This is a genomic window from Bradyrhizobium sp. SZCCHNS3052 (assembly GCF_032484495.1).
Classification (GTDB): Bacteria; Pseudomonadota; Alphaproteobacteria; order Rhizobiales; family Xanthobacteraceae; genus Bradyrhizobium.
Map to the genome: position 1 here is coordinate 1 of NZ_JAUETB010000014.1, position 183,329 is coordinate 183,329.

Sequence of the window (183,329 nt, forward strand, 5' to 3'; positions counted from 1 at the left end):
CGGTTGTCGAGACCCTGGGCGGTGAAGAAGTTGGTCGGATTGTCGAGCGCCGAGTTGACCTTCTTGCCCGTGGAGAGGTTGTTCTGCGTGGTGGCGAGGAGCTGAGCCGTCGACTGGAGCGAGAGCAGGTTCTGGCGAACCGACGCAGAGAGTACGATACCTGACATTGTCATTCCCTTCTGGATGAACATGAGTAGACATCGCCGCACCGTTCTGTCGGCGATGGCGCAGACTGGTCCGCGGAATCCTACCCGTTCGTTAAATTGACTTCGGAACGGCCGCGCGCAGCCTCCGCCGCCGCCGTTAATCCTAATTGGCCGCTAATCAGTTCGATCAAATGCGTGCAGGCCGCCGCGATTCACGGTAAAATGGCGCACGGATCTGCGTCTGACGGTCGGCGCGCGCCGATACGCGGTGCGACCGTTAAGGCAGTGCTAACTATGAGCTTGCGGAAGAGCGGCCGGTTACGCGGGGGCGCGGTCCGCGTGCGGGAGGACGATCTCGACGCTGGCGGTCCGGCCGCGCGGCTCCTGGAGCTCCAGACGTCCGTTCGAGCGCCTGACGAAATCCTCGACCAGCCGGATCTCCGAGAACACGGGATCGGCTGGACCGGCCTCCGCCGCACTCACCGACGCCGTCAACACGATCTGCACGTCGGAGGAGATGCCGCCGGCGAGCGAGGCGTCCGCACTCATGCGCCTGGCCTGGATGTCGATGCGGCCGCCGTGCTCCAGCCGATGTCGGGCCCCGATCGCAAGACACAGCAATGCCGCCATCAACTGGCCCGGATCAGCGAAGACGGCCGGCACGTCCGCGCCCACCGACGTCGTCACCTCGACCTCGGTGCCCAATGTCGGACGAAGCAGGCGAGCGACGTCGACCAGGAGCTCGTTCAACTCCACCGCACATGGCTGCGGCGGCCGGCCCCTTGCGAACGACAGAAGCTGCGACGTCAATCGAGCGCCCCGGGTCGCGGCCTCGTCGATCAGACGCGCGACGGCCGCCAGTTCGGGCTTGTCCTCGACCGCTTCGGCGAGAATGTCGATGGTCCCCGTGATCACGGTGAGAATGTTGTTGAAGTCGTGCAGCAGGCCACCGGCAACCTGACCCACGATGGCCATCCCTGGGTGGATGTCCGGCGTCGCTGCAGCCGGAATGTCTGCGCCCGGGCTCGGTAGCGACTGATTGGACCGCTGGTAGGTGGAAGAGGCCATGAATCCTGCAATACCTGTTGGGGGGGAGGACGGCGGGGCTATCGGGACGCAAACGCACGGACGCCGCTGCAATGTTCAGCTTCGTCTTGATGCTCAGCCTTGGCGCTCAGTCTCATCGCTGACCATCGATCGCGCTCCGGCTGGATGCAGCATCAGTCGGACTCCTGCTCCTGCCAGGACGACAACCTCGTCACGCCAGTCGCAGGACACCGGCCGATGCCTCTACTGGCGACGAGAGTTGCATCCGACAGAAAAAGATCCGTCAACGAATCAGCGCGCTTATTAGCGATTTTGGCCTCAAGATGTCCGCTGTCAATTGCGGCGCTTGCTACGTGGCGTCCGTGCCCATCGGAGCTGCCGCGGCCGGAGCAACGAGACGTTCGCCGCAAGCGTGCTGCGCTGCTTTCACGAGCCGAGGCGGAGGCCGGATGCGTGCCGACTGTATACAACCGCGCGCGATCAGATCAGCACATCGCACACACGTTGATGGCCCAAATCCGCAACGCGCATTCGCGCCTGTCTGCACGACAACGCACACAGCAGGAACGAATGGTCTTTACTGGGAATATTACCCGTGATTCTTCTTGTCAGCGGATGGGACGCAGTTCTATGGAACCATGAGGGCATTGAGATCTGCGAGGCTCCGTTACTGCAATGCAGGAGATGGCTTTGGACCCCAGCTTGCGTTCTCCGAACGGTTTCCTGTCGTCGTTGACAGACGACGATTTCGAGCTGATCCGACCCTATCTGCGGACCGTGGATCTGGTGCAAGACTCCATTATCGCCGAAGTCGGCGAAAAGCTTTCGCGCATCTACTTTCCTCATCGCGGCGTCATCTCGCTGGTCGTGAACCTCGCGCGCGGAGAGCGCGTTCAGGTGGCGATGATCGGTCGCGATAGCTTCTTCGGGAGCATGTCCCTGCTCGCGGGCGGCGATCCGGTGGTGCTGAACAGCGCGGTGGTCCTCGTTCCCGGTGCTGCATCGGTCGTCGACATCGACAGGGTACGGGCAGCCGCCGAACAGAGCCCTTCGTTTCGCGCGCTGATGTTGCGCCACGCACTCGCCATCTACGTGCAGAGTCAGCAGACCGCCGGTTGCAACGCCGCCCACACCGTCGAGTCGCGTCTCGCCCGTTGCCTGCTGCAGACGCATGACCTTTCAGGCGGCAACAAGCTCTACATCACCCAGGAGTCCCTGGCGCAGATGATCGGCGCCCGGCGCAACAGCGTTTCGCTGGTGGCGAGCACGCTGCAGCAGGCGGACTTCATCCACTATAGCCGCGGCCATATCGAGATCATCGATCTGGAGGGGCTGAAGAAGACGGCGTGTGAGTGCTACGGCGCCGTGAAGGCCCACTACGAGAACCTGGTCCGGCCGCGCAGCCTGCCGTAAGCAGGCGTCGTTCCGGCCGCCGCGCGCCGGCGCCTCGCCGAACGCCCTTGCCTCCGTACAACTACGGCCCATTGCATGATCCCCATCACCGATGCGGACGGAATTAACGCGCTGTTCAACGGGCGCTGATAATTGTCGACGTGCTGACGAGCGCGAGTTCCAAGAAGCGTCGAATTATCTTCGTGCTGATATATCTCGCCCGTGTTCGGCTTTTGACCAGACGCGCGGAGTAATGACATGGCCTTTGATCTGTCGATGCCGATCCTGGTGGTCGATGACTACGCCACTATGATCCGGATCATCCGCAACCTGCTGAAGCAGCTCGGATTCGAGAACGTCGACGACGCCAGCGACGGATCGGCCGCGCTCTCCAAGATGCAGGCGAAGAAGTATGGCCTCGTGATCTCCGACTGGAACATGGAGCCGATGACCGGCTACGACCTGCTGCGCGAGGTGCGCGCCAGCCCGGAACTGTCGAAGACGCCGTTCATCATGATCACGGCCGAGTCGAAGACCGAGAACGTCATCGCCGCCAAGAAGGCCGGCGTGAGCAACTACATCGTCAAGCCGTTCAATGCCGCGACGCTCAAGACCAAGATGGAAGCCGTGTTCGGTCCGGCCGAATAGCCGAGCTCCCGGGGAATGCCCTGCGCGGCGGCCGGACCCGTGTCCGGCCGCTTTCTCTTTGGCGGACGAACTCCGCGCGGTTGACGACGGCAGGACGCACACATCGCCGCACCCTCCCCGTAGTCGTACGGAAACCAAAATTTACGAGGGGGTCAGAGCCGGCCGGTAGACATGATCCTGCTTGCCGATGACCGTGTCAGGGCGGCAACGGGACAGGGAATTCATGCGCAACGAACTCCTCGTGATCGAAGATGCCGCCGTTCATGTTTCAATCTTGCGAAAGATTGCAGCACAGGCCGGCTTCAACGCGACGGACGTGAGCTCGGTCGACGCAGCCTCGATCGTCCTGCAGAAGAGGAGCTTGGACTGCATCATGCCGGACCTCTCGCTGGGCAACCGCTCCGGCACCGAGGTTCTCGAGCTCAATATAGGTTCCCCCTTCTCGAAGCCGATCGACCTGATGCGGCCCCGGCAAACTCTGAAGCAGATCGCGCAGCAGACCGATCGCCGGCGGCTGGTCAGAGCGGCGGGCTGGTAGCAGGCGATGAGCAAAAAGAAGCGCTTTCTGGGAGCGCCTGCAGCGATCGCGCTGATCCTCGTCTGCGTCATTGCCGGCAGCAACCTCTTCTTCCTCACCAATCTGCGCGAGAACGCGCTTCAGCACGCCGAGGAAGATCTCAGCCGCCATAGCCTCACGCTTGCCGAGAACGCCGACCGTTCGGTGAAGTCCGTCGACCTCGTGCTCACGAGCGTGCGCGACTACCTGGTGCGCGGCGGCGCCATCGACGCTGCGGCGTATCGCAAGGTCGCGTCAGACCATCAGACCCACCTCCTGCTCAAGGAAAAGATCGCGGGACTGCCGCAGATCGATGCGGTGACGCTGATCGACGCGCAAGGCAGGCTCCTGAACTTCTCGCGCTACTGGCCGATCCCGGACGTCAACATCGCCGACCGCGACTACTTCAAGGCGCTGAAGGCCGACCCTGCACCGCACACGTTCCTCAGCACGCCGGTTCAGAATCGCGGCGACGGCACCTGGAACATCTATTTTGCCCGCCGGCTCGACGATTCCAATGGCGAGTTCATGGGCATGATGCTCGGCGCCATGTCGGTGCCCTATCTGGAGAACTTCTTCGGCTCCACCGCGCAGGGTCTCGATGCCGCGGTGTCGCTGATCCGCGAGGACGGGACGCTGCTCGCGCATTTTCCGCCCACGAGCGAGATCGGCAGGCCGACCTCCGGCTTCGGTCAGCGCGCGCTGTCGGCCGGCGGCGTGCTGCGCGAGCCCTCCGCACGAACCGGCGAGATGCGCCTGCGGGCGGCAAAGATGCTGCCCAATTATCCCGCGATGATCGTGGTGTCGGTATTCGAGCACGACGTCCTGAAGGCCTGGCGCGACATGGCGACGCTTCTGGTCATCGTGTCGCTGGTGAGCGCGATGGCCGTGCTCGCGGCCGCGGTCCTGATCTCCCGCTGGTGGGAACGCCACGAGCACCTGATCGAGGCCGCGGAGGCCGCGAACGCGGCGAAGTCCACTTTCGTCGCGATGATGAGCCACGAGATCCGCACGCCGATGAACGCGGTGCTCGGCCTCGCCACGACGCTGCTGGAAACCAATCTCGATCCCGAGCAGCGCCGTTCGGTGGTGGCGATCCACAATGCCGGCGACAATCTGCTCGAGATCCTCAACGACATTCTCGACTTCTCCAAGCTCGAATCCGGCCAGCTCTCGCTCGAGGACATCGCGTTCTCCGCCGAGGCCCTGGTCCACAACACGCTCAGCATCATCGGGCCGCGGGCTTCCGCCAAGGACCTGAAGCTGAGGAGCGTCGGCGACCCATCCGTGCCGCCGGCGCTGGTCGGCGACGCCGGCCGCATTCGCCAGATCCTGCTCAACCTGGTTTCCAACGCGGTCAAGTTCACCTCGTCCGGCGAAGTGGTCGTCACGACGCGCTGCATCGAGAAGGATGACGAGAAGGCGACCGTGGAATGGACGGTGACCGACACCGGCATCGGCATTGCCGCCGACAAGATCGGCTCGCTGTTCGCGAACTTCGTCCAGGCCGACAATTCGATCAGCCGCCGGTTCGGGGGCTCCGGACTCGGACTCGCGATCTGCAAGCGACTGATCGAGCAGATGGGGGGTGACATCAGGGTCACCTCGACGCTGGGCAGCGGATCCACCTTCTCGTTCCGCCTGACGCTGCCGATTGCCGAGACCATCGCGGTGCCAGAGCAGAACGACGACGGCATCTACGCCTCGCTGCAGAACCGGATCGCAGCGTTCGGCCGGCCGCTGCGCGTCCTCGTGGTGGACGACAATCCGACCAACCGCCTGGTCGCGACCAAGATGCTCAAGGATTTCGACATCCAGACCGACACGGCCTGCGACGGCGCCGAGGCCGTCACCGCCGCCAGCCGCTTCAACTACGACCTCATCCTGATGGACGTCCGCATGCCGGAGATGGACGGCTTCCAGGCGACCCGGACCATTCGCGCGCGAGGCGAGCGCCGCTCCAACGTGCCGATCATCGCCTTCACGGCGAACGCCTTCATGGAGGATATCCGAGCCTGCCGGGAAGCCGGGATGAACGATTTCGTCGTCAAGCCCGCCCGCAAGAAGGCGCTCGTGGAGGCCATCCTGCGCGTGCTGCCCCTGCCCGTTCCGGTGCTGGACACCGCGGCGTCAGACGCCCCGCTGGTGCCGGCTCAGGCGGATGCCGCGGCCCCCGACATTGGCGCCGACACCGAAATTGCTCCCGAAGCTGCGCTGGACCGCGAAGCCTACGCCGAGCTGGTCGGCGAGATCGGAGACGAGGCGGCGCAGGAGATCCGCGACGTGTTCTTCAGCGAGACGGATGCGCGGCTGAAGCAGCTCCGCCAGCTGACGCTCGACGGCGAGCGCATCAAGATCGGCCGCGAGGCGCATTCGCTGAAGAGCGCAGCCGGAACCTTCGGGTACCGCCGGCTTGCAACCTACGCGCTGGCGCTGGAGAAGAGCGCACCACGCCTGTCCGCCAAGGAGTATGCCGAGCTGCTCGACAACATCGAGGCCGCCTACGCCGCCGCCCGCGCCCAGGAGCTGCAATATTGAAGCGGGGAGGCCGCAGGCCTCCCTGGCGCATGCCGATCCGCGCGACGTCCCCGCACGGTGCACCGCGGCGACGAGGACGGGCTCCGACGATCGAGATGGCAAACGAGACGTTCACGAACGCGGATTCGCCGAACCTGACCTTCATAATCCCTTACAATGGGTTGACGCCGTACTTCTACGGCTCACGATTTTCACAATCAACTAATCATGAGCTGCGAGACTCGGGGTCACATAGGAGATGTGTCCCATGTTTACTTTTGAAACCGCCGACCAGAAGGAAGTCAGGCGTTTCCGAATTGCGCAGTTCAACGGCCGGACCGCGACCGTGAAATCCGGCGGATCGACGATCACCGGCCACGTCCGTTCAGTCATGGAAAAGGAAGCGAGCGTACCGCCGCGCTGGACCATTACGATCGTGCCGACGCCGCCCAAGGCGCAAGCGCCGCTGCGCCCGACCTCCCGGGTTCGTCCCTTCGCCGAGGATTATTTCTGACAGCACGGACATCCGCGTCCGCAATCAGCGCGTTCGACCGAGCCGGTCGGACGCCGATTGTCGTTGTCTGCATCGCAGGGCCCACCTCGAAGGCACGAGCGCGGCATTCGCGCTCGTTCGCCGTCATCCGATCTGATTGAGGAGTGCTGCGCGGACGAGTTCGGCGGTATTGCGCGCGCCAACCTTGCGCATGGCTTCGGCGCGATGGCTCTCGAAGGTGCGGGGGCTGATGCCCATGCGCAAGGCGCCCTCCTTGTTCGAGTGCCCCTCACTGATCAGCTTGAGGACCTCGTATTCGCGCGGGGTCAGCGACTTGCTGGCCCGGCCGGGTGGCCGCCCGGGCACCGCGCCCTCCTCGGGAGCCGGCGCCGCCCGTGACAACGGTCCGAACTGCCCGTGCGCGCCGGACATCTGGTTGACCAGGGCGCAGATCCGCTCGGTCTGCAGCAACGCGTTGTCGACGACGAGCTGGACATGCCGGCGCTCGCCGGGCGTCCTGGCAATCTCGTCGCTGCGCTGCTTGATTTCCTCCATGTAGAGCATCAGGGCGGTGAGCGAACCGTTCAGCTGACGCGCCAAAGCGAGCCTGCCCTGGTCGTCGTGACGTCCCATCGCGAGCGGCGCAGACATGCCGGAACGGGTCGCCAGGAGATCCGGGTCGTTAACCCCTTGGCCGCCCGGAGCAGGTGCGGCGTGAGCGTCGGAAAGGCTGTTGTTCAGCTGTGCCATGCCTCATTGTGACGCGACGGCAACTTTAACATGGTTAATTATGCTGTCCGTAGCAATACGGGATTGTTCCGGCAACTCGATCATTTCCCCAAAAAGTTGCAAGCTGCAATGGTTAAGCCGGGGCGTGATGCCACCCTTCAAGGGGACGTCCGCGGCGCGTGCGGCGGCGGCTGTCCACGATGCCGCGCATTACTACGATTGTTTACTGACATTAATTTCGCACCAACTGTTTCGTGCTTCCATGCGTTCCGTGCCCGTCCGTGGAGACGAGCGACCTTGAGATATAGCTGACAGCCTGACGCCAATGGGACCGGTCGACCGGATCTGGGAATTCCTGCAGCGGTTGTCACCGCTGACACGAAGCTGTCTGCTCAGCGAGCTCGAACGGCTGGAGCTGAGCGGCGTCGACATGCCGGGATCCGCCGACCTCCAGGCCCGGCTGCGCGCCGAGATCCGCAACAACAATGGCGCCGGCGGCCACCGCACCATCAATCCTTCGCGCTACTTCTTCATGCCGGTCGAGCAGCTTCTCATCGACGGTTCGCCGGAGCATGCCAATGAGGGCCGCATTGCCCGCGGCTCCCTCACGCCGATCTGGGAATGGATCTCGCGCGATCTGCTGCCGACCATGGCGCGCGACTATAATGCACAGATGAAGGACCTGATCGCGGCGGACAAGCAGCGCGAGATCCGCCAGACGGCGAGCGCGTTCCAGACCAAGGTGACGAAGTCGCTGGAAGGCACGTTGGCGCGCGCCGAGGGCATCGAGCAGGTCCGCAGCAAGCTGAAGGCCTATACGGCCTCGCCGTCGGTGTTCGACGATGTCGTCAAGCTGATGAAGGCGCTGCGCGCCCGCGAGGAACTCGCGAAGTTCGCCGATTCGCTGCCGGACCGGATCGCGGAGTTCGACGATCCGCAGGTGAAGAAGATGGTGCTGCTGCTCGATGCCCTGCGCAAGAGGCAGCCGGAAGCCGTGCCCTTTGCGTTGACGCTCGTCGCCAAGCGTCTGAAGGAGCCGTGGCAGGTGATGCGGCTGGCGACGAAGGCGGCGCGCTCGAAGAACATTGCCGACGTCATCGCGGCACCCTACGCGATGACCGTGCCGATGGTGCTCGACCAGTTGGAGGACAAGCGGCTCGCGCTCCGGATCGCGTTGAAGAACAACCGCGTCGTGACCGCCAAGGAAATCCTGACCAGCATCTATGACATCGAATATGCGATCCAGGTCCGCATCGATCGCATCGAGGACTCGGACTGGGGTACGCGCCTGAGCACCATCATGGCCAATACCGACAGAATGGTGCAGGCCGAGGTCAAGCGCTTCCCCGAAGAGGTCGGACACGTGCTCGGCTCGAACAGGCTGCGCAGCCATCGCTCGTTCGGCGGCCGCCTCACCTATTTCGCCTGGAAGGGCCGCGACGCGATCAAGACGGTGCTGCGGTCTGCAACCGGTTGACGGCGGCGCGTCGAGACGGCCTTCCGGCCATCCTATCCCTGGGCCATGCGTTCGCGCGCCGACTTGAAGCCCGCCACGAAGCGCGCCAGCGTGTCCGAGGTCTTGCCGCGCGGCAGCATCACTTCGATCAGCGAGAAGCGTCCGCGCCGATGCACCGCGCGCTCCAGCGCGGCGACGAGCTCGCTGCGGATGGCGACGCGCTCGCCGGTGCCGCCGATGGAATTGGCGATGTCGGCATAGTGCCAGTCGTCGAGATCGTTGAACCGCGATTCCGGCTGGAACACGCGCAGCATCTCCCAGCTGCAATTGTTGAACAGCACGACGATCGGATCGAGCCCGTAGCGGCGGCAGTTGCCGAGCTCCCATCCGGTCATCTGGAACGCGCCGTCGCCGACCAGGATCAGCGTACGAAGTCCGGTCGCGGCCACGCCGATGCCCGCCGGCACGCCGAAGCCCATCCCCGCGTAGTAGCCCGGCGCGGCCAGCGCGGTATTGTCGATCTCCATCGCGGTGAACAGGCAATCGCCGATATCGGAGGTCATCGGCATCCGGCCGTGGCGGTCGAACATGTCGTTGACCGCGGTCGCGATGTCCGAAGGCGCAATCGGCGCGCCATCGGCAGCGAGGCCGCGCGGATAGGCCGAGCGCTGCCGCGGCAGGCCGGGAGCTGCGGCCCGGGGTGCCGCGCGCTCGTCGAGCGCATCGATCAGATCGCCGAGCGGCATGTCGCGATAGGCGTGATGACCGATCTGCACCTCACGGCTGGCGGCCAGGATCATGCGGCGCGGGTCTGGCGCCCGGTTCGACAACGCGAAATTGGTATCCGACAGGATGACGCCCAGCATCAGCACGAGATCGGCATTCTCGACCAGCTCCGTGATCGCCGGATTGCCCGCGGCGCCGAGATAGGTGCCGGCGACGACATCGTCGGCCCTGTCGAGCAGGCCGCGGCCCATGAAGGTCGTCACCAGCGGGAGACCCAGCTTGCGCGCCAGCGCGGCGATCCTGTCCTCGACACCGTAGCGGCGGATTTCGACGTCGACGACGATCACGGGACGCTCTGCCTGCGCGATGCGGGCGAGGATCTCCTCGACGCATTCGTCGAGCGCCTCGCGGCTGGCCCGCCGCGGCGGCAGCGGCACCACCGGCTCGACCTCGGCATCGACCATGTCGCGCGGAAATTCGAGATACACCGGCAGCGACATCTCCTTCGCGCTGCGCAGCACGCGCGCAATCTGGGCCGGGGCGGTGGCCGGATCGCTCAGCACCGCCTGATCGCAGGTGATCTCCTTGAACACCGCGAGCTGCGTGTCGACGGTGCGGGCCTGGTGGTGCAGCAGAAAGCCGGAGACGCGCTCACGCGCGCCGGGCGCGCCCGCGATCACCACGACGGGCGAGCGTTCGGCATAGGCGCCGGCGACCGCGTTCACGACGTTGAAGGCGCCGGCGCCGTAGGTGACGACGGCGACGCCGAGGCCGCCATGATAGCGCGCGGCCGCATCCGCGGCGAAGCCGACCGCCGGCTCATGGCTCAGCGTGACGCTCGGCAGGATGTTGCTCTCCTCGATGACCTTGAACAGCGGCAGCACGAAGTCGCCGGGAATGCCGAAGATCTCGCGGGCGCCATGGTCCTTCAGGGCGGCGAGCAGCGCATGGGCAAGAGCAGGCATCCGGATCCCCTGAGCGTGGCGTGAGGTTCAGCCGGTGCTACACGATGAGGGGCGGACTGCCAACCGGCGGCCGTTCGATCTGCGAGCCGTCCCGTCTGGATCGCCTCGTCCAAACATCATGCTCGAGCGGCAAGGCCGGAGCTCACCCGCGCCACATCAGTTTGCCGTCAGCACCAGGGCGTGGGCGGATGGTGCGCCGCCATGCGGGACGGCCAGCGTAACCGTGAACAGGATGGCGACGACCATGATCATGCAGAGCTTCATCATGACCGTCCTGCGATCGGTGATCGGCAGGAACAGGAAGAACAGCAGCATCGCCGCCAGCGCGAGTTCGAAAACGTAAGACATGGATGACCTCCTCCGTTGCCAGGAGGATGGCGCATGCCGGAAGCCCAGACTGTGCGTGCCGTCACACCGGTCCCATAGACCACGCGAGCGAGTATCCCGGCCGCCGCAGCGGGACCATGCAACCCAATCGATTGCCACCTCTCAGCCGTCGAACAGCGCGGCTTCGGTGAAGGCGAGATCGCCGAGATGCGGCGGATGCGGACCTTTGGCATATTTGCGTCCGCGCTTGTCCGAGTACCAGCCGGCCAGCCCTGCGATGGGCCCATTGGCATCGAGCCGCACCAGCAGGCCGCCGCGCCGCAGCAGCAGCCAGCCGATGTTGCCGGCCAGCCGCACGAGGTCAGCGACATCCCGGCAATACAGCAGGCGATACACCGGCAGCGCATTCATCACCCGGTGCTTCTGAAACACGAACGGATACGCCGCATCGGCCTCGCGCGCGACGAGACCGAGACACCCCCATTGCGCATGCTGCCGCAACAGATCCGCCTCATCGGGAGAGAGCCCGTGCACATCGTCCTCGGAGAATTCTTCGATACGGACATCCGAGCGCGGTCGCGACAGGGCCAGCGCGGCGTAGACCTGTCCCTTGCAGTAGACCGAAAAGCCCTGAGCCTCGACCTGTGGCCAAGTGTGCGGGGCCGGCGTGATGTTGAAATAGGTCACCGTCTTGTCGCGCGTCGCCGCGCGCACCAGCATCGAGCTGAAGGCACGGAACGCCGGCTCGACATACCAGCTCGAGACATTGGCCCTGACGATCGGCTCACCGCCGATGTGGAGCTCGGAGAACAGCAGCAGGATCACGCCGACAGGCACCCCGGCTTGGTCGAGACAATAGCCGAATGCCGGATAGCCGGCCGGCCGCGGGCGCGCCGCGTGGCGTTCGAGTCCGCGCAACCAATAGGCCTCGCTGCGAAAGGCGAATCCGCGCGTCAGCAGTGCGGCGACCTCCGGCAGATCCGCCGCGCCGATCTCTCGGATGCGAACGCCGGTCACGGCCTGCGCGGGAGCCGGCCTGTCATTTGCAATCTCAGCCTTTTTGATTGGCTGCATTCCAGCATCACCCGAGAGAGATCCGGCGCGCCACCCATGGCGCGGCGGGATCGTCATGACGGCAATTATCGTAAAAAGCTTTGGCGGCAGTGAACCACGTCGTGCTGGCCTTACTTTTCAGTTAATGGAACATGCGAGCCACACCCGACAGGCTTCGATCAGCGCCGACATGATCTTCGCGATCCGGGCCGCCGCTCACGGCCGCGGGACGCGAAACATGTAGGTTTCATCGGCATTGAGGCCGTCGACGAAGAAACGTCCGGGCTTTGCCTCGATCCGGCGCCGCAGCCCATCCCAGCCCCAGACCTCGAGGCTGCGCGTCCCTGCGGGCAGCTCGAGCTCGACCGCGCGGCCCGGCCGCTCGGTCCAGCCGGCAATGTTCTGCCACACGATCAAATCGGCATCCGATCCGCGCAGCGTGTACAGCGCCAGCCGCCGGTCGATGGACACGATCCTCATGTGACCGGCGAGCTGCAGCACCGTCTTCACCACGAGGCTGCGCGCCTCCGGGGTCCAGGGATCCTTGCCCGTCGCCATCGCATAGGCCAGGCTGTCGACATCGGGCGTGTCGCCGAGATTCCAAGGAGACGCCAACATGGACACCGGCATGCTGCCATCCTTGCCGACCACCGCAAGCTGGTCCCAGATCGCATTGAGAAACAATCTCGCCGCGTCCGTATCGCTGTCCCACGCGCCGGCGCGCGCGACGTTGAACTCGGTTGCGTAGAAGTTGATGTCGCGGCTCAGCCCCATCGCTTGCTTGATGCGGTCGAAGCAGGTCTGCACCGAGAACTCGCGGCCGCGGGTCATCGGATACCATTTATCATTGTAGTAGGTATGCAGGTCGATGCCGTCGAGACGGCCGTCCTCGAGCAGATCGGCGATCGCCGGACCGTAGCCGCGCAACGTCGCGTCGCCATGCGAGTTGCAGGTGGCAAAGCCGCCGGGAACGACCCGCAGCTTGGGGTCGACGCTGTGAACACCGTCGGCAAGCCCGGCCAGCGCGTCGTGATAGTCCTGGCGCGGGAGCGTGGCCTGCACATCGGGCTCGTTGATGGCGGTGAAGACGGTAGCACCCCAATCGGGAATACCGTTTTCGCGGCCCCATTCGCCGCCGGGGCGGAAACGTCTCGCCATCGCCTGCCCAGCCCCGAACCAGTCCTGATAGGACCCGATCGGCTGCGGCGGAGTCAGGCTCTGATAGCTGCCTTCATACTCCAGCAGGATCAGCGGCATGATACCGTTCTTGTGCGCCTCCAGCATCGCGGCATCGAAATCGTGCGGCGTCGGTACCCGCGCCAACGTCCGCCAGCCGTAGGAATCCATTCGGCCGATCCTGGCACCGACGCCGTGCAGTGCCTGATAGATCTGCGCGCTCTTGCCGGCCAGATGCGTGACCAAATTGCCGCCGCCGATGCGCTCGTCGATCCGCAGCGCCGAGGCGTTCGTTTCGCCGGCGTGGACAGCGCTTAGCCATGGCGACGTGACAAACGTTAACAGGGCTGTGCTAATGACCAGCAGATTGGAACGAAGTCGCAATGTCTGATCCCTTAGATTTCCGCTATGACGTTTGAGATCGTCCAGGTCGTTCAAGAGATAAGCAATGCCGGCGGCGTGGAAACAGTCGCTATCGAGCTGGCGCGCGTTTTCGGCCGGAATGGTTTATCGAACATCGTGCTTGCGAGCACCGTCGCGGACAATCTCGAACACACGATCCGAGTCGAGCGCGTTGCGCCATGGCTGGCGCGGATTCCGACTCGCGGACTGTTCCGGCACATCGGCCGCGCCATTGTCGTGCCGCTGTTCACGCTGGCCGCGACACGGGCGCTGGCGCGTCACCCCGACGCCATCGTCATCAGCCACGGCGACAGCCTCAAGGGTGACGTGCTGATCGTGCATGCCGTCAATGCGCAGAGCCTCGCCGAGAAACGCGCCGCCGGCAGTTGGCGCTGGATGCTCAACCCGATGCATCTGTGGGTCGCGTTGCGCGACCGGTTCATGATCGGAGGCCTGCGGTACCGGGCGTTCGTGGCGGTGTCCTCCCGCGTCACCGCGGAGCTGCAGCGCTTCTTCCGCGTGCCGGCCGCCCGCATCCATGTCATCTCCAACGGCATCGATCTCGCGCGCTTCAAGCGCGACGCCACCAGCGGCCAGGCGATCCGGCGTGAGTTCGGCATCCCGGATAATGCGCGCCTGCTGCTGTTCGTCGGCCACGAATTCAACCGCAAGGGACTGGCGCATGCGATCGGCGCGCTCGATCGGCTCGGCAACGACGTCTGGCTGCTGGTCGTCGGCTCGGACAATCCCGCGCCCTACCGCAGACTGACGCGCAACGCCCAGCAACGACTGATCTTCGCCGGCCCACGCTCGGACCTGCCGGCGCTGTACTCGGCGGCCGATGCCTTCGTGCTCCCCACGAGTTATGAGACCTTCTCGCTGGTCTGCATGGAGGCCATGGCCTGCGGAGTGCCGGTGTTCGCAACGCCGGTCGGCGGCATCGAGGACTATCTGCGCGACGGCGTCAACGGCTTCCGCATTTCAGCAGACGCCGACGACATCGCGGCCAAGCTCGCGGCCGTCTTCGCCGACCCCGCACTGATGCGCCGGCTGCAGGACGGCGCCCAGGCCACCGCGCAGATCTATGGCTGGGACCAGATCGGGCTGCAATACATCGAACTGCTCAAGCAGATCGATGCCGCCAAGCGCCAGTCCGGCCGCGCAGCGATGGCGCTGCCGGTGAAGGCCTAGCTAATTCGTCTGCAGCCGCTGTGGGCGGGCGAGGCCGGATGCGGTTCTCGACTGATGCGCCGCACGGCATGCCGTTTCAATCGCCGCTGCGACCGCATCATAGGTGAAGCGCCGGAGCACGTTCGCGCGGGCCGCCTCACTGCGAACGGCGAGCTCCGCCCGCCGGCCGCTGAGCTCATCGATGAGCCGACACAGGCGGCCGGAATCCTGCTCCGGCACGATCCAGCCGCCGTCGCCGACGACATCCGGAATCGCTCCGCAGGTCGATCCGATCACCGGGATGGCGCAGGCCTGAGCCTCGATGATCACCCGGCCGAACTGCTCGCGCACCGCGTCCGTGGTTCGCGTCAGCAGCAGCAATGCGTCCAGGCCGCGCAGAAAAGCCGCGACCGCAGCGGGTGAAGCCCAGCCCTGGATGGTGACGCGCCCGCTCAAGCCGAGTTCGGCCACGCGCCGGCGCAGATGCGGCTCGTACGGACCTTCACCCATGATGCTCAGCGTCGCCGCCGACTTGCTGCGCGCGAGCGCTTCGAGCGCATCGTCGAGTCCCTTCTCGACCACCAGCCGGCCGACATAGCCGAGCCGCAGCGGCGAGCCGGCCGTCGCATTCGATCGATCATCCGCCGGCATGAAGGTCGCGAGATCGACACCATAGCCGATCGGCGTCACCGGACCCGTGTAGCCGCACGCCCTCACGACCTCAGTCGCATCGGGACTGCGCGACAGGATGTGGGCGGTGCGGCCGAGGACGAATTTGCGGATCGCCTCGAATGGTGGCGGCAGCCGTTTCAGGATGTTCTGGTCGACCTCGAGCACGAGCGCCGCACGGCCGCGCAGCATCTGCGCCTGCAGCGCGACGATGCTCCAGGGCTCCTCCCAAAGGTGAATCACGTCGGGATCGAGCTCGCGCAGCAGGCGGCGCAGCGCCGGATAGAAGTGCAGGTACCATTTCATCGGACCCGCGTCCGGGAGTCGGATCGGGAGCCGATGGATGGGAAAGGCTTCGTTGGAGTGAGCCGCGGTGATGGTGCGGCCGAATTCCTTCCACACCTCGGGCGTCACGAGATGCAGATCGACGTCGGGCCGGGACGCGAGATGGCGGTAGCGCAGCCGGCCGGCCTCGCTGCTGGTGGCCGGATGCGCAATCGAGACGATTCGCAAGCGCCCCCTGCTAGACACGGCCCATCACCTTCGCTGCAGTCCCGCTGAAGCCCGTGAGATGCAGCTCCATCGCCGCAAGCGTACGATGCGCGCCATTCATGGTGTTGCGCGGAATCGAGAACGCATCCTGCCCTGCTTTGACGAGGCCCTTGCGCGTGGTCGCGGCACTGGCGAATCCGGCCTGCCGCGCCAGCGCAAAGTCCCGCGGTCCGCAATCGGCGGCGCGCCCGTAAGGAAACGCGAAGTGCCGGACGTCGATGCCGAGCCGCTCGTTCAATCGCAGCCGCGCGCCGGCCAGCTCGCGAAGGGCGTCTTCGGACGGCAGCGACGAGATGCGCGCATGCGAGACGGTGTGCGCTCCGATCTCGATGAGCGGATCCCCCGCAAGCACTTCCAGCATCTCCCAGGAGATCGCATGTTTCCAATGCATCGCCTCGATGTCGATGGCGTTGGCGGCACAGAACGCGGCGTAACGATCCGCCGCCTGCGGGCCATCCCAGCGCGAGGCGATCTGCGCGAACACTGCGCGACGCTGCTCGGCGCTCGACAGCGCGATCCGCTCATCGTCGACCCTGACATGGTCCCTGTGCAGCAGCGCATCCTCCAAGCCAGCGGCCCACAGCGGCAACGTGCCGTCGGGAATGCCGGTCGTCACGAACAGCGTCACCGGCACCTTGTGCCTGCGGAATACCGGCACCAGCAGCTCGCACGTATCGCGGTAGCAATCATCGATCGAGAAGTTGACGTAGCGGCCGGACGGCTCGGCGCTTGCCGTCCGGCGCAGCGCCTCGCTGATCGTCACGACATCCCAACCCTGGTCGAGGACATAGCCGAGGAAGCGATCGAGAAAGTCGGCATCGACGTAGAAGTCGCGATTGGGCAGACGCTCCCACTGCTCTGCCGGCGCGGCGCGATGGAACGTCAAGCAACAGCCGCGCGGGCCGAGCACACGATCGACGGCCTTGGCGACGGGAAGGACGAAGGCACCGGATGCCATCATCGCCTTGGCGGCAGCGAGGGCCAGCAGGGTCAACTCAGCTCTCCCTTCATCCTGAACGTACGACGAACATGACGGAGCGCCGTGCCCACCACGGCCGGCAGCAGGATGCCGATCGCGAAAGCCAGGCAGAGCAGATACGCCAATCCGCCGGCGAACAGGCGCGGCAGCAGGCCCGGCACGGAGGTCTGAATCATCAGGCCGAGCACGACCATCAATGCGGTCGGCAGCAGGGCCAGGCCGATCACGAGCAGGAGCTTTCGCGCATCGCCGAGCACGAACACCACGCCCGACAGCAGCACGAGGCTGCGGATCGCTTCGCCAATGCCGAGCAACTGCATGCCGGCCGCCGGCGACGGATCGAACAGCGGCATCAGCAGGTTGAAGCCCATGTTGGCGAGATAGGCCGAGACGATGATGACCGCAGCGACGCCGTTGCGCCCCGCGCCATTGAGCAGACGGATCAGGATCCAGCCGAGGGTCGCGGCCCAGACGCCGCAGGCGATGCCCTTGAGCGCATGCGAGGTCAGCAGCAGGGCCTCGTCGCCGAACGCGCCGCGGAAATAGATCAGGCGGACGATGTCGGTCGAGAAGACCAGCAGGAACGCCGAGGCCGGCAAGATCAGCGCGAGCAGCGGCCGCAGCAGCGCCTCGGTCTGCGCACGCGGATCGCGTGGGGCATGCTGCGACAGCACCGCCATGCCGAGCGGCTGGCTGATCAGCAGCAGCGCGCTCTCGGTCAGCGAGCGCGCGTAGTCCAGCGACGCGACGGCGCCGGTCGTCAGCCGCGATGCCGTGAAGCGCTCGATCCAGACATTGCCCTGCTCGGCCAACGGCAACGCCAGCAGGACGCGCAGCCGGCGGAAGAATTCGATACCCTTGTCGATCACCATGCCGGCGGTCAGGCCGGAGACGCTCAGCGCGCCCTCGCGCCACAGCGTGAACAGACCCCAGGCGGCGAGGCCATTGAAGGCGACGGTGAAGGCGCAGGCGAGCATGTAGGCGTCGCCGGTCAGCACCAGCAGGCCGATGCCGCCGATCACCGCGACGTTGAGCAGGCTGGCACGGACATTGGTCAGCCGCGTGCGGCCGAGCGCGATCTCGCCGGCGGCAAGCACATTGAGCACCGCCGACGCCGGCATGCCGAACGCCATCATGCGCACGAAGTGCAAGGTCAGCTCGCGCCCCTCCGCCGAGAAGCCGCCGACGACGGCGTTCACCCAGAGCTCACCGAGCAGCAGGATGATCGCGGTCACCAGGCTCGAGACGACGGCAATGACGATCGTCAGCGCACCGAGGCTGCGCGCGGCATCCGGCCGCTGCAGCGCCTCGCGATGCATCGGGATCATGATCGCCGGCACGCTCTCGTTCTGCAGGAACGCAAGCGGGATGAGCACGGCCGCCATGGCGGCCCGGAATCCGTCGGCGATGAGCGAGGCGCCGAGCACATGCGCCATCAACACCTCGCGGCCGAAGCCGAGCATCTTGCTCGCCAGCGCACCGCTGATCAGCAGCGCACTGAAGCGTTTGAGCGAAGGACCGGAGGCGCTCATGCGGCATCCTCCGACACGGCCGGCGGCCCTTTCCATCGCGCAGGGACTTGTCCGTCCTCGAGCAGTTTCGACCACGACGGCACCGGCGCGAGAATGGCGAACGGCGGGCCGCAATCCACGACGAGATCGACCATACGCCGCTCGGAGGACGGGGCAGGTGTGACGATCGTGCTCACACCGCCGCTCCCGCACCGACATTGCGGATCAGCAGCCCGATCGAGTCCAGCATGCGTGTCAGGCTGTAATGGGTGCGCGCGCGGCGCGACGCGTAGTCGAGCTGGGGCGCGAGGATCTCGGGTTGAGCCAGCACTGCGTCCAAGGCCTCGGACAGCGCACGCGCGTCGCCAGGCGGCACGAGCAGACCGGCCCGGCCATGTTCGAGGATGTCCGGCGCAGCGCCGGCGTCAGTGGCAATCACCGGCACGCCGGCGAGCATCGCTTCGACCAGGGTGCGGCCGAACGGCTCGGGATCGATCGACGGATGCACCATCGCGTCCACCGCCTGCATCAGCAACGGCACGTCGCTGCGATGCCCAAGGAAGTGAACGCGATCGCCGAGGCAAAGCTCCGCGACCAGCCGTCTCAGCTCAGCCGCGTAGTCCTGCTCGCCGAACAACGCGTCGCCAACGATGATGCCGTGCACGTCCGGTAATTCGGCCAGCGCCTCGATCAGGATATGCTGCCCCTTCCACCGCGCGAGCCGGCTGAATACGCCGACCAGCGGTCCCGACGGCAGGCCGAGCCGCCGCCTCAGCTCCTCGCGCGACCCGGGCACGGGTTCGACGGCGAGACCATTGGGCACGACCTCGACGAGAGAGCGTCGACCTCCGGCCTCGATGAAGGCGGCTGCGGCAGCTTCGGAGGGGACGACGACCTTCGCCGCGAAGCGGTTGGCGAGGAAGATCTGCATGCGACGCTGCAGCGCGCCGAAATGAGCCGGGCTGATGATGTCGTGCAGATGCCAGATCAACGGCCGCCGTGCCGCGATGTTGGCGATGGCCGACAGGACAAAGGCCTTCTGCGAATTGGCATAGAGGACGTCATGCTTGCGTGCGACATGCGCGAGCTCCGCGGTGATCGCCGCGAGTCTGCCGAACAGCGGCAGCGCCTCGAGCCACGAACTGTCGCGTCTGAACTGCCCCAGGCCGCGGCCCCAGCGCGACGTGACGACCGACATCCCGCGCTCAGCCAGCACCTGGCCGAGCGGGCCCGGCTCGAACAGGAACACCGATGACTCCTTGCGGCCCTGGACGACATCGAGCAGGATCAGCTCGGCGCCGCCGATCTGCCCGGTGTGATCGACGAACAGGACACGCTCGGTCGACATCACCCGGCTCCGGCGTAGGCTGCCACGGGCGCGGTCTGGGCCACAGGCGCGCTGCGGTGCTCGACGTCGGTCATGGTGACGACGATGCCGACATCGCGGGCTCCGAGTGTCCTGCTCCTGTTCACCGTCGCGACCGCCGGCTCGATCAACGACCGGTCACTGCGCACGCAGACGATCGCCCAGTCCGTACCGGCAAGGAAGTCGTTCCGTTGCGACGGCAATGGTGTGTCGACGATCACGGCATCATAGCCATCGAGACCGGCGAGGAGACGGTCGAGGCTGATCGCGTCGAGAATGTCGCCGACCGGACCGGTCGCCTCACCAACCGGCAGCACGTCGAGCGAGGGATGCGCGGTGGGCAGAACCATGTCCCGGAGCGGCGTCCCGCGCTCCAGCGCGCCGAGCCATCCGGGGCTTGCCGGCAGCGCCATGATCTCTGCAAAGGCGGGATGCGAGACGTCGCACTCGACGACCAGCACGCGCCAGCCTGCGGCCGCGAGGTGCTCTGCCAGCGCACAGGTCGTGGTCGTCTTGCCATCTGCTGCATCGGGAGAGGTCACGACGATGCGCTGCGATCGGGCGGACCGCTTCAAACCGAGTTCGTGGACGAGATCATGCAGCGTGTGCTGAAAATCAGCGTCCTCGGAGGCGAGGCGCAAGACGCGCGGGATCGCCAGCGGTTGGTGGCCTTGCAGGATCGCGCCGAGCGCCGACATCTCACGCAGGCTCTTCAGGCGCGGCAGGCAGGCCAGGATCGAAACGTCGGCAACGCTCGGGAGATGGGACCTTCGTTCGGGCGCCGCCGGTGGCGTCGCCGCTTGCGGTGCGGTCACACGCTCGGCCAATTCAGGGACGATGGCCGGAGCTTCGTCGACAGCGGGCGCCTCGACCTGCTCGGCCGGCGCTTCGGGAGTGACGGGCAAGGGCGGGCTGATCAGGCGCGCGCCGAGCTTGTCGGCGAGCAGCGCAGCGCCGACACCGAAGATCAACGCGAGCGTCATGCCGGCGGCGAGGAACGGGATCTTCTTCGGGAAGAACGGCTTGCTCGGCAGCTCGGCGAGGCTGACGAGACGCGTGCTGCCGCGCAGGACGCGCCGTTCGGTCTCGAGCTCGCTCGCCTTCTTGTAGAGCTCGGCATATTGCTGCCGCTTGATCTCCGTGTCGCGCACCATGCTCTCGATGGAGGCCTCGTCCAGCGTGGCCGAGCCGGCCTCCGCCTTCGCCGTCTCCATCTGCTTCTTCAGCGAGTTCACCAGCGCGGTGTTGGCATCGTACGTCTTCTGCGCGCTCGCCGCGATGCTCTGCATCTCGGCGACCAGCCGCTGCTGGATGATCGCCTGCTCGCGCGTCAGCGCCAGGATCGAGGGGTGCTTCGGCCCGAGCACACCGGCCGCACTGGCAAGCTGCGCGCTCACGGTCGTCAGTTGCTGCTTGAGGTCGGCGATGGTGCGGCTCTGCAGCACCGACGGGGCGTCGGTCGGCCCGCGCTCCTGCTCCGACTTGATCTCCTGCAGCCGCGCCGCGGCGTCGGCGCGCGCGGCCTCCGCCTGCGACAGCTGCTGGCCGATGCTGGTCAGCCGCTCCGAGGAGATCGGCGCATTGGCGCCACGCATCAGGCCCTTGGTGCGCCGGAACTTCTGGATCTTGTCGTCGGCCTCGCGCAGTTGCTGATCGAGCTGCTTCAATTCCTTCCAGAGCCAGGAGCTCGCGACCTCGCGGCTGTTGGCGCCTTCGGTGCGCTGGTCCTCGAGAAAGGTCTGCGTCAACGCGTTGGCGAGCGTCTTCGCAACCTCGGGACTGCTCGACTGATAGGAGATGTTGATGACGCGCGAACGGCCGGCCGAGGCGATGCTGAAGCGGCCGTCGACATGATCGATGAACGCGCCCGGATCGGTCTTGAGGCGCTGGCACGCATCGGCCGAACCCATGAGACGGCCGCGCTCGCATTCGCCGACCACGGCGTCGACCACGCCGGGCGACGACATGATCTGACGCAGCAGGCGCGGCGAGCGGATCACCAGGAGCTGGCTTTCCATGTCGGCGGGATCGCCGATCTTCTGCGCCCACGCCGCCGAGGTGTTGGCACCCGGCTCCTGCTCGGCGATGATCACGGAAGCGGTGGCGAGATAGCGCACCGGCAGTAGCACGAGCGCGGCCACGGCAAGCGCGAGAACGGCGCCAGCCACGATGGCGAACACGCCGCGGCGGCGCCAGATCCGGGCGACGGCGTCAATGCCGGACAAGGCCTCGCCGAGAGCCGCCTGCCTCATGATCTGCACCCGTACCACATCCAATATTACGCAATCAGCCGCGTCGCGCGGCCCTGATGTCCCGCACGGAAACTGTCGATCTCCTCGTTGACCGCCGCGACGAACTGGCTGCGGAAACGCTCGGCCGAGAAGAAGCCGGCGCGCTGGCGGCAGTCGAGCCGCGAGATCGATTTCTCCTTGGCCACGAACGATCGCACGCAGGCCGCGATCGCCTCGGGCTCGGGCGAGCCGAAGAACATGCCGGTCGGCCGCGGCCCCGTGGTGAGGATCGACTCGCGTGCACCGCCGCGGCCGAGCGCCAGCACCGGCGCGCCTTCGGACTGCGCCTCGACCGGGATGATGCCGAAATCCTCTTCCGCCGCGAACACGAAGGCGCGGGCGGTGGTCATGAGGTCACGCAGCTGCTTGTCGGGCACGAAGCCGGCGAACTTGACGTTCGGCCCCGCGATCGACTTCAGCCGCGCGGCTTCCGGACCGTCACCGGCCACGACCAGCTCGAGGTCCGGCATGATGTTGAAGGCGCGCACGATCGGCTCGATGCGCTTGTAGGGCACGAGCCGGCTCGCGGCGAGGAAGTGGTTGCCGACCGGCAGGATCGCATCGCGCTGCGCGATGGTCACCGGCGGATAGATCACCTTGGCATCGCGGCCGTAGATCTTCTTGATGCGGCGGGCGACGAACTGCGAATTGGTGAAGATGGCGTCGGGACCGTGCGCGGTGCGCGCATCCCAGATCCGCATCTTGTGCAACAAGGCGCGAGCGATCAGGCCCTTGACGCCGGTGGCGTAGCCGCTCTCCTGCAGATACTGGTGCTGCAGATCCCAGGCATAGCGCATCGGCGAATGCACATAGGCGATGTGCAGCTGCTCCGGCCCGGTCAGAACGCCCTTCGCCACCGCGCAGCTCGAGGAGATCACCAGGTCGTAGCTCGACAGATCGAGCTGCTCGATCGCGAGCGGCATCAGCGGCAGATAGGAGCGGTGATACTTCCGCAACAGCGGCATCTTCTGCAGGAAGCTGGTGTGCGACGTCTCGAATCCCAGCTTGGCGCGGTCCTCGGGACGCAGCAGGTCGAACAGCGTGAAGACGTCGGCGCCGGGATAGCAGCGCAGGATCTCCTGAAGGACCTTCTCGGCGCCGCCAAGAACGTAAAGCCAATCGTGGACGATCGCGACGCGCACCGCACTCTCCCAATTCCCGGGGTATTTAATAAAACCCTTAAGGGAGGCGTTCACGCGCACAAACCCAATCCTAAACTTCTAGTTAATCGCCCTTGTCGTCCGACCCGTCGAATCCGCTGCTATCAGGTAAGGATCGATTAAGGATATGCCAGCCGCATTGCGTCTCATGCCGTGACATGGTGTGCCGGACCAGAACGCGAAACGAGGCCATGGTCCCGCTTCGGCACACTCCGCACCATAGGCCGCCTTGCTTAACAGGCCCTTGCGGATCGCAACGCCTGCGCGAATGCAGCCATGCATGGCGACGGCCGCGACGACGCGCCGCGGCCTGATCGTTAGCGCATTCCGTCGCACGCGAACGTGATCGCGCGCCGCCTCAGCCGGCGACGACGAGCTGCTCGATCGCGTAGCCGTGGCGGATGGCGCGGTTCAGCACGGGATCGACGAGCTCGAAGTCGAAGCGGTCGGCGGGGCGGATGCCGCCCTTGGCGGCAAACGTGCCGCCGAACATCGCGGTGCCCTCGGGCAGGCCGGCGTCACCATAGCGGCGCGCGATCAGGTCGAAAGGCGCCAGCATGCCGCTCAGCGCACCCTCCTGATACAGCACACGCTCGCCGTCGATGGTCGCGTAGGCGCGCAGCATCAATTGGTCCCAATGCGCGGCGAGGTCGTCGACCAGCCACAGCTCGGGCGCCACCGGCTTGTCGCACATCTGCTTGGAGACGGTGATGTTGTAGGTCTCGACCTTGCGGTCGGTATGATCGGAGCCGACGCCGACGAACAGCCGGCCGCCCGCTTGCACCAGCACGAACTCGACCTCGCCGGAGGAGTCGCCGCCGCTGACCTCGATGCTGCCGGATGTCGTCAGGCGGCTGGCCGCGGCCTCGTAATAGATCGGCGTCGTCGCCGGCCGGGGAATGCCGAGCTCTTCCAATTCGGCGATGTGCTTGTCGCGCGCGACCGGATCGCGCCCGGTCCAGCCGGCGATGACGAGGCGGTTCAGCGTGATCCGCTGCCGCGTCGCCGCACCGCTTGCATGAACCAGGAATTCGATTGTCGTGCCGCTCATCGTCTCATCGCCTCTTGCTGACCAGCCCGCCGCTTAGCCGTCCGGCCGCTCGCTGGCAAGGCGCCCAGCCGTTCACTCCTGCTCGGCCTTCTCCGCCTCGTGATCCTCCTTCAAGTGCCGCTTGCGGATCTGGTGGGTCGTGAACCAGATCAGCGCGATCGCGACCGGCACGAAGGCGGCGGTAGCCAGCGTCGGCTCGACCGGCAGGCCGGTGTCATGCGCGCCCTTGGCGAGATAGCCGAACAGGCTGACGACGTAATAGCCGATCGCGGCCACCGACAGCCCCTCGACCGTGCTCTGCAGGCGCAGCTGCAGCTTGGTGCGCTCGTTCATCGAGCGCAGGAGATCGCGGTTCTGCTGCTCCAGCTCGACATTGACGCGGGTGCGCAACAGATCGGCGGCGCGCGCCAGCTTGAGCGACAGGTTCGACTGCCGTCCCTCCAGCGCGTTGCAGGTGCGCATCGCCGGCGCGGTGCGCCGCGCCAGGAACGACGACCAGCTCGAATACGGCGCGACCGGCTCGCCCTCGATCACCGCCAGACGGGCCTGCACCAGGTCGTAATAGGCGCGGCTGGCGCCGAACCGGAACAGGCTGCCGGTGGCGCCGCGCTCCAGCAGCGCCTCGAGCTCGGTCAGCTCGCGCAGCAGGTGGTTGTTGAGCTTGAACGACTGCGCGCCCTGCATCTCCGCCAGCACCTCGACCAGCCGCCGCTCGATGCGGTCGACGTCCGGCGCCAGCGCCAGCGCCGCCGGCAGGCCGAGCAGCGCCAAAGTGCGGTAGGTCTCGAGCTCCAGCACGCGCTGCACCAGCGCCCCGAGCCGCTCCGGGGTCGGGCCGTCGGCGCAGACCAGGATGCGGGTGAAGCCGTCGTCGTCGAGACGGAAGTCGGAGGCGACCGCGCCGGCGCTGCCCTTGATCGTCACGATGGCTAGGCTGCTCTTGTCGAAGATCTCCTCCGCGCGCGCCACCGGATCGGCCGCATTCTCGACCTCGAGCTTGACCGCGACCAGCAGCTCGCCGGCCTGCGGCAGCGCCGCGATCAGCGCCTGCAGCTCGGGCGCAATGGCCCCGAAGCGGCGCGGGCCTGAGTCCGCGGGCGGGCTCCAGATCCAGGTGAGGGTGGCGAATTCCGAATGCTGCTCGAAGCGCAGCCTGACAGGGCCGAGATCGACCTGGTGATGCTTGACGCCCGGCTCCGGCGGCGGCGCACCGCGCTGCGCGCAAAACGCGGCGAGGCTGGCGCGGTCGGTCGTGGCGCTGTCGCCTTTCGCCATGAAGGCGAAGCGGATCACCAGCACCGGCTGCGTCAGCGGCGTGAACGGCCGCGCATGCACCTCGTTCAGCACGCTCTCGCGCAGGGCATGCGGCGTGAAGGCGGACTTGTCGAGCGACGTCATCGGGAGAGTCCGCGCGTGAGAGCGACACCTGACGCAGACGATCGCGCTGCGCCTGAATTGATCACCCCCGTCATGCCGTGCATCCCCCTGACTTCCATTGTCGTCCGGCCGGCCAACGCGCCGGCAGCGTGTGACACCAGTGTAGCGCAATTCGATGACGGCGCCACGGCTGCGGCGACATTGTGCGCGCTGGCGGCTCTCTCAGCGCCACGGCAAGTCGATCATGATGCACGCAGACACACCAACACCTCCCGCGGCGCGATCGCGCCCGAGATTGCTCTCATCAAAACCCTCCGGAAATGCCGAGGGCGCAGGGAAGGCCGGACCTCGACTGAGGCCCGTGGCCCCCGTGCGGAAAAATTGCACGGGGCAGGAACCACAGGTTCAGCCGGACAGACCCGGCCCTCCCTGCGCGATGGGTTTAACGTCTGCTCCGAGCTCTCCCCGGGGACCGGCTTGTTTGCCCCCGTCGCCTGATGACACGTCATGTCATCCAGACTTGGCGCCAGCATCGGGGCGCCAGGACCACACGGCTTGAACGTCCGCGAGCTGCCAATCGTCCAGCGCATCAGCACCTGACAACACTCGCGGCCACCGCTCCCCGCCTCAACGTATCGTGACGACGCGTACGCCCCTCTGCATGAGGACGGGATGCAGGGAGTAGAGCATGATTTCGGAAAAATAGCAAGGAAGAATTTTGACGAGATGGGCTGGCCGAGGATGATGCGGGGCGACCGCATTTCGGGAAGATCGTGCCTGTCTCTTTCCTCATCGTCATGGCCGAGCTCGTCCCGGCCATCCTCGTCGTTCGTCGGGGAGAGACGTGGATGCCCGGAACAAGCCCGGCATGACGGGCAACCGATCTGCGCGCTTCAGCGTCGCAACGACCCATTTCGTTGCGAGCAATGGCGCCGATATAGTTGGGCTTGACCAAGCCACGCCAATTGCCGATCGGCACTGCACGATCAACCGCAGCGCCCCGCATGCCAGACGCCGCCGGAGGTTGGCTCTGATACGTGAATGCGTGCCAGGTGAAAGCCCCGGGTTCCGCAGCCCCGATCCGCGACCCATGCAATTGTCACGGTGGGCGTGGTAGATCATAACAGATTGGCCCTTTGCCATCGCTCGATGGTCCCTCGCCCATCAGATCCCATTTGCATCAAAGCCCTCACAGGACTCCCATGACAACCCTCTCCTCGATCGTTGCGCGCGGTGTCGCGCTGGTTGGCAATGCGGCGCTGCAGTGGCGCAAATTGCAGGGGGAGACGCCGCAGCCGGCCTGGGGCGCGCAGCCGCAGATTCCCCTGGCGAAGCCGCAGGGCCTGCTGCCGACCTTGAAGATGCCGACGGCGCGCGGCTGGCGCGACGGCGAAAAGCCGGTGGCGGCGGCGGGGCTGAAGGTGAATGCGTTCGCCACCGGGCTCGATCATCCGCGCTGGATCTATGTGATGCCGGACAAGTCGGTGCTGATCGCCGAGGCGACGCAGATTCCGAGCCCGGTGCGCAACATGTTCGGCTATGCGATGCAGGCGACGATGCGCCGCGCCGCAGCGCTGGGCGTCAGCGCCAACCGCATCACAAGGCTGGTCGATGCCGACGGCGACGGAAAGGCCGAGCGCCGCAACGCCTTCATGGAGAATCTCAGCCAGCCGTTCGGCATGGCGCTGGTCCGCGACACCTTCTATGTCGGCAACACCGACGGCATCGTCGCCTTCCCGTACAGCGCGGGCGCCGAGCGCATCACCGCGCAGGGCAAGCGTCTCACCACGTTCAAGCCGGGCGGACACTGGACGCGCAGCCTGCTGGTCAGCCCCGACGGCAGCAAGGTCTATGCCGGCGTCGGCTCGCTCACCAACATCGCCGAACTTGGCTTCGAGGTCGAGGAGGGCCGCGCCTGCATCTATGAGCTGGACATCGCAAGCGGCGCGAGCCGCATCTTCGCATCAGGCCTGCGCAATGCGGTGGGGCTGGCGTTCGAGCCGTCGACGAAGGTGCTGTGGACCGTCGTCAACGAGCGCGACGGGCTCGGCGACGAGACGCCGCCGGATTACCTCACCTCGGTGCGCGAGGGCGGCTTCTATGGCTGGCCCTATTGCTACTGGGGCAGGACGGTCGACGACCGCGTGCCGCAGGATCCGGCCCTGGTCGCGACCGCGCTGACGCCGGACTACGCGCTCGGCGGCCACACCGCCTCGCTCGGCCTGTGCTGGCTGCCCGCGGGCACCCTGCCCGGCTTCCCCCAGGGCATGGTGATCGGCCAGCACGGCTCGTGGAACCGCAGCAAGCTGTCCGGCTACAAGGTCGTGTTCATCCCGTTCGAGAACGGCAAGCCGTCCGGCCCGGCGCGCGACATTCTCTCCGGCTTCCTGGCGCCCGACGAGAGCTTCTCCTACGGCCGCCCGGTCGGCGTGACGCTCGGCCCGGACGGCTCGCTGCTGGTGGCCGACGACGTCGGCAGCTGCATCTGGCGCGTGACGGGCGCGTGAGGCAGCAGGCTGCGACGATCGAGGCGGCGCGCGGCCTCGATCGTGCCTGCAACTGTCATCTTCAATCGTGGCCGTAGTACTGGCGGTTGCAGTAGCGGCGGCCGGCTTCGTGCTTGGCCGCGCGCTGGGCCGGGGTGGCGTTTGCCGGCATCAGGAAGTTGCCGCTCGCGAACAGTTGCAGGCAGTTGATGTAGTTCTTGTTTCCCAGCCATTCCCAGCCGGCAGACGCCGGCGATGTCGATGCGGATGCGAGCAGGCCCGCGCCGGCGACGATGGCGGCGGCGAAAAGACGAATGCTGGAAGTCATGACCTTGTCCCTCGTTGCTTGCGGCTGCCCCTGCAGCCCATGCGAGGATCATGACGGTCAGGGCGCGCTGCTTCCGTGATGGTCCGCACAGAGAGGGGTGATGCCGCATGAACGGCGCCGCGGCGCTCGGCCGCGGAACAAGCATCACGCCCGCGACGTTGTCCGGCACAGCGACAGGAGAGTTTCATGGCCGACAACGTCAATCCCGAGCAGAAGCAGCCGGGCGAGCATCACGAAGGCAAGTTCCACTACAATCCAGGCAACCAGGCTGGCAAGACGGTCGAGGTCGGCAAGCCGGAGAACGAGCAGGTCAACAACAAGGACCGCATCGAGAACCGCGAGAAACCGCAGTCGCGGTGAGGCGGACACCATTTTAGTTTTTCGTCATGCCCGGGCTTGACCCGGCCATCCATCTTCTGAAGCACCGAGGAGATGGATGGCCGGGTCAAGCCCGGCCATGACGGCGGAGAGAGGGCGGCCCGCCCTACTCCTCCAGCAGAAACGCCAGCGCCTCGTCGCACGGCGCTTCCACCTTCAGCGACAAGAGGTCATCCGCGCGGGTGCGGCCGAGATTGACGGCGGCGATGGGGATGTTGCGGTCCGCGGCGGCGCGGACGAAGCGGAAGCCGGAATAGACCATCAGCGAGGTGCCGACGACGAGCATGGCGTCGGCCTGCTCGACATGCTCGCGCGCGGTGGCGACGACCTCGCGCGGGACGGTTTCGCCGAAGAACACGACGTCGGGCTTGAGGATGCCGCCGCAGGCGCGACAGGCCGGCACATTGAAGTCCGCGAAATCGACGCCGTCGAGATCGGCATCGCCATCGGGCGCGGCGGCCGCATCATGCGCCAGCCAGCGCGGATTGGCGCCGGCCAGTTCGTCCTGAAAGTCGGCCCGCGACAGCACGGCGCCGCATCCCAGGCAGCGGACGCGATCGAGCCGGCCGTGCAGATCGATGACGTTGTTGGTCCCGGCGGCCTGGTGCAGCCGGTCGACATTCTGCGTCACCAGCAGCGAGCTCTTGCCCTGCGCCTCCAGCCGCGCCAGCGCATGATGCGCGCCGTTCGGCTGGGCGCGGCCGAACCGCCGCCAGCCGACCATGCTGCGCGCCCAATAGCGGCGGCGCGTATCGTCGCTGCCGACGAAGGCCTGATAGGTCACCGGCGGCGTGCGCTTCCACTGCCCGTCGGTGTCGCGATAGTCGGGAATGCCGGAGTTGGTGCTGCAGCCGGCGCCGGTGAGCACGACGATGCGGTGGTGATTATCGAGAAAGGATTTCAGCGCGGTGGGATCGGCCATGGCGCAGATGTAGTCGCCGGAACCGGCCTGCGCCAGTCCGCCACACCCCGGCCGGATCGCATGAACCATTGCGCACGCCCGGTCTTATCCCGGCGGGAGGACCTGCCATGACACCACGCAACGGGCATGATCGCGGATTGTGGCCGCTCGACGCGGACGAACGGGATGGCGAGCCGATCGATGACGAGCGCGACCTCGCGACCGGCGAGGGCGGCACCATCGAGGTGCCGCTGACCGACGAGGACATCGCCAACGACGATTGACCGCGCTCAGGATTCCGGCGGCACCGTCGCCAGCCAGTGCCGGGCGATGTCGGCGCGCGGCGCGATCCACGCCGCACCGTTGCCTGTGATGTGATTGAGGATGCGGTCGAGCGCGCCGATCCGGCCGGGGCGGCCGATCATGCGCAGATGTAGCCCGATCGACAGCATCTTCGGCGCCGTCGCGCCCTCGCGCACCAGCCAGTCGAAGGCGTCGATGACGTAGTCGGCGAAGTCCGCGCCGCGGAAGCGCGAGCCGTTGAAGAACTGCATGTCGTTGCTGTCGAAGGCGTAAGGCAGCACCAGATGCGGGCGGCCGGCGACGGCGACATAATACGGCAGGTCGTCATTGTAGGCGTCGCTGTCGTAGAGGAAGCCGCCCTGCTCGACCAGCAGCCGCCGCGTGTTGGGCGAGCTCGCCGAGCGCGTGTGCCATCCCAACGGCGGCCTGCCGGTGACGCGCTGGATCGTCTCCACCGTGCGCGCGATCACGCGGCGCTCCTCGGTCTCGCCCATGCCGGCGTGGCTCTGCCAGCGCCAGCCATGCGCAGAGATCTCATGGTCGCGCGCCACGGCATCGCGGGCGAGCTCCGGCGAACGCTCCACCGCGCGGCCGCAGGCGCTGACGGTGACCTTGACGCCATGGCTGTCGAACAGGTCCATGATGCGCCACCACGCCGCCCGCGTGCCGTATTCGAAATGGCTGTCGATGCAGGGGTCGGGGCCGTCGAGCCGGTGCACGACCTCGTAGATCGCCTCGTTGCTCGTATCGCCGTCGCACATCGAGAATTCAGAGCCCTCCTCGAAATTCACCACCAGCGACACCGCGACGCGTGCGTCGTGGGGCCAACGCGGATGCGGCGGCCTGCCGGCATAGCCCGTGAGATCGCGGCGGAAGGCAGGCTGTGAGGTCATCGTGTCAATCCGCGGTTCCGGCCATGCGGTGCAGGCCGACCAGGCGATCGCTGATCAGCAGCAGCACCAGGGTGCCGGCAAGAATGAGGGTGGAGAGCGCGGCCAACGTCGGATCGGGCGCCTCCTCGATATATTGCAGCATGCGGATCGGCAGCGTCTTGGAACGCACATCCGTCAGGAAGATCGAGACCGGATAGTTGTCGAACGAGGCCAGCAGGCTGAACAGCCCTGCGATCAGGAACGACGGCGCCAAAGCCGGCACCATCACCCTGAGCACGCTGCCGGCATAGGTGCAGCCGAGCGTGCGCGCCGCCTCGATCAAGGTGAAGTCGAAGCGGGAGAGCCCGGCGATCATGGTGCGCGCGACGTAAGGCAGCGTCACCACGAGATGCGCCACCAGCAGCGCGCTCCAGGTCGCGGTGAAGCCGACCATGCGGAAATATTGCAGCAGCGCGATGCCGAGCACGAGGCCGGGCATCATCAGGGGCGACACCAGCAGCGTGCCCAGCGCGGTGGCGCCGGGCAGCCTGCCGCGCGCGATGGCGATGGCGGCGAGCGTGCCGGCGACCAGCGACAGCGCGGTCGACAGCACGGCGATCTGCAGCGACAGCGACAGCGACGGCCAGAAACCGTCGAGCCGGCCGATGCGGCCATACCAGCGCAGCGATGCGCCTGACAGCGGCAGGTCGAACACCGGCGTCGGCGAGAAGCTTGCCGCGGCGATCACGACCAGCGGCAGCAGCAGGAACAATGCGAGCCCGACCGCGAGCGCCCAGCAGATGATGATGGCAAGGCGCGACATCATTTGGGCTCGCGCGACAGCATCGCGCTGAGCGCGACGACGATGACGGCGATCGCCAGCAGCACCACGCCGGCGGCGGCGCCGAAGCCGGGCTCGCGCGCCAGGAGATAAGCCTTGGCGATGGTGGTGGCGAGCGTCGGATATTTCTCGCCGATCAGCAGCGTCGGCACCACATAGGCCGACACCGACAGCGAGAACACCAGGGCGACGCCGGCGATGATGCCCGGCAGGGTCAGCGGCAGGATGACGCGGAAGAACACGACCAGCGGCGAGGCGCCGAGCGTCGCGGCGGCTTCCGCATAGCGCCCGTCCAGCTGCGCCACCACCGCGTAGATCGGCAGCGCCATGAACGGCAGGAAGATATTGACGGCGCCGACGATCAGCGCGGTCTGGGTGAAGATCATGCGGATCGGATCCTCGATGATCCCGACTGCGATCAGCACCGTGTTGATGAGGCCGTCGCTGCGCAGCAGGATGGTCCAGGCGAACGCCTTGACGATGACGGAGGCGGCGAGCGGCAGGAACAAGGTCGCCAGCAGGATCGAGCGCAGTGGGCCGCGCGCACGCGCCAGCGCGAACGCCGCGGGATAGGAGATGAGGAAGGCGATCAGGGTCGTCAGCAGGCCGAGCCGCAGCGAGTTCCAGATGATTCCGAGATAATAGGGCGTGCCGAGCAACCGGACGTAATGCGCCGAGGTGACGCCGCCCTTGGGGTCGAGCACGCTGACGCCGAGGAGCAGCGCCAGCGGCAGCACGAACACCAGCGCGATGATCAGCAGCGATGGCGCGACGAAGCCGAAGGCGGCGAGCCTGTCGCGATCCGGCGCGGGCTTGACGATCGGTGCTGATAGCACGGCGTCGGTCATGGTCAGGTCTCGGCGGCGAAGGCGAAGGTCTCGGCGACGGGCCAGGCGAAGCGGACCTCGTCATGCACGCGCGGCAGCTCGGCCTCGCGGCCCGAGAGCTCGGCGAGCAGGCTCGCGCCAGCGCCGGCATCGACGTCCACCAGGGTCCGCGAGCCCTGGAACACGACCGACCGAACTCGGCCGGCCGCGGAGTTGGCACCGTCACCAGCGCCCAGCCGCAACTGCTCCGGCCGCGTCGCCACGATCACCGAGGCGCCCGGCTGGAACGCGCCGCGCGCCGACAGGCGGCCGACCGGCGTCACCACCTCCACAGTGCCGTCCTGCGCGCCGACCACCTGGCCGGCGATGCGCGTCGACAGCCCGACGAAGTTGAGCGCGAACAGGCTGGCCGGCCGGGCATACAGCTCGCGCGGCTCGGCGAGCTGCTCGATGCGGCCCTTGTTCATGACCGCAACCCGGTCCGACATCGTCAGCGCCTCGTCCTGGTCATGAGTGACGAAGATCGCGGTCGCCTTGACCTCCTGCAGCAGGCGGCGCAGCTCGACCTGCATCTCCTCGCGCAGCTTGCGATCGAGCGCCGACAGCGCCTCGTCGAACAGCAGCACGTCCGGCTCGACCGCGATCGCCCGCGCCAGCGCGACGCGCTGCTGCTGGCCGCCCGACAGCGCCGAGATGCGGCGGCCGCCGAGATGGCTGAGCTTGACCAGCGCGAGCGCGCGCTCGACCGCGCGGTCGGTCTCGGCCTTGGGCGTGCCGCGCACCTTCAGTCCGAAGGCGACGTTGCCGGCGACGGTGAGATGCGGAAACAGCGCATAGCTCTGGAACACGACGCCGACATTGCGCCGGTGCGGCGGCACATGGGTGACGTCGCGCCCGGCGAGCGCGATCGTCCCGGTGTCGGGCGGCGCGAGGCCGGCGATCGCACGCAGCAAGGTGGTCTTGCCGCAGCCGGATGGGCCGAGCAGGGTCACCAGCTCGCCGCGGCGGATCGTGAGATCGACGCGATCGAGCACGGTCGCCGCGCCAAACCGCTTCGAGACCCCGCTGATGACGAGATGCGGAGCGGCGCTCATGTCATCTCCTTGCTCCAGCGATCGACCCAGCCGGCGCGGTTCTTCGCGATGAAGGCCCAGTCGGGCGCGAACAATGTCGCGGGATCGGGATAACCGGCCGGCAGCGGCGTGGCCTGATTGGTCGGCGCGATGAACGCCGTCTTGGCGAGGATGCTCTGCGCCTCCGGGCTGAGATAGAAGTCGATCGCGGCGTCGGCGAGGTCGCCGGCCGGCGCGCCGCTCACCTTGGCGATGCCCGACGGCATCGAGAAGCCGCCATCCCTCGGGATTGCGAGATCGACCGGCGAGCCGTCCGCTTTCCGGATCAGCGTGTAGGCCGAGAACTGGCCGCCGATCATCCAGGCCTCGCCCTGCTCCAGCAGATTGATGGCCTGCGGTGCGTTGGTATAGACGTTCAGCAGATTGGCCTTCAGGCTCTTGATCTTCTTGAAGCCGGCGTCGATTTCGTACTGCGCCTCCTTGTAGGGCTTGCCGGTCTCGAGATGCGCGGCGGCGAGCAGCGTCCAGAACCCTTCGGTGTTGGACAGCGACGGCACGACGATCTTGGAGTCGTATTTCGCGTCCCACAGCTCGGCCCAACTGACGGGCGGCGTCTTCATGCGCCTGGTGGAATAGGCGATGCCCACCCACGGCTTCTGGTAATTGGCCCACATGCCGTCCTGGTGCACGGCGTCGTCGACCAGCTTGCCGAGATTGGGAATCGCCGACGCCGACATCTTGGTGATCAGCCCTTCGGCCGCGGCCGGCAGCATCACCGGGTCGTCCATGATCACCACCGAGATCTTCGGGCTCGCCTTGTCGGCCTGCATCTTCTGCAGATTGGTCAGCGAGTTGGTGCCCTCATAGAGCACCTTGCAGTCGAGCTTCTTCTCCAGCACCGGAAACAGGTCGGAGTTGAAATATTTGGCGGCGCCGGCCGGGCCGCCGATCACGATCTCTTTCGGGGCGGCGCGCACCAGGGCTGGCGCGGCGAGCGTGGCGGCGAAGGCCGCACTGGTCTTCAGAAGGCTGCGTCGGGAGAAGGGGTGCATGACGAGGATCCCGTGTGAGCTGTCGCGTGGCGTGTCACCCGCGATTAGCAAGCGCCGTGCCAAATGTGCACATTCTTGATTCATCAATGAGATCAGCGTTCCGGGCTATGTCTCGATCCGCAGCGCGCCCGGCCGCGGACAGAATGTGCACATTTTTTGGAGGTGACGTGCCGCGCCTTTGGGCCTAGCTAAAACCTCATGGCGATGCGAGCGCAGCGAATCGGGAAGGCCAATCCCGCCGAGGACGAGGCGGTGTACCAGGCCATCCTGCGCGCGCTGCTGGAGGGCAAGCTCAAGGCCGGCACCAAGCTCGCCGAGACGCCGCTCGCCGCGCTCTTCGGTGTCTCGCGCGAGCGCATCCGAAAAGTTCTTCACCGGCTCGGCGCCGAGCGGCGGCTGGAGATGATCCCGAACCGTGGCGCGCGGGTGCCGCGGCCGACGCTCGATGATATCAGACGGGTTTATGAGGCACATCGCGTACTCGAGGCCGGCGTGCTCAGCCAGCTGGTGCTGCGGGTCGATGATCTCCTGCTCGCACGGCTCGATGCGCATCTGGCCGAGGAGCGCGCCGCCGCGCAGCGCGGCGATCGCGCGACGTCGGTGCGGCTGTCTGGCGCCTTCCACGTCCATCTCGTCGACTCCATCGGCAATCCCGAGCTGTCGCGCATGCTCGCCGATCTGCTCAGCCGCTCCTCGGTGATGGTGTCGGTATACGAGCCGGCGGCGCAGTCGATCTGCGCGGTCGACGAGCACGGCGCGATCGTCGACGCGCTGCGCGACCGCGACCTGCTGCGCGCGATCGCGGTGTCGCGAGAGCACTTCCTGCATGTCGAGGGCCGGCTGCGGCTCGACGACGATGCGGCGACGCCGTCTCAGGATCTCGCCGCCGTGTTCGCCGGACGGCGGCCGCTGCGCGGCAAGCTGCGGTCGGCTTAGTCGGACCGGCCACGTTACTTCGTCGTCAGCGCCGTCACCGGATGCCAATGATGATCCGCCCGCGTGCCTGCCAGGGGCCTGCAGCGCGTGATCATGACCTCGGCGGCGCGATCGCCGGGCTTGAGCGCGAGGACTGCTTCAAACGCCGCGATGGCTGCCTCGAAGTGCTGCGCGCGATAGTCCTGAAGTCCGCACGCGTAGTGTGCGATCCAGCGCACGTCCTGCGCGGCGACATTCTCCGCAAGCCCGACCAGCTCGTGGACGCGCAGGCCCTCTTCGCGGCCATAGACGGCGATGCGGTCGATCTCGCGGGTGAGAAACGCATCGCCCGCCAGCCGCGCGGTGCCCTCGCCGATCAGGATATCGGTGCCGTAGCTCTTGTTGGCGCCCTCCAGCCGGCTCGCGACGTTCACGGCATCGCCGATCACCGTATAGTTGAGACGCACCTCGGAGCCGATGTTGCCGACCAGCATGGGGCCGGAGTTGATGCCGATGCGGATGGCGAGCGGCCGGCCGTCATCGTCGCACAGGCCGCTGGCCTCCACCGCGTCTCGGCACGCCAGCGCGGCGCGGCAGCACAGAACCGCATGATCCGGCTGCGCGGCCGGCGCGCCCCAGAACGCCATCACCGCATCGCCGATGAACTTGTCGATGGTGCCGCCGTGGTCGACGATGACGGTCGAGATCAGGTCGAGATAGCGCGACAGCAGCGGCACGACACGGTCGCCCATGCGCTCCGACAACCCGGTGAAGCCGGCGATGTCGATGAACATCACGCTGAGCTCCTGGACATGGCCGCCCGGCCTGGCGTCGACGCCCTGCCGCAGCAATTGCCGGACGAGATCAGCGGGAATGAACTTGCCGAATGACGACAGCCCGCCGGCCATGTCATGAATGGCGCCGGACAGGCTCGCGATCTCGCGAAGCCGCGAGGGATGACGTCGCACCTGCTCGAGCGCGAAGGCCTCGACGTGACGCAGTTCGGCCACCACACGCCCGAGCGGGGCGGCGATGACGGCACGCGCCAGCGCGGCGGAGGCCAGCGCCGCGAGCACGGCGCCGATGCCGAGACCGATGATCACGCGCCGCAGCGCCGCGTCGACCGGACCGAGAAACTCCGCTTCCGGAATCACCGTGACCAGCGACCAGCCGGGAAACGGCAGCGCCGTGCGCGCGACCTCGAAGGCGCCGTCGCCCGATAGCACGCGCCCGCGCCAGGCCTCGTCGCCTTCGCGCGAGGACCGCATCGCCTGCTGCGCGATCGGCAGCAGCGGCTGGCGGCCCTGCCCGGCATTGACCTCGTCGGCGGTCTCGTCGGGCGCCGCGACCACGCCGCCATCAAGCGCCAGGATGAAGGCGCTGCCGGTGCGGCCGACCTGAAGCTGGGCGAGAAAGCGCGAGATGCGCGCGTGCTCGATGATGATGGCGAGCACGCCCTGCCGCTCCTGATAGACATCGATCGGGCCGGCCAGCGCGATCGCCGGGCGGTCTCCGCTCGGATGATGATCGACGCTGAACCAGCGCGGTTCGTCCGCAGCGAGGCTCTCCTTGAACCAGGGCTGGTCGGCGACCTTGAAACGGGTCGGCTCGAAGCGGCGTGCCGCGAACTCGATGTCGCCGGGCACGACGTCGTATTCATCGACGCGGCGCTGGCCGGGATGATCGGTCAGCGAGATCTCCATCATCTCCAGGCGCCGGTCGCCGAGCTTGTGGGCGGCGAAGAACGAGCCGTCGGGCCAGCCGAACGCCGCCGATGAGATCGTCGCCTGCGACTGCAGCTGCGACAGGAACACGAATTCGCGCTTGTCCGCCTCGCGGGTGTCGAGCACGTTCTGCAGGAACAGCGTGCGGATGGCGGTGTGCGCGGCGCGCGCCTCGCTGACGATCGCGCTCACCTCCTTGCGCACGGCGCTCGCGATCTGCGCGTTGACGGTGCTCGCGAGCTGACGGCTGATCGCCTCCGAGGTGCGCCACCACAACAGACTCGAGGCAAGGGCCGTCAGCAGGATCGCGGTCAGCACCAGGGCCGACACGGCGAAGCGGATGCTGACGGTCAACCGCTCGTCGGCGGCGCCTCGGCGCGGCACTCGGCTCTTTGCGCTCGCCATCATCGCAGGTGGATCTCCGATCGGACCGAGCGGCGCGCGGGGCGGCGCGCGACCGGGAGCCGCCAGACTGCGCTCCGATGGCGTGAGCCGCCAATGCCGGCCGGCTAAGTCGATGATGCCTGCAAAGCATTGGCACTTCGAGTCGGCTTGCGCTCGACTAGGGCAGCTCCCAAGCACGCAATACCGCTCACAGGGTCGTGAGCGGAGTCGCCGCGTAACATTGTCGTGGCGGCGGGCGAAGGAGAGATGCGCGTCGCCAAGCGAGCGACGCAGAACACGAGAGGAATCGTCATGTCCGCCAAGAGAACCGTCACCACGCTGGCGCTCGCCGGCGCCGTCAGCACCGCGCTCGCAAGCCTCGCAATGGCCGGGCCACTGACCAAGGCCGAAGCGGAAGCCGCAATGGCCGCCAAGAAGGAGAAATGCTTCGGCGTTGCCCTGAAGGGCCAGAACGATTGCGCCGCCGGTCCCGGCACGACCTGCCAGGGTACCTCAACGATCGACTTCCAGGGCAACGCGTGGAAATTCGTCCAGGGCGGCACCTGCACCAGCATCGACGTCCCCGGCGGCCGCAAGGGCTCGCTCAAGCCGATCTGATCGCTCTCGTTCACCCCAAGCGGAAAGCGGAGACGCAGCATGCGCACCGATGCCCCCCCTGCACCGGGCCCCACCATGCCGCTTCGCTTTCCGCCACCTCTCGGCGGCGTCGCCGGGACCAGCTTCAAGCCGTCGCACCTGGCCGCCATCCTGGCCGAGGCGCCGCGGCGCGGCTTCTTCGAGGTCCATGCCGAGAACTACATGGGCGCCGGCGGTCCGCCACACCATCAGCTCGAGGCGATCCGCAGGGATCATCCGCTGTCGATCCACGGCGTCTGCATGTCGATCGGCGGCCCGCAGCCGCTCGATCGCGACCACCTCGCGCGCTTCCGCAAGCTCGTCGCCCGCTATCAGCCGAGCCTCGTCTCCGAGCATCTTGCATGGTCGACGCACGATACGACGTTTTTCAACGACCTGCTGCCATTGCCCTACACGGCCGCCACGCTGGCACGGGTCTGCGACCATATCGATGAGGTGCAGAGCGCGATCCGCCGGCCGATCCTGCTGGAAAATCCGTCGACCTACGTCGCCTTTCACGACTCGACGATGAGCGAGACCGACTTCATCCGCGCCATCGTCCGCCGCACCGGCTGCGGGCTCCTGCTCGACCTCAACAACGTGTTCGTCTCAGCGATCAATCATGGCTTCTCGCCACAGGACTATCTGGCCGACGTTCCGCTCGCCGCTGTCGGCGAGATCCATCTCGCCGGTCACGCCGTGCAGGCCGACGATGAAGGCGAGCCGCTGCTGATCGACAGCCATGACGGCCCCGTCGCCTACGATGTGTGGGCACTGTTCGCCAGCGTGATCGCGCGCAACGGTCCGGTGCCGACGCTGATCGAATGGGACAGCAACATTCCGGACTGGCCCGTGCTGAAGGCAGAGGCCGCGGCCGCGCAGACGATTCTCGATGACCACGCCCCCAACTGCTTGCAGGAGGTGCGCGATGCCGCAGCCTGAGCATATGTCCGACTATGCCGCTCAGTTCGCCGCGGCGCTGCTGACGCCGGATCGCGCGACGCCTGTCGCCGTCAGGGGTCCGCTGGCCAAGGCGGCCGGGCGCCGGTTCAACGTCTACCGCAACAACGTCACGGTCAGCCTGATCGAGTCGCTCGTCGCGATCTATCCGGCGGTGCAGCGCATCACCGGTCCCGACTTCTTCCGCGCGATGGCGCGGGCGCATGTACGCGAAACGCCGCCGACGTCGCCGCTGCTCGTCGACTATGGACGCGACTTCCCCGCTTTCATCGCAGCTTACGAGCACGCTCGGACGATGCCGTTCCTGACGGACGTCGCACAGATCGAGCGGGCCTGGCTCGACGCCTATCACGCGGCAGACGCCGCGCCGCTCGACGGCGCCACGCTGGCGACGGTGCCGCCCGAGCGGTTGCCCGAGCTGCGCTTCGCCGTTCATCCCGCCACCCGCATCGTGCGCTCGGATTTCGCGGCGGTGACGATCTTCTCGGCCAATCGCGGCGATGCGCCGGTGCCGCGCATCGACGGCTCGGTCCCGGAGGACGCGCTGATCACGCGGCCCGCGTTCGACGTCGCCGTGCGCCACCTGCCGCGGGGCGGCGCGATCTTCGCAAGCCTGCTGATCACGCGGCAGCCGCTCGGCGTGGCCGCGGAAGCCGCGTTCGAGGCAGCGCCGGAGTTCGATCTCGCCACCAACATTGCCGGCCTGATCGAGGCCGGCGCCTTCACGGACATCAGTTTCGAGGACGCATGATGACGACGGACCACTCCATGGCGCCGACCGCGACACTGTCGCTGCCTTCCCTCGTCGGCCAGACCGTTCGGCTGCTGCAGAGCGCGACCCCGCTCACCCTAGTCCAGCTCGTCACTCGCATTGCGCTGGCGGTGCCGTTCTGGCGCTCGGGCATTCTCAAATGGGACGGCTTTCTCAGGCTGAGCGACACCGCCGTGACGCTGTTCAGCGACGAGTTCATGCTGCATCTGCCTGGCGGGCCATACCACTTTCCCATGCCGACGGTGATGGCGTTCCTGTCGGGCTGCGGCGAGGTCACCTTCCCCGTCCTGCTCATTCTCGGCCTCGGTACCCGCTTCGCGGCACTCGGCCTGCTGTTCATGACATGCATCGTCGAGCTCACGGTGCCCGACGGCTGGCCGATCCATCTGACCTGGGCCGCGATGGCGCTGGGCCTCATTGCCCATGGCGGTGGAAAGATCTCGCTCGATCACATCCTCGGCGGGCTGTTCGGCGGCGCGCACCAGGGCAGCACGAGCCGTGGCATGTAGTAGCCGCGCCACTCGCAGACCTCCTCGGGCCCCTTGCGCTTGAGCGCCATCTTGACCGGCTCGGCCTGGCTGATGCCGACATGGAGCGCGAGCAGCACCGCGCCGATCGGATAGGCGAAGCGGGAAAAGCGCAGGTCCGACAGACGATCGAGCAGGACCATGCCGGCGATGATGATCAGGGGATCGGTGAAGACGAAGTACTCGACCTTCAGCCCGCGGCGGACGCCGAGCGTGTCGATGCCGATGGCCGCCAGCATCAGGAGGACGGCTTGGATGGCCGCCTGCCGCTCACCGCGGCGCCAGGCCATGACAATGCCGGGGATGATCAACCAGGTCAGGAACACGGCGGGGCGGGCCGACGATTGCAGCACGAAGGTGTAGCGCCGGATGACCCCGAAGACGCCGGACAGCAACAGGCCGATCGCACCGCCCAGGCTGCCGGCGGCCTCTGGCGCGTCGACATAGGTGATCATCTTCTCGAGCGGATTGAGCACGATCACGACATCGTTGATGTTGTAGCTCAACTTCAGTGCCAGCAGGCCGAGGCTTGCGCTGGCCACCACCGCCAGCAGCGCCGCGACGGTCTCGGCCGCGCTCACACGCCATAACCACGCGAAGGCGGCCAGGCAGACCGCGACCACGCCGAGCAGCGCGAACTGATAGAGGCCGAAGCGGCCGAGCAGCATCGGCTTGAGGCCGGCAGCCGTCGCATTGACGGGGTCGAAGCCGGCGGCGACCAGCGGCCAGGCGGCGATCGCGGCGATGATCGCCGCCACGGCGGCGACCATGACGGCCGCCCATGCGCGCGAGCTTTGCCAGAACGCCACGCTTGCGCTCGTCGCCGTCCCGAACGGCAACACCAGCACGGGAATGGTGGCGATCAGCAGGATCGCATGCACCTTGTTCTCCAGACCGAGCATGCAGAGCAGCGCGGCGAGTCCGACGGCGAGCGGCCGCGTCAGGCTGGCGCGGCGCGCGACCGCGATCAGGATCATCAGCGCGAGGATGCAGAACGACGCCGCGATCATCTCGCTGCGCAGGATGCGCAGATGCATCTGCACGCCGCCGGAGAAGGCGAAGGCGGTGACGGCGAGCATGGCGATGCGCCAATCCGACACCAGCCGGCGCGCGGCCCAAGCAAAGGCGAGGATGATGCCGGCGGCCGTCAGCAGCGCGGCGACGCGTCCGGCATGGACGGCGCCGGTCATCGCGACATCGAAGGCGGCGCGATCGGCGGGGATCGCCGACAATGTCCAGGCGTCGAGCAGGCCGAGCCGATGCAGCAGCGCGAACCAGGTCTCGACCGAGAGGATGGTGAGATAGGCCGGGTGATCGAAGAAGGCCTGTGCGCCGCCATCGTTCATGGCGAGCGCATTGTAGATCACCATGAAGTCCATGTCGGCATTGCGCCAATAGACGGTGAAATAGCCGGCGGTCAGGAACGACACGAGCGACAGCAGCAGCGCGACCGCGACCCCGCCGCGCCAGCCGAAGCGCGTCAGGCGGTCGAGGGCGTCGGGAAAGGGAGCCGATGCTTTCGGTACCGCTTTCTCCGTCATGCGCAGGCTTGTCCCACGCATCCATGTCGGCCCTCATCGACGAAAGAAGACGTCGATGGCCGGGTCAGGCCCGGCCATGACGATGTGGGAAGATGGGCAACCGATCCACGCACCGCTTGGTCAGGCTCGACGGCGTAGACAGCGGCCATCTCAGATCGCCTTGATCTTGAAGAACGCGAACACGACCATCTTCAGCAGCATCCAGCCGTGGCGGAAGCGGGAGATCTGGGTTTCGCCATAGCTGCGCGCGGCGTAGCGGATCGGCAGGTCGATCGATTTCAGGTTCAGCTTGGAGGCGCCGAAGATCAGGTCGAAATCGCCGAACGGATCGAAATCGCCGAAATAGGCCTTGCCGGCCTTGAGCCTGACATAGTCGCTGCGGCGGAGCACCTTGGTGCCGCAGAGCGTATCGGTGTAGCGCTGGTTCAGGAGCCACGAGAACAGATAGGAGAAGGTCTTGTTGGCGATGAGGTTGAGGAACCGCATCGCGCCCTCGTCCATCGGATAGACCAGGCGCGAGCCGTTGATGAACTCGCCCTTGCCGGAACGCAGCGCCTCGAAGAATTTCGGCAGTTGCTCCGGCGGCATGGTGAGGTCGGCATCGAGGATCATCAGCACGTCGCCGCGCGCGGCGTCGAACGCGGTGAACACCGCGTCGGCCTTGCCCTTGCCGGGCTGTCGCATCAGCTTGATGTCGTGATCGGGGAATGCCGCGCGCACCCGCTCCATCTCCTCATAGGTACCGTCCTGGCTGTGGCCCTCGACGAAGATGATCTCGACGTCGTTGCAGAACGCCGCGATGCGCCGGACCGCCGGCTCAATGTTGCCGCGCTCGTTGCGCGCGGGGATGACGACGGTGGCCGAGCGGACGTCGTCGCTCACGCAGCGCAGCGAACGCGACACCAGATAGTGCCGCAGCGCCAGCGCGCGCAGGCCCGGCAGCACGCTGAGAAAGCGGTTGGCGAAACGGCCGAAGCCGTAGAGCCGCAGCGGCGAGAGCACACGCTGCTCTGATTTGACGGGATCGAAATCGGCCAGGTGCGCCAGGCTGCGCAGGTCGGCTGGCGACAGCACGTTCTGCTCCGGCTGCGGCATCCGCAGGCCCAGTGCTTCCGCAGCCTTCAGCAGCGGATACCAGAGGTGCGAGAAGTAGCCGATGACGAGTCGCGTCTCGCGCGTGCACAGCGGGTGCAATTGCTCGATGAACTGCTGGCAGTCGTCGAGCGAACCGATGGTGTCGAGCACCAGAATGACATCGAACGGGCCGGTGGCGGCGGCGAGCGTGGCCGGATCCTCCGCGTCGCCCAGAATGAAGGTCAGCTCAGGATGCCGGCTGCGGGCGATCTTGATCTGCTTTTCGCTGAAGTCGATGCCGACGCCGTAGGACGGCGCGAGCGATGCCAGGGTATCGCCGAGGCCGCAGCCGATCTCGAGCACGCGGCTGCCCGGCGGGATCAGGAAGCGCAGATAGCACTCGTCCTCGCTGTGAAAGAACGCCGCCTTGTCGCGCCAGCCGGCGCGCGCATCGGCGAAATCGTTGGCATGGTCGAGGATGGCCGCCTTGCGCGGTGACAGCGCCTTCGTTGCCGACGACGGGGTTGCGGCAACCTGCGACCGCTCGCATTCGTCCTGCCGGACCTGCTCGTCCAACTCCGCCACCTGATACCACCCCTGTTAGGAACTACGTCCTTCTAGGCCAGCCCGGTTGGGCGGAGTCAAGGCGGCGGCAGAGAAGTCCTCCGCTCTGTCGGCATCGTGGCCCCCTCGCTCTGACGCGCGACGGAAACGAGCAGACATCGGCCAGCCACAATGAAGCCGCCGCGATCGTTCGCGCCGCATGCGTCCGATCTTTGCATCTCATTCGCGCTCGCAACTATGCCGGCGCGGGAAGACCGGCGACGCTGGACCGTCGTTGCCAGATTGGCGCCGGCACCAACGGCTTGAGTGCCGCGCGCCTGCCTTCGCGGGGCACGGATGCACCTGACGAGCCCGCCGTCGCGGCTCCCCCCTCCTATCAACACAGCGACGCACCGCGATCGAGAAATGCCGCTGCGCTCACCGCCCGCAGCAGAACTTGTATTTCTTGCCGCTAGCGCACGGGCATGGATCATTGCGGCCGACCTTCGCGGTGGCAGCCGCACGCTTCGGCTCCGTGACGACGGCTCGCGCGTCACCCTCGACGAAGCGCCAGGCACCGTCGGCGTCGCGGCGGAACTGCGAGACCTCGTGGTGCTCGATGGTCTTGCCGGCCTCGCGATAGCTGGCGACGAAGCTGACGACGCCGTCGGCGTCGCCGGGCTGGCCGCGGACCGACGAGACGATGCGCAGGCCGAGCCATGTGGCGCGTGTCGCCCAATCCTTCGCGGCTACCGCATCGAACGCACCGCGCCGGTCGGCGGCGAGCGTCGTTTCGACATAGCGAATGTCCCGCGCGTATAGGCCGTATAGCGCGAGCGCATCAGCGCCTCGGCGGTCGGCGGCTGATCGTCACCATCGAGATAGGGACCGCAGCAGCGATCATAGGGAAGACCTGATCCGCACGGACATTGCATGAGACGACGACAGAGCTCCTTTTCCGAGATCCCACCATAGCCCGTTGACCAGCGCGCGGCACCCTGCGTTCGCGCATCGAACAAAGAGCTCGTCACCTCCGGTTGTGACCGCAAAGACGCAGTTCTCCGTTGCCGGCGAGCTGACATCCCGACGACGGCCTAGCGTGGTTTCGAAACCGGCGAATCCGTGTTAACCATTGGTTAAGAACAAGGGTGTTGGGCGCACGGCTGACCGGCCCGGCCCCGCGCGGACCAGAACCTTCCGGGCGCCGCCTCATTACGTGGCGCTTGTGACCGCAAGCCCTCCGCATCATCGGCGGATCAGGGCGCGTGAGACGCCAACGATTTCTTCGCGCGACGCCAGCCCGGCCGCAAGAACGAAGGCCCGCTTCGAGGCGGGCCGCTGCCCGATTCCCGATCAGACGTGCACCCGATGCCGGCGCGGTCAGCGCTGCGTGCAAACGCAGCGTCGCGCCCATCACCACCGATTGGAGCAGCCCCGATGGCTGATGAGTCCGTAGTCGCATCCATCATTCCCTGGCAGCAGCCGAAGACGGCCAAGCCGCGTCCGAAGCGCGCCAAGGTCGTCAAGCCACGCCCGCGGCCCCGAGCCGACAAGGCCGAGAAGGCCAAGATGGCGGCGCTCGACGACGAGATGCTCGCGTCCGAGACGCTGATCATGCCGGATTTCCTGGACTACGTGAACGAGCCGCCGAAAGCTCCGGCCGTTGCCGAGGCGTCCCGCACGGGGGCGGCTGCCAGCGCGGCGGCCGCGGCGATCCCGGCCGCAGCGCCGCCGGCCACGATACCGCCGCGCGAAGCGTCGGCCGCGACCGAAGGCGAGGTCGTGCCGGCCGCCGCGCCGATCACGCCGGCAAAGCCCGCGCGCGCTGGCATCACCGCCTCGTCGGTCCTGCTGCAGCTGGCCGCACTGGCGCTGGCCGCGGTCGGCATGGCCATGAACGGCTGGTTCGCACACTCGCTCGGCTCGAACAGCACCGCGGGCTACATGTTTCTGGCGGTCGGCGTCACCGCCGACCTCGTCGCGCTGGTGATGCCGACCTGCGCCGCACGGCTGTGGCAGGCGCGCCACCGCGCCTCGGCACTGACCGGCTGGACGGTGTGGCTGATGACCTTCGTGTTCGCGGTCACCGCCGGCATCGGCTTCGCCTCCACCAACATCAGCGACGTCACCTTGGCGCGCGCCTCGCGCGTGACGCCCGCGGTGCAGGCCGCGCAGACGGCGCTCGCGGATGCAATGACCGCGCGCGACCGCGAGTGCAAGGGCGGCGTCGGCAAGTTCTGTCGGGAGCGCGAGGCTGCGGTCGCCGAGCGTCGCCTGGCGCTGGACGCGGCGATGTCCACGGTCAGCCAGACCGCCGATCCGCAAACCGAGGCCACGATCAAGCTGATGGCGTGGGTGTCGCGCGGCGTGGTGAAGCCCTCCGCCGACGACTTCGTCATGCTCCGCCTGATCCTGCTGGCGCTGCTGCCGCAGATCGGCGGCATCCTGCTGATGGTCGGGCGGAGGGTATGAGAGTTCTTGTCGCCGCCGGCGATTGTCTCGCCGGGGTCGGATCAGCGCTTGCTGCGGCCGCGTGAACGCTGCGGACGATGCGCGGCGCGCCACGCGCTCTCGAGCACGCTGCGCAGGCGAGCGGCGTCGACATCGGCGAGCGACACGGTGGTCCAGCCCTGATCACCCCATTTGTTCGGGACCCGGCGAAACACGCCGGGCTGCAGGCCGGCATGGTGCTCCTGCTCGTCGGGCGTGAGCAGGACGTTGGCGGATGCGCCATCGGCGGCGAGGGTCGCGAAGGTCCGGTGCAGCTTGAACGCGGTGCGATCGAAGTGAGGCGCCGCGGTCGTTCCGGCGAACGACAGGGCGAGAGCACGAAATTCGTCACCGGTCATCTCGACGCGCCTCGTGTGATCGTATTCGAACGATAGGACTAGCACCGGCCATGGCGGTCCGCCATACGGCGGACGTCGCGCCCTGCACGCAAACGTGAAGCCCCGGCATCCCGGGGCCTTGATGCAGGTCAAAACTATACGACCTCGTTTCTATATGGCTTGTCGCAGGATGGATCAGAGGAGAGCAGCCATGCCGGCACAGAGCACGATGCAGGTCTACCTGAACTGGGCCAGGGAGCGCCTCCACGAGATGGATGCCGCGCTGGAGTCGCTGGGGGTCAAGGCAGCCGAGGTCGAAGCAGCATCCAAGGTGAAGACCGAGGAGATCATGGCGGACTTGAAGAAGCGCCGCAGCGACCTCGAAGCCCTGCTCAAGACGCAAGCAGCGGCCGGCGAAGCCGCGATGGCCAGCGCGAAGACCGAGCTGGACGCGCATTGGGCTGGATTCGAGGCGCAGATGAAGGCCTATTTCGACGCCGCCGGCAAGCAGGCCGCCCAGCAGCAGGCGACCTTCAAGGACATCGCCGCCGCGCAGGCGACGGCATGGCGGGAGTCGGCTGACAGGTTTCGCGAGGCGGCGACCAAGGTGACGACGGTCGGCACCACCGATCTGGACGCCGTGCTGAAGCAGCTCAAATCCGACGCGGCAGAGGCCGGCGCCCATCTCGAGAAACTGAAACAGACAGGCAGCGAATCCTGGTCGGTGCTCAGCGCCGCCCTGAGCGAATCCCGCAAGGCGTTCGATCAGGCCAATCAGGCAGCTTGGAATGCGTTGAAGGGGCCGGGCGGGAAGAGCTGAGGGCGGTACGGCCAGAACGCCGCGATCCATCATGGGGCGGCGTCGCGAAACGCGACGCGCCCCGCAGTCAACGGATGGACGAAATGTGACGGGGTCGAGGGAAGCCGCAGCACCGCCCCCAGGGCAAGCCTACCAGCGCGAGCGGACAGCGCCGCTCGGACTCACTCCCTGATCGAGTCACTGCTTGAAGCAATGGCGGCGATGCCATTGCAGAAAGTGCGGGTGCGGTCGATCTCGGGCGCGGTCCGGAGCGAAGGCAACCCCGGACTGATTGACGAAGCCACGGATACGAGCGATGTCGTTGACGTGCCGAGAGACCAGGATGGCGAGATCATCGTCAAGGCTGATCAATCCTCGGTCGAACATCCAATGGACCGTTCCCGACAAGGCCAGCCCGTTTTGCACGAGGTCGGGACCGTTGGCCTCGACAGGGCGAATATGGGCCGCATTCACTTCGGCACGTCCGCCGCCGTTGATCAGTTTCAGCCCGGTGATGGCGCAACGTTCGCCATAGGCTCGCAGTACGATCTTGCGGAACAGGCGATCTCGGGCGATACGCGACGTCAGACGCTGGATGCGATCGCGGAGCTGCTCCGACACCAATGGCGTTTGATCCTCTTCAAACCCATTAAGGGGGTGGCCGGTCTCCGGCATACGCGGCAACAGGGCGTCTCGATCATCCAGACCGCGCTCGATGATACGCTGAAAGTCCTCCGGCGAAATCGGCCGCACAGCCGCCTGCGCCCGGCCCGAGAGCTTGCCCGTCTCGTTGAGCAGGCCCCGCTCGATCGGGCCGTTCTGCTCGCTGAAGGGAACCGGACTGACGAATTCGAGGTATGAGCCGGGCTGAATGAGCGCGAGATACATATCGGGCGCCTTCGGATCTGGAATGATCCGCTCGACCCGAGCGATCGCGAAATAGCCGCGCGTTCCCAGCACTTTCGTCGGCTCTAAGTAGACAATCCAATCTCCGACGCTGCCCTGCGCGCGGCCGAGATATTGTTTGGGAAATTGGTACTGCTCCGCCGGACTATCGTCGTAGATCGAATCAGTCCGATGCATGAAGACGCGGTAGCTCATGCAGGCAGCTTAACTGAGCGACTCGGATGGAAGCAAATGTCGTAGCCAGCCGAGATCGCCGTGTCGCTGTACTTAGGAGTACGACGCTGGACGTCGATGCACGACGCCGCAACCGGCTTGGGCCGTGCTTGAAGGACCCATAGCCGACGTCGAACCAGGCGTCCGTCAGCCTCGCTTCGAACTACCTGGCGGTGGCGCGCCGCTCACGCCCGGACTGATCGCGAGCGTGGTGCCGGCGGCACCTCCCGCTTCATAGGCCGCCGTCGACACCATCCGGCTCGTGCTGCGCGCCGACCGCAGCTTCAGATCGAGCTTGTCGAACTCGGCATCGACCACCGAGGTCTTGAGCACGACCAGCCCGCGGCCGCTGCTCTGGTTGATCTGATCCCGGGCCGCCTTCATCGCCACCAGGCGGTCGGCGATCGACACCACCATGCCGAGGGCGAAGGAGGCATTGGCGAGATGCCGGTCCTGGTGCCGGAACCGGCGGTACTCGGCCGAGGTCTTGTAGCGGCCGAGTTCGGCGCGCACGGCGGTGTCGATCAGCTCCGCCAGGTAGTGCGCAACCTCGACATCCGCGGGGAGACCGAAGAACACATAGCTCGCTTCGCCGGCCGGATTCTTCTCGCGCCAGACCCGGCAATCGCAGAAATGCGCGATCGCGCCGATGCAGTCATCGAGCGGAATGCGCTTCTTGCGATGGGTCTCATAGACCTTGCGCTCGCACGCCGACGCCCGCAGCTCGAGGTCGGACAGCGACAGGTCGTGGCGATCGAGCAGTTCGGCGACCTTGGCGGCCGCGGACAGCGCCTCGTCCTCGGTGCAGCCATTGGCGATGGTCTTGGCGCGCAGCGCCTGAATGCGGGATTTCAGCTTGTCGAGCGCAACAGGATCGGAAGCGGCAGGATCGAACGTCTGGCTCACCGCTCAAGGCCCATGACAAGCCCCGCCGGGAGGTGGCCGAGGGAGGAACTGGCGGAGAGGGAGGGATTCGAACCCCCGATAGGCTTGCACCTATGCCGCATTTCGAGTGCGGTGCATTCAACCACTCTGCCACCTCTCCAGGCGCAAATCAGGGGCGAGCCCCCGGGTCGGGCGTCGTTCTAGGGCACGATGCGGGGGGTGACAAGGCAGCCGGTCGAAATTTTCCCGGGGCTCGCGCATGCGCGCGCCATTGCGATCCGCTCGGGGAAGCGGACCGCACGCGGCGGCTGAACGGCTACACCGCTCGGCCCCGCGCTCCGAAGGCCCCGGACTGACGCGGGCCTTCGAACCCGCTGGTCTGCGCCGCGCTCGTCAGCGGAACAGGTCGAAATGGTAGTTCAAGCCGACCCGCACGGAGTGAATCTTGGCCGCTCGCCAGTCCGGCAGGTCGTCGTGCTTGAGGTCGGTGTAGAGGTATTCGAGCTTGGCCGACCATTTCGGCAGGAACGCCCATTCGGCGCCGCCGCCCGCGGTCCAGCCCATCTTCATCTTGTGGGTCGGCCCGTCCTTCAACTCGCCGGCCGCAAGACCCGCCGTACCATACAGCCACAGGCGCTGGTCGAGCACCGCGATGCCGGCGCGCGCGCGGCCGTAGGTGAGCCAGGGCATGCTGACGGCCGGATTGACGAGATCGGCCTTGCGCGAGAGGCCGGTGAATTCGAGATCGTTCTCGATGCCGACCACGAACATCGGCGAGATCTGGTAGTTGTAGCCGGCCTGCAGGCCGCCGATCACGCCGGACAGCTTACCGCCATTGGCGCCGGCGGCGTTCGTGAAGGAGTCGTTTCCGGTGAAGGCGCCGCCGACATTGGCGCCGGCATAGAAGCCGGTCCAGGAAAACGGTGCTGGTGCGGCGGCATAGGCCGGCGCCTTGTAGGTGGTCGCCGCCAGGTCGGCTGCCTCTGCCCCGCCGAGGCCCAGCGTCGCCGCCGCCACCGCAGCCATCCAGCCTCTCGCCCGTCTGATCATCATGTCCTCACACTCCACCCGGCGCGAGATTGCGCCGTCAAATCCCACCCCATTTGGGATGTCCATTAATAAACCGACTAGACGGTTTGTAAATGGACTTGATTGATACCGACGACGATTTCTCCTGCCGTTGCGGACGCGGCGGCTGGCGACGGAGGCCAGGAGACAAAGGTGGGACCGCCGTACGCTGACACATACCGGCGGTCCCGTGTCGCTACATCTTGGGGAAACCGACGGAAGAGACGGGGGTCAATCCGGCCGGCCTGAGCGACGCCGGCGACCCTGAGCCATCTGCGCGTGCATCGCAATGCGAACCGTTCCTTAACCTAACCAGTCAAGGTTACCGGGTTCCAGGCCATCCGACTGGTTGTACGGCGGTTTTCCGCACGTCCGGGAGCGCGAAGGCGCCATGCTGCAGCGCAGCATGCACCCCCCCTCCGGACCGCCGAGAGACACGGTGCGGCCGCGCCAATGCTCAATCCTTCTTCTTCTTGGCCGCCTTCTTGTCGTCGGCCTTGTCCTCCTTGGCCTTGTCGTCCCTGTCCCTGCGGCCGTTCTCCTTGCGGCGGTTGGTAAAGCGGGCATTGCCCAGGCCGGTGCCGATGGTCAGCACGCCCCAGCGCTCGAACTCCTGCATGAACGGCACCTCGGAGAGGCCCTGCACGACGCCGTCATTGTGCATCAGCACCGCGGTGTCGTGATCACCGATCATCGGGATCGCCTCGACCAGGCTGGCCGGCAGGTTGAACTTGCTGCTCTCCCAATTGCCCGGCAAGTTCTGTGCGCCCTTCTCGATCGAGCCGTCCTCGTTGATGACGCCGGGACAAGCGATGCCGATGAAGGGCGCCAGCCGCAGGCCCTCGGCGTCCGCCTCCTCGATCAGCTCCTTCAGCATCTTGGCGAGTCGCTTGACCGCACCTTCCCGCGTGGGTTCGTCATCGGCATGGCGCCAGAGATCGGACTTCCACACCGACGCTTTCGACAGGTCCGGGGCCTTCTTGCGCGCGGTCTCGACCACGCCGCAGCGGATGTTGGTGCCGCCGATATCGACCGCCAGGATGCTGTCATGGGCCTCGAAGATCCAGGACGGCGCCAGATGCAGTGCGCCGATCAAGCCGGCATCGTCGGGATGGTAGCGGATCGGCTCCAGCTCGACGCCAAAACCCTCGTCCTTGAGGATGATCTCGGTGCGCGCGATCGCGAGCTCGCCGAGGCGAGAGTCGCGAAAGCCGCCGCCGACCACGATGCATTCGGTCTTGGCCCAGGCCTTGGTGCGCAGGAAGCGCCGGGTGACGTGGGCGAGCTCCTGGGCGAATTCCTCGATCGCGGAGTGCACCACGGCCGAGGCCTCGGTGTCGTCGCCGACCAGGATGGCGTCCAGCGCCTTCTTGCTGATGGTCTCGCTGTCCTCGTCCCCGAACGGATCCTTGCCGGATTTGCGCAACGGCTTGCGCCAGCGCTCCAGGATCTTGCGAAAGGCGCCCTTGGAGGCGCGGTCGCCGAGGAAGCCGTCCTCGTCCTTGAGCTCGATGTTGAAGCTGTCGATCTCGACCGTCGGCAGCCGCGCGGCGCCGTGGCGGGCGATGCCCGTGGTGGTCATGACGTCGTCGGCCATGCGATCCTGCCCTGTTGTGCATTGGGCCCGGACAACGGCGGAGGGAACAGTTGGTTGCGGGTCCGGTGCGCCGGGTCGAGCGAATAGCGGCCGGGGGTCGGCGGGGCCCGGGCATCCCGTCCGAGCGGCAACCGGCCATTCACCTTGACTCGCCGGCTCACGCCGCTATAAGCGCCCGATCGACCGGCGCGGGCGTTCCTGCGCCGTTTGTCGTTGTGCCCTTTCTCGAGGCCCCAAAGCCTCGGGCGCGACTTCCGGCTCCAATCGGGCCGGACCACATGAACCATAACGACTGAACAAGAAGCCGACCCGGGGCCATCGCGCTCTGAGGCCGGGATCGAACACGAAGGATGAGAACGATGTTCGCAGTCATCAAGACCGGCGGCAAGCAATACCGCGTCGCCCCGGATGATGTGCTCGAGATTGGCAAGATCGACGGTGAGCCCGGAACGATCGTGCAGCTGAACGAGGTGCTGGTGGTCGGCGGTGATACGCCGATGCTGGGCATCCCCGCGGTGGCCGGCGCGTCCGTGGCCGTCGAGGTGCTGGACCACAAGCGCGGCCCCAAGGTGATCGCGTTCAAGAAGCGCCGCCGCAAGAATTCGCGCCGCAAGCGCGGCTACCGGGACGAGCTGACCTTGATCCGCGTCTCGGAGATCCTGACCGACAACGCCAAGCCGACCAAGGGCCCGCGCCCGAAGAAGGTCAAGGCGGAGGCCCCGGCGGCCGACGCCGCCGAGTAAGCGTGCCGGCGCGCGCCTCGCGCGCCGCACCGGCTTGAACCTCATCGCGCGTGGATTTTTCGTCCGCGCAGGTTGCAAATGTGAATGATCCCTTAGCGGAATCGCGCTAAAGGTGATCGCAAGAGATCGGAGACGAGCGATGGCTCATAAAAAGGCAGGCGGTTCATCCCGCAACGGACGCGACTCCAAGGGCAAGCGCCTCGGCATCAAGGCGTTCGGCGGCGAGCGCGTGATTCCCGGCAACATCATTGCGCGTCAGCGCGGCACCACCTGGCATCCCGGCCTCAACGTCGGCATGGGCACGGACCACACGATCTTCGCGAAAATCGAGGGCGTCGTCGAGTTCCATGACCGTGCCAACCGCACGTTCATCTCGGTACGTCCGGTACTCGCCGAGGCTGCTGAGTAGAATACGGTGGAACAATTCGCGTCCGCCGGGTCCTGACAAACCGGCGGAGCGCCAGATGGCTCCAGGGGAGGCGGGACAACCGGCCTCCCCTTTTCATTTTCGCTGATCAGTTGATCCCGAAGCGTCGATGGAGCCCGACATGCTGCAGGACATCACCACTCCCACCTTGCGCGAGGCGAGACCTTGCGTCCTCGAAACCTCCCGGCTGACGCTGCGTGCGCCGGTGCTCGCGGACGTGACAGCCATCGCCCGGCTCGCCGACGACCGTGTTATCGCCGAGAATACCCGCCGCCTGCCGCATCCCTATTCGGAGGTCGATGCCGCTCGCTTCGTTCGCGCGCTGGAACAGACGGGTGAGACCGCCTTGCTGATCGAGCATCTGGACACGCCGATCGGCATGGTCGGGATAAATCGAGCAGCAACGGGCCGTGCCGAGCTCGGCTACTGGCTGGGCGTTGCGCATTGGGGCCGCGGCTTCGGCACCGAAGCCGCGCGCGCCGCGATCGACCATTTCTTCGAGACGAGCGAGGACAATTTGCTGATCGGGCACGCCCGCGTCAGCAACCCAGCCTCGCGCAACATCCTGGAAAAGTGCGGCTTCCAATGGACCGGCGTCGAGCTGCACCGCTTCGAGGTGATCGGCTCGTCCGCCCCGGTCGACGCCTTCCGCCTGACCCGCGGCGTCTGGTCCTCGCTGAAGGCCTGGGCCAATGCGGGGCGGCGGAGTTAGGCCGGGCCACCCACCCCGCCTCACGTGTCGCTTCGCTCCGCGTGAGGCGACCCTCCCCCTCCAGGGGAGGGTCGCATCTCAGGCCGGCGGATTCACCGCACCCTGGCCCTGCCCCAGGCTGCGCTCGCGCAGATAGATGTACAGCCCAGCGCCGATGATGATGGTGGCGCCGATGATGGTGGCGGGATGCGGCACGTCGCCGAACACGACGAAGCCGAACAGCACGGCCCAGACGATCATCGTGTACTGATAGGGCACGACCACCGAGGCCGGCGCCAGCTTGAGCGAGCGGTTGACGCAGAACAACGCGGTCACCGAGATGAGGCCGGCGGCGGCGAACAGCACCAGGCTGCCGGACGTCGGCGTCACCCAGCCGAACGAGGACATCGCGGCGCCGAGCAGGAAGGTCCCGACGAACTGCGACGACGCCATCACGATGTCGGGCGTCGCGCGCAGGCTGCGCGTGATCAGCATCAGCACCGCGAACGACAGACTGCCGCCGAGTGCGATCAAGGCCGGCAGGCTGAAGGTCTGCGCCGAGGGCCGCAGCGCGATCAGCACGCCGCAGAAGCCGATCAGAATCGCGGTCCAGCGCCGCCAGCCGACATGCTCGCGCAGCACCAGCGCCGACAGCGCGGTGACGAAGATGGGCCCGGCGAGATAGTAGGTGATGACGTCGGCGAGCGGCAGATAGACGGTGGCGAGGAAGAACGCTGCGACCTCCAACGTCGACAGGATCACGCGCACGAGCTGCAGCCAGGGGCGCTCGAGCTGCAGGAACGCGGCGCGGTTGCGCCAGATGAACGGTGCGAGCAAGAGCAGCGCCGCACAGGCGCGCAGCCACAGGAGTTGGCCGACGGCATAGGTCGACACCAGGAACTTGCCGAGGGCGTCGCCGAACGAGAACATCGCAATCGACAGCAGCATCAGGCCGATGCCGGCCAGCCGCGCCGAGCGCTCATCGTTGGCGGTGGAGATTCGGGACAGCACGCTCATGATGGGGCTGCCTTATCAGGCACGCCGCCGCGGCTCCAGCCCTTCCGCATGGCGCGTCATGCAGCCCTGCTGCAACCCCTGCGCACGCCTTGTCCACGTGCTGCGCAGCGCGGCTTTACCGCTCGAAATTAAGGCTTCGGGCCGAATTAAACCCATTCCGCGGTTGCCGTGGGGACCCGCCTCGCCTACGTAGGACGCATCATGAAATTCCTCGATGAAGCCAAGGTCTATGTGCGCTCCGGCGACGGCGGCAACGGTTGCGTTGCGTTCCGGCGCGAGAAGTTCATCGAGTTCGGTGGGCCGAACGGCGGCAATGGCGGCCGTGGCGGCGACGTCATCATCGAGGCCGTCGACGGCCTCAACACCCTGATCGACTACCGCTACCAGCAGCATTTCAAGGCCCAGAAGGGCGAGAACGGCATGGGCAAGGACCGCCATGGCGCCGGCGGCAAGTCCGTGGTGCTGAAGGTTCCCGTCGGCACCCAGATCTTCGACGAGGATCGCGAGACGCTGATCCACGACTTTACCGCGGTGGGCGAGCGCTTCGTGCTGGCCGAGGGCGGCAATGGCGGCTTCGGCAACGCCCATTTCAAGTCGCCGACCAACCGGGCGCCGCGCAACGCCAATCCCGGCCAGCCCGGCGAGGAGCGCTGGATCTGGCTGCGCATGAAGCTGATCGCCGATGCCGGCCTGGTCGGCCTGCCCAATGCCGGCAAGTCGACCTTCCTGTCCAAGGTCTCCGCCGCCAAGCCGAAGATCGCCGACTATCCGTTCACCACGCTGCATCCGCAGCTCGGCGTCGTAAACGCCGACGGCCGCGAGTTCGTGCTGGCCGACATTCCCGGCCTGATCGAGGGCGCGCATGAGGGCGCCGGCCTCGGCGACCGTTTCCTCGGCCATGTCGAGCGCTGCCGTGTGCTGCTGCACCTGGTCGATGCCACCTGCGAGCACGCCGGCAAGGCCTACAAGACGGTGCGGCACGAGCTCGAAGCCTATGGCGGCGAGCTGACCGACAAGGTCGAGATCGTCGCGCTGAACAAGATCGACGCGGTCGATCCGGACGAGCTGAAGAAGCAGAGGGACCGGCTGAAGCGCGCCGCCAAGAAGACGCCGCTGCTGATTTCCGGCGCGACGGGCGAAGGCGTCAAGGAAGCTTTGCGCAAGCTCGCCGACGTGGTCGGCGAACAGCCTGTGTCCCTCAAGGCCAAGAGCACGACCGAGAGCGCCGCGACCGAGGAGCCGTGGGCGGCCCCAACGTCACCGCAGGGCTGAACTGAAGCCAACCTTGCCTCGCAGGCCCTCGCTTGCGACACTCGCCGCCATCCATCAACACTTGAGCCCCGTCCCGTGCGGACCGCGTGTCAGCCACGCACCTCTCATCACGATGCGAGGGCTCGAACCGACCCCGTTCACGCCATGGTACCCCGTCTCGAAAATTTTCGCCGCATCGTCGTCAAGGTCGGCTCGTCGCTGCTGGTCGATTCCGAGGCCGGCGAGGTCCGCGCCTCCTGGCTCGCCGCGCTGGCGGCCGACATCGCCCGGCTCCACAGCCGCGGCTGCGAGCTGCTGGTCGTATCCTCGGGCTCGATCGCGCTCGGCCGGAGCCGATTGAAGCTGCCGCGCGGACCGCTGAAGCTGGAGGAGAGCCAGGCGGCCGCCGCGGTCGGCCAGATCGCGCTGGCGCGGACCTGGTCGGAGGTGCTCGGCGCTCATGGCGTCAGTGCCGGCCAGATCCTGGTGACGCTGCAGGACACCGAGGAGCGCCGGCGTTATCTCAACGCCCGTTCGACCATCGCCAAGCTCCTGGAATGGCGCGCGGTGCCGGTCATCAATGAGAACGACACGGTCGCGACCGCCGAGATCCGCTATGGCGACAATGATCGCCTCGCCGCCCGTGTCGCGACCATGGCGAGCGCCGATCTGCTGGTGCTGCTGTCCGATATCGACGGCCTCTACACCGCGCCGCCCGCGCAGGATCCGAATGCGCGGCTGATCCCCGTGGTCGAGAGCGTCACCGCCGACATCGAGGCCATGGCCGGCAGCGCGGCTTCCGAGTTTTCGCGCGGCGGCATGCGCACGAAGATCGAAGCCGCCAAGATCGCCACCACTGGCGGCACCCACATGCTGATCGCCTCCGGCAAGATCGAGCACCCGCTGGCCGCGATCGCCAATGGCGGCCGTTCCACCTGGTTCCTGACGCCGGCAAACCCCGTCACCGCGCGCAAACGCTGGATCGCGGGTTCGCTGGAGCCGAAGGGCACGCTGACGATCGACGCCGGCGCCGTGACCGCGCTGCGGGCGGGCAAAAGCCTCTTGCCGGCCGGCGTCATCCGTGTCGATGGCCAGTTCGCCCGCGGCGATGCCGTGGTGGTGCGCGGCCCCGACACCCATGAGATCGGCCGCGGCCTCGTTGCCTATGACGCCGACGATGCCGAGCGGATCAAGGGCCGTTCGTCGCCGGACGTGGCCGTCATCCTCGGCATCTCCGGCCGCGCCGAGATGATCCATCGCGACGATCTGGTGATCGGCCCGGCAGGTGCCGGTCCGGTCTGAGACCGCGGCACCAGCGTTCGCAAACGGCCGAATTCCGTGCTACTGGAGAGCCTTAATTCAAGGTTGAAACGCCCATGACCGCGCCTTTGAAAGCCATCGACGGCAGCGCCGATCTGCCTGCGCTGATGAACGACCTCGCCAAGCAGGCGCGCGCCGCCGCGCGCGTGCTGTCGCTGGCGCCGGCCGCGCAGAAGAACCGGGCGCTGGAGGCGATGGAGCGGCTGATCCGGGCCCGCGCGGACACGATCATCGCCGCCAATGCCGAGGACGTCGTCGAGGCCAAGGCCGCCGGCATCACTTCCTCCTTCCTCGATCGCCTGACCTTGACCCCGGCCCGCGTCGCCGCGATGGCCGACGGCATCGCCGCTGTGCGCGAGGTCGCCGATCCCATCGGCATCGTCACCGAGAGCTGGCAGCGGCCGAACGGCATGACCATCGAGCGCGTGCGGGTGCCGCTCGGCGTGATCGGCGTGATCTTCGAGAGCCGCCCCAACGTGGCGGCCGATGCCGGCGTGCTGTGCCTGAAGTCCGGCAATGCCGTGATCCTGCGCGGCGGCTCGGACTCGTTCCGCTCCTGCCGCGCCATCCACGAATGCCTCGTCGAAGGCCTGCGCGAGGCGGGCCTGCCGGAGGCTGCGATCACGCTGGTGCCGACGCGCGATCGCGCCGCCGTCGGCCTGCTGCTGTCGGGCCTGAACGGCGGCGTCGACGTCATCGTGCCGCGCGGCGGCAAGAGCCTCGTCGCCCGCGTCGAGGCCGAGGCACGTGTGCCGGTGTTCGCGCATCTCGAAGGCGTCAACCACGTCTATGTCGACGGCGCCGCCGACCTGGAGATGGCCAAGTCGATCGTGCTGAACGCCAAGATGCGCCGCACCGGCGTCTGCGGCGCGGCAGAGACGCTGCTGGTCGATCGCGCGGCCGCCGACAAGATCGAGCCGCTGGTCGACATGCTAATTGGCGCCGGCTGCGAGGTGCGGGGCGATGAGGTCGTGTGCGCGGCCGATGCGCGGGTGAAGCCGGCCAGCAACGAGGACTGGGACACCGAATATCTCGACGCGATCATCGCCGCGAAGGTCGTCGACGGCGTGGAGGGCGCGATCGCCCACATCCACGCGCACGGCTCACACCATACCGACGCGATCGTCACCGATGACAATGCGGCCGCCGACAAGTTCCTCAACGAGGTCGACTCGGCGATCGTGCTGCACAACGCCTCGACCCAGTTCGCCGACGGCGGCGAGTTCGGTTTCGGCGCCGAGATCGGCATCGCCACGGGCAAGTTCCATGCGCGCGGCCCCGTCGGCGTCGAGCAGCTCACCAGCTTCAAATATCGCATCCACGGCACCGGGCAGACGCGGCCATGACGGCCGCATCCTGTGGTTGAGTTGCACGAGCAGCAGGCGGGGGCAGCCGTGACCGACGCCACAGCCATGCGCCTTGCGATCCGCCAGGCGCTGCCGCCCCACAGTGATGGCATGCGCATCGGCCTGCTCGGCGGCTCGTTCAATCCGCCGCACCAGGCGCACCGCGCGATCAGCCTGTTCGCGCTGAAGCGGCTGCAGCTGGACCGTGTCTGGTGGCTGGTGACACCGGGCAATCCGCTCAAGAACAATGGCGGGCTGCATGCGCTGGCCGAACGCGCCGAGGCGGCGCGCAAGGTGGCCGCCGATCCGCGCATCGAGATCAGCTGTCTCGAATCCGTCATCGGCACCCGCTACACTGCCGACACGATCGATTATCTGCGCCGGCGTGCATCGCGCTTGCGCTTCGTGTGGATCATGGGCGCTGACAATCTCGCGCAGTTCCATCGCTGGCAGAAGTGGCGGCACATCGCGGCCCAGGTTCCGATGGCCGTGGTCGATCGTCCGCCCCGCAGCTTCCGCGCCCTGAACGCGCCCGCCGCACGCGCCCTGGCGCGGTATCGCATTCCCGAAGCGCAAGCCAGCCGTCTGGCCGACCGCGCCGCTCCAGCCTGGGTCTACCTCACCGGCCTCAAGCTCAGCCTGTCCTCGACGGGCCTGAGGAACCCGGACGGCAGTTGGAAGTCGTTCTGAAAGGCCGCGCGTTCGCCATCGCGCGCGGCATCGGATATGCATGGAACTTGCCGTCTCCGCTACGGTCCGAAGCGGGGACGGCCTGGACGGTGTCGGGCCGGACGACCGGGGTACTGGATTGTTGAAACCCTTAACCCCACATGCCTAATATGGTCAGCAGGCCGGGTTGGATTCGGCCTGCGATACAGTGAAAGGAATGGTCCCTGACCACATCTGTATTGTCCCAGTCGGCCTTACCGAAGACGAAGGCAACGACTACCAAGTCGGCGACGGCCAAGTCAGCGCGTAAGACGTCGACCCAAGATGCGGCCTTGCAGGCGCAACCCGACGCCGACAAGACCCTGCGCACGATCCTCTCCCGCCTCGAAGACATGAAGGCGGAGGAGACGGTCACGATCGATCTTCACGGCAAATCGGCGTATTCCGACTACATGGTCATTACTACGGGCCGCTCGAACCGGCACGTCGGATCGATCGCGGAAAACGTCGCCAAGGGCCTGAAGGAAGCCGGCACCAAGAAACTCCACATCGAGGGCCTGCCCAATTGCGATTGGGTGCTGATCGATTCCGGCGACGTGATCGTGCACGTGTTTCGACCCGAGGTTCGCGAGTTCTACAATCTCGAGCGATTGTGGACCCAAGGGCCGAACCCGGCCAAGGCGGTCTAGGCGGTCCCACGCCGCGGCGGGTGCGAATCGTACGGCGCACGTGCTAGTCGGGTGCGCATGCGCCTGATCGTGGTCGCCATCGGCCGGTTGAAGCAGGGTCCCGAGCGGGAGCTCGCGGAGCGCTACCGCGAGCGTTTCGACGACATCGGCCGCAAGCTCGGCTTTCGCGGCCTCGACATCCATGAAATCCCGGAAAGCCGCGCGCGCGATGCGGCGACGCGCATGACCGAGGAGGCCTCCGCGATATCGGCGGCGATCCCCGACAAGTCCGTGCTCGTCTGTCTCGACGAGCGTGGCCGGAACGTCGACAGTACAACTTTTGCGGGTTATCTTGGGCGCTGGCGGGACGAAGGCATTCCGGCTGCCGTCTTCGCAATCGGCGGCGCCGACGGACTTTCGCCCGATTTGCGGCGCAGAGCCAAGCTTGGGGTTGCGTTTGGCGCCGCCACCTGGCCGCACCAGATCGTCCGCGTCCTGCTGCTCGAGCAGATTTACCGTACTGCTACGATCCTTGCCGGTCACCCCTATCACCGCGCTTGAACAAGGGACGATGGGAGCACAATAAGGACCTCGATGTTCGCTGCGCGGCCCCTCTCCTGCTTCCCAAGACCTGTCCGCAGCGGCCGGTCCTGCCGCGCGTCGCTCGTCGCGCTCGTGGTGGTCTTTTCCGGATGTCCGGCGCTGGCGCAGAGCGGACTCCGGCCATCCATCCCCGGCACCGCGTCACCGACGCCGGCCACCCCGGAGCAGTTGAAGCAGCGCGAACAGGAGCTCGAGGCCGCCCGCGCCGCCCAGAAGGCCGCCGCCGAGGCCCAGGAGCGGTTGAAGGCCGACATCGCCGCGCTCGGCGAGGATCGCGGCAAGCTCAATCAGCAGCTGATCGACGTCGCGGCGCAGGTGCGTAGCGTCGAAGTGCGGGTTGGCGAGGCCGAAACGCGGCTGCGCGGGCTCGACGGCCGCGAGCAGGATCTGCGGACGTCGCTGGAAGCGCGGCGCTCGGAGATCATCGAGGTTCTGGCCGCACTGCAGCGCGCCGGCCGCCGCACCCCGCCGGCCCTGCTGGTCCGTCCCGAGGACGCGCTGCAATCCCTGCGCACGGCGATGCTGCTGGGTTCGGTGATCCCCGAGATGCGCAGCCGAGCGGAGAAGCTCTCGACCGATCTCGGCGAGCTCGTCGCCATCCGCAAGACGATCGCCAGCGAACGCGACAAGCTCGCCGGCGACCGCGACAGGCTGCGCACCGATCAGACCCGTCTCGCCGCCTTGGTGGAGGAACGCCAGCGCAAGCAGAGCTCGGCCGAGAAGGACATGGAAGCCGAAAGCGCGCGCGCCGCCGTGCTGGCGCAGCAGATCGACTCGCTGCAGGGACTGATCACGACGATGGAGCTGGACCTCAAGAGCGCGGCCAAGGCTGCCTCGACGGCGAGCCTGCAGGGGGTGCCGGTCAACAGCAAGCCGGACGCGAATGCGCTGCGCAACCCGGGCCGCAAGGCGCCCGCGATCGCGTTCGCCTCGACCAAGGGCATGCTGACGTTTCCTGTCAACGGCACCAAGATCCGCGAATTTGGCGCATCGGACGGTGCGGGCGGCTCGGATAAAGGCATTTCTTTGGCAACCCGGCCAGGGGCTCAGGTCACAACCCCGTGTGATGGCTGGGTTGTGTATGCGGGTCCCTTCCGTAGCTACGGACAACTCTTGATCCTCAACGCCGGTGGCGGGTATCATGTCCTGATCGCCGGGATGGAGCGCATTTCCGTCAACATCGGGCAGTTTGTTCAGACGGGAGAGCCGGTCGCGATCATGGGTAACCGCTCCCAGGTTGCCTCCATTCTCGCTACCAACGCGAGTCAACCAGTGCTCTATGTCGAGTTCCGTAAGGACGGCACTCCAATCGATCCAGGCCCATGGTGGGCCGCAAATGAAGGCGAAAAGGTACGCGGATGATGCGTAAGACTTCGGTAATTCTCCTGAGCGCGGCCACCGGTGCGGCATTGACCCTGTTCGTCTCGCAACCGCGCGCGGTGTTGATGGGATCGACGGCGCGCGCCGCGACCGCCGATACCTATCGCCAGCTCAACCTGTTCGGCGACGTGTTCGAGCGGGTGCGCAGCGATTATGTCGAGAAGCCCGACGATTCGAAGCTGGTCGAGTCCGCGATCAGCGGCATGCTCTCGGGGCTCGATCCGCATTCGAGCTACATGGATGCGAAGAGCTTCCGCGACATGCAGGTGCAGACCCGCGGCGAGTTCGGCGGCCTCGGCATCGAGGTGACGATGGAAGACGGCCTGATCAAGGTGGTGTCGCCGATCGACGATACGCCGGCCTCGAAGGCGGGCATCCAGGCCAACGACATCATCACCAATCTCGACGACGAAGCCGTGCAGGGCCTGACCCTCAACCAGGCGGTCGAGAAGATGCGCGGTCCGGTCGGCACCAAGATCAAGCTGAAGGTCGTGCGCAAGGGCGCCGACAATCCGCTCGACGTGACGCTGACCCGCGACAACATCCGCGTCCGCTCGGTGCGCTCGCGCACCGAGAGCGACGACATCGCCTATATCCGCATCACCACCTTCAACGAGCAGACCACCGAGGGCCTGAAGAAGAGCATCGCCGACCTGCAGAACCAGATCGGTGACAAGCTGAAGGGCTACATCATCGACCTGCGCAACAACCCGGGCGGCCTGCTCGAGGAGGCGGTCACCGTCTCCGACGCGTTCCTGGAGCGCGGCGAGATCGTCTCGACCCGCGGCCGCAATGCCGAGGAGACGCAGCGCCGCGCGGCACATGCGGGCGACCTGACCAAGGGCAAGCCGGTCATCGTGCTGATCAATGGCGGCTCGGCGTCGGCGTCGGAGATCGTGGCCGGCGCGCTGCAGGATCACAAGCGCGCGACGCTGGTCGGCACCCGCTCGTTCGGCAAGGGCTCGGTGCAGACCATCATCCCGCTCGGCGCCGGCAACGGCGCGCTGCGGCTGACCACCGCGCGCTACTACACGCCGTCGGGCAAGTCGATCCAGGCCAAGGGCATCGTGCCCGACATCGAGGTGCTGCAGGACGTGCCGGATGAGCTGAAGTCGCGCACCGACACCAAGGGCGAGGCGTCGCTGCGCGGCCATCTGAAGAACGACGGCGACGAGAAGACCGGCTCGCAGTCTTACGTGCCGCCGGACACCAAGGACGACAAGGCGCTCAAAATGGCCGCCGACCTGCTCCACGGCATCAAGAACAGCGCCAACACCCCGGCGCCGACCGAGAAGGCCGCGGCCGACAAGCCGGCCAAGGCGGCAAACTGAGGTCGCCAACTGAGCGGCAGCCGACCGACGCGAATCAGGTTTGAAGGGCGGCCTCCGGGCCGCCCTTCCTTTTTGGACGGCTTCTTGGTTTGCCGCTCCGCCGATCTACGGGCTTGCGGACACCGGCCCTGCGTCCGAATCCCCGCCGTGGTATCGTCGACCCGATTGATTCGGGAATTTCGATGACAGAGACGGCCGACGAGCTGAGCGCCCCGCTCGGGCAGACGGAAAAGCGTCGCAGGCGCCGCATTCGGCTTCCCTTCACGGCCCTGCAGGCCCTCGCGATGCTGCTGGGGCTGTTCCTGGTCGTGTTTGCCGGCTTTGCGATGTTCAACGACAATCCGCTCGGTGGCGAGCCGGTCGCCCGCGTCGCGATCAACGAGGGCGCAAAGCCCACCGACGACAAGGCCGCCGCCAAGCCGGATGGCAAGCCAGACGCAAAGGCCGACCACGGCGCGGCCCCCGCGGCCAAGCAGGAGGCCGGCGAGCGCAAGACGGTCACCATCATCGACGGCTCCAGCGGCGCCCGCCAGGAGGTCGCGATCGGTGCCGGTGGCGAGACGGCAGAGCCTGGATCGGCCGCGCCCGCGAGCCAGATGCCCGGCGTGGACCCGCGGCTGCTGGAGAAGTCGCGCTACGGCATGATCCCGGTGATGGCCGACGGGCTGAAGCCATTCACTGCCTATGCGGCCGAGGCCGACCGCGCCAAGGCGGCGCGCATGCCGGCCGTCGCGATCGTGATCGGCGGTCTCGGCGTCGGCGCCGCCAAGACGGCGGACGCGATCATGAAGCTGCCGCCGGCGGTCACCCTGGCCTTCACGCCCTATGGCTCCGATCCGACCAAGCTCGCCGAGCGCGCCCGGGCGCAGCGCCACGAGATCCTGCTGCAGGTCCCGATGGAGCCCTACGACTATCCCGACAACGATCCGGGTCCGCAGACGCTGCTCGCAACACTCGGACCGGACCAGAACATCGACCGGCTGTTCTGGCACATGAGCCGGCTGCAGGGTTACGTCGGCATCGGCAACTTCATGGGTGCGCGCTTCGTCGCAACGGAAGCGGCGATGCAGCCGATCGTGAACGAGGCCGCCAAGCGCGGTCTGGCCCTGTTCGACGATGGCGCAGCCCCGCGCAGCGTGGCAGCCTCACTGGCCACGGGGCTCGCGATGCCGTTCGCGAAGGGCGACGTCGCCATCGACGCGGTGCCGACCCCGGTCGAGATCGACAATGCGCTCGCCAAGCTCGAAAGCCTGGCCAAGGAACGTGGCGTCGCCGTCGGGACCGCCTCGGCGCTGCCGGCCTCGATCGACCGCATCGGCACCTGGATCAAGGGGCTCGACCGCAAGGGCATTCTGCTGGTGCCATTGACAACCGCGATGCTGAAATCAAAATCGAACTGAACGAACGTGCGCCGGCCCGACTGGCGACGTGACAGCGGGAGGCCTGCGCAGCGAGGCGCAGGGGTCCCCGCAGGAAGGCCGAGACCGGAATGACGCGCTACGAGGACCTGCCTTACCGCACCTGCGTCGGCATCATGCTGATCAATTCGGAGGGGCTGGTTTTCATCGGTCGCCGCGCCGGCGGAATCGAGCATGTCGACGACACCCATGTCTGGCAGATGCCGCAGGGCGGCGTCGATCCCGGCGAGGATGCCTGGGAGGCGGCCAAGCGCGAGCTGTATGAAGAGACCAGCGTGCGCTCCGTCGAGAAGCTGGCCGAGGTCGGCGACTGGCTGACCTACGATATTCCGCGCACGGTCGCAGGCCGTGCCTGGAAGGGGCGCTATCGCGGCCAGCGCCAGAAATGGTTCGCGCTGCGCTTCACCGGGGCCGATGCCGAGATCGATGTCGAGCGCCCCGGCGGCGGCCACCACAAGGCGGAATTCGTCAGCTGGCGCTGGGAGCCGATGAAGAACCTGCCGGGGCTGATCGTGCCGTTCAAGCGGCCGGTCTATGAGCGCGTGGTCAAGGAATTCGCTCCGCTCGCAGGCGATTGAATCGCGATCCCCGCCCTCGACGCGGTACCCGACATCCGCTAGTCCGCTTCTGCGCAGGAGCTGCAGGGTAACTCTGCAGATGCGTCGGGACGATGCCGTCATGATGCACTGCCATGCGAACGACAGCTCATGGATTCGAGGATGACCGAGACCAGACCCTATCGTCCGAATGTCGGTATCGCGCTGCTCAACGCCGAAGGGCTCGTCTTCCTTGGACGCCGCTTTCGCGACGACGGGCCGGAGATCGTGCTGCCCGGGCTCGAATGGCAGATGCCGCAGGGCGGCGTCGACCCCGGCGAGGATCTTCAGGCAGCAGCGCGGCGCGAGCTGTGGGAGGAGACCGGCATTCGCGACGCCGACATCCTCGGCGAGACCGACTGGCTGACTTACGAATTTCCGCCATTCGAGGATCCGAACCACCGGCTCGCGCGCTTTCGCGGCCAGCGCCAGAAATGGTTCGCGATGCGCTTCACCGGGCGCGACGCCGACATCGATCCGGTGACGCCGCGCAACGGCCAGCCGGCCGAGTTCGACGCCTGGCGCTGGGACCGCCTGGCGCGCGTCCCGGAGCTGGTGGTGCCGTTTCGCCGCGAGGTCTATCGCGCGGTGGCGCAGGCTTTTGCGCATCTCGCCAACGTTGGCGACTGATCTACGTCGAAGCGCGGGGCTCTTCGTCATTCAAGGGCCGACGCTCCGCGCGCCTCGGAAAGGCGATGTCGCGAGAGTTCGCCGGCCTAATTGTCCTCGACCGTGAACGGCCCGATCGCAATCACCCGGCAGTCGTTGTCGCGCGTGGCGCAGTCGGCCAGCGCGCCGCCGATCGCCGTCTCCTCACGGTCGCCATTGAGGCCGAAGCCGGGGTGGCCGGCCGTGCCGACCGCGACTGCATTCCAGCCCGACGTCGCGGCCTCGAGACGTCGCGCCACCTCCTCGCGCGCCTCCGGGGCGATCGCCTGATGGATGGCCGCGCGGAAGAAGCCGGTGGCTTTCATCACCGTCGGTATCGGCACCACGAAGGCATCGTCGAGCGCAACGATGATGCAGGCGGTGCCCGCCTGGGCACCGCAGGCTTCCAGATTGCGGCGAACCACATCGTCGACGAGGTCGCCGCCGACGCTGTAGAAGAACTGCCCGCCGGGCCCGAGCGCGATGGCCTTGGTCCGACGCGCCGTGCCGTAGTTCGCTTCGAGCCGGGCCCGGCCTGTATCGCGCACCAGCGGCATCTCTGCCGCGCTGAAGGCGCGCTCGGTCATCGGGTCGTGGCGCACCCAGGGCTGCGGCGGCAACGGCGGTTTGCTGTGCACGTAGACGACATTGTCGCCGACGGCATAGAGCTCGCATTTGCGCGGTCCGTTCGCATTTTCCGCGCGCTGCTGGCACTGCTCCAGCGCAGCCGATTTCGCCGCGTCGTCGCTCGCCTGTCCGGTGACATAGGCGCTGACGCCGTTGATCGTGGTCGCGAACGCCTTGTGATCAGGTGCCGGCACGTAGTCGCGCGCCAGCGCAATGCGGGTCCGCTCGCTCACGAACGGCACGGCTTCAGGTGCAAACTTCTCGGCGGCGACAGAGGATGAAGGCGAGGGCGACGGCTGCGGCGAGTCGGCCGGCTGCACGGCGGCGGATGACTGCGTCGGCGCGGGGGATGGGGATGCAGACGGGACCGAGGACGGCGAAGCCGGCGTGGCCGACAGCCGGGCCAGCGCTTCCGCGGCCGCCTTGGCGGCATCGCGCTGCGCGGGGTGCGGATCGCGATAATCCAGATAGAGCTCGGTCCCGACCCCGACGGCTCCGAGCGCAACCACGGCGGCCGCAATTCGCCAGATCAGGCGGAGCCCGCCGCCGCGGGCGACTTTCTTTTCTTCCGGCGGCGCGTAGGTGCCGTCCTCGCGGCGCATCGCCACGCGATAGGCGTGCACCGGGGTCGGGATGTTCTTGACCTCCCGCGCGCCCATGTCGGCGAACTGCACCGACAGCTTGTTGGCGACCTGCTCATGAACGGCGCGCGAGATGCAGATGCCGCCGACGTCGGCGAGGCCCTCGAGGCGTGCTGCGATGTTGACGCCGTCGCCGAGCAGATCGCCGTCGCGCTCGACGACGTCGCCGATGGTGATGCCGATGCGGTAGCTCATCTGCCGGCTCGGCGGATAGGCCATGTTGCGCGTGCGCAGGCTCTCCTGGATGTCGATCGCGCAACGCACCGCTTCGACCGCGCTGGGAAATTCCGCGAGCACCGCATCACCGGCGGTGTTGAAGATGCGGCCGCCGGCTCGCGCGATGAAGTCGTCAACGACCTCGCGATAGGCCGCCAGTCGCCGTAGCGTCTCTTCTTCATCCTCCGCGACGAGGCGCGAATAGCCGGCGATATCGGCGGCGAAAATCGCCGCGATCTTGCGTTTCAAGACGATCTGTCCTGCCATGTCACCGCGCCCGCTGGATTGGCCGGGAGCATGCCGTCAGATCGGTGAGCATGCAACCGGCCTCCCTTGAAGTAGTCATCGACCGGCGCACGACGTTCGAGCCCCAAACGAAAATGGCCGGGCAGAGCCCGGCCATGAACGTTCATTCATACGTCGTGCGGTGGGATCAATGCAGCGCAGTCGTATTGAGCTGCTGCTGGATCGTCTTGAAGTGATCGAGCCGCTCGATCGCGCGATCGAGCTCGTTGCCCTGCTTCTCGTTCAGCTTGGATTCCATGCCGGCGATCTCGGCCGCGAAAGCGGTCTGGTCGAGCTCCTTCAGCGACGTGGCGACGTCGGCGAGAACCGTCAGACCCTTGTCCGAGATCTCGGCAAGGCCGCCGAGCACGATGATCTTCTGCTGCGATCCGCCTGATGTCACCGTCAGGATACCCGGCCGCAGCGTCGCCACGAACGGCGCATGCCCGGCGAGCACGCCGAAATCACCCTCCTGGCCGGGAACGTCGACCTGGTCGACCTCGCCCGAGAAGGCGATCTTTTCCGGCGAGACGAGATCGAAATGGAAAGTAGCCATTGGGGAAACCTGCGAATAGCGAATAGCGAATGGCGAGTAGTGAAGGAGGAAGCAGCGAACAGCTCGTCTATTCGCTGCTCCCTATTCGCCCTTAGGCTGCCTCAGCGGCCAGCTTCTTGCCCTTCTCGACCGCCTCGTCGATGTTGCCGACCATGTAGAAGGCGGCCTCCGGCAGGTGGTCGTACTTGCCTTCACACAGGCCCTTGAAGCCCTTGATGGTGTCGGCGAGGTCGACGAACTTGCCCGGCGATCCCGTGAAGATTTCGGCGACGTGGAACGGCTGCGACAGGAAGCGCTCGATCTTGCGGGCGCGGGCCACGGTCAGCTTGTCCTCTTCCGACAGCTCGTCCATGCCCAGGATGGCGATGATATCCTGCAGCGACTTGTAGCGCTGCAGAATCTGCTGGACCTGACGCGCGGTCTGATAGTGCTCCTCGCCGACGACCAGCGGGGAGAGCATGCGCGAGGTCGAGTCGAGCGGGTCCACCGCCGGGTAGATGCCCTTTTCCGAGATCGCGCGGTTGAGCACGGTGGTGGCGTCCAAATGCGCGAACGAGGTCGCCGGCGCCGGGTCGGTCAAGTCGTCGGCCGGCACGTAGATGGCCTGCACCGAGGTGATCGAGCCCTTGTTGGTGGTGGTGATGCGCTCCTGCAGCGCGCCCATGTCGGTGGCGAGCGTCGGCTGATAACCCACCGCCGAGGGGATGCGGCCGAGCAGCGCCGACACTTCCGAGCCGGCCTGGGTGAAGCGGAAGATGTTGTCGACGAAGAACAGCACGTCCTGGCCCTGGTCGCGGAAGTGCTCGGCGACGGTGAGGCCGGTCAGGCCGACGCGGGCGCGGGCGCCGGGCGGCTCGTTCATCTGGCCGAACACCAGCGCGCACTTCGACTTGACGCTCGGATCGGGATTGTGCGGATCGGCGTTGACCTTGGATTCGATGAACTCGTGATAGAGGTCGTTGCCTTCACGGGTACGCTCGCCGACGCCGGCGAACACCGAATAGCCACCGTGCGCCTTGGCGACGTTGTTGATGAGCTCCTGGATCAGCACGGTCTTGCCGACGCCGGCGCCGCCGAACAGACCGATCTTGCCGCCCTTGGCGTAGGGAGCCAAGAGGTCGACGACCTTGATGCCGGTGACGAGAATCTCGGCTTCGGTCGACTGGTCGGTGTAGCTCGGCGCGTCCGCGTGGATCGGACGCAGGCCCTCGGCCTCGACCGGACCGGCCTCGTCGATCGGCTCGCCGATCACGTTCATGATGCGGCCGAGCGTGCCGACGCCCACCGGCACCTGGATCGGCGAACCGGTGTCGGTCACCTCCTGGCCGCGGACCAGACCTTCGGTGGTGTCCATCGCGATGGTGCGCACGGTGGATTCGCCGAGATGCTGGGCCACTTCGAGCACCAGGCGGTTGCCGGCGTTCTTGGTTTCGAGCGAATTGAGAATGGCCGGCAGGTGACCTTCGAACTGCACGTCGACGACGGCGCCGATGACCTGGGTGATGCGACCGATCTGGTTGGCTGCGGTAGCCATTGAGTGTCTCTCCTTACGATCCGTATACGAAACCACGGTCGGCTCGACCGGGATATGTTCCTGGGTTGCGCTTCAACGGGCGCTGCGCGATCCGGCTAGACCGCCTCGGCGCCCGAAATGATTTCGATCAGTTCCTTGGTGATCATCGCCTGACGCGTGCGGTTGTAGATCAGCGTCTGCTTGCGGATCATCTCGCCGGCGTTGCGCGTGGCGTTGTCCATGGCCGACATCTGCGCACCGTAGAACGAGGCGTTGTTTTCGAGCAGTGCGCGGAAGATCTGCACCGCGAGATTGCGCGGCAGCAGTCCAGCCAGGATCTCGTCCTCTTCCGGCTCGTATTCGTAAGGCGCCAGCGGCGCCGCATTGGCCGGGCGCGCTTCGACCACCAGCGGAATGATCTGCTGAGCGGTCGGGATCTGCGCGATTACCGAGCGGAAGCGCGAGTAGAACAGGGTGCAGACGTCGAATTCGCCGGCCTCGAAGCGGGCAATCACCTTCTTGGCGATCTCGTCGGCATTGGCGAAGCCGATCTGGCGCACGGAGCGCAGGTCCATGTGCTCGACGATCTGCTTGTCGAACTGGCGGCGAAGCTGCTCATAACCCTTGCGGCCAACGCAGAAGAACTTCACCTCCTTGCCCTGGTTCATCAGGGCGAGCGCACGCTCGCGCGCCAGGCGGACGATCGAGGAGTTGAACGCGCCGGACAGGCCGCGCTCGCCGGTGCAGACCAGCAGCAGGTGCACCTGATCGCGACCGGTGCCCGCCAACAGCTTCGGGCCGCCGGCGGAGGCGATGGTGGCGCTCGCGATGTTGGAGATCACGGCGTCCATCTTCTCGGCATAGGGACGCGCCGCTTCGGCCGCCTGCTGCGCGCGGCGCAGCTTGGAGGCGGCGACCATCTGCATGGCCTTGGTGATCTTCTGCGTCGCCTTGGTCGAGGCGATGCGGACCCGCATGTCTTTCAGTGACGCCATTGTTCGTCTAGCTCACCCCGGCGGCCGATCCGTTGAAGACCCGACCGCTCAACCCTGAGATTGGTCATGCCCGGCCTGGCGCCGGGCATGAGATGTCACGTTGTCCCACCCCGAAGGGCGTGGATCGCCGGCCGGAGCCGGCCACGACCTCGCGATCAGGCGAAGGTCTTGGCGAAGCCCTCGACGACCGCCTTCAGCTTGGCGGCGCTGTCGTCGGACAGATCCTTGCTGTCGCGGATCGCGTTGAGCAGGTCGGCATTCTTGCCGCGCAGCAGCGACAGCAGGCCGTCCTCGAAGGCGCGCACCTTGTTGAGCGGCAGCGGATCGAGATAGCCGTTGGTGCCGGCCCAGATCACGCAGACCTGCTCTTCCATCTTCAGCGGCGAGAACTGCGGCTGCTTCAGGAGCTCGGTCAGGCGCGCGCCGCGGTTGAGCAGGCGCTGGGTCGAGGCGTCCAAGTCGGAGCCGAACTGCGCGAAGGCCGCCATCTCGCGGTACTGCGCCAGCTCGCCCTTGATCTTGCCGGCGACCTTCTTCATCGCCTTGGTCTGGGCCGAGGAGCCGACGCGCGACACCGACAGACCGACGTTCACGGCGGGACGGATGCCCTGGAAGAACAGATCGGTCTCCAGGAAGATCTGGCCGTCGGTGATCGAAATGACGTTGGTCGGAATGTAGGCCGACACGTCGTTGGCCTGGGTCTCGATGACGGGCAACGCGGTCAGCGACCCCAGACCATGGTCCTTGCTGAGCTTGGCGGCGCGCTCGAGCAGGCGGGAGTGCAGATAGAACACGTCGCCCGGATAGGCCTCGCGGCCCGGCGGACGGCGCAGCAGCAGCGACATCTGGCGATAGGCGACGGCCTGCTTCGACAGATCGTCATAGATGATGACGGCGTGCATGCCGTTGTCGCGGAAGTACTCGCCCATGGTGCAGCCGGTGAACGGGGCCAGATATTGCATCGGGGCCGGATCGGACGCGGTGGCGGCGATGACGATCGAATACTCCAGCGCGCCCTGCTCTTCGAGCACCTTCACGAACTGAGCGACGGTGGAGCGCTTCTGGCCGATCGCGACATAGACGCAGTACAGCTTCTGGCTCTCGGGAGCGCCAGCGACGTTCAGCGGCTTCTGGTTCAAGATGGTGTCGAGCGCGATCGCGGTCTTGCCGGTCTGACGGTCACCGATGATCAGCTCGCGCTGACCACGGCCGACCGGGATCAGGGCGTCGATCGCCTTGAGGCCGGTCGACATCGGCTCGTTCACCGACTTGCGCGGAATGATGCCGGGGGCCTTGACGTCGACGCGCTTGCGCTCGGTGGCCTGGATCGGGCCCTTGCCGTCGATCGGATTGCCGAGCGCGTCAACGACGCGGCCGAGCAGACCCTTGCCGACCGGAGCGTCGACGATGGCGCGGGTGCGCTTGACGGTCTGGCCTTCCTTGATCTCGCGGTCGGCGCCGAAGATGACGACGCCGACATTGTCGGTCTCGAGGTTCAGCGCCATGCCGCGGGTGCCGTTCTCGAACTCGACCATCTCGCCGGCCTGGACGTTGTCGAGACCGTAGACGCGGGCGATACCGTCACCGACGGACAGCACCTGTCCGACTTCGGTGACTTCGGCTTCCTGCCCGAAATTCTTGATCTGGTCCTTGAGGATCGCGGAAATTTCCGCGGCGCGGATGTCCATCAGCCTGCCTCTTTCATCGCGTGCTTGATCGAGTTGAGTTTGGTGCGAAGCGAACTATCGATCATGCGGCTGCCGAGCTTGACGACGAGCCCGCCGATAATCGCTGGATCGACTTTCACGTTGAGCGCGACGTCCTTGCCGGTCACCGTCTTCAGTGAGGCCTTCAAGGCGTCGAGATTCTTGTCGGAGAGCGGCTCGGCGACGACGACGTCGGCCGTGGCCTCTCCCTTGTATTTGGCGACCAGCGCGTTGAAGGCGCGGATCACGTCGGTCACCGCGAACAGGCGGCGGTTGGCGGTCAGCACGCGCAGCACGTTGGCGGCGACACCGGCGATGCCGGCCTTGTCGAGCACGGCATTCAGCGCCTTGAGCTGCACGTCCGCACCGAACACCGGACTGCGGACGAGGCGCTTGAGATCGGCGCTCTCATCGAGGAGGGCATTGAACCTGTCGAGATCGGCCTTGACCGCATCGACGGACTTTTCGTCACGGGCCAGTTCAAACAGGGCCGTCGCGTAACGACCGGACACACCGGATACGGAGGGATCTTCAGCAGCCACAGACGTGCTCTTTTTATATGCGCCCAACCCACAAGAGGGACACCGGCGCGCCGCTGCGGCGCAAACCAGCTAAGCCCTTGGAATTCAAGCAGGACTTTGATTTTCGATCGCCGCGAGAGCAGCTTGATCACGAAAAGCGGCGCTTTGCTAACATAGCGTACGCGCAGCCGCAACAAGCGGCGGCCCGCTATTCGGCACCTTGTTGCCGCGCCGCGGTTGGAGCCTACACGCGGTCCAACGGACTCGCTGATGGCCGCCCGCGCGCGCCCCGCCCCCGATACCAGTCACTCAGCGCAAGGTTCCAGCTGTTGCTGCATGGCCGCCATGCTGGTTTGGCCTTGACTCCCGTCGGCGGTGCCCGGCGGCCGCCGACCAGCCCGCACCGACATTACTTGCTGACATCTTGGCATCCTAAGTGAGAACTTAACTCAACAGTATTTCGAAGTATTTGATCGTTAATCAAGCGTTAACGCGGTGGATTACGGAATTTTCCGTGATGAGTAGACCGCGACGCAAGATGTTTCGATCAGAGCGGAACAATTTCTACTGCCCCACTCACGCCTCATTGCCCCACCAAACGGCGCGCGCCTCAACACCTGACGGGGGTCCACTGGCCGCAGAACGCGGCAATACTGTTCGAGGGACATAGATGCTGAAACTGAAGAACCTCTCGGCTGGCAAGATCGCCGGCTCGCGCACCGCGCTCGCCGTTGCCGTGACGCTGATCGTCGGCGGCAGCGCCACCGAAGCCTCGGCCCGGTCCAGGCACCACCATCACCACGCTCGCCACCACCATCATCACATGGCGCGCCATGCTGCTCAGCCCGCGGCCGACTCGTTTTCGAACGGATGGTCGTCCAACGGCTCCTCGTGGATGAACTCCAACGCAGCGGTCACGCCGTCGTCCGGCACCGGCCGCACTTTCTCCGGCATGGCGTCGTACTACGGCAACGAGTCCGGCAGCCGCACCGCCTCCGGCCAGCGCATGAACGCCAACGCGATGACCTGCGCTCACCGCTCGCTGCCGTTCGGCACCAAGCTGCGCGTGACCCATGGCGGCAACAGCGTCATCGTCACCGTCAACGACCGCGGCCCGTTCATCCGCGGCCGGGTGCTCGACCTGTCGACCGGCGCCGCCCGCGCCATCGGCCTGACCCGCGCCGGCGTCGGCCGCGTCACCGCCGAGGTCGTGTCGTAAGATACCCGATCTTTCCGCGCGTCATTGCGAGGAGCGAAGCGACGAAGCAATCCAGAGTCCCAACCCGGCCCTGGATTGCTTCGCTGCGCTCGCAATGACGGTGGAGAGAGCGCTACAAGAAGCTCTGCGGGTCGACGTCGACCTCGAGCTTGAGATTGCCCTTGGGCTTCTCGGCATGCGCCAGCCAGTGGCGCAGATAATCCGACAGGTCGAAATTGCGCGCCGACTTGAGCAGCAGCCGGAAGCGGTAGCGGCCCTTGATCACCGCGAGCGGCGCCTCGGCCGGGCCGAGCAGCAGCACGCCCTCCTCACGCGGCGCTGACGCGACCAGCCGGCGGGCGAAGCCTTCGGCAGTAGGCCGATCCCCCGCCGAGATGATCAGGCTCGCCAGCCTGCCGAACGGCGGATAGCCGGTGCGCTCGCGCGCGTCGATCTCGCTGGTGTAGAACGCCTCGCGGTCGCAGGCGACCAGCGCCTTCATGACGGGGTGCTCGGGCTGGTGGGTCTGCAGATAGCCGCGACCCCGCCCCTGCTCGCGGCCGGCGCGGCCGATCACCTGGTTCAAGAGCTGCCAGGTGCGCTCGGCGGCGCGCGGATCGCCATTGCCGAGGCCGAGATCGGCATCGACCACCCCGACCAGATTGAGCCGCGGAAAGTTGTGGCCCTTGGCGACGAGCTGGGTGCCGATGATGAGGTCGACGCGGCCTTCGGCGATCTCGGTCAGCTCGGCGCGCATGGTTTCGATCGAGGTGATCAGGTCGCTCGACAGCACCATGCTGCGCGCCTCAGGAAACAGCGCCGCCGCCTCCTCCTGCAGCCGCTCCACGCCGGGCCCCACCGCGACCAGCGATTCCTCGGCCGCGCAATGCGGGCAGGTCGGCGGACGCGGCATCGAGAACCCGCAATGGTGACAGACGAGGCGCTGGCGAAAGCGGTGATCGACCAGCCACGCGTCGCAGATGGTGCAGGCGAAGCGATGGCCGCAGGCGCGGCACAGGGTCAGCGGCGCATAGCCGCGGCGGTTCAGGAACAGCAGCGCCTGCTCGCCGCGCTCGATCGCGGTGCGGATCTCACCCGCCAGCCGCGGCGAGATGTAGCGGCCGCGCGGCGGCGGCTCGCGCCGGAGATCAATGGCCTCGATATGCGGCATGTGCTGGCCGCCGAACCGCGACGGCAGCGCGACGCGCTGATAGCGGCCCTTGCGGGCATTGACCTCGGTCTCGACCGAGGGGGTGGCCGAGGCCAGCACCACCGGAAATTTGGCGATGTGGCCGCGCACCACCGCCATGTCGCGGGCGTGGTAATGCGCGCCCTCGTCCTGCTTGTAGGCCTGATCGTGCTCCTCATCGACGACGATCAGGCCGAGATCGGCATAGGGCAGGAACAGCGCCGAGCGGGCGCCGACCACGACCGGCGCCTCGCCGGCGGCGATCGCCGCCCAGTTGCGCTGGCGCGTGCGCGGGGTCAGCTCGGAATGCCATTCCAGCGGCCGCACGCCGAAGCGGCGCGAGAAGCGGTCGAGGAACTGGCCGGTGAGCGAAATCTCAGGCATCAGGATCAGCGACTGCCGGCCGCGGCGGACGGTCTCGGCGACCGCCTCGAAATAGACTTCGGTCTTGCCGGAGCCGGTGACGCCGTCGAGCAGCGCGACCTGGAAGCCGCCATCGGCGGCCAGCGCCCGCATCGCCGCGACGCCGGCCAGCTGCGCGTCGAAGAACTCGGGCTGCGCGAACGACGGATCGGGCGCCGGCGGCGGCAGCGCACGCGGCATCGCCTCGACCGTGAGGGTCCCCTCGTCGACCAGGCCGTCGATCACGCTGCTGGAGACGCCGATCTCGCGGACGAGGTCGGACTTTCCATGCAGCAGACCGTCGGACACCGCCTCGATCACCCGCCGCCGCGCCGGCGTCAGCCGCTTGGGCGGCTCGCCGACCAGGCGGACGCCGAGCCGGACACGCTCCGGGCCGAGATGCTCGCCCATGCGCAGGCACATCCGCAGCACCATGCCGCGCGGCGACAACGTGTAATTGGCGACCCAGTCGACCAGCGAGCGCAGCTCCGGCTTGAGGGACGGCACCTCGAGCTTCTCGCTGACGTCCTTGAGCCGGTTGTGCAGCCGCGGATCCGGATTGGCATTCTCCGCCCACACCACCGCCAGTACCTCGCGCGGCCCGAGCGGCACGCCGACGATATCGCCCGGCTTCAGATCCATGCCGCGCGGCACGCGGTAGGAATAGGTGTGGTCGAGCGCGACCGGAACCAGCACGTCGACCACGCCGGTCGTGCTGGCTGCACCTGGAAAGAGGTCGGTCGCGCGGTCCATGAGGGCGGAGATAGCCTTGCTCTGGCTGAAGCGAAAGCCGCCCGGCAAAGTTAGCGAACGGTAAAGGACGACAGTGCGATATACATGACTCGACGAGATGAGATCGAGCTGTTCCCGCGAGCGCCATTGCACTCCCTCTTCCCGCTCTTGCGGGGAGAGGCGCAAACCGAGTTCGCGGCGATCGACAACGCTTCACAGCGACCCATCCGTGGGCACGGACGCCATGGCAAAGCAAACAGAGCCGACTCACGCGGACACGGACGAAGAGTCTGAGGCCACCGCCCTCCTCGGCGCCGACGAGGGCGTCGTCCAGGCCATGATGCAGTGGCTGGCGCATCTGCGTAGCGAGCGCCGGCTATCTCCGAAGACCGTGGAGGCTTATGCCCGCGACCTCCGGCAGTGCCTGCAATTCCTCTGCATCCATTGGGGCGAGCCGGTGACGCTGGTGCGCTTCGCGGGGCTGGAGGCCGCCGACATCCGCGCTTTCATGGCGATGCGCCGCGCCGACGACATCGCCGGACGTTCCCTGATGCGAACCTTGGCGGGCCTGCGCTCGTTCGGGCGCTTTCTGGAGCGCGAGGGCAAGGGCAAGGTCGGCGCCCTCTCAGGAATCCGCGCGCCAAAGATCGCCAAGAGCCTGCCGAAGCCGCTGCCGATGGACGCCGCCAAGCGCCTCGCCGATGCCGACGAGCGCGCCGGCGAGGCCCGCGAGACCTGGGTGCTGGCACGCGACGCCGCGGTGATGGCGCTGCTGTATGGCTCCGGCCTGCGCATCTCCGAGGCGCTCGGGCTGAAACGCCGCGAAGTGCCGCGCCCCGGCGAAGGCGACGTGCTGGTCGTGACCGGCAAGGGCAACAAGACCCGGATGGTGCCGGTGCTGCAGAACGTGCTGCAGCTGATCGACGAGTATGCCAGGCTTTGCCCGTACCCGCTGCCTGCGGAGGGGCCGATGTTTCTGGGCGCCAAGGGCGGTCCGTTGAGCCCGCGCATCATCCAGCTCGCGATGGAGCGGCTGCGCGGCGCGCTGGGCCTGCCCGACAGCGCCACGCCGCACGCGCTGCGCCATTCCTTCGCCACGCACTTGCTGTCGCGCGGCGGCGATCTGCGCGCGATCCAGGAGCTGCTCGGCCACGCCTCGCTGTCGACGACGCAGATCTATACCGGCATCGATTCGGAGCGCCTGCTGCAGGTCTACGCGTCAGCGCATCCGCGACGGTGACATTTTTCGTTCATATCGTTTCGCTTGCGCTGTCCCCCCGGTTCCGGCAATCGTCTTGGCTGCTTGATCCGGAGGGGAACTGATGAGCGCACATGAGAGCATGGAGCATGCGGAGCATGCCGAGCACGCGTCCGGCGAAAACAAGAAGATCGCGCTGCTGATCGCCGTCATCGCCCTGTTCCTGGCCCTGTCCGAAACGCTCGGCAAGGGCGCGCAGACCGAATCGATCAGCAAGAACGTCGAGGCCTCGAATCTCTGGGCCTTCTTCCAGGCCAAGACCGTTCGCCGCACCGTGGTGCAGACCGCCGCCGAGCAGGGCAAACTGAGCTTGCCGGCGCTGCCAGACGAGGCGGCCAAGGCGGCGTTGCAGAAGCAGATCGACGATTGGCAGAAGAATGCCGCGCGCTATCGCTCCGAGCCCGAGACCGGCGAAGGCAGCGAGCAGTTGGCGGAGCGCGCCAAGCATGCCGAGCATGAGCGCGACGAGGCGACGGCGAAGTACCACCACTATGAGCTGGCGTCGGCTGCCTTCCAGATCGGCATCGTGCTGGCGTCGGCGACGATCATCACGGGAATGATCGTTCTGGCCTGGGCCTCCGGAGGGCTCGCGCTGATCGGTATTGCCATGACGCTGCTCGGCCTGTTCCAGCCGCATCTCTTGCATCTGCACTGAGGTCAGCGACAGCAACTGGCTTGCGACGTCGCGACCACCACTACCGCGCCTGCTGCACGCTCCTGCGGAAGCGCATGATCACGCGCAGCACGCGCGATGACCAGCCATCGGCATTGCCGTGGATGATCTCGCGGATGCGCTGCTTGATAGGATCGACCAGCGCCGCGGCTTTCCTGCGCAGCGCGAGCACGGCCTCGTAGAGCCACGCGAACCAGGACATCTGCAGCAGCTTGCTGCGCGTCACATCGAAGATGAAGGCGGTGACGCCGACACCGACGATCTTGCCGAACACGATCGTGGCCAGCGCAAACTTCCACTGCTGGTGCATCAAAAGCCACATGCCGATCAGCTTGAGCGGAAACAGCAGCACGACCGGCACGACGAAGACGATCAGGGTCAGCGCCGGCGACAGGGTCTCGATGCGCGCGGCCAGCCAGTGCTTGAAGCTACGCAGCGGTATCGCGGCGACGATGCGCGCCACGATCGGCTCGAGATGGTCCCACAGCCAAGCTTCGATCAGGAAGATGATCGCAAGCAGAACCCAGAACGGCTGAAGCAGGCGGCGCAGCATCGGACTCCATCTCCGCCAGGCCTCGCGGGTTGAGGCCGCTATGACGATACGACCTCGCGCCTTGCCGTTCGGTTCAGCGTCAAAAGCGGGCGTTTTGTCGCACCCACCGAAGGCGCCTCCGGGCGTCCATCACATATGGATGGCCCGCTTACCCACCGCAAGCGCGGCTTCCTTCACGGCCTCCGACCGTGTCGGATGCGCGTGGCAGGTGCGCGCGAGATCCTCGGCAGAGCCACCGAACTCCATCAATACGGCGGCCTCGTGAATGATTTCCCCGGCCTCGCGGCCGATGATATGGGCGCCGAGCACGCGATCCGTCTTCGCATCGGCTAGGATCTTCACGAAACCGTCAGTGGTCTGGTTGACCTTGGAACGGCCATTCGCGGTAAACGGAAACTTCCCGACGGTATAGGCGACGCCGGCCTGCTTCAGCTCGTCCTCGGTCTTGCCGACGGAGGCCACTTCGGGCGTCGTGTAGACCACGCCTGGAATGACGTCGTAGTTCACGTGCCCGGCCTGGCCCGCGAGGATCTCGGCCACCGCGACGCCCTCGTCCTCCGCCTTGTGCGCGAGCATCGGCCCTGCAACGACGTCGCCGATGGCGTAGACGCCGGGCACGCTGGTCGCGAAATGATGGTCGATCTGGACGCGGCCGCGGTTGTCGAGCGCGACGCCCGCTTCCCGCAGCCCGAGTCCCTCGGTGTAGGGCACGCGGCCGATCGCCACGAGCACCACGTCGGCTTCGATCTTCTCGGCAGCGCCGCCGGCCGCCGGCTCGATCATGGCCGAGAGCGTCGTGCCAGAGGTGTCGACACCGGTCACCTTGGCACCGAGCTTGAACGCAAAGCCCTGCTTCTCGAGGATTCGTTGGAACTGCTTGGCGATCTCGCCATCCATGCCGGGCAGGATGCGATCGAGGAATTCGACCACGGTGACCTTGGCGCCGAGGCGGCGCCACACCGAGCCGAGTTCGAGCCCGATCACGCCGGCGCCGACCACCAAGAGCGTCGAAGGCACCTTGTCCAGCGACAGAGCTCCGGTCGAGGACACGATGCGCTTCTCATCGATCTCGATGCCCTTGAGCCGCGCGATGTCCGAGCCCGTCGCGATCACGATGTTCTTGGTCTCGACGGTCTGCACGGCGCCGTCATTGCCGGTGACCTGCAGCTTGCCGGTGCCGAGGATCTTGCCCTTGCCCACGAGCACGTCGATCTTGTTCTTCTTCATCAGGAACTCGACGCCCTTGACGTTGCCGTCAATGCCCTGCTGCTTGAAGTTCATCATCGCCGGCAGATCGATCTCGGGCTGGGGCACCTTGATGCCCATCTTGGCGAAGGAGTGCCCGGCTTCCTCGAACAGCTCCGAGGCGTGCAGCAGCGCCTTCGACGGCATGCAGCCGACATTGAGACAGGTGCCGCCGAGGGTGGCGTTCTTCTCGACCACGGCCACCTTCATGCCGAGCTGTGCTGCGCGGATGGCGCAAACATAACCACCGGGTCCGGTGCCGATGACGACGAGATCGTAGGATGCCATGATCGAATGTTCCGTAAGCTTGCAAGTCAGAGATAGCGACGGTCGTCAGCGTCCGCCCGACACGTCGAGAATGGCCGAAGTGACATAGGAAGCCTCGTCCGACAGCAGCCAGACGATGGCATTGGCGATTTCCTCCGCGGTGCCGACGCGCTTCATCGGCACCAGCGGGGCGAGACGATGGGCGCGATCGGGCTCGCCGCCGGAGGCGTGGATATCAGTGTCGATCAGCCCTGGGCGAATGGCGGCGACGCGGATGCCTTCATTGGCGACCTCATGACCGAGGCCGACGGTGAAGGAATCGATCGCGCCCTTCGACGCCGCATAATCGACGTAGGTATTCGGCGAGCCGAGCTTGGCGGCGACCGACGACAGGTTGATGATCACGCCGCCCTGTCCGCCATGCCGCGTCGACATGCGCTTCACCGCCTCACGTGCGCACAGGATGCTGCCGGTGACGTTGACCGCCATCAAACGCTCGATGCGCTCCGCGCTCATCTCGTCGACGCGCGTGGTCGGACCGACGATGCCGGCGTTGTTGATGAGCGCGCCGAGCGTGCCGAACTTGTCCGCCGCCTTGAACAGAGCGAGGATGTCGTGCTCGCGGCCGACGTCGCATTTGACTGCGATGGCCTTGCCGTTCTTGGCCTCGATCGCGGCCACCGTGCTCTGCGCGGCGGCCTCGTTGGAGGCGTAGCCGACCACGATCTTGAAGCCGCGCGATGCGGCGGCGATGGCGGTGGCGCGGCCGATGCCGCGGCTGCCGCCGGTGATCACTGCAACCCTGTCGGTCATGATGGCCCCCGTTAGGTCTGAGGCGCGCTCATGAAGCGCGCCTCATGTCTTCAAGTCGTCGCGTGCCCTCAGAGATCCAGCACGAGCCGTGCCGGATCCTCCAGGCTTTCCTTGACTCGCACCAGGAACGTCACGGCTTCCTTGCCGTCGATGACGCGGTGATCGTAGGACAGCGCCAGATACATCATCGGGCGGACTTCGATCTTGCCGCCGACCACCACCGGGCGCTCCTGGATCTTGTGCATGCCGAGGATGCCGGACTGCGGCGCGTTCAGGATCGGGGTCGACATCAGCGAGCCGTAGATGCCGCCATTGGTGATGGTGAAGGTGCCGCCCTGCATCTCGTCGATCTTGAGCTGGCCGTCACGGGCGCGGCGGCCGAAATCGGCGATGCCCTTCTCGATATCGGCGATCGACTTGTGGTCGCAGTCGCGCACGACGGGCACGACCAGGCCCTTGTCGGTGCCGACGGCGACGCCGATGTGATAGTAGTTCTTGTAGATCAGGTCGGTGCCGTCGATCTCGGCGTTGACCGCCGGGATGTCCTTGAGCGCCTGCACCACGGCCTTGGTGAAGAAGCCCATGAAGCCGAGCTTGGAGCCGTGCTTCTTCTCGAACACGTCCTTGTACTGGCTGCGCAGCGCCATGACGTTGGTCATGTCGACCTCGTTGAAGGTCGTCAGCATCGCCGCGGTGTTCTGCACGTCCTTGAGGCGGCGCGCGATGGTCTGGCGCAGCCGCGTCATCTTCACGCGCTCCTCGCGCGCGGCGTCGTCGGCCGGCGACGGCGCACGCACCTGGACCGAGGCGGCGGGCTGATTGACCGGGGTCGGCGCGGACGCTGCGCGCTCGATGGCGGCCAGCATGTCGCCCTTGGTGACGCGGCCGTCCTTGCCGGAGCCCGGCACGGTGGTCGCATCGACGCCGCTCTCGGCCGAGAGCTTGCGAACCGACGGCGCCTGCGGGGTATCGGCGGGCAGCGCCTTGGCAGGGGCGGGAGCCGCAGCCGGCGGCGCAGCGGCAGCCGGCTTCGCCGGAGCCGGAGCAGCAGCGGCGGGCTTGGCAGCCACGGCGCCATCCGTGATCTGGCCGAGCAGCGCGCCGACGGCGACCGTCTCACCATCCTTGGCGATGATCTCGCCCAAGGTGCCGGCCGAAGGCGCGGGCACCTCGATCGTGACCTTGTCGGTCTCGAGCTCGACGAGGGGCTCGTCGACCGCCACGGCGTCGCCTGCCTTCTTGAACCAGCGGCCGATGGTGGCTTCGGTGACGGATTCACCCAGCGTCGGAACGCGAATTTCAGTCATGGTCTTTATCCTCAATAACCCGTGCGGTCATAAAGCCGGTCCGCCATCGCCTTGCGGCGAGCAAGCGATGCGGGACGGACGATCAACGCGATGTACTTGCGCCCCGCAGATTGCGGGGCGCGTCAAAAAAGGCAGGTTCAGTTCAGGGCTTCGTCGAGCAGCGCCTTCAGCTGGGCGAGATGCTTGGACATCAGGCCCGTGGCGGTCGCGGCCGACGCAGCACGGCCGGCATAGCGCGGACGCTTGCTCTTGCCGCCGGTCTGGTTCAGCACCCACTCGAGATACGGCTCGATGAAGTGCCACGCGCCCATGTTGCGCGGCTCTTCCTGACACCACACGACTTCTGCGTTCTTGAAGCGGCCGAGCTCGGCGACCAGCGCCTTGAGTGGCACCGGATAGAGCTGCTCGACGCGCATCAGGTAGACGTCGTTGAGCCCGCGCTTCTCGCGCTCGTCGTAGAGATCGTAATATACCTTGCCCGAGCACAGCACGATGCGGCGGATCTGGTCGTCCGGCACCAGCTTGGTCTTGTCGTCCGCCTGCATCTGGGCGTCATCGTACAGGATGCGATGGAACGTGGTGCCCTTGGCGAGCTCCTCGAGCCGCGACACCGCGCGCTTGTGGCGCAGCAGCGATTTCGGCGTCATCACGATCAGCGGCTTGCGGATCTCGCGATGCAGCTGCCGGCGCAGCACGTGGAAGTAGTTTGCCGGCGTGGTCGGATAGACCACCTGCATGTTGTCCTCGGCGCACATCTGCAGATAGCGCTCGAGGCGTGCCGAGGAATGCTCGGGGCCCTGGCCCTCATAGCCGTGCGGCAGCAGGCAGACCAGGCCGGACATGCGCAACCATTTGCGCTCGCCCGACGAGATGAACTGGTCGAACAACACCTGAGCGCCGTTGGCGAAGTCGCCGAACTGCGCCTCCCACAGGGTCAGCGCGGTCGGCTCTGCGAGCGAATAGCCGTATTCGAAGCCGAGCACGGCTTCTTCGGACAGCAGCGAGTTGATGACCTCGAAGTGGCCCTGCTCCGGCGCCAGATGGTTGAACGGCGTGTAGCGGCTCTCGTCCTCCTGGTCGATCAGGACCGAATGGCGCTGCGAGAAGGTGCCGCGCTCGCTGTCCTGGCCGGAGAGACGAACCTTGTGGCCTTCGAGCAGCAGCGAGCAGTACGCCAGCGCCTCGCCGGTCGCCCAGTCGAGCCCGATGCCGCTCTCGATCGCCTTGGCACGGTTCTCGAGGAAACGCTGGATCGTCCGATGCAGGCGGAAGCCGTCCGGTACCTTGGTGATCTTGCGGCCGATCTCCTTGAGGCGGTCGATCTCGACGCCGGTGACGCCGCGGCGCGCCTCCTCCTCCTGGTCGGCGGACTTGAAACCCGCCCACTTGCCGTCGAGCCAGTCGGCCTTGTTCGGACGATAGCTCGTGCCGGCCTCGAACTCGGCGTCGAGACGGGCGCGCCAGTCGGCCTTGGCCTTGTCGACCTCGCCCTCGGTCATCACGCCTTCGGCGACCAGCCGCTTGGAGTAGATCTCCAAGGTCGACGGATGGCCGGCGATCTTCTTGTACATCACCGGCTGGGTGAAAGCCGGCTCGTCACCTTCGTTGTGGCCATGCCTGCGGTAGCAGAACATGTCGATGACGACCGGCTTGTGGAACTTCTGCCGGAACTCGGTCGCGACCTTGGCCGCGAACACCACCGCTTCAGGATCGTCACCGTTCACGTGGAAGATCGGCGCATCGATCATCTTGGCGACGTCGGACGGATAGGGCGACGAGCGCGAATAGCGCGGATAGGTCGTGAAGCCGATCTGGTTGTTGACGATGAAATGAATCGAGCCACCGGTCCGGTAGCCTTTCAGATCCGACAGCGCGAAGCACTCCGCCACCACGCCCTGGCCGGCGAACGCAGCGTCGCCATGCATCAAGAGCGGCAGCACCGAGATGCGCATGTCGGGCGGATCGCCGTGCTGGTCCTGCTTGGCGCGGACCTTGCCGAGCACCACGGGGTCGACGATCTCGAGATGCGAGGGGTTGGCGGTCAGCGACAGGTGGATGCGATTGCCGTCGAACTCGCGGTCCGAGGAGGCGCCGAGGTGGTACTTGACGTCGCCGGAGCCTTCGACCGCGTCGGGATTGGCCGAGCCGCCCTTGAACTCGTGGAACAGCGCGCGATGCGGCTTGCCCATGACCTGGGTCAGCACGTTGAGGCGGCCGCGATGCGGCATGCCCAGCACGATCTCCTTCACGCCGAGATTGCCGCCGCGCTTGATGATCTGCTCCAGCGCCGGGATCAGCGACTCGCCGCCGTCGAGACCGAAGCGCTTGGTGCCGGTGAACTTGACGTCGCAGAACTTCTCGAAGCCTTCGGATTCGATCAGCTTCTGCAGAATCGCGCGACGGCCCTCACGGGTGAACGAGATCTCCTTGTCCGGCCCCTCGATGCGCTCCTGGATCCAGGCCTTCTGCGCCGCGTTCGTGATGTGCATGAACTCGACGCCAAGCGTCTGGCAATAGGTGCGCTCGCAGATCGCGACGATCTCGCGCAAGCTGCCGTATTCGAGGCCGAGCACGTGATCGAGGAAGATCTTGCGGTCGTAGTCGGCCTCGGTGAAACCGTAGGAACGCGGGTCCAGCTCCTCGCGGTTGCGCGGCGCCTCGATGCCGAGCGGATCGAGCTTGGCGTGGAAGTGGCCGCGCATGCGGTAGGCGCGGATCAGCATCAACGCGCGGACGGAGTCGCGGGTGGCCTGGTTGACGTCGGCCGCCGACAATTCGACGCCCTTGGCCTGAGCCTTCTGCGCAATCTTCTCGCCGACCTTCTTCTCGACGACGGCCCAGTTGCCGTCCAGCGCCGAGGTCAATTCGTCCCGGGGGGAGACCGGCCAGTTGCTGCGCGCCCAGGAGGGGCCCGACGCATTCTTCTGCACGTCGGCCGGCGCATCCTTCAGGCTCTTGAAGAACTCCTGCCATTCCGGGTCGACCGAAGCGGGATCCTTCTCGTAGCGGGCGTAGATCTCATCGATGTAGGTGGCATTGGTGCCCTGCAGAAAAGACGACAGGGCGAAGGCGGCGTTCGCATCTTGGCGAGACATGGTGGCGTCCTGGTAATTTCGATGCGCCCAATCAAAACGGCGCAATGCCTGACCCGCGGGGGACGCGGATCAGGCTCGGGTTAGGACCGTTTACCTTATTTATTGTAAATATTCGCGCCGAAAAGCACTAAGTCCTGAATCAGGATTTCAACTTTTCGACAAGCGTCTTTCCGAGCCGCGCAGGCGACGGCGACACGGTAATACCAGCCGCTTCCATCGCGGCCGTCTTCGAGCCGGCATCGCCCTTGCCGCCGGAGATGATCGCGCCGGCATGACCCATGCGACGGCCGGGAGGCGCGGTGACGCCGGCGATGAATCCCACCATCGGTTTCTTGCGACCGCGCTTGGCTTCGTCCTTGATGAACTGCGCCGCGTCCTCCTCGGCCGAGCCGCCGATCTCACCGATCATGATGATCGAGGTGGTCCTGGGGTCAGCCAGGAACATCTCGAGCATGTCGATGAACTCGGTGCCCTTGACCGGATCACCGCCGATGCCGACCGCCGTGGTCTGGCCGAGACCTTCCGAGGTGGTCTGGAACACCGCCTCGTAGGTCAGCGTGCCGGAGCGCGACACGATGCCGACCGAACCGGGCTTGAAGATGTTGGCCGGCATGATGCCGATCTTGCACTCGCCGGCGGTCATCACGCCCGGGCAGTTCGGCCCGATCAGGCGCGACTTGGAGCCCTGCAGCGAGCGCTTGACGCGGACCATGTCCAGCACCGGGATGCCCTCGGTGATGCAGACGATCAGCGGGACCTCGGCGTCGATCGCCTCGCAGATCGCGTCGGCGGCGCCCGGCGGCGGGACGTAGATCACCGAGGCGTCGGCCCCGGTGGCCTCGCGGGCCTCCTTGACGGTGTCGAACACGGGCAGGCCGAGGTGGGTCGAGCCGCCTTTGCCCGGCGACGTGCCGCCGACCATCTTGGTGCCGTAGGCGATCGCCGCCTCGGAGTGGAAGGTGCCGTTCTTGCCAGTGAAGCCCTGGCAGATGACCTTGGTGTTCTTGTCGATGAGGATGGACATCGTGCTTTCTCTAAAAGCGTTGCAGTGAGGAATGAGCGAGCGCCTGGACCGGCGCTCAGCCTCCCTTGACGGCCTTGACGATCTTCTGCGCGGCGTCGTCGAGATTGTCGGCGGGCAGCACGTTCAGACCGGACTCGCTGATGATCTTCTTGCCGAGATCGACATTGGTGCCTTCGAGGCGCACCACGAGCGGCACCTTCAGGCCGACTTCCTTGACCGCGGCCACGACGCCCTCGGCGATGACATCGCACTTCATGATGCCGCCGAAGATGTTGACCAGGATGCCCTTCACGTTCGGGTCGGCGGTGATGATCTTGAACGCCGCCGCGACCTTCTCCTTGCTGGCGCCGCCGCCGACGTCGAGGAAGTTGGCGGGCTCCATGCCGTAGAGCTTGATGATGTCCATCGTCGCCATGGCAAGGCCGGCGCCGTTGACCATGCAGCCGATGGTGCCGTCGAGCGCAACGTAGTTGAGGTCGTATTTGGAGGCCTCGATCTCCTTGGCATCTTCCTCGGTCTCGTCACGCAGCGCGACGACTTCCGGGTGCTTGAACAGCGCGTTGGAGTCGAACGACACCTTGGCGTCGAGCACGCGCAGCTGGCCCTGCTTGGTGACGACCAGCGGGTTGATCTCGAGCATCGCCATGTCCTTGGCGACGAACGCATTGTAAAGTTGGGTGGTGAGCTTCTCGGCCTGCTTGGCGAGGTCGCCGGAGAGCTTCAGCGCCTTGGCGACGGCGCGGCCGTGATGGCCCATGACGCCGGTGGCCGGGTCGACCGAGAAGGTCACGATCTTCTCGGGGGTCTCGTGGGCGACGTCCTCGATGTTGACGCCGCCTTCGGTCGACACCACGAAGGCGACCCTCGAGGTCTCGCGGTCGACCAGCAGCGACAGATAGAACTCCTTGTCGATATCCGAGCCGTCCTCGATGTAGAGGCGATTGACCTGCTTGCCGTCGGGGCCGGTCTGCACGGTCACCAGCGTCGCGCCCAGCATCTGCTTGGCGAAAGTGTTGACCTCATCGATCGACTTGGCGAGGCGGACGCCGCCCTTGTCGCCGGCCGAGGCCTCCTTGAACTTGCCCTTGCCACGGCCACCGGCGTGGATCTGGCTCTTCACGACCCAGACCGGGCCACCGAGCGTCTTCGCCGCCGCATCCGCGTCCTCCGGACGGAGAACCGGCACGCCCTTGGAAATCGGCACGCCGAACTCGTGCAGCAGTGCCTTGGCCTGATATTCGTGAATGTTCATAAGCGCTTGCTCCCCGAACCCGCGATGGGGTGACGACCAGAATTGTTGTTAGGATGTCTGGTATACCATATACCAAACATCCTGCAACTCGATGTGGGCGAGATTACGCCCCGTGAATGACCCCTGATCAGCGGCCGAGCAGGTCGGGCGCGATCTTCTTGCAGGCGTCGACCAGGCCCTGCACGGCGGCGACCGACTTGTCGAACGCCTCGCGGTCCTTGCCGGCGAGCTCGATCTCGACGATGCGCTCGACACCCTTGGAGCCGATCACGACGGGCACGCCGACATACATGTCCTTGACGCCGAACTCGCCGTTGAGATGCGCCGCGCAGGGCAGCACGCGCTTCTTGTCGCGCAGATAGCTCTCGGCCATTGCGATCGCCGACGCCGCCGGAGCGTAGTAGGCGGAGCCGGTCTTCAGCAGGTTGACGATCTCGGCGCCGCCGTTGCGGGTGCGATCGACGATCTCGTCGATGCGGGCCTGCGACGTCCAGCCCATCTTGACGAGGTCGGGCAGCGGAATGCCGGCAACGGTCGAGTACTTGGTCAGCGGAACCATGGTGTCGCCATGACCGCCGAGCACGAAGGCGGTGACGTCCTCGACCGAGACGTTGAACTCATCAGCCAGAAAGTAGCGGAAACGCGCCGAGTCGAGCACGCCGGCCATGCCGACGACCTTCTTGGCCGGAAGCCCCGAGGCCTTCTGCAGCGCCCAGACCATCGCGTCGAGCGGATTGGTGATGCAGATGACGAAGGCGTCGGGCGCGTACTTCTTGATGCCGGCGCCGACCTGCTCCATCACCTTCAGGTTGATCGACAAGAGGTCGTCGCGGCTCATGCCCGGCTTGCGCGGTACGCCCGCCGTAACGATGCACACCTTGGCGTTGTCGAGCGCCTCATAGGAGTTGGCGCCGGTGTAGTGCGCGTCGAAGCCGTCGACCGGCGATGACTGGGCGATGTCGAGCGCCTTGCCCTGCGGAACGCCTTCGGCAATGTCGAACATCACGACGTCGCCGAGCTCCTTGAGGCCGACGAGGTGAGCCAGCGTTCCGCCGATCTGACCGGAGCCAATCAAAGCAATCTTGTCGCGCGCCATGGCAAATTTTCCTTTGAACCCGAAGGAGTGAGGGAGGTTGAAAAGTCGACTGGTGGTTATCCCTTTCGCCCCGGCCGTTCAAGTCAAGCTATGGCCAATTGACGGGCCTGCCTTGATTTCGATCAGGACCGGGCGACGGCTGCTGATGATCCTTTCAGCATGATTGGCGTGGCCTTTTCGCGGCTGTGTGCCCGGCGGCTGGCGTTCGCCAAAACTCCAGTATTTGTCAGGTTTCGACCAACCCCGTGGAAGTCCCAGATGCCGCCGAGTCCTTCCGCCCGTGCGGCAGGGCCAGATAGGAGTCCGAACCCATCTCGATCAGGCGCGAGGTGGTCCGCTTGAACTCCATGGCCTCGGTGCCCTCGGTCGCGACGTAGAGCGAAATCGGGTCGGCTTCGGCGGAGGCGATCAGCTTCACGGCGTTGTCGTAGAGCGTATCGATCAGGGTGATGAACCGCTTGGCGGCATTGCGCTCGGCCAGATCCATGACCGGAACGTGATCGATCAGGATCGTATGATAGTCGTGCGCGAGCCGCAGATAGTCCGAGGCCGCCAGCGGCTTCTCGCAGAGATCGGCAAAATCGAAGCGGGCGACGCCGTTGGCGGAGCACGGGACGTGCAGGATGCGCCCCTTGATCGTCATGTCGCGCGGCTTGCACTTGGCATGGCCCGTGAGCCGCGCCCAGGCCTTGTCGAGCGCCGCTCGCGCGTCGACATCGGCCGGCACCAGCCACATCTTCACGCCGGCCAGCTTCTCCAGCCGGAAATCGGTGCGCGCGTCCAGCCGCATCACGTCCATGTGGTCGGCAATCTGCTTGATGAAGGGCAGGAACAGCGCGCGGTTGAGGCCGCCTTTGTAGAGGTCTTCAGGCGCGACGTTGGAGGTCGCCACCACCACCGTGCCGAGCTCGAACAGCCTGGCGAACAGACGTCCCAGGATCATCGCGTCGGCGATGTCGGTGACATGGAATTCGTCGAAACAGAGCAGCCAGGCCTGATCGAAGATCGCCTGCGCCGTGAGACCGATCACATCGGCATCGGCGAGTTCGCCGCGCGCGATGTTCTGGCGGTAGCCGTAGATGCGCTCATGCACCTCGGCCATGAATTCGTGAAAATGCGCGCGGCGCTTGTGCTCGACGGGACAGTTCTGGAAGAACAGGTCCATCAGCATGGTCTTGCCGCGCCCGACCTCGCCATGGACATAGAGGCCGTTCGGCGGCTCGCTCTTGTCGGCAAAAAGGCGGCCCAACAAGCCTTGCTTGCGCGTGGGCTTGTAGGTGGAGAGCCGGCGCTCCAGCGCCGCCAGGGCGTCGGCGACCTCGGCCTGGGCGAGGTCGGCCTCGATCGCACCGGTATCGACCAAAGACTGATATTGCGCGCGGAACGCGTCTGACGGAGTGGACAGCATGAGCCCACTCTAGGTCATGAGACTTACGCAAAATGCAATCCGCAAATGGTGGAAGCCGCCATGCGTCGGAGCCGTGTGGTCGTGGTATATGGCACGCAAACGCCGCCGTGATCGTTAGTCCGGGGCTAACGACGTTCGTCTTCGCTCCCGGCCTCAGCGAACGGCTGGCTTGAACGACCCCGCTGCAGACCTCACCCCCGGCGAGAGGTCGTAGGCGTCCTCGACCACATAGGGCCCGCCGCCGGTCGAGGCACGCGACGAAAACAGCACGAAGCGCTCGGCCATGAACACGCGGCTCGGGAAATAGCCGCGGACGGAGAGATAGTCGGCGACGTCCTGGCTCGACGCATCGTGCAGCCGCGCCAGCGTGACGTGGGGCACGAATTTGCGGCCCTCCGGATCGAGCCCGATCCGCTGCATGAGCCGCTCGAGCTCGGCCTGCAGCTCGATCAGGGGGCGGCTCGGCGCGACGTTGGCAACGACGGCGCGCGGCTTGCGGCCGCCGAAGCTGGAGAGACCCTGCACCGTCACTTCGAACGGCTTGCGGTTCACCCGCCACAGCATCGAGGCGATCTCGTTGGCGGAGGCGCCGTCAATGTCACCGATGAAACGCAACGTCACATGGTAATTTTCGGGATCGATCCAGCGGGCGCCGGGGAGGCCACCCCGCAAACCGGAAAGCGTGTGGCCAACCTCGGCCGGGATTTCCAGTCCAGTAAACAAACGCGGCATCGTTTCAGGACTCCCGATGCTGGAGGCTGATCTCGAAAATTGACGAGATCATGCCTTCGAGAAATGATCGACGACGAATCGCCAATGCATCATTCCTACCGAACTTATATGACTCCGCGACGGAAGGCGGGTTAACGCCGGTAAAAGCTGCGGAAAACCCGGTCCTTAAGGTTATCGCAAATGATCGACGCGGCGCTTCGTTCCGTCATTGCCCACGAAGCGGACGCAGGAATGCTTCCGCCGTAGGCAACAGCCTGGACACGATGATGTCGACGCCCGCCGCAGTGGGGTGGATGCCGTCGGCCTGGTTCAGCTTGGCGTCGGCGGCGACGCCATCGAGGAAAAATGGATACAGCGGCACGTCGAACTGCTTGGCGAGATCGGGGTAGATCGCGTTGAATTTCGCGGCGTAGTCGCTGCCGAAATTCGGCGGCGCCAGCATGCCGCACAGCATCATGGCGATGCCCCTGGCCTTCAGCCGGGTCACGATTTCGCTCAAAGCCTTGCGCGTCACGGCGGGATCGATGCCGCGCAGCGCGTCATTGGCGCCGAGCTCGACGATGACCGCTTCGGTCCCCTCCGGCACCGACCAGTCGAGCCGGTCGCGGCCGCCGGACGAGGTGTCCCCGGACACGCCGGCATTGGTGAGGTCGATCGGCAGCCCCTTGGCCTGCAACGCCTTCTGCAGCTTGGCTGGAAACGCATCCGAGGCGGACAGGCCGAGTCCCGCGCTCAAGGAATCGCCGAGAACGACGAGCTTGATCGGCTTGACGGCCTCGGCACCCGCGAACGCGGGCCCGACTGTCATCAAGGCGAGCATCAACACGAGTATGTGCACGAAGATATGTCCGCGCCTCTCGACCCGGCTTGCGGAGTTGCCATATGACCGAGCCATGGACAGTCTCATCGAAACCTCGCCTTTGGCCGGCCTTGCGCCGGACACCATTACCATCTCGAACGTCAACCTCTCGCTCGGCACCGGCGCGGCGCGGGTCCATATCCTCAAGGACATCAGCCTGCGGGTGGGACAGGGCGAGACGATCGGTCTGATCGGACCGTCGGGCTCTGGCAAGTCCACATTGCTGATGGTGATGGCGGGGCTGGAACGTCCTGATGGGGGTGAGGTGGTGGTCAACGGGACCGCTTTCAATGCCCTGGACGAGGACGCTCTGGCGCGGTTCCGCGGCCGCCAGGTCGGCATCGTCTTCCAGTCCTTCCATCTGATCCCGACCATGACGGCGCTGGAGAATGTCGCGGTGCCGCTGGAGCTGGCGGGCCATTCCGGCGCCGCCGAGCGCGCCGCCCGCGAGCTGGATTCGGTCGGACTTGGACACCGGCTGCACCACTATCCGACCCAGCTCTCGGGCGGCGAGCAGCAGCGCGTGGCGCTGGCGCGGGCACTTGCGCCGGACCCGGCCATTCTGGTGGCCGACGAGCCGACCGGCAATCTCGACGAGACCACCGGACGGCAGATCGTGGACCTGCTGTTCACCAAGCATGCCGAGCGCGGCATGACGCTGGTGCTGGTGACCCATGACAGCGGGCTTGCGCATCGTTGCGACCGCGTGGTCCGGCTGCGCTCGGGGCGAATCGAAGCCGACGGCGGCGCGCACGAGCCGGCCCTCGCATGACCACCGTCGCTGAACCGATCGCCGGCGGCCGCATGGCCGCACTGCCCGTGCGCTACGCGCTGCGCGAGCTGCGGGGAGGCCTGCGCGGCTTCTACGTCTTCATCGCCTGCATCGCGCTCGGCGTGCTCGCCATTGCCGGTGTCGGCTCGGTGGCGGCGAGCCTCAACGACGGCCTGGTTCGCGAAGGACGTACGCTGCTCGGCGGCGACGTCGCCTTTTCACTGTTCCAGCGCGAGGCCAAGCCGGAGGAGATCGACTTCCTGCGCTCGCGTGGAAAGCTGTCGCTGGCAGCGACCCTGCGCGCCATGGTGCGCTCGGGCGACGCCAAGCTGGCGCTGGTCGAGCTGAAGGCGGTCGACAACGCCTATCCGCTGCTCGGCAAGGCTGAGCTCCAGCCAGATCTGCCGATGGCCGACATCCTGGCCGAGCGCGACGGCGTCTACGGAGCTGCGGCGGATCCGGCGCTGCTGGCTCGGCTCGATCTGAGGATCGGCGACACCGTCACCATCGACACGGTCCGCTTCCAGATTCGCAGCGCGCTGCAGGCCGAGCCCGACAAATTGTCCGGCGGCATCGGCCTCGGGCCACGCTTCCTGATCAGCGAGGCGGGCCTGCGGGCCACACCGCTGCTGCAGCCGGGCAGCCTGGTGCGCTGGACCTACCGGGTCCGGCTGCCCGACAATGCCAAGGACGACCACGCGGCGGCGTCCTTCATCGCCGATACCCGCCTGACGCTGCCCTCGGCCGGATGGGAGATCCGCAGCCGCAGCAACGCCTCGCCGCAACTGGAGCGGACGATCGGCCGCTTCACCCAGTTCCTCACCCTGGTCGGTCTCGCCGCCCTGCTGGTCGGCGGCGTCGGCGTCGCCAATGCGGTCAAGAGCCATGTCGACCGTCGGACCGAGGTGATCGCGGCCTTCAAGGCCCTCGGCGCCACCAGCCGCGACGTGTTCGGCATCTACCTCGTGCAGGTGATGGTGCTCGCCACGATCGGTTCGATCATCGGCCTCAGCGCCGGGGCGGCCCTGCCGTTTGCCATCGTCGGGCTGTTCGGCAACATCCTGCCGCTGCCCGTGATCCCGGCCATTCATTCGGACGAGCTGGCGCTGTCCTTCGTCTATGGTCTGCTCACCGCACTGGCGTTCGGTCTGTGGCCGCTCGGGCGCATACGCGACGTGCCGGTGGCGGCGTTGTTCCGCGAGGCGGTTATCGCCGAATGGCACCGTCCGCGCTGGAGCTATCTGGTGCTGATCGCGGGCACCGTCGCGCTGCTGATCGCAGTCGTGATCGGCCTGTCCTACGACAAGCGCATCGCAGCCGTGTTCGTCGTCGCCGCCACGCTGGTGTTCGTGCTGTTGCGCGGCATTGCCGCCGCGGTGATGGCGATTGCGCGCGCCCTGCCGCGCAGCCGCTTCCCGATGCTGCGGCTGGCGGTCAGCAATATCTATCGCCCGGGCGCGCTGACACCGTCCGTGGTGCTCTCGCTCGGGCTGGGACTCGCCGTGCTGGTCACGATTACCCAGATCGACGGCAATCTGCGACGCCAGTTCCTGGCTCAACTGCCGGAACAGGCGCCGTCGTTTTTCTTCATCGACGTCCCCTCCGGCGAGGCCGACCGCTTCCGCGACTTCCTCAAGGACCTCGCCCCTCAATCCACTGTCGAAGACGTGCCGATGCTGCGCGGGCGCATCGTCTCCGCCCGCGGCGTGCGCGCCGAGGACCTCAAGGCGACGACGGACACCGAATGGGTGCTGCAGAGCGACCGCGGCCTGACGTATACCGCCGAGGTTCCCAAAGGATCCAAGGTCGTCGAGGGCGAGTGGTGGGGCGAGACCTACAGCGGCCCGCCGCTGGTTTCGATCGAGAAGCGGATCGCCGACGGTCTCGGCCTCAAGCTCGGTGACGACATCGTGGTCAACGTGCTCGGACGCGACATCACGGCGCGGATCGGGAACATGCGCGCCATCGACTGGCAGGGGCTCGGCATCAATTTCGTGCTGGTGTTCTCCCCGAATGCCTTCAAGGGAGCGCCGCACACCCATGTCGCCACCCTCACCGAGGCGCGCTCCGATACCGCCGAGGATGCCCGTGTCATCCGCAAGGTGGCCGACGCCTTCCCGATGGTGACCAGCGTGCGGGTCCGCGAGGTGATGGAGACGGTGGGCTCGGTGGTCTCCAACCTCGCGCTCGCCATCCGCGGCGCCAGTGCGGTGACGCTGATCTCGGCCATCCTGGTGCTGGGCGGCGCGCTGGCAGCCGGCCACCGCCACCGGGTCTACGATGCCGTCATCCTGAAGACCCTGGGCGCGACAAGGCTGCGGCTGCTCGGCGCCTACGCGCTGGAATATCTGATGATCGGGTTTGCCACCGCCGCGTTCGGCGTCATCGCCGGCTCGGTGTCCGCCTGGCTGATCGTGACCCGGCTGATGACGTTGAGCTTCGCCTGGCAGGCCGGCAGCGCCGCGCTGGTCGTCGTAGCCGCGCTGATCGTGACGGTCGGCCTCGGTCTGGCCGGCACGCTGCTGGCGCTCAACCAGAAGCCCGCGACGGTTCTTCGGAATCTGTAGCGGCTTGCGCGCTCATGCCGCACGGTTAACGCGATTTCTGCGGCTGGGACGCGCGCGGAGCGACATTCAGCCGCGCGTGGAAGCTTGCGGCAGATATGCTAGTTTCCCATCTAGGGAATGGGCTCAGAGACCTGCCAAAAGATGGCGAATTTGCCGATGACGCAAATTTAATATCTGCAGCAGTGGGTATGAGATAGGGTTTTTCGAGAACCGGCCAACGGTCCTGTCAGGACCGGGCTGCCGGGCAACCAACGGGAATCGACCATGTCGGACCTAGACCGCAACTATGCTTCACCCTTTGGCCGGGTGGCCGGGCGCGCCGATGCCGCGACCGTCGACGCCGGTCTGCGCGCCTACATGCTGCGCATCTACAATTACATGAGCATCGGCCTAGCCATCACCGGCCTTGCGGCACTGGGCGTCTACATGGCGTCGGTGACCGGCGATCCGGCGGCCGGCGTGTTCAAGTTCGGTAACGCCTATCTGACGCAGTTCGGCTACGCGATGTTCGTGAGCCCGCTGAAGTGGCTGTTCATCCTGGCCCCCCTGGTCATGGTGTTCGCGATCTCGGCCGGCATCAACCGCTTGGCGCCGTCGACCGCACAGATCCTGTTCTGGGTGTTCTCGGCCTTGATGGGCATCTCGCTGTCGTCGATCTTCCTGGTGTACACCCACACCTCGATCGTGCGGGTGTTCTTCATCACCGCGGCGACGTTCGGCGCGCTGAGCCTCTACGGCTACACGACCAAGCGTGACATGACGGGCATGGGCTCGTTCCTGTTCATGGGCCTGATCGGCATCGTGCTGGCGAGCCTCGTGAACCTGTTCCTGGCGAGCTCGATGCTGCAGTTCATCGTCTCGGTGATCGGCGTGTTCGTGTTCGCCGGCCTGACCGCCTGGGACACGCAGCGTCTGAAGAATGAGTACATCTACGGCTACGCTTCCGCGGGCGGCGACATCGCGGAGCGCGCGGCAATCACCGGCGCCCTGTCGCTGTACTTGAACTTCATCAACCTGTTCACGCTGCTGCTGCAGTTGCTCGGACAGCGCGACTGATCCAAGCGCTCGAACGAGCGACCTTCGAAGCCCCGGCCTCACCGCCGGGGCTTTTCGTTTGCACAAACCCCGATTGTGACCGGCGCAAAGCCGCAGCGGCAGCCATGCCGCGAGGCCGGATTGATCGCCGCGTCCGCCTGGGTATGCTTCCCCCCATGTCCGACATTGAAATCCGGCCCACCCAGGAGGCCGACCTTCCCGCCATCACCGCCATCTACGGCCAAGCCGTCCGCGAGGGCACGGCCACCTTCGAGCTCGACCCTCCGGATCTGGCGGAGATGACGCGCCGCTTCCGGGCGCTCCGCGACGGCGGCTTCCCCTATTTCGCTGCCCTGCTGGACGGAGAGGTGGTGGGCTATGCCTATGCCGGGCCCTACCGGCCCCGCCCTGCCTATCGCTTCACGGTGGAGAACTCGGTCTATCTCGCTCCGGCCAGCCAGCGTCGCGGCATCGGGATGCGCCTGATGCGGCGGCTGATCGACGCCTGTGAGGAGGGAGGCTTTCGCCAGATGATCGCCGTCATCGGCGACTCCGCCAATTCCGGCTCGGTCGGGCTGCATACCGCCTGCGGCTTCCAGATGATCGGCACCCACCCGAGCGTCGGCCTGAAATTCGGCCGCTGGCTCGATACCGTGATGATGCAGCGCCCGCTCGGGGCCGGGAGCAGCGACGTCCCGGCGTAAGGCAGCGCCAGTCGGAATGTCATGATCAAGCCGGAGCGCGTGGGATCAGACCAGGGCTGGTTTGGGCGCGATCACCAGCAGCACGCGCTCGAGCTCGTGGCCGCGGCGCAGGATCAGCCCGGTGGCCGAGATCACGCTGTACATGCCCTGCTTGCGTGCGAGACGCGGATCCTTCTCGATGCGGTAGATCGGCACCTCGGACGCCCGGCGAAACACGGAGAAGACGGCCCGGTCACGCAGGAAGTCGATCGAATAGTCGCGCCACTCGCCGTCGGCGACCATGCGGCCGTAGAGGTTCAGGATGCGGTTCAGCTCCAGGCGGTCGAACGTCACCCGGCTCGGCGCTGCGGCCGCACTGCGCGCCGCCGCGCGGTTCTCGCTGGGGTCGGCGTCCTCCGGCGTGAGGTTCATTGGCGTCCTCCTGTCATCCGTGTGACATGATCGCGCCATCCGGCAGAAGCCGCAAGGGGCCGTTTTCGTTGTTGAAGTTCGACCGAGCCTGCGAGGCCGTCGGTTCCGCGAACACGCAAGCGTCACGGGATCGTTAGCAGAATCATAATCGCGCCGTCTTTCCGCCCACCGACCGCCCCCGACCTTCGGCATAAGATTCGTGTGCGTTGGCCCGGTCCTTTCGGTTCCGGATTCCTCAGCCCCCAGCCCCCCGGGGTCGTCAGGATCGGGTCTATTCACAAGTAAGGCAAAGGGCCAACGCAAGTTGGTCCTTTTGCTTTTCTGGCGTGAGCTGCACGTAAGATTGTCGGGACGCGCCGTCGCACGGACGTGACGCGCCTAACGCAGGTCAGCGAAAACGAAGATCAGGACGACGGAAGATCAGCGCTCGGGACCGCGCGCTGTTGCTGAAGCCCGTCCGCCCAACGGCAACTCGGAAAAGGCGGCCCCGAGCATCGGCCCAGGGCGGTCGCGACTGCCGTCCTGCACATAGACGACGGTGCCATCGACGCCCTCGCGGGCGATCTTCTCCAGCGGCACGCTCCATCTGACCGGCGACCCATTCCAGTCACCCAGCTTCTGAAGACCGCGAACGACGTTGTAATAGGTCAGATCACGGCCGCTGTTCTCGCCGCGGCCGACCGAGATCGGGACCACCCGCGAGATCGAGCAGACCCAGACCTCGCCGTGCTTGCGCGGCATCTGGTCGTTGGCCGCGGCCACGGAGACAGTAAGGTCCTGGCCGTCGACCGACAGCCTCACCGGCACCGACATCACGCTGCCACCCTGGACGGTCTCCTCGATGGCGCCCTCGATCGCCTCGCGGTCGCTGCCGATCACATGCACGGAGCCGTTGACCACCGCCTGCGGCGTATAGACCTCGCGGTCGCCGCGCGCACGAGAATAGGCCCGCTGCCGGGCCGTGAAGCGGGAGTCGGCCAGCGTGTCCTTCCAGCCGAGATAGTCCCAGTAGTCTATCGGCAGGGACAGCGCGATCACCGAAGGATCTCTGGCGAGCTCGCCGAGGATCTTGTCAGCCGGCGGGCAGGACGAACAGCCTTGCGAGGTGAAGAGTTCGATCACCGCACGGGGATCGGACGCAGCGGGCCGGACGAAAGCGATGACCGCACAGACACTCAGCGCTGCGCGCGACCACCACGACATCTGTCCACTCATCGCCACTGTCCCGTCTGGACCACCGTCCGCTGCGCCCTGTGCATCACTGCATCCGCGATGCCGTCCTCGTAGTTAACAAACCGAAAATGCAAAAGAGGCGGCCTTTGTCATAGGCCGCCTCCTTCATCACCCGCTACTCACTTCAGAGTGAGCCAAACTGTCGCATCGCGCGTTGGTTAAGCGGCGAGCTTGCGCAGCACGTAGTGCAGGATGCCGCCGTTGCGGTAGTAGTCGAGCTCGTCGAGCGTATCGATCCGGCAGAGCAGCGGCACCTGCTGCGCCGCACCGTCGGCCGAGACGATCTCGGCGGTCAGGGTTTGGCGCGGCTTCAGGTCGCCTTGCAGGCCCTTGATGGTAACCTTCTCGTCGCCCTTGAGGCCGAGCGAGGACCAGGACGTGCCTTCTTGGAAGGTGAGCGGCAGCACGCCCATACCCACCAGATTGGAGCGATGGATGCGCTCGAAGCTCTGGCAGATCACGGCACGGACGCCCAGCAGCCGGGTACCTTTGGCGGCCCAGTCGCGCGACGAACCGTTGCCGTATTCGGCGCCGGCGAACAACACCAGCGGCACGCCCTCTTCCTGATACTTCATCGCGGCGTCGTAGATCGACATCTGCTCGCCGTCGGGCCAGTGCTTGGTCAGGCCGCCCTCGGGAATGTTGCCGTCGGCACCCTTGAGCATGAAGTTCTTGATGCGGATGTTGGCGAAGGTGCCGCGCATCATGATCTCGTGATTGCCGCGGCGCGTGCCATACTGGTTGAAGTCAGCCGGGCGGACCTGGTGCTCGCTAAGGAACTTGCCGGCAGGCGAAGTCAGCTTGATCGAACCGGCCGGCGAGATGTGGTCGGTCGTGATCTTGTCGCCGAACAGCGCCAGCACGCGGGCCTCGACGATGTCCTTGATCGGCTCGGGCTCCTTCTTCATGCCCTCGAAATACGGCGGGTTCTGCACGTAGGTCGACGACATGTTCCAGCGATAGGTCTCGCTCTCGACCGTCTTGATCTTGCGCCAGTTGGTGTCGCCCTTGAACACGTCGGCGTAGCGCTTCTTGAAGATCGACGCCTTGACGAACTTCTTGACGAAGTCGTTGACCTCCTTGGTCGTCGGCCAGATGTCCTTCAGGTAGACCGGCTTCTTGTCCTTGCCGATGCCGATCGGCTCGACCGAAAGATCCTTGGTCACGGTGCCGGCCAGCGCATAGGCCACGACCAGCGGCGGCGAGGCCAGATAGTTGGCCTGCACGTCCGGCGAGACGCGGCCTTCGAAGTTGCGGTTACCCGACAGCACGGCCGCCGCGACCACGCCGTTGTCGTTGATCGACTTCGAGATCTCCTCCGGCAGCGGGCCGGAATTGCCGATGCAGGTGGTGCAGCCGAATCCGACGAGGTTGAAGCCGACCTTGTCGAGGTCCTTCTGCAGGCCCGAGTTGGCAAGGTATTCGGCAACCACCTGACTGCCGGGAGCGAGGGAGGTCTTCACCCACGGCTTGGCCTTGAGGCCCTTGGCGGCGGCGTTGCGGGCCAGCAGGCCGGCGCCGATCAGCACGCTCGGGTTGGAGGTGTTGGTGCAGGAGGTGATGGCGGCGATGACGACGTCGCCATGGCCGATGTCGAAGTCCTTGCCCTCGACCGGGAAGCGCTGCGCAGCGGCATCCGGCTTCTTGTACTCGCCGGCCAGCGCAGTCGCGAAGCCTTCGGCCACTGCGGGGAGCGCGATGCGGCCTTCGGGGCGCTTCGGACCGGCCATCGACGGCACGACGTCGGCGAGATCGAGCGTCAGCGTCTGCGTGAACACCGGGTCCGGCGACTTGGCAGTGCGGAACAGACCCTGCGCCTTGGCATAGGCCTCGACCAGCGCGACGCGCGGCGCCTTGCGACCCGAGGTCTTGAGATAGTCGATGGTGGCGGCGTCAACCGGGAAGAAGCCGCAGGTCGCTCCGTACTCGGGAGCCATGTTGGCAATGGTCGACTTGTCGGCGACCGAGAGATGGTCGAGGCCGGGGCCGAAGAACTCGACGAACTTGCCGACCACGCCGAGCTTGCGCAGCATCTGGGTGACGGTCAGCACCAGGTCGGTCGCGGTCACGCCTTCCTTCAACGCGCCGGTCAGCTTGAAGCCGACGACGTCGGGCAGCAGCATCGACAGCGGCTGGCCGAGCATGCAGGCCTCGGCCTCGATGCCGCCAACGCCCCAGCCGAGCACGGCGAGACCATTGACCATGGTGGTGTGGGAGTCAGTGCCGACCAGCGAATCCGGATAGGCGACCTCGAAGGTGCCCTTGGTGCGGCCGACCGTCATCTTCTCCTTCTTGGTCCAGACCGTCTGCGCCAGGTATTCGAGGTTGACCTGGTGGCAGATGCCGGTGCCGGGCGGCACGACCGAGAAGTTCGAGAACGCCTTCTGGCCCCATTTCAGGAATTCGTAACGCTCCTGGTTCTGCTTGTACTCCTCGGCGACGTTCTTGCCGAACGCCTTGTTGTCACCGAAGTAGTTCACGATCACCGAGTGGTCGATGACGAGATCGACCGGCACCAGCGGGTTGATCTTCTCGGCATCGCCGCCGAGCTTCTGCATTGCGTTGCGCATCGCCGCGAGGTCGACCACCGCCGGCACGCCGGTGAAATCCTGCATCAGCACGCGCGCCGGGCGGAAGGCGATCTCATGTTCCAGCGACTTCTTGCGCAGCCATTTGGACACTGCGACGATGTCGTCCTTGGTGACGGTGCGGCCGTCCTCGTTGCGCAGCAGGTTCTCGAGCAGCACCTTCATCGAATACGGCAGCTTGGAGATGTCCTTGAGACCGTTCTTCTCGGCTGTGGGCAAGCTGTAATAGATGTAGCTCTTCGTTCCGACCTTGAGGGTCTTGCGACACTTGAAGCTGTCGAGCGAGGTCATGCGTGGAAATCCCAATTGATCTGTATACCCGGAGGGGGTATTTAAGAACCGTCAGCGCGAGGCGCCGAATGGCTTGCAGCGGGCGATTGTGTGCTGCATCAAGGTCGGGCTTATAGAAGCTTTCTAACTGCGCCGCCACAGAGACAAGCAAGTCCCGACGTGGCATCACCCACAAATTCTCACGCGCTAGCCATCAATTCCCTAGGGGCTGTCACGACGGGCCATGCAGGCGACTTCAACATTGTCTCCGAAGCTGTTCGGCCGCGACGTCAGGTGCGTGCGCGGCGGTCGCGAGGTGTTCGCAGGACTAGCCTTCGAAGCAGTCGCGGGCGAGGCGCTGGCGGTGACCGGACACAATGGTGCGGGCAAGACATCACTGCTGCGGTTGATTGCCGGCCTGCTGCTGCCGGCGGGCGGCTCGATCGCCATCGAGGGCGGTGAGAGCGAGCTCACGGTGCCCGAGCAGGCGCATTATCTCGGCCACCGCGACGCGCTGAAGCCGGCGCTCACCGTGCGCGAAAACCTGACCTTCTGGGCCGAATTCCTCGGCGGCGGCATCACGCGGCCGATCCCCGACTGCCTCGCGGCCGTCGGCATCGCCCACGCCATTGACCTGCCCGCCGCCTATCTGTCCGCCGGCCAGCGCCGCCGGCTGTCGCTGGCCCGCCTGCTCGCGGTGCCGCGCCTGCTCTGGCTGCTCGATGAACCGACCGCGGCGCTCGACGTCGCCGGGCAGGCGATGTTCGCGGGGCTGATGCGGGAGCATCTCGCCGGGGGTGGGCTGATTGTCGCGGCGACGCACGGCCCGCTCGGCATCGACACACGCGAGCTGCGGATCGGGGAGGCTCGATGATTCCCTCTCGCCTCTTCGCAGTCCCACCCACCGCTCTCTCCGTTCCCGCCCCCCTTGTGGGGGAAGGTCAGGGACGGGGGTGCCCCACGACGCGCTCTAACTTGTTTGACGAGATTCGGTCGCACCAACCAACGTCCCATCGGCGCGCCGCCTCCTCCCCCTTGCGGGGAGGGGGCGGCGGTCCACAACGGCAGCGTCACCTGGAGCCACCCCCCTCCCCAGCCCTCCCCCACAAGGGGGAAGGGAGCGCAGTTTGCGGGTCGAGGGAGCGCGGCTCACCATCTGCCATCAAGCAATCAGCCGAGGCCCTATCCGCATGACCGCCCTCGGTGCCCTCATCCGCCGCGACATCAGGATCGCGCTGCGTATCGGCGGCGGCGCGTTGATCGGCGTGCTGTTCTTTCTTACCGTCGTGGTGCTGATGCCATTCGCGGTCGGGCCGGATCTGGCGCTGCTGACCCGGCTCGGCCCCGCCATCCTCTGGCTCGGCGCCCTGCTCTCCAGCCTGCTCACCCTGGACCGGCTGTTCACCGCCGACCACGAGGACGGCTCGCTCGACCTGGTCGTGATGAGCCGGACACCGCTGGAGCTGGCCTGCGCCGCCAAGGCGCTGGCGCATTGGCTCGCCGCCGGCCTGCCGCTGGTGATCGCGACGCCCGTGCTCGGCCTGCTGCTCAACCTCGACGCCACAGCGACCGGCGCCGTCGCGCTGACGTTGTTGGCGGGCACGCCTGCCCTGACCTTCATCGGCATGATCGGTGCAGCACTGGCTGTGACGATGCACCGCGGCGGGCTGCTGCTGGCGGTCTTGGTGCTGCCACTTTCGATCCCAGTGCTGATCTTCGGCGTCGCGGCGTCGCAGGCGGCCATCGTCGGCCCGCTGCCGTTCGGGGCGCCGTTCTCGATCCTGTGCGCATTGTCGCTGGTGAGTTTCGTGATCGGCCCGTTCGCCGCCGCGACAAGCTTGCGGAACGGGCTGGATTGACCCGCCGCCCGCCGGGGTTTGACCATGATCAACTCTTACCTAGCGGCGTCGTGCTGATTGCCTGCAACCGCTTCCGCCTTTAACAAGGGTCTCATGTCGCTGATCGACCTCGCCAATCCCACCCGGTTCCTTGCGCTGGCGGCGCGGCTGCTGCCGTGGCTGGCGCTGGTCACGGCCGCGCTGCTGGCTGCCGGCCTGTACCTCTCCGCGCTGGCGCCCGACGACTATCAGCAGGGCGCGACCGTCAAGATCATGTTCATCCACGTGCCCAATGCCTGGCTGTCGATGTTCGTCTGGAGCATCATGAGCATCGCCTCGCTCGGCACCTTGGTGTGGCGGCATCCGCTCGCCGACGTCGCTGCCAAGGCCGCCGCCCCGATCGGCGCCAGCTTCACGTTCCTCGCTCTCCTCACCGGCTCGCTGTGGGGCCGGCCGATGTGGGGCACCTATTGGGAGTGGGATGCGCGGCTGACCTCGGTGCTGATTCTGTTCCTGATGTATCTCGGCCTGATGGCGCTGTGGCGCGCGGTCGAGGATCCGACCCGCGCCGCCCGCGCTGCCGCCGTGCTGACGCTGGTTGGCGCGATCAACCTGCCGATCATCAAGTTCTCCGTCGACTGGTGGAACACGCTGCATCAACCGGCGTCGGTGATGCGAATGGGCGGTCCGGCGCTCGACAAATCATTCCTGATCCCGCTGCTGGTGATGGCAGTCGGGTTCTCGTTCCTGTTCATTACCCTGCATGTCGCGGCGATGCGCAACGAGATCCTGCGCCGGCGCGTCCGCAGCCTGCAGATGATGCAGGCCCGCGCCTACACCACGGCCGCACCAGCCGACGATGCGGCAGGCCAGATCGCGGGAGCGGCTTGACATGGACCTTGGCCCCTATACCTCCTTCATCGCGACCTCCTATCTTGCAGCGGCGCTGGTCGTGATGCTGCTGATCGGCTGGATCGCCATCGACTACCGCACCCAGAAGGCGCGCTTGCGCGCGCTCGAGGACAGCGGCATCAGCCGCCGTTCCGGCCGCGCCGCGACGGATATCCAATGATCGAACAGGCTGCGACGGAGCCGGCGCCGCGGCGCCGCTCATTCCTCATGCTGCTGCCGCTGGTGGTGTTCCTCGGGCTGGCGGCGCTGTTCTGGTCGCGCCTCGGCAACGGCGACCCGTCGCGCATTCCATCCGCGCTGATCGGCCGCCCCGCGCCGGCCACGCCGCTGCCGGCGCTGCCGGAACTGGCGAGGGACGGCACGCCGGTGCCCGGCCTCGACCCGGCTGCACTCAAGGGCAAGGTCAGCATCATCAACGTCTGGGCATCGTGGTGCGTGCCCTGCCACGACGAGGCGCCGCTGCTGGTCGAGCTCGGCCGCGACAAGCGCTTCCAGATCATCGGCATCAACTACAAGGACGGCGCCGACAACGCCCGCCGCTTCCTCGGCCGCTACGGCAACCCCTATGACGTCGTCGGCGTCGACGGCAACGGCCGCGCGGGCATCGAATGGGGCGTCTACGGCGTGCCCGAGACCTTCGTCGTCGGCCGCGAGGGCACCATCGTCTACAAGCTGGTCGGCCCGATCACGGCGCAGAACATCGATGCGGTGTTGAAGCCGGAAATCGAGAAGGCGCTGAAGGTGGGTTCGTAAGCCTCGCGCAGCCATCGGAGCTTCAGCGGCAAACACGCTCCTCTCTCTGCGTCGTCATTCCGGGGCGGCGCGAAGCGACGAGCCCGGAATCCATACTCACGAGCGGTCGTTTGGCGAAGACGGGCGCCACAGCCATCTCGCGTCACACGCCTTGTCGTGGTTATGGATTCCGGGCTCACGCCGCTGCGCGGCGCGCTCCGGAATGACGGCGCGGAGAACCTCGAAGCGAAGCGATCCGGAGCATCTACGGGCCTTGGATTGCTTCGTCGCTACGCTCCTCGCGATGACCGCGTTCGGGGCAGCTACCCCTTGCTCACATCCCCTTCCGCCGCATCGCTGGCTTCGAGCGACGCCGGGTCCTGATGGTAGCGCTTGATCAGCGGCATCTGGGCGATGGCGAAGATCATGGTCAGCGGCACGACGCCGAACGCCTTGAAGCCGACCCAGAAATCGGTGCTCTGCGTGCGCCAGATGATCTCGTTCAGCACCGCCATCGCGGCAAAGAACAACGCCCAGCGGAAGGTGAGGATGCGCCAGCCTGCGGCCGTCAGGTTGAACATCTGATCGAACATGATCGCGATGAAGGAGCGGTTGAACAGCAGCCCGCCGCCGAGCACGGCCGCGAACAGGCCGTAGATGATGGTCGGCTTGACCTTGATGAAGGTCTCGTCGTGCAGCACCAGGGTCAGCGTGCCGAACACGATGACGACGACGGCGGTCACCAGCGCCATCAGCGGGACGTGCCGCGTCACGACATAGGACGCGATCAGCGCCGCGATGATCGCAACCATGAACGCGCCGGTCGCAGCGAACAGATTGAACTTGGCGTTGACCACGAAGAAGATGATCAGCGGGCCAAGTTCGGTCGCGAGCTTGAACAGCGGGTGCGGCTGGGTCTTGTCCATTCAGTGTCCTGTTGGCTGCAGCCACGGCAGCGGTTGATCCGGTCGTCTCGATCTGGCGGTGGGCCGGAGCCCGAGCGTGCCGACGTCAATCCTCGATGCCGGCGATCGCCCGCGCAAAATCTTTCGCGGCGAACGGTGAGAGATCATCGACCCCCTCGCCGACGCCGATGAAGTGCACCGGCAGCTTGAACTTCTCCGACAGCGCCACGAGGATGCCGCCGCGCGCCGTACCGTCGAGCTTGGTCATCACGAGGCCGGTGACGCCTGCCGTACGATGAAACGCCTCGACCTGCGACAGCGCATTTTGTCCCACCGTCGCGTCGAGCACGAGCAGCACCGCATGCGGTGCCGACGCGTCGACCTTGCGAATGACACGCACCACCTTTTCGAGCTCGTTCATCAGCTCGGCCTTGTTCTGCAAACGGCCGGCAGTATCGATCAGCAGGATGTCGCGGCCCTGCTCCTTGGCCGCGGTGATGGCGGTGAACGCAAGGCTGGCGGAGTCCGAGCCCTGCGCGCCGGCGATCACCGGCGCCTTGGTGCGCTCGCCCCAGACCTTGAGCTGCTCGATCGCGGCGGCACGGAACGTGTCGCCCGCGGCCAGCATGACCTGCCTGCCTTCGGAAGCGAATTTCTGCGCCAGCTTGCCGATCGTGGTCGTCTTGCCGGAGCCGTTGACGCCGACGACGAGAATGACGAACGGCTTGTGGCCCGGCGCGATCTCGAGCGGCTTCGCCACCGGCGACAGCACCTTCTCGACCTCGGTCGCGACGACCGCCTTGACCTCGTCGGCGCTGATCGCCTTGTCGTAGCGGCCGGTCCCGACGGCGTCGGCGATTCGCGCGGCGACCTGGGTGCCGAGATCGGCGCGCAGCAGCACGTCCTCGATGTCGTCGAGCATCGCGCGGTCGAGCTTGCGCTTGGTGACGAGATCGGCGACGGCCGTGCCGAGCGCGCCGGAGGTGCGCTTCAGGCCGGCCGACAGCCGCCGCCACCACGACAGCTTGGGTGTTTCCGAGGTGGTATCGTTCATGGCGTGGTGTTAGCCCTTTCCATTCGCAAACGAAAGCTCACACCCGCGTTACGGTTTCCATGGACATTAACCAACCCACCGACGAGGAAATGCTTGCCCGCGTGCTCCACCGCGACGGGCTGATGCTGGTGATCGACAAGCCGGCCGGCATTCCCGTGCACAAGGGACCGAAGGGCGGACCGAACCTCGAAGCCTCCTTCGACGCGCTGCGCTTCGGCCTGCCGCGCCCGCCGGTGCTGGCGCATCGGCTGGACAAGGAAACCTCGGGCTGTCTGGTGCTCGGCCGTCATCGCAAGGCAACGGCGTCGCTCGGGCTTTTGTTCAAGCATGGCAAGATTTCGAAGACCTATTGGGCTGTCGTCGAAGGCGGACCTGACGCTGACGAGGGCGTGATCGAGCTCCCGCTCGGCAAGCTGAACGCCGAGCGCGGCTGGTGGCAGAAGCCGGATCCGAACGGGCAGCCAGCGGTGACGAAATGGCGGGTGCTGGGGAGGTCGTATGCAAGCCCCGCCGCCAACCCATCCCCTGGCTCGCCTCCCACTTGTGGCATCAACTCCCCTCCCCCTTGCGGGGAGGGGTCGGGGGTGGGGGTCCACAACGGCGGTGTCGCCCGGAGCTACCTCCCTCCCCAGCCCTCCCCCACAAGGGGGGAGGGAGCGCAGGAGGCCGCGGGCGAGAGCGAGACTTCATCGACCAAGCTGACCTGGCTCGCCATGGAACCTGTCACCGGCCGCACGCATCAACTGCGCGTGCATTCGGCAGCGTCGGGATGGCCGATCGTCGGTGACAACATCTATGGCAACGGCCCGCGCTTCGGCGAGCCGCGGCTGCATCTGCACGCACGCGAGATTTCGATTCCGCTGTCGAAAAACAAGCCACCGGTACACGTGGTGGCGCCGGCGCCGGTGCACATGCATGAGCGGCTGAAGATGTGCGGGTGGAACGGGGCGTGAGCCCATCTCTTTCCGCACCGTCATGGCCGGGCGAAGTCCCGGCCATCCACGTCTTAGTTCTTGGGGACAGCGTGGATGCCCGGGTCAAGCCCGGGCATGACGGAATTCTGGACTAACAGCCGGGCCCCATGATGCCCCGTGATCGTGAGCCGCTGCACGGTGCCTGGCAACGCAGTGGTCGTGGCGACCGGCAGATAATGCTCCGTCCGTCCCTGGGTCTCACTCTCGATCAGCACCTCACGCTGACAGCCGATCTCCTGCTCCAACCGCCGCCGCAACGCCGCCTCTCCCGCGGCCCGCAGCCGCCGGGCCCGATCACGGATGACGGCGCCGTCCACCTGCGGCATGCGCGCCGCCGGCGTGCCCGGGCGCGGCGAATAGGGAAACACGTGCAGGAAGGTCAGGCCGCATTCCTCGACCAGGTCGAGCGAGCGCGCGAACATCTCCTCGGTCTCGGTCGGAAATCCCGCGATCAGATCGGCGCCAAGCGTGATGTCCGGCCGCAGCCGGCGCACCTGAGCACAGAATGCGATGGCATCGGCGCGCGCATGCCGCCGCTTCATGCGCTTCAGGATCAGATCGTCACCCGCCTGCAGCGACAGATGCAGATGCGGCATCAGCCTGGCATCATCCGCGAGCGCATCGAGCAGGTCGGCATCGGCCTCGATCGAATCGATCGAGGAGATGCGCAGGCGTCTCAACTCCGGCACGTGGCGGAGGATCTGCTTCACAAGCCGGCCGAGCTTCGGCGTGCCGGGCAGGCCGGCGCCATAGCTCGTCAGGTCGACGCCGGTGAGCACGATCTCGGCATGGCCACGATCGGCCAGCGCGCGGACCTGATCCACCACAGCGCCCATCGGCACCGAGCGCGAATTGCCGCGACCGAACGGGATGATGCAGAAGGTGCAGCGATGATCGCAGCCGTTCTGCACCTGCACGAACACGCGCGGCAGGCCGCGCTGGAAGCCGTCGACCAGATGCGGCGCCATCTCCATCACCGCCATGATGTCGGAGACGGCCACCTTCTCGGACGCATCGATGCCGAACCGTGGCACCGCCAACGCCCGTGTGGTCGCACGCCACGCATCGGGCCGCAGCTTGTCGTCATTGCCGATGACGCGGTCGACCTCGGGCATGGCGGCGAACATGCCGGCCTGCGTCTGCGCGGCGCAGCCGGTCACAACGATGCGCGCCGCGGGGCGCTCGCGCTTCAATTTGCGGATCGACTGCCGGGCCTGCGCCACCGCCTCGTTGGTGACGGCACAGCTGTTGATGACGATGGTGTCGTCGGCACCGGCCGCCTCGGCATGTTTCGCGATCAGCTCGGATTCGAACGCGTTGAGGCGGCAGCCGAAGGTAACGACGTCGACGCTCATGCGACGCTGGCGAACATCGACGGCTCGAACCGTCCCTCGAACTCGAACGTCGCGGTGCCCGTCATCAGCACGTGATCGTCGCGCTCGCGCCACTCGATCGTGAGCTCGCCGCCGGGCAGCCTCATCTGCACGATCCGGTTGGCACGCTTCAGCCTGACGGCCGCGACCGCTGTCGCACAGGCCGCCGAACCGCAGGCCTTGGTCAGCCCCGCGCCGCGCTCCCAGGTGCGCATCGTGATGTGGTCGCGATCGACGATGTGGGCGAGCGTGATGTTCGCACGCTCCGGGAAGATCGGATGGTTCTCCAGCAGCGGCCCGAAGCGCTCCAGATCATAGGCATTGACGTCGTCCACCCAGAACACCGCGTGCGGGTTGCCCATGTTGACGACCGAGGGCGAATGCAGGATCGGCGCATCGATCGGCCCGATCTGCAGCTCGATGTAGCGGGTGTCGCGAAACTCCTCGGCGAGAGGAATGTCCTGCCAGCCGAACTTCGGCGCGCCCATGTCGACGGTGTAGAGGTCGGGCGCCGGCCCCTGCCAGCAGTTCAACAACCCGGCGCGGGTCTCGAACGTCGCGCTGGTCTGGCCGGTCTTGCCGAACACCTGGCGCACCACGCAGCGCATGCCGTTGCCGCAGGCGCCGGACTCCGATCCGTCATTGTTGTAGATGCGGATGAACGCTTCGGTGCCGTCGAGCCGCGGCGGCTGCAGCACCATCAGCTGATCGTAGGGCACCCGGGATGCCACCGCCCGCGCCTCGTCCGGCGTGACGACATGCTTCACGTCGCGCAGATCGACCACGACGATCTCGTTGCCAATCCCGTTCATCTTGACGAAGCTGTGGTTGGCCAGTGCGCTCATGAAAATATCCAAATTGTGTCCGCCTTATATGGCGAATGGCGCGGCATTGACCAGCCTGCAGAGCGACATGACGCATCTGTCATGGGACGCCGCGCCGCCGAGCATGTTAGGACCGGTTCATTCGCCGGCACGAACCGGGCAAAGCAGCACGGCCACTGGAGAATAGTCGAATGAATCTCAGCACTTTCCGCCTCGTTCTGGCCGTGAGCTCGGTCGCGCTCCTGCTCGGCGGCACGTTCGCCCGGGCCCAGGCGCCGTCGGCCTCGCCGGCTCCGGCGGCCTCAGCCACGCCCGCACCGGCCCCGAGCGCGCTACCGGCGCCGGTGGCGCCGGCCTCTCCTGCGCCTGCCGCGTCGGCCAGTCCGGCGCCCGCGACCAGCCCGACGCCGGCCGCCAGCGCGAGCCCCTCGCCGTCGTCATCTCCGACCGCGGCCCAGTCCCCGGCCACGACGCCGCCGCAGGCCGCGGCGCCGGCCCAGGCGGCCGACGCCTTCGGCGACGAGATCAAGCTCGAGGCGAAGAAGGTCGTCCTCGTCAAGGGCACCGCGAATTGGGACAATGCGTTCGACACGCTGATCGACTCCTTCAAATCGCTGTCGGCCACGCTGGACAAGCAGGGCATCAAGCCCGCCGGCAACGGCATGATCGTCTACACCTCGACCGACGACACCGGCTTCACCTTCCTGGCCGAGATGCCGGTCGAGCAGGAGCCGAAGACGCTCGGCAAGGGGATGAGCATCGGCCAGTCGCCCGAGGGCAAGGCGCTGAAGTTCGTCCATCGCGGCTCCTACGACAACATGGACAACACCTACGAGGCGATCACCAACCACCTCGACGAGCGCCGGCTGGAGGCCAAGGACACCTTCATCGAGGAGTACCTGACCGACCCCTTGAAGACGGCCGAGGACAAGCTCGTCATCAACGTCTACGTGCCGCTGAAGTGAGCACCATGATCATCAGACCCATCCTCGCGGTCGTGCTCGCGACCAGCTTCGCAATGCCCGCCCTCGCGGATGACATCGCCCGGCAGGACACGCCGGCGATCACCGTCAGCGGCGAGGCCAGCGTGTCGGCGCCGCCGGATCTGGCGCAGATCGACGCCGGCGTGGCATCCGACGCCAAGACCGCGCGCGAGGCCGCCGAGGCCAACAACGCCGCCATGGCCAAGGTGCTGCAGGCGCTGAAGGCGGCCGGGATCGCCGACAAGGACTATCAGACATCGCGGCTGTCGCTGCAGCCGCAATATGCGCAGAACCGGCCGGCCCAGCCGGCGGTGACCGGCTATCGCGCCAGCAATCGCGTCACCATCAAGCTGCACGACGTCGCCAAGGTCGCCAGCGTGATCGATACGCTGGTCGCGGCCGGCGCCAACGATGTCGGCAACATCTATTTCAGCGTCGCCGAGCCATCCAGGCTGCTCGACCAGGCGCGCGAGAAGGCCGTCGCAGACGCCCGCCGCAAGGCCGAGATCTATGCCAAGGCCGCCGGCGTGACGCTGGGTCAGCCGCTCAGCATCTCCGAGGACGGCGCGCCCGCCCCGGTGTTCCGCGCCAAGACCTTCGCCGCACCGATGGCCGCGACGCCGACACCGGTGGCGCAGGGCGAGGAGACGCTGTCGATCACGGTCAACGTGACCTGGGCGATCAAGCCGGGGCAGTAGGTCGGCCTCACGCCCACGCGACGCATTGTGCGTCGTGGCAGCCGACAACGTAGCTACAAACTCGGTGTCGTCCCGGCCTTGAGCCGGCAACTGTTATGTTGATGGAGTGATCGCATGAGGTTTTCGGTCGCGCATCATGGCATTCAGGATGGTTAGAAGCTTCCTGGCGACGGCGATGAGGGCGAGCTTGGCGGGTTTACCGGCTTGGCGCAGACGGTTGTAAAAGATCTTGAAGCGATCGGCGCGGCGGACGGCGTTGAGGGCGGCCATGTAGAGGGCGTCGCGGACACGCTTCCGGCCGCCGCCGATCTTGCGCTTGCCACGATACGCCCCGCTATCGCGATTGAAGGGAGCCAGGCCCGCAAGAGCGGCTACCTCCTTTGGCCCGAGATGGCCGAGTTCCGGCATCTGGGTGATGAGTTGCATGCAGGCGACGGGTCCCACACCGGGCACGGAGCGCATCAGCTGTGCCTGCTCCGCAAGCACCGGCTCGGCTTTGATGAGCGCGTTGATCTCGGCCTCGATCTCGACGATCTCGTCATTGAGGACCTCGATCAGGCGGCTGATGCGTTCGGCCATGGCGCGGTCCTCGGCCTCGCTGCGGCGGTTCTTTTCCTGGGCGCGCATGGCAACCAGTTGATCCCGCCGTTTTGCAAGCCTGGCGAGGGCGCTTTGGGCAGGCGTCATGGCCTGCTCGGTGGCTGGCTGCATGGCGCGCCCAAAGGCTGCCAGCGTTCGCGCGTCGATCGGATCGGTCTTGGCGAGTTGGCCGCTGGCGCGGGCGAAATCGCGAGCTCGAGCCGGGTTGATCCGCGCAAAGCGGATGCCCGCCCGACGCAGGGCCTCGCGCAGTTCGAGGTCGTAGACACCCGTGGCCTCAAAGACCACCAGAACATCGCATCCCCAACGCGCCACCAGCTGTGTGATGGCCTGTGGCCCGTTGGCGATGCGCTCCGGCGCCCCCACGGCTTCATCAAAAATATCGAGATAGGGTTTGCAAACGTCGATTCCGACGCAACGAAAAGGTACGATCACGGTGCCTGTCCCTGTGATGCGAGGTCTGTTGGCGCAGCCTCGTGCAACTGTTCAGGTTGATAAATGGAACGGGCGGGAGACCGAGCCGGCTCACGGCGTCTAGCGCCAAGGACCCAACGGCTTCCCGCCCACCATCATCATGGCAGACTTTCCAGACACAGGGACCCATACTCCGCGGCGGTAATTGTCGCGCGAGATGGAGCTGCCAGCCTTCACAACATTGAATTCGGTGTTTATGGGTCCCGGCTCAAGTCCAGGACGACATCTGTTTTGTGGCGGCGGCCTGCTTAGATCTCCACCACCTGTCCTGGCTTGAGCACACCAAACCGCTCGCGCGGGATGCCGGCCTGGTCGAGCGCGGCGTGCAGGGCGCGCACCGGCGCGTCGATCGCCTCGTCCGTCAGTTGGAACGTGCCGTGGTGATGCGCCAGCGCGGCCTCCGCGCCGCAGTCCTGCAGCGCCTGCACGGCATCCTCCGGGTTCATGTGCTGGTCGCGCATGAACCAGCGCGGCTCGTAGGCGCCGATCGGCAGGATCGCGAGCCTGATCGGCGCGTGCTGCTCCGCCACGCGGCGGAAATGCTTGCCCGTGCCGTAACCGGAATCGCAGACGATGTAGACCCTGCCGCGCGGCGTCTCCAGCACGAAGCTCGCCCACAGCGCCTTGTTGCGGTCGAACAGGCCGCGCGCCGTCCAGTGCCGCGTCGGCACCAGGGTCACGGCGACCTCCTCGTTCAGCGTCACGCGATCGTGCCAGTCATAGGCCTCGGCGCGGATCTTGGAGTCAGCGTCGATCATCGTAAGGTCGTTGCCCAGCGGCGTGACGACCCGCGGCGAAAATCGCGCGGTCAGCTTCGACAGGGTCCGGATGTCGAGATGATCGTAATGCCCATGCGACACCAGCACGACGTCGATATGCGGCAGCCCCTCAAAGGCGATGCCGGGATCATTGTGCCGCCGGGGACCGGCGAACGCGAATGGCGACACCCGCTCCGACCAGACAGGATCGACCAGGATGTTGAGCCCGCCGGTCTGGATCAGCCAGCTGGCGTGGCCGATGAAGGACAGCCGCACTGTCTCGCCGTCGATCCGGTGCGGCGGCGTGTCGGCGTGCGGGCTCGCCGCCCAGGACGGCCAGCGGGAACGCTTGCGGTTGCGGTCGAACTGCCAGCGCAGCACCTGGGACAGGGATTTGGGCGGAACGCCGTCGGGATCGTAGAAGCGCTTGCCGTCGAAATGGTCGGTGACGGGGCCGGAATAGGTCCTGGAACGGCGCAGCAAGGTCGTCCTCGCAAGGGAAAGCTGAACTGGCGCAAGAGGTAAGCGCCCCCACAGGGTCCGGCAACGGGACGGCGAGAAGCAAGTTTCCTTGACTTTTGCGGCTGCTGAGGGTTTAACCCGGCCGAATTTCGGAAAGTTTCGTCTTTTCGAGCCACCGCCCGGCCCTGGAGGCCGGAGGTCACCGCCCGACAGCGCTGTGCGCCCTCGGGCGCAAACGTGTTTGGACTGACGGTTTCGGCCGACGGGCCGAGGTCTATATGGTCGTCATGGGCCGCAGCAAGCGGCGATGACGGGCGGCAATGAAGCGAGCGCCCGCAAGGGCAAAGGATAACGGCATTGTTCGACAATCTGTCGGAAAGGCTTGGCGGCATTCTCGATCGGCTGACGGGGCGTGGTTCGCTCTCGGAAGCCGATGTCGACGCCGCGATGCGCGAAGTCCGCCGGGCGCTGCTCGAGGCCGACGTCGCGCTGGAGGTTGTCCGCAGCTTCACCGAGCGCGTGCGCGAGCAGGCGATCGGCGCCACCGTCGTCAAGTCGGTCACCCCCGGCCAGATGGTCGTGAAGATCGTCCATGACGAGCTGGTCAAGACGCTCGGCGACGACGGCCAGACCATCGACCTCAACGCCGTGCCGCCGGTGCCGATCATGATGGTCGGCTTGCAGGGCTCCGGCAAGACCACCACCACCGCCAAGCTCGCGCGCCGCATGGTCCAGCGCGACAAACGCAAGGTGCTGATGGCCTCGCTCGACGTCTACCGTCCGGCCGCCATGGAGCAGCTTGCGGTGCTCGGCCGCGACCTGGACATCCCGACGCTGCCGATCGTGGCCGGCCAGATGCCGCCGCAGATCGCGCGCCGCGCCATCGAGGCCGCCAAGCTCGGCGGCTACGACGTGGTGCTGCTCGACACCGCCGGCCGCACCACGCTGGACGAGGACATGATGAAGGAGGCCGCCGAGATCAAGGCGGTCGCCAACCCGCACGAGGTGCTGCTGGTCGCGGATTCGCTGACCGGCCAGGACGCCGTCAATCTCGCCCGCGCCTTCGACCAGCGCGTCGGCCTCACCGGCATCGCGCTGACCCGTATCGACGGCGACGGCCGCGGCGGTGCGGCGCTGTCGATGCGCGCGGTCACCGGCAAGCCGATCAAGCTGCTCGGCACCGGCGAAAAGACCGACGCGCTGGAAGACTTCTATCCCTCGCGCATCGCCGGCCGCATCCTCGGCATGGGTGACATCGTCTCGCTGGTCGAGAAGGCCGCGGCGAACATCGACGCCGAGAAGGCCGCGCGCGCCGCCGAGCGGATGCGCAAGGGCCAGTTCGACCTCAACGACATGCGCGAGCAACTGCAGCAGATGGCGCAGATGGGCGGCATCGGCGGGCTGATGGGCATGATGCCCGGCATCTCGAAGATGAAGAACCAGATCGCGGCCGCCGGCATCGACGACAAGATCCTCAAGCGCCAGGTCGCGATCATCGATTCGATGACGCGCGAGGAGCGCAAGCATCCCGACCTGCTCAAGGCCAGCCGCAAGAAGCGCATCGCGGCCGGCTCCGGCCAGAGCGTCGAGCACGTCAACAAGCTGCTCAAGATGCACCGGAACATGGCCGACGTGATGAAGGCCATGGGCTCAGGCAAGCGCGGCCCGCTGGCCGGCATCGCCCAGGCGATGGGTTTTGGCGGCGGTGGCGGCATGCCCTCGCCGGATCAGCTCAAGGCGCTTGCGGAAAAGATGCCGGGTGGCATGCCCGGCGGACTGCCGAATTTGCCGAAGGATCTGCCCGCCGGCCTGCGCGGCGGCCTACCGAACCTCCCCGGCCTCACCGGTCTCAGCGGCAAGCCGACTCTGCCGGGCCTCGGCCTTCCTCCGGGGAAGAAGAAATAATGAGGATCATCCGCTCCTCTTTCCATTCGTCATTCCGGGGCGCGCGCAGCGCGAGCCCGGAATCCATACGCACGATCGTGGTTATGGATTCCGGGCTCACCGCTTCGCGGTGCCCCGGAATGACGGCTTAGCTGACATCAACTCATCAGAAGACACTCAGGAGAACCTACATGTCCGTCGTCATCCGTCTCGCCCGTGCCGGCACCAAGAAGCGCCCGGTCTATCACGTCGTCGTCGCCGACTCGCGCTTCCCGCGTGACGGCCGCTTCATCGAACGTCTCGGCTACTTCAATCCGCTGATGCCGAAGGACAACGAGGCACGCCTCAAGCTGGACATGGAGAAGGTGAAGGGCTGGCTCGCCAAGGGCGCGCAGCCATCCGACCGCGTCGCCCGCTTCCTCGACGCCGCCGGCGTCAAGAAGCGCGAAGCCCGCCAGAACCCGATCAAGGCCGTGCCGCGCAAGGAGCGCAAGGCGCAGGCCGAAGCCGCCGCCAAGGGCTAAGGTCGTTGACGAGCGCGGCCTCATGCTTCGAGATGCACGGCTTGCGCCGTGCTCCCTTGCATGAGGAACTGGCTCCTCCTCCTGGGGAGCGCGCGTTCGAGCGCGTCTCGAAGGACGAGGCACGCTGATGTCCAAGCTCATCTGTGTCGCCAGAATCGGCGCCGCGCATGGCGTGCGCGGCGAGGTTCGCTTATGGACCTTCACTGAGGATCCGCTGGCCGTGCTGCATTACGGCCCGCTCACGACCAAGGACGGCAGCCGTTCGTTCGAGGTCGCGAAGGCGCGCGAGGCCAAGGACCATCTGGTCGCAGCCATCAAGGGCGTCACCGACCGCAATGCGGCCGAACGCCTCAACGGGCTCGAGCTCTACGTGCCCAGAGACCGCCTGCCCGAGACGGCTGACGACGAATACTACCACGCCGACCTGATCGGCCTCGCCGCGGAGACCGCTGACGGCGCGCAGCTCGGCCGCGTGCTCGCGATCCATAATTTCGGCGCCGGCGACATCATCGAGATCGCCCCGCCCTCGGGCAGCACGTTGATGCTGCCGTTCACCAATGCCGTGGTGCCGACGGTCGATCTTGCCGGCGGCCGCGTGATCATCGAGCTGCCGGCGGAGATCGAGGGCGAGGATGAAGCCGCGGATGAACCGGCTTCCGCTGAAGATGACGCTGCCGCCGCACCCTCCGCTCGTCGTCCCCGCGAAAGCGGGGACCCATAGCCACCGCAGCTGATTGGCTTGCGCGGGACTGGCCGCATGCCTCGTTTCGACATCACGCGGTATGGGTCCCGAATCGGCGCCGCGACGCGCTGACGCGCGTCACGCTTGTCCGGGACGACACCGGTGTCGAGGTCGCAAGAGCCGGCAATGCATCCAGGGCTCGATCTCGCAACCTGGGTACCTTAACACAGAGCATCATGACGACTTCGCCCCCATCCCCAGTCGCACCTTGGCGCGCCACCGTGCTGACGCTGTTCCCGGAGATGTTTCCCGGGCCGCTCGGCGTCAGCCTGGCCGGCCGCGCGCTGGCCTCCAGCATCTGGTCGTTGGAGGCGCGCGACATCAGGGCCTCCGCCACCGACAAGCACCGTAGCGTCGATGACACGCCGGCCGGCGGTGGCCCCGGCATGGTGCTGCGCGCGGACGTGCTGGCAGCCGCGATCGACGCGGCGGCGATCGATCCCGAGCGGCCGAAGCTGCTGATGAGCCCGCGTGGCCGGCCGTTGACCCAGGCCTTCGTCCGCGAGCTCGCGGCCGGTCCGGGCCCGCTGATCGTCTGCGGTCGCTTCGAAGGCGTCGACCAGCGCGTCATCGATGCGCGCTCGCTGACCGAGGTCTCGATCGGCGACTACGTGCTGTCGGGCGGCGAGATCGCCGCCCTGGTGCTGATCGACGCCTGCGTCCGGCTGCTTCCGGGCGTGATGGGCAAGCTCGAATCGGGCACCGACGAGAGTTTTTCCGATGGCCTACTTGAATACCCGCAATACACCCGGCCCCAACTATTCGAAGGCCGGACCATTCCGGATGTGCTCACCTCGGGTGACCACGCCAAGGTCGCCGCTTGGCGCCGCGCCCAGGCCGAGGCGCTGACTGAAGCGCGAAGGCCGGATTTGTGGGCCGAATGGCAGGGGCGCGACGGCCGAGAACAAAGAGGGACCGGCCAAAAAGAGCCAAAAAGCACGACAGACGGGTGACAAGCCTCGCGCTTTGGCTTATAGGAGCGCCCAATTCCGCAAGTGACGGCAGGAACAAGCGCAGCCCCCGCGTGACCCGGCTGGGCGCGCCGCCGATGGAGATTTACCCGTGAACCTGATTCAGCAGCTCGAAAAAGAGCAGTTCGACAAGCTGTCCGCCAACAAGACCATTCCGGAGTTCGGCCCGGGCGACACCGTGATCGTCAACGTGAAGGTGGTCGAAGGCGAGCGCACGCGCGTGCAGGCCTATGAGGGCGTCTGCATCGGCCGGTCCGGCGGCGGCATCAACGAGAGCTTCACCGTGCGCAAGATCTCCTATGGCGAGGGCGTGGAGCGCGTGTTCCCGATCCTCTCCCCGATGATCGATTCGATCAAGGTCGTGCGCCGCGGCAAGGTGCGTCGCGCCAAGCTGTATTACCTGCGCCAGCTGCGCGGCAAGTCGGCCCGCATCGTCGAGAAGCAGGACCGGCAGCAGACCGCCGTCAACGAGTAGTCGTTGCTTTCATTGGATTGACGAAGAGCGCGGGCTGGCCCCGCGCTTTTTTGTTTTTGCGCTGCCGTCATTCCGGGGCAGCCCCGAAGGGGCTGAACCCGGAATCTCGATTGACCTGATCACCTCGAGATTCCAGGTTCGTGTCGTCGACGCGCCCCGGAATGACAGCGGAGAGATCGCGCATCCTCACTGCGACAAACGCATCTCGCACTTCGGTGGCTGCGTGCTATATAACGCCCTCGAATGGTTCTAGATCGCACCAGCATGGCCTGTCGCCGCGTCGTCATCGACGATCGCCGCCGGCTGCCCGGGCGGTTCTTCGGACGCTTCGCCACCTCGGCGACATCTGAGCTTAGGCGCGCGCTGTAAGCCGCAGCGCCTCATTCCTGATTGTTCGCGCGTGCCCGTCACGCGCTCCGTTTCAAACCTTAAATTCCCGGGAGCATTCGCTCATGTCGAAGCCGACCACCCTGTACGACAAGATCTGGAACGACCATCTGGTCCACGAAGCCGAGGACGGCACCTGCCTGCTCTACATCGACCGCCATCTGGTCCATGAGGTGACCTCGCCGCAGGCCTTCGAAGGCCTGCGCATGACCGGCCGCAAGGTGCACGCGCCGGAGAAGACGCTCGCGGTCGTCGATCACAACGTGCCGACCACAGACCGCTCCAAGCCGAACCCGGATCCGGAGAGCATCGAGCAGATCAAGACGCTGGCCGAGAACGCCAAGGAATTCGGCATCGAATATTACAACGAGTTCGATCGCCGCCAAGGGATCGTCCACGTCATCGGTCCGGAGCAGGGCTTCACCCTGCCCGGCACCACGATCGTCTGCGGTGACAGCCACACCTCGACGCACGGTGCCTTTGGCGCGCTGGCGCACGGCATCGGCACCTCCGAGGTCGAGCACGTGCTGGCGACACAGACGCTGATCCAGAAGAAAGCGAAGAACATGCGCGTCACGGTCGACGGCGTGCTGCCGGACGGCGTGACGGGGAAGGACATCATTCTCGCCATCATCGGCGAGATCGGCACCGCCGGCGGCACCGGCTACGTGCTGGAATATGCCGGCGAAGCCATCCGCGCGCTGTCGATGGAAGGCCGCATGACCGTCTGCAACATGTCGATCGAGGGCGGCGCCCGCGCCGGTCTGGTTGCGCCGGACCAGAAGGCGTTCGACTTCCTGCGCGGCCGTCCCAAGGCGCCGAAGGGCGCCGCCTGGGACGCAGCGATGCGCTACTGGGAGACGCTGCGCTCCGACGACGGCGCGCATTTCGACCACGAGCTCCGGCTCGACGCCGCCAAGCTGCCGCCGATCGTCACCTGGGGCACCTCGCCCGAGGACGTGATCTCGGTGACCGGCGTGGTGCCCGATCCGGACAAGATCGCAGACGAGGCCAAGCGCATCTCCAAGCATCGCGCGTTGAAGTACATGGGCCTGACCGCGGGCACGAAGATCACCGACATCAAGCTCGACCGCGTCTTCATCGGCTCGTGCACCAACGGTCGCATCGAGGATCTGCGCGCCGCAGCCAAGATCGCCGAAGGCAAGACCGTCAGCGGCCACGTCAACGCGATGGTCGTTCCGGGCTCGGGCATCGTCAAGGAGCAGGCGGAGGCCGAAGGCCTCGACAGGATCTTCATCAAGGCCGGCTTCGAATGGCGCGAGCCGGGCTGCTCGATGTGCCTCGCCATGAACCCGGACAAGTTGGCGCCAGAAGAGCGCTGCGCCTCGACCTCGAACCGCAACTTCGAGGGACGCCAGGGCTTCAAGGGCCGCACCCACCTGGTGTCGCCAGCGATGGCCGCGGCGGCCGCAATCGCAGGACACTTCGTCGACGTACGCGACTGGCGCTGACGTCATCTCGCTGCTTCAGATCCGGCACGGCGGCCGGTCTACAAACGAACGCGATGGCTTCACCAAGCCATCGCGTTTTTCATTTCACCTCAACATCGACACAGTTCGGCAAGGGCTTCTTAAGTCTCGTCGCGCACAATCCTACCGCCGGACGCGCTGCGTCTGCAGAGGAACGTGCCGAGGAGCCTGACATGGCCGACAAGCCGGAATACGTCGACCTCATCCGTGATGCGACGCGCCAACGCCGCAAGACACCGCCCGCCAAGATCATTGCCCAGCCCGAGGCTCCGAAGGAGGAGCGGCGGTTGTCGAACTGGCCGCCCGGCCGCTTTGCCAAATGGCGCCTGGAGACGCTGGTGCCTTGGAAGCTGAGTGTGAGGAATTGGCAGTTCAAGGATTGGCTCTGACCGCCGCGCCCCACTCCATCCCCTTGAAATGAGAGAAGGACGCCGTTGGGCGCCCTTCCTGCTTTGTCGAACTTCAAGTCCCGTCAGTAGTAGCGCCAATGGTGGCGGTGGCGATGATGCCACCGGTGATAATGGCGCCAGTGATGACCCCGCCAATGCCGATAGTGGCAGATGCGGCGCGGCCCGTAATGGGTCCAGACGACGCGGCAGCGGCGATAGGGATAGTAGTAGCCCGAGGTATAGACCGGCGCGTAGTAGCTGCGATAGCCGTAGAAGTGCCGGCGGTGATGGTGGAAGTACGGCCGGTAGGCGTAGTACGGACGATGATGATAGCCGCCGCCATGGAATGCGGGGCCGCCACCGTGGAAGACAGGACGCGGGCCACCACCGCCGAAGGCATGTCCTCCCCCATGAAACGCGGGGCTGCCGCCGCCCCTGAACATGGCGCCGCCGCCGCCGCCATGGAACGCCGGGCCACCGCCTCCGCCGTGGAATCCACCACCGCCGGGATGCCCGCCACCACCGCCGCCATGGCCGCCGGGGCCTCGGACCTGAACGGTCAATACGTCCGAAGGCGTCTGCGTGGCGGAGCCGGCACCGGGACTCACCGGCGACATCGCAAGCGCAGGCCGTCCGGACGCGCCCGCCAGGACAAACAGTGTGGCCGCCGCAAGACTGAGGCGACGAGCAAGACCAGCGCGCTGGTCCTTCATCCTCATCATGGTCCCTTCTCCCTGAATGCTGTGCAACGATGGACCCATGCAGCGCCGATGCTGGTCGTCCGATCGGTGGATTGGCGCACCCCCAACATGAACGTAGAGATAGCGACGTGAATGCGGCATGAATGATGCACGTCAGTGATGCACGGTGCACGCGCATCTGCGGCGTGGCGTCGCGGCAGAGGAGATGCAAGTGAGCCTCTACGTCGTCCTGCAACTCAGGATCACGGATGCCGACGCAACGGCTCACGTGCTGCTCGTGCGGGGACTTCGCAACTAACGACACGCAGGAAACGCAGCGCGCCTAGCCGACATGGCCTCAATCGTAGAACGGCGTGAACAGAACCAAGGGGCCCGGCGGATAGGCCGGCGTGTAATCCGTGGGACGGTCGAGATAGTGCGGCACCTCTGCCGTCGACACCACGAGCTTCGATCGGCGGCCCTGCCGACGCGGGCCAGCATCCGTTAGGGTCTGACGCGCCTGCGTAACGGCTGGAGCTGCGGCCACAGGAGCGGTGGCGGCGGAACTTGCGAGCAGCATCGCCACCGTGACAACGCTGATCCCGAGCCAGGTTCTGTTGACTGATGGTTTCATGGCGAACCTCGTTGCCAGCCCCCATCAACGTACAGGCCCGCAAAGCGGGCCTGTTTGATTTCGGTCATTGTCTCGGTCGGCCGGAAAGCGCGACTTACCAGCGGCCGTGATGGCGATATCCGTAGTGATGCGGCCGCCAGTGATGACGCGGATGGTAGTAATGCCGAGGATAGTAGTGGCGCCGGGGATGCCAATGGCGGCGGCCGTGCCAATGCGCCTGCGTGGTCTCCTGCGCCGTGCCCTGCTGCACCGCGGTCGCAGCGCCCGGATTGATCAGCGACAACGCCTGCGCGCGTTCGGCGGGGGCAGCCATCGCGAGAACGGCGCCAACCGCCGCGATGCCCAACAGCTTCATCACAGTCATGAACTTCTCCCTCGATCGCCTGACATCACGTCCGGCACCGTAACTTCCGCCTTGTCAGTTGCCTGAATGGCGGCCGCAGCAGCGCGACGCAGACCAGTCTCGAACGAGCGACGTGAATGGGACATGAAGACCTGCGCAGGAGCAGAATGCCGATATGTCGCGCATGGTTCCGCCGCAGTGCGCGACATATCGGCACTGTGTCCGGACGGTAACATCAGGCAACGTCGCGATCGCGACCGAATCACGTGCGCGCTTGCCGAGCCGATCAGTGCGCGGGACCCAGGAGTCAGCCGCGTCGCCAGACGCAACTCATATGCGGGACGATCACGGTGCCGCTCGGCCGATGCTCCGGAACATAGGTGGCATCGCATACACGAACTGCGTTCGGACCCGGGTTGAAGCGCGGCACCACGTCGGGCTGCCAATGACCCTCGTAGCGCGGATAGATCTGGATTCGTCGTTGCCGGCGCTGTGCGGAGAGATCCGTGCGCACCTCACTCTGCACGGCGCCGCGCGCGCCGGCGGGTTGCTCCGCTTGCGCCGTTGCCGAGATCGAGACCACGACCGCCGCAGCCAGCGCCGCTCCGGCCAGCACCATCGACATCTGCCTCATCTGTTCCCCAACCCCCAATTCGCGCGTCACGGTCGCCGGTTTCATCCCCTGCGTCAACCAGCTCCGCCACACATGTCATAGAACCAAGATGCAAGATGATCAAAGCCGGGCTAGAAGGCGGCAATGTGGACAGATCTGAAAGCCCCCTCGCTCACCGACATGGAAGTCATGGCGCACGAGATGTTCGAGCGTCTGCCCGAGCATTTTCGCAGGATGTGCGAGGGCGTCATCATCCGGGTCGACGACTTTCCGACCGAGGAGGTGCTCGACGAGATGCAGTCCGAAAGCGAGTTCGACCTGCTCGGCCTGTTCCAGGGCACGGGACTGCCGTTTCGCAGCAATGACGACCTGCCCCGGCTGCCCAACATGATCTGGCTCTACCGCCGTCCGATCCTCGACTACTGGGCCGAGCACGACGAGAGTCTTGGCCACATCGTCCGCCACGTCCTGATCCACGAGATCGGCCATCATTTCGGAATGTCCGACGACGACATGGAGGCGATCGAGGCGTCCGTCGACTGACGACCCGGCGAGAGCACCGGGATTTTGACTTTATCCGCCCTGCCGTTCGGGCTAAACAGCGGCCTGCCCGTATTCTCGAAGGTGCCCCGATGGACAAGTTCACCACGCTGGAAGGCGTCGCCGCGCCGCTGAAGATCATCAATGTCGACACCGACATGATCATCCCCAAGCAGTACCTGAAGACCATCAAGCGCACCGGCCTCGGCAAGGGCCTGTTCTCGGAGCAGCGCTACAAGGACGACGGCAGCGAGAACCCGGATTTCGTGCTCAACCAGCCGGCCTATCGCAACGCCAAGATCCTCGTCGCCGGCGACAATTTCGGCTGCGGCTCGAGCCGTGAGCACGCGCCCTGGGCGCTGCTCGACTTCGGCATCCGCTGCGTGATCTCGACCTCGTTCGGCGACATCTTCTACAATAACTGCTTCAAGAACGGCATTCTGCCGATCCGCGTGTCGCAGGCCGACCTCGACAAGCTGTTTGACGACGCCGAGCGCGGCGCCAACGCGACCTTGACGGTCGATCTCGCCAACCAGGAGATCCGCGGCCCCGACGGCGGCACCGTCAAGTTCGACATCGACCCGTTCCGCAAGCATTGCCTGCTCAACGGGCTCGACGACATCGGGCTGACGCTGGAGAAGAAGGCGTCGATCGACAGCTACGAGGCCAAGCTGGCCGAGCGCGCCTGGGCCTGAGGCCCGCCGAAGGATGGTGAGTTCGCGGGCCCCGGACCTCGTCCGGGGCCCCGTTTCGAGAGCAGCCCAGCAGGTCCGCCGTTGACGCGCGTATTGCCCGAGGTCGTCACCTTCTGGCGGGGGCCGCTCGACCGCCTGCGCCAGACCTGCCTGCGCTCGCAGCTCGCCGCCGGCCACAAGGTGACGGTCTACAGCTTCGATCCGCTGCCCGGCCTGCCCGACGGCGTCGGCAATGCCGAGGCCGAGGCGGTCCTGCCTTATGCGTTCTCCGAGCGTCTCAGGCCGCCGCAGCCGGACGGCGGCTGGCGCGATTGGACCACCTTGCAGTTCAGCGACTTCTTCCGGATGCGGCTGATGGCACAGCGGGCCGGCCTCTGGCTCGATGCCGACGTGCTGCTGCTCAGGCCGGTCGAGATCGACCCCGCCGTGCCCTATTTCGCCTGGGAGCGGCCGCGGCAGCTCGGCAACTCCGTGCTCTACCTGCCGCCGGAGGATCCGATCGTCGCCGAGTTCGCCGCACTGATGGCGCAGGACGCGCTGACGCCGAACTGGCTTTCGCTGCGTCACCGCCTCACCTTTGCGCTGCGCCGCCTGCGCGGCGGCTCCGACCGCCTCTCGGACATCCGCGTCGCCATCTTCGGCCCTGCCGCGCTGACGGCGCTGGCCCGCCGCCATGGCTCGCTGCACCATGCGCTGCCGAAGCGCAGCTTCTACGCGGTGCATGCCGAGCCGAAGGCGTTCTTCGACCCTTCCGACTTCTCCGGCCTGATCGGCGATCCGGGTGTCATCGGCCTGCACATCTCGCCGAAGGGCCGCGGCGGCGAAGCGCCGATCCCGGGCAGCCTCTATGCCTGGGCGGCCGCACGATTTGCCCCGCGCTGACCTTTCGCCACGCAGCTTTGCGGCCGGCGCAGGACCGATTTGCTGCTTGATCTACCGCAACGTCCGCGCGGCCACCCGGTGATTGATTGCGGGCCATCATCGGAGACGTGTCATGACCGTAGACGCCAAGCCCTATCCGCGGGTTCAGTTCCTGATCGATACGTTCGCGCAATGGCTCCGGCACCGGCGTGAGCTGAGCGAGATCCGGCAGCTGGACCGTGACGATTTCGAGCGTATCGCGATGGACCTCCAGGTCACGCCGGCGGATCTCGATGAGCTGGTCCGCCATGGCGAGCACGCCGCCGACGAGTTGCCGCAGATGCTGAAGGCGCTCGGCATCGACGAGGCCGCGCTGGGGCGCGCCGAGCCGCTGGTGCTGCGCGACATGGAGCGCGTCTGCGCCATGTGCAAGGACAAGCCGCGCTGCCATCGCGATCTTGCCGCCGGGACGAGCGCCGAGCACTACGAGGAATACTGCCTCAACGCCCCGACCATCGACCGCCTGGGCAGCGCCGCGGTCAAGCACTGATCGCCGCCTCCCTCTCACCCAGCGGAGCAATGCGATGAGCCTGCCGAATCTGCACCGCAACACCTGGCTCCATGTCGGCGCCGCGATCCTGCTCGCGCTCGGCGCGATGCTGCTGATCCGGCTGCACAATGCCGGCGGCGTGACGCCGGCCGCCGACAGCGTGCAGGCGGGACGCAAACTGGCGGAGGCTTGGTGCAGCACCTGCCACGCCATCGACACCAGCGGGGCGAGAGCCCAAACCACGACCGCCCCCGATTTCGTCGCGGTCGCCAACATGCCGTCGACGACCGAGCTATCGCTCAAGGTGTTCCTGCAGAGCAGCCACCCGACGATGCCGAACGTCATTCTGACGGCCGAGCAGCGCGGCGACCTCGTCAACTACATCCTCAGTCTCCGCCGCATCTGACGCCTCACTTCGCCACCGCCGCGATCGCATCGGCGATCGCGATCGTGCGTCGCGCCATCTCGGCATGCAGCCGCTCGACCATGCGGCCGTCGATCTGGATCGCGCCGCGCGAGGCATTCTCCGGCAGCTCGAACGCGGCGATGATCTTGCGTGCCGCAGCGACCTCGTCGGCGGGCGGCGTGAAGATCGCGTTGCAGGCGTCGATCTGGCCGGGATGGATCAGCGTCTTGCCATCGAAGCCGAGATCGCGGGTCTGGATGCATTCCTGCGCGAATCCGTCGGTGTTGGCGAAATCGCTGTAAGGCCCGTCCAGAATCTCCAGCCCATGGGCGCGCGTCGCCAGGATGCAGTGGCTGATCATCGGCAGCATCGTGGAGCGGCCCGGCAGCATCCGGATGCGAGTCTCGCGCGAGATGTCGTTGGGTCCGAACACGAAGCCGGCGAGCCGCGAGCCTTCCTCGTGCACGGTGGCCGCGAGCAGATCGGCATCGAGCACCGCACGCGCCGTCTCGATCATCGCCCATACCTTCAGCGCGGGATCGGCGCCGACCTCGGCCAAGCGATCCGTGACCAGGCGAAGGTCCTCGACGGTCGACACCTTGGGAACGAGGATGCCGTCGGTCGCCGCCTGTCCGGCCATGGCGACGTCGTCGCGCCACCACGTCGTATCTAGGCTGTTGATCCGGATCAGCAGTTCCCGCTTGCCGTAGCCGTCGGCCGCCACCGCCTTGGCGATCTGGTCGCGGGCGGCGGCCTTGGCGTCCGGCGCCACCGAATCCTCGAGATCGAGGATCAGCCCGTCGGCCGGCAGGTTCCGCCCCTTCTCCAGCGCGCGCGCATTGGAGCCGGGCATGAACAGGAGACTGCGGCGCGGGCGGATCATTTCGGCGTTTCCCTTGGTTTATCGACGCGGCCCGCGATACCATTTCGGGGGCCGGCCCGAAAGGCTTGTTCCCGGAAGGCGCATGTGTTTAGGCAAGGCCCATGATCTCGTTCCCGCAACGCCTGCTCGAAGGCTATCGCGCCTTCGCCACCCAACGCCTGCCGACCGAACAGAGCCGTTACCTCGAGCTCTCGGAGCGCGGCCAGTCGCCCGAAGTAATGGTGATCGGTTGCTGCGACTCGCGCGTCTCGCCCGAGGTGATCTTCGACGTCGGTCCCGGCGAATTGTTCGTGCTGCGCAACATCGCCAACCTGGTGCCGATCTATCAGCCGGACGCCAACGCGCACGGCGTGTCCGCGGCGCTGGAATATGCCGTCACCGTGCTGAAGGTGAAGCACATCGTCATCCTGGGCCACGCCCAGTGCGGCGGCATCCGCGCCTTCGTCGACAAGGCGGCGCCGCTGTCCCCGGGCGACTTCATCGGCCGCTGGATGTCGATGTTCATCAAGCCCGGCGAGGTCGTCGAACAGCGCACGCATGAGAGTTTCCAAGACTTCGTCACCCGGATCGAGAAGGCCGCGGTGTTCCGCAGCCTCGAGAACCTGATGACCTTCCCATTCGTGCGCAGCCGCGTCGAGGCCGGTGATTTGCAGCTCCACGGCGCCTATTTCGGCGTCTCCGAGGGCTCGCTGTTCGTGCTCGACAAGGCCAGCAAGGAATTCAAGAGTGCGCGCATCGCCGAGTAGCGAAGAGGGGGCAGCGAATAGCTGGGATCTCCATTCGCGGCTCGCCATTCGCTACTCGCCTCTCGTCAATGGTCACCCGACCAGCGGTCCGACAGCGCCAACATCAGGGTCGACACCACGAAGGTCATGTGCACGCCGACCAGCCAGGCGAGCTTGGTCGAGTCGTAGCCGGCGTCGAGATTCATGAACGCCTTCAAGAGCTGGATCGCCGAGATCGCGACGATCGAGGCGAGCAGCTTCTGCTTCAGTCCGGCGAAATCGACCTTGGTCATCCATTCCGGCCAGTCGGGATGGCCGCCGGGATCGATGCGCGAGACGAAGTTCTCATAGCCGGAGAACACCACGATCAGCACCAGGTTGCCGGTCAGGCAGACGTCGATCAGGCTGAGCACGCCGAGGATGATGTCGCTCTCCTTGGCGGTCGGCAGATGGACGATGTTCTCCCACAGCAGCAGCACGAACTTGAACAGCAGAACGACCAGGCTGACGACGAGGCCGACATAGAACGGCGCCATCAGCCAGCGGCTCTTGAACAGGAAGCCTTCGAGCCCGCGCTCGAGCGGACCCGGCGCGTGCCTGGCGGCGTCCGGCGTCGTCTTCTCGCTCATTGCGTTCCGCGCCTCACCCTGACGACGTCTCCGCTCAGGCCGCCTTCTTCTTGGCCGTGATCAGCTTGCGGTTGATCAGGACCTCCGCGATCTGGATCGCGTTCAGCGCCGCGCCCTTGCGCAGATTGTCGGACACGCACCAGAAGGCGAGGCCGTTCTCGACCGTGCCATCCTCGCGGATGCGGCTGATATAGGTCGCGTCCTCACCGGCCGCCTCGTAGGGCGTCACGTAGCCGCCCGGCTCGTGCTTGTCGATGACGAGGCAGCCCGGCGCATTGCGCAGGATGTTGCGGGCCTCGTCCGCCGTGATCGGATTCTCGAACTCGACATTGACGGCTTCGGAGTGACCGACGAACACCGGCACGCGCACGCAGGTCGCGGTCAGCTTGATCTTCGGATCCAGGATCTTCTTGGTCTCCATCATCATCTTCCACTCTTCCTTGGTGAAGCCGTCTTCCATGAAGACGTCGATCTGCGGAATGACGTTGAAGGCGATGCGCTTGGGAAACTTCTTATTAACCAGCTCGTCGTTGGTGTAGACGGCCTTGGTCTGCGAGAACAATTCGTCCATCGCATCCTTGCCGGCGCCGGACACCGACTGATAGGTCGACACCACGACGCGCTTGATCTTGGCCTTGTCGTGCAGCGGCTTCAGCGCGACGACGAGCTGGGCGGTCGAGCAGTTCGGGTTGGCGATGATGTTCTTCTTGTTGAAGCCGGCGGCTGCGTCGGCATTCACCTCTGGCACGATCAGCGGCACGTCGGGATCCATGCGCCAAGCCGACGAGTTGTCGATCACGACAGCGCCGGCGGCGCCGATCTTGGGCGACCACTCCTTCGACACCGAACCGCCGGCCGACATCAGGCAGATGTCGACATCGGCAAAATCGTAGTGCTCGAGCGCTTTGACCTTCAGCGTGCGGTCGCCATAGGACACCTCGACGCCGACGCTGCGGCGTGAGGCCAGCGCCACGACCTCGTCGGCGGGGAACTGGCGCTCGTCGAGAATATTGAGCATTTCCCGTCCGACATTGCCGGTCGCGCCGACCACTGCGACTTTGTAACCCATCGTTCACTCTCCGAAGAAATATGGCCGGCCGCGCATGTCAGCGGAAACCGAAGCGGCAGCGCTTCTATGCGAGAAACGTCCCTGACACAACGTTACCACGACGTCTCGCATTCGATGCAGTCCAATTCGGCCAGAACAGCCGCAGCGCCCCGATCCGGGTCCGTCCTGCAAGGGCTCAAGAGCTTCGCGGACGAGGTCTGCGGCACCTTTGCGCGCCTGTTCGCCTATGTGGGGGCTCTGGCGCTGATCGCCATGCTCGGAGTCGCCGGCTGGAACCATCTCGACGACGGCGACGCTTTGCCCGGCCGCGCCGGCTGGACCTTGGCCGACGCCGCAGTGCCGGCGTTCTCGCTTCGTCTCACCGACCAGCCCGACAGGACCGCCACCTACACCGTGCTCATCCACCCGGAAGGCGGCCGCAAGGACGTGTTGCGCTGGGGCGAACCCGCCGATCGCCCCGCTGCCGAGCTCGAGGTCTACCGGTTCGGATCGGAGCGCGATGCAAGGCATGATCCCCGGGCCGATCTCGCGGTCCGGATGGGGCGCAACTCCGCCTCCGAGCTCGAGACCGCCGGCGTGATCGACAGCCGGTTCGGCCCCGTCAGTCTGGTTCGCCGGGCTGGGGCTCCCGAGGGCGCCGGAGCCTGCCTCGGCTTTCTCAAGACCATCGCCGAGCCGAGCTTGCGGATCTCCGGCTGGTCGTGCCAGGGCGTGACGATGCCGATGCGCCGCGCCATGGTCGGGTGCATGCTCAACCGGCTGACCCTGCTGGCGCCCGACCAGCACCGGGCCCTGAGCCAGCTGTTCATGGGGTCCGATCAGCGGCGCGGCGGCTGCGACGAACCCGCCATCGCCAGCGGCAGCGCCGATTGGGTGACGTCGACCGCCAATCCGAGGCTGCGCGGCGCCTTGTGAATGTCTGCCTGCGTCCGGATGTTGCTGGGCGTGACCGCGCCCAATTCGGGCGTCCACATCGGCAGCCAAGTGACGGATATTGATGCAACTTTCCCGCCACAGCAGGGATTTATCTTGCCCGTCGCCGCGGGAATGACCTTGTGATGCCACAGCCGACCCAGATATTGTGCGGGCCAAATCATGCGCATGGCGAGCGCCCGCCCCTTTTGGCGCGAGGAAGAGGACGTGATGATCGAATTTCCTGCTGCGACCCGGGTCATGGCCTTGGCGGTGATCGCCGCGACGGGCCTTGCCGTCACGTCTCTTGCCGCCACCTCGGCGGATGCCGCCACCACCAAGCGCCGCGTGACGACCACCTATAGCAGCGGCAATCCGAACTATTCCTACCAGTCCGGCCCGCGCACCCGCATCTACATCACCCGCCGCTCGTTCCTCGACGGCGGCACCGAGGTGCTCCCGGGCGACCGCAAGTTCTCGGATTACGCGTTCCCGCCGGCCGTCGGCTATCCGTCGTTCGCCCGCGAGAACCTGAACCGCCCGATCGACCGTCAGCCGCTGATGGCGCCGTCCGATCTCGGTGGCTATCCGACCCGGATTCCGATCCCCTACTGAGGGCGGCCGCATCGTCAGATCATCAAGGCCGGGCCCCGCCCGGCTTTTTGTTGTTTTGCCGCGCTGACGTTCCATCGCGTCGTCATCGATCATGAGCTGGTCACTGCTCGATTTCGAACGTGTGAGACGACCGTTCGGAGACATGGCTGACACATCGCTACACGCCGATGGAGGCCAGCCTGCTCCACCCCTCAGTGTCATCCCGGCGAACGCCGGATCCATAACCACCGGCCGGCATGCCCCCCCGGTCTCATCGCTCCAGCGTGCCTCACACCCATGTCGGGGAGTCTGGGTCCCGGCGTTCACCGGGACGACACCGGAATTTTCGGCACGACTGGTCATCCTCGCACCCGCTTTCGCGTCCGAGTCTTTACTCGTCTGATCGCCCTCTCCTTGCAGAGGGCGCAGGGAAGGCCGGGCCTCGGCTGAGGCCCGTGGCCCCCGTGCGGAAAAAATGCACGGGGCAGGAACCACAGGTACAGCCGGATCGACCCGGCCTTCCCTGCGCGATGGTTTTCACGCTTACTCTACGCTCTCCCCGGTGTCCGGCCTGTTAGCCACCGTCGTCGTCGGGATCATCGCCCTTCCGACTTGGCGCCAGCATCGGGGCGCCAGGACCACGCAGCTTCACGTCCGCAAGAGCCTCGTTCGTCCGCATGTCCCTAGGACATGCTGCGAGCCCTCGCGGCCACCGCATTCCCGCCTCACGCCTCGTGACGATCGCGAAACGTCCCTCGCAAGCGAAGCGGGATGGAGGGAGAAGACCATGGATTCTGGAAAAACGAAAGTGGAATTTTTGGCGGAGGCCGACTGGTCAAGCGGAGGAGATTGAAATCGCGGGCGAAATAAGTTCTTCGCCGCGAAGGGAATAGAGCCACGGGACGACCGGCAACCTCCGTCAATCGCCATCGATCGCACCCGAGAGCTGATCCGATTTGCCCGACGAGCAGTCGCGACAAGCAAGCGTGCGAGTTGGCCACTCCGTCATGCCCGGGCTTGTCCCAGGCATCCACGTCCTTCCCAGGATGCCTCGCGACGTGGATGGCCGGGACGAGCCCGGCCATGACGACGCGGAGATGGACCGCCACAAACTCAGATCATCATATGCGATCGCCCGGCCCGACCTCGCACCGGTCTCAATCGTACAGCACAGCCGCGATCTTCGGGTCGGTGATGTTGGACTTGTCGTACCAGTAGAAGCCGGTGTCGGTGACCTTCGGCAGCTTCTCGCCCTTCAACGCCTTGACCGCTGACTCCACGGTGCAACTGCCGATGCCGATCGGATTCTGCGTGATGGCGCCGGCCATCTCGCCCGACATGATCGCGGCCTTCTGCTGCTTGCCGGAATCGTAGCCGATCACGACGATCTTCTTCTTCATCTCCTTGACGCCGTTGAGCACGCCGATCGCCGAGCCCTCATTGGCGCCGAAGATGCCCTTGAGATTCGGATTGGCCTGCAGGATCGACTTGGTGATCTCGGTCGATTTGAGCTGATCGCCGCCGCCGTACTGCACGCTGACGATCTTGATGTTCGGATGCTTGTCCTTGACGCGCTTGAGGAAGCCGTCGCGACGGTCGATGCCGGTGCGGCTGGTCTGGTCGTGCACGACCACGGCGACGTCGCCGGCATCGCCGATCATGTCGGCCATCTTGTCAGCGGCGAGGCCCGCCGCGGCGAGGTTGTCGGTGGTGCAGGTGGTCAGCGGAATGTCGCTGTCGACGCCGGAGTCGAAGGCGATCACCGGGATCTTGGCGGCTTGCGCCTTCTTCAGGAGCGGAATGGCGGCCTTGGAATCGAGCGCGGCGAAGCCGATCGCCTGCGGCTTCTTGGCGAGCGCCGCGGAGAGCATGTCGATCTGCTTGTCGACCATGGCCTCGGTTTCCGGTCCTTCGAAGCTGATCTTGACGTTGGCGGCCTTCGCGGCCTGCTCGGCGCCGAGCTTCACCGCCTGCCAGAACTGGTGCTGGAAGCCCTTGGAGACGAGGGGGATGTAGACATCATCGGCACGCGCGCTCGCGGACACTCCCGCGACCATGAGGGCGCCGAGCGCGACGCCGAGGAGATGCTTGCTCAACATTGGTGTTTCCTCTGCTCTCTTCAGTGACCTTGTCGTTACAGTGATGATCGTGGTCGTCGCCGCTCGCTGTCGGCGGGCAGCGCAGTCTTCAGCGCGACGTCGGAGCGGTGCTGGTCGCTGGTCCTCCTTGAAGGGTCAGGCGCGGTTTCGACGGAGCATGTCGGCGTAAACAGCGAGAATGATGATGACCCCGGTGACGACGAATTGCCATTCCTGGGCCACCGAGAGGATGCGCAAGCCGTTGGTCAGAACGCTCATGATGAAGGCCCCGATGATGGTGCCGAGAATGGTGCCGGTGCCGCCGCTCAGCGACGTGCCGCCGATCACGACGGCAGCGATCGCATCGAGCTCATAGCCCTGGCCGAGCGCCGGCTGGGCGGAATTGATGCGCGACGCGATCAGCAGTCCCGCGACTCCGCAGATGGCGCCGCCGAGGCCGTAGATGATGATCTTCCAGCGGTCGACATTGACGCCGGAGAGCCGCACCGCCTCCTCGTTGCTGCCTATCGCGAAAGTGTAGCGGCCGAGCGCGGTGCGGTTGAGAACGACGGAGGCCAGCACCGCCATCACGAACAGGATCAGGGCTGCATTGGGAATCGGCAGCGCCGGCACGAGCGTGCCGAGCAGCGAGTCCTGCGAGATCATCGAGAAGTTCTCGGTGTTGGTGAAATAGATCGGCTTGCTGCCGGAGACGACCAGGGCCAGCCCCTTCAGCACCAGCATCATGCCGAGCGTCGCGATGAACGGCGGCACCTTCATCTTGGTGATGACCGTGCCCGACAGCGCGCCGCTGAGCGCGCCGGTCACGATCGCCGCGACGATGCCGGTCCACATCGGCAGCTCCCAATAGGTGAGGAACACGCCGGCCATCACCGCGCAGAAGGTCATCAGCGTGCCGACCGACAGATCGATGCCGGCGGTGATGATCACGAAGGTCGAGGCGATCGCCAGCACGCCGTTGACCGCGGTCGCCTGCAGGATGTTGATCATGTTGTCGGTCTGCATGAACGCCGGCGAGGCGAAGCTGAAATAGGCCAGCAGCAGCACGAGGCTCGCGAACGCCAGCAGCTTCTGCAGCGCTGCAGGCCCGAGCAGACGGCGCCGCAGCGCGGCCATCGCGCCGCTCGGCGCGAGGCCATCCTTGACCTGATCCTTGACCAATGCGGGGTCGCTCATGCCGTCAGCCTGCCTTCATGGTTTCGCGCTGGGTGGCCAGATGCATGATCCGCTCCTGCGTGGCCTCGTCCGGCGACAATTCGCCGGTGATGCGGCCCTCGCACATCACGACGATGCGGTCGCTCATCCTGATCACCTCGGGAAGCTCCGAGGAAATCATGACGATCGCCTTGCCCTGGTCGGCCAGCGCGCGCAGCAGGCGGTAGATCTCGTTCTTGGCGCCGATGTCGATGCCGCGCGTCGGCTCGTCGAAGAACAGGATGTCGCAATCGCGATCGAGCCATTTGGCGATCACGATCTTCTGCTGGTTGCCTCCGGATAGCAGGCGAACCTGCTGCGACGCCGAAGGCGTGCGGATGTTCAGCATCCGGATGAAGCGGCCGGCGGTGTCGCGGATCGCGCGCTTCCTGAGCATGAACTTCATTGCAAGGTAGTTCGCGAGGTTCGACATCACGACGTTGGACTCGACGTCCATGCCGGTGGCGAGGCCGAAGCGCTTGCGGTCCTCGGAGAGATAGCCGATGCCGTGGGCGACCGCATGCGCCGGCGAGCGGATCGTCACCTTGCGATTGTCGACGAGAATATCCCCGGACGGAACGGCGTCGGCGCCGAAGATCGCGCGCGCGACCTCGGTGCGGCCGGCCCCCATCAGGCCGGCAAAGCCGAGGATCTCGCCCTTGCGCAGGGTGAAGCTGACGTCGCGGACCAGCGGCCCGCAGTTGAGCCCGCGCACCTCCAGCGCGATCGCGCCGACGGGCTGCGTGCCCGCGACGCGCGCGTCGCCCAAGGTGCGGCCCACCATCATGCCGATGATGGTCTCGATCGTGGTGGTCTCGGCCGGCACCGTCGCAACATACTCGCCGTCGCGCAGCACGGTGACGCGATCGGCGATCTGCTTCAGCTCGTCCATCTTGTGGGAGATGTAGACGATGCCGACGCCGCGTGCCTTCAAGGCGCGGATCATCTTGAACAGCTCGGCGATCTCGCGATTGTTCAGCGCGGCGGTCGGCTCGTCCATGATCAGAACGCGCGAGTTGAACGACAGCGCCTTGGCGATCTCCACCATCTGCTGCCTAGCCACCGTCAGCCCGCCGACTGTCGTGCGCGGGTCGATCGACAGATTGAGCTGGGCAAGCAGCTCGGCCGCCTGCCGGTTGAGCCGGTCCTCATCGAGCAGCAGCCCGAACGCCTTCATCGGCTCGCGCCCGATGAAGATGTTCTGCGCCACCGTGAGGTGGTTCATCAGTTGCAGCTCCTGATGAATGATCCCGATGCCGGCGGCCTGCGCCTCGCGCGGTCCTGGAAAATCGACGCTGGCGCCATCATAGAGGATCTCGCCGGAGTCCTTGCGGTAGACGCCGGCGAGGATCTTCATCAGGGTCGACTTGCCGGCGCCGTTCTCGCCCATCACGGCATGGACCTCGCCGGCGCGCAGCTCGAACCTGACATTGTGCAGCGCCCGGACGCCGGGAAAGCTCTTGCACAGGCCGTGAACGGAGATGAGCGGCGCAGTCATGCGTCAGCGTTTGTGGTGAGGGAGGTTGCGTACAATCGCCACGGGGCGGTGGTCGCGACATTGGCGACGACACCATGCACGGCGAGCGACATATCGCATCGCAAGCGCGATCACATTCATCCTCCCCGGCCCTCGCACGCATCATGTCGAACGCGTGCGAGCCCGCGTCCATTCAATGGCGCGGCGTTGGGGTCAGGCTATTCATCCGGGGATGAAAGTCTATAGGTAAAATCGACAGGCCTTGCGATGCGCCTGCAGGACGCGACCGCGGAATAGCGACGACGCGCCCGGTGGCGCGATCGAACACGTCGTGCGTTGAATTTGCGCTATCTCGACAACGACGGTGAGCCCCCCTCCCCGCAAGGGGGAGGGGAGTGCACCTTCGGCGCGGCGGAACCTCGGCTCCGACTACGCCGTGAGCTTCTCCAGCTCCTTGATGATCGCCTCGCCCATCTGCGCGGTCGAGGCCGGGGTCGAGCCTTCGGCCTTGATGTCGGCGGTGCGCAGGCCCGAGGCGAGCACGGCGGCGATGGCGGCGTCGAGCTTGTCGGCGAGCGCGCCCATGTCGAAGGAGTAGCGCAGCGCCATGCCGAACGACGTCAGCATCGCGATCGGGTTGGCGAGACCCTTGCCGGCAATGTCCGGCGCCGAGCCGTGCACCGGCTCGTACAGCGCGCGGCGCTTGTGGGTCTTGGCGTCGACCTCGCCGAGCGAGGCGGACGGCAGCATGCCGAGTGAGCCGGTCAGCATCGCCGCGATGTCCGAGAGCATGTCGCCGAACAGGTTGTCGGTGACGATGACGTCGAACATCTTCGGATACTTGACCAGATTCATGCCGCCGGAATCGGCGAGCTGGTGCTCGAGCGTGACGTCCTTGTATTCGCGATTGTGGACCGCGGTGACGACCTCGTTCCAGAGCACGCCCGACTTCATGACGTTGCGCTTCTCCATCGACGTCACCTTGTTGCGGCGCTTGCGCGCGAGGTCGAAGGCGACGCGGGCGATGCGCTCGATCTCATAGGTGTCGTAGACCTGGGTATCGACGGCCCGCTTCTGGCCATTGCCGAGATCGGTGATGGTCTTGGGCTCGCCGAAATACACGCCGCCGGTGAGCTCGCGCACGATCATGATGTCGAGGCCCTCGACGATCTCGCGCTTCAGGCTGGAGGCATCGGCGAGCGCCGGATAGCACACGGCCGGACGCAGATTGGCGAACAGGCCGAGATCCTTGCGCAGGCGCAGCAGCCCCGCCTCGGGCCGGACCTCATAGGGAACGCCGTCCCACTTCGGACCGCCGACGGCGCCGAAGATGATCGCATCCGCCGCCTTGGCCTTGTCCATGTCGGCTTCCGAGATCGAGGCGCCGTGGGCGTCATAGGCGGCGCCGCCGACCAGCCCGTCCTCGGTCTCGAACGAGGCCAGCCCCTTGGCGTTGAGCCAGCCGATCAGCCGCTTCACCTCCGCCATCACTTCGGGGCCGATGCCGTCGCCGGGCAGCAAAAGGAGCTTCTGGGTCGCCATGGTCGTTGTCCTCACGGGGCTTGTCATGCCGGGGCCTGAGCCCGGACATCCGTCATCTTTTGGTTGGATTGCCGGCTCGCCCCGATGGGTCGGGGACAGCAGCCCGGCAATGACGAGAGTTGCAAAATCGGCGGAGTGCTAAAGCGCTCCTGCGCGGTTGGCAAGCCACCATTGCCGCCGCCCGCCTTCTGTAGCGCCGGGCAAGGCTGTACTGTGCTCGAAACTGGCGGCCGAGCAGCATGATTTGCCGGATATGCGCCACGCCGGAGCATGTCTTGCCGATCTCCCGTTCCGATCCGCCGCCGGCCCACCCGGCGCTGACCAACCTCACGCTGTCGCTCGGTCCCATCATCGGTCTCGGCATCGGCCGCTTCGCCTATGCGCTGGTGCTGCCGGACATGCGCGACACGCTGCACTGGTCGTATTCGGCGGCCGGCTTCATGAACACGGTCAATGCCGCCGGCTATCTGATCGGGGCGTTGATCGCCGCGCAGACGGCCCGGCGGTTCGGCGGGCTGACCGCGGTGCGCGGCGGCACGCTGGCGGCTTTGGTCTCTCTCGTCGTCTGCGCCATGACGGGCGACTTCATTGCGCTCAGCCTGGCGCGGCTCGTGACCGGCATCGGCGCCGGCGTGGCGCTGGTGGCCGGCGGCGCGGTGGCGGCGCGGGTCGCCTTGGCGCGGCCGGCGCAGGCGAGCTTCGTGCTGAGCCTGTTCTATGCCGGGCCGCCGCTCGGCATCGTCATCTCAGGCCTGATCGCGCCGTTCGTGCTGCAGGCGTTCGGGCCCGGCTCATGGTGGATCGTGTGGGCGGTGCTCGCAGGCGCCGGCGCAATGCTGATCGTGCCGCTGCTGCTGATGCGGCTTCCAGCGAACGCCGCCATGCCGGAGACGCGCGCGGACCGCGTCTCGCTGCGGCCGATGGCGATCTATCTGTTCGGCTACTTCCTCTACGGCGCGGGCTACATCGCCTATCTCACCTTCATGATCGCCTATGTCCGCGACCTCGGCGGCGGCGCCGCGGCGCAATCCGGCTTCTGGTGCCTCATTGGCCTCGCCGGCTTCACCACGCCCTGGGTGTGGCGGCGCGTGCTGGCGCTCGATCGCGGCGGCTGGCCCACCGCCCTCATCCTCACCATCAACGCGATCGGCGCCGCCCTGCCCTCGCTCAGCCATTCGCCCGTCATGCTGACCTTGTCGGCCGCAGTGTTCGGCATCGCGTTCTCGACGGTGACGACCGCGACGACGGCCTTCGTGCGCTTCAACCTGCCGCAAGCCGCTTGGCCGCGCGCGATCGCGGCGCTGACCATCTCGTTCGGCGTCGGCCAGACGTTGGGTCCGTTCGCCGTCGGCGCGATCACCGATGCGATGGGGAGTCTGACCTATGCGTTGAATGTGTCGGCGGCGCTGTTGCTGTTGGGCGCGGCAATGGCGGCGCTGCAGGGGAAGTTGAAGCGCGCCGATCGAGCCTGATCGACGGTGTCGTCCCTGCGAACGCAGGGACCCCTACCGCGGACGCTATCGAGGGATCTGGCTGGTAGTTGCCTGCCTCATCACGGCCGGTGGTTATGGGTCCCTGCGTTCGCAGGGACGACAGCGGATATTGCGGCCGCCATCCGGGCTCGATTGGCGGGAGATCAACTCCCGCTGAACGAATTGTACCCCTGGTCCTCCCAGTAGCCGCCCTTGTAGTCGTTGGTGACTTCCATCGCGACGACGTATTTGGGGTTCTTGAAGCCGAGCTTGGTGGGCACGCGGATCTTCATCGGGTAGCCGTAGGCGCGCGGCAGGATCTGGTCGGCGAACTTGAAGGTCATCTGGGTCTGCGGATGCAGCGCGGTGCGCATGTCCAAAGGCGAGTTGTAGCCGTCCTTGTCGGCGCAGTTGAACCAGACATATTTCGCACGCGTGTCCGCGCCGATCAGCTTGAGGAAGTCGCGCAGCGGCGTGCCGGTCCAGGAGCCGATCGCGCTCCAGCCCTCGACGCAGATGTGGCGCGTGATCTGCGTCACCTGGGGCAGCGCCTGCAGCTCGTCGAGCGTCCACGACTTCTTGTTGTCGACGAGGCCGCGCACCTCGAGCTTCCAGTCGACGGCGTCGATCTCCGGCGCCTCGTCGAGCGTGTAGTAGGCATTGAACGGGAACGGCTTGGTGATCGCGCTCTCCGGGAAGGTCGGCGCCAGCGCATCCGGATTGAACATCCATGCCTGCACCGCGTCGTTGAACTTCGAGACCTTCTTGAGCAGCTCCTCGGCGGTGTCGCCGTCGACGACGTCGCAGCCGGCGAGCAAGGTCAGCGCGCCGAGGCTGGCGCCGCCGGTGATGAAGCGGCGCCGCGTGAGATCGGGCATCACCTTCAGCGAGTCCTTGATCAGGAGCCGCTTGTCGACGCCGGGAATGAGGAACGGACGTTTCGCCATGGTTGTCTCTCCTCTCAGCGGCCGATGATCATCGCGCGCAGGCTCTTCGGCACCAGCAGCGCGAGCAGGATGTGGATCACCAGGAAGGCGCAGATCAGCGCCATGCAGACGAAATGGACGTAGCGCGCCGCCGGATAGTCGCCGAACAGGCTCACCAGCCAGTGCAGCTGCACCGGCTTCCACATCGACAGGCCCGTGAGCACGACGACGATGCCGACGCAGATGATGCCGAGATAGAGCAGCTTCTGCACCGCGTTGTAGACGGTGAGGTCGTCATGGGCGAGCTTGAACGTCAGCGCGGCCTTGAGGTCGGCGACGACGGACGCCGGCGAGATCGGCAGCAGCTTGCGGCGGAACCGGCCGGTGGCCAGACCGGTGACGAGATAGGCAAGGCCGTTCAGCATCAGCAGCCACATTGCCGCGAAGTGCCACAGCAGCGCGCCGCCGAGCCAGCCGCCGAGCGTGAAGCTGCGGTCGAAGCGGAAGTCGAACAGCGGCGAGGCATTGTAGATCTGCCAGCCCGACATGATCATCATGATCATTGCGACGGCGTTGATCCAATGCATGACGCGCACCCAGGCCGGCTGAACGACCTTGGTCGCGACTCCGGTTACAGCTCCCCCGGTCGCCGCGAGGGTCGAGGGGGCGCTGGTGGTGGCGCTCGTCATGGCGGTCGGCTCCGTCGCTTGCATTTACGTCGCTTGCATTCGTCACGCCAAGTATACGCCGGCTCGGCGGGCTCCGTTACACCCGCGGCGCCGATCAAAACGATACGCAGAAACTATCGCGTTCACAAAAAAGCGAGCCGGGGGTGGCCCGGCTCGCTCCTGGTCACATCCGCGAGGAGGAGGAGGAAGAAACGGATGTGTCCGGTGTCGCGCCGGGCCTCAGGACGCCGGCATCAGCACGGTGTCGACCACGTGGATGACGCCGTTCGACTGGTTGACGTTGGGGATCGTCACCATCGAGGTGCCGCCCTTGGCGTCGACGATCATGACGTTCTTGCCCTCGCGCTTGACGGTGAGCTGCTCGCCCTCGACCGTCTTAAGCATCTGGCCGTCCTTCAGGTCGGACGCCTCGAGCTTGCCGGGCACGACGTGATAGGTGAGGATCTTGGTCAGCGTCGCCTTGTTCTCCGGCTTGACGAGGCTGTCGACGGTGCCTGCCGGCAGCTTGCCGAACGCGGTATTGGTCGGCGCGAACACCGTGAACGGTCCCTTGCCTTCCAGCGTCGGCACGAGGCCGGCGGCCTTCACCGCGGCGACCAGCGTCGTATGATCCTTCGAGTTGACCGCGTTCTGCACGATGTTCTTCGACGGATACATCGCCGCGCCTCCGACCATCACGGTCTTCTCCTCGGCGCTGGCGGGCGCGACGAAGGTCGAGGTCAGCGACAGCGCGCTGAAGGCGGCGGCAGCGAGAAAGGCAATGCGCTTGGACATGGGTAGCTCCCTATGAAAGGCGGCGGCAGAGCCGCGTGATGAGTTCGACTGCGACACCGATGCTGATCTTGAGCGGATGCGCTCTTGCGTCGTGTCAGGCCGAGCTACGCCGCGTTCGGAAGCGAGTTTCGGCGCATAATTTAACGTGATCCGTGAAACCTGCGGCGATCGAGATCGTCTCGCCGACTCATTGAACGAGATCCGCGCCGCATTGTCGCAGCCTGCTGCGAACTGATCAGCTCTCTGTCGGTCATTGGCCGACGCCGATGACCGATCATCGTCGCCATTAACTACAATGCGAGCCGAGCCCGGCCGAACCTGCCGAAAACATTGCGAGTAAGACTTTCTTAAGGTTGATTGGTCGGCACGGCGCCGGCTGCGGGAAGGGGATGTCCTGCACTGTCCGGCGCGATCGGCGGGGGTTTCCTACAGTGAACAGAACGATCTGGATTGCGGGGTTCTGCCTCGTGATAATCTGCTGCTTGCTTGCAACGAAGATGGTGCTTGCCGCGGTATCGCCCGGCGACATCGCGGGCGAAGCGACGTCGTCGCTGATCCGCGAGCCCATTCCCGGCGTTGATACGTTGAACGAGTCCGATCGCAGTTTCGAAACACCGCCGCTCGATCTCAACGAAGGCGCGCGGCTGCCGCTGCTCTCGCGGGCCGTGCGCGCGGAGGGACGTGGTGCGTCGGCTGCCCGCCGCGCCAAGCCGGCCAGCAAGTCGACCGTGCTGCGGCCGGCCAAGCGCGAGGCCGCGCCGGTGAAGAGCGCGGCGGCGCCGTGCCGGCAGCTCGATCCGATCGCCCGCTTCCTTGCGTCGGCCAAGATCGGGCCGCGCTGCCAGGCTTGATGAATTGCGGCGTCAGGCCGAGACCGCCGTCACCACCTGCGCCAGCAATTGCTCGCGCCGCGTCTGCGAGCGCTGGCCCTTCATGGTGGCGGCGAAGCGTTCGAGAATGCCGTCCTCGAACGCCGTGACGATGGTGTCGTGCACGTAGCTCTTGCGGCAGATCGCCGGCGTGTTGGTGAGTTCGTCGGCGGCGGCGCGGATCGCTTCCAGGATCTGCTTCTTGCGACCGCGCGCGCTCGCCGCCGGCGTGATCCGCGACAAGGTCTCCAGCGCCACGGCGGAGGCCATCAGCGTGCGGAAATCCTTCAGCGAGATCTTGATGCCGGCGATCTCGCGCAGGAAGGCGTTGACCTGTGTGGTCGAGACCGCGCGCACCACGCCCTGGGCGTCGCGGTATTGGAACATGCGACGGCCGGGCACGCCGCGCAAAATGCCGACGGCCCGCACCAGCTTGGCGGCGTCGCATTCCTTGCGCACGGCCTTGCCGCCCTTGGCCTTGAAGGTCAGCACCAGGGAGTCATCCTCGAGCGTGACGTTCGACTTCAACAGTGTGGTGGCGCCGCGCGTGCCGTTCAGCCGGGCATAGGACTCGTTGCCGGGGCGAATGGCCGTGCGCGCGATCAGCTCGATGACAGCAGCGAGCGCGAACTCGCGCGTCGGCTGGTCGCCGGCGAGATGTTTCGACACCGCGCGACGGATGCGCGGCAGCGCGCCGACCAGCTTGGCGAGGCGATGCGCCTTGCGATGCTCGCGCACCTTCTCCCAGTCGGCGTGATAGCGGTATTGCAGCCGGCCGGCGGCATCGACGCCAACCGCCTGCAGATGCAGGTTCGGATCGGGGGCGTAGCGCACCTCGCGATAGGCCGGCGGCACCGCCATCGCATGCAGGCGGCGGATGGTGCCGGCGTGGCGGATCGGGGTGCCGTTGGCGCGGATGAAGGTATAGCTCTTGCCCCGCCTGATGCGGCGGATGGTCAGCGCGGTCTGGTCGCCGAGCTTCAGCCCGATGCGCTTGGCGAGTTCCTCGACCGAGGTCTTGGCATTGCCTTGCGCGTCGGCGGTCTTGGCGTGGGCCAGATCCTTCAAGCTCAGCTTGCGGCGCGGCGGCTTGGGCGGCCACTGGCCCAGCGCTTTCGCGAGCGCGACCTCGGGATCGGCCGGGCCGACCCGTGGGCTCTCGAAATTCTGCTGGTCCATCATTGCTTTAGACGCCCTGCCGTCGTTTTCATCCGCTCAATGCCCCGGAGTCCGGTTTGGTTCCGGCCGGGTTATCCACAGCTTCAAGGCGATTTAGGGCGTGACGGGCCGGATAGCGAGTCCCTAATTTTGGGCAAAGCGGTTTCAAAATACCGGTACGCGCCCCGATTCCGGGTAACCTTGATGCTGCAGACTGTAGCGACCTCCGAGGCGCGGCCGGCGCACGCAACCTCCGCGCACAATTCTTTGATCCTGCTCAGACCGCCTCCCCGCCGAAGGTCCTACTTGTCTTGCCTTGTCGCCGCCGGTTACGCGGACGCATAGTGGGAACAACGATGGCCTGCGCGGGATCGACGGCAGGCCGCATGTGGAGGGTGTGAAATGTCCGAGAAGATCTACGACGTTCCGGCCGAGTGGGCGAAACGCGCCTTTGTCGACGACGCGAAGTACCAGGAGATGTACGCGCGCTCGATCAAGGACCCCAACGGCTTCTGGGCCGAGCAGGCCAGGCGCGTCGATTGGGTCAAGGCGCCGACGAGAATCGAGAACGTCTCCTACGCACCCGGCAACATCTCGATCAAATGGTTCGAGGACGGCGTCCTCAACGCCGCCTATAACTGCATCGACCGCCATCTCGCCACCCGCGGCGACCAGACCGCGATCATCTGGGAAGGCGACGACCCCTCGCAGTCGAAGCACATCACCTATCGCGAGCTGCACGACGAGGTGTGCAGGATGGCCAACATCCTGCGCAACCGCAACGTCAAGAAGGGCGACCGCGTCACCATCTATCTGCCGATGATCCCGGAGGCCGCCTATGCGATGCTGGCCTGCGCCCGCATCGGCGCCATCCACTCGGTGGTGTTCGCCGGCTTCTCGCCGGACTCGCTCGCCCAGCGCATCAAGGACTGCGATTCCAAGATCATCATCACCGCCGACGAGGGCCTGCGCGGCGGCCGCAAGGTGCCGCTCAAGGCCAATGTCGACGCAGCGCTGAACAAGGTCGACAATGTCGACTGGGTCGTCGTGGTCAAGCGCACCGGCGGCAAGATCGAGATGAATCCGAGCCGCGACCTCTGGTACCACGAGGCCGCCGAGATGGTGACCACCGAATGCCCGTGCGAGCCGATGAATGCGGAGGATCCGCTGTTCATCCTCTACACCTCGGGCTCGACCGGCCAGCCCAAGGGCGTGCTGCACACCACCGGCGGCTATCTCGTCTACGCCGCGATGACGCATCAATACGTGTTCGACTATCACGAGGGCGACGTCTACTGGTGCACCGCCGACGTCGGCTGGGTCACCGGTCACAGCTACATCCTCTATGGGCCGCTGGCCAATGGCGCTGTCACGCTGATGTTCGAAGGCGTGCCGAACTATCCGGACAATTCGCGGTTCTGGAACGTCATCGACAAGCACAAGGTCAACATCTTCTACACCGCGCCGACCGCGATCCGCGCCCTGATGCAGGGCGGCGACGGACCGGTGAAGAAGACCTCGCGCGCGTCTCTGCGCCTGCTCGGCTCGGTCGGCGAGCCGATCAATCCGGAAGCCTGGGAGTGGTATCACCGCGTCGTCGGCGACGACCGCTGCCCGATCGTCGACACCTGGTGGCAGACCGAGACCGGCGGCATCCTGATCACGCCGCTGCCGGGCGCGACCCGGCTGAAGCCGGGCTCGGCGACGCGGCCGTTCTTCGGCGTCGTGCCCGAGATCGTCGATGCCGACGGCAAGACGCTGGAGGGCGCGACCGAGGGCAATCTCTGCCTCACCCGCTCCTGGCCGGGCCAGATGCGCACGGTGTATGGCGACCATGCCCGGTTCGAGATGACCTACTTCTCGACCTACAAGGGCAAGTACTTCACCGGCGACGGCTGTCGCCGCGACGCCGACGGCTATTACTGGATCACCGGCCGCGTCGACGACGTCATCAACGTCTCCGGCCACCGCATGGGAACGGCCGAGGTGGAAAGCGCGCTGGTTGCCCATCCCAAGGTGTCGGAAGCCGCCGTGGTCGGCTATCCCCACGACATCAAGGGCCAAGGCATCTACGCCTATGTCACCCTGATGGCCGGCGAGCAGCCGACCGAGGAGCTGCGCAAGGAGCTCGTCGCCTGGGTGCGCAAGGAGATCGGCCCGATCGCCTCGCCCGACCAGATCCAGTTCGCCCCCGGCCTGCCCAAGACCCGCTCCGGCAAGATCATGCGCCGCATCCTGCGCAAGATCGCCGAGGACGAGCCGGGCGCGCTGGGCGACACCTCGACCCTTGCCGATCCCGGCGTGGTCGATGATCTCGTCCAGCACCGGCAGAACCGCAAGGAGAAGCAGGCGTAAGCACGCCGTGCCCCGCGGGCGCCAAGCGCGTTCGCCGCAATCGTCAAGTCTCATCGCACTCCCGCGGCTGATTCCGCGGGAGTGTTGTTTTCAGGTCATTTACTCGCAGACGGAGTTTTCCTTTCCTCATGCGATCTGCGTGCTCCCGGCCGGGGAGCAGGCGCCGCGGAACCGGCTGAGGGGATGACCATGCGGACTGGGGCGGTCAGGTTGACACTGAAGGCGGCGATGCTGGCCGCGTCGGTGATCGGAACCATGGTCACGACGGCCGGCTCTGCGTCGGCCCGTCCCGAGTTGGTCGCCGTCGCCGGCGACTTTTCGCCGGGCACCATCGTCGTGAGGACCGGCGAGCGGAAACTCTATCTCGTGCTCGATGGCAGCCACGCCTTGCGCTACACGGTCGGCGTCGGCAAGGCCGGCCGGCAATGGGCCGGCACCACCAAGATCGACGGCAAGTACAAGAATCCGGCCTGGGCTCCGCCCGCCGACGTCAAGCGCGACAAGCCGGAGCTGCCGGACGTCATTCCCGGCGGCTCGCCGCGCAATCCGATGGGCGTTGCCGCCTTGACGCTCGCCGGCGGCGAATATGCGATCCACGGCACCAACGTGCCGAATTCGGTGGGCGGCTACGTGTCCTACGGCTGCATCCGCATGCTCAACCCGGATATCACCGACCTCTACGAGCGCGTGTCGATCGGCACGACGGTGGTGGTCACGCGCTGAGTCACCGTTGCGATACGGGAGTGCGGCGAACGCGGGACCGGCAACCCCGGCGCCGAACAACGCAAGCCGCGCGCCGAGATCCCGTCAGAAGTCCGAGATGATTCCCTTTCTCTCCCAGTCGCCGTACCGGGTCGGCTCCGGCCCTTTCGGCCCCTGCAGTTCTTTCGGCACCGGCTTCGCCTGCTCGGCCGCCAGACGGCGGCGCTCCTCGGCTTCGGCGAGCGCGCGTTGCGCAGCCGGCGAAAGCGGCTTGCGCGGCGCTTCGTTGCTGGCGACCACCGACAATGCGGGCCTGGTCTCAGGCCCGCTCTTGGACTCGCTCTTGGGCTCGTTACTCATCGTACCATTCCACCGTTGAACCGGTTCGTTCCCGACCTCATCAGATCGTGTGCCCACCCATGAAAAAACAGGGCTAATAAAAGCAGAGCCGATTCTTACATTTGGCATATTCCGGTGACAGAGGACCCGCAAGCTGATGGCATGCACCCGATGGTCGCGGAACTGCCTTTCTTCTTTCGCGAGTAATTCCCAGGCATGCCTCCGCCGCGTTTTGCGACCCCTTCCGAAGTCCCAGGCCTGGCGGCACGGCGCATCGCCGCCGACGTGGTTGACGGCGTGCTGCACAAGCATCGCACCCTCGACGATCAGCTCGACGGGACCGGCGCACATCCCGGACTGAAGCATCTGGCCGACCGCGACCGCGCGCTGATGCGCCGGCTGGTCGCCACCACCTTGCGGCGGCTTGGAACGCTCGGTCACGTGCTGTCGCGGCTGCTGGATCGCGGCGTGCCGACCGACGCGCCGCGGGCGCAGAGCGCGCTGCTGATCGGCGCCGCCCAGATCCTCTGGATGGACGTTCCTGACCACGCCGCCGTCGACCTCTCCGTCCGCCTGGTGCAGGCCGACCGCCGCGCCGCGAAATATGCCGGGCTCGTCAACGCGGTGCTGCGGCGCTGCGCGCGCGAGGGCGCAACCCTGCTCGACGATGCCGCCGGTCAGCCGCTCGACATCGCGCCCTGGCTGCTCAAGCGCTGGATCGATCATTATGGCGAAGCGACCGCCAGGGACATCGCCGCGGCGCTCGGCCAGGAGCCGTCGCTCGACCTCACGGTGAAGTCGGACCCGGCGCAATGGGCGTCGCGGCTGCATGGCGAGGTGCTGTCGACCGGCACCGTGCGCACCGTACTGCATGGTTCGGTGACGGTGCTGCCGGGCTTCGCCGAGGGACAATGGTGGGTGCAGGACGCCGCCGCCGCCTTGCCTGCGCGCCTGCTCGGCAACATCAGCGGCAAGGCCGTCGCCGACCTCTGCGCGGCGCCAGGCGGCAAGACGGCTCAGCTCGCCCATGCCGGCGCCCGCGTCACCGCGGTCGACCGGTCGCCGGCCCGGATGAACCGGCTGAGGGACAACATGACCCGGCTGCAGCTGACCGCCGAGACGGTCGTGGCCGACGCCGCCGAATGGCAGCCCGCCGACAGCGGCGGCTTCGACGGCCTGCTGCTCGATGCGCCCTGCACCTCGACCGGCACGATTCGGCGTCATCCCGACGTCGGCTGGTTGCGCAGCGAGGCCGACATCGCCGCGTTGTCGGGCTTGCAGGCGCGGCTGCTGACCAGGGCGGGCAGCCTGATCAAGCCGGGCGGAACCCTGGTCTACTGCACCTGTTCGCTGGAGCCCGAGGAGGGCGAGCAGGTGGTCGAGCGCGTGCTGGCCGAATCCACCGAGCTGCGCCGCATCCCCGTCACCGCCGGCGAGGTGGCGGGACTGGCCGAGCTGGTCACTCCGGCCGGCGACCTGCGCACGCTGCCCTGCCATTTGCCGCACCAGGACCCCCGGCTCGGCGGTCTCGACGGTTTTTATGCGGCGAGACTGGAGCGGCGGCCGTGAGCGTGCCATCGTGTGCCGTGCGCCGGCCCTGCGTCGGTCGGGCTTTAGGGGCGTCGGCGTTGCCGTTAGTCCGTTAAATCCTGATTTTGCACCAGATTCTGGTCCCGCGATGGTGCTGCACCGGGGCCAAAAATGGTGTATCGGCGGCAGTTGCGATCTATGAAGGATGCGCAACCGAATCCCCCTCTGAATCCAAGGCTTGGCGTGTCCGCCGCTCAACGCAGACGCATATCGACGCTGGTGATGGGCCGCTTTGCGCGCAGCCTGATGTCCAACGTCAGCGGTGTATCGGTATCCGTGTCCGGGTTGTGGCCCGGTCGCGCCGACCGACTCATCATTGCGCCGCATGACCTGCGCACGTCGGACGCGACGCGGGCGGCCGAGATCTACGCCGGCCGCTTCGTCTTCGCCGGCAAGATCGTGACCTGCCATGGCCGCTCGATCTTCGACCTGGAGCCGCCGTCCGAGGACTGGGAGGTGGCCCTGCTCGGCTTCGGCTGGCTGCGACATCTGCGCGCAGCCGACACCGCGCTGACCCGCGCCAATGCCCGTGCTCTGGTCGACGACTGGATCACCAACCAGATCGGCCGCCATCCGCTGAGCCGGCGCGCCGACGTGCTGGCGCGGCGGGTGATCTCGCTGCTGTCGCAGGCGCCGCTGGTGCTGGCCGATTCCGACGGCAAGTTCTACCGCCGCTATCTGCGCGGGCTGACCCGCGAGATCCGCTATCTGCGCTATTCGACGATCGACATCCCGGATGGCGCGCCGCGGCTGCAGGTGCTGATCGCACTGTGTTACGCCGCGCTGTGCCTCGCCAACCAGGCCAAGCACATCCGCAGCGCGACCCGGAAACTCTCCGACGAATTGCAGCGGCAGATCCTGCCCGATGGCGGCCACGTCTCGCGCAATCCCGGCGCGCTGATCGAATTGCTGATCGACCTGCTGCCGCTGCGGCAGACGTTTGCGGCCCGCAACATCGCCCCGCCGCCGGCGCTGCTTAACGCCATCGACCGCATGATGCCGATGCTGCGCTTCTTCCGCCACGGCGACGGCAACATGGCGCTGTTCAATGGCATGGGCGGCACCCCGTCCGACCTGCTGGCGACCCTGCTCGCCTACGACGACACCCACGGCACGCCGATGGCGAGCATGCCGCATTCCGGTTTCCAGCGGCTCGATGCCGGACCGATGACGGTGATCGTCGACACCGGTCCGCCGCCGCCACCGCATCTGAGCCATGAGGCCCATGCCGGCTGCCTCGCCTTCGAGATGTCCTCCGGACCGTGCCGCATCGTGATCAATTGCGGCATGCCGTCGACCGGCCGCGATAATTGGCGCGCCTTCGCGCGCAGCACGGTGGCGCATTCGACGCTGACCTACCACAACACCTCGTCCTGCACCTTCGTCGAGATGTCGGCGATGAAGCGCCTGCTGCACGGCGCGCCGATCGTATCGGGTCCGACGCGGGTCGAGAACTTCCGCGAGATCGTGCCCGACGGCACCGTGCTGTCGACCTCGCACAACGGCTACGCGGCGAAATTCGGCCTGATCCATCGTCGCGTGCTGGTGGCGGCCGAGGACGGCTCGCGGCTCGACGGCGAGGACACCGTGACGCCGGCGCAGGGCGCGCGGCTTCGCGGCGGCGGATCGGACTACGCGCTGCGCTTCCACCTGCACCCGGCCGTCAAGGCCAGCCGGCTCAGCGACGGCCGCGGCGCCATGCTGGTGCTGCCCAATCGCGAGGTCTGGACGTTCGAGACGTTCGACGATCGCGTCGACCTCGAGGACAGCGTGTTTCTCGCCGGCAATGACGGTCCGCGCCGCACCACGCAACTGGTGATCCGGCAGGACGCGCAGCAGGCCCCGTCGATCCGCTGGAGCTTCGTCCGCTCGTCGGCGTCCCCGACCGAGACCAACGGGCGCCGCAACGGGCGGAGAGAGCCTGAGCTGCCGCTGTAACACCCTGGCTCTCGCTTCTCATCTCACATCACCGTCCGTCGAGACGTCCGCCTTCGGCGGGCCCTCGGAACGCGGCCGACGTTCGGGCGGCTCATCGTGCGACGTGCGGCGTTCGATCGCCCACCCGTTGTCGCGGGCGGCAAAAGCTGATATGAGGCCCGCTCTCGTGCGACTGGCGACTTTGGATGGAGCACCATCGGGGAGCGCGGGATTTGACGCCGTGCGCCTGGGCATTTTGAACTCCTGCACAAGGACTCTGCCCATGACCAATCAGCTTCGTCGCGTTCACCGTGCCCTGCTTTCCGTATCCGACAAGACCGGCCTGGTCGACTTCGCCCGCTCGCTCGCCGCGCGCGGCATCGAGCTGGTCTCGACCGGCGGCACCGCCAAGGCGATTGCCGATGCCGGCCTCAAGGTGAAGGACGTCTCCGACCTCACCGGCTTTCCCGAGATGATGGACGGCCGCGTCAAGACGCTGCATCCGAAGGTGCATGGCGGATTGCTCGCGATCCGCGGCAATGATGAGCATGCCGAGGCGATGAAGACCCACGGCATCGCGCCGATCGATCTGCTCGTCGTCAATCTCTACCCGTTCGAGGCCACGGTCGAACGCGGCGCCCCGTTCAACGACTGCATCGAGAACATCGACATCGGCGGCCCGGCGATGATCCGCGCGGCGTCGAAGAACCACGAGGACGTCGCCGTCGTCGTCGACGTCAACGACTATCACGCCGTGCTGGACGACCTGGCGCGGCATGAGGGTTCGACCACGCTGCTGCTGCGCCGCCGGCTTGCCGCCAAGGCCTATGCGCGCACCGCCGCCTATGATGCCGCGATCTCCAACTGGTTCGCCGCCACCATCCAGAACGACGCGCCCGATTACCGCGCCTTCGGTGGCAAGCTGATCCAGTCGCTGCGCTATGGCGAGAACCCGCACCAGCACGCAGCGTTCTACGCGCTGCCCGGCCGCCGTCCCGGCGTCGCCACCGCTCGCCAGCTGCAAGGCAAGGAGCTGTCCTACAACAACATCAACGACACCGACGCGGCCTATGAGTGCATCGCCGAGTTCGACCCGGCGCGCACCGCCGCCTGTGTCATCGTCAAGCACGCCAATCCCTGCGGTGTCGCCGAAGGGCCCGATCTCGTCACCGCCTACCAGAAGGCGCTGGCCTGTGACTCGACCTCGGCGTTCGGCGGGATCATCGCGATGAACCGCAAGCTCGATGCCGCCACGGCGCACGCGATCACCGGCATCTTCACCGAGGTGATCATCGCGCCCGACGCGACCGAGGAGGCGATCGCGGTGATCGCAGCGCGCAAGAACCTGCGGCTGCTGCTCGCCGGCGCCCTGCCCGATCCGCGCGAAGCCGGCCTCACCGCCAAGACCGTGGCCGGCGGCCTGCTGGTGCAGAGCCGCGACAATGCTGTCGTCGATGACATGGAGCTGAAGGTGGTGACCAAGCGCGCCCCCACCGAAGCCGAGTTGCGCGACCTGCGCTTCGCCTTCCGCGTCGCCAAGCATGTCAAGTCGAACACCATCGTCTACGCCAAGGAGTCGGCGACAGTCGGCATCGGCGCGGGACAGATGAGCCGGGTCGATTCGGCGCGCATCGCCGCGCGCAAGGCGCTGGATGCGGCCAGCGCGCTCAAGCTCGCCGAGCCGCTGACCAAGGGATCGGTGGTCGCCTCCGACGCGTTCTTCCCGTTCGCCGACGGCATGCTCGCCTGCATCGAGGCCGGCGCCACCGCCGTGATCCAGCCGGGCGGATCGGTGCGCGACGACGAGGTCATCAAGGCCGCCGACGAGCACGGCATCGCTATGGTCCTCACCGGCATCCGGCACTTCCGGCACTGATTGCGCCCACAATCTCCGCCGTCATTCCGGGATGCGCCGCAAGGCCAGGCCCGGAATCCATAACCGCGATCGTGAGTATGGATTCCGGGCTCGCCCTGCGGGCGCCCCGGAATGACGGCGGAGCAAGTTTCAGGCGCCCTGCCCCGCACGACCACCTGAATTCACCCGCGCCAGCAACAGCAATCCCGTCGCAAAGAACAGCACCAGCACGGCCATGCCCGCCTTCTGGCTCGCGGTGGCCGCGGTGATGATGCCGATCAGCAATGGCCCGATGAACGACGTCACCTTGCCGGTGAGCGCGAACAGGCCGAAATATTGCGCGACGCGCTCCTTGGGCACCATGCGGATCAGCAGCGAGCGCGAGGCCGCCTGCAGCGGCGCGCCGCAGGCGCCGATGACGCAGCCGAGCAAGAGATAGGCGCGCTCCGGCAGCGAGGCGAACAGCGGGCCGCCCGGCACGGCCGGCGTAACCGAAATGAACAGAACCGAATCACGGCTCACCATGAGGATCGCGATGATCGCGAGCAGCAGCAGCGTCATGCTGCCGGCGATCACGCGCTTCGGCCCGAGAAAGTCATCCAGCTTGCCGCCGATCCAGCCGCCGAACGTGCCGGCGGCGGCGAGGATGATGCCGAAGGTGCCGATCTGGATCGTGTTCCAGCCGAACGTGCCGGCGGCATAGATGCCGCCGAAAGCGAACAGCGACACCAGCCCATCGGTGTAGATCATGTTGGCGAGGAGAAACAGCGCAACGTCGCGCTGCTGCGGCAGGCTGCGCAGCGTCTGCTTCAGTTGACCAAGCCCCTCGCCCACGGCCGCGCCCAGCCGGTGCCGCGCCGGAAAGTCCGGTGTGAACAGGAACATCGGCAATACGAACACGATGAACCAGAGCCCGGTGAGCGGACCGGAGATGCGGTCGCCTTCATGGCTCACGGGATCGAGCCCGAACAGCGGCTTGAATCCAAACAGCGTGCGGCCGCTGTCGGGATTGGCGGCGAGAAAGCCGAGCACGATGACGAGCGAGAGGATGCCGCCGACATAGCCGGTGGCCCATCCGGTGCCGGACAGCCGGCCGATGCGTTCCGGCGGCACCAGCGTCGGCATCATCGCGTTGTTGAACACGGTGGCGAACTCAACCCCGATGGTGGCGATCACATAGGCCGCGAGCAGCGGCGGGATCAGCTCGGGCGCGCCGGGACGCCCGATCCACATCAGCGAGGCGCCGATCACCAGCATCGCGCCGAACGCCGCGATCCACGGCTTGCGGCGCCCGGTGGCATCGGCGATGGCGCCGAACACCGGTGACAGCAGCGCGATGACGATGCCGGCCGCGGCGGTCGCAAAGCCCCACAGCGCCTGGCCGCTCGCCGCGTCCGGCGCGACATGCGCCGCGAAATAGGGCGCGAAGACGAAGGTCGTGATCAGCGTGAAATAGGGCTGCGCCGCCCAATCGAACAAGATCCAGCTGACGACGGCCGCGCGCCCGGGATAGATTCGGCCGTCGGCAGGGCCAGAGGTCTCGATCGTGATGACGGCCATTCGAAAATCCTCTGCAATCACCGCGTCGCATCTCGCGACGATCACGGCGTTGCGTTTTACGCCGGCGACGCGGCCCTATAACATCTGACGATCCCAGGCGGATGTCAGCAACGGCAGAATTGCGATGACCACGTTCACGATTGATCGACGACGGCTCCTTGCGGGTTTCATGCTGTTGCTGGCCGGCTGCCTGCCCGCGCGGGCGCTGGATTCGCAAACCTTCGATATCCCGCAGCCACCCGGTATCACCGCGCCGGCGCAGCCGCCCGCACATGGCATGGTGGTGGCGCAGGAGCGGATCGCGGCCGAAGTCGGCCAGCGCATCCTTGCGCTGGGCGGCAACGCGGTCGATGCCGCCGTTGCCACCGGCTTTGCGATGGCCGTGACCTATCCCGTTGCCGGCAACATCGGCGGCGGCGGCTTCATGGTCATCCACATCGCCAAGACCAACGAGGACGTGGCAATCGACTATCGCGAGACCGGTCCCGCCGCGATCACGCGCGACATCTTCCTCGGCGCCGATGGCAAGCCCGACAACGTCAAGTCGCGCGATTCGGCGCTGTCGATCGGCGTCCCCGGATCGGTGGCAGGTCTCGCGCTGGCGCTGGAGAAATACGGCTCGGGCAAGTTCACGCTGGCGCAGGTGCTGCATCCGGCGATCGTGCTGGCGCGCGACGGCATCCCCGTCGCCGACGACGTTGCCGTCACCCTGCCGATGATGGCGCCGCGGCTGGCAAAATGGAAATCATCGGCCGCGATCTTCATCCGTCCCGATGGCACGGTGCTGAGGGAAGGAGACCGGCTGATCCAGCGCGATCTGGCGGCGACGCTCACCGCCATTGCCGAGCAGGGCCCGCGCGGATTTTATGAAGGGCCGGTCGCCGACCAGCTCGCCAAGGCGATCCAGGATGCCGGCGGCATCATGACAGCGGACGATCTCAAGGCCTACCAGCCGGTGCTGCGCACGCCGGTGCGCGGCACCTATCGCGGCTATGACATCGTGTCGATGCCGCTGCCGTCCTCGGGCGGCACCGTGCTGGTCGAGATGCTGAACATCCTCGAGGGCTTTCCGCTCGCTGAGCTGAAGCAGGGCTCGCCCGCCTCGCTGCATCTGCTGATCGAGGCGATGAAGCGCGCCTATGCCGACCGCGCGCGCTATCTCGGCGACCCCGCCTTCGTCGACGCGCCGGTGCGCGCGATGCTGTCGAAGGACTATGCCGCGCGCCAGCGCGCCGGGATCGATCCCGCGCACGCCACCAGCGCCGGCGACGTGCTCAACACCACGCCGCTGCGGGAGGGCAGCAACACCACGCATTTTTCGGTCGTCGACAATGACGGAAATGCCGTCAGCAACACCTACACGCTGAACTTCCCCTATGGCGTCGGCCTCGTCGCCGAGGGCACCGGCGTGCTGCTCAACAACGAGCTCGACGATTTCACCGCCGCGCCCGGCGCCTCGAATGCCTTCGGCCTGGTCGGCTTCGAGGCCAATCTGCCAGGCCCCGGCAAGCGGCCGCTGTCGTCGATGTCGCCGACCATCGTGCTGAAGGACGGCAAGCCCGTGCTCGTCACCGGCTCGCCGGGCGGCAGCCGCATCATCTCGACCGTGCTGCAGGTGATCGTCAACGTGCTCGACTATCGGATGGACGTCCGCCAGGCCGTCACCGCGCCTCGCCTGCATCACCAATGGATGCCCGACGAGGTCCGAATCGAGAAGGGTTTTGCCGAGGACGTGCTCGCCGGTCTGCGCGCCCGAGGTCACAAGCTCGAGGAGCCGATGGGACGGACCTCGGCCAACTCCATCCTGGTGACGTCGGATGGATTCGTCGGCGCGCCGGATCCGCGCAGCAAGGGCGCCACCGCAGCCGGGCGCTGAGGCGCCGGTTCCCAGGCGATGCCGGACATCGCGGCCCCGGATGACGATTTGCCGCCGCCCGGCGGGGCCCTGCACCCGCTTCCCTCCGTTGGCGTGGTGACCGAGGCGCGTTAGAAGCATATCAGGGCGCAGCGAGGCTCGCCCGCGAGACGGTGTCGGACGTTCTGGTGCATTTGCGAAGATTCGTGGTCGGTCTGCTGGTGTTTGCGGCCCTGCTGGTGGCGGGGTGGCTCACCTATCGGCCTGACCGGGCGCTGCGCGTCGCGACCAGCGCGGTCGCCGAGATGATCTGCGCCAAGACCTACGTCTCCGGCTTCGATCCGCAAACGGTGTTTGCGGAGACCATGGAACGGCCCGGTCTGCGCCGGCTGCGGGCCGTGATGCGCTACCGGGTGGAGCCGGACATGCGCACGGTGGAGGCGTCGCTGCTCGGCCTGCACGCCACCCGGGCCACGTATCATGACGGTCTCGGTTGCGTGACGCTCCAGGGCCAGAAGCCGCCTTACGTGCCTCACACCGACGTCGCTGCGCTGCGTGCCGCGGCGCCCGCTCCCGCGTTGCCCGACTTGGCGGAAGGCGCTGCAGTGGAGCCCAGCGATCCCGCGCTGAAGGCGGCGCTCGATCACGCCTTCGAGGAGCCGGCCAACCCGCCGTTCCGCCGCACCAAGGCGGTCGTCGTCGTCAAGGACGGTCGCCTGATCGCGGAGCGCTATGCGCCGAACATCGGCGTCGATACGCCGCTCCTGGGCTTCTCGATGACCAAGACGGTCACCAATGCGCTGCTGGGCATCCTCACCCGGCAGGGCAGACTGAGCCCGTCGGTCCCGGCGCCGGTCGCGGAATGGCGCGAAGCCGGAGATCCGCGCCACGACATCACCATCGAGCAGCTGATGCGCATGACATCAGGCCTGGCGCTGGACGAGACCAATTCCGGCTTCGACCCGTCGAGCCAGATGGACATCCACCGCGACATGGCGGCGTTCGCGGTGCATGCGCCGCTGATCGCGCCGCCCGGCCAGCGCTGGGCCTATTCGAGCGCGAGCACCCAGATCCTGGCACGCATCATCCGCGATGCCGCCGGCGGTCCCGAGCAGGCGATCGAACTCGCGTGGCGCGAGCTGTTCCATCCGCTCGGCATGCGCAGCGCGACGCTGCAGTTCGACGGCACCGGCACGCTGCAAGGTTACGGCAACATGCTGGCGAGCGCGCGCGACTGGGCGAAGCTGGGGCTGCTCTATCTCGGTGACGGCGTCGCCGGGGACAAGCGCATCCTGCCCGAGGGCTGGGTGGCGATGTCGGCGGCCGCGACGCTGGACACCGACTATGGCGCGGGACTGTGGACGAACCGCAGCCAGCATTTTCACGCGCTGGGACGGGCGCGCGCCGGCATCCCGGCGGACGCGTTCTTCGCCTTCGGCCTGCTCGGCCAGCGGCTCGTGATCATGCCGAGCCAGCGCATGGTGGTGGTCCGGCTCGGCGATTCCGTGGATCCGGACGGCGACATCAAAGGCGTCGCCCGGCTGGTGCGCGAGGTGATTGCGGCGACCGCGGCGCCGGCGACGGCCGCCAAATAGCGCTCAGCGGCCGACCTCGTAGGGCCCGCCCTTCTCCAGCGCGATCTTGTAGGCCGGCCGTGCCTCGATGCGGGCGAGGAAATCCATCGCCCGCGGATGGCCCTGCTCCAGGCCGCCGCGCGATGCCGCCGCCTGCAGCGGGAAGCTCATCTGGATGTCGGCCGCGGTGAACGAATCGCCCGCAAACCACTCGCTCTTCTGCAGCTCGCTTTCCCAGAACGCCATGTGCTGCTTCAACTGCGGATTGACCAGCGTGCTCAAGGCCTGGTTCGACACCTTGCGCACGATCGGACGGAGCAGCGCCGGCGCGCGCTTCGGCATGATGTTGAACAGCAGCTTCAGCAGCAGCAGCGGCATCGCCGAGCCCTCAGCGTAGTGCAGCCAGTACGAATAGCGCAGCCGCTCCGGCGTCTTCGGCGGCGGGATCAGCCGTCCCTCGCCATAGGTCTCGATCAGATATTCGACGATCGCGCCGGACTCCGCGACCGTGTTGCCGTCGTCGGTGATGACGGGCGACTTGCCGAGCGGATGGATGGCGCGCAGCTCCTTGGGCGCGCGCATGTCCGGCTGGCGCTCGTAGCGAATGATCTCGTAGGGCACGCCGAGCTCCTCGAGCAGCCAGAGCACGCGTTGCGAGCGGGAATTGTTGAGGTGGTGAACGGTCAGCATGGGGTTCCCAGGGACGGATCGAGTGGCGGGCGCCGTTCCGTAGCAGGACAGGATGGGTTCGGCGAGGCGTCCTCGGCACTGGAGGCGGCCACAATAATTATCCGGGTAATATTGACTTTAATTTCACCCGGGTCTTATTAGGCGCATCACAGGGACCAAGCCATGGACACTTTCACCGCGTTTGCCGGCCAGAACCGGGTCGCCGCCGGGCCGCTGCCCAAGGTGGCGCTGGTGCTGAAACACGCCGCGCCGAACACCGAGCCGATCGTGATCTTCAACGACCGCACCGGGCAGCCGATCGACATCGATCTGCGCGGCAGCGACCGGGAGATCCTGGCGCGCCTGCCGGTCGACGCCGGCGCGGTCGCAGACCAGCCGCCGAGCGGGCCGCGCGGCCGCGGCCGGCCGAAGCTCGGGGTCGTGGCCCGCGAGGTCACCTTGCTGCCGCAGCACTGGGACTGGCTGAACGCGCAGCCGGGCGGCGCCTCGGTGGCACTGCGCAAGCTGGTCCACGACGCCCGCCGCGCCAGCGGCGACACCGATCGCGCCCGCGAGGCGCGTGACGCGGCCTATCACTTCATGTCGGGGATCGGCAGCAACCTGCCGCAATTCGAGGAGGCCTCCCGAGCGCTGTTCGCCGGCGATCTCGGCCGCTTCGCCGCGCTGATCGCGGACTGGCCGGCCGACATCCGCGACCATGCGGTGGCGCTCGCAAATCGCCACAGGGCCGATTGAGATCGGCTGATTTCAACAGCCAGCGAGAGCGGCCGTTCGCGGCCGCTCTCATTCCAATTCCTCGCAACGCGACCGTGCTCCGAATGAAGAGCGGTCGACGGAGAACCATGCCGTGTCGCCGCCAACCGCCTCGCTGCGCAAGCCGTTCCTGATGTTCGTCGTTCCGATGATGCTGAGCAACACGCTGCAATCCCTGTTCGGCACCATCAACAATGTCTATCTCGGCCAGATGATCGGCGTCGATGCGCTCGCCGCGGTCTCGGTGTTCTTCCCGGCGATGTTCTTCTTCGTCTCCTTCGTCATGGGCCTCGGCTCGGGCGCCGGCGTTCTGATCGGACAGGCCTGGGGCGCCGGCGAGCCCGCCAAGGTGAAGCAGGTCGCCGGCACGACGCTGACCATTGCGCTGCTGCTCGGCGGCCTGATCGCGGTGCTCGGCGGCCTGTTCAGCCGCGAATTGCTGACCGCGCTCGCCACGCCCGCCAACATCCTCGATGCCGCCGCGGGCTATGCCCGCATCATGATGATCACGATGCCGCTGACCTTCGCCTACATCCTGCTGTCGTCGCAGATGCGCGGCGTCGGCGACACCGTGACGCCGCTGGCCTCGCTCGCCGCATCGACGACGCTCGGACTGGTGCTCACCCCGGTCTTCATCCGCGGCTGGCTCGGCGCGCCCGTCCTCGGCGTCGCCAGCGCCGCCTGGGCGTCGGCGATCTCGACCCTGACCACGCTGGCCTGGCTCCACGTTCATCTGCGCCGGCGCAAGCATCCGCTGGCGATCGATGCGGCCTTCCTGCAGGGCATGCTGCCTGATCCGAAGCTGCTGCGGGCGGTGCTGCGGCTCGGCATCCCCGCCGCGATCGGCATGATCGTGATGTCCTTGGCCGAGATGGTGCTGATCGGCCTCGTCAACGGCTTCGGCTCGGACGCGACGGCGGCCTATGGCGCGGTCAACCAGGTGCTGGGCTATGTGCAGTTTCCGGCGCTGTCGATCGCGATCTCGGTCTCGATCTTCGGCGCCCAGGCGATCGGCCGCGGGCAGGCCGAGCAGATCGGCGACATCGTGCGGACGGGCATCGAGATGAACGTGGTGCTGACCGGCGGCCTGGTCGCGATCGGCTATCTGTTCTCACGGGTGCTGATGGGTTTCTTCATCACCGACCCTGCCGTCATCGAGGTGGCGCAGCATTCGCTGCATATCGTGCTGTGGAGCTCCGTGCTGTTCGGCATGTCCATCACGTTCTCGTCGGCGATGCGCGCCTCCGGGACGGTGTGGATGCCGCTGGCGATCTCGGCGTTTGCGATCGCCGCGATCGAGGTGCCCGCCGCCACCTGGCTCAGCCGCAGCATCGGGCTCGACGGCGTCTGGCTCGCCTATCCCATCACGTTCGCCGCGATGATGCTGCTGCAGATGAGCTATTATCTCCTGGTATGGCGCAAGCGGACGGTGCGCCGGATGATCTGACGCACCACCGGCGTCTTCCGGCCGCTGGAATATGATGACCGTCATAAAACCCTGGACGGGGCTGCTGCGCTGGACCACAATGCGAAAAACCGAGGAGACCGCCCATGAGCCGTCCAGCGCCAGAATTCATGTTCGACTTCGGCAGTCCCAACGCCTATCTGAGCCACGAGGCGATCCCGGCGATCGTGAAGCGGATCGGCGTCCAGTTCTACTATGTCCCGGTGCTGCTCGGCGGCATCTTCAAGGCGACCAACAACAAGTCGCCCGCCGAGTCGCTCGCCGGCATCAAGAACAAGCGTGAGTTCCACGAGGTCGAGACGCAGCGCTTCCTCAAGCGCTACCACGTGCAGCCCTGGGTCTGGAATCCGTACTTCCCGGTGAATACGCTGAACTTGATGCGCGCGGCCATCGCCGCCCAGCTCGAGGGCGTGTTCGAGGCCTATGTCGACGCGGCGTTCCACCACATGTGGCGCGAGCCGAAGAAGATGGACGATCCCGAGATCGCGATCGCCGCGATCACATCGTCCGGGCTCGACGGGGCCAGGCTGTTCGCCCGCGCCCAGGAGCCCGAGGTCAAGGCGAAGCTCGTGGAGAACACCCAGCGCGCCGTCGAGCGCGGCGCATTCGGTTCGCCGACCTTTTTCGTCGGCAACGAGATGTTCTTCGGCAAGGAACAGCTGCGCGACGTCGAGGACTACATCCTAGGCAGGTAATCGCCGTCATCGCGAGCGAAGCGATCCAGAGCCACGACGAAGGACTGGATGGCTTCGTCGCTTCGCTCCTCGCAATGACGCCTCGGGAGAACGGAGACCAAGCATGCAGCAGCGCAACGCCACCGTCGCGGTCGTCGGGGCCGGCGACTACATCGGCGCCGAGATCGTCAAGAAGTTCGCGTCCGAAGGCTTCACGGTGTTCGCCGGCCGCCGCAATGGCGACAAGCTCGCGCCGCTGGTCGCGGAGGTCGAGAGCGCCGGCGGGCGGATCGTGGCGCGCGCGCTCGATGCCCGCAAGGAGGACGAGACCACCGCCTTCCTCAACGACGCCGACAAGCATGCGCCGCTGGAGGTCGTGATCTTCAATGTCGGCGCCAACGTCAATTTCCCGATCCTGGAGACCACCGACCGCGTGTTCCGCAAGGTCTGGGAGATGGCGTGCTGGGCCGGCTTCGTCACCGGCCGCGAGGCCGCCCGGCTGATGCTGCCGCGCGGCGGCGGCAAGATCTTCTTCACCGGCGCGACCGCGTCGCTGCGCGGCGGCGCCGGCTTCGCGGCCTTCGCCTCCGCCAAGTTCGGCCTGCGCGCGGTGGCGCAGGCGATGGCGCGCGAACTGATGCCGCAGAACATCCATGTCGCTCATCTGATCATCGATTCCGGCGTCGACACCGCCTGGGTGCGCGAGCGCCGCGCCCAGCTCTGGGGCGAGGAGGCGCTGGACAATCCGGACCTGCTGATGCCGCCGTCCTCGGTTGCCGGCGCCTATTGGCAGGTCTACCAGCAGCCGAAGAGCGCCTGGACCTTCGAAATGGAGATCCGGCCGTTTGGCGAGAAGTGGTAGAGGCGAATAGCGAATAGGGAGTAGCGAATAGGGAATGGAGCCTATTCCCATTCGCTACTCGCCATTCGCCACTCGCTTCTGCATGATGCGGCCCGCTCACGGAGGATCCACCCATGCGTATTCTCGTCGTCGGCGCCGGCGCCATCGGCGGCTATTTCGGCGGCCGGCTGCTGCAGTCCGGAGCCGATGTCACGTTCCTGGTCCGCCCGCGGCGCGCGGCTGAACTCGCCAGCGCCGGCCTCGTGATCCGCAGTCCGACCGGTGACGTCACGTTGCCCAATCCGCGGACGGTGCAGGCGGATGGTTTGAAGCAGCACTTCGACGTCGTCCTGCTGAGCTGCAAGGCCTTCGATCTCGACGACGCGATCGGCTCGTTTGCACCGGCGGTGGGACCTGACACCGCGATCATTCCGATGCTCAACGGCATGAAGCACCTCGACGTGCTCGACGCCAGGTTCGGGCGCGCGCGCGTGCTCGGCGGGCTCTGCGCCATCGCCGCGACATTGAACGAGCAGCGCGAGGTGGTGCAGCTGCAGCCGATGCAGTCGCTGAGCTTCGGCGAGCGCGACGGCGGATCGTCGGAGCGCGTCCGCGCGATCTTCGAGATCTTCCAGCGCGGCAATTTCAATGCGTCGGCCAGCGAGAACATCATGCAGGACATGTGGGAGAAGTGGGTGTTCCTGTCCTCGCTCGCCGCGTCGACCACCTTGATGCGCGGGCCGGTCGGCGTGATCCTGACCGCGCCGGGCGGCAAGGATTTCCTGCTCGGCATGCTCGACGAATGCAGCGCCACCGCTGCGGCCGCCGGCTACCCTCCGGCTGGCGCCTTCTTCCAGCGTGTCTCCGGCATGCTCACGGCGGAGGGATCACCGATGACCGCCTCGATGTTCCGCGATCTCCGCGCCGGCCTGCCGGTCGAGGCCGATCACGTCATCGGCGATCTCGTCGCCCGCGCCGATGCCGCCAAGGTCCCGGTGCCACGGCTGCGCATCGCCTATACCCAGCTCAAGGTCTATGAGGCACAGCGGGACAAGTAGCTCTTGGTGTCGCCTCGGTGTTCGCCGAACCGTTGGTCAGGCACGATGGCGCCACAGACTCCGATGTCGTCCCGGCCTCGCGCCGGGACCCATAGCCACCGTCCGTAGTGAAGCAGGCCAGTCTCACCGACGTCCCTCGATAGCTTCCGCGGTATGGGTCCCGGCACGAGGCCGGGACGACAATTGTGATCTGGGCGACGTCCCAGCTACAGGTGCGCCAGATAATGCGCGAGCGCGGTGATCTCCTCGTCGCTCAGCGGATAGGCAACATCCGTCATCGCCGCCTGGCTGCCGCCGACGCGCTGGCCGCTCTTGTAGTCGTGCAGCGCCTTGACGAGATATTCCTCGCGCTGGCCGGCGAGCCGCGCCACGCCCTTGGTGCCGGCATAGCTGTCGAGATGGCACGAGGCGCAGCGGCGGCCGGCGGCGGCTTGCGCGCCTTTGGCCGACAGATCCGGATCATTGTCGGGCGGCGCCTTGGCCGGCTGCAGCGAGGCGAAATAGGCGCCGAGATTACGGATATCCTCGTTGGTGAGCTGATCGACGATCGGCTTCATCGCCTCGTTCTTGCGTGTGCCGGCGCGGAAGAACACGAGCTGCCACTGGATGAACTGATCCTGCTGGCCGGCGAGCGAAGGAATGTTCTCGGTCTGCGAGATGCCGTTCTCGCCGTGACAGCCGGCGCAGAGCTCGGCCTTGGCCTTGCCCGCCTCGAGATCGGCCGCGGAGGCCGGACGCGCCGCAAGCACGAGCAAGAGCGTCAGCGCGGCCGCTGCTGCCTGGCACATTCTGGAGGTCCCTGGAGTCATCGCGGGGGTTCTCGCTCCCATCATTGCTATGGCGCGCGGACCGGCCTTCGGTCGATGAGCGGTACCTCGCCCCCGGTCAACGCGCGACTGTCAAAATAGCTGGGGCTGCGGCCGCCGTAAGGCAGCGCGCAGCCCCGCTTTCACGACGAGCTCATTTCTTCTCGTAGCTGATGCGATAGATCGCGCCGGCCCAGTCGTCCGCCACCAGGATCGAGCCATCCTTGGCGAGGATGATGTCGTCGGGGCGGCCGAGATAGCCCTGGTCGCCTTCGAGCCAGCCGGAGGCGAACACCTCCTGCTTGGCGTCCTTGCCGTCGGGACCGACGATGACGCGCATGATCCGCGCACCCTGGTACTTGTGCCGGTTCCAGGAGCCGTGCTCGGCGATCAGGATGTTGTTCTTGTACTCCGCCGGGAACTGGTCACCGGTGTAGAACTTCATGCCGAGCGGCGCCACGTGCGCACCGAGGTTCAGCACCGGCGGCGTGAACTCCGAGCACTTGTGACCCATCGCGAATTTCGGATCCGGCATGTCACCCTGATGGCAATAGGGATAGCCGAAATGCTCGCCGATCTTCGAGATCATGTTGAGCTTGTCGCTCGGCAGTTCATCGCTGACCCAGTCGCGCGCGTTCTCGGTGAACCAGTAGCGGCCGGTGCGCGGATCGACGTCGCCGCCGACGCTGTTGCGGACGCCGAGCGCCCAGATCTCGGCATTGCCGGTGCGTGGATCGACGCGGCGGATCTGCGACACCGATGTCGGCGGAATGCCGATGTTGAAGGGCGGGCCGAAGGGAATATAGAACCAGCCCTCCTTGTCGACCGCGATGTATTTCCAGCCATGCGCCGCATAGGACGGCATGTCGTCATAGACGACCTTGCCCTGGCCGAGATTGTCGAGATTGGCCTCGGCATTCTCGTATTTGATCAGCTTGTCGACGGCGATGACGTAGAGATTGCCGTCCTGGAAGGCAAGGCCGGTCGGCATGTTCAAGCCCTTGAGGACCGTCTTGACCTCGCGCTTGCCGCCCTTGTCGCTGATCGCATAGACGTTGCCGAGTCCGAACGAGCCGACGAACAGCGTGCCCTTGTCGCCCCACGCCATCTGCCGCGCGGCGAGCACGCCCGACGCCCAGACTTCCATCTTGAAGCCGTCGGGCAGCTTCACTTGCTTGACGATCTTCGCAAGCTCGGCATCGGAGGCGCCGGTCGGCGGGCCCGATGGCGGCGCCAGCCCCTTCTGCGCCTCGGTCTCGTCACCGAGGAACCAGTCGTCCGGCGGATGCGTCCAGAACTCCTTGGTGCCTGATTCGTATTTCTTCAGGCCCTTGCCCTGATCGGATTGCTGCTGCGCGCCGGCGATGCTGGTGCCGGCGAGAAGACTGATTGTTGCAAGCGCAAGAATGCTTCGGTGAAAAGCCGATGTCATCGCTTCACTCCCATGAGGCAGCTCATGTGGCTGCGTCTACTATTCGGAACGTATCTGAAGACGTCCTTTGGCCGACCACACCAGTGGTCCTGCGCGAAAATGGTAGCACATCCTGAGCGGGTGAGAAGCGGATTGCTGCCAGGTTCGCGCGAGGCTCAAGAGATGCCGTTCCACTCATCTCATACTGGATGCGCATGCCCATGCTCACGCCTGCGCCGCATCGGCGATTGTCCGCCACGCGGCACGGGCCTGCCGCCATGCGCTGTATTCATATGCTCCGATCGGCCCGACGATTGGCGCGCGCTTGAACACCCGATAGGATCGGAACAACCGGCTGCGACCGTTCACCGCGCGGCAATGAGATCAAGTCGACAGGATCGATGAATGTCCGAGCGTTTCCCTGTGTCCACGCCGAAGGCCGGTGCCGGCGTTCTCGAGCTGCTGCGACGGTTTGCAGCCGATCCGACAGCGGCCACCGCCTATGGCGAAGATTGCCTGAAGAAGACGCAGGCAATCGAACCGCGGCTGAAAGCATTCGAATATCTGCCGCGGGATGTCGCTCCAAAGACCGGCCCGCTCGGTGGAATTCCCGTCGCCATCAAGGATATCATCGCCACCTCGGACATGCCGACCACCAACGGCTCGCAGATCTACCGCGATCACGTGCCGGATGCGGACGCCTGGGTGGTCGAGCGACTGCGCAATCTCGGCGCAACCATCTTCGGCAAGACGGTCTCCACCGAATTCGCCTGGCGTCATCCAGGTCCGACCGTCAATCCATGGAACCCCGAGCACACGCCGGGCGGCTCATCGTCCGGATCGGCCGCGGCCGTTGCGGCCGGCCTGGTCCCGCTGGCGCTGGGCACGCAGACACTCGGCTCGGTGATCCGACCGGCGGCCTTCAACGGCGTCGTCGGCTTCAAGCCGAGCTTCGGCGCGATTCCACGCGTCGGCGTGCATCCCCTCAGCCCGTCGCTCGACCATGTCGGCTTCTTCGCCCGCCGCGTCGACGACGTGGCCTTGGCCCTCTCTCTGCTGGCCGGCACCAGCGCCGATGATCGCCACGGCCGGCCGCTGCCGGGCTTCACCGTCGACATCGACCACGGCCCCACGACGCTCCGCACGCCACGGCTTGCGGTGGTGCGCTTCGCCAAATGGGAGCGCGCCGAGGCCGAGCAGAAGGCGGTGTTCGAATCGGTCGTCGACAAGCTGCGCAGCGCCGGCGCGACGATCGACGAGATCGAACTGAGAGAGCTCGACGCGGTGAACTGGGATGCGATCACCACGATCATGCTCAGCGAGGCGACCACGATCTTCTCCGATCTGATCGCGCGCTATCCCGACCGGGTCAGCGAGGTCATGAAGGGCCACGTCGAGAGCGGGCGAAGCAAGACGGCCATGGAATATCTCGCCGCGAAGGCGGCCCAAGCCCTCAGGCAGAAGGCGCTCGCCGCTGAGCTCGACGGCTTCGACGCAGTGCTCACCTTGCCAGCCTTCGGCGAAGCGCCGCGCGGCCTGGATTGGACCGGGGACGCCGAATATTGCGCCCCTTGGACCTTCGTCGGAGCGCCGGCCATCTCCTTGCCGGCCGGGTTCGGCAACAACGGCCTGCCACTGGGCGTGCAGATCGCCGGCCCCTATCGCAACGACCTCCACGTGCTCCGCGTCGCGAAATGGGCCGAAGCGGTGCTGGCGTTCGATCCCGGCGTGCCGCTCCTGGCGCGCTAATCGCCGCCACGACCCCCGAGCAAGGATGCCGCCGCGCCACGAGGGCCTCCTCCGACAAGCCCAGTGGCGGGTTTGCGGCCAGCGCTGTAAAACGGTCACATGACAATCACAGACATCGCGAGCAGAACCTATAATCACGGTTGGCGCCTCGACCCGATCGTGCGCAGCCTGCTCGACACCGACTTTTACAAGCTGTTGATGCTGCAGATGATTCGGGAGTTCTACCCGAGTCAGCAGGTGACCTTCTCGGTCATCAACCGGACCCGGCGGGTGCGGCTCGGCGACGTCATCGACGAGGGCGAATTGCGCGCCCAGCTCGACCACGCCCGCACCATCCGCTTCGCCAAGAAGGAGCTGATCTGGCTGGCCGGCAACACCTTCTACGGCAAGACCCACATGTTCTCGCCGGAGTTCATCGCCTGGCTCGCCAATTTCCGCCTGCCCGAATACGAGCTGCGCAAGTCCGACGGCCAGTACGAGCTGCATTTCCACGGGCCCTGGACCCACACCACGATGTGGGAGATCCCGGCGCTCGCGATCGTCAACGAGCTGCGCTCGCGCCAGGCCATGAAGGGCCAGGGCCGGTTCGCGCTCGACGTGCTGTTCGCCCGCGCCAAGGCCAAGCTGTGGGCCAAGGTGGAGCGGCTGCGCAAGCTCGAGGGGCTGCGGCTGTCGGATTTCGGCACCCGCCGCCGCCACGGCTTCCTGTGGCAGCGCTGGTGCGTCGAGGCCGTCAAGGAAGGTCTCGGCCCGTCGTTCACCGGCACCTCCAACGTGCTGCTGGCGATGGACAACGACCTCGAGGCTATCGGCACCAACGCCCACGAGCTGCCGATGGTGGCAGCGGCGCTCGCCAAGGACGATGACGAGCTGCGCTTCGCGCCCTATCGCATTCTCGACCAGTGGCGGCAGACCTACGCAGGCAACCTGCTGATCGCGCTGCCCGACGCATTCGGCACCAAGGCCTTCCTGCGCGACGCACCCGACTGGGTCGCCGACTGGACCGGCTTCCGTCCCGACAGCGCGCCACCGATCCAGGCCGGCGAGGAGATCATCGCCTGGTGGAAATCGAAGGGGCGCGATCCCAAGCAGAAGCTGCTCGTGTTCTCCGACGCGATGGACGTCGAATCGATCGAGCAGATCCATCATCGGTTCTCCGACCAGGTGCGGCTGTCGTTCGGCTGGGGCACCAACCTGACCAACGATTTCGTCGGCTGCTCGCCGGACGGCTCGGTCGACCTCGATCCGATCTCGCTGGTCTGCAAGGTGACGTCGGCAGACGGGCACCCCGCCGTGAAGCTGTCCGACAACCCGGAGAAGGCGACCGGCGATCCCGCCGAGATCGCCCGTTATCTCCGCGTGTTCGGCGATGCCGGCCGGGTGCGCACGCCGGTGGTCGTCTAGGCCGCCGACAGCCCACGGCAATTTCTCTTTCCTGCCACGATTCTTGTTCCCGCTTTGTTCGAAACGCGGTAAAATCGTCGCACGAGCAGATCGGGTGACAGGAGATCGTTGGCATGCGTCGGGTGATCGGCCGAGTTGGACAGCTGCTGTCTGCAACCATCCTTGTCGTCGGCGCGATCCTGATCTCGACCGGGCCCGCTGCCGCCGACAAGCGGGTGGCGCTGGTGATCGGCAACGCCATCCACGAGCACGCACCGCTGCTGGACGAGCCGGCGGCGGATGCCCGGCTGATCGCCGACAGCCTGTCGCGACTCGGCTTCACCCTGAGCGGCGGTGCCGCGCAGATCGACCTCGACAGGCGAAGTTTCGATCGCGCGCTTGCCGAGTTCAAGGGCCGGATCGCCGACGCCGACGTCGCGCTCATCTATTATGCCGGCTATGGGCTCAACCTGGGCGGCGCCGATTATCTCGTCCCGGTCGACGCGGCGCCGGCGACAGCTGCGGATCTCAAGACCGAGCTGCGCGACCTGACTGCGATTTTGCGCGAGCTGGGCGGATCGGGCCCCCGGCAGAACGTGATCATTCTCGACGCCTTCCGCTCCAATCCGTTCGCCGGGCGCGGCATCGCCGGTCTTGCCGCCGGCCTCGTCCCGGTCGACGTTTCCGCACGGACCGTGATCTCCTTTGCCGCACAGGCCGGGACGGCGGGACAGCGCGGCCCGGACGGTCACGGCGTGTTCGCCGCCGCCCTTGCAGAGGCGCTGCAGCAGCCAGGCCAACGCCTGATCGAGACCTTCAACCAGACCAATGCGGCGGTGGAGCGTGCCACGGGCGGAGCGCAGCAGCCGCTCGTGATGTTCACGTCGATCGACGGCGGCGCTCAACTGAGCGCCGCTGCGGCGAAGCCAGCGCAGCCCGCTGGCCCCGCCGCCGCCCGGAGCAGCGCTCCCGTTTCGAGCCCGACCGCATCGTCCGACGCGGCAGATGCGCGGACGCCCGGACTTGCCGTGCTGTATGATGAGGATCTCTCCGACCCCAAGGGTAAGCGCTATTCCGGCTCGGTCACCTGGCGGACGGAGACGGTCAAGAACGCACAATCGGGACGGCCCACGCCGGTGATCCGTGGCGAGATCGACATTCCCGAGCGCAAACTGAAGGTCAGCCTGCAGTTGCGCCGCAACGACGATCCCAGCCTGCCGGCCAGCCATGTCGCCGAGCTCACATTCAGGCCCGCTGCCGATTTCGTCGGTGGCGGCATCAGCAGCGTCCCAGGAATGCTGATGAAGGCGGATGAGAATTCGCGCGGGACGCCGCTTGCCGGGCTTTCCGTCAAGATCACCGAAGATTCGTTCCTGGTGGGCTTGTCCAACGTCGAGGCCGATCGCGCGCGCAACGAGGAGCTGCTCGCACGGCGCGAATGGTTCGACATCCCGGTCGTCTATGCGAACCAGCGCCGCGGCATCCTCGCAATCGGCAAAGGTCCCAGTGGAGATCGGGTATTCGCCGACGCGCTCGCGGCCTGGGACAAATCCCCGCCGACGAAATGATGAGGCATAAGGCGAGAGGGGAACGGAGCGGAATTTTTGGAGCGGGCGAAGGGGTTCGAACCCTCGACCCCGACCTTGGCAAGGTCGTGCTCTACCACTGAGCTACACCCGCATCCGTGACGCCTTGGCGGCGTGGCCGCCAGCGACGGGCAGACCTATGCCAAATGCCGCGGACGAATGCAACAGGTCTGCGACAGGTTTCGTACGCCGGCGACGTTCAAATTTTAGCGGCCGGGACCGGCCGAACCGGGCTGAGACCTGCCCATCACCGGACCGCGATGGGCGCTGATTGAAATTTCCAGCTGGACCGCCACTTAAAGTGAAAGAAAACGTGTATTGAGGCGCGGCGGCGGCCGGTTCCCGGTCGCCGTTCATCGGAATTTTTCGGACGAGGGACCCCGTGACCATTGTTGAGCAGGGCGGCGGACCGGCGCCGCAGGTGCCGGATCTGATCAAGGACACCACGACGCAGAGCTTCGTGAAGGACGTCATCGAGGAATCGAAGCGGCAGCCGGTCCTCATCGACTTCTGGGCGCCGTGGTGCGGACCGTGCAAGCAGCTGACGCCCATCCTGGAAAAAGCCGTCAAGGACGCCAAGGGCAAGGTCAAGCTGGTCAAGATGAACATCGACGAGCATCCGGCCATCCCTGGCCAGATGGGCATCCAGTCGATTCCGGCTGTGATCGCGTTCGTCGGCGGACGGCCCGCCGATGGGTTCATGGGTGCCGTGCCCGAGAGCCAGGTCGCCGCCTTCATCGAAAAGATCACCAAGGGCGTTCCCGGCGTCGGCGAGCCCGACATCGCCGAAATCCTCAAGGAAGCCGAAGCGGTTCTCGCTGAAGGCGATGCGGCCGGCGCGGCCGAGATCTATGCCGAGGTGCTCGCGATCGATGCCGCCAACATCCCCGCGATCGCCGGGCTTGCGAAGTGCCAGGTCGAGCTCGGCGCGATCGACGAGGCCAAGCAGACGCTTGCGATGGTCCCGGACGCCAAGCGTAGCGATTCCGCGGTCTCCGCCGTGCAGGCCGCGATCGATCTGGCAGAGCAGGCCCAGTCGCTCGGGCCGGTCGGCGAACTCGAACAGAAGGTCGCCGCCAATCCGCTCGACCACCAGGCGCGTTTTGACCTGGCGACCGCACTGAACGCCGCGGGCAAGCGGAAGGAAGCCACCGACCAGTTGCTCGAGATCGTGAAGCGTGACCGCAAATGGAACGAAGACGGCGCGCGCAAGCAGCTCGTGCAGTTCTTCGAAGCCTGGGGCGGCGCCGACGAGGCCACCATCGAGGGCCGCAAGCGGCTGTCGACGATCCTGTTTTCGTAACCCGGCTGGACGGGACGCGCGCTCGTTCCAGCGGACACGAGGTATCGCATGCCGATCAATGCCGAATATCGCGGTCCCGCCGAGCTGCCGGAGATCGTTCCGGTGTTTCCGTTGGCGGGAGCCTTGCTGCTGCCGCGCGGCCAAATGCCGCTCAACATCTTCGAGCCGCGTTATCTCGCGATGGTCGACGATGCGCTTCGTGACGGCCATCGGCTCATCGGTATGATCCAGCCCGACGTCACGCACTCCTCCAGCGAGGAGCGCCCGGTGCTATTCAAGGTCGGCTGCGTCGGCCGGATCACGCAGCTCGCCGAGTCCGGCGATGGCCGCTACATCCTTGAGCTCACCGGCGTGTCCCGCTTCAAGGTGGTCGAGGAAATGACGGTGCTCACGCCCTATCGGCAGTGCAAGGTCGATTATTTCCCGTTCGTCGATGATTTCACGGCGCGCAAGGGTGAAGACGCGGTGGACCGAGAAGCGCTGCTCGCGGTTCTCACCGACTTCCTCAAGGCGAACAATCTCAAGGTCGACTGGGCCGGCATCGAAGCGGCGCCGAACGAAGCGCTCGTGAACGCGCTGGCGATGATGTCGCCCTATGGTCCGGCGGAGAAGCAGGCGATGCTCGAGGCGCCGGACCTGAAGACCCGCGCCGAAATCCTCATCGCCGTGACCGAGATGGATCTCGCCAAGAAGCGGACCTCGGGCGATCCGCCGCTGCAATGATCACTCGGCGGGAGCCGCGCGCGGCGCTGGCGGGGCCGCCGTCAGGCGCATCAGTGCGATGGTGGTGACGATCACCCCGATGTAGACTGCGAGCTGCATCGCGGTAGGCTGATCCGTATAGCCGATCAGAGCCTTGAGCGTCCGCCCGGCGACGCCACGCTCGGGCAGAACCGCGCTCGAATCCCACACCACATGGTCGAACGTTGTCAGCCAGTTGGCGCGGGCGAGAAAGAACACCGCCTGCGCGGCCATTCCCGCCGACAGCAGGGTGATCAGCACGGTGGTGGTCTTGAACAGCGCGCGCGGCGGGATGCGCATCAGGCCGAGATAGGTCGCGAGACAGACGGCAACGCCGAGCAGCAGGCCAAGGACGCCGCCACCGAGCAGCGCCCGCCCGCTGCCGTCGCCGGAGGCCGCCACCCCATAGAGAAACAGCGCGACCTCGCTGCCCTCGCGCAACACGGCGATGGCGATCACGGTCGCCAGCGCGACCAGCGGCTTGGCGCCGTCTGCCACCGCTTGGCCCATCGTCCGCAGCTCAGTGCTCATCTCGCGGCCGTGCCGGGCCATCCAGACATTGTGCCAGGTCAGCATGATCACGGCAGCCGACAGGATCCCCGCATTGAACAATTCCTGCCCCATGCCTTCAAATAGCTGCGTCAACGTTCCCGCGAACGCCGCGACGATGCATGCGCCGACCAGGCCGGCAAACAGCCCCGCGCCGATCCAGCGCAGGCGATGCGGAACCGCGCTGGTGACGGCAAGCACGATACCGACGATCAGGCCGGCTTCGAACACTTCGCGGAAGACGATGATCAGGGCGGCGAGCATGGGATCTGGACCTATTGGACGTTGACGAAGCCGCGGGCCTTTTCGTTGAAGTCGTTATAGAACTCGTAGCGCCCGGACTTCATGGCGCGGACGTTGAGCACCGCCTCGCTGTTGGCCGCGATCACCTTCTCGACCTTCAAGGTCTCGCTCTCGAACTCGATGGCCTTGCCCTCCATGTTCCGGACGCGGATGGTCAGCGGCGCGTCCGCGGGAACGGTCGGCTCCTTGGGCTCGAATTGACCGTTGGCATAGGTGAGGCAGATCTCGCTCGATCCCCCGGCGTGCGCCTGCGCTGCCATCAACAGCATGCCGACGCTTCCACCTACGACGACCAACTTCCGCACCACGTCGACCAACATCGATCCGTCCCCTCTCCTATCCAGACAAGCAAATCGGAGAACGGTTGTGCGCCCGGATCGATGTCGACGCCGGGCACCCGTTCGCGACGACGAACAGCTAAGCGGCTCGTCGCCGTGTCTGCAAAGAGACTCCTTCTAAGTTGGAACCATTCTTGGCGAATGTGTCGTGGCAGTGGCCTCGCGGTGAACGGAGTGCGGCCGAACAGCAGTTGAGGCGACGCGGCGGTTACGGAGCGTCGCGATGCCTTCCTCTCGCCGGGTACGTGGCGGCGCTGCGGTGGACCGGGATTCGCCGCGTCAGTAGCCGGCGATGGCGAGACTGACTACGCCGGCGAGCATGACCCAGCCGAAATGCCGCCCGCGCGTCGCGAGCGCATTGGCGCCTGCGGCGAAAGCGAACACGACGATGACCGTGGTCACCGTCCAATGCCGCGCCGACTCCGACGCCATTTGCGGGGCGACGGCGAGCAGCACGCCACAGCCGATCCACGCCACCGTGCCAGTCTGCCAGACCAGCCGCAGCAGGGTTCGCAGCCGCTCCGGCGAGATGGTGGCACGCGCGAAAACCGTCGTCTCGCCGAGCACGCCGTGGATCACGGCGACGGTGATCGCCATCAGCCCCGCGGTCACGAGCAGCGCATCGCGCATGGCACGCCTCCATACAGTTATGTATGGACAATGCACGAAGCCCTGGCGGTCGTCAATACAGCTGTGTATGGTCGTCTCATGGTGACGACATGACCGATCAGCTCTCGGCCGACGATTGGCTGACACAGGGATTGAAGGTGCTGGCCAGCCGGGGCTTCACCGCGCTGAAGGCGGAGCCGCTGGCGAAAGCCTTGGGCGTGTCGCGCGGCAGCTTCTACTGGCATTTCGCCGATGTGGCCGGGTTTCACGCGGCCCTCCTCAAGAAGTGGCGGGAGATTGCGGCCGAGCAGATCATCACCGGGGTGGAGGCGAACGCCGGCGACCAGCCGGCCATTGCCGTGCTCCTCCGCCGCGCGTTCAACGTCAAGCTCACCCTGGAGCGCGCCGTGCGCAACTGGGCCGGATCCGACCCCGCCGCGCGGCAGGCTGTCCAAGCCATCGACAGGCGCCGGCTGGGCTATGTCGAGAGCCTGCTTGCAGCCGAGGGACTAGTGCCGGCGATCGCGCGCGCACGCGCCCAGGTGCTGTACTGGACCTTCCTCGGCCACGCGCTGTCGGATCGGCCGTTGCCGGCCGAGCAACTGGACGCGGTCATCGACGAGCTGATCCGGATCGCCCGGCACATGCCTTGAAGCACGACAAGCGAGCGGACGTTATGCTACAGAGGCGCCCGCCGGAGACCCTTGCCATGAACGCCCCGCTCGAACGCCCCGCCAATTCCGTCGATCCCAAGCTGCTCGAGATCCTGGTCTGCCCGATGACCAAGGGCCCGCTGGAATACGACGCGGCGAAACAGGAGCTGGTCTCGCGGTCGGCGAAGCTCGCCTACCCGATCCGCGATGGCATCCCGATCATGCTGCCCGAGGAAGCGCGGAAGATCGACTGACCGATGCGGCCCGTCGTGATCCGCTGTGCGCTCGCCGTGGCGCTGATGGCCCTCGCTTCGGGGGTCTCGGCCGAGGAGAGCGCCGTCCGCATTGGCGCACTCGACGCCGTCCTGACGACGCCAGCGGGTGTCGAGCGCCCGCCGGTGGCGCTGCTGATCGCCGGCTCCGGGTCGACGGACCGGGATGGCAATGGGCCGCAGCTCAAGCCGGCGACCTTGAAGAAGCTCGCCGAGCAGCTCGCCACCCAAGGCATCGCCAGCCTGCGCTACGACAAGCGCGGCGCACGCGGCTGGAAGGCGGAGTTCGGCAAGCCGGAGGACTTCCGCTTCAAGGACTACGTCGACGACGCCGCCGCGCTGGTCGACTTCCTGCGCGGCAAGTTCGCCCGCATCGTTCTCGTCGGCCACAGCGAGGGCGGCCTGGTCGCCATCCTCACCGCCCGCCGCACCCCGGTCGACCGCCTCGTGCTGCTCACCACATCGGCGCGGCGGCAGGGCGACCTGTTGAAGGCGCAGCTCGAGAAGAAGCTGCCGGCCGCGAAGATGGAGCCGGTCGCCAAGGCGATCGACGCCATCATGGCCGGGCAGGTCGTGGACCCGCCACCGCCCGAGCTGCCGGTCGCACCGAGCATGCAGCCCAGCATCGGCTCCGCCTTTGCCGAGGACCCGATCGATCCACTGAAGCAGCTCACGATCCCGATACTGATCGTCGGCGGCGCCCGCGACCACCAGATCGCACGCCTCGACATGGTCGCGCTCGCCGCCGCCGCACCGGCCGCCAAGTCGCTGTGGCTGCCGGAGATGAACCACGTCCTGGTCGACGTCGCCAACGAGGACGAGAACCTCGCCTCCTACAACGAGCCCGACCGTCCGCTCGACCCCGACATGGTCGAGGCCGTCGCCGGCTTCATCGCCGCCGCAGGCCCGCGCTGAGCTCCTTGTTCGAGCATGATCTCCGCGCAAACGCCTTCGGCGTTTGTCGCGAGGGAAGACCGGTCCCCATTTTTCCGGATCATGCTCTACAGCGCCTCTCCCTTCAGCAGCCGTGGCATCTCTCCGGTCAGGCCCGCGGCCTGCTTGATGAACAGCTCCTTCAACGGCGGCGCGCGATCGACGATGCCAAGGCCGATGTCGCGTACGGCCCGTAATAGCGTCGACTTGTTCGAGAACAGGAAATTCAGCGAATTGGTGGCAACGCCCATCGCCATCGTGTCGAAGCGGCGCCAGCGCTGGTAGCGTTCGAGGACATCGACCTGCCCCGGATCGATCCCCATTCTTGCCGCATCGACCACGACCTCGGCCAGTGCGGCGACGTCTTTCAGCCCCATGTTGAGCCCCTGCCCCGCGATGGGGTGGATCACATGGGCGGCGTCGCCGACCAGCGCCAGCCGCGGCGCGATGAACGAGCGGGCGACGAAGTAGGACAGCGGAAAAGCGCGCGGCTGGTCGAGCACCTTCAACTCGCCGAGATGCAGACCGGCGCGCTTCTCCAGCTCGGCATGGAATTCATCCGCGCCGAGCGCGACGAGGCGCTTCGCCTCGGCGCGCCGCTCGGTCCACACCAGCGAGGAGCGCTTGCCGGTCAGCGGCAAGATCGCGAATGGTCCGGGCGGAAGAAAATGCTCCTCGGCGCGGCCGCCATGGTCGCGCTCATGACCGATGGTCGCGACGATGCCGGACTGGTCATAGTCCCAGCCATGGGTCTGGATGCCCGCGCGCTCGCGCAGCTTCGAACGCGCGCCGTCAGCGGCCACCAGCAGGCTCGCCTCGAGCTGGCTGCCGTCGCCCAGAGTCACCGCGATGCCGTCGGCCCGCGTCACGAAGCCGGTCACCGGCATCGCCTTGAGCTCGACGCCTGCGGCCTCCGCATGCCGCACCAGCGCATCGATCAAGAGCCGGTTCTCGACCATGTGCGCGAACGGCTCGCCGGCCTCGACCTGGCCCGCAAACGTCAGGAACGACGGGCGGGTCGCGTCCTCGAGCTTGGAATCGGTAATGACCATGTCGAGGATCGGCTGCGCCTGCGGCGCCACGTCCGCCCAGACCCCGATCGCATCGAACAGCTTGCGGCACGCCGCGACGATGGCGCTGGCGCGTGGATCGCGGCTCGGCCGGTTGGCGAGCGCCGGATCGGCCACGATCACCGGCACTTCGGGACCGAGCCCCTGCCGAAGCGCGAGCGCGAGCGCCAGGCCGGCAAAGGCCCCGCCACAAATGACAATGCTTCGCTGTGTCGTCATGCCACCCTGCTCACAGTTACTCTTGCGGGAGGATTATAGCTGGGCGAAACAGGGGCGTGAACCAAGGGCTGCCACCCGAGGCCATCAATTCCGGATGCCTGATCCCGCGAGAACGGGACCGGAGCGGCCGGCCGAGCCAGCGAAAGCACCGCGCCATGTCCAAGGGACTGATCGACCTGATCTCGATCCTCGATCTCGAGCCGATCGAGGTGAACCTGTTCCGCGGCAACAGCCCGAAGACGAGCTGGCAGCGCGTGTTCGGCGGCCAGGTGATCGGCCAGGCGATGATGGCGGCGTGCCGCACCGTCGAGGGCCGGCTGCCGCATTCGCTGCACTGCTACTTCATCCTCCCCGGCGACCCGCAGGTGCCGATCATCTACCAGGTCGAGCGTCTGCGCGACGGCAAGAGCTATGCGACGCGGCGCGTCACCGCGATCCAGCACGGCAATGCGATCTTCTCGATCATGGTGTCGTTCCACAGCGACGAGGAGAGCGCGTTCAACCACCAGGACAAGATGCCGGACGTGCCGCCGCCGGAGAAGCTGACGGCGGAGGAGATCTCCAAGCAGCCGATGTTTCAGGAGGTCTTCCAAAGGATGCCGGACTTCATCCGCCGCTACTACGAATCCGACCGGCCGATCGAGCTGCGCCCCGTCGAACTGAACCGGTACTTCGGCCAGAAGATCGAGGATGGCCGCATCAACGTCTGGATCAAGACGGCGGCGAAGCTGCCCGATGATCCGGCGCTGCACATGTGCGCGCTGGCCTATGCCTCGGACTTCTCGCTGCTCGACGCGGTCATGGCGCGCTATGGCCGCACCTTGTTCGACAAGCGCATGATGCCGGCCTCGCTGGATCATGCGATGTGGTTTCACCGGCCGTTCCGCGCCGACGAATGGCTGCTCTATGCGCAGGATTCGCCGAGCGCGCAGGGCGGCCGCGGGCTCACCCGCGGCTCGATCTTCAAGCCCGACGGCACGCTGGTCGCCTCCGTCGCGCAGGAGGGCTCGATCCGCGAGCGCCGGGCCTAGCCGCATCACACCGGCTGTGCCGTCCGCGGGACGACCGCGAATTGCGACACGTACCAGGCGCTGTACCAGCGCAGCAGCCACGGGATCGGAATGATCACCGAGCAGCCGAGCACGAACGCGAAGGTGCGCCACAGCACCTGCAGGCCCGAGCCGGTGAACACGACCTCGCGCCGCGTCCCCTGGATGTTGCGGCAGACCCAGCGCATCCAGGCGGTCAGCACCCAGGCCCAGCCGATGACGGTGATGCCCGACACGATCATCAGCAGGTACCAGCCGGCATAGACGACGGGGCTGCCTTCGAAATGGATCGGCAACCGCTCGCCATTCGAAGCGAGGTTGCTCAGCAGCCAGCGCAGCACCATCCAGCCCAGGAACGCCGGGGCAACCAGCGAGATCAGGTTGAGGATCGGCCGGTCGCTGAGGCCGACATAGGCCAGCACGCCCATCGCGATGAAGACGTACCAGATGTCGAGCGGCTGGCCGGTGAAGGTGAGGTTCGGCCGGCCGGGCACCCGCATCCGCTCGATCACGTAGCGGTAGAGATAGACAGCGGTCCAGGGCGTGATCACCACCAGGAACTGGCCGACGACATACAGCAGTGTCCAGCCGAGATAGGACCAGGTGTCCAGCTTGACCGAGAGCGCGCCGCCCGACGCAGGCACGCCGGCCTCGAACGCGGGCGGGACGCCGGGGGAGATGCTCGGCACGCCCGACATCAGGCCGGGAATGCGCCCGGCCTTCTCCCAGCCGGCCATGCCGTCGCTCCACAGCAGCGTCTCGGCCGTGACGACACCCCGGGCGATCAGGTCGCGCAGTTCGTCTTCCGAAATGGGGCCCTGTTGCTGGCCTTGCGCCGCGTAATACCAGGAACGATTCGACATGGGATGTCCTTGAATGTGGGATGGCAGGAAAACGTCTTCAGTCTGTCGGGCGATGTCGCGTTCCGTTCAGTGATATCCGTCACTCCTTGACGTTTTCGCTTAACGCTGCGCTGATTTTGTGCCATTTGCCTAGGAACAGGCCAAAATGGCCATCCCAAGCCTGCCTCCGAAACAGGCTGCTCCTACCTGAGGAAACCAGGGCCCGCCCATGAAGCTCGTCGTCGCGATCATCAAACCCTTCAAGCTCGACGAGGTGCGCCAAGCCCTCACCGCGATCGGCGTCCACGGCATGACCGTCACCGAGGTCAAGGGCTACGGTCGCCAGAAGGGCCATACCGAGATCTACCGGGGCGCCGAATATATCGTGAACTTCCTGCCCAAGCTGCGCATCGAGATCGCGGTCAACTCGGACATCGCCGAGAAGGCGGTCGAGGTGATCACGACGCACGCGCGCACCGGCCAGATCGGCGACGGCAAGATCTTCGTGACGCCGATCGATCATGCCCGCCGCATCCGCACCGGCGAAACCGACACCGACGCACTCTAAGCCCGTCAAGCAGCCGCAACGGCTGCACGCCCGCCGCAACGGCGCGGCGGACTGCAAAATCCTAACATCTGACATGCCGGGGGGACTGTCATGGAGACCAGCGCGTCTCGTAGCCTGCGCGCGTCTGCAGCATTGGCTGCAGCGGGAGCGATTGCCTTCACCACGCCAGCAGCGGCCGCAGCGCCGTCCACGATCGAACCGGCCGACACCGCCTGGATGATCGTCGCCACCGCTTTGGTGCTGATGATGACCATTCCGGGTCTGGCGCTGTTCTACTCGGGCATGGTGCGCAAGAAGAACGTACTGGCGACGATGGCGCAGAGCCTCGCAGCCGTGATGCTGATCTCGATCCTGTGGGTCGCATTCGGCTACTCGCTGGCCTTCGTCGGCGACGGCACCTGGATCGGCTCGCTCGACCGCGCCTTCCTCGCCGGCATGGGCATGGACAGCGTCCATCCCGGCGCCAAGACGATCCCCGAGTCGCTGTTCATGCTGTACCAGATGACGTTCGCGATCATCACGGTGGCGCTGGTGGCGGGCTCGGTCGCCGACCGCATGCGCTTCTCCGCCTACCTCCTGTTCAGCATCGCATGGTTCATCTTCGTCTATGTGCCACTGGCGCATTGGATCTGGGGCGGCGGCTTTCTCGCTCAGGCCGGCGTGGTCGACTTCGCCGGCGGTCTCGTCGTGCATCTCTCCGCGGGCACCGCGGGATTGGTCGCCGCGCTGGTGATGGGACGCCGCCAGGGCTACGGCAGTGAGAACCTCTCGCCGTTCGACCTGTCGCTCGCGGTGGTCGGCACCGGCCTGCTCTGGGTCGGCTGGTTCGGCTTCAATGGCGGCTCGGCGCTCGGGGCGAATGCGCATGCGGTGATGGCGATCCTGACGACGCATCTGGCCGCCTGCGCCGGCGCCGTCACCTGGGGCGCGCTGGAATGGTCGACGCGGCGCAAGCCGTCTGTGCTCGGCATGATCTCGGGCGCGGTGGCCGGCCTCGGCACCATCACGCCCGCGTCCGGCTTCGTCGCCCCCTGGCATGGGCTGGTGATCGGCGCGCTCGCCGGTATCATCTGCTACTGGGCCTGCACCTCGCTGAAGCACCGCTTCAACTATGACGATTCGCTCGACGTGTTCGGCGTCCACGGCGTCGGCGGCCTCACCGGCACCGTGCTGGCCGGCGTGTTCGCGACCGCCGCGATCGGCGGCACGGCGGGGCTGATCGAGGGCAACCCGAAGCAGCTTGCGGCCCAGCTCTACGGCGTCGCCGTCACCCTGGTGTGGTCGGGCGGCGTCACCTGGGGGCTCCTGAAGCTGGTCAGCGCCTTCGTGCCGCTGCGGGTGTCGCGTGAGCACGAGCTGGAAGGACTCGACATCTCCCAGCATGGCGAGGCGCTGCAATAGCTGCAGCAATTGACGCCAATTGACCTGTTCGGCGCCGCAGGATTCTGCCCGCGCGCTGAGCAGCATTGTGTCTTGAGCCTGACATGCGCAACTTTTGCGCATACCTGCCCATTCCTTGAGCGCGACGGAATAGCGCAGCCCCTGCTGCCCCTCCCGAGGGGTGAAAAGGTCAGGATTCACCGCTCGTTAGCCCTGACCAGCCGTCTGGCACGGCATTTGATTCTATCGCTCCCGGCTGTGCCCGCGTCGTGAAGATTTCTCCGCGTGGTGAACCTCAGTCGACAGGAAGCGCTCGGTAACGTCCGTGCCGGGCCCAAGCGGGGATAGGACCCATGAAAATTGTTATGGCGATCATTAAGCCATTCAAGCTCGAAGAAGTCCGGGACGCCCTGACCGCCATCGGCGTTCATGGTCTCACGGTGACGGAAGTGAAGGGGTACGGCCGTCAGAAAGGTCATACGGAAATCTACCGCGGCGCCGAATATGCGGTGAGCTTCCTGCCCAAGATCAAGATCGAGGTCGCGATCCCCTCCGACCAGGTCGACAAGACCATCGATGCGATCAGCTCGGCCGCCAAGACCGGCCAGATCGGCGACGGCAAGATCTTCGTCATCAGCCTCGACCACGCCGTGCGTATCCGCACCGGCGAAGCGGACGCTGCGGCCCTTTGATTTCGCGCTCAAACCAGAACACTTACGGAGTACAATAAAATGACGTTCAAGCGTCCAACCAGCGCGGGATGGGTTACGCTCGCAATTGCAGGGCTCTGCGTCGCAGGCCTCGTCGATGTGGCGTTCGCCGAGGACGCGCCTGCCGCCGCTGCCGCAGCCGCCCCGGTTCCCAACAAGGGCGACGTCGCCTGGATGCTCGTGTCCAGCGCGCTCGTCCTGATGATGTCCATCCCCGGCCTCGCGCTGTTCTATGGCGGCCTCGTCCGCACCAAGAACATGGCCTCGGTCCTCACCCAGGTGTTCGCCATCGTCGCCATGGTCGGCGTGGTCTGGACGCTCTACGGCTACTCGCTCGCCTTCACCGACGGCGGCAGCATGACCTCGTGGGTGGGCGGCTTCTCCAAGGCCTTCCTGCACGGCGTCGACGCCAACTCGACCGTTCCGACCTTCTCGAACGGCGTGGTGATCCCGGAGCTGGCCTACTTCGTGTTCCAGATGACCTTCGCGATGATCACCCCGGCCCTGATCGTCGGCGCCTTCGCCGAACGCATCAAGTTCTCGGCGGTGATGCTGTTCATCCTGCTCTGGGTGACCTTCATCTACTTCCCGATCGCGCACTGGGTCTGGTACATCGCCGCTCCCGATGACGTCGCTGCTGCTGCCAAGGCTCTCGCTGCCGCTGGCGACGCTGCCGCCAAGACCGCCGCCCAGGCCAAGCTCGACGAAGTCACCGGTGCTGTCGGCTGGCTCGCCGGCGCCGGCGCTCTCGACTTCGCGGGCGGCACCGTCGTTCACATCAACGCCGGCATTGCCGGTCTGGTGGGCGCGGTTCTGATCGGCAAGCGCACCGGCTACGGCAAGGAGCTGATGGCTCCGCACTCGCTGACCATGACCATGATCGGCGCCGCGCTGCTGTGGGTCGGCTGGTTCGGCTTCAATGCCGGCTCCAACCTGGAATCGAACGGCGTCACCGCCCTGGCCTTCGTCAACACCATGGTCGCGACCGCCGGTGCGGCGCTGTCCTGGCTGCTGTGCGAATGGGCCGTCAAGGGCAAGCCGTCGCTGCTCGGCATCTGCTCGGGCGCGGTCGCCGGTCTCGTCGCCGTTACCCCGGCCTCCGGTTATGCCGGTCCGATCGGCGCGCTGGTGCTCGGCCTGATCGTCTCCCCAGTCTGCCTGTTCTTCGTCTCCACCGTGAAGAACGCGCTGGGCTATGACGACGCGCTCGACGTGTTCGGCGTGCACTGCATCGGCGGCATCATCGGCGCTCTGGCCACCGGCATCCTGGTCAACCCGGCCCTGGGTGGCGTCGGCATCACCGACTACACCAACATCACCGGCAACAACGCCGGCACCTACGACTTCGCCACGCAGATGCTGGCGCAGATCAAGGCTGTCGTCGCCACGCTGGTATGGTCGGGTGTCGGCTCGGCGATCCTCTACAAGGTCGTCGACGTGATCATCGGCCTGCGCCCGACCGTGGAGCAGGAGCGCGAGGGTCTCGACATCACCGACCACGGCGAGCGCGCCTACAACTACTGAGTTCTCCCGGGACTTGGTCGTACGCGACCAGGTCCGCAACTTCGGTTCGGGCAAATACCCGGCAATGCCCTGACCGTTGAGGGGCTCCAGCGCAAGCTGGGGCCCCTTTCTTTTTGTTTGGATCGTGAGGGCCGAGCGCGCGCCAAATAGCCGATGTCGTCCCTGCGAACGCAGGGACCCATACCGCGTGATGTTTGTAAGAGGCAGGCGGCGAGTCCCGTGCAAAACAACTGAACCCTGTGGTTATGGGTCCCTGCGTTCGCAGGGACGACGGCGG

171 protein-coding genes, 2 tRNA genes, 2 pseudogenes and 1 riboswitch are annotated in these 183,329 nt (G+C 66.4%); of the genes and pseudogenes, 88 read left to right on the forward strand and 87 right to left on the reverse strand.

Annotated elements, in window-relative coordinates:
• Window positions 1-167: pseudogene (locus QX073_RS29505) on the reverse strand (flagellar protein); the annotation flags it as partial.
• Between the two features lie 297 nt (window positions 168-464).
• Entirely contained in the window at window positions 465-1,214 is a 750-nt protein-coding gene (locus tag QX073_RS29510; protein ID WP_410052399.1) for a histidine kinase dimerization/phospho-acceptor domain-containing protein, read from the reverse strand.
• A gap of 669 nt (window positions 1,215-1,883) precedes the next feature.
• Here QX073_RS29510 and QX073_RS29515 point away from each other — a divergent pair.
• From QX073_RS29515 to QX073_RS29535, 5 genes are all read left to right on the forward strand, one after another.
• Window positions 1,884-2,606 (forward strand): Crp/Fnr family transcriptional regulator, encoded by a 723-nt coding sequence (locus QX073_RS29515; protein WP_316226793.1) that lies wholly within the window; start codon window positions 1,884-1,886, stop codon window positions 2,604-2,606.
• A gap of 237 nt (window positions 2,607-2,843) precedes the next feature.
• Window positions 2,844-3,233 (forward strand): response regulator, encoded by a 390-nt coding sequence (locus tag QX073_RS29520; protein ID WP_008968243.1) that lies wholly within the window; start codon window positions 2,844-2,846, stop codon window positions 3,231-3,233.
• 223 nt (window positions 3,234-3,456) lie between these two features.
• Entirely contained in the window at window positions 3,457-3,771 is a 315-nt protein-coding gene (locus tag QX073_RS29525) for a response regulator (RefSeq protein ID WP_315716189.1), read from the forward strand.
• A gap of 6 nt (window positions 3,772-3,777) precedes the next feature.
• On the forward strand, window positions 3,778-6,327 hold the full coding sequence (locus QX073_RS29530; protein WP_316226794.1) for a hybrid sensor histidine kinase/response regulator: 2,550 nt from the start codon (window positions 3,778-3,780) through the stop codon (window positions 6,325-6,327).
• A gap of 247 nt (window positions 6,328-6,574) precedes the next feature.
• Window positions 6,575-6,820, forward strand: a complete 246-nt coding sequence (locus QX073_RS29535) for a hypothetical protein (protein WP_006614403.1) — start codon at window positions 6,575-6,577, stop codon at window positions 6,818-6,820.
• 123 nt (window positions 6,821-6,943) lie between these two features.
• Here the strand turns inward: QX073_RS29535 and QX073_RS29540 are convergent, their stop codons facing one another.
• Window positions 6,944-7,549 carry a helix-turn-helix transcriptional regulator gene (locus tag QX073_RS29540; RefSeq protein WP_316167733.1) on the reverse strand — a complete coding sequence of 202 codons (606 nt, stop codon included), beginning with the start codon at window positions 7,547-7,549 and terminating at the stop codon, window positions 6,944-6,946.
• A 304-nt stretch (window positions 7,550-7,853) separates the two neighbouring features.
• Here QX073_RS29540 and QX073_RS29545 point away from each other — a divergent pair, with 304 nt between their 5' ends.
• Complete coding sequence (locus QX073_RS29545) at window positions 7,854-9,005, forward strand: hypothetical protein (protein ID WP_315750707.1); 1,152 nt, start codon at window positions 7,854-7,856, stop codon at window positions 9,003-9,005.
• A 32-nt stretch (window positions 9,006-9,037) separates the two neighbouring features.
• On the opposite strand, the gene ipdC is transcribed toward QX073_RS29545, so the two are convergent.
• The 4 genes from ipdC to QX073_RS29565 all read right to left on the reverse strand — a co-directional run bounded on the left by ipdC (window position 9,038) and on the right by QX073_RS29565 (window position 13,492).
• Window positions 9,038-10,675, reverse strand: coding sequence for an indolepyruvate/phenylpyruvate decarboxylase (ipdC, locus tag QX073_RS29550; RefSeq protein ID WP_316226795.1), 1,638 nt, complete (start codon window positions 10,673-10,675; stop codon window positions 9,038-9,040).
• 156 nt (window positions 10,676-10,831) lie between these two features.
• Entirely contained in the window at window positions 10,832-11,023 is a 192-nt protein-coding gene (locus tag QX073_RS29555; protein WP_315715989.1) for a hypothetical protein, read from the reverse strand.
• A 141-nt stretch (window positions 11,024-11,164) separates the two neighbouring features.
• Complete coding sequence (locus QX073_RS29560) at window positions 11,165-12,076, reverse strand: acyl-CoA acyltransferase (RefSeq protein ID WP_316226796.1); 912 nt, start codon at window positions 12,074-12,076, stop codon at window positions 11,165-11,167.
• A 195-nt stretch (window positions 12,077-12,271) separates the two neighbouring features.
• Window positions 12,272-13,492 carry a hypothetical protein gene (locus QX073_RS29565; RefSeq protein WP_316226841.1) on the reverse strand — a complete coding sequence of 407 codons (1,221 nt, stop codon included), beginning with the start codon at window positions 13,490-13,492 and terminating at the stop codon, window positions 12,272-12,274.
• A 147-nt stretch (window positions 13,493-13,639) separates the two neighbouring features.
• Here QX073_RS29565 and QX073_RS29570 point away from each other — a divergent pair, with 147 nt between their 5' ends.
• Window positions 13,640-14,824, forward strand: coding sequence for a glycosyltransferase family 4 protein (locus QX073_RS29570; protein WP_316226797.1), 1,185 nt, complete (start codon window positions 13,640-13,642; stop codon window positions 14,822-14,824).
• On the opposite strand, the gene QX073_RS29575 is transcribed toward QX073_RS29570, so the two are convergent.
• The 9 genes from QX073_RS29575 to QX073_RS29615 all read right to left on the reverse strand — a co-directional run bounded on the left by QX073_RS29575 (window position 14,825) and on the right by QX073_RS29615 (window position 25,780).
• The gene (locus tag QX073_RS29575) at window positions 14,825-16,003 is read right to left on the reverse strand and encodes a glycosyltransferase (RefSeq protein WP_316226798.1); all 1,179 of its coding nucleotides are present in this window, start codon (window positions 16,001-16,003) and stop codon (window positions 14,825-14,827) included.
• Window positions 15,996-17,018 carry a polysaccharide deacetylase family protein gene (locus QX073_RS29580; RefSeq protein WP_316226799.1) on the reverse strand — a complete coding sequence of 341 codons (1,023 nt, stop codon included), beginning with the start codon at window positions 17,016-17,018 and terminating at the stop codon, window positions 15,996-15,998. The genes QX073_RS29575 and QX073_RS29580 overlap by 8 nt, the downstream gene beginning before the upstream one ends.
• Entirely contained in the window at window positions 17,015-18,535 is a 1,521-nt protein-coding gene (locus QX073_RS29585; protein ID WP_316226800.1) for a lipid II flippase MurJ, read from the reverse strand. The genes QX073_RS29580 and QX073_RS29585 overlap by 4 nt, the downstream gene beginning before the upstream one ends.
• Window positions 18,532-18,711 carry a hypothetical protein gene (locus QX073_RS29590; RefSeq protein ID WP_316226801.1) on the reverse strand — a complete coding sequence of 60 codons (180 nt, stop codon included), beginning with the start codon at window positions 18,709-18,711 and terminating at the stop codon, window positions 18,532-18,534. The genes QX073_RS29585 and QX073_RS29590 overlap by 4 nt, the downstream gene beginning before the upstream one ends.
• On the reverse strand, window positions 18,708-19,865 hold the full coding sequence (locus QX073_RS29595) for a glycosyltransferase family 4 protein (protein WP_316226802.1): 1,158 nt from the start codon (window positions 19,863-19,865) through the stop codon (window positions 18,708-18,710). Before QX073_RS29595 ends, QX073_RS29590 begins: the two co-directional genes overlap by 4 nt.
• Entirely contained in the window at window positions 19,862-22,132 is a 2,271-nt protein-coding gene (locus QX073_RS29600; protein ID WP_316226803.1) for an exopolysaccharide transport family protein, read from the reverse strand. The genes QX073_RS29595 and QX073_RS29600 overlap by 4 nt, the downstream gene beginning before the upstream one ends.
• Window positions 22,133-22,158: 26 nt before the next feature.
• On the reverse strand, window positions 22,159-23,313 hold the full coding sequence (locus QX073_RS29605) for a glycosyltransferase (protein WP_316226804.1): 1,155 nt from the start codon (window positions 23,311-23,313) through the stop codon (window positions 22,159-22,161).
• Between the two features lie 376 nt (window positions 23,314-23,689).
• Window positions 23,690-24,382, reverse strand: coding sequence for a DUF2848 domain-containing protein (locus QX073_RS29610; protein ID WP_316226805.1), 693 nt, complete (start codon window positions 24,380-24,382; stop codon window positions 23,690-23,692).
• Between the two features lie 72 nt (window positions 24,383-24,454).
• Window positions 24,455-25,780 carry a DUF3422 domain-containing protein gene (locus QX073_RS29615; RefSeq protein ID WP_315750686.1) on the reverse strand — a complete coding sequence of 442 codons (1,326 nt, stop codon included), beginning with the start codon at window positions 25,778-25,780 and terminating at the stop codon, window positions 24,455-24,457.
• 1,181 nt (window positions 25,781-26,961) lie between these two features.
• On the opposite strand from QX073_RS29615, the gene QX073_RS29620 reads away from it, so the two are divergent.
• Window positions 26,962-28,266 (forward strand): sorbosone dehydrogenase family protein, encoded by a 1,305-nt coding sequence (locus QX073_RS29620; protein ID WP_316226806.1) that lies wholly within the window; start codon window positions 26,962-26,964, stop codon window positions 28,264-28,266.
• Between the two features lie 61 nt (window positions 28,267-28,327).
• On the opposite strand, the gene QX073_RS29625 is transcribed toward QX073_RS29620, so the two are convergent.
• Window positions 28,328-28,573, reverse strand: a complete 246-nt coding sequence (locus QX073_RS29625; RefSeq protein ID WP_315750682.1) for a hypothetical protein — start codon at window positions 28,571-28,573, stop codon at window positions 28,328-28,330.
• 186 nt (window positions 28,574-28,759) lie between these two features.
• Between QX073_RS29625 and QX073_RS29630 the strand changes: the two genes are divergently transcribed.
• Window positions 28,760-28,933 (forward strand): hypothetical protein, encoded by a 174-nt coding sequence (locus QX073_RS29630; protein ID WP_315715975.1) that lies wholly within the window; start codon window positions 28,760-28,762, stop codon window positions 28,931-28,933.
• 124 nt (window positions 28,934-29,057) lie between these two features.
• Here QX073_RS29630 and QX073_RS29635 read toward each other — a convergent pair whose 3' ends face one another.
• Entirely contained in the window at window positions 29,058-29,942 is an 885-nt protein-coding gene (locus tag QX073_RS29635) for an NAD-dependent protein deacetylase (RefSeq protein WP_315825798.1), read from the reverse strand.
• 38 nt (window positions 29,943-29,980) lie between these two features.
• On the opposite strand from QX073_RS29635, the gene QX073_RS29640 reads away from it, so the two are divergent.
• Entirely contained in the window at window positions 29,981-30,136 is a 156-nt protein-coding gene (locus tag QX073_RS29640; RefSeq protein ID WP_315715974.1) for a hypothetical protein, read from the forward strand.
• Between the two features lie 6 nt (window positions 30,137-30,142).
• Here the strand turns inward: QX073_RS29640 and QX073_RS29645 are convergent, their stop codons facing one another.
• The 5 genes from QX073_RS29645 to QX073_RS29665 are packed head-to-tail and all read right to left on the reverse strand — an operon-like array spanning window position 30,143 to window position 34,820.
• On the reverse strand, window positions 30,143-31,048 hold the full coding sequence (locus tag QX073_RS29645; RefSeq protein ID WP_315715973.1) for a polysaccharide deacetylase family protein: 906 nt from the start codon (window positions 31,046-31,048) through the stop codon (window positions 30,143-30,145).
• A 4-nt stretch (window positions 31,049-31,052) separates the two neighbouring features.
• Window positions 31,053-31,850 carry an ABC transporter permease gene (locus QX073_RS29650; RefSeq protein WP_315729342.1) on the reverse strand — a complete coding sequence of 266 codons (798 nt, stop codon included), beginning with the start codon at window positions 31,848-31,850 and terminating at the stop codon, window positions 31,053-31,055.
• Complete coding sequence (locus tag QX073_RS29655; RefSeq protein ID WP_316195912.1) at window positions 31,850-32,716, reverse strand: ABC transporter permease; 867 nt, start codon at window positions 32,714-32,716, stop codon at window positions 31,850-31,852. Before QX073_RS29655 ends, QX073_RS29650 begins: the two co-directional genes overlap by 1 nt.
• A gap of 2 nt (window positions 32,717-32,718) precedes the next feature.
• Window positions 32,719-33,789 carry an ABC transporter ATP-binding protein gene (locus QX073_RS29660; RefSeq protein WP_315715970.1) on the reverse strand — a complete coding sequence of 357 codons (1,071 nt, stop codon included), beginning with the start codon at window positions 33,787-33,789 and terminating at the stop codon, window positions 32,719-32,721.
• Window positions 33,786-34,820 carry an extracellular solute-binding protein gene (locus QX073_RS29665; RefSeq protein WP_315715969.1) on the reverse strand — a complete coding sequence of 345 codons (1,035 nt, stop codon included), beginning with the start codon at window positions 34,818-34,820 and terminating at the stop codon, window positions 33,786-33,788. The genes QX073_RS29660 and QX073_RS29665 overlap by 4 nt, the downstream gene beginning before the upstream one ends.
• A 198-nt stretch (window positions 34,821-35,018) precedes the next feature.
• On the opposite strand from QX073_RS29665, the gene QX073_RS29670 reads away from it, so the two are divergent.
• Window positions 35,019-35,756, forward strand: a complete 738-nt coding sequence (locus QX073_RS29670; protein ID WP_315715968.1) for a GntR family transcriptional regulator — start codon at window positions 35,019-35,021, stop codon at window positions 35,754-35,756.
• Window positions 35,757-35,770: 14 nt separating this feature from the next.
• On the opposite strand, the gene QX073_RS29675 is transcribed toward QX073_RS29670, so the two are convergent.
• Window positions 35,771-37,867, reverse strand: a complete 2,097-nt coding sequence (locus QX073_RS29675; RefSeq protein WP_316226807.1) for an adenylate/guanylate cyclase domain-containing protein — start codon at window positions 37,865-37,867, stop codon at window positions 35,771-35,773.
• Window positions 37,868-38,155: 288 nt separating this feature from the next.
• On the opposite strand from QX073_RS29675, the gene QX073_RS29680 reads away from it, so the two are divergent.
• The 4 genes from QX073_RS29680 to QX073_RS29695 are packed head-to-tail and all read left to right on the forward strand — an operon-like array spanning window position 38,156 to window position 40,720.
• Window positions 38,156-38,461 carry a DUF2282 domain-containing protein gene (locus QX073_RS29680; RefSeq protein ID WP_315715966.1) on the forward strand — a complete coding sequence of 102 codons (306 nt, stop codon included), beginning with the start codon at window positions 38,156-38,158 and terminating at the stop codon, window positions 38,459-38,461.
• Between the two features lie 39 nt (window positions 38,462-38,500).
• Window positions 38,501-39,421, forward strand: coding sequence for a DUF692 domain-containing protein (locus QX073_RS29685; RefSeq protein ID WP_315750666.1), 921 nt, complete (start codon window positions 38,501-38,503; stop codon window positions 39,419-39,421).
• Window positions 39,408-40,190, forward strand: a complete 783-nt coding sequence (locus tag QX073_RS29690) for a DNA-binding domain-containing protein (protein ID WP_315750664.1) — start codon at window positions 39,408-39,410, stop codon at window positions 40,188-40,190. The genes QX073_RS29685 and QX073_RS29690 overlap by 14 nt, the downstream gene beginning before the upstream one ends.
• On the forward strand, window positions 40,190-40,720 hold the full coding sequence (locus QX073_RS29695) for a DoxX family protein (RefSeq protein WP_409977912.1): 531 nt from the start codon (window positions 40,190-40,192) through the stop codon (window positions 40,718-40,720). Before QX073_RS29690 ends, QX073_RS29695 begins: the two co-directional genes overlap by 1 nt.
• Here QX073_RS29695 and QX073_RS29700 read toward each other — a convergent pair.
• The 3 genes and pseudogenes from QX073_RS29700 to QX073_RS29710 all read right to left on the reverse strand — a co-directional run bounded on the left by QX073_RS29700 (window position 40,660) and on the right by QX073_RS29710 (window position 44,831).
• The gene (locus tag QX073_RS29700; RefSeq protein WP_315750662.1) at window positions 40,660-42,279 is read right to left on the reverse strand and encodes a hypothetical protein; all 1,620 of its coding nucleotides are present in this window, start codon (window positions 42,277-42,279) and stop codon (window positions 40,660-40,662) included. The two genes, QX073_RS29695 and QX073_RS29700, sit on opposite strands and share 61 nt — an antisense overlap.
• A gap of 150 nt (window positions 42,280-42,429) precedes the next feature.
• On the reverse strand, window positions 42,430-43,938 hold the full coding sequence (locus QX073_RS29705) for a bifunctional class I SAM-dependent methyltransferase/glycosyltransferase family 2 protein (protein ID WP_315750661.1): 1,509 nt from the start codon (window positions 43,936-43,938) through the stop codon (window positions 42,430-42,432).
• A gap of 396 nt (window positions 43,939-44,334) precedes the next feature.
• A pseudogene (locus tag QX073_RS29710) lies at window positions 44,335-44,831 on the reverse strand (YchJ family protein).
• Window positions 44,832-45,333: 502 nt separating this feature from the next.
• On the opposite strand from QX073_RS29710, the gene QX073_RS29720 reads away from it, so the two are divergent.
• Window positions 45,334-46,368, forward strand: a complete 1,035-nt coding sequence (locus QX073_RS29720; RefSeq protein WP_316226809.1) for a hypothetical protein — start codon at window positions 45,334-45,336, stop codon at window positions 46,366-46,368.
• 41 nt (window positions 46,369-46,409) lie between these two features.
• Here the strand turns inward: QX073_RS29720 and QX073_RS29725 are convergent, their stop codons facing one another.
• Complete coding sequence (locus QX073_RS29725) at window positions 46,410-46,745, reverse strand: MmcQ/YjbR family DNA-binding protein (protein ID WP_315750658.1); 336 nt, start codon at window positions 46,743-46,745, stop codon at window positions 46,410-46,412.
• Between the two features lie 190 nt (window positions 46,746-46,935).
• Here QX073_RS29725 and QX073_RS29730 point away from each other — a divergent pair, with 190 nt between their 5' ends.
• Window positions 46,936-47,544: a hypothetical protein gene (locus QX073_RS29730; RefSeq protein ID WP_315716186.1), complete on the forward strand. Its 609-nt coding sequence runs from the start codon at window positions 46,936-46,938 to the stop codon at window positions 47,542-47,544.
• 177 nt (window positions 47,545-47,721) lie between these two features.
• Here QX073_RS29730 and QX073_RS29735 read toward each other — a convergent pair whose 3' ends face one another.
• From QX073_RS29735 to QX073_RS29755, 5 genes are all read right to left on the reverse strand, one after another.
• Window positions 47,722-48,624: an HNH endonuclease gene (locus tag QX073_RS29735; RefSeq protein ID WP_316226810.1), complete on the reverse strand. Its 903-nt coding sequence runs from the start codon at window positions 48,622-48,624 to the stop codon at window positions 47,722-47,724.
• A gap of 165 nt (window positions 48,625-48,789) precedes the next feature.
• Window positions 48,790-49,548, reverse strand: coding sequence for a DUF2786 domain-containing protein (locus QX073_RS29740; protein WP_316186407.1), 759 nt, complete (start codon window positions 49,546-49,548; stop codon window positions 48,790-48,792).
• Between the two features lie 49 nt (window positions 49,549-49,597).
• Window positions 49,598-49,687 (reverse strand) — tRNA-Ser (locus QX073_RS29745).
• A 233-nt stretch (window positions 49,688-49,920) separates the two neighbouring features.
• The gene (locus QX073_RS29750) at window positions 49,921-50,580 is read right to left on the reverse strand and encodes an outer membrane protein (protein ID WP_410052400.1); all 660 of its coding nucleotides are present in this window, start codon (window positions 50,578-50,580) and stop codon (window positions 49,921-49,923) included.
• Window positions 50,581-51,052: 472 nt separating this feature from the next.
• Window positions 51,053-52,192 (reverse strand): ROK family protein, encoded by a 1,140-nt coding sequence (locus QX073_RS29755; RefSeq protein WP_315750655.1) that lies wholly within the window; start codon window positions 52,190-52,192, stop codon window positions 51,053-51,055.
• A gap of 359 nt (window positions 52,193-52,551) precedes the next feature.
• Here QX073_RS29755 and rplU point away from each other — a divergent pair, with 359 nt between their 5' ends.
• The 3 genes from rplU to QX073_RS29770 all read left to right on the forward strand — a co-directional run bounded on the left by rplU (window position 52,552) and on the right by QX073_RS29770 (window position 54,074).
• A complete protein-coding gene (gene rplU / locus QX073_RS29760; protein WP_315750653.1) occupies window positions 52,552-52,935 on the forward strand; it encodes a 50S ribosomal protein L21 in 384 nt (127 codons plus the stop codon).
• A gap of 139 nt (window positions 52,936-53,074) precedes the next feature.
• The gene (rpmA, locus tag QX073_RS29765) at window positions 53,075-53,344 is read left to right on the forward strand and encodes a 50S ribosomal protein L27 (RefSeq protein WP_315750651.1); all 270 of its coding nucleotides are present in this window, start codon (window positions 53,075-53,077) and stop codon (window positions 53,342-53,344) included.
• Window positions 53,345-53,483: 139 nt separating this feature from the next.
• Entirely contained in the window at window positions 53,484-54,074 is a 591-nt protein-coding gene (locus QX073_RS29770) for a GNAT family N-acetyltransferase (protein ID WP_316226811.1), read from the forward strand.
• Between the two features lie 78 nt (window positions 54,075-54,152).
• On the opposite strand, the gene QX073_RS29775 is transcribed toward QX073_RS29770, so the two are convergent.
• On the reverse strand, window positions 54,153-55,070 hold the full coding sequence (locus QX073_RS29775) for a DMT family transporter (RefSeq protein WP_316169934.1): 918 nt from the start codon (window positions 55,068-55,070) through the stop codon (window positions 54,153-54,155).
• Window positions 55,071-55,271: 201 nt separating this feature from the next.
• Between QX073_RS29775 and obgE the strand changes: the two genes are divergently transcribed.
• The 11 genes from obgE to QX073_RS29830 all read left to right on the forward strand — a co-directional run bounded on the left by obgE (window position 55,272) and on the right by QX073_RS29830 (window position 66,282).
• Window positions 55,272-56,342, forward strand: coding sequence for a GTPase ObgE (gene obgE, locus QX073_RS29780; RefSeq protein WP_315715949.1), 1,071 nt, complete (start codon window positions 55,272-55,274; stop codon window positions 56,340-56,342).
• 144 nt (window positions 56,343-56,486) lie between these two features.
• Window positions 56,487-57,623, forward strand: a complete 1,137-nt coding sequence (gene proB / locus QX073_RS29785; protein ID WP_316226812.1) for a glutamate 5-kinase — start codon at window positions 56,487-56,489, stop codon at window positions 57,621-57,623.
• A gap of 74 nt (window positions 57,624-57,697) precedes the next feature.
• Window positions 57,698-58,987, forward strand: coding sequence for a glutamate-5-semialdehyde dehydrogenase (locus tag QX073_RS29790; RefSeq protein ID WP_315715947.1), 1,290 nt, complete (start codon window positions 57,698-57,700; stop codon window positions 58,985-58,987).
• Between the two features lie 66 nt (window positions 58,988-59,053).
• Window positions 59,054-59,677, forward strand: coding sequence for a nicotinate-nucleotide adenylyltransferase (locus QX073_RS29795; RefSeq protein WP_315716185.1), 624 nt, complete (start codon window positions 59,054-59,056; stop codon window positions 59,675-59,677).
• A 311-nt stretch (window positions 59,678-59,988) separates the two neighbouring features.
• Window positions 59,989-60,345: a ribosome silencing factor gene (gene rsfS / locus QX073_RS29800; protein ID WP_315715946.1), complete on the forward strand. Its 357-nt coding sequence runs from the start codon at window positions 59,989-59,991 to the stop codon at window positions 60,343-60,345.
• Window positions 60,346-60,402: 57 nt separating this feature from the next.
• The gene (rlmH, locus tag QX073_RS29805) at window positions 60,403-60,885 is read left to right on the forward strand and encodes a 23S rRNA (pseudouridine(1915)-N(3))-methyltransferase RlmH (RefSeq protein WP_315715945.1); all 483 of its coding nucleotides are present in this window, start codon (window positions 60,403-60,405) and stop codon (window positions 60,883-60,885) included.
• Between the two features lie 33 nt (window positions 60,886-60,918).
• Window positions 60,919-62,289 (forward strand): murein hydrolase activator EnvC family protein, encoded by a 1,371-nt coding sequence (locus QX073_RS29810; RefSeq protein WP_316226813.1) that lies wholly within the window; start codon window positions 60,919-60,921, stop codon window positions 62,287-62,289.
• Window positions 62,286-63,638: a S41 family peptidase gene (locus QX073_RS29815; protein WP_315715943.1), complete on the forward strand. Its 1,353-nt coding sequence runs from the start codon at window positions 62,286-62,288 to the stop codon at window positions 63,636-63,638. The genes QX073_RS29810 and QX073_RS29815 overlap by 4 nt, the downstream gene beginning before the upstream one ends.
• A 182-nt stretch (window positions 63,639-63,820) precedes the next feature.
• On the forward strand, window positions 63,821-65,038 hold the full coding sequence (locus QX073_RS29820; protein WP_315750644.1) for a divergent polysaccharide deacetylase family protein: 1,218 nt from the start codon (window positions 63,821-63,823) through the stop codon (window positions 65,036-65,038).
• An 89-nt stretch (window positions 65,039-65,127) separates the two neighbouring features.
• Window positions 65,128-65,634, forward strand: coding sequence for an RNA pyrophosphohydrolase (locus tag QX073_RS29825; RefSeq protein ID WP_315715941.1), 507 nt, complete (start codon window positions 65,128-65,130; stop codon window positions 65,632-65,634).
• Between the two features lie 141 nt (window positions 65,635-65,775).
• On the forward strand, window positions 65,776-66,282 hold the full coding sequence (locus QX073_RS29830) for an RNA pyrophosphohydrolase (RefSeq protein ID WP_315715940.1): 507 nt from the start codon (window positions 65,776-65,778) through the stop codon (window positions 66,280-66,282).
• Window positions 66,283-66,368: 86 nt separating this feature from the next.
• Here the strand turns inward: QX073_RS29830 and QX073_RS29835 are convergent, their stop codons facing one another.
• From QX073_RS29835 to QX073_RS29860, 6 genes are all read right to left on the reverse strand, one after another.
• Window positions 66,369-68,051 carry an adenylate/guanylate cyclase domain-containing protein gene (locus QX073_RS29835; protein ID WP_316226814.1) on the reverse strand — a complete coding sequence of 561 codons (1,683 nt, stop codon included), beginning with the start codon at window positions 68,049-68,051 and terminating at the stop codon, window positions 66,369-66,371.
• A gap of 166 nt (window positions 68,052-68,217) precedes the next feature.
• Window positions 68,218-68,625 (reverse strand): F0F1 ATP synthase subunit epsilon, encoded by a 408-nt coding sequence (locus QX073_RS29840; RefSeq protein WP_315715938.1) that lies wholly within the window; start codon window positions 68,623-68,625, stop codon window positions 68,218-68,220.
• Between the two features lie 91 nt (window positions 68,626-68,716).
• A complete protein-coding gene (gene atpD / locus QX073_RS29845; RefSeq protein WP_315715937.1) occupies window positions 68,717-70,159 on the reverse strand; it encodes a F0F1 ATP synthase subunit beta in 1,443 nt (480 codons plus the stop codon).
• A 95-nt stretch (window positions 70,160-70,254) separates the two neighbouring features.
• A complete protein-coding gene (locus tag QX073_RS29850; protein WP_315715936.1) occupies window positions 70,255-71,133 on the reverse strand; it encodes a F0F1 ATP synthase subunit gamma in 879 nt (292 codons plus the stop codon).
• A gap of 155 nt (window positions 71,134-71,288) precedes the next feature.
• Window positions 71,289-72,821, reverse strand: a complete 1,533-nt coding sequence (gene atpA, locus QX073_RS29855) for a F0F1 ATP synthase subunit alpha (protein WP_315715935.1) — start codon at window positions 72,819-72,821, stop codon at window positions 71,289-71,291.
• The gene (locus QX073_RS29860; RefSeq protein ID WP_315715934.1) at window positions 72,821-73,381 is read right to left on the reverse strand and encodes a F0F1 ATP synthase subunit delta; all 561 of its coding nucleotides are present in this window, start codon (window positions 73,379-73,381) and stop codon (window positions 72,821-72,823) included. Before QX073_RS29860 ends, atpA begins: the two co-directional genes overlap by 1 nt.
• Before the next feature lie 649 nt (window positions 73,382-74,030).
• On the opposite strand from QX073_RS29860, the gene QX073_RS29865 reads away from it, so the two are divergent.
• Window positions 74,031-74,579, forward strand: coding sequence for a septal ring lytic transglycosylase RlpA family protein (locus QX073_RS29865; protein WP_315715933.1), 549 nt, complete (start codon window positions 74,031-74,033; stop codon window positions 74,577-74,579).
• A gap of 112 nt (window positions 74,580-74,691) precedes the next feature.
• On the opposite strand, the gene QX073_RS29870 is transcribed toward QX073_RS29865, so the two are convergent.
• Window positions 74,692-76,902 carry a primosomal protein N' gene (locus tag QX073_RS29870; RefSeq protein WP_316167763.1) on the reverse strand — a complete coding sequence of 737 codons (2,211 nt, stop codon included), beginning with the start codon at window positions 76,900-76,902 and terminating at the stop codon, window positions 74,692-74,694.
• Window positions 76,903-77,218: 316 nt separating this feature from the next.
• Between QX073_RS29870 and QX073_RS29875 the strand changes: the two genes are divergently transcribed.
• Together QX073_RS29875 and QX073_RS29880 are read left to right on the forward strand one after the other, a co-directional pair.
• Complete coding sequence (locus QX073_RS29875; RefSeq protein ID WP_316226844.1) at window positions 77,219-78,121, forward strand: tyrosine recombinase XerC; 903 nt, start codon at window positions 77,219-77,221, stop codon at window positions 78,119-78,121.
• A gap of 82 nt (window positions 78,122-78,203) precedes the next feature.
• The gene (locus QX073_RS29880; RefSeq protein ID WP_315715931.1) at window positions 78,204-78,794 is read left to right on the forward strand and encodes a DUF4337 domain-containing protein; all 591 of its coding nucleotides are present in this window, start codon (window positions 78,204-78,206) and stop codon (window positions 78,792-78,794) included.
• A gap of 40 nt (window positions 78,795-78,834) precedes the next feature.
• Here the strand turns inward: QX073_RS29880 and QX073_RS29885 are convergent, their stop codons facing one another.
• From QX073_RS29885 to QX073_RS29935, 11 genes are all read right to left on the reverse strand, one after another.
• Window positions 78,835-79,365: a hypothetical protein gene (locus tag QX073_RS29885; protein ID WP_315715930.1), complete on the reverse strand. Its 531-nt coding sequence runs from the start codon at window positions 79,363-79,365 to the stop codon at window positions 78,835-78,837.
• Window positions 79,366-79,494: 129 nt separating this feature from the next.
• Complete coding sequence (gene lpdA / locus QX073_RS29890; protein WP_316226815.1) at window positions 79,495-80,898, reverse strand: dihydrolipoyl dehydrogenase; 1,404 nt, start codon at window positions 80,896-80,898, stop codon at window positions 79,495-79,497.
• A gap of 45 nt (window positions 80,899-80,943) precedes the next feature.
• Window positions 80,944-81,690 (reverse strand): SDR family oxidoreductase, encoded by a 747-nt coding sequence (locus QX073_RS29895; protein WP_315715928.1) that lies wholly within the window; start codon window positions 81,688-81,690, stop codon window positions 80,944-80,946.
• A gap of 68 nt (window positions 81,691-81,758) precedes the next feature.
• A complete protein-coding gene (gene odhB / locus QX073_RS29900; RefSeq protein ID WP_315715927.1) occupies window positions 81,759-82,997 on the reverse strand; it encodes a 2-oxoglutarate dehydrogenase complex dihydrolipoyllysine-residue succinyltransferase in 1,239 nt (412 codons plus the stop codon).
• A 137-nt stretch (window positions 82,998-83,134) separates the two neighbouring features.
• Window positions 83,135-86,092 carry a 2-oxoglutarate dehydrogenase E1 component gene (locus tag QX073_RS29905; protein WP_315750632.1) on the reverse strand — a complete coding sequence of 986 codons (2,958 nt, stop codon included), beginning with the start codon at window positions 86,090-86,092 and terminating at the stop codon, window positions 83,135-83,137.
• A 139-nt stretch (window positions 86,093-86,231) separates the two neighbouring features.
• Window positions 86,232-87,116, reverse strand: coding sequence for a succinate--CoA ligase subunit alpha (sucD, locus tag QX073_RS29910; RefSeq protein WP_316200554.1), 885 nt, complete (start codon window positions 87,114-87,116; stop codon window positions 86,232-86,234).
• Between the two features lie 55 nt (window positions 87,117-87,171).
• Window positions 87,172-88,368: an ADP-forming succinate--CoA ligase subunit beta gene (gene sucC / locus QX073_RS29915; protein WP_315715925.1), complete on the reverse strand. Its 1,197-nt coding sequence runs from the start codon at window positions 88,366-88,368 to the stop codon at window positions 87,172-87,174.
• Between the two features lie 127 nt (window positions 88,369-88,495).
• Window positions 88,496-89,464, reverse strand: a complete 969-nt coding sequence (mdh, locus tag QX073_RS29920) for a malate dehydrogenase (protein WP_009031546.1) — start codon at window positions 89,462-89,464, stop codon at window positions 88,496-88,498.
• Between the two features lie 226 nt (window positions 89,465-89,690).
• Window positions 89,691-90,872, reverse strand: a complete 1,182-nt coding sequence (gene zapE / locus QX073_RS29925; protein WP_316186415.1) for a cell division protein ZapE — start codon at window positions 90,870-90,872, stop codon at window positions 89,691-89,693.
• Between the two features lie 153 nt (window positions 90,873-91,025).
• Window positions 91,026-91,604, reverse strand: a complete 579-nt coding sequence (gene thpR, locus QX073_RS29930; RefSeq protein WP_315715923.1) for an RNA 2',3'-cyclic phosphodiesterase — start codon at window positions 91,602-91,604, stop codon at window positions 91,026-91,028.
• Between the two features lie 205 nt (window positions 91,605-91,809).
• Window positions 91,810-92,442, reverse strand: coding sequence for an arylesterase (locus QX073_RS29935; RefSeq protein WP_316173396.1), 633 nt, complete (start codon window positions 92,440-92,442; stop codon window positions 91,810-91,812).
• A 55-nt stretch (window positions 92,443-92,497) separates the two neighbouring features.
• On the opposite strand from QX073_RS29935, the gene QX073_RS29940 reads away from it, so the two are divergent.
• The 4 genes from QX073_RS29940 (at window position 92,498) to QX073_RS29955 (ending at window position 97,541) form a co-directional block, all read left to right on the forward strand.
• Window positions 92,498-93,235, forward strand: a complete 738-nt coding sequence (locus tag QX073_RS29940) for an ABC transporter ATP-binding protein (RefSeq protein ID WP_315750630.1) — start codon at window positions 92,498-92,500, stop codon at window positions 93,233-93,235.
• Window positions 93,232-95,802, forward strand: coding sequence for an ABC transporter permease (locus tag QX073_RS29945; RefSeq protein ID WP_316193709.1), 2,571 nt, complete (start codon window positions 93,232-93,234; stop codon window positions 95,800-95,802). The genes QX073_RS29940 and QX073_RS29945 overlap by 4 nt, the downstream gene beginning before the upstream one ends.
• A 264-nt stretch (window positions 95,803-96,066) precedes the next feature.
• Window positions 96,067-96,858: a Bax inhibitor-1/YccA family protein gene (locus QX073_RS29950; RefSeq protein WP_250172563.1), complete on the forward strand. Its 792-nt coding sequence runs from the start codon at window positions 96,067-96,069 to the stop codon at window positions 96,856-96,858.
• 155 nt (window positions 96,859-97,013) lie between these two features.
• Window positions 97,014-97,541, forward strand: a complete 528-nt coding sequence (locus tag QX073_RS29955) for a GNAT family N-acetyltransferase (RefSeq protein ID WP_315716183.1) — start codon at window positions 97,014-97,016, stop codon at window positions 97,539-97,541.
• Window positions 97,542-97,586: 45 nt separating this feature from the next.
• Here the strand turns inward: QX073_RS29955 and QX073_RS29960 are convergent, their stop codons facing one another.
• The 3 genes from QX073_RS29960 to acnA form a co-directional block, all read right to left on the reverse strand.
• Window positions 97,587-97,952: a DUF2794 domain-containing protein gene (locus tag QX073_RS29960; protein WP_315750627.1), complete on the reverse strand. Its 366-nt coding sequence runs from the start codon at window positions 97,950-97,952 to the stop codon at window positions 97,587-97,589.
• 420 nt (window positions 97,953-98,372) lie between these two features.
• Window positions 98,373-99,155 carry a DUF1223 domain-containing protein gene (locus QX073_RS29965; RefSeq protein WP_315716182.1) on the reverse strand — a complete coding sequence of 261 codons (783 nt, stop codon included), beginning with the start codon at window positions 99,153-99,155 and terminating at the stop codon, window positions 98,373-98,375.
• Window positions 99,156-99,343: 188 nt separating this feature from the next.
• A complete protein-coding gene (gene acnA, locus QX073_RS29970; protein ID WP_316226816.1) occupies window positions 99,344-102,064 on the reverse strand; it encodes an aconitate hydratase AcnA in 2,721 nt (906 codons plus the stop codon).
• 223 nt (window positions 102,065-102,287) lie between these two features.
• Between acnA and ccmA the strand changes: the two genes are divergently transcribed.
• From ccmA to QX073_RS29995, 5 genes are all read left to right on the forward strand, one after another.
• The gene (gene ccmA, locus QX073_RS29975) at window positions 102,288-102,917 is read left to right on the forward strand and encodes a heme ABC exporter ATP-binding protein CcmA (protein WP_316226817.1); all 630 of its coding nucleotides are present in this window, start codon (window positions 102,288-102,290) and stop codon (window positions 102,915-102,917) included.
• Window positions 102,918-103,233: 316 nt separating this feature from the next.
• Window positions 103,234-103,902, forward strand: coding sequence for a heme exporter protein CcmB (gene ccmB / locus QX073_RS29980; RefSeq protein ID WP_315740697.1), 669 nt, complete (start codon window positions 103,234-103,236; stop codon window positions 103,900-103,902).
• 93 nt (window positions 103,903-103,995) lie between these two features.
• On the forward strand, window positions 103,996-104,772 hold the full coding sequence (locus QX073_RS29985; protein WP_315750625.1) for a heme ABC transporter permease: 777 nt from the start codon (window positions 103,996-103,998) through the stop codon (window positions 104,770-104,772).
• 1 nt (window position 104,773) lies between these two features.
• Window positions 104,774-104,953, forward strand: a complete 180-nt coding sequence (ccmD, locus tag QX073_RS29990; RefSeq protein ID WP_315715913.1) for a heme exporter protein CcmD — start codon at window positions 104,774-104,776, stop codon at window positions 104,951-104,953.
• Window positions 104,950-105,546 (forward strand): DsbE family thiol:disulfide interchange protein, encoded by a 597-nt coding sequence (locus tag QX073_RS29995; protein ID WP_315715912.1) that lies wholly within the window; start codon window positions 104,950-104,952, stop codon window positions 105,544-105,546. Before ccmD ends, QX073_RS29995 begins: the two co-directional genes overlap by 4 nt.
• 302 nt (window positions 105,547-105,848) lie before the next feature.
• Here the strand turns inward: QX073_RS29995 and QX073_RS30000 are convergent, their stop codons facing one another.
• Entirely contained in the window at window positions 105,849-106,451 is a 603-nt protein-coding gene (locus tag QX073_RS30000; RefSeq protein ID WP_315715911.1) for a septation protein A, read from the reverse strand.
• Between the two features lie 85 nt (window positions 106,452-106,536).
• Window positions 106,537-107,484, reverse strand: a complete 948-nt coding sequence (gene ftsY / locus QX073_RS30005) for a signal recognition particle-docking protein FtsY (RefSeq protein WP_315715910.1) — start codon at window positions 107,482-107,484, stop codon at window positions 106,537-106,539.
• Between the two features lie 59 nt (window positions 107,485-107,543).
• On the opposite strand from ftsY, the gene QX073_RS30010 reads away from it, so the two are divergent.
• Window positions 107,544-108,437, forward strand: coding sequence for an RNA pseudouridine synthase (locus tag QX073_RS30010; RefSeq protein WP_316226818.1), 894 nt, complete (start codon window positions 107,544-107,546; stop codon window positions 108,435-108,437).
• A 53-nt stretch (window positions 108,438-108,490) separates the two neighbouring features.
• Here QX073_RS30010 and mtaB read toward each other — a convergent pair whose 3' ends face one another.
• A complete protein-coding gene (gene mtaB, locus QX073_RS30015) occupies window positions 108,491-109,813 on the reverse strand; it encodes a tRNA (N(6)-L-threonylcarbamoyladenosine(37)-C(2))-methylthiotransferase MtaB (RefSeq protein ID WP_316226819.1) in 1,323 nt (440 codons plus the stop codon).
• The gene (gene dapF / locus QX073_RS30020; protein WP_316167777.1) at window positions 109,810-110,676 is read right to left on the reverse strand and encodes a diaminopimelate epimerase; all 867 of its coding nucleotides are present in this window, start codon (window positions 110,674-110,676) and stop codon (window positions 109,810-109,812) included. The genes mtaB and dapF overlap by 4 nt, the downstream gene beginning before the upstream one ends.
• Window positions 110,677-110,846: 170 nt before the next feature.
• Here dapF and QX073_RS30025 point away from each other — a divergent pair, with 170 nt between their 5' ends.
• Both QX073_RS30025 and QX073_RS30030 read left to right on the forward strand, forming a co-directional pair.
• On the forward strand, window positions 110,847-111,620 hold the full coding sequence (locus QX073_RS30025) for a GyrI-like domain-containing protein (protein WP_315715906.1): 774 nt from the start codon (window positions 110,847-110,849) through the stop codon (window positions 111,618-111,620).
• 5 nt (window positions 111,621-111,625) lie between these two features.
• The gene (locus QX073_RS30030; protein ID WP_316226820.1) at window positions 111,626-112,336 is read left to right on the forward strand and encodes an SIMPL domain-containing protein; all 711 of its coding nucleotides are present in this window, start codon (window positions 111,626-111,628) and stop codon (window positions 112,334-112,336) included.
• 93 nt (window positions 112,337-112,429) lie between these two features.
• Here the strand turns inward: QX073_RS30030 and QX073_RS30035 are convergent, their stop codons facing one another.
• Together QX073_RS30035 and QX073_RS30040 are read right to left on the reverse strand one after the other, a co-directional pair.
• Window positions 112,430-113,371 carry a transposase gene (locus QX073_RS30035; protein ID WP_316195507.1) on the reverse strand — a complete coding sequence of 314 codons (942 nt, stop codon included), beginning with the start codon at window positions 113,369-113,371 and terminating at the stop codon, window positions 112,430-112,432.
• 287 nt (window positions 113,372-113,658) lie between these two features.
• On the reverse strand, window positions 113,659-114,651 hold the full coding sequence (locus QX073_RS30040; protein ID WP_315750616.1) for an MBL fold metallo-hydrolase: 993 nt from the start codon (window positions 114,649-114,651) through the stop codon (window positions 113,659-113,661).
• 336 nt (window positions 114,652-114,987) lie between these two features.
• Here QX073_RS30040 and ffh point away from each other — a divergent pair, with 336 nt between their 5' ends.
• From ffh to QX073_RS30075, 7 genes are all read left to right on the forward strand, one after another.
• Entirely contained in the window at window positions 114,988-116,535 is a 1,548-nt protein-coding gene (gene ffh, locus QX073_RS30045; RefSeq protein WP_315715903.1) for a signal recognition particle protein, read from the forward strand.
• Between the two features lie 170 nt (window positions 116,536-116,705).
• A complete protein-coding gene (gene rpsP / locus QX073_RS30050; protein ID WP_008964221.1) occupies window positions 116,706-117,038 on the forward strand; it encodes a 30S ribosomal protein S16 in 333 nt (110 codons plus the stop codon).
• Between the two features lie 127 nt (window positions 117,039-117,165).
• Window positions 117,166-117,759 carry a ribosome maturation factor RimM gene (rimM, locus tag QX073_RS30055; RefSeq protein WP_316226821.1) on the forward strand — a complete coding sequence of 198 codons (594 nt, stop codon included), beginning with the start codon at window positions 117,166-117,168 and terminating at the stop codon, window positions 117,757-117,759.
• Between the two features lie 197 nt (window positions 117,760-117,956).
• Window positions 117,957-118,733 carry a tRNA (guanosine(37)-N1)-methyltransferase TrmD gene (gene trmD, locus QX073_RS30060; protein ID WP_316226822.1) on the forward strand — a complete coding sequence of 259 codons (777 nt, stop codon included), beginning with the start codon at window positions 117,957-117,959 and terminating at the stop codon, window positions 118,731-118,733.
• Window positions 118,734-118,842: 109 nt separating this feature from the next.
• The gene (gene rplS / locus QX073_RS30065; protein WP_015663536.1) at window positions 118,843-119,226 is read left to right on the forward strand and encodes a 50S ribosomal protein L19; all 384 of its coding nucleotides are present in this window, start codon (window positions 118,843-118,845) and stop codon (window positions 119,224-119,226) included.
• A 452-nt stretch (window positions 119,227-119,678) separates the two neighbouring features.
• Window positions 119,679-121,085 (forward strand): 3-isopropylmalate dehydratase large subunit, encoded by a 1,407-nt coding sequence (leuC, locus tag QX073_RS30070; RefSeq protein WP_316226823.1) that lies wholly within the window; start codon window positions 119,679-119,681, stop codon window positions 121,083-121,085.
• A 191-nt stretch (window positions 121,086-121,276) separates the two neighbouring features.
• Window positions 121,277-121,492, forward strand: a complete 216-nt coding sequence (locus tag QX073_RS30075; RefSeq protein WP_315715897.1) for a hypothetical protein — start codon at window positions 121,277-121,279, stop codon at window positions 121,490-121,492.
• 83 nt (window positions 121,493-121,575) lie between these two features.
• Here QX073_RS30075 and QX073_RS30080 read toward each other — a convergent pair whose 3' ends face one another.
• From QX073_RS30080 to QX073_RS30095, 4 genes are all read right to left on the reverse strand, one after another.
• On the reverse strand, window positions 121,576-122,214 hold the full coding sequence (locus QX073_RS30080; RefSeq protein WP_316226824.1) for a hypothetical protein: 639 nt from the start codon (window positions 122,212-122,214) through the stop codon (window positions 121,576-121,578).
• Between the two features lie 316 nt (window positions 122,215-122,530).
• Window positions 122,531-122,806: a hypothetical protein gene (locus QX073_RS30085; protein WP_316226825.1), complete on the reverse strand. Its 276-nt coding sequence runs from the start codon at window positions 122,804-122,806 to the stop codon at window positions 122,531-122,533.
• A gap of 94 nt (window positions 122,807-122,900) precedes the next feature.
• Window positions 122,901-123,170: a hypothetical protein gene (locus QX073_RS30090; protein WP_315715894.1), complete on the reverse strand. Its 270-nt coding sequence runs from the start codon at window positions 123,168-123,170 to the stop codon at window positions 122,901-122,903.
• 286 nt (window positions 123,171-123,456) lie between these two features.
• Window positions 123,457-123,765 (reverse strand): hypothetical protein, encoded by a 309-nt coding sequence (locus QX073_RS30095; protein ID WP_316202012.1) that lies wholly within the window; start codon window positions 123,763-123,765, stop codon window positions 123,457-123,459.
• A gap of 141 nt (window positions 123,766-123,906) precedes the next feature.
• Here QX073_RS30095 and QX073_RS30100 point away from each other — a divergent pair, with 141 nt between their 5' ends.
• From QX073_RS30100 to QX073_RS30120, 5 genes are all read left to right on the forward strand, one after another.
• Window positions 123,907-124,305: a metallopeptidase family protein gene (locus QX073_RS30100; protein ID WP_316169953.1), complete on the forward strand. Its 399-nt coding sequence runs from the start codon at window positions 123,907-123,909 to the stop codon at window positions 124,303-124,305.
• An 89-nt stretch (window positions 124,306-124,394) separates the two neighbouring features.
• Entirely contained in the window at window positions 124,395-124,997 is a 603-nt protein-coding gene (gene leuD / locus QX073_RS30105) for a 3-isopropylmalate dehydratase small subunit (protein WP_315715892.1), read from the forward strand.
• Window positions 124,998-125,078: 81 nt separating this feature from the next.
• Complete coding sequence (locus QX073_RS30110) at window positions 125,079-125,879, forward strand: hypothetical protein (RefSeq protein ID WP_315715891.1); 801 nt, start codon at window positions 125,079-125,081, stop codon at window positions 125,877-125,879.
• 112 nt (window positions 125,880-125,991) lie between these two features.
• Window positions 125,992-126,408 carry a DUF6455 family protein gene (locus tag QX073_RS30115; RefSeq protein WP_315715890.1) on the forward strand — a complete coding sequence of 139 codons (417 nt, stop codon included), beginning with the start codon at window positions 125,992-125,994 and terminating at the stop codon, window positions 126,406-126,408.
• Window positions 126,409-126,442: 34 nt separating this feature from the next.
• A complete protein-coding gene (locus tag QX073_RS30120; RefSeq protein WP_315715889.1) occupies window positions 126,443-126,814 on the forward strand; it encodes a cytochrome c in 372 nt (123 codons plus the stop codon).
• Window positions 126,815-126,818: 4 nt separating this feature from the next.
• Here QX073_RS30120 and QX073_RS30125 read toward each other — a convergent pair whose 3' ends face one another.
• Entirely contained in the window at window positions 126,819-127,697 is an 879-nt protein-coding gene (locus QX073_RS30125; RefSeq protein ID WP_316226826.1) for a CoA ester lyase, read from the reverse strand.
• 101 nt (window positions 127,698-127,798) lie between these two features.
• On the opposite strand from QX073_RS30125, the gene QX073_RS30130 reads away from it, so the two are divergent.
• The gene (locus QX073_RS30130; RefSeq protein ID WP_316186216.1) at window positions 127,799-128,443 is read left to right on the forward strand and encodes a carbonic anhydrase; all 645 of its coding nucleotides are present in this window, start codon (window positions 127,799-127,801) and stop codon (window positions 128,441-128,443) included.
• A gap of 65 nt (window positions 128,444-128,508) precedes the next feature.
• Here the strand turns inward: QX073_RS30130 and QX073_RS30135 are convergent, their stop codons facing one another.
• Window positions 128,509-129,051, reverse strand: a complete 543-nt coding sequence (locus QX073_RS30135) for a TIGR00645 family protein (protein WP_315715886.1) — start codon at window positions 129,049-129,051, stop codon at window positions 128,509-128,511.
• 34 nt (window positions 129,052-129,085) lie between these two features.
• Complete coding sequence (locus QX073_RS30140) at window positions 129,086-130,120, reverse strand: aspartate-semialdehyde dehydrogenase (RefSeq protein ID WP_315715885.1); 1,035 nt, start codon at window positions 130,118-130,120, stop codon at window positions 129,086-129,088.
• 114 nt (window positions 130,121-130,234) lie between these two features.
• Between QX073_RS30140 and QX073_RS30145 the strand changes: the two genes are divergently transcribed.
• Window positions 130,235-131,035 (forward strand): hypothetical protein, encoded by an 801-nt coding sequence (locus QX073_RS30145; protein WP_315715884.1) that lies wholly within the window; start codon window positions 130,235-130,237, stop codon window positions 131,033-131,035.
• Window positions 131,036-131,263: 228 nt separating this feature from the next.
• Window positions 131,264-131,647 carry a hypothetical protein gene (locus QX073_RS30150; RefSeq protein ID WP_315715883.1) on the forward strand — a complete coding sequence of 128 codons (384 nt, stop codon included), beginning with the start codon at window positions 131,264-131,266 and terminating at the stop codon, window positions 131,645-131,647.
• A 1,136-nt stretch (window positions 131,648-132,783) separates the two neighbouring features.
• Here QX073_RS30150 and QX073_RS30155 read toward each other — a convergent pair.
• The 4 genes from QX073_RS30155 to leuB form a co-directional block, all read right to left on the reverse strand.
• On the reverse strand, window positions 132,784-133,725 hold the full coding sequence (locus QX073_RS30155; protein ID WP_316226827.1) for an ABC transporter substrate-binding protein: 942 nt from the start codon (window positions 133,723-133,725) through the stop codon (window positions 132,784-132,786).
• Window positions 133,726-133,860: 135 nt separating this feature from the next.
• Window positions 133,861-134,901: an ABC transporter permease gene (locus tag QX073_RS30160; protein WP_315825755.1), complete on the reverse strand. Its 1,041-nt coding sequence runs from the start codon at window positions 134,899-134,901 to the stop codon at window positions 133,861-133,863.
• A 4-nt stretch (window positions 134,902-134,905) separates the two neighbouring features.
• Window positions 134,906-136,417 (reverse strand): sugar ABC transporter ATP-binding protein, encoded by a 1,512-nt coding sequence (locus tag QX073_RS30165; RefSeq protein WP_316194681.1) that lies wholly within the window; start codon window positions 136,415-136,417, stop codon window positions 134,906-134,908.
• 408 nt (window positions 136,418-136,825) lie between these two features.
• On the reverse strand, window positions 136,826-137,938 hold the full coding sequence (leuB, locus tag QX073_RS30170) for a 3-isopropylmalate dehydrogenase (protein ID WP_315750601.1): 1,113 nt from the start codon (window positions 137,936-137,938) through the stop codon (window positions 136,826-136,828).
• Window positions 137,939-138,213: 275 nt separating this feature from the next.
• Between leuB and QX073_RS30175 the strand changes: the two genes are divergently transcribed.
• Window positions 138,214-139,410, forward strand: coding sequence for a YbfB/YjiJ family MFS transporter (locus tag QX073_RS30175; RefSeq protein ID WP_315825753.1), 1,197 nt, complete (start codon window positions 138,214-138,216; stop codon window positions 139,408-139,410).
• A gap of 164 nt (window positions 139,411-139,574) precedes the next feature.
• On the opposite strand, the gene QX073_RS30180 is transcribed toward QX073_RS30175, so the two are convergent.
• The 3 genes from QX073_RS30180 to QX073_RS30190 form a co-directional block, all read right to left on the reverse strand.
• Window positions 139,575-140,357: a molybdopterin-dependent oxidoreductase gene (locus tag QX073_RS30180; protein WP_316226828.1), complete on the reverse strand. Its 783-nt coding sequence runs from the start codon at window positions 140,355-140,357 to the stop codon at window positions 139,575-139,577.
• A 14-nt stretch (window positions 140,358-140,371) separates the two neighbouring features.
• Window positions 140,372-141,025 carry a cytochrome b/b6 domain-containing protein gene (locus QX073_RS30185; RefSeq protein WP_315750598.1) on the reverse strand — a complete coding sequence of 218 codons (654 nt, stop codon included), beginning with the start codon at window positions 141,023-141,025 and terminating at the stop codon, window positions 140,372-140,374.
• Window positions 141,026-141,244: 219 nt separating this feature from the next.
• On the reverse strand, window positions 141,245-141,799 hold the full coding sequence (locus tag QX073_RS30190; RefSeq protein WP_315715875.1) for a fasciclin domain-containing protein: 555 nt from the start codon (window positions 141,797-141,799) through the stop codon (window positions 141,245-141,247).
• Between the two features lie 482 nt (window positions 141,800-142,281).
• Between QX073_RS30190 and QX073_RS30195 the strand changes: the two genes are divergently transcribed.
• Window positions 142,282-142,650 carry a hypothetical protein gene (locus QX073_RS30195; RefSeq protein WP_316167795.1) on the forward strand — a complete coding sequence of 123 codons (369 nt, stop codon included), beginning with the start codon at window positions 142,282-142,284 and terminating at the stop codon, window positions 142,648-142,650.
• 12 nt (window positions 142,651-142,662) lie between these two features.
• On the opposite strand, the gene QX073_RS30200 is transcribed toward QX073_RS30195, so the two are convergent.
• Window positions 142,663-143,850: a DNA topoisomerase IB gene (locus tag QX073_RS30200; RefSeq protein ID WP_315750595.1), complete on the reverse strand. Its 1,188-nt coding sequence runs from the start codon at window positions 143,848-143,850 to the stop codon at window positions 142,663-142,665.
• 378 nt (window positions 143,851-144,228) lie between these two features.
• Here QX073_RS30200 and acs point away from each other — a divergent pair, with 378 nt between their 5' ends.
• A complete protein-coding gene (gene acs / locus QX073_RS30205; protein WP_316173411.1) occupies window positions 144,229-146,181 on the forward strand; it encodes an acetate--CoA ligase in 1,953 nt (650 codons plus the stop codon).
• Window positions 146,182-146,409: 228 nt separating this feature from the next.
• A complete protein-coding gene (locus QX073_RS30210; RefSeq protein ID WP_409998633.1) occupies window positions 146,410-146,904 on the forward strand; it encodes a L,D-transpeptidase in 495 nt (164 codons plus the stop codon).
• Between the two features lie 84 nt (window positions 146,905-146,988).
• Here the strand turns inward: QX073_RS30210 and QX073_RS30215 are convergent, their stop codons facing one another.
• Window positions 146,989-147,243, reverse strand: a complete 255-nt coding sequence (locus QX073_RS30215) for a DUF1674 domain-containing protein (RefSeq protein WP_316226830.1) — start codon at window positions 147,241-147,243, stop codon at window positions 146,989-146,991.
• 195 nt (window positions 147,244-147,438) lie between these two features.
• Between QX073_RS30215 and QX073_RS30220 the strand changes: the two genes are divergently transcribed.
• From QX073_RS30220 to purH, 3 genes are all read left to right on the forward strand, one after another.
• Window positions 147,439-148,791 carry an RsmB/NOP family class I SAM-dependent RNA methyltransferase gene (locus tag QX073_RS30220; protein ID WP_316226831.1) on the forward strand — a complete coding sequence of 451 codons (1,353 nt, stop codon included), beginning with the start codon at window positions 147,439-147,441 and terminating at the stop codon, window positions 148,789-148,791.
• Window positions 148,792-149,034: 243 nt separating this feature from the next.
• Window positions 149,035-150,750 carry a heparinase II/III family protein gene (locus QX073_RS30225; protein ID WP_315750590.1) on the forward strand — a complete coding sequence of 572 codons (1,716 nt, stop codon included), beginning with the start codon at window positions 149,035-149,037 and terminating at the stop codon, window positions 150,748-150,750.
• A gap of 158 nt (window positions 150,751-150,908) precedes the next feature.
• Window positions 150,909-150,989, forward strand: a riboswitch (ZMP/ZTP riboswitch).
• 23 nt (window positions 150,990-151,012) lie between these two features.
• Entirely contained in the window at window positions 151,013-152,605 is a 1,593-nt protein-coding gene (gene purH / locus QX073_RS30230; protein ID WP_316226832.1) for a bifunctional phosphoribosylaminoimidazolecarboxamide formyltransferase/IMP cyclohydrolase, read from the forward strand.
• A 129-nt stretch (window positions 152,606-152,734) separates the two neighbouring features.
• Here purH and QX073_RS30235 read toward each other — a convergent pair whose 3' ends face one another.
• Complete coding sequence (locus tag QX073_RS30235) at window positions 152,735-154,144, reverse strand: MFS transporter (RefSeq protein ID WP_316226833.1); 1,410 nt, start codon at window positions 154,142-154,144, stop codon at window positions 152,735-152,737.
• Between the two features lie 124 nt (window positions 154,145-154,268).
• Between QX073_RS30235 and ggt the strand changes: the two genes are divergently transcribed.
• On the forward strand, window positions 154,269-156,020 hold the full coding sequence (ggt, locus tag QX073_RS30240; RefSeq protein ID WP_410052401.1) for a gamma-glutamyltransferase: 1,752 nt from the start codon (window positions 154,269-154,271) through the stop codon (window positions 156,018-156,020).
• A gap of 167 nt (window positions 156,021-156,187) precedes the next feature.
• Window positions 156,188-157,594 carry a serine hydrolase gene (locus QX073_RS30245; protein WP_316226834.1) on the forward strand — a complete coding sequence of 469 codons (1,407 nt, stop codon included), beginning with the start codon at window positions 156,188-156,190 and terminating at the stop codon, window positions 157,592-157,594.
• Window positions 157,595-157,597: 3 nt separating this feature from the next.
• On the opposite strand, the gene QX073_RS30250 is transcribed toward QX073_RS30245, so the two are convergent.
• Window positions 157,598-158,263: a glutathione S-transferase gene (locus QX073_RS30250; protein ID WP_315715866.1), complete on the reverse strand. Its 666-nt coding sequence runs from the start codon at window positions 158,261-158,263 to the stop codon at window positions 157,598-157,600.
• 162 nt (window positions 158,264-158,425) lie between these two features.
• Here QX073_RS30250 and QX073_RS30255 point away from each other — a divergent pair, with 162 nt between their 5' ends.
• The 5 genes from QX073_RS30255 (at window position 158,426) to panE (ending at window position 163,054) form a co-directional block, all read left to right on the forward strand.
• Window positions 158,426-158,998, forward strand: a complete 573-nt coding sequence (locus QX073_RS30255) for a DUF2239 family protein (protein ID WP_316193733.1) — start codon at window positions 158,426-158,428, stop codon at window positions 158,996-158,998.
• 151 nt (window positions 158,999-159,149) lie between these two features.
• The gene (locus QX073_RS30260; protein WP_315716177.1) at window positions 159,150-160,463 is read left to right on the forward strand and encodes an MATE family efflux transporter; all 1,314 of its coding nucleotides are present in this window, start codon (window positions 159,150-159,152) and stop codon (window positions 160,461-160,463) included.
• Window positions 160,464-160,567: 104 nt separating this feature from the next.
• The gene (locus tag QX073_RS30265) at window positions 160,568-161,176 is read left to right on the forward strand and encodes a 2-hydroxychromene-2-carboxylate isomerase (RefSeq protein WP_315715864.1); all 609 of its coding nucleotides are present in this window, start codon (window positions 160,568-160,570) and stop codon (window positions 161,174-161,176) included.
• 103 nt (window positions 161,177-161,279) lie between these two features.
• Window positions 161,280-162,017: an SDR family NAD(P)-dependent oxidoreductase gene (locus QX073_RS30270; RefSeq protein WP_316226835.1), complete on the forward strand. Its 738-nt coding sequence runs from the start codon at window positions 161,280-161,282 to the stop codon at window positions 162,015-162,017.
• Window positions 162,018-162,130: 113 nt separating this feature from the next.
• On the forward strand, window positions 162,131-163,054 hold the full coding sequence (panE, locus tag QX073_RS30275) for a 2-dehydropantoate 2-reductase (protein ID WP_315715862.1): 924 nt from the start codon (window positions 162,131-162,133) through the stop codon (window positions 163,052-163,054).
• 206 nt (window positions 163,055-163,260) lie between these two features.
• Here panE and QX073_RS30280 read toward each other — a convergent pair whose 3' ends face one another.
• Both QX073_RS30280 and QX073_RS30285 read right to left on the reverse strand, forming a co-directional pair.
• Window positions 163,261-163,842 (reverse strand): c-type cytochrome, encoded by a 582-nt coding sequence (locus QX073_RS30280; protein WP_315715861.1) that lies wholly within the window; start codon window positions 163,840-163,842, stop codon window positions 163,261-163,263.
• A 172-nt stretch (window positions 163,843-164,014) separates the two neighbouring features.
• Window positions 164,015-165,292 carry a PQQ-dependent sugar dehydrogenase gene (locus QX073_RS30285; protein ID WP_315715860.1) on the reverse strand — a complete coding sequence of 426 codons (1,278 nt, stop codon included), beginning with the start codon at window positions 165,290-165,292 and terminating at the stop codon, window positions 164,015-164,017.
• Between the two features lie 384 nt (window positions 165,293-165,676).
• On the opposite strand from QX073_RS30285, the gene QX073_RS30290 reads away from it, so the two are divergent.
• The 3 genes from QX073_RS30290 to QX073_RS30300 all read left to right on the forward strand — a co-directional run bounded on the left by QX073_RS30290 (window position 165,677) and on the right by QX073_RS30300 (window position 169,971).
• On the forward strand, window positions 165,677-167,020 hold the full coding sequence (locus QX073_RS30290; RefSeq protein ID WP_315715859.1) for an amidase: 1,344 nt from the start codon (window positions 165,677-165,679) through the stop codon (window positions 167,018-167,020).
• Between the two features lie 99 nt (window positions 167,021-167,119).
• The gene (gene pncB / locus QX073_RS30295) at window positions 167,120-168,424 is read left to right on the forward strand and encodes a nicotinate phosphoribosyltransferase (RefSeq protein WP_315715858.1); all 1,305 of its coding nucleotides are present in this window, start codon (window positions 167,120-167,122) and stop codon (window positions 168,422-168,424) included.
• 113 nt (window positions 168,425-168,537) lie between these two features.
• Complete coding sequence (locus tag QX073_RS30300; protein ID WP_316226836.1) at window positions 168,538-169,971, forward strand: caspase domain-containing protein; 1,434 nt, start codon at window positions 168,538-168,540, stop codon at window positions 169,969-169,971.
• 37 nt (window positions 169,972-170,008) lie between these two features.
• On the opposite strand, the gene QX073_RS30305 is transcribed toward QX073_RS30300, so the two are convergent.
• Window positions 170,009-170,083 (reverse strand) — tRNA-Gly (locus QX073_RS30305).
• Window positions 170,084-170,371: 288 nt separating this feature from the next.
• On the opposite strand from QX073_RS30305, the gene trxA reads away from it, so the two are divergent.
• Window positions 170,372-171,292 (forward strand): thioredoxin, encoded by a 921-nt coding sequence (trxA, locus tag QX073_RS30310; protein WP_316226837.1) that lies wholly within the window; start codon window positions 170,372-170,374, stop codon window positions 171,290-171,292.
• Window positions 171,293-171,340: 48 nt separating this feature from the next.
• Window positions 171,341-172,015, forward strand: coding sequence for an LON peptidase substrate-binding domain-containing protein (locus tag QX073_RS30315; RefSeq protein ID WP_315715855.1), 675 nt, complete (start codon window positions 171,341-171,343; stop codon window positions 172,013-172,015).
• Here the strand turns inward: QX073_RS30315 and QX073_RS30320 are convergent, their stop codons facing one another.
• The 3 genes from QX073_RS30320 to QX073_RS30330 form a co-directional block, all read right to left on the reverse strand.
• Complete coding sequence (locus QX073_RS30320) at window positions 172,016-172,846, reverse strand: FTR1 family protein (protein WP_315750577.1); 831 nt, start codon at window positions 172,844-172,846, stop codon at window positions 172,016-172,018.
• Window positions 172,847-172,857: 11 nt separating this feature from the next.
• Window positions 172,858-173,154, reverse strand: a complete 297-nt coding sequence (locus QX073_RS30325) for a cupredoxin domain-containing protein (RefSeq protein WP_315715853.1) — start codon at window positions 173,152-173,154, stop codon at window positions 172,858-172,860.
• 348 nt (window positions 173,155-173,502) lie between these two features.
• Window positions 173,503-173,853 carry a hypothetical protein gene (locus QX073_RS30330; RefSeq protein WP_315715852.1) on the reverse strand — a complete coding sequence of 117 codons (351 nt, stop codon included), beginning with the start codon at window positions 173,851-173,853 and terminating at the stop codon, window positions 173,503-173,505.
• Window positions 173,854-173,942: 89 nt separating this feature from the next.
• Here QX073_RS30330 and QX073_RS30335 point away from each other — a divergent pair, with 89 nt between their 5' ends.
• From QX073_RS30335 to QX073_RS30345, 3 genes are read left to right on the forward strand one after another with little or no spacing between them, the layout of a single operon-like run.
• Window positions 173,943-174,485 carry a TetR/AcrR family transcriptional regulator gene (locus QX073_RS30335; RefSeq protein ID WP_315715851.1) on the forward strand — a complete coding sequence of 181 codons (543 nt, stop codon included), beginning with the start codon at window positions 173,943-173,945 and terminating at the stop codon, window positions 174,483-174,485.
• Between the two features lie 56 nt (window positions 174,486-174,541).
• The gene (locus QX073_RS30340; protein WP_006613415.1) at window positions 174,542-174,739 is read left to right on the forward strand and encodes a Trm112 family protein; all 198 of its coding nucleotides are present in this window, start codon (window positions 174,542-174,544) and stop codon (window positions 174,737-174,739) included.
• A gap of 3 nt (window positions 174,740-174,742) precedes the next feature.
• Window positions 174,743-175,672: an alpha/beta hydrolase gene (locus QX073_RS30345; protein WP_316226838.1), complete on the forward strand. Its 930-nt coding sequence runs from the start codon at window positions 174,743-174,745 to the stop codon at window positions 175,670-175,672.
• A gap of 86 nt (window positions 175,673-175,758) precedes the next feature.
• On the opposite strand, the gene QX073_RS30350 is transcribed toward QX073_RS30345, so the two are convergent.
• Complete coding sequence (locus tag QX073_RS30350) at window positions 175,759-176,979, reverse strand: ubiquinone biosynthesis hydroxylase (protein ID WP_316226839.1); 1,221 nt, start codon at window positions 176,977-176,979, stop codon at window positions 175,759-175,761.
• Window positions 176,980-177,134: 155 nt separating this feature from the next.
• Between QX073_RS30350 and tesB the strand changes: the two genes are divergently transcribed.
• Window positions 177,135-178,010: an acyl-CoA thioesterase II gene (tesB, locus tag QX073_RS30355; protein WP_315715848.1), complete on the forward strand. Its 876-nt coding sequence runs from the start codon at window positions 177,135-177,137 to the stop codon at window positions 178,008-178,010.
• Between the two features lie 5 nt (window positions 178,011-178,015).
• Here tesB and QX073_RS30360 read toward each other — a convergent pair whose 3' ends face one another.
• Window positions 178,016-178,891, reverse strand: coding sequence for a DUF4339 domain-containing protein (locus QX073_RS30360; protein WP_315750571.1), 876 nt, complete (start codon window positions 178,889-178,891; stop codon window positions 178,016-178,018).
• A 208-nt stretch (window positions 178,892-179,099) separates the two neighbouring features.
• On the opposite strand from QX073_RS30360, the gene QX073_RS30365 reads away from it, so the two are divergent.
• The 4 genes from QX073_RS30365 to QX073_RS30380 all read left to right on the forward strand — a co-directional run bounded on the left by QX073_RS30365 (window position 179,100) and on the right by QX073_RS30380 (window position 183,052).
• Complete coding sequence (locus tag QX073_RS30365; RefSeq protein WP_172112996.1) at window positions 179,100-179,438, forward strand: P-II family nitrogen regulator; 339 nt, start codon at window positions 179,100-179,102, stop codon at window positions 179,436-179,438.
• Window positions 179,439-179,528: 90 nt separating this feature from the next.
• Window positions 179,529-180,839: an ammonium transporter gene (locus QX073_RS30370; RefSeq protein ID WP_315715846.1), complete on the forward strand. Its 1,311-nt coding sequence runs from the start codon at window positions 179,529-179,531 to the stop codon at window positions 180,837-180,839.
• Window positions 180,840-181,171: 332 nt separating this feature from the next.
• Window positions 181,172-181,510: a P-II family nitrogen regulator gene (locus QX073_RS30375; protein WP_006611147.1), complete on the forward strand. Its 339-nt coding sequence runs from the start codon at window positions 181,172-181,174 to the stop codon at window positions 181,508-181,510.
• A 39-nt stretch (window positions 181,511-181,549) separates the two neighbouring features.
• Window positions 181,550-183,052, forward strand: a complete 1,503-nt coding sequence (locus QX073_RS30380; protein ID WP_315715845.1) for an ammonium transporter — start codon at window positions 181,550-181,552, stop codon at window positions 183,050-183,052.
• Window positions 183,053-183,329 lie beyond the last annotated feature (277 nt).

Excerpts from the sequence above, each read along its gene's own strand:
- QX073_RS29510 (WP_410052399.1), bottom strand. The coding sequence starts at position 1,214 with ATGGCCTCTTCCACCTACCAGCGGTCCAATCAGTCGCTACCGAGCCCG.
- QX073_RS29520 (WP_008968243.1), top strand. The coding sequence starts at position 2,844 with ATGGCCTTTGATCTGTCGATGCCGATCCTGGTGGTCGATGACTACGCC.
- QX073_RS29525 (WP_315716189.1), top strand. The coding sequence starts at position 3,457 with ATGCGCAACGAACTCCTCGTGATCGAAGATGCCGCCGTTCATGTTTCA.
- QX073_RS29530 (WP_316226794.1), top strand. The coding sequence starts at position 3,778 with ATGAGCAAAAAGAAGCGCTTTCTGGGAGCGCCTGCAGCGATCGCGCTG.
- QX073_RS29535 (WP_006614403.1), top strand. The coding sequence starts at position 6,575 with ATGTTTACTTTTGAAACCGCCGACCAGAAGGAAGTCAGGCGTTTCCGA.
- QX073_RS29540 (WP_316167733.1), bottom strand. The coding sequence starts at position 7,549 with ATGGCACAGCTGAACAACAGCCTTTCCGACGCTCACGCCGCACCTGCT.
- QX073_RS29545 (WP_315750707.1), top strand. The coding sequence starts at position 7,854 with ATGGGACCGGTCGACCGGATCTGGGAATTCCTGCAGCGGTTGTCACCG.
- ipdC (WP_316226795.1), bottom strand. The coding sequence starts at position 10,675 with ATGCCTGCTCTTGCCCATGCGCTGCTCGCCGCCCTGAAGGACCATGGC.
- QX073_RS29555 (WP_315715989.1), bottom strand. The coding sequence starts at position 11,023 with ATGTCTTACGTTTTCGAACTCGCGCTGGCGGCGATGCTGCTGTTCTTC.
- QX073_RS29560 (WP_316226796.1), bottom strand. The coding sequence starts at position 12,076 with ATGCAGCCAATCAAAAAGGCTGAGATTGCAAATGACAGGCCGGCTCCC.
- QX073_RS29570 (WP_316226797.1), top strand. The coding sequence starts at position 13,640 with ATGACGTTTGAGATCGTCCAGGTCGTTCAAGAGATAAGCAATGCCGGC.
- QX073_RS29585 (WP_316226800.1), bottom strand. The coding sequence starts at position 18,535 with ATGAGCGCCTCCGGTCCTTCGCTCAAACGCTTCAGTGCGCTGCTGATC.
- QX073_RS29600 (WP_316226803.1), bottom strand. The coding sequence starts at position 22,132 with ATGAGGCAGGCGGCTCTCGGCGAGGCCTTGTCCGGCATTGACGCCGTC.
- QX073_RS29610 (WP_316226805.1), bottom strand. The coding sequence starts at position 24,382 with ATGAGCGGCACGACAATCGAATTCCTGGTTCATGCAAGCGGTGCGGCG.
- QX073_RS29615 (WP_315750686.1), bottom strand. The coding sequence starts at position 25,780 with ATGACGTCGCTCGACAAGTCCGCCTTCACGCCGCATGCCCTGCGCGAG.
- QX073_RS29620 (WP_316226806.1), top strand. The coding sequence starts at position 26,962 with ATGACAACCCTCTCCTCGATCGTTGCGCGCGGTGTCGCGCTGGTTGGC.
- QX073_RS29625 (WP_315750682.1), bottom strand. The coding sequence starts at position 28,573 with ATGACTTCCAGCATTCGTCTTTTCGCCGCCGCCATCGTCGCCGGCGCG.
- QX073_RS29630 (WP_315715975.1), top strand. The coding sequence starts at position 28,760 with ATGGCCGACAACGTCAATCCCGAGCAGAAGCAGCCGGGCGAGCATCAC.
- QX073_RS29635 (WP_315825798.1), bottom strand. The coding sequence starts at position 29,942 with ATGGTTCATGCGATCCGGCCGGGGTGTGGCGGACTGGCGCAGGCCGGT.
- QX073_RS29640 (WP_315715974.1), top strand. The coding sequence starts at position 29,981 with ATGACACCACGCAACGGGCATGATCGCGGATTGTGGCCGCTCGACGCG.
- QX073_RS29645 (WP_315715973.1), bottom strand. The coding sequence starts at position 31,048 with ATGACCTCACAGCCTGCCTTCCGCCGCGATCTCACGGGCTATGCCGGC.
- QX073_RS29650 (WP_315729342.1), bottom strand. The coding sequence starts at position 31,850 with ATGTCGCGCCTTGCCATCATCATCTGCTGGGCGCTCGCGGTCGGGCTC.
- QX073_RS29655 (WP_316195912.1), bottom strand. The coding sequence starts at position 32,716 with ATGACCGACGCCGTGCTATCAGCACCGATCGTCAAGCCCGCGCCGGAT.
- QX073_RS29660 (WP_315715970.1), bottom strand. The coding sequence starts at position 33,789 with ATGAGCGCCGCTCCGCATCTCGTCATCAGCGGGGTCTCGAAGCGGTTT.
- QX073_RS29665 (WP_315715969.1), bottom strand. The coding sequence starts at position 34,820 with ATGCACCCCTTCTCCCGACGCAGCCTTCTGAAGACCAGTGCGGCCTTC.
- QX073_RS29670 (WP_315715968.1), top strand. The coding sequence starts at position 35,019 with ATGGCGATGCGAGCGCAGCGAATCGGGAAGGCCAATCCCGCCGAGGAC.
- QX073_RS29675 (WP_316226807.1), bottom strand. The coding sequence starts at position 37,867 with ATGATGGCGAGCGCAAAGAGCCGAGTGCCGCGCCGAGGCGCCGCCGAC.
- QX073_RS29680 (WP_315715966.1), top strand. The coding sequence starts at position 38,156 with ATGTCCGCCAAGAGAACCGTCACCACGCTGGCGCTCGCCGGCGCCGTC.
- QX073_RS29685 (WP_315750666.1), top strand. The coding sequence starts at position 38,501 with ATGCGCACCGATGCCCCCCCTGCACCGGGCCCCACCATGCCGCTTCGC.
- QX073_RS29690 (WP_315750664.1), top strand. The coding sequence starts at position 39,408 with ATGCCGCAGCCTGAGCATATGTCCGACTATGCCGCTCAGTTCGCCGCG.
- QX073_RS29695 (WP_409977912.1), top strand. The coding sequence starts at position 40,190 with ATGACGACGGACCACTCCATGGCGCCGACCGCGACACTGTCGCTGCCT.
- QX073_RS29700 (WP_315750662.1), bottom strand. The coding sequence starts at position 42,279 with ATGACGGAGAAAGCGGTACCGAAAGCATCGGCTCCCTTTCCCGACGCC.
- QX073_RS29720 (WP_316226809.1), top strand. The coding sequence starts at position 45,334 with ATGGCTGATGAGTCCGTAGTCGCATCCATCATTCCCTGGCAGCAGCCG.
- QX073_RS29725 (WP_315750658.1), bottom strand. The coding sequence starts at position 46,745 with ATGACCGGTGACGAATTTCGTGCTCTCGCCCTGTCGTTCGCCGGAACG.
- QX073_RS29730 (WP_315716186.1), top strand. The coding sequence starts at position 46,936 with ATGCCGGCACAGAGCACGATGCAGGTCTACCTGAACTGGGCCAGGGAG.
- QX073_RS29735 (WP_316226810.1), bottom strand. The coding sequence starts at position 48,624 with ATGAGCTACCGCGTCTTCATGCATCGGACTGATTCGATCTACGACGAT.
- QX073_RS29750 (WP_410052400.1), bottom strand. The coding sequence starts at position 50,580 with ATGATGATCAGACGGGCGAGAGGCTGGATGGCTGCGGTGGCGGCGGCG.
- QX073_RS29755 (WP_315750655.1), bottom strand. The coding sequence starts at position 52,192 with ATGGCCGACGACGTCATGACCACCACGGGCATCGCCCGCCACGGCGCC.
- rplU (WP_315750653.1), top strand. The coding sequence starts at position 52,552 with ATGTTCGCAGTCATCAAGACCGGCGGCAAGCAATACCGCGTCGCCCCG.
- rpmA (WP_315750651.1), top strand. The coding sequence starts at position 53,075 with ATGGCTCATAAAAAGGCAGGCGGTTCATCCCGCAACGGACGCGACTCC.
- QX073_RS29770 (WP_316226811.1), top strand. The coding sequence starts at position 53,484 with ATGCTGCAGGACATCACCACTCCCACCTTGCGCGAGGCGAGACCTTGC.
- QX073_RS29775 (WP_316169934.1), bottom strand. The coding sequence starts at position 55,070 with ATGAGCGTGCTGTCCCGAATCTCCACCGCCAACGATGAGCGCTCGGCG.
- obgE (WP_315715949.1), top strand. The coding sequence starts at position 55,272 with ATGAAATTCCTCGATGAAGCCAAGGTCTATGTGCGCTCCGGCGACGGC.
- proB (WP_316226812.1), top strand. The coding sequence starts at position 56,487 with ATGGTACCCCGTCTCGAAAATTTTCGCCGCATCGTCGTCAAGGTCGGC.
- QX073_RS29790 (WP_315715947.1), top strand. The coding sequence starts at position 57,698 with ATGACCGCGCCTTTGAAAGCCATCGACGGCAGCGCCGATCTGCCTGCG.
- QX073_RS29795 (WP_315716185.1), top strand. The coding sequence starts at position 59,054 with ATGCGCCTTGCGATCCGCCAGGCGCTGCCGCCCCACAGTGATGGCATG.
- rlmH (WP_315715945.1), top strand. The coding sequence starts at position 60,403 with ATGCGCCTGATCGTGGTCGCCATCGGCCGGTTGAAGCAGGGTCCCGAG.
- QX073_RS29810 (WP_316226813.1), top strand. The coding sequence starts at position 60,919 with ATGTTCGCTGCGCGGCCCCTCTCCTGCTTCCCAAGACCTGTCCGCAGC.
- QX073_RS29815 (WP_315715943.1), top strand. The coding sequence starts at position 62,286 with ATGATGCGTAAGACTTCGGTAATTCTCCTGAGCGCGGCCACCGGTGCG.
- QX073_RS29820 (WP_315750644.1), top strand. The coding sequence starts at position 63,821 with ATGACAGAGACGGCCGACGAGCTGAGCGCCCCGCTCGGGCAGACGGAA.
- QX073_RS29825 (WP_315715941.1), top strand. The coding sequence starts at position 65,128 with ATGACGCGCTACGAGGACCTGCCTTACCGCACCTGCGTCGGCATCATG.
- QX073_RS29830 (WP_315715940.1), top strand. The coding sequence starts at position 65,776 with ATGACCGAGACCAGACCCTATCGTCCGAATGTCGGTATCGCGCTGCTC.
- QX073_RS29835 (WP_316226814.1), bottom strand. The coding sequence starts at position 68,051 with ATGGCAGGACAGATCGTCTTGAAACGCAAGATCGCGGCGATTTTCGCC.
- QX073_RS29840 (WP_315715938.1), bottom strand. The coding sequence starts at position 68,625 with ATGGCTACTTTCCATTTCGATCTCGTCTCGCCGGAAAAGATCGCCTTC.
- atpD (WP_315715937.1), bottom strand. The coding sequence starts at position 70,159 with ATGGCTACCGCAGCCAACCAGATCGGTCGCATCACCCAGGTCATCGGC.
- QX073_RS29850 (WP_315715936.1), bottom strand. The coding sequence starts at position 71,133 with ATGGCGTCACTGAAAGACATGCGGGTCCGCATCGCCTCGACCAAGGCG.
- atpA (WP_315715935.1), bottom strand. The coding sequence starts at position 72,821 with ATGGACATCCGCGCCGCGGAAATTTCCGCGATCCTCAAGGACCAGATC.
- QX073_RS29865 (WP_315715933.1), top strand. The coding sequence starts at position 74,031 with ATGCTGAAACTGAAGAACCTCTCGGCTGGCAAGATCGCCGGCTCGCGC.
- QX073_RS29870 (WP_316167763.1), bottom strand. The coding sequence starts at position 76,902 with ATGGACCGCGCGACCGACCTCTTTCCAGGTGCAGCCAGCACGACCGGC.
- QX073_RS29875 (WP_316226844.1), top strand. The coding sequence starts at position 77,219 with ATGATGCAGTGGCTGGCGCATCTGCGTAGCGAGCGCCGGCTATCTCCG.
- QX073_RS29880 (WP_315715931.1), top strand. The coding sequence starts at position 78,204 with ATGAGCGCACATGAGAGCATGGAGCATGCGGAGCATGCCGAGCACGCG.
- QX073_RS29885 (WP_315715930.1), bottom strand. The coding sequence starts at position 79,365 with ATGCTGCGCCGCCTGCTTCAGCCGTTCTGGGTTCTGCTTGCGATCATC.
- lpdA (WP_316226815.1), bottom strand. The coding sequence starts at position 80,898 with ATGGCATCCTACGATCTCGTCGTCATCGGCACCGGACCCGGTGGTTAT.
- QX073_RS29895 (WP_315715928.1), bottom strand. The coding sequence starts at position 81,690 with ATGACCGACAGGGTTGCAGTGATCACCGGCGGCAGCCGCGGCATCGGC.
- odhB (WP_315715927.1), bottom strand. The coding sequence starts at position 82,997 with ATGACTGAAATTCGCGTTCCGACGCTGGGTGAATCCGTCACCGAAGCC.
- QX073_RS29905 (WP_315750632.1), bottom strand. The coding sequence starts at position 86,092 with ATGTCTCGCCAAGATGCGAACGCCGCCTTCGCCCTGTCGTCTTTTCTG.
- sucD (WP_316200554.1), bottom strand. The coding sequence starts at position 87,116 with ATGTCCATCCTCATCGACAAGAACACCAAGGTCATCTGCCAGGGCTTC.
- sucC (WP_315715925.1), bottom strand. The coding sequence starts at position 88,368 with ATGAACATTCACGAATATCAGGCCAAGGCACTGCTGCACGAGTTCGGC.
- mdh (WP_009031546.1), bottom strand. The coding sequence starts at position 89,464 with ATGGCGCGCGACAAGATTGCTTTGATTGGCTCCGGTCAGATCGGCGGA.
- zapE (WP_316186415.1), bottom strand. The coding sequence starts at position 90,872 with ATGCTGTCCACTCCGTCAGACGCGTTCCGCGCGCAATATCAGTCTTTG.
- thpR (WP_315715923.1), bottom strand. The coding sequence starts at position 91,604 with ATGCCGCGTTTGTTTACTGGACTGGAAATCCCGGCCGAGGTTGGCCAC.
- QX073_RS29940 (WP_315750630.1), top strand. The coding sequence starts at position 92,498 with ATGGACAGTCTCATCGAAACCTCGCCTTTGGCCGGCCTTGCGCCGGAC.
- QX073_RS29945 (WP_316193709.1), top strand. The coding sequence starts at position 93,232 with ATGACCACCGTCGCTGAACCGATCGCCGGCGGCCGCATGGCCGCACTG.
- QX073_RS29950 (WP_250172563.1), top strand. The coding sequence starts at position 96,067 with ATGTCGGACCTAGACCGCAACTATGCTTCACCCTTTGGCCGGGTGGCC.
- QX073_RS29955 (WP_315716183.1), top strand. The coding sequence starts at position 97,014 with ATGTCCGACATTGAAATCCGGCCCACCCAGGAGGCCGACCTTCCCGCC.
- QX073_RS29960 (WP_315750627.1), bottom strand. The coding sequence starts at position 97,952 with ATGAACCTCACGCCGGAGGACGCCGACCCCAGCGAGAACCGCGCGGCG.
- QX073_RS29965 (WP_315716182.1), bottom strand. The coding sequence starts at position 99,155 with ATGTCGTGGTGGTCGCGCGCAGCGCTGAGTGTCTGTGCGGTCATCGCT.
- acnA (WP_316226816.1), bottom strand. The coding sequence starts at position 102,064 with ATGACCTCGCTCGACAGCTTCAAGTGTCGCAAGACCCTCAAGGTCGGA.
- ccmA (WP_316226817.1), top strand. The coding sequence starts at position 102,288 with ATGCAGGCGACTTCAACATTGTCTCCGAAGCTGTTCGGCCGCGACGTC.
- ccmB (WP_315740697.1), top strand. The coding sequence starts at position 103,234 with ATGACCGCCCTCGGTGCCCTCATCCGCCGCGACATCAGGATCGCGCTG.
- QX073_RS29985 (WP_315750625.1), top strand. The coding sequence starts at position 103,996 with ATGTCGCTGATCGACCTCGCCAATCCCACCCGGTTCCTTGCGCTGGCG.
- ccmD (WP_315715913.1), top strand. The coding sequence starts at position 104,774 with ATGGACCTTGGCCCCTATACCTCCTTCATCGCGACCTCCTATCTTGCA.
- QX073_RS29995 (WP_315715912.1), top strand. The coding sequence starts at position 104,950 with ATGATCGAACAGGCTGCGACGGAGCCGGCGCCGCGGCGCCGCTCATTC.
- QX073_RS30000 (WP_315715911.1), bottom strand. The coding sequence starts at position 106,451 with ATGGACAAGACCCAGCCGCACCCGCTGTTCAAGCTCGCGACCGAACTT.
- ftsY (WP_315715910.1), bottom strand. The coding sequence starts at position 107,484 with ATGAACGATACCACCTCGGAAACACCCAAGCTGTCGTGGTGGCGGCGG.
- QX073_RS30010 (WP_316226818.1), top strand. The coding sequence starts at position 107,544 with ATGGACATTAACCAACCCACCGACGAGGAAATGCTTGCCCGCGTGCTC.
- mtaB (WP_316226819.1), bottom strand. The coding sequence starts at position 109,813 with ATGAGCGTCGACGTCGTTACCTTCGGCTGCCGCCTCAACGCGTTCGAA.
- dapF (WP_316167777.1), bottom strand. The coding sequence starts at position 110,676 with ATGAGCGCACTGGCCAACCACAGCTTCGTCAAGATGAACGGGATTGGC.
- QX073_RS30025 (WP_315715906.1), top strand. The coding sequence starts at position 110,847 with ATGAATCTCAGCACTTTCCGCCTCGTTCTGGCCGTGAGCTCGGTCGCG.
- QX073_RS30030 (WP_316226820.1), top strand. The coding sequence starts at position 111,626 with ATGATCATCAGACCCATCCTCGCGGTCGTGCTCGCGACCAGCTTCGCA.
- rpsP (WP_008964221.1), top strand. The coding sequence starts at position 116,706 with ATGTCCGTCGTCATCCGTCTCGCCCGTGCCGGCACCAAGAAGCGCCCG.
- rimM (WP_316226821.1), top strand. The coding sequence starts at position 117,166 with ATGTCCAAGCTCATCTGTGTCGCCAGAATCGGCGCCGCGCATGGCGTG.
- trmD (WP_316226822.1), top strand. The coding sequence starts at position 117,957 with ATGACGACTTCGCCCCCATCCCCAGTCGCACCTTGGCGCGCCACCGTG.
- leuC (WP_316226823.1), top strand. The coding sequence starts at position 119,679 with ATGTCGAAGCCGACCACCCTGTACGACAAGATCTGGAACGACCATCTG.
- QX073_RS30075 (WP_315715897.1), top strand. The coding sequence starts at position 121,277 with ATGGCCGACAAGCCGGAATACGTCGACCTCATCCGTGATGCGACGCGC.
- QX073_RS30080 (WP_316226824.1), bottom strand. The coding sequence starts at position 122,214 with ATGATGAGGATGAAGGACCAGCGCGCTGGTCTTGCTCGTCGCCTCAGT.
- QX073_RS30085 (WP_316226825.1), bottom strand. The coding sequence starts at position 122,806 with ATGAAACCATCAGTCAACAGAACCTGGCTCGGGATCAGCGTTGTCACG.
- QX073_RS30090 (WP_315715894.1), bottom strand. The coding sequence starts at position 123,170 with ATGACTGTGATGAAGCTGTTGGGCATCGCGGCGGTTGGCGCCGTTCTC.
- QX073_RS30100 (WP_316169953.1), top strand. The coding sequence starts at position 123,907 with ATGTGGACAGATCTGAAAGCCCCCTCGCTCACCGACATGGAAGTCATG.
- leuD (WP_315715892.1), top strand. The coding sequence starts at position 124,395 with ATGGACAAGTTCACCACGCTGGAAGGCGTCGCCGCGCCGCTGAAGATC.
- QX073_RS30115 (WP_315715890.1), top strand. The coding sequence starts at position 125,992 with ATGACCGTAGACGCCAAGCCCTATCCGCGGGTTCAGTTCCTGATCGAT.
- QX073_RS30120 (WP_315715889.1), top strand. The coding sequence starts at position 126,443 with ATGAGCCTGCCGAATCTGCACCGCAACACCTGGCTCCATGTCGGCGCC.
- QX073_RS30125 (WP_316226826.1), bottom strand. The coding sequence starts at position 127,697 with ATGATCCGCCCGCGCCGCAGTCTCCTGTTCATGCCCGGCTCCAATGCG.
- QX073_RS30130 (WP_316186216.1), top strand. The coding sequence starts at position 127,799 with ATGATCTCGTTCCCGCAACGCCTGCTCGAAGGCTATCGCGCCTTCGCC.
- QX073_RS30135 (WP_315715886.1), bottom strand. The coding sequence starts at position 129,051 with ATGAGCGAGAAGACGACGCCGGACGCCGCCAGGCACGCGCCGGGTCCG.
- QX073_RS30140 (WP_315715885.1), bottom strand. The coding sequence starts at position 130,120 with ATGGGTTACAAAGTCGCAGTGGTCGGCGCGACCGGCAATGTCGGACGG.
- QX073_RS30145 (WP_315715884.1), top strand. The coding sequence starts at position 130,235 with ATGCAGTCCAATTCGGCCAGAACAGCCGCAGCGCCCCGATCCGGGTCC.
- QX073_RS30150 (WP_315715883.1), top strand. The coding sequence starts at position 131,264 with ATGATCGAATTTCCTGCTGCGACCCGGGTCATGGCCTTGGCGGTGATC.
- QX073_RS30155 (WP_316226827.1), bottom strand. The coding sequence starts at position 133,725 with ATGTTGAGCAAGCATCTCCTCGGCGTCGCGCTCGGCGCCCTCATGGTC.
- QX073_RS30160 (WP_315825755.1), bottom strand. The coding sequence starts at position 134,901 with ATGAGCGACCCCGCATTGGTCAAGGATCAGGTCAAGGATGGCCTCGCG.
- QX073_RS30165 (WP_316194681.1), bottom strand. The coding sequence starts at position 136,417 with ATGACTGCGCCGCTCATCTCCGTTCACGGCCTGTGCAAGAGCTTTCCC.
- leuB (WP_315750601.1), bottom strand. The coding sequence starts at position 137,938 with ATGGCGACCCAGAAGCTCCTTTTGCTGCCCGGCGACGGCATCGGCCCC.
- QX073_RS30180 (WP_316226828.1), bottom strand. The coding sequence starts at position 140,357 with ATGGCGAAACGTCCGTTCCTCATTCCCGGCGTCGACAAGCGGCTCCTG.
- QX073_RS30185 (WP_315750598.1), bottom strand. The coding sequence starts at position 141,025 with ATGACGAGCGCCACCACCAGCGCCCCCTCGACCCTCGCGGCGACCGGG.
- QX073_RS30190 (WP_315715875.1), bottom strand. The coding sequence starts at position 141,799 with ATGTCCAAGCGCATTGCCTTTCTCGCTGCCGCCGCCTTCAGCGCGCTG.
- QX073_RS30200 (WP_315750595.1), bottom strand. The coding sequence starts at position 143,850 with ATGATGGACCAGCAGAATTTCGAGAGCCCACGGGTCGGCCCGGCCGAT.
- acs (WP_316173411.1), top strand. The coding sequence starts at position 144,229 with ATGTCCGAGAAGATCTACGACGTTCCGGCCGAGTGGGCGAAACGCGCC.
- QX073_RS30210 (WP_409998633.1), top strand. The coding sequence starts at position 146,410 with ATGCTGGCCGCGTCGGTGATCGGAACCATGGTCACGACGGCCGGCTCT.
- QX073_RS30215 (WP_316226830.1), bottom strand. The coding sequence starts at position 147,243 with ATGAGTAACGAGCCCAAGAGCGAGTCCAAGAGCGGGCCTGAGACCAGG.
- QX073_RS30220 (WP_316226831.1), top strand. The coding sequence starts at position 147,439 with ATGCCTCCGCCGCGTTTTGCGACCCCTTCCGAAGTCCCAGGCCTGGCG.
- QX073_RS30225 (WP_315750590.1), top strand. The coding sequence starts at position 149,035 with ATGGGCCGCTTTGCGCGCAGCCTGATGTCCAACGTCAGCGGTGTATCG.
- purH (WP_316226832.1), top strand. The coding sequence starts at position 151,013 with ATGACCAATCAGCTTCGTCGCGTTCACCGTGCCCTGCTTTCCGTATCC.
- QX073_RS30235 (WP_316226833.1), bottom strand. The coding sequence starts at position 154,144 with ATGGCCGTCATCACGATCGAGACCTCTGGCCCTGCCGACGGCCGAATC.
- ggt (WP_410052401.1), top strand. The coding sequence starts at position 154,269 with ATGACCACGTTCACGATTGATCGACGACGGCTCCTTGCGGGTTTCATG.
- QX073_RS30250 (WP_315715866.1), bottom strand. The coding sequence starts at position 158,263 with ATGCTGACCGTTCACCACCTCAACAATTCCCGCTCGCAACGCGTGCTC.
- QX073_RS30255 (WP_316193733.1), top strand. The coding sequence starts at position 158,426 with ATGGACACTTTCACCGCGTTTGCCGGCCAGAACCGGGTCGCCGCCGGG.
- QX073_RS30260 (WP_315716177.1), top strand. The coding sequence starts at position 159,150 with ATGTTCGTCGTTCCGATGATGCTGAGCAACACGCTGCAATCCCTGTTC.
- QX073_RS30265 (WP_315715864.1), top strand. The coding sequence starts at position 160,568 with ATGAGCCGTCCAGCGCCAGAATTCATGTTCGACTTCGGCAGTCCCAAC.
- QX073_RS30270 (WP_316226835.1), top strand. The coding sequence starts at position 161,280 with ATGCAGCAGCGCAACGCCACCGTCGCGGTCGTCGGGGCCGGCGACTAC.
- panE (WP_315715862.1), top strand. The coding sequence starts at position 162,131 with ATGCGTATTCTCGTCGTCGGCGCCGGCGCCATCGGCGGCTATTTCGGC.
- QX073_RS30280 (WP_315715861.1), bottom strand. The coding sequence starts at position 163,842 with ATGTGCCAGGCAGCAGCGGCCGCGCTGACGCTCTTGCTCGTGCTTGCG.
- QX073_RS30285 (WP_315715860.1), bottom strand. The coding sequence starts at position 165,292 with ATGACATCGGCTTTTCACCGAAGCATTCTTGCGCTTGCAACAATCAGT.
- QX073_RS30290 (WP_315715859.1), top strand. The coding sequence starts at position 165,677 with ATGTCCGAGCGTTTCCCTGTGTCCACGCCGAAGGCCGGTGCCGGCGTT.
- pncB (WP_315715858.1), top strand. The coding sequence starts at position 167,120 with ATGACAATCACAGACATCGCGAGCAGAACCTATAATCACGGTTGGCGC.
- QX073_RS30300 (WP_316226836.1), top strand. The coding sequence starts at position 168,538 with ATGCGTCGGGTGATCGGCCGAGTTGGACAGCTGCTGTCTGCAACCATC.
- QX073_RS30315 (WP_315715855.1), top strand. The coding sequence starts at position 171,341 with ATGCCGATCAATGCCGAATATCGCGGTCCCGCCGAGCTGCCGGAGATC.
- QX073_RS30320 (WP_315750577.1), bottom strand. The coding sequence starts at position 172,846 with ATGCTCGCCGCCCTGATCATCGTCTTCCGCGAAGTGTTCGAAGCCGGC.
- QX073_RS30325 (WP_315715853.1), bottom strand. The coding sequence starts at position 173,154 with ATGCTGTTGATGGCAGCGCAGGCGCACGCCGGGGGATCGAGCGAGATC.
- QX073_RS30330 (WP_315715852.1), bottom strand. The coding sequence starts at position 173,853 with ATGCGCGATGCGCTGCTCGTGACCGCGGGGCTGATGGCGATCACCGTC.
- QX073_RS30335 (WP_315715851.1), top strand. The coding sequence starts at position 173,943 with ATGACCGATCAGCTCTCGGCCGACGATTGGCTGACACAGGGATTGAAG.
- QX073_RS30340 (WP_006613415.1), top strand. The coding sequence starts at position 174,542 with ATGAACGCCCCGCTCGAACGCCCCGCCAATTCCGTCGATCCCAAGCTG.
- QX073_RS30345 (WP_316226838.1), top strand. The coding sequence starts at position 174,743 with ATGCGGCCCGTCGTGATCCGCTGTGCGCTCGCCGTGGCGCTGATGGCC.
- QX073_RS30350 (WP_316226839.1), bottom strand. The coding sequence starts at position 176,979 with ATGACGACACAGCGAAGCATTGTCATTTGTGGCGGGGCCTTTGCCGGC.
- tesB (WP_315715848.1), top strand. The coding sequence starts at position 177,135 with ATGTCCAAGGGACTGATCGACCTGATCTCGATCCTCGATCTCGAGCCG.
- QX073_RS30360 (WP_315750571.1), bottom strand. The coding sequence starts at position 178,891 with ATGTCGAATCGTTCCTGGTATTACGCGGCGCAAGGCCAGCAACAGGGC.
- QX073_RS30365 (WP_172112996.1), top strand. The coding sequence starts at position 179,100 with ATGAAGCTCGTCGTCGCGATCATCAAACCCTTCAAGCTCGACGAGGTG.
- QX073_RS30370 (WP_315715846.1), top strand. The coding sequence starts at position 179,529 with ATGGAGACCAGCGCGTCTCGTAGCCTGCGCGCGTCTGCAGCATTGGCT.
- QX073_RS30375 (WP_006611147.1), top strand. The coding sequence starts at position 181,172 with ATGAAAATTGTTATGGCGATCATTAAGCCATTCAAGCTCGAAGAAGTC.
- QX073_RS30380 (WP_315715845.1), top strand. The coding sequence starts at position 181,550 with ATGACGTTCAAGCGTCCAACCAGCGCGGGATGGGTTACGCTCGCAATT.